Below are 230,686 nucleotides of genomic sequence, written 5' to 3'. Positions count from 1 at the left end.
CACCGGACCATTGGCGATGTCGAAAATCCGGTTTTCGCCTTCGATGTAGAAATGATGGTGGTCGGAGGTGTTGGTGTCGAAATAGGTCTTGGCGCCCTCGACGGCGAGGATGCGCAGCAGACCCGCCTGGGTGAACTGGTGGAGCGCGTTGTAGACCGTGGCCAGCGACACCGGCACGCCGGCGGCCAGCGCCTCCTCGTGCAGTTCCTCGGCCGAGAGATGGCGATCGCCCTTGGCGAAAAGCAGGTCGGCCAGCGCAATGCGCTGCCGCGTCGGCCTCAGGCCGGCTTCACGTACCCGCTTGTCCACAGCGACATTTTCCTTCCGGCAGCCCCGGTCCATCTGGTCTTCCAAGCCAACAGTCCCGCTTCAAGACACGCCCAGAATGGCAAAAAAATGAATGTCTGCCGAAACCGGACCCCTGTTGACATATATTCTGTCGTCCGAATGCGATCAATAGCGCGCATTGACCCGAGCAGACTGGCGGGTTAAGCGCAAACGCCGGTTTCCGGCCTGAAACAGATTGTGTTAGGACACCAACGACAAGGGCGCGCTACCGCCCGGACGATATGGGGACGAGATTGATGGCGGGTAAATCCAGCTACGACTACGAAGAATTGCTGGCCTGCGCCCGCGGCGAGCTGTTCGGAGAGGGCAATGCCCAGCTGCCCTACCCGCCGATGCTGATGTTCGATCGTATCACCGAGATCAGCGAGACCGGCGGTGCCTTCGACAAGGGCTTCATCCGTGCGGAGTTCGACATCAAACCGGACCTGTGGTTCTTCGCCTGCCATTTCATCGGCAATCCGATCATGCCAGGATGCCTCGGCCTGGACGCCTTGTGGCAGTTGACCGGCTTCTATCTTGGCTGGCTCGGCGAACCCGGCAAGGGAATGGCGCTGTCGACCGGTGAGGTCAAGTTCAAGGGCATGGTCACGCCATCGGTCAAGAAGGTCGAGTATGGCGTGGATTTCAAGCGTGTCATGCGCGGCCGGTTGGTGCTGGGCATCGCCGATGGCTGGATGAAGGCGGATGGCGAGCCCATATATGCGGCGACGGACCTGAAGGTCGGTCTGTCCAAGCAGTCGGCGGTCGCTTGACCGCACCCTTGGCCGACCCACTGGCCAGCATCCCTGGAAGGAGTTGCGAATGAGACGTGTCGTAGTCACAGGCCTCGGCATCGTGTCGTCGATCGGCAACAATGCCAACGAGGTGCAGACCTCGCTGCATGACGCCAGATCCGGCATCAGCTTTTCCGATTCCTTTGCCGAGCACGGCTTCCGCTGCCAGGTCTGGGGCGCACCGACACTCGACCCCTCGGCCATGATCGATCGCCGCGCGATGCGCTTCCTGAGCCAAGGTGCTGCCTGGAACCACGTCGCCATGGACCAGGCGATCGCCGATGCGGGCCTCGGCGAAAGCGACATCACCAATGAGCGCACCGGCATCGTCATGGGCTCGGGCGGCCCCTCCACCCGCACCATCGTCGAGGCGGCCGAAACCACGCTGAAGAACGGCAGCCCCAAGCGCATCGGCCCCTTCGCGGTGCCGAAGGCGATGTCGTCGACCGCGTCGGCAACGCTGGCCACCTGGTTCAAGATCCACGGCGTCAACTATTCGATCTCGTCGGCCTGCTCGACCTCGGCGCATTGCATCGGCAATGGCTACGAGCTGATCCAATGGGGCAAGCAGGACATGGTCTTTGCCGGCGGCCACGAGGATCTCGACTGGACGATGTCGGACCTGTTCGACGCCATGGGCGCCATGTCGTCCAAGTTCAATGACAGGGCCTCGGCCGCGTCCCGCGCCTATGACGTCAATCGCGACGGCTTCGTCATCGCCGGCGGCGCCGGCGTGCTGGTGCTTGAGGAGCTTGAGCATGCCAAGGCGCGCGGCGCCAAGATCTACGCCGAGATCGTCGGCTACGGCGCGACCTCGGACGGCTACGACATGGTGGCCCCCTCCGGCGAAGGCGCGGTCCGCTGCATGCGCCAGGCGCTGGCGACGGTCTCCACGCCCGTCGACTACATCAACACCCACGGCACCTCGACGCCGGTGGGAGATTCCAAGGAAATGGGCGCCATCCGCGAAGTCTTCGGCGAAAAGATGCCGTTCATCACCTCGACGAAGTCGCTGACCGGCCATTCGCTGGGCGCGGCCGGCGTTCAGGAGTCCATCTATTCGATCCTGATGATGCAAGGCGGCTTCATCGGCGAAAGCGCCCATATCGAAACCCTCGACCCCGAATTCGAGGGCATGCCGATCGTGCGCAAGCGCATCGACAACGCCAAGATCGACACCGTCCTGTCAAATTCCTTCGGTTTCGGTGGCACCAACGCAACGCTCGTTTTCCAGCGCTATTCCGCATAAGGCCAGCGGTTTTCTAAGGGGATTGCCTGCCATGGACGGATTGATGAAGGGCAAGCGCGGGCTTGTCATGGGTGTTGCCAACGATCATTCGATCGCCTGGGGCATCGCCAAGAAATTGTCCGAACATGGGGCGGAGCTCGCCTTCACCTACCAGGGCGAGGCCTTCGGCCGCCGGGTCAAGCCGCTCGCCGACAAGCTCGGCGCCTCACTGGTCGTTCCCTGCGATGTCGAGGACAGCGCTTCGGTCGCCGCCACGTTCGAAACGCTCGGCAAGGAATGGGGCGGACTGGACTTCGTCGTCCACGCCATCGGCTTTTCCGACAAGAATGAGTTGAAGGGGCTCTACGCCGACACCAGCCGGGACAATTTCGTCCGCACCATGGTGATTTCCTGCTACTCCTTCACCGAAGTGGCCCGCAACGCGGCGGCACTGATGACCGAAGGCGGCTCGATGATCACGCTGACCTATGCCGGTTCGGTCCGCGTCATGCCGAACTACAATGTCATGGGCGTCGCCAAGGCCGGCCTCGAGGCCAGCGTGCGCTACCTTGCCAACGACTACGGTCCGCGTGGCATCCGGGTGAACGGCATCTCGGCGGGCCCGGTGCGCACGCTCGCCGGCGCCGGCATTTCGGACGCCCGTCACATGTTCTCCTACCAGCAGCGCAACTCGCCGTTGCGCCGCACGGTGACCATAGACGAGGTCGGCGGCTCCGCGCTTTATTTGCTGTCCGACCTCGCATCGGGCGTCACCGGCGAAATCCACTATGTCGATTCCGGCTATCACATCGTCTCGATGCCGACGCTCGACGAGTTGAAGCAGACGGATGGCTAACTGGCCGTTAAGAATCAAGGCGCCAAGCTATGGGCAACCGTTTTGGAAAAATGGCTCTTTTCCAGTAAAGAAAATAATCTTCTCCAGTAAAATTGGATACATTCGCGGAAACTCATTTTAAGTAGATTTCCGCTATAGAGTCCCGCAATCTGGGGACCTTTGAATGACTGCCGTCAGCAACCCGAAGCGAACACCGGTGTTCCGACTGCTCACGATAGCGAGTTCGGGCATTGGCAGTTTTGTCCTCGGCATCTGGGGCTTGAAGCACGGCCTCGGCGACGGGTTTGCCGGCATATCGATGGACATGATGGTCGCGATCATGGCTGCGCTCTGCGCGCTGGCGGCGTCGGTGGCGGCCATGTCGTTCTTCGCCGGCGTCGATGAATCGGCCGATTTCGTCTTCAACGAAACCCATTTCGACAAGCTGACCGGACTGCTGGCGCGCCCGGCGATGGTCGGCAAGATCGCCGAGGCGGCATGCGCGACAAGCCGGACCGGAGAACCGGTGTTCCTGATCGACATCGACATCGACCGGTTCAAGCAGATCAACGACGCGATCGGCTATACGCAGGGCGACGAGTTGATCCGCGCCTTCACCAAGCGGCTGCAGGCCTGCGTGCCCGCACGCGCCCTGGTCGGGCGTATCGGCGCCGGCGAGTTCGCGGTGCTGCTTGCGGATCATCAGATCCAAGGAACGATGGAAAGCATGGTCGAAAGGCTCATCGACGAAATGATGGAGCCCTATGAGCTGAGCACCCATCAGCAGTCGGTGAGCCTGTCGGTGGGTATCGTGGCCATGCCCAAGGATGGCGTCGATCCGGTCCTTATCCTGCGCCGCTCCAACCTGGCGCTGCAGAATGCGCGCGCCGGCGGGGTCGGCAACTGGTCGGTGTTCGACAGCGAGATGGGGCGTGTCGCCGATCATCGTCAATGGGTCGAATCCGAACTGCACACCGCTTTCGAGCGCGGAGACTTCGACCTCCACTATCAGCCGCAGCTCGACCTGCCGACCGGCCGCATCATCGGCTACGAGGCGCTGATCCGCTGGAACCATCCCGAACGTGGCATGATCCCGCCCATGGAGTTCATCCAAATCGCCGAGGAAACCGGGATGATCAACCCGATCGGCGAATGGGTTCTGCGCAAGGCCTGCAGCGACGCCCGCCATCTGCCGGACGACTGTTTCGTCGCCGTGAACATCTCGCCGGTTCAGTTCATGACCAAGGACTTCGTCGGCATCGTGCGTGACACCATGCGGGCCACCGGCATCAAGCCGTCGCGGCTTGAGCTGGAAGTCACCGAGACGGCGATGATGCAGGACCGCGACCGCGCGGCCGCCATCCTGAAAGAGCTTGCCGAAATGGGCATCTCGGTTGCCGTCGACGATTTCGGCACCGGCTATTCCAACCTCAGCTACCTCATCGACTTCTCATTCGGCAAGCTAAAGATCGACCGTTCCTTCGTCAGCCGCATCGATACCGATTCCAGCTCCGGCGCTGTCGTCTCGACCATCGTCGGGCTTTCGCGCGCGCTCGGCGTCAGCATCATCGCCGAAGGCGTCGAGACCGAGAGCCAGGCGACGCTGTTGCGGGCCGCCGGCTGCGAGGTGGTGCAGGGTTACCTGTTCGGCCGTCCGGCGCCACTCAAGTTCAGGCTTGGCGACGAGCACGCCACCGACGAGGTCCGGCGCGTCGCCAACCTGCATTAAGCAAGTCAGCGCCGGGCGGAAAACACCTTGAACATGCCATCGCGGGCAAGCTCCGCGTGACTGGCAAAGGCAGCCGACAGCACGGGCTCGTAGGGAAGCTGGCGGTTGGCGACCATGAACAGCCTGCCACCGGGCTTCAACGCCTTAGCCGCCGCGCGGATCATGCCGGCACCGATCTCCGGCTCGGCCGCACGGCTGCGGTGGAAGGGCGGGTTCATGGCGATGACGTCATACCGGCGCTCGACAGGCTCGGCGAGCAGATCGGTCCAGAAGAAGCCCTGCGCCACTGTGTTGGCGAGGTTGCCCTTGGCCGCCTCCAGCGCATCGAAATCGGCCTCATAGAGATCGAGGCCCGACAGGCCTGACGAGAGGGCAGCCATCTCAGCCGCGACATACCCCCAGCCGGCGCAGAAATCGGCCGCATTGCCGCGCAGGTCACCGGGCAAATTGTCGACCAGCAGTTTCGAACCCGCATCGACGCGATCGAAAGAGAACATACCGGGTGCGGTGTGGAACCGCTCCTCGATCAGCAAAGCGGGATTGGCGGCGCGAAGCGTGGCTGCGGCCTGCATATCCATCGGGCGGCGCAGCCAGAAGGCGATGCCGTGATATTTCGGCATATGGCCGTGGAGCGGCACGAGCTCGTCGACGCGCTTGCGCAGGCTGGCAATGCCGTCGTCCTTGCCGCCGGCGACGACGACAAGTCCGCCTGGCGCCACGCGCTCGAGGGCCTCGGCGACGCGCAGTTCGTTCTGGCCGCGGTGACGGCCCGCGAGCACCAGCGCGGCATTAAACCCGTCCCCCTCGGTTTGCGGCGTGACGGCAAAGCCGGCCGCCTGCAATGCACGGAAATATGGCCGGAAGCCCTGCACGAGATGCAGCGTGGCCTCGAAACCCGACGGCACGCGCAGGCCGGGCTCGGCGCTGAGGAAGAGGATGCGTTCGCCCTTTCGCGGCAAGGAGAGAGCCTCGGCCTCGAACGGATGGAAAAGCGTCTTCAGCGCTTCAGCGGCCATAGAAGTGCTCCCAGAGTCTTGCGCAATTCCCAAGGGAAAGCGCCTCATACTTTCCTGAAACTGCTCCAAACGAAAACGGGCGCGACATAAGGCGCGCCCGCTTCGATTTTTCTGTCAGAGCGCTCAGGCGGCGTCTTCTTCGCCTTCGGCCTTCTTGTCGCGCACGATTTCCTTGCCTGTGGCCTGGTCGACGACCTTCATGGACAGGCGGACCTTGCCGCGTTCGTCGAAGCCCATCAGCTTGACCCAGACCTTGTCGCCTTCCTTGACGACGTCCGAGGTCTTGGCGACCCGCTCATTGGCGAGCTGCGAGATGTGGACGAGGCCGTCACGCGGACCGAAGAAGTTGACGAAGGCGCCGAAGTCGGCGGTCTTGACGACCGTGCCTTCGTAGATCTCGCCGACTTCCGGCTCGGCGACGATGGTGTGGATCCACTTCTTCGCCGCCTCGATCTCCTTGGCGTTCGAGGAAGCGATCTTCACCGTGCCGTCGTCCTCGATGTTGATCTTAGCGCCGGTCTTCTCGACGATCTCGCGGATGACCTTGCCGCCCGAACCGATGACATCGCGGATCTTGTCGGTCGGGATATGCATGACCTCGATGCGCGGCGCGAACTCGCCGAGTTCGGGGCGGGCGCCGGTCAGGGCATGCGCCATTTCGCCGAGGATATGCTGGCGGCCGTCCTTGGCCTGATCCAGCGCGATCTTCATGATCTCCTCGGTGATGCCCTCGATCTTGATGTCCATCTGCAGCGAGGTGATGCCGTTGGCGGTGCCGGCGACCTTGAAGTCCATGTCGCCGAGGTGATCCTCGTCGCCCAGGATGTCGGAGAGCACGGCGAAGCGCTCACCTTCCTTGATCAGGCCCATGGCGATACCGGCAACGGGCTTGGCCAGCGGCACGCCGGCATCCATCAGCGCCAGCGAGGTGCCGCAGACGGTGGCCATCGAGGACGAGCCGTTGGACTCGGTGATCTCCGAGACGACGCGCAGCGTGTAGGGGAACTGGTCAGCGCTCGGCAGCATCGGACGGATGGCGCGCCAGGCGAGCTTGCCGTGGCCAATTTCGCGGCGGCCCGGCGAACCCATGCGGCCGGTCTCACCCACGGAATAGGGAGGGAAGTTGTAGTGAAGGAGGAACTTCTCCTTGTACATGCCGGTCAGCGAATCGACATACTGCTCGTCTTCGCCGGTGCCGAGCGTGGCAACGACCAGCGCCTGGGTCTCGCCGCGCGTGAACAGGGCCGAACCATGGGTGCGCGGCAGGACGCCGACTTCCGAAACGATCTTGCGGACCGTCTTCAAGTCGCGGCCGTCGATGCGCGAGCCGGTGTCGAGGATGTTCCAGCGCACGACCTTGGCCTGGAGTTCCTTGAACACCGAGCCGATCTGCTCGGAGGTGTACTTGGCCTCTTCGCCTTCGGCCGGAGCAAAGGCTGCCTTGACCTTCGCCTTGACGGCGTCGACGGCGGCATAGCGCTGCTGCTTGTCGGTGATCTTGTAGGCATTGCTGAGCTCGTCGCCGACGATCTTCAGCATCTCGCCTTCAAGCGCGGAATAGTCCGGCGCGGTGAAGTCGCGCGGCTCCTTGGCGGCGACTTCGGCCAGCTTGATGATGGCGTCGATGACCGGCTGGAAGCCCTTGTGGCCGAACATGACAGCGCCGAGCATCAGCTCTTCGCCAAGTTCCTTGGCTTCCGACTCAACCATCAGCACGGCGTCGGCGGTGCCGGCGACGACGAGGTCGAGCTTGGATTCCTGCATTTCGTCGATGTGCGGGTTCAGGACGTATTCGCCGTTGATGTAGCCGACGCGCGCGCCGCCGACCGGGCCCATGAAGGGAACGCCCGACAGGGTCAGGGCGGCCGAGGTGGCGACGATCGACAGGATGTCCGGATCATTTTCGAGATCGTGCTGGACGACGGTGACGACGATCTGCGTGTCGTTCTTGTAGCCGTCGGCGAAGAGCGGACGGATCGGGCGGTCGATGAGGCGCGAAACCAGCGTTTCCTTTTCGCTCGGACGGCCTTCCCGCTTGAAATAGCCGCCCGGGATCTTGCCGGCGGCATAGGTCTTTTCCTGGTAGTTGACGGTCAGCGGAAAGAAATCGAGGCCGGGCTTGGGCTCCTTCATCGAAACGACGGTGGCCAGAACCTTGGTCTCGCCGTAGGTGGCGAGCACGGCGCCGTCAGCCTGACGGGCGATCTTGCCGGTTTCGAGGATGAGCGGGCGACCGCCCCATTCGATTTCCACTTTGTGCTGATTGAACATGTCTTGTCCTTTGTATGAGGAAGGGCCGCGCCGTTTCAGCGTGCGCGGGTGCCCTTTCCCCTGGCTTCCTTTCTCGGGCAGCCACGGGCAAGACAACGGGAGGCTCGGGTCTGTCGGCACGGTGGCCATACGAGCGTCCTGCAATCCTGCCCCATGACCGTCCATGGGTGGCTCCGAGTGGCCCTCTGCGCGCTCGAAGCCGGATATGGCCAATCGATCGACCGGCCCGCGCACGACCCCGGTTTACGGAACACGTCATGCGCAATTCAGCTTTTCGGAGCGTCCGTCCGGCATCCGGATGGGGTGCGCGGCGCTCCAGTCCTGCATTCGAGATCGGATTGGCCCCGGTGCTCGAATGCGCGACCGGCGGACTCCTTGAGGGAGCCCGCCGGTCAATTCGTCAACGGCGCAGACCGAGCTTCTCGATCAGTGTCTGATAGCGCGCGTCGTCCTTGCGCTTGAGGTAATCAAGCAGGCTGCGGCGCTGGGACACGAGAGCGAGCAGACCACGGCGGGAATGGTTATCCTTCTTGTGGTCCTTGAAATGGTCGGTCAGGTTCTTGATGCGCTCGGAAAGGATGGCCACCTGGACTTCCGGAGACCCGGTATCGCCCTTGGCGGTCGCGAATTCACCCATCAATTCCTTTTTGCGCTCGGCAGTAATCGACATCGTGTTTTTCCTTATCTGTTTGAGGAAACGGGTCGCCCTCAGCCGGGATGTCGTCCAGCAGGGGCCGGTGCAGGCAAAGCGTCGTGGCGCTATGCTGCGGCGCATATAGTGCAATTCCCGGCAAAACACCAGCCCAATTCACCAAGCCGGCTTTTCAGCTCAAAATGGCAAGTTTTGTCGGCTTTAAAGCCATTTCTTCCATTTGAAGAAGGCAATCAGGCCGACCGCGACAAGCAGCATGAAGATGAGTGCCGCCGGATAACCATAGTAAGACCGCAGCTCCGGCATGTTCCATGGCGAGGTATCGGGACTGAAATTCATGCCCCAGACGCCGACCAGGAAGGTGAGCGGCATGAAGATGACCGAGACGATGGTGAGATAGCTGATGACGTCGTTGGTGCGCGCCTGGCTCAGCGACAGGTGCATCTCGATCAGCCCGGTCAGCATGTCGCGCTGGGTCTCGACCAGTTCGATCAGCCTGAGTGAGTGGTCGAGCGTGTCATTGAGGAAGACCTTGGTCTCGGCTCTGACATAGGGCACGTCGTTGCGGATCAGCGTCGCCAGCGCATCGCGCATCGGCCACAGCACGCCCTTCAGCACATTGGCGTCGCGCCGCAATTCGTGCAGCTGCCGCATCTGATGCTTGTGCGTGGAATGCAGCATCTCATCCTCGATGCCGTCAACCACGTCGCCGGCCGCCTCGATTGGCGGGAAATAGCTGTCCACGATGGCGTCGATCAGCGCGTAGGCCAGATAGTCGGCGCCGCGTGTGCGCAAGCGGTTGGGCGCCGAACTCTCGATGCGCTTGCGCACCGGGTCGAACGGATCGCCCTCACGCTCTTGGAAAGTGACGACGAAGTTCTCGCCGACAAAGAGGGCGATCTGTTCGTAGCGATGCGCGGTGACATCGTCGATCATGCGCACGACGACGAAGGCATGGTCCTCGAAGAAGTCGACCTTGGGCCGCTGGCCGGTGTTGACGACATCCTCCAGCGCCAGCGGATGCAGGCTGAAGATGCGGCCGATCTCCTCGATCAGCGGGATGTTGGCGAGGCCGGTGCAGTCGAGCCAGATCACCGGCCATTTGTGGCAATTGGCCTCGACATCGTCGATGCTGGCATTGTCGATGGTCTTGAACTTCTGCGGCGAGATCAGGGTCAGCCGCAATTCGGAGCGTCGCGCCGCCGGATCGGCGATCAGCGTGCCCGGCGAAGCGCCGACGGGCGGCCGCCGCGTCTTCACCGGCGCCCGCTTCTTCACCGCATCGGCCTTTGCCATCTGCCCCTCGATCGTAGAATCGACGTGAAGTTAGACGAGAGCCGTCACCCGGCAAAGACCCGCTTGGGCTTGAACATGCCTTGTTCGATCGCGCCGATGGCCACCAGCTTGCCGCGAGCCGTCGCACAGGCTTCCTCGGCCTCGACAGGCGCATCGCGGCCGCGAATGATGACCGGATTGCCGAGGCGGATCTTGGTTGCCGCATCGTCGCTGATGGCGATCTGCGGCAGGCAGTCGAGAGCCGCCGACGTGTCGACCAGAAGCGCGTCGATCGCGCTGAAGTCTACCGGCACGTCAATCGCATCGGCGTCGTCGGCAGGCTCCGGCTTGTCCTCGCCTTGCGCACCGAAACGGGCCGCTTCCAGTTCGGCGATGGTGACGAAATCCTCGGATGTGAACGGCTCGACCTCGACTCGGCGCAAATCGCTGATATGGCCGAAGCAGCCAAGGTCGCGGCCCATGTCACGGGCCAGCGAGCGCACATAGGTGCCCTTGCCGCATTCGACCTCGAAAACGGTGTGGTCCGCGTGGTGTTCGATGACGTCGAGGCGGCCGATCTCGATCTCGCGCGCGGGGATGTCGACAGTCTCGCCTTCGCGGGCGAGGTCGTAGGCGCGTTCGCCTGCGATCTTGATGGCCGAGAATTGCGGCGGCGTCTGCATGATGACGCCGGTGTATTTCGGCAGCAGCGCCTTGACCTCTACTTCCGCCGGACGGAGGTCTGAACTCTTCGTCACCGGCCCTTCAAGATCATCGGTCGAGCGCTCCTGCCCCCAGGCGACGGTGAAGCGGTAAATCTTGGCGCCGTCCTGCACGTAGGGAACGGTCTTGGTGGCCTCACCGAGCGCGATCGGCAGCATGCCGGAAGCCAGCGGATCGAGCGTGCCGGCATGGCCGGCCTTTTCCGCCTGGAACAGCCATTTGATCTTCGACACGGCCTCGGTCGAGCCCATGCCTACCGGCTTGTCCAGCACCACCCAGCCGGAGACCGGCCGGCCCTTCTTCTTGCCGCGGCGCCCCATTATTCGCTGTCCCTGTCGTCTTTGGCCCTGTCGTCTTTGGCCTTGTCGTCTTTGGTCTTGTCGTCGTCCGCATCGAGATCGCGTGCCACTTCAGGCGACTTCAGCAGATCATTGATCCTGGCGAAATTGTCGAAGGAAGTGTCGAGCTTGAAGCGGAACTCCGGCATGAACTTCATCTGCCGCAGAGCGCCGGAGACACGGCCACGGACGAATTTCGCATGCTTGTTCAACGCCTCGACAACAGCGTCGGTGTCCTTGGCGCCAAGCGGCGAAACGAAGGCGGTGGCAACCCTCAGGTCGGGCGACATGCGCACTTCCGAGACCGACACAACGGTATTTTCGATCAACGGATCGATGATCTCGCCGCGCTGCAACGTTTCGGAGAGCGCGTGGCGCACCTGTTCGGCAACGCGCAGCATACGCTGGGACGGGCTGGATGTGGTTGGACGGGGCATTTTTTCTCAATCCTGAAAGCGTGAGGCACGGGATGGGACCGTGCCGCATGTCTCACATGTCAACGCATCAGCCCGAAATCGAATTCGGTTTCGAAAAGCACGATGCGCAATTTCACAATAAACTCCGGGCGGCGGTCTTTCGACCACCGCCCGGCATGGACAAGTCACGCGAACTCAGAGCGTCCGGGTCACCATCTCGACGCGGAAGCACTCGATGACGTCGCCGACGCGCATGTCCTCGTAGTTCTGGAAGGCCATGCCGCACTCCTGGCCGCCGGGGACTTCCGAAACCTCGTCCTTGAAGCGCTTGAGCGTCTTCAGCGTGCCTTCGTGGATGACAACGTTGTCGCGGATCAGGCGCACGCCCGCGCCACGCTCGACCTTGCCTTCGGTGACACGGCAGCCGGCGATCTTGCCGACCTTGGTGATGTCGAAGATCTCGAGGATCTCGGCATTGCCGATGAAGGTCTCGCGACGCTCCGGCGACAGCAGGCCCGACAAAGCCGCCTTCACATCATCCACGAGGTTGTAGATGATCGAGTAGTAGCGGATTTCGATGCCCGCGGCGGCTGCCGCGGCACGTGCCTGTACGTTGGCACGGACGTTGAAGCCGATGATTGCCGCACCAGACGTTTCCGCCAGCGAGACGTCGCTTTCGGTGATGGCGCCGGCTCCGGCATGGACGATGCGCGCACGCACCTCGTCGGTGCCGAGCTTGTCCAACGCGGCGTTGATCGCCTCGATCGAGCCCTGCACGTCGCCCTTGATGACCAACGGGAATTCCTTCAACCCGCTCGTCTGCAACTGCGACATCATCTGTTCGAGCGAGCCGCGCTGGCCGGCATGCTTGGCCACCGCCTTCTCACGCGCCAGGCGCTGGCGATACTCGGTGATCTCGCGGGCGCGGGCCTCATTGTTGACCACGGCGAAGCGGTCGCCGGCCAACGGAGTACCCTGAAGGCCGAGCACCTCGACCGGCATCGCCGGCGGCGCCTCCTTGATCTGCTCGCCGCGATCGTTGACCAAAGCGCGTACGCGGCCCCATTCGTTGCCGGCGACGAGGATGTCGCCCGGCATCAAGGTGCCGGTCTGCACCAGCACGGTGGCGACGGGGCCACGGCCCTTGTCGAGCTGCGCTTCGATGACGACACCCTCGGCGGTACGGTCCGGATTGGCCTTCAGGTCGAGGATTTCGGCTTGCAGCAGGATCGCCTCGAGCAGCTTGTCGAGATTGGTGCCCTTGGTCGCCGACACTTCGACGTCAAGCACTTCACCGCCCATCGATTCGACGAAGACCTCATGGCGCAGCAGTTCGGAGCGCACCTTCTGCGGATCGGCGTCATGCTTGTCGATCTTGTTGATGGCCACGATGATCGGAACGCCGGCCGCCTTGGCGTGACTGATCGATTCGATCGTCTGCGGCATGACGCTGTCGTCGGCCGCCACCACCAGGATAGCGATGTCGGTGGCCTGGGCGCCGCGAGCACGCATCGCCGTGAAGGCGGCGTGGCCGGGCGTATCGATGAAGGTGATCTTCTGACCGTTCTTCTCGACCTGATAGGCCCCGATATGCTGGGTGATGCCGCCGGCCTCGCCGGAGACGACATTGGCGTTGCGGATGGCATCGAGCAGCGAGGTCTTGCCGTGGTCGACGTGGCCCATGATGGTCACGACCGGCGGACGCGGCACCAGATCCTCGGCGTTGTCGGCGATGTTGAACAGGCCTTCCTCGATGTCGGATTCGGCAACGCGGCGGACCGTGTGGCCGAATTCGGTGGCGACCAACTCGGCCGTGTCGGCGTCGATGACGTCGCCCGGCTTCAGGATCTGGCCCTGCTTCATGAAGAACTTGACCACATCGACCGCACGTTCGGACATGCGCTGCGCCAGTTCCTGGATGGTGATGGTCTCGGGCAGGATCACTTCGCGCATGACTTTCTCGCGCGGCTCATTGTGCATCGCGCGCTTGAACTTCTCCTGGCGGCGACGCATCGACGACAGCGAACGGGCCCGCGCATCCTCATCGGAAAGCGCGGAATTCAGAGTCAGCTTGCCACGGCGACGGTCTTCCTCGCCCTTGGTCGGCTTGGCCGGACGCGCCACTTCGGGCGTGACCAGGCGACGCACCGGGGCGCCGACGCCAGCCCGCTTCGGCTTGACCTCTTCCTCTTCGTCGGCCGTTGCCAGCTCCGCGGCCAGCGGCGCGCGGCGGCGGGCCTCTTCCTCGGCGCGGCGGCGCGATTCGGCCTCGGCCTGCAGCCGTGCCTCTTCCTCGGCCTGGCGGCGCGCGGATTCCTCGCGCTCGCGCTTGCGGCGCTCTTCGTCCTCGGCCCGGCGCTTGGCTTCCTCGGCGGCGCGCTGACGGTCTTCGACCTCGCGGACCTTGGACCCTTCCAGCGCTCTGCGGCGGGCTTCCATTTCGCTGCGCGACAGTTCGTTCAGCACCATGCCGCTGCGCTCGACCGGAGCCGGCGAGGGAGGCGGAGGCGCAGCCTTCGGCGCCTCCTGCACGACAGGGGCCGCGGCGACGGGCGGCTTCGGCGTGAAGACGGGCACAGGGGCAGCGGCAACCGGCTCCGGCTTGTCGCCGGGCAGGGAGAATTTGCGCTTCTTGGTCTCGACCACGACCGACTTGGTACGGCCATGCGAGAAGTTCTGGCGCACGGTGCCCTGTTCCATGCCGGGGCGCTTCAGCGTCAAGGTCTTCTTAGGTGTAACACTCAACGTCTTGTCGTCGCCCGATTTCGTATCGCTCATTCCATATCCTCTGCGGCCTCATCTTCGTCAGCAACGGCCGCAAGCATTGCCAGATCGTCCGGGGTACCGCCCCGATACCGGTCGAGCGCAACCATGCGCTTCTGGACCGCCTTACCCGCGTCTCCCGCGAGGACGGCAGCATGTATCACATTTGTACCCCCCAATGCCAAGCTCAACTCGGCCTCGGAGAAAAGTTTGTAGGCAAGTATGGAAGGGCCGCCAATATGGACGGTCGCCCGCCGCGCCTGGCTGATCTTGCGTACGCCATCGTCCGATGCTTCGGTCGCGTGGAGCACGAAAAGCGCCAGCCCGCCGCGCACGGCACTCTCAACCTTGGTGGCGCCAAGAGAAATCGCGCCTGCCTTGCGGGCGAGACCCAGCATGCCCAGAGCGGATCTGGAAAGCAGCCCATCGACCATGCCGCCAAGATCCGGCGGCACAAACACCTGTGCCTTGAAGGCGCGGGCAAAAAGGTTCTTGGCCGCCGCCTTCTCGATATGTAGGCGGTCGGCGCTCACCCAGCAACCGCGGCCGGGCAGATTTCTCTTGAGATCGGGAACGACGGCCGAATCCGGGCCGACGACGAACCGGATCAGTTCATCCGGTTCGGCCTGCCTGCGGGTAACGATGCAGGTGCGATCGTTCATCTCGTCCAAGGGCGGGTTGTGTGCGATGCGGTTTCACCTCACGCACCAACGGCTTCGTCAGCCGATGCTTCTTCGGCCACAAGCTCGTCTTCGGAAATCCAGCCGGCCTTGAGACGGGCATTGAGCACCATCTGTTCGGCATCGGCGCGCGAAACACCGTGATTGGCCAACACGCCCGGATAGACCTTGGTCTCGCCGTCCTTGCGTTCCTTCCAACCGGTCAGGTCGTCGGCGGCATAGCCGGCGAAATCCTCGATCGTCTTCACGCCATCCTCGCCGAGCGTCACCATCATGGCGGTGGTGATGCCGGGAATTTCGCGCAGTTCGTCCTTGACGCCCAGCGCCTTGCGCTTCTCGTCATGCTCGGCCTCGATCTTTTCGAGGTACTCGCGGGCACGGGTCTGGATTTCGGAAGCGGTGTCGTCGTCGAAGCCGTCGATCGAGGCGATTTCGCCGGCGTCGACATAGGCGACTTCCTCGACGCTGGTGAAGCCTTCGGAGGCCAGCACCTGGCCGACCATCTCGTCGACATCGAGGGCTTCCATGAACAGCGCCGAGCGCTCGACGAATTCCTTCTGGCGGCGCTCGGATTCCTCGGCTTCCGTCAGGATGTCGATATCCCAGCCGGTGAGCTGCGAGGCGAGACGCACGTTCTGGCCGCGACGGCCGATGGCCAGCGACAGCTGATCGTCGGGAACCACCACCTCGATGCGCTCGGCGTCCTCGTCGAGCACGACCTTGGCGACTTCCGCCGGCTGCAGCGCATTGACGATGAAGGAGGCGGCCGAGGGCGACCACGGAATGATGTCGATCTTCTCGCCCTGCAATTCGCCGACGACGGCCTGGACGCGGCTGCCGCGCATACCGACGCAGGCGCCGACCGGATCGATCGAACTGTCACGCGAGATGACGGCGATCTTGGCGCGCGAGCCCGGGTCGCGGGCGACCGACTTGATCTCGATGATGCCGTCATAGATTTCCGGCACTTCCATGGTGAACAGCTTGGCCATGAACTGCGGATGCGTACGCGACAGGAAGATCTGCGGGCCGCGCTGCTCGCGGCGCACGTCGTAGACATAGGCGCGGACGCGGTCGCCATATTTGTAGTTTTCGCGCGGAATCAGCTCATCGCGGCGGATGATCGCCTCGCCACGGCCGAGATCGACGATGACATTGCCATATTCGACACGCTTGACGGTGCCGTTGACGATCTCGCCGATGCGGTCCTTGTATTCGTCATACTGGCGGTCGCGCTCGGCCTCGCGCACTTTCTGGACGATGACCTGCTTGGCCGACTGCGCGGCGATGCGGCCGAAATCCATTGGCGGCAGCTGTTCGGCGATGAAGTCGCCTAGCTGCGCGTCGGGATTGCGCTCGCGAGCCGAGGAAATGGCGATCTGGGTGGCGTAGTCGTCGACCTTTTCGACCACTTCCATCAGCCGCTGCAGCTTCATCTCGCCGGTGTTCGGGTTGATGTCGGCGCGGATGTTGGTCTCCTGGCCGTAACGCGAACGCGCCGCCTTCTGGATCGCATCGGCCATGGCGGCGATGACGATCGACTTGTCGATCGACTTTTCACGCGCGACCGCATCGGCAATCTGCAGCAGTTCAAGTCTGTTGGCGCTTACTACCATGTTTTTTCTCCCGAGCCTGTTTGCCGGACCTTTGGGGCCGGCAGCTCAATCAACTTTCCTGTTCGTGTTCTTCCGTGGCGTCCGTCTCAGCACCCTCGGGCACGTCGTCATCCGGTTCGCCGCGGCGTTTCTTGGCTTCCTTGCGCGCCCTGTTGTCCTTCGACAACGCATCGCGAATGAGGTCGTCGGTCAGGATCAGCCGGGCTTCGGCAATGGCGTCGTAAGGCACGCGCACTGTCGGTTCCTCGCCATAGGCCGCCTTGTCGCGCTCGATCAGCACGTCGTTCTCACCGGCCTCGGCGATCTTGCCCTTGAATCGCTTGCGATCCGCGACGATGACCGATGTTTCCATCTTTACCAGATGACCGGTCCAGGTCACGAAATCCGATTTGCGCACCAACGGCCGGTCGATGCCGGGCGAAGAGACTTCGAGATGATAGGCCTTTTCGATCGGATCATCGACATCGAGCGCCGGTGACACCGCGCGGCTGACCTCTTCGCAATCCTCGACGGTCATGGTGCCGTCCTCGCGTTCGGCCATGATCTGCAGCGTCAGCCCGTTCTGGCCGGACAGATGCACCCGCACGAGGCGAAAGCCGATGCCGCGCAGCACCGGCTGGACGATCAGCGCAATGCGCGCATCAATGCCGCTTTCGCGGATGATGCGGTCGTCACCTTCGCTTGCCGTTGCAGTCATCAAGTACCTGTCGTTTCGAACCTATCGGCAGGTAATAAAAAAGAGCGGGACCGGGTGGACCCACTCTTCGTCATACCGACCAAGAATTTGACGCTGATATAAACGAACATGGCCGGTGTTTCAAGCCCGCCGTGCCGAACCGGCAAAAGGGTCGACAGCGTCAGCATTGCTCCAGGCGCATGGCCACCATGCGCCAATCCCCCTGTGACATCCGGAGGGGCGCTCTTATTTATTAGCCACGACACGAACAGAAGCGGCGCGCGGTGGCGCGCGAAAGGACAAGATCATGAGCAATCGCAGACTATTTTCCGCCCTGGGCGACCTCTTCACCGCATTTGGCGGCGCGGTTGCCGCGTCGCGCGCCGTGGAAGCCGGCCGCAAGCCGCGCGCCGACGACTTGCGCAAGCTCGGCATGGATCCGGCCATCTTCAACAGAATCGGCCGTTTCTGAAAATCTGGCGAGGGGGCGCGCCTATTTCCTGACAAAGGTCAGATAGGCAGGCCGCCGGCCTTCGCGAACGGCCTTCGCCTCGTAACGCGTGCCAGGCCAGCCCTCATAGGGACGATGCCAGTCGGCGGCTTCGGCCGCCTGCCATGCGAAGGCGCCATGCGCCCGGCAATGCAGCAAGGTCCAGTTTACATAGGTATCGATATCGGACGCGAAGCGGAATTTTGAGCCCGGTTTCAAGACGCGCGCGAAACGCTCGAGATTGACCGGACTGACGAAACGCCGCTTCCAGTGCTTCTTCTTCGGCCATGGATCGGGATAGAGAAGATCGATGCCGTCGAGCGAGGCCGGCGGCAGCCAGTCGAGCAGCCGGGTGGCGTCATCGTCATGGACCCGCAAATTGGCCAGCGGCCTTGCCCGCACCGCCATCATCATCTTGGCCATGCCGTTGACGAAGGGCTCGATGCCGATGAAGCCCGTTGTCGGCGCCTCGATGGCGCGGTGCAGAAGATGCTCGCCGCCGCCAAAGCCGATCTCGAGCCGGACGGCCGAAACTTCAGTTTCAAACAGAGTGCGCAGATCCGACGGCGCATCAGCCGTCAGATCGAGCCGATAGGCATCAAGCCCGTTTTCCAGGGCCGCCGCCTGCTGCGGACGGACGGGCTTGCCGCGCCGACGACCGAAAAAGGCTTCGGTCGTACGGCTTGGCCTGTCTTGCGGGCTCATCTGGCGGTGCTGGGTCTGTCGCAGCTTCAGGCCGCGACAGCATCCTTGAGCGCCTTGGCGAGATCGGTCTTTTCCCAGGAAAAAGATCCGTCGCGGCCGGCCTTGCGGCCGAAATGGCCGTAGGACGACGTCTTGGCATAGATCGGCTTGTTAAGGTCGAGGTGACGGCGGATGCCCGACGGCGACAGGTCCATCACGGTGCGCAGCGCGTCCTCGAGCTTTGCCTCGTCGACCTTGCCGGTGCCGTGCAGGTCGACATAGACCGACAGAGGCTGGGCGACGCCGATGGCGTAGGAAAGCTGGATGGTGCAACGGTCGGCAAGCTTCGCCGCCACGACATTCTTGGCCAGATAGCGCGCCGCATAGGCTGCCGACCGGTCGACCTTGGTGGTGTCCTTGCCCGAGAAGGCGCCGCCGCCATGTGGTGCCGCGCCGCCATAAGTGTCGACGATGATCTTGCGGCCGGTGAGGCCAGCGTCACCGTCCGGGCCGCCGATGACGAACTTGCCGGTCGGGTTGATATACCACATGCAATCGTCGGCGATCTTGAGATCACCAAGCGCCTCGCGGATGTAGGGTTCGACAACCTTGCGGACCTTCTTGGAGTCCCATGTCGCGTCGAGATGCTGGGTCGACAGCACGATCTGGGTTGCCTCGGCGGCCTTGCCGTCGACGTAGCGGACGGTGACCTGACTCTTGGCGTCCGGGCCGAGCTTGCCGGCCTCGCCGTTGTTTTGGTGGCGGGCGGCGGCCAGCAGTTCGAGGATCTTGTGGCTGTAGTAGATCGGCGCCGGCATCAGGTCCGGCGTCTCGCGGCAGGCATAGCCGAACATGATGCCCTGATCGCCCGCACCTTCCTCGCCCTGGCGGTCGGCGGCGTTGTCGACGCCCTGGCCGATGTCTGGCGACTGGCCATGCAGGAGAACCTCGATCTTGGCCGTCTTCCAGTGGAAGCCGGCCTGCTCGTAGCCGATCTCGCGGATCGCCTTGCGGGCGACTGATTTGAATTTTGCCGGATTCACCACCGGGTGGCCCGCGGCGTCCTTGAGGATGTTGCCAGCCTTGTCCTTTTTCAGCAGCGTCTCGGGGACGCGCACTTCGCCGGCGATGACGACGCGGTTGGTGGTGGCGAGCGTCTCGCAGGCGACACGGACCTTCCATGGGTCCATGCCGGTCTTCTTGGCCTCACGGTAGACCAGATCGACAATCTCGTCGGAGATCCGGTCGCAGACTTTGTCGGGATGGCCCTCGGCAACGGATTCCGAGGTAAAGAAGTAGTTCTGCCGCGTCACGGGTGTCCCCTCTTGAAAAACGATCGGCAGGCTGCCGATTTTGGCGCGCCACGTGTTAGCGGGGCAAAGCGCCGCTCGTCAAGCGTCGCCGCCATTCTGGCACGACTGTCGATGTCGATATCTTGTGCCACCGGCGGCGAATGCCGCCGGTTCGAGGCGTATCGAGGGTCAGTCGAGATCGTCGGCGGCGAGCGACTTCACCAGGTCGATGATCCTGCGGCGCACCTTGACGTCGGCGATCTTGACGAAGGCCCGGTTGAGCTGAAGGCCTTCGGGACTGCCGCAGAATTCGACGGCGAAAGCCATCGACGCATCCTCGGAAAAGCCGCGGCCGGCCACCGCTTCCTGGCCCGGCGCATCCTCGAAGAAGAAGGCGACGGGCACGCCGAGTATCGAGGCTATCGCCTGTAGCCGGCTGGCGCCGACGCGGTTGGTGCCCTTTTCATATTTCTGGATCTGTTGAAATGTGATGCCGAGATTCTCGCCCAGCTTTTCCTGGCTCATTCCGAGCATGTTGCGGCGAAGCCGGATGCGGCTTCCAACGTGAATGTCTATGGGATTGGGTTTCTTCTTGTTTTCTTCTGTCATTTTTTCCTCGCCGAATTTTTTCGGCTTTGTGATTTTTTCCCGCCCAAAAAAAGCCGGGGGCGACTGCCCCAACAGACCGATCCACCGACTTCGAGAAATTTTCAGGCGATACAGTATGAGTTTCTAATGTGTCGACTGTCAATTCACCCGTAGCCTTTGCCTTACGCTCAATAGCGCTCCTCCGAGCGCAAACAGCAACATGATCAGGATTCCGTTAATGCGCCGCTGGCCCGAGGAAATGACCGTCTGTCCGGCAATCGGCACCTTCACATCGATGGCTCCGCGCGCGTCGATGGCCAGTGCATCGACGATGCGTCCGTGTGGGTCGACGACGGCCGAGATGCCGTTGTTGGCAGCACGCAGCAAGGGCAATCCGTTCTCCACCGCGCGAATCTGGGCCTGCCTGAAATGCTGATACGGTCCCGGTGTGTCCCCGAACCAGGCATCATTGGTAACGTTCACAATAAGCTGCGCTGACGTAGCGTCAACTGCCACCAGATCGGGAAAGATCACCTCGTAACAGATAAAAGGCAGGGGCACGGATGCCGCCCGGCAGTGTGATGGCGTGGCGCTCGTTGCCGGCGGTGAACGTCACCGGTCCGGCGACAAGCTGCGCGATGCCGAAACGGTTGAGCAGGTCGGCAAAAGGCAGGTACTCGCCGAACGGCACCAGATGGACCTTGTCGACGGCATCGACGATCTCGCCTCTGTCGTTGATCGCCACCACGGAATTGTAATAGCGGCTGTCGGTGCTGGCCGCCGAGCCGCCTTCCTCGCGAACGACGCCGGCGATCAGCATCTGGCCATCGGCCAGCATGTCGCCCAGCGCCGTCAACGCGTCGGGGCGCTCGGTGAAGAGGAACGGAACCGAGGTTTCCGGCCAAAGAATGAGTTGCGGCTTGCCGTGACCAGGGTCCTGCGCCTTGGCGGACAGGCCGAGCAAGGTGGCGAAGATGCGGTCGCGCACCGAGGCGTCCCATTTTTCACTGAGGTCGACGGAAGGCTGAACGATGCGGACATCGAGACTGCGCTCCGCCGGTTTTTCAGGAGCGGTAAGCCTGATGTAGCCGAAACCGACATGGGCTGACGCAAGCAGGATGAACAGTGCCGCACCCAGGCGCAGATGCCGGCGCGCCGCCAGCAGCGCCGGTAATGAAAAGAGGAACACGGCAAGCACGTTCATGCCGATCATGCCGGTCACCGACACGCTCTGCATGAGGAGAGGCACCGGCATTGCCGCGTAGCCTATGGCATTCCAGGGAAAACCGGTGAACAGGAAGCCGCGCAGCCACTCCGTCAGCCCGAAGCCGAAGGCAAGGGCGGCGATGCGGCCGATATCGCTGCTCCACAGAAGCCGGGCGACCATCGTCGCGAAGCCGTAGAAAAAGGCGAGTGCGAAGGGAATGCCGACCACGGCGAAGGGAAGCGCCCAGGCAAACTCATCGGCCTCGACCAGCAGCGCCGAGCCGATCCACCAGAGACCGGCGAGGAAATAGCCGAAGCCGAACCACCAGCCGACGGCGAAGGCCGGCCGCAAGCGTCTGAAAAGGCTGCCTGAAGCTTCGCCGGTCGCGCCGTCGAGCAGCCAGACCAGCACCGGAAACGAGATGAAGCAGGCGGCGAAGAAATCGTAGGGCGCCTGGCCGAGCACAGCCAGCGCCCCGGCAAGAAAGGCCACGAGCGCACGCCGCCAACCCCAAAGCAGAATTATCCGGCCGGCCAGGCGCTCCATGCATACTTCCGAGTCGCGCGAATCAGGACGCAAGATTTATCAGGCCGCGGCCCGCGCTCCAAACGCGGCTGATCAGCCGCAATGACCCAGCCACAGCTCTACCGGTGCCAGCCGTCGATGCTGAGACCGCTCAGCCGCTCGGCCTCTTCGCGGAAAACGCAACGGATGGGCTGGGTGAAGGTCCAGACATGGCCCTCGGGATCGCGAGCCCGATACTGGCGTTCGCCGTAGAATTGGTCCATCGGCTCCTGGATTATGTCGGCGCCGGCTGCCCGCGCCTGCTCGCAATGCGCATCCAGGCCATCCTTCAGCCTGACATAGACCGACTGCGTGTTCTTGCCCGAGACCGAAGCCGGGCTCGCGACATAATCGCTCCATTCGGAATCGACGATGATAGTGCAGTCGCCGAACCGCATCTCGGCGTGGACGAGGTTTCCATCGGCATCGCTCACCACCATTCTGCGCTCGAAGCCGAAAGCCGCTTCGAGCCACGCCAGCGCGGCACGCGGATCCCTGTAGAAGACACCGGAACCCAGACTTGAATGCTTGAACGGGTCGTCAACCGTCATCGGCAGCGGAAACTCAGGCCTGTTCGGTGCGGGCCGTGGCGCGGCGACGGCGCTCGCCCTTCTGGCTTTGCACGATGCGCACGCGCTTGACGCGGCGCGGATCGGCATCGAGGACATGGAACTCGAAGCCCGGAATGGCCTGCACCACCTCGCCGCGCGCCGGCACGCGGCCAAGCGTGTTGAAGATCATGCCGCCGATCGTGTCGACGTACTCGCCATGTTCGCCGGCGGCAAAATCCTCGCCGATCATCTTGGCGACCTCGTCGATCTCGGCCTTGCCGTCGACGATGAAGACGCCGTCGCCGGCCTGGGTTATCATCGGCTCGTCGTCGTCATGCTCGTCCTCGATGTCGCCGACGACCATTTCGACAATGTCCTCGAGCGAGACAAGGCCATCCGTGCCGCCATACTCGTCGATGACCAGCGCCATCTGCGTGCGCGTCGTCTGCATGCGGCCCATCAGGTCGGAAGCAAGCATCGAGGGCGGCACGAACAGGACCTGGCGGATCAGATTGAGCTCGCCGATGGTGCGCGCGAGGTCGACCTGGGCGAGATCGAGCTGCGTGGCGACGGGCGTCTTCCTGGTCGTGCGCCCCTTCTTGACGCGCGCGAGCTTGGTGATGTGGGCCAGCACGTCGCGGATATGGACCATGCCACGTGGATCGTCGAGCGTCTCGGAATAGACCGGCATGCGGGAATGGCCGGATTGTTCGAAGGTGCCCAGAAGATCGCCGAGCGTCGTGGTGATCTCGACCGCCTCGATATCGGCGCGCGGCACCATGACATCCTCGACGCGCACTTCGCGCAGCCGCAGGATGTTGTTGAGCATGGCGCGCTCGCCAGGCGAGAAGGATTCGGCATCGCTCGCCGTCTCGGCCAGAGCGTCAGCGATTTCCTCGCGCAGGCTGGTGCCGTTGCGCTGCCGAAACAGGCCCAAAACACGATCGAACAGGGAGGGTCCGGCAGGCGAAGGCTCGCTGGCTGCGCCGCCGGTGTTGGCAACACCAGTGGTAACGGTACTCGGACTTGATCCCTCTTCCGACGTATCGGAAGCCTTGGGCGCACTGCCGGCGTCGGGGCGGGCGGCAGTCTCTGGTTTGTCGTTCATCGTCGTCCGGTCAATTGTCAGATGTAGTTACGCGTAGGGATCGGGAATGGCAAGCCTTGCGAGCGCTGCGCGTTCGATGGCCTCCATCTCCTCGGCCTCGGCGTCGGTCTCGTGATCATGGCCCAGCAAATGCAGCAAGCCGTGGATCACAAGATGGGTGATATGGTTCTGCACTGGCTTGTCTTCCAGTGCCGCCTCGCGAGAAACCGTCTCGGCGGCGAGCACGATATCGCCCAGCATCGGCGGCAGTGGGCCGCCTTGCACAAACGGAAAAGCCGGGAAAGACAAGACGTTGGTGGGTTTGTCCTTACCCCGCCATTCGGCATTGAGCATGCGTATATGGGCGTCGTCGGAAAAAACGACGCTGAGTTCGGAACGGCCCGTCACACCGGTCTCGGTGAAAGCAGCACCAACCGCCCGATCGACTAGCCGTGTCAGGCTTGCCTCATCGGGCCAATCACCCGCTTCGACCGATATATCGATGTCGACGGGAGGCTCCCCGTCGCCGGATGAATTGTCCTCAGGCATGAAGCCGCATCGTCAAAAATCAATTCTCGGCGCCGAGGCCGCGCGCCAGCTTGGCGTCGCGGTCATAGGCCCTGACGATTTCCGCCACCAGCGGATGGCGAACGACGTCGACATCGTTGAAACGCACAGTGACCGCGCCGGCCACGCCATCGAGGACACGCAAGGCTTCGACCAGGCCCGATTTGGTGCTCGGGGGAAGGTCGATCTGCGTCGGATCGCCGGTGACGATCATGCGGGAATTCTCGCCGAGACGGGTCAGGAACATCTTCATCTGCATCGGCGTGGTGTTCTGCGCCTCGTCGAGGATGACCGCGGCATGCGCCAGCGTACGGCCGCGCATGAAGGCGAGCGGCGCGATTTCAATGACTTCGGCGGCAATAGCGCGCTCGACCTTGTCGGCCGGCATCATGTCGTAGAGCGCATCGTAGAGCGGCCGCAGATAGGGATCGACCTTTTCCTTCATGTCGCCGGGCAGGAAGCCCAGCCGTTCGCCGGCTTCGACGGCCGGCCGCGACAGGATGATGCGCTCGACCATGCCGCGCTCGAGCAGCATCGCCGCGTGCGCCACCGCCAGATAGGTCTTGCCGGTGCCCGCCGGACCGATGCCGAACACGAGTTCCGACCGTTCCAGCGCCCGCATATAGGCGTCCTGGTTCAGCGAACGGGCATAGATGGTCTTCTTGCGGGTGGCGATCTGGGCCGCGGAGACCTTGCCCTTGCGCTCCAGCGTCGGCAGCGTCAGCTGATCGTCGGCGGCGACCGCCATGCGCACGGCGCCGTCAACGTCGGACTGGCCGATATCGACGCCCTTCTGCAGAATGCCGTAGAGATTGTCCAAGGCACGGCGCGCCTGTTCGGCGGCCGAAGCCGACCCCTTGATGGTCAGCTGGTTGCCGCGCGAGCGGATGTCGACGCCGAGCTTCTGCTCGAGCCGGGCGAGGTTCTCGTCGAACTGACCGTAAAGGGCGCTGGCAAGCTTGTTGTTGTCGAAAGTCAGAACGATGTGCGCCATGTCAGAAGCCCCAGATGCCGGTACCGGGGGCAGGTTCTTCAGCTCTGCTGCGCTCAACCGTCTCTCCTCATCTGCCGAGACCATCAGGCCAATTCGGCGAACAGGCTATTGTAGCCCGTCTTCGTGATTCGCACCTGGATAATGTCACCGATTTCGCCGGCCTTTTCATCAACAATAACCGGCTGCAGCCAAGGTGAGCGGCCGACCTTCTGGCCGGCCTGCCGGCCGGGCTTCTCGATCAGCGTGTCGATGGTGCTGCCGACCAGGCTCGAACCGAAGTCCTGCTGCTGCTTCAACAGCAATGCCTGCAGCCGCTGCAGTCTCTCGTCCTTGACCGTTTCCGGGACATGATCGGCCATTTCGGCGCCCGGCGTGCCGGGACGCGGCGAATATTTGAACGAAAAGGCCGAGGCGTATTTCACCTGGCGCACCAGTTCCATCGTCGCCTCGAAATCGGCCTCCGTCTCGCCGGGGAAGCCGACGATGAAATCGCCGGACAAAGCGATATCGGGCCGGGCAGCGCGGATGCGGTCGAGCAGCGCCAGATAATCCCTGGCCGTATGCCTGCGGTTCATCGCCTTGAGGATGCGGTCGGAGCCCGATTGCACCGGCAGATGCAGATAGGGCATCAGCGACGGCAGGTCGCGGTGGGCTGATATCAGTTCGTCATCCATGTCGCGCGGGTGGCTGGTGGTGTAGCGCAGCCGCGCCAGGCCGGGAATTTCGGCCAGTCGGAACAGCAGGCGGCCAAGGCCCCATTCCTCGCCGTTCTCGCCCTGGCCGTGCCAGGCATTGACGTTCTGGCCAAGCAGCGTCACCTCGCGCACGCCGGCCTCGGCCAGGCGCTCGGCCTCGGCGACGATCTGCGCCACCGGCCGCGACACTTCCGAGCCCCTTGTATAAGGCACGACGCAGAAGGTGCAGAACTTGTCGCAGCCTTCCTGCACGGTGAGGAAGGCGGTTACTCCGCGCTTGATGACCTCGGCGCGCTTCGGTTGCGGCAGATGGTCGAACTTGTCTTCGATGGCGTAGTCGGTCTCGACGATCTTCTCGCCGCCGCGCACCCGCGCCAGCACGTCGGGCAGACGGTGATAGGTCTGCGGTCCGATGACCAGGTCGACGGCCGGCGAGCGCCGGATGATCTCGGCACCCTCGGCCTGCGCCACGCAGCCGGCGACGCCGATTAGCAGTTCGCGGCCGGCAAGGGCGCGCTCCGCCTTCATGTCACGGATGCGGCCGAGCTCGGAATAGACCTTTTCGGCCGCCTTCTCCCTGATATGGCAGGTGTTGAGCAGCACCAGATCGGCCTCGTCGATGGCATCGGTCGCGGTGTAGCCGTCGGCGGCCAGCGCATCGCCCATGCGCTGTGAATCATAGACGTTCATCTGGCAGCCATAGGTCTTGATGAAGACCTTTTTCGCTGCCGTGGCGCGCTTTGCCGACTGTCCGGCCACCGTGCCAATGTCGTCGCTTTCAATCGTGTTCAAGTCCATCCGGCGGCTTCTAACGCCTTTCCGTGACAAAAAACAGACGATTCTCGGTGTGCATGCGCAGGCGCAGGGTCCGGGCTAGCGGCTCGGGCGCGGATCGGCGAGTGCCGCCTGCATCATCTCGCGCACCTGGCTTTCCATCAGCCTGGCCGTTTCCTTGCGATTCGAGCCTTTGGCAAAGGCGACCGGCTGGCCGAAATGCACTTCGACGTCGAGCGCGCCCTCCGCCATCAGCACCTTGAGATGCGGCATCAGGTCCTCGTCGCCGATCCAGGCCGAGATCGGCCGGTGGCGACGGCCGAGCGGCACGCCGTGCAGGCGCGTATAGGCGATCGCCACGGGCTGGATGAACACCTGCTCGGCCGCGCCCTCCGAAAGCGCCATCGAGGCGGCGCCGAAGAGCGTGCTCTTGAACGGCAGGACGGCATTGCCGTCACCGGTCGATCCCTCCGCGAACAGCACCATGGCATCGCCCTTGGCCATGCGATTGGCGATCTCGCTTGCCTGGTCGCCGGAAGAACGCTTGCGTTCGCGCTCGATGAAGACAGTGCGCTGCAGTTTCGACAGCATGCCGATCAGCGGCCAACCTTCCATATCGGCCCTGGCGATGAACTTCACATCGGCAAAGGACCCAAGCACCATGATGTCGGTCCAGGAGATGTGGTTGGAGGCAACCAGCAAGGGGCGCTTGTCGGATAGCGTTCCCTTGACATGGACGCGCATGCCGAGCGCCCTGAGGATCAGCCTGTGCCAGATCTTGAGAATGACGGTTTCCGGCCACCAGCCGGTCTTCATCGACAGGATCTGCAAAGGCACCAGGACCAGCGAACCGGCGACGACAAGGCCCAGGGCCAGGAAAATCCTGATTTTTCCGATCATACTGTCCTGGCCCTGCCATTACAGCGCCGCGCGTCCTCTTGGACGCGCAAAGGACGCTGTAACACCCTAATTGTGGCGCATGATCCTTTCCGAAAATCGGAACCGATTGTCGGGGTCATGCGGCGTCTCGCTAGCGAAGATCGCGGCGCATGACAAGCGCGCCGGTCGGTCCGCGATCGGGCGACTTGTAGTAGTCCGGGCGCTTGCCGACTTCGCGGAAGCCCAAGCGACGGTAGAGGGCGATCGCGGCGACATTGGTCTCGTCGACCTCGAGGAACAGCGCTTCGGCGCGCTGGGCGTGCAGTTCGCGCAGCACCGCATCCATCAGCTGCCAGCCCAGTCCCTGGCGGCGGTGCGAGCGCGCCACCGCGACCGTCAGGATCTCGCCCTCGCCAGCGGCCAGACGGGCCAGCACGAAGCCGACAGGCGGCTTGCCGCCCTGTCCGGTCTCGCGTGCGGCGTAACCGAACACGGTGTCCTGTTCGAGCAGGGCGGCGAACTCGCCATCGGTCCAGGGACGGACAAAATCCTCACGATGCAGCACCGAGACCGCGGGGCTGTCGGTGATCCTGAGCGGCTCGAGCGCATAGTCCCGGCGGCGTGGTTGGAGAAAAGGTATGCGCATTAATTTTGTTGCCTCGAAAGAATAAATCCGGCTTGCGGCTTTGCATCCGCGCCGCGCAGGTAAAGTGGTTTCGGCCTTTCGCCCTCGCCCTTGGCGGCGGCCAGACGGGCGTAGGTGAGAATATCAGCGGTCGCCGTCTGTGGCCCGATATCGAAACCACGGCCGTCCAAGCCCGCGACCTGTGCCGCTGCAGTACCTGCCAGCACAGCAGAGTTGTCCATCGCCAAGGCAGTGGCTTCAGGCAGCGTGGTCACCGCTGGACCGTAAGTCAAAACTAACGCTTTGTCATACAACGCTGCGTGGATCTCCTCGCGGCCGGCATCGAGCGCCGCCAGCACCACGCGGCCGGGAAACGCAGTTGCGGCTTCGGCGGCGAGCGCTTCGAGCGTCGTCACGCCGATCGCCGGAATCTTTAATGCTAGTGCCAGGCCACGCGCGGTCGACACGCCGACGCGCAGACCGGTGAAGGAGCCGGGGCCGACGGAAACGGCAATGGCGCCAAGGCCGGGATAGTCGGTTGCGGCGGCGTTCAGCGCCTCGGCGATGACGGCCATCAGGTGCTCGGCATGGCCCTTGCCGAGATCGAGCACCGCGCGGCCAAGCTCCCGCCCGGCCGCCGCGTCGTAGACGCAGGCGGCGCAGAGGCTGGCGGCACAGTCGATGGCAAGCACTTTCATGAAACGACCGGTTCCGAGAAACACTTCCCTGTGCCCGCCAGGGCGCGCCACCGCAAGCATAATTTGTTAAGCGGCTTCGGTTCCGCCGGCGCTGTCAGACCGGTTCGATGCGCAGCATGTGGTTGTCCCAGACATAGCCCGGCTCTGACCGTGTCGCGCCGCTGCCCTCGATAATCTCGCCGGCGCCCGTGGTGGCCATGAAGCCCGATCCGTCCGGCGCCAGGCCGCAGACCTCGACCAGCGCGCTGGACGATACGATCCGGCCGCTGGCCGCATCGATCACGACAAGCGAATTGCCTTCCGGCGACGAGACGGCAATGGTGCCGGCAGCCGAATTTGCGGCAACCGAGCCGATATAGTTGCGGAAGCCGGACAGCACGTCCCGCGGCATGTCGAGAAGCCGCAACTCCTTGCCGCGCACGGCGCGGCCGACCAGCAGCGGACGATCCGTACCCGGCCCCCGGTACTGGCAGCCAAACCAGACGGTGCCAGATGGGTCGGTGTCCATGTGGCGGATCGACAGCTGGTGCAGGGAAGCCGGCAATTCATGCTTTTCGATCAGGTCACCGGTGAGGCGGTCGATGAGCACATAGGACGGCTTCATGGTGGCGATGTTGAGCTCGGCACGGCCATAATCGGGATGGGTCTCGATGCCGCCATTGGCGACCGCGATCGTCCGGCCGTCGCCGATGAGCAGGAGTTCGTGCGGGCCTACGCCATAGGTCGGGAATTCGCCGATGCGAGTGAATTTCGCCCGCGCATCGTAGACGCCGACGACGCCGGCCGCATTGTCGAAATCGTTCTCGGTGGCATAGAGCAGCGCGCCGTCGGGCGAGAACACGCCATGGCCGAAGAAATGCCGGCCGGCGATGCTGGCGATGGTCTGCGGCGCGTCACGGCCCGAATGATCGAAAACGACGGCGAAGGTGCCGGGCTGGCGGGCGAAGACCACCGAACGCTTCGATACGGGATCAAAGGTGACGTCATGGCCGCGATCGGGCAGGTCGATCGCATGCAGCACCTTGCCGGCCTCGGACAGCACGGCGGCACCAAAACTGCCGTCGCGCTTGACGAAAGCGGTGGCGAAAACGGCGTCGGCGGCAAGCGTCTTCGCCCAGGCCGACGGCGCCATCGCGGCAATGAAGCCGACACCCCCGGCCTTGAGGAAATCCCGTCGATCGATAAGCGGCGTACGCATGCTCAGTCCCCATCCAGCGAGGAAAACCCGGCCGTCAGGCCGAATTCTGCGGTCAGCCGGGTCCCGATCAGGGTCGACAGGCTGGAGGTGATCAGCGCGAAATGCTCGAGTTTTTCGCGCAGCGCCGGATCGGCGAGCGTCTTGTCGATCGGACCCTGAATGGATTTTGCGGTGGCGACGCCGTTGACCAGCTGGATATGGACGGACTCCGCCAGCCAGCGTGCATCGGGCGGCAGAGCATCGCCAAGTTTCGAGGCCTGGAACAGCGCGTCGACGCCGGCGAGATTCCCGGCCAGCGCATTGGCGGTGTTTTGCGACCGCCAGTAGATCGCCTGTTTCGGTTTGTCGGCATCCGGCTTGCCGCCAAGGAACCCCTTCAGGCGGACATCCCTCATCATTTCCAGCTCGTTGATGAAAACACCGACCAGTTCGGTGACCGCTTCGTTGCCGTCGCGGTAGAGCGCGTTCTGCGGTCCCGGATTGGCCCAAAGCGCCGCAAAGCCGTCCGGCTTGTTCCAGGCCGCGCTGACGTCACCGGCCATGGTTTCGATATTGCCGGCAACCGCCGCGCCATAGGCGCAGCGATAGGGATCGTCCTTGCCCGCCAGCGCGTCGGCACCGTCGCCGAAAAGCACGAATTCCAGCGCGCCCAGCCCCTGCATGGCGACGCTCTTGCCGGCCAGTTGTTTCGGATCGGTGGCGGTCGGATCCTTGTCCGCCAGCGCCGCCTGCACCTGTTTGAGGCCAATGCTCTTGCGATCCGGCCAGTAGAGCGTGCGCTCCAGCCGGTTGTTCTCCTTGATCGGTCCGAAACCGATGATTTCGGCCGACGACCAGGCATAGACCGTGGCGGAAAATTCGGCCCGCACCGCATCGAGTTCCCCCTGCGAGGGCGCTTCGCAGAGCCTGTGCATCGCTTGCGTCAACGCTTCGGCATGCTGGTGCAAGCCGGCATAGGCCGGACGGACAAAGCCGTCGATCGCCCGCTGGATGATGTCGGAGGCTTTCACCGCCGCCGAGGCGGGGAAAACACCGAGCAGAGCCAGCGGAAGGACGAGAACCAGTGCAGAGCGCTTCAACATCACAGTGACTCCAGGAATTTGACCAGCACATCGCGCTCGGCCGCGTTGGCGGTGGCAAAGCGGTCGCGCGCCTTCTGCGCCTCGCCACCATGCCACAGGATCGCCTCGGTCAGGCTGCGCGCGCGGCCATCATGCAGAAAGAAGGAATTGCCGTTGACGGTTTCGGTGAGGCCGATGCCCCACAGCGGCGGGGTGCGCCATTCGCTGCCCGTCGCATCGCCCACCGCCTGGCCGTCGGCCAGGTCAGGCCCCATGTCGTGCAGCAGGAAGTCGGAATAAGGCCAGATCAACTGGAAGGCCTGCGCCTTTTTGGGCGCGTCGCGGCGGGTGACGAATTTCGGCGTGTGGCAGGAAACGCAGCCGATCTCGTAAAAGAGCTTCTTGCCGGCGAGCACATCAGGCGCAGCGAGGTCGCGGCGTGCCGGCACGGCCAGGTTCTGCGAATAGAAGGTGACGAGATCCATCACCGGCGGCGGCGCCTCGACCGGACCGAGGCGGGCCTGCACGCCATTCGGCATGGCCAGGCATTTTGCCTCAGCGGCGGTGCAATCGCCCCAGTGCTTTGGTTCTTCCGGCGTCGAGATGCCGATGTCGCCGGCGAAGGCGTCCGCCGCCTGCTGGCGGATCGTCGCGGTCTGTGCTTTCCAGCCGAAACGGCCAAGCGTCAGGTTGCCACTCAGCCCGTCACGCACAATGTTCGGCTTGCCGGAGATGCCGTCATTATCGCGGTCTTCCGGATCGGCGTGAGCAAGAATATCGGCCGGTGCGATCTGCTCGATCAGGCCAAGGCCGATCATCGGCGGCGTCAGACGCGGCGACAGCGTGGTGCGCGGATCAAGCGGCCCATAGGCGAGATCGGTGACGGAATAGCTGGGCTTGCGCAGGGAAACCGCCGTGCCGTCCGCCAGCGTCACCTGCCGTTCCTGATAATCGACGCGCATCCGGCCTTCGCCGCGCAAGCCGGGCACAGCCAGCTCCTGCAATTGCGTTCCATAGACCGGGTCGGGGAAATTGGTCAGCTCGCGGTCGGCAAGGGCTGCCTTTTCCTCGGCGTTGCTGGCATCGCGCGCCAGCCGCAGGAACATCGAGGTGGTGCCGGTATCGCCTTGCGGCGGGCGACCGCGGCCGTCCTTCAGATGGCAGTTCTGGCAGGCGCGTTCGTTGAGCAGCGGACCCAGCCCGTCCGACGCCTGCGTCGAAGATGGCGACGACACCCAGTTCTTGCGGAAGAGGGCGTTGCCGAGCTTGAAAGCGCCCTCTTCCTCGAAGGTGATGTTGGCTGAGGATTGGGAGAAGGAATCGCGGCTGACGTCCTTCCGTGATGTGCCGGCGCCACCTTGCATCAGTTCGAACGGCTCGGGCTTGGAGAAATCCGTGGTCGGCCTGGTGACGGCGGCGACGCGCGCCTGATCCTTGGCATTGAGGTCGCTGCGCGTGGTGGCGAGCCCGGCCGGCTGAAGCTCGCCGGCAAGCGCGGACGATGTCAGCGCCAACACGAGAATGGCGCAGCGTCGACGAGCCAGTCCGGCTGGTCTGTTCAGGCGGAACGGCGAGCCGTCGGCCCGCCGCAAGCGGCGCGGTAATTCTAGCAGGCGCCGCATTCCCGCATGCCTTTACTCCGCCTCGTTGGCCGAGTCGGCGTTGAGCTGGCCATATTTCTCCTCGCCGATCGAGGCGAGCAGGTCGAGCTGCGTCTCGAGGAAATCGATGTGACCTTCCTCGTCAGCCAGCAGATCCTCAAACAGTTTCATCGTCACGTAGTCGCCCACCTCATGGCAGATTTCGCGCGAACGCTTGTAGGCCGTGCGCGCGTCATATTCGCCGGCAAGGTCGGATTCGAGCACTTCCTTGACGTTCTGCCCGATGCGCAGCGGCGCCACGGACTGCAGGTTCGGATGGCCTTCAAGGAAGATGATCCGGGCGATGAGCCTGTCGGCGTGGTGCATCTCCTCAATCGATTCCGCCCGCTCCTTCTTGGCCAGCTTCGTGTACCCCCAATCCTCCAGCAGACGGAAATGCACCCAATATTGATTGACAGCTCCAAGCTCCAGGAAAAGAGCCTCGTTAAGCCGCTCGATGATCAGACTTTCGCCTTTCATGGGTTCTGCTCCCGTATTGGACGCGCAGGCCTCTGACGCGATCCAGGTGTGAAACGACATCGACGCCGCTCGCCTCGGAGCGGGCGTGGTAACTTTCGGTAACCCGAATGATCGTTTCGACCACATTTGGGAAACAGCCGCAACAGCGGCCACGCTTTTGCATCGCGTGATAGACCTTGGCCGGCACGATGAGTTGCCAGGGGTCCAGGTCCAGCAGCCCGATGATCGTCTGTTCGATCTCCTTCTCGGTGATGATGTTGCAATGGCAGATCAGCATTTACAGTGCTCGGATGGCTGACGGCGCCTCCCGCGCCGTGTGGCTTGTTCAGGTCCCGGAGCCCATTCCGAAGCCGATTATCAGCTTCCGGCCAGGCTCCAGGTTTCGGCGCTTACTTGAACACCTTGTCGGGTGCGTCGAGGCTGTCGGATCCTTCGAAGGCGATGGCGTTGAGGTTCAGCGAGCCGACCGCACGTTCGATCGATTTGGTCTGGTCGATCAGCGCGTCGATCGCCGCCTGCACGGTGGCGTTGCCCGCCGCGTTACCCTCGGCGATCTGTTGGTCATAGGCCTCGCCGGCCTCGGCCCGCGCCTTGATCGCCTCCATCTTGGCGACGGTGACGTCGAGCTTGTCGGACAGTTCCTTGTCGATCGCCGGATCGGCCGCCTTGACCATGTCATGCACCGAAGGTCCGGAAACGACAGTGCCGTCGAGGCGCGTGTAGCTGGCCAGGTAGGCGGCGCGGATACCGATCGCATCATAGAGGTGCGAATTGTGGGTGTTGTCGGAGAAGCAGTCTTGCTCCTCCTCCGGATCATGCAGCATCAAGCCGAGTTTCATGCGTTCACCGGCCAGTTCGCCGTAGGACAGAGAGCCCATGCCGGTGAAGATGACCGAGATCGCCGTGTTCGGCTCGCCATCGACCAGGTTCTTGCGTGCGGCCCCGTCTGCCTTCCAGTCGTTAACCATCTTCTGCAGGTCCGAAACCAGAAGGGTGGTGACGGACTTCAGATATTCGGCACGGCGGTCACAATTGCCGCCGGTGCAGTTCTTGAGGTCGTAGTCGGTGTAAGGGCGCTCGCCGGCGCCCGGGCCGGTGCCGTGCAGGTCCTGGCCCCAGAGCAGGAATTCGATGGCGTGATAGCCGGTGGCGACATTGGCCTCGACGCCGCCGGCTTGCTGCAACGTGCCGGAGAGGAATTCCGGCGAAAGCTTCGAGGCATCGACCTTCTTGCCGTTGATCTCGATTTCCTTGTTGGCGATCACATTGGCGGTATAGAGCGAATTCGTGTCCGATTCCGTGCCGTAGCTCTTGGCGACATAGTCGATCAGGCCTTCGTCCAGCGGCCAGGAATTCACCTCACCTTCCCAATCGTCGACGATCTTGTTGCCGAAGCGGTAGACCTCGGTCTGCTGGTAGGGCACGCGCGATGCCTTCCAGGCGTCGCGGGCGGCATTGAGCGTTTCCACCGAGGGGTTGGCCAGCAGCACATCGACGGCCTTGTCGAGAGCCTGCGCCGTGGTCAGTGAATCCTCATATTTGGCAAGCGCGATATCGGAATAAGTCTTGATGACCGCTTTCGCGTCGGTTTCCGCCTTGGCAGGCAGCACGAACACCGCCGCCGTCAGCAGCGCCGTGGCACCAATCGCCGCCAGCCTGCCGCCATACCGTGCTGTCATTATCACTCTCCAGTTTCTCGGAAATTCCGTAAGCGGCGCGCGCGGCGACCGGCGCGGGGCCACGTCGTTGCCAAAAGCGCCAAGACTTGCCGCGCCATTGCGCGGTTCGGGGAAAAAAGACACCAAAATGCCTCCAATCGAACGGGTTCAAGGCCCAGACATCAAAGGGATGCGCCAATACGCAGGCTCCCATAAAGCTTCGGCGCCGATCGAAGTCAACGAAAATCTACGGGAAAAGCCAATTGAAACAATAGTTTAGAATTATTCTAAACTACAGAAGTCAACTTTACACCTCGGCTGCGCCGGCTTCGCTGTCAAACTGTACGATTGACAGCCGCCGTTCCGGGTGCGACCCGCAAACGCTCTCTTGCGGCGGCGCCAGACAATTGCCACCTGCCGAGAGATCCTAGGATCGAAACAGGATTTGGGACGCGATGAAGAACGGCGTGGTCATTGTCGGTGCGGGTCATGCGGGCGTGCAAGCGGCCGCCAGTTTGCGCGAGGACGGCTATGACGGGCCGGTGATCCTCATCAGTGACGAGAACGAACTGCCCTACCATAAGCCACCGCTGTCGAAGACCTTCATCAAGGATGCCGACGCCAAACCGCAACCGCTTCGGGGTGAGGCCTTCTATACCGGCAACGCCATCGACTACCGGCCGGGCGTGCGGATCGAACGCATCGATGCCGGCGGCCGCAACCTGGAGATATCAGGCGGCGGCGTGCTTGCCTTCGACCATCTGATCCTGGCGACCGGGTCGCGCCCGCGCCTCCTGCCGCTGCCTGGCTCGGATCTGTCCGGCGTCCTGTCGCTGCGTTCGCTGGCCGATGCCCGGCGGATCCGCGACTTGAGCGCACGGAGCGAAGATGTCGTCATCCTCGGTGGCGGCTTCATCGGGCTGGAAATCGCCGCGACGCTGCGTGCGACCGGCCGCACGGTGACGGTGGTGGAAGCGGTCGACCGGCTGCTCGGCCGCGCCGTGGCGCCGGTGGTGGCAAGCCATGTCCGCCAAAGGCTGGAAGCGGCCGGCGTGCGCATCCTCACCGGCACCTCGATTTCAAGGCTCGAAGGCGAAAACGGTCATGTCGTCGCCGCGATGACCTCGTCGGGTGAAAAATTGCCGGCGCGCATGGTTATCGTCGGCATCGGCGCCGTGGCCAATGTCGAACTGGCGCAGGACGCCGGCATTGCCATCGCCAACGGCATCCGTGTCGATCACCAGATGCGCAGTTCGGTGCCGGAAATCCTGGCCATCGGCGACGTTGCCTCCTACCGGCACTGGTTCACCGGCGGCGATGTGCGGCTGGAATCGGTGCAGAACGCCACCGACCAGGCCCGCCTCGCGGCGCGCACGATCACCGGTCACGCGGATGCCTATTCGGCGGTGCCATGGTTCTGGTCCGATATTGGCGACATGAAGCTGCAGATGGTCGGGCTGACCGCCGGCGGCGACAGCCATGTCGTGCTGGGCGACCTGCCCGACAACAAGTTCTCGATCTACCACTATGCCGGCGACCGGTTGCTCGGCATCGAATCCGTCAACCGCCCCGGCGACCACATGCTTGGCCGCAAGATGCTGGGCGCCGGCTTCTCGCCGACGCCGGAGACGGTGGCAATGGGTCCCGAGGGGTTGAAGGCGGCTCTGGCTGCCTTTCAGCAGGATGAGCCGGCAAGAGCTGCGGGATAGCCGCCTTGCCCTCCCCCTTGTGGGGAGGGTCGCTGCGAAGCAGCGGGGTGGGCGCCAAGCCCCCCACACCTACCTCAGTCCGACCTCCCCACGAGGGGGAGGTAAAGCGGTTCAGGCGGCGCAGACTTCGCGGATCGAGCTTTCCAGAATGTCGAGCGCCTCGTTCATGACCTCGTCCTGGATGGTGATTGGCGCAAGGAAGCGGATGACGTTGCCGTAGACGCCGCAGGTCAGCAGGATCAGGCCCTTGTCGAGCGCTTTCAGCCGGATGGCGTTGGCGATCTCGGCCGACGGCAGGCCCTTCTTGACGTCGTTGAACTCGACCGCGTTCATGAAGCCGAGGCCCCTGATATCGACGATCTCGGGCACGTCGTCGCGGATCGACTGCAGGCGCTGCTTCAGCCGCGCGCCCAGGGTGTTGGCGCGGTCGCAAAGCTTTTCGTCCTCGATCACGTCGAGAACCGCGTGTGCCGCGGCAACCCCGATCGGGCTGCCGCCATAGGTGCCGCCGAGGCCGCCGGGGCCGGGCGCATCCATGATTTCGGCGCGGCCGGTGACGGCCGACAGCGGGAAGCCGCCGGCCAGGCTCTTGGCCATGGTGGTGATGTCGGCCGCGACTTCATGGTGATCCATCGCGAACATCTTGCCGGTGCGGGCAAAGCCGGTCTGCACCTCGTCGGCGATCAAAAGCATGCCGTGCTGGTCGCAGAGCTTGCGCAGCGCGGTCAAGAATTCGCGCGGCGCCTCGTAGAAGCCGCCCTCGCCCTGAACCGGCTCGACAATGATGGCGGCGACGCGGGCCGGATCGACATCGGCCTTGAACAACCGGTCGAGTGCGGCCAGCGAATCGGCAACCGACACACCATGCAGCGGCACCGGGAACGGCGCGTGATAGACGTCGCCCGGCATGGCGCCGAAGCCGACCTTGTAGGGCACGACCTTGCCGGTCAGCGCCATGCCCATGAAGGTGCGGCCATGGAAGCCGCCGGCGAAGGCGATGACGGCCGGGCGTCCGGTGGCATTGCGGGCGATCTTGATGGCGTTCTCGACCGCCTCGGCGCCGGTGGTGACGAAGATCGTCTTCTTCTCGAACTTGCCGGGCAGCATGGCATTCAGCCGTTCGGCCAGCCTGACGTAGCTCTCATAGGGCACGACCTGGTGGCAGGTGTGGGTGAAACGGTCGAGCTGCGCCTTGACCGCTTCGATCACCCTGGGGTGGCGGTGGCCGGTGTTGACGACGGCGATGCCCGAGGAAAAGTCGATGTAGCGACGGCCTTCGACATCCCAGATTTCCGAATTTTCGGCCCGGTCGGCATAGATTTGCGTGGTCATGCCGACGCCGCGCGAGATCGACTGGTTTTTGCGTTCGGAAATGGCTGAATTCTTCATGATATCCCTCATCGGGCCGGCGCCCGTCCTCGTTGATCAGATGTCTTCTGACCTTATTTCATGTTTTCCTCAAGTCGGCACCACCGGCGGGCGATTGGGCCTGCGACGAGAAGATCCGGGCCTTAACCAGTCGGGCGATACGCGTACGAGGCCGGTTTCCTTTTTCCGGGGATCGATTATCCTCCTGACATCCGCGAGGATCAGCAACCTGCGGCTGGGGGAGCCCATGAGCAGGAACGCGACATCGTCCGTCTCGCCGCCATCCGTCAGAACCTCCAGTCTTTTGTCATTTCCAATCGCCTCGGCAATGTGCGTCTGCGCAGCCGCATTGCTTCTGGCCGGCTGCCAGAAGCAGGAAGCGGCGGACAAGAAACTGCCGATCATGGTGCGCACCGAAACAGTGGCGATGGCCGACTATGCGCCGAGAACCTCGCTGACCGGGGTCATCGCGGCGCGCACGCTGAACAATCTGTCGTTCCGCGTCGGCGGCCGCATTGCCGAGCGGCTTGTTGATGTCGGCCAGCATGTCGACCAGGGCGCGGTGCTTGCCCGCATCGATCCGCAGGAGCAGCAATCCGATCTGCGCTCCGCACAGGCCGATCTTGACGCAGCACAAGCGCAGCTGACCCAGTCCGCCGCCGCCTTCGAGCGGCAGAAGACGCTGCTTGCCCAGGGCTTCACCACAAGGCGCGACTATGATGCCGCCGACCAGGCGCTGAAGGTGGCGCAAGGCAGCGTCGATGCCGCGCTGAGCGCATTCGCCAACGCCCAGCAGAACCTGTCCTTCACCGAGCTCAAGGCGGGTGCCGCCGGTGTGATCACCGCCCGCCAGGTCGAAACCGGCCAGGTGGTGCAGGCGGCACAAACCGTCTTCACGGTCGCCGAGGACGGTGACCGCGATGCGGTATTCAACGTGCAGGAGACGCTGGTCGCCAAGACGCCGGCCTCGCCGGCGGTGACGATCACATTGTTGTCCGACCCGCAGGTCCGGGCGACAGGCAAGGTGCGCGAGATCTCGCCGGCGGTCGACCAGGCTTCCGGTTCGATCCGGGTCAAGGTCGGCATTGCCGACACGCCCGCCGGCATGCCGCTCGGGGCGGCCGTCATCGGGTCGGTCAGCGCCAAGCCGGCGAAGGCGATCCTGCTGCCCTGGCAGGCGCTGACATCCAGCGCGGGCAAACCGGCGGTCTGGATCGTCGACCCCTCGACCAAGGCGGTGGCGCCGACGCCGGTCGAGGTGCTGGCTTTCGATTCGGGCACGGTCGTCATCGCCAGCGGACTGAACGAGGGCCAAAGCGTCGTGACCGCGGGCGGGCAGTTGCTCAGTCCCGGCCAGACGGTCGAGATATCGGGGGCGGGCCAATGAACCGGTCCATCATGCTTGGCCTGTTCGCGCTTGGCGCGCTCGCCGCCTGCTCGAAATCGGAGGAAAAGCCACCGGAGGTCATCCGGCCGGTGCTGTCGATGGTGGTCGAGCCGCGCACGACGCAGACCTTCGGCTTTGCCGGCTCGGTCGAGCCGCAGATCAGCGCCGACCTTGCCTTCCGCCTGCTTGGCCGGGTCGTCTCGCGCGACGTCAAGGTCGGCGACATCGTCAGCAAGGGCACGACGATCGCCGCGCTCGATCCGACCGCGCTGGAGCTGGCGGTGCAAGCAGCCAAGGCCGAGCTCTCCAATGCCGAGGCACAGTTCGCCAATGCTGCCGCCAGCGAGGAGCGCCAGCGCCAGCTGCTTGCCGCGGCCAACGCCTCGCAGGCCGTCTTCGATGCCGCGCAGCAGGCACGCAAGGCCGCGGAGGCCAATGTCGAGCGGGCCAAGGCTTCGCTGGCCAAATCGCAGGAGCAGCTCGGCTACGCCAGGTTGTTCTCGGATTTCGACGGCGTCGTCACCGCCGTCGGCGCCGAGGTCGGACAGACCGTCTCGGCCGGCCAGACGGTCGTCACCGTGGCGCGCTCGGATCTGCGCGAAGCCGTGGTCGATATCCCCGATCAGTTGACCGGCGATCTCACCACCGGCACGCCGTTCCAGGTGATCCTGCAATCGCTGCCGACGATCGAGACCCAGGCCAAGCTGCGCGAGATCGCGCCGCAGGCCGAAGGCTCGACCCGCACCCGGCGCGTCAAGCTGACACTCACCGATCCGCCACAGGCCTTTCGGCTCGGCTCGACGGTGACGGCGACCCGCGTGACCAAGGTGGCGCCGACGATCGAACTGCCCATCTCGGCGCTGCTGGAAAAGAACGGCGCCGACAAGGTGTGGATCGTCGACCCGCAGACATCGAGCGTGAGCACGCGCGACATCAAGGTCGCGTCGAAGAATGGCGGCGCCTTCACAGTGGCTGAAGGGCTCAACGCCGGCATGCGCGTCGTCACCGCGGGCGTCCACAGCCTGAGCGAAGGCCAGAAGGTCAAAGTGCTGGAGGGCGGCGTCTGATGAAGGGCTTCAATCTCTCCGACTGGGCGCTCAGCCACCGCTCCATGGTCTGGTATTTCATGCTGGTCTTCGTCGTGGCCGGCATCTTCTCCTACCTCAATCTCGGTCGTGAGGAAGACCCCAACTTCACCATCAAGACGATGATCATCCAGGCCAACTGGCCGGGCGCATCGGTCAAGGAGACCGTGCAGCAGGTAACCGATCGCATCGAGAAGAAGCTCGAGGAACTCGACAGCCTCGACTATACCAAGTCCGTCACCACCGCCGGCCAGACCGTCATCTTCGTCAACCTGAAGGACACCACCAAGGCGCGCGATGTCGTGCCGAACTGGCTTCAGGTGCGCAACATGGTCAACGACATCAAGGCGCAGTTTCCGCAAGGCGTGCAGGGACCGTTCTTCAACGACCGCTTCGGCGATGTCTACGGCAACATCTACGCCTTCACTTCCGACGGGCTGACGCCGCGCCAATTGCGCGACTATGTCGAGGATGTCCGCACCAAGATCCTGACCGTGCCCAATGCCGGCAAGGTCGATCTCGTCGGCGCGCAGGACGAAGCGATCTATCTCGAATTCTCGACCCGCCAGATCGCCGCCCTCGGCCTCAACCAGCAGGCGATCGTGGCAAGCCTGCAGGCGCAGAACGCGATCACGCCGTCCGGCGTCATCCAGTCCGGACCGGAGCGCATCAGCGTACGCGTCGGCGGCCAGTTCGCCTCCGAGGACAGCCTTCGCGCCATCAACCTACGCGTCAACGACCGCTTCTTCCGGCTGAGCGACGTGGCGACGATCACGCGCGGCTATGCCGATCCGCCAACGGCGCTTTTCCGCTTCAACGGCCAGGACGCGATCGGGCTCGCCATCGGCATGAAGCCCAACGCCAATCTGCTGCAGTTCGGCGAGGCGCTGCACGAGGAGATGAACAAGGTGCTGGCCGACCTGCCGGTCGGTGTCGGCGTGCACCTCGTCGCCGACCAGCCGGTCATCGTCGAGGAGGCCGTCTCGGGCTTCACCCGCGCCCTGTTCGAGGCGGTGGCCATCGTGCTTGCAGTGTCGTTCATCAGCCTCGGCATGCGCGCCGGCTTCGTCGTGGCGCTGTCGATCCCGCTGGTGCTGGCCATCACCTTCACGGTCATGGCCTATCTCGGCATTTCGCTGCAGCGCATTTCACTCGGCGCGCTGATCATCGCGCTCGGCCTTTTGGTCGACGACGCCATGATCGCCGTCGAGATGATGGTGGCGCGGCTGGAGGTCGGCGACAATCTGCGCAAGGCAGCGACCTATGTCTACACATCGACCGCCTTCCCGATGCTGACCGGCACGCTGGTGACGGTCGCCGGCTTCATCCCGATCGGGCTCAATTCGAGTGCAGCCGGCGAATACACTTTCACGCTGTTCGTCGTCATCGCCGTGTCGCTGCTGGTGTCGTGGATCGTGGCGGTGCTGTTCGCGCCGCTGCTCGGCGTCACTATCCTGCCGGCGACGATGAAGACGAAACACCACGACCAGCCGGGACGCTTCACCTCGCTGTTCCGGCGCGTGCTTGTCGGCTCGGTGCGCCACCACTGGCTGACCATCATCGCCACAGTGCTGTTGTTTGCCGCCTCGATCGCCGGCTTCGGTCTCGTCCAGCAGCAGTTCTTCCCGCCCTCCGACCGGCCCGAGCTGATCGTAGACTGGAACCTGCCGCAGAATTCCTCTGTCGCCGAGACGCGCGACCAGATGGAGCGCTTCGAGCAGCGGGCGCTGGTCGGCAATCCCGACATCGACCATTTCTCGTCCTATATCGGCCAGGGCGCGGTGCGCTTCGTGCTGGCCTACGACGTGCAGCCGGCCAACCCCTATTTCGGGCCAGACCGTGATCGTCACCAAGAGCATCGAGGCCCGCAACCGGGTCAAGCCGGCGCTGGAAAAGCTGCTGCGCGAGGAATTTGTCGGCACCGACGCCTTCGTCAAGCTGCTCGAGCTCGGCCCGCCTGTCGGCCGTCCGGTGCAATACCGCGTCGGCGGTCCCGACATCCAGGCGGTGCGCGAGCTGGCGCAACAATTCGCCGGTGTGATCTCGGCCCATTCGAAACTGGCGGCCCCCACCTTCGACTGGAACGAGCCGCAACGCGTGCTGAGGGTCGACGTGCTGCAGGACAAGGCGCGCCAGCTCGGCATCACCTCTTCCGATATCGCCAGCGCGCTCAACAGCACGGTCGGCGGCGCCACCATCACGCAGGTGCGCGACGCCACCTATCTCATCAATGTCGTGGCGCGCTCACGCGATGCCGAACGCGGCTCGATCGGGACGCTGCAGAACATGCAGTTGCCGACCAGCACCGGCGAGGCGATCCCGCTCGCGGCGGTGGCCAATTTCCGCTACGAGCTCGAGCAGCCAACGGTTTGGCGGCGCGACCGCATTCCGACGATCACCGTGCGCGCCGGACTGGTCGGCGACGTGCTGCCTGCCACCGTGGTCAACGAGCTGAAGCCATCGGTCGATGCCTTCATCGCCAAGCTGCCGCCGGGCTATTCGGTCGAGACCGCCGGCTCGGTCGAGGAAAGCGCCAAGAGCCAGGGGCCGATCGCGGCCGTGGTGCCGCTGATGCTTTTCGTCATGGCCACGATCCTGATGATCCAGTTGCAGAGCTTCCAGCGCCTGTTCCTGGTGGTGGCGGTGGCGCCGCTCGGGCTGATCGGCGTGGTCGCGGCCCTGGTGCCGAGCGGCGCGCCGCTCGGCTTCGTCGCCATCCTGGGCGTGCTGGCGCTGATTGGCATCCTGATCCGCAACTCGGTCATCCTGATCGTGCAGATCGAGGACCTCGTCGCCGAAGGAAAGGACCGCTGGGCGGCCGTCATCGAGGCGACGGAACACCGGATGCGGCCGATCGCGCTGACCGCGGCCGCCGCCAGCCTGGCGCTGATCCCAATCGCGCGCGAAGTGTTCTGGGGACCGATGGCCTACGCGATGATGGGCGGCATCATCGCGGGTACGGCGATCACGCTGCTGTTCCTGCCGGCGCTTTATGTGACGTGGTTCCGGATCAAGGAGCCGAAGCAATCGAGCCAAGCTGGACACAGCGGAGCCTTGCCTGAGGGCGGAGCCGCCTGACGCTCGCGTGGCGCCAAGGAAGTCGATTTAAAAAGCTTGGCTACGCCCTCACAAACCCCTCGCTGGCCCTGAGCAGATTGCGCGTATAATCCTCTGTCACGCGGTGCGCGACAAGTTGGGCCGCCGTGAGATTCTCGACCGCCTCGCCGCTTTGCATCACCATCAGCCGCTCGCACATATGGGTGATGATGGCGAGGTCGTGGCTGACCATCAGGAAGGTCAGCTTGCGCCGTCGGCGGACCTCTTCCAAAAGGTTGAGCACTTCGGCCTGCACCGAGGCATCGAGCGCCGAGGTCGGCTCGTCGAGCAGCAGGATCGAGGGTTCGAGGATGAGCGCACGTGCGATCGCCACGCGCTGGCGCTGGCCGCCCGACAACTGATGCGCGTAGCGGAAGCGAAAGCCGTTGCCGAGGCCGACCTCGTCGAGCGCGCGTTCGATGCGCTTCTCGCCATCGGCAAAGCCGTGGATGGCAAGCGGTTCCTGCAGCAGGCGGTCGACGGTCTGGCGCGGGTGCAGCGAGCCATAGGGATCCTGGAAGACCATCTGCACTTCGCGATAAAAGGCCTTGTCGCGGCGCGTGCCGAGCGTCTTGCCGTTGACGGTGATGCTGCCCGAGGCGACCGGCGCAAGGCCGGCGATCGCCCTGAGCAGCGTCGATTTGCCGGAACCGCTCTCGCCGACCAGGCCGAAGGATTCGCCTGACCTGACTTCGAGGCTGACGCCTTTCAGCGCGCGAAACCGGTCGAAGATCACTTCCAGCCCGTCGACGGTGATCGCAGCTGTCATGCCGCCCACTCCGGCTTGCGGTCGAGCACCGGCAGCGGGTGGCGCTCGAAGCCGATCCTGGGCATGCAGTTGAGCAGGCCGCGCGTGTAGGGATGCTGGGCCTGCCCGAGTTCGGAGGCCTTTAGCTGCTCGACCACCCTGCCAGCATACATGACGATGACGCGGTCGCAGAAGGACGAGACCAGGCGCAGATCATGCGAAATGAAGATCAGCCCCATGCCGCGATCGCTGACCAATTTATCGAGGATGCCGAGCACGTCGAGTTGCACGGTGACGTCGAGCGCCGAGGTCGGCTCGTCGGCAATCATCATTTCCGGCCCGGCGATCAGCATCATGGCGATCATGGCGCGCTGGCCCATGCCGCCTGAGACCTCATGCGGATGCAGGTCGAAGACGCGTTTGGGATCGCGGATCTGGACCGCTTCCAGCATGGCCAGCGCGCGCTCGCGCGCTTCGGCCTTGCTGACTTTTTCGTGGGTGCGCAGCGTCTCGACGATCTGGCGGCCGATGCTCATCACCGGGTCGAGCGAGTATTTCGGATCCTGGAGGATCATGGCGATGCGGTTGCCCCGCAATGCCCGGCGCTGGCGGGGCGAGATGCCGAGCAGGTCAATGCCGTCGAAGGCCAGTTTCCTGGCCGATATCCTGGCCTGCGGCGGCGTCAGGCCCATGATGGCGCGGCCGGTCTGCGATTTTCCCGAGCCGCTTTCGCCGACAATGCCGAGCCGCTCGCGGCCGAGCGTGAAGGACACACCGCGCACGGCCTGGACCAGGCCGGTTCGGGTCGGAAAATCGACCCGAAGGTCGTCGACTTCAAGCAGCGTGCCGCTCATTGGTCACCGCTCCGGGGATCGAGGGCATCGCGCAGGCCGTCGCCGAGCAGGTTGAAGCCGAGGCTGACGATGAGAATGGCGAAGCCCGGCGCGCCGGCCACCCACCATTGATCGAGGATGAAGCGGCGGCCCGACGCGATCATCGTGCCCCACTCAGGCAGCGGCGGCTGCGCGCCGAGGCCGAGGAAGCCGAGGCCGGCGGCGGTGAGGATGATGCCGGCCATGTCGAGCGTCACCCGGACGATCAGCGAGGAGATGCAGAGCGGCATGATGTGGCGCAGCACGATGCGGAAGGGCGACGCGCCCATCAGCTGCACAGCCTTGATGTAATCGGAATTGCGCACCGTCAGCGTTTCCGCGCGAGCAATTCGAGCGTAAGGCGGCCATGAGGTGATGGCTATCGCCAGCACCGCGTTTTCGATGCCGGGGCCGAGGGCAGCGACAAAGGCCAGCGCCAGAACCAGCTTGGGGAAGGCGAGGAAGATGTCGGTGATGCGCATCAGGATGGCATCGGTCCAGCCGCCGGCGTAACCGGCGACGGTGCCCACCAGCAGGCCGATGGGGGCGGCGATGATGGCGACCAGGATGACGACATAGAGCGTCCAGCGCGAACCGTAGAGGATGCGCGAAAGGATATCGCGGCCGAGGTCGTCCGTGCCGAACCAGTGCTCGGCGCTGGGCGCCAGCAGCCGGGAATTCTTGAGATCACCGAAGGTCGGCGAATAGGGCGCCAGCACGCCGGCAAGGGCTGCGATGACCAGCAAGGCGATGATGATCAGCAGGCCGACAAAAGCCAGCCGGTTGGCCGAGAAACGCCGCCACGCGACATAGGCGCGTCCGAGCCTAGCCTGCATGCGCGAGGCCGGCCGCTCGCTGAGCAGCCAGTCGCGACGGCTCTGGATGGTGTCTGCGCTCATCCTGTCTTCGTCCTCGGGTCCAGCACGCGGTAGAGAAGATCCGACAGAAGGTTGATGGCGATGAACACCGAACCGATGACGATGGTGCCGCCAAGGACGGCATTCATATCGGCGTTCTGCAGCGAGTTGGTAATGTAGAGGCCGATGCCCGGCCAGGAGAAGACAGTCTCGGTCAGCACCGAGCCTTCGAGCAACCCAGCATAGGAGAGCGCGATCACCGTCACCATCGGCACCGCGGCATTGCGTAGCGCGTGGCCCCAGATGATGCGGGTTTCCGACAGGCCCTTGGCGCGGGCGGCGACGATGTATTCCTGCGCAAGTTCGTTGAGCATGAACGAGCGCGTCATGCGGCTGATATAGGCGAGCGAGAAATAGCCGAGCAGCGAGGCCGGCAAGATGATGTGGCGGAAGGCATCCCAGAAGACATCCCACTGACCCTGCATCGCCGAATCGAGAAGGTAGAAACCGGTGATCGGCGTGAAGGTGTATTCGTAGACGACATCGAGCCGAGCCGGAAAAGCCACCCATTGCAATTTGGCGTAGAACAGGACGAGGCCAAGCAGGCCGAGCCAGAAGATCGGCACGGAATAGCCGATCAGGCCAATGACGCGCACGATCTGGTCGATGATGCTGCCGCGCCTGACCGCAGCCAGCACGCCGAGCGGCACGCCGAACAGCGCACCGATCAGTGTCCCCAGCGTCGCCAGTTCCGTCGTTGCTGGAAGGGCGCGGCGAATGTCAGTCATGACCGGGTTGGTGGTCAGCACCGATGTGCCGAAATCACCGTTCAGGGCATTTTTCACATAGATGTAGAACTGTTCGATCAGCGGCAGGTCGAGGCCCATCTCGCGGCGCGTGCGCTCCACGACATTGAGAGGCGCTCGATCGCCGAGCACCGCCAGCACCGGATCGATCGGGATGACACGGCCGATGAAGAAGGTCACCGCGAGAAGACCAAGATAGGTCGTGACCGCGATGACCAGGAAACGGCCGATCGCCGAGGCAATGGCGACCGCGCGGGCGCTGCCGCGCCCGCTCTCGTTTTCAATCGCGCTCATGCGGCGCGTCCGTCGGCTTTATTCTTTCGAGACCGGGCCGACGAAGTTGCTGTCGAAGCTCGGACCAAGCGCGAAGCCCTTGAGGTTCTTGCGCAGCCCGGCCACTTCCAATTGCTGATGGATGATGACGAAGGGGCTGGTGTCGAGGATCTTCTGCTGCAAATCCTTGTACATATCAGCCCGCTTGCCTGCATCCTTCTCCAGCAGTGCCGCTTCGGTTTCCTTGGTCAGGTCCGGAATGTCCCAGGAATTGCGCCAGGCGAGCGTGTGCGACTTGCCGGCATCCGAATTGTCGGGGTTGGAGGCGAAGGTCTGGGCGTTGGAGTTCGGATCGAAATAATCCTGGCCCCAATTGCCGATATAGATGTCATGGTTGCGGGCGCGGTACTTGGTCAGCGTCTGCTTGCCGTCACCTGGAATGATCTCCAGCTTGATGCCGGCCTGGCCGAGCGTCTGCTGGATCGATTCGGCCATTCCGGTCGTCGGCTGGCCGGTGCGTACGTCCATGGTGACGCTGAAGCCGTCGGCCAGGCCGGCCTTGGCCAGCAATTCCTTGGCTTTGGCAACGTCGAGCTTGAAGGGATTGGTGTCGATGGCCCCGAGATCGCCCTTGGGCAGGAATGACTGGTGGATTTCGCCGATACCCTTGAGGATGGTCGAGCTCAGCGCATCGTAGTCGACCAGGTATTTGAAGGCCTGGCGAACCTCGGGCTTGGCGAGGTTCGGGTTCTTCTGGTTCAGGCTGATGTAATAGACCGTGCCCTTCGGCGCGCTGGTGGTGGTGAGATCGGCGTTCTTGGCGATGGCGTCGAGGTCGTTCGGCTCGAGGTTGCGGGCAACGTCGATGTCGCCGGCTTCGAGCGCCAGGCGCTGGGCCGAGCTTTCCTTCATGTTGCGGTAGATGACGCGGGCGAGCTTGGCCTTTTCACCGTGATAATTGTCGTTGCGCTCCATGACGACGGCTTCGTTGGCGCGCCATTCGCGCAGCTTGTAGGCGCCGGAGCCGGCATAGCCGGTCTTCAGCCAGGCATTGCCGAAGTCATTGTCCCATTTGTAGTCGGCGCTCGGCGTCACCGCGGCGACATGCTCCTTGACCAGCTTGGCGTCGACAACGGAAGCGACCGTGGCCGACAGGCAGTTCAGCACGAAGCTCGGCGCATAGGCCTTGTCGACGGTGAACTGGAAGGTGGTGTCGTCGATTGCCTTGGCCTTTTCGGTGACGTTGTCGCCGCTGATGCCGAACTGGTCGATGATGAAGGCCGGGCTCTTGTCCAGCTTGACGGCGCGCTCGAACGAATAGGCGACGTCGGCCGCGGTGATCGGATTGCCCGAGGCGAATTTGAGGCCCGGCTTGAGCTTGAACGTATAGGTCAGGCCATCGTCGGAGACGGTCCAGCTCTCTGCGAGATCCGGCTTGACCTTGGAGGTGTCGCTAAGGTCGAGACGGACCAGCAGGTCATAGGTGTTGCCGGTGACTTCGGCGGTCGACAGTTCGAACGCTTCGCCCGGATCCATGGAGATGATGTCGTCGATGGCGAAGCCCTCGACCAGCGTGTCGGCGGGTGTGACGGCGAAGGCGGGTGCTGCGCCAATGAGCAGCGCGGACACCGCCGCGCCCGCTAGCAAGGCACGCGAGCGAAGAGCAAACTTTTCCATCATCATGGTGATTGTTCCCTGTTTTGTTGGTTGTTGACCTGAGTTCCCGGCTCAGGATTGTAGAATTCTTGTCGGGGCCAAAGGACGGCCTCTAACCCCTTACCGTCGTGGTTTTTGTCCAATTGGTCAACAGCATATCCGGCCACTTTGTGACGGGCAACGAGCATTTGCAGAACGGCCTATTGAAGCCGAACGGCGGATGGCGCGTCGACGCATACGCCGACCGATCGAGGCAGCCGAACGAGAAAGATCTGCCAATTTTTGAGTTATTTCAGCGCGGTGACTAGGCCCGCATCGGGAAAGCAGGTCGCGGCCTGGCCATTCTTGGCCTGCCACTTGCCGATCGAACGGCGGGTCTTGAAGCCCGGCAGGCCGTCGGCGCTGCCGACATCATAGCCCTTGGCCTCCAGCGCCCGCTGCAGGGCGGCGATGTCGGAGCGATGGAGATCGCCGACCGGACCCCAGCTGCCGGAAAAATTCTGGTCGCCATGCGCAATGCGGTCGGCGCCGTGGCCGATGAACAGCGCATAGAGGTCGCTGGTGTTGTATTCCTTCAGCACATAGAAATTGGGAGTGGCGATGAAAGCCGGCCCGCTGCGGCCGGCCGGCATCAGCAGGAAGCCCTGCGCCTTCAGCTCGCTCGCCGGAAACGGCTTGCCGCCGACGCGCTTGATGCCCATACCAGCCCACTCAGAGATCTTCTTGCCCTGATCGGGACCTTCCAGCGAGCAGGAGACGCTCTCCGGTACGGTCACCTCGAAACCCCAGCCGCGTCCTCTCACCCAGCCATAATGGACGAGATAATTGGCGATCGAGGCGAGCACGTCGGGCGTCGAATTCCAGATGTCGACACGTCCATCGCCGTCGAAATCCACGGCATGCTTGAGAAAGGAGGTCGGCATGAATTGCGGCTGGCCGAGCGCACCGGCCCAGGACGATTTCATCGCGCCGACCGGGGCGAGGCCACGTTGGACGATTTCCAGCGCGGCCAAAAGCTCGGTGCGGAAGAAATCCTGCTTCGTCGACATGAATGCCTTGGTGCCGAGAACCTCGAAGGCGTCGTAAGGCATCTTTGCCGCGCCGAAGCCGGTCTCACGGCCCCAGATCGCCAGGAGGATCTCGCCGGGCACGCCATAGCGCTTTTCAATCGCGGCAAGCGTCCTGGCGTTGGCGGCTTCGCGCGCGCGGCCGCCTGACGTCACCGCACGAACCGTCTTCTCGGCGAAATAGGCGCCGGGCGAGCCGAACTCGGCCTGATGCTGCTTCTGCGGCGTCTTCGGCTTCTCGCCGGGCATGACAAGGTCGGGCAGCTTCAGATTGGGCTTTATGCCATCGAAGGCGGCATCGAATGTCTGCTTGGAAATGCCTTTGGCCTTGGCCTCGGGCCAGAGGTCGTTCTGCAGCCAGGCGCGGAATTGGTCGTCGATCTTGGCGGCCGAGGCGGGGGCAGAAAAGACGAGGAAGGCAAGCGCAGCCAGGAAAAATGCCAGACAGAGCTGGCGAAGTCCGCGTTCGGTATCGGTGCTTGGCACCAGCCTCGAAGGGCGCGCAACAATCATGATCCGCACCCTTCCCGCTAATTGCGTCAAAACGCCGTCCGTGAGCGCAGCGCGGCGGCGAGCGTGCCCTCGTCGAGATAGTCGAGTTCACCGCCGACCGGTACGCCATGCGCCAGCCTCGTCACCTTGATGTCGAAGCCGGACAGTTGGTCGGTGAGGTAGTGCGCGGTGGTCTGGCCCTCGACCGTTGCGTTTACGGCGAGGATGATCTCCTTGACCTCGCCGCCGGCGACGCGGTCGATCAACGAGCGGATGTTGAGCTGGTCGGGGCCGATGCCGTCGAGCGGCGACAGCGTGCCGCCGAGCACATGGTAGCGCACGTTCATGGCGGCTGCCCGCTCCAACGCCCAGAGATCCGAGACGTCCTCGACGACGATGAGGGTGGCGGCGTCGCGGCGCGGATCAGTGCAGATCATGCAAGGGTCCGATGTGTCGACATTGCCGCAAGTTGAACAGATGCGCACCTTGTCGGCCGCCTCGCCCATGGCGGCGGCGAGCGGCGACAGCAGCTGTTCCTTCTTCTTGATCAGATGCAGGGCAGCGCGCCTGGCCGAACGGGGCCCGAGCCCCGGCACCTTGGCCAGGAGCTGGATCAGGCGTTCGATCTCGGGACCGGCGATTCGCTTGGACATTGCTCTGATCTAGAGCAATTTCAGGAAAAGTGCGAAGCGGTTTTCCCGGGAAAAGCGCAAAGCGCTTTCCCATGGGAATTGCGTCAAAACGAAAAGTTGGAGCGGCTCACTGTTTCAGCGAAACAGTGAGCCGCTCCAATATTTTTCAGAGCGCTTTGGAACATCCCGCGTTCGCGCATGGTCGCCATGCTGCCACGCGAAGCCGTGGCGGTGCGTATCAGTTGACCTCGAGCGGTCGAGACTGGCTGGCGATCATCGCACCGATGGCGTCGGTGTTCTCAGGAGTCGACTGGAATCCCATCGCCGCCTCTTGCGGCGCACCCTGAACCGAGGAAATGACGCGGGTGTTCAAGGTTCCGCCGAAACGGGCGGCATCCGGTTCTTCCATCGGCTCCTGCATCGCGACCATTGTCGGCTTCACGGCCACGCGCGCCGACTTCGCCGCGGGCGCCGCAGCCGCGGTCACAAAGGTCTCTTGAGCCGGGGCGGTCTTGGTCTTGAGCTGACGAGCCGGTTCTGCGGCGGCGGTCATGATGACCTGCTGCGCCGGAGCGGTCCGGGACGTTTTGGCGGGGCGCGCCGGCTCGGCCGAGGCAACCATCGTCACCGGCGCGGCCGGTTTCACGATCTCGGACCCGGCCGAGGCAACCGCCACCATTGGTTCATCCGGCAGCGGCTGCCAGTTGCGGCCGCGCTTCTCGTAGAAGGCATTGCCGCCGGCAACCATGGTGTAGTGCATGTTCTTGTAGGGGAAGCGCAGACCCGCCGTGTGGAAATACATCGTGTTCTTCAGCTTGGCCTTGCGCTCGCCCTTGAGCACTGCATCGGCCGCTTCCTCGACATCGGGCATGGCGCGCGAATTCATCGGCCTGGTCATGACGCCCGGCGCGAATTGCCCCGGCTCGCCGACCACCTGGCAGATGGTGCTGCCGTGGTTGCCGGAGCGCAGCCGGTTCATGACCACGGTGCCGACAGCGATCATGCCATCGCGGCTCGAGCGGTTGGATTCGAAGAACATCGCCCTTTCCAGGCACTCCCTGTCCTTCGGCGAGTGGCTGGAGGCGCGCGACGTCAGGAAGCTCGGCGTGATGGCATCAGTCAGGCCTGCAACAGACATGCCGTGCGAAGTGGTCTGGCTGCAGGCAGCCAAAAACAGGGGAGACGTGATGACGCCGAGCAACAGCGGCGTCTTCCATCGCGTAACGATCAACAGGTTACCCTCTCACTTCGATGCCCGCCCCCAGGCTGCGGCAAGAATGAGACATTTTCGGGCAAAATGATGGCCAAAACGTTATTAACAACGTACTGTTGCCGAAAAGGCACAATTTTGAGCCTTTCCAGATAGATCGAGCCGTCATTTCACGAAAGCGATGACCGCTCTCTCTTGGTTTCGCCGCAATTGCCGAGGGCAAACTGCGTCCCGTTTGTCCGGGGAATCGCTACCGCCCGGCCGCAATCGCAGCCGGCTGACCAGGCTCGAGCTCCTCGAATTTCTCTGAAAACAGGCCGCGCCTGAGAAACAGCGCCCGGGCGTCCCTGGCCGCCGGCGCGATCTTTCCCGGCCAGTCGCTGTCGATGAATTCGGCTTTGGTGAAATCGGGATTTGTTTCGGAGGCCGCCTCCAGGAATTCGGCGATCTCCAGCACGACAGCGCGCTCGTCCTTCGAAAGCGCCGACGTGCCGGCCTCGATCGACGGCCGGTGCACGAAATCCTCGAACAGGTAGAAGTAGCCCTTGATGCCGACAATATCGACGCCGGCATCGCAATCGGCCAGAATTTCCAGAATCTCGTAGATCCTGTTGCGGATACGTTGCTCGATCAGTCTTTCGGACGGCTCTTCGGTCATGGGCGCATCGCCGCTGAGTTAAACTTTCATGCATGCCGTTGCCCCAAAACCGCTGCACGGTCTTGGGCGAGACGCATCAGAACGGAAGTTTCATTCCCGGCGGGATCGGCAGGCCAGCAGTCAGCGCCTTGGTCTTTTCCTGCATGATCTGCTCGACCTTGGCCTTGGCGTCGTTGTGGGCGGCCAGAATCAGATCCTCGAGGATCTCGACCTCGTCCTCCTTGAACAGGGACGGGTCGATCTTCAGCGACTTCATCTCGAACTTACCACTCAAGGTGACGCTGACCAGGCCACCGCCGGCCTGGCCGACGGATTCGACCGTAGCGATCTCATCCTGCATGGCCTGGAACTTGGCCTGCATTTCCTTCGCCTTACCCATCAGGCCGAGAAGATCTTTCATGGTCCGATCCTTGTCTTGGTTTATCAGGTCTCGTCATCATCCGCCGGCGGCTCGACCGGCACTTCGGCTTCGGTCGCGTCTGCCTCCGGCGCATCGGGAATGCGCACGTCGATGATCTTGGCGCCGGGAAAGCGCGCCAGGATTGCGGCGACAGTCGGATCGCTCTTGGCATCGAGGAAGGCATTTTCGCGCTTGGTCGATTCCATTTCGGCTAGTGTCTGGCCGCCCTCTTCCTTCGACAGCGACACCAGCCAGTTGCGGCCGGTCCAGGCGCGCAGTTTCGTCGTCAGGTCGTTGAGCAGCAGCTTGGGCGCATCGTCGGTCAGGCTGACGTCGATGCGGCCAGGCTCGAAGCGGACGGGACGGATGCAACGCTTGACCAGCACCTTGAAGGCTATGTCCCGCTGCGCGTCGGCAAGCGCAACGATGTCGGCCAGCGACCTGACCGGCACCTGCTGTGGCTCGGAAACCGGCGCGGGCGGTGCGACGAAGGCGGCCGGCGCCGGCGAGGCCTCGACCAGCCGCATGGTCTGCGCGCCACCGGAACCGGATGGCATGCGCGCCTGCGCCACCGCGCTGGCCGCGCCGCCATTGCCAGGACCGGCAGGGGCGCCATTCGGGCGCGGTGCGCCATTCTGAGCTGTTGCTGCCCCGTCCAGTGATCGCAACGCCTCGTCCAGAGTCGGCAGGTCGGCGGCGTGCGCCAGCCGGATCAGCACCATTTCGGCGGCACTGACCGGCCGGTTGGAGGACTGCACCTCGGGAATGCCCTTGAGCAACATCTGCCAGGTCCGCGACAGCACGCGGACCGACAGCGCCCTGGCGAAATCGGCGCCGCGCTGGCGCTCGTCCTGCGACAGCGATGCATCGTCCATGGCGGTCGGCACGAAACGCAACCGGGTGACGAGATGGTTGAATTCGGCAAGATCGGTCAGCACGGCAGCCGGATCGGCGCCGGTGTCGTATTGCGTGCGGAATTCGGCGAGTGCCGCCGCCACGTCGCCCTTCATCACATGTTCGAACAAGTCGACGATGCGGGCGCGGTCGGCCAGGCCCAGCATGGCCCGCACCGCTTCGGCGCTGACGGCGCCGGCGCCGTGCGCGATCGCCTGGTCGAGGATGGAGAGCGAATCGCGAGCCGAGCCTTCGGCCGCGCGCGCGATCATCGCCAGCGCGTCGTCGTCGACCGAAATGCCTTCCTTGTCGGCGATCGAGGAGAGATGCGCGACCAGCGCGCCGGCGTCGATGCGCCTGAGGTCAAAGCGCTGGCAGCGCGACAGGACGGTGATCGGAACCTTGCGGATTTCGGTGGTGGCGAAAATGAATTTGACGTGCGGCGGCGGCTCTTCCAGCGTTTTCAGCAGGCCGTTGAAGGCCTGCGTCGACAGCATGTGCACTTCGTCGATGATGTAGACCTTGTAGCGGGCCGCGACCGGCGCATAGCGCACGCGCTCGATGATGTCCCTGATGTCGTCGATGCCGGTGTGCGAGGCGGCGTCCATCTCGATGACGTCGACATGGCGGCCTTCCATGATCGCCTGGCAATGCTCGCCGAGCACGGCGAGGTCGACGGAAGGCTGGTCGACGGTCGCGGTCTTGTAGTTCAGCGCCCGTGCCAGGATACGCGCCGTGGTGGTCTTGCCGACACCGCGCACGCCGGTCAGCATCCAGGCCTGGGCTATGCGGCCCGTGGCAAAGGCGTTGGTGAGGGTGCGAACCATCGGCTCTTGGCCGACCAGCTCGGAAAAATTCGAAGGACGGTATTTGCGCGCCAGCACGCGGTAGGCGGCGGCCTTTCCATTCTCCGGGCTTTTTGGCCCCGAATTTCCGGCTTCGCTCATTCGCCCGTTAAGCTCCAAAAGGCCGCGCCCCAAGGCGCCGTTCCTGCGCATAGTCTCGCCCGCGCTGCAATGCGTCGTCAATGTCGCGAGGAGGGCCGATGAGGTGGGAGGCTGGAACAATGACCCGTTCCGGGCTCGTTAGGGCTGCTTCCTTCCGGACCTGACCCGGTTGGCGAGTGGATCGTCCACCACCAACCTCCCGCTGTCCATATCGGCAATTGCGCGACGAAATGCAAGTGCGCAGGCAAATCGGCGCGATCACACAAGAGATTTGCTTGCAGCCCCGATGCAGCCGCTCTAGCGTTCATGGTTTGAAGAAACCAAGAAAAGCAAGGGAAACGCCGATGTTGCCGGGCCTGAAGGCCGGATTCACGCTGGATGCCCGGCTGGAGGCGGACAGCGAGCAGTTGATGTGGCTTGGGCTGTGCGAATTGCGGGTGATGAACGATCGCCGCTGGCCATGGCTGGTCTTGGTGCCGCAGCGGCCGGGCGCGGAAGAAATCCACGACATGACGCCGCTCGACCAGGCGATGCTGACCTTCGAGACCAATATGGTGGCGCAGGCGCTGAAGAAAGTCAGCGGCTGCACCAAGATCAACACCGGCGCGCTCGGCAATATAGTGCGCCAACTGCATATCCATATCGTCGCTCGGTCAGAAGGCGATCCCGGCTGGCCCGGCCCGGTGTGGGGGTATGGCCTGCGCGAGCCCTATCAGCGTTCCGACCTGCGCCGGTTTGCCGAAACCATAAGGGCGGCGCTATAAGCCTTCCCCAGTGTTTATTCCAAGACACGTTCATTCCCAGACATGTCCATCCCAAAGCATCAGAGACCGCATGAGCTTCCGCCTGTTTGACGCGCCTTTGCGCGAGCCGAGCCAGTTCGTCGGCTTTGCCGGCAATACGATCGACCGGCAATCCGAGAATCGAGCCGACGATTCGGTCGACAAGGCGCTGGCGGATCCAACGACGCGGCTTTTGCTGATGAATGGCGGCCGGCTCCACCTGAAGCTTGGTAATAGCGGCAGTCTCGATCCCTGGTTCGACGCCGCAGGGAGCGAACCCTTCAAGCCGTCCTTCGCCGGGGCTGTGCTGCTCGGCTTTTCCGAACAGGGGCCGGTGCTGGCGATGCCTGTCGCAATCGAGGCCGAACAGCTGCCCGAGACCGTCAAGGCGATCGACTATCGGTCGGTCTACATGCAAGGGCTGATCGACGAAGCGGCGGCGGGGGCGATGGCGCAAGGGGCGGCCCTGCTCGCCTGGCATGCCAGCCATCGTTTCTGCAGCAAATGTGGCACGCAATCGCAAATGCGGGCCGGCGGCTACAAACGCCATTGCCCGAATTGCGGCACCGAGCATTTTCCGCGCACCGACCCGGTGGCGATCATGCTGACGGCGACGCGGGAAAAATGCCTGCTCGGGCGCGGCCGGCATTTCGCGCCGGGCATGTATTCGGCGCTTGCCGGCTTCATCGAACCGGGCGAGACGATCGAGGCTGCGGTGCGCCGCGAAACGCTGGAGGAAGCCGGCATCCGGCTCGGCCGCGTCGTCTACCATGCCAGCCAGCCCTGGCCGTTTCCCTATTCGCTGATGATCGGCTGCTTCGGCGAGCCGCTCAACGAGGACATCCAGGCCGACCTCAACGAGTTGGAAGACTGCCGCTGGTTCGGCCGCGACGAGGTGCGTCTGATGCTGGCCCGGGAGCATGCCGACAATCTGGTCACGCCGCCGAAAGGGGCGATCGCGCATCACCTCATCCGCGCCTGGGTCGACAGCGAATACTGAACGTCATTGCAGGAGAGACAAATGATCCGTCACACCGTCGTCTTCACGTTGAAGCACCCACCGCACTCGCTCGAGGAAAAGCGGTTCCTCGTCGACGCCAAGAAAATCCTGACGGCGATCCGGGGCGTCACGCATTTCGAGCAATTGCGGCAGATCAGCCCCAAGAACGACTATCGATTCGGCTTCTCGATGGAGTTCGCCGACCAGGCAGCCTACACCAGATACAACGACCATCCCGACCATGTCGCCTTCGTGCGCGACCGCTGGGTGCCTGAGGTCGAGAAATTTCTCGAGATCGACTATGTGCCGCTGGGCGCTGTGATTTAGATGATCTTGTAAAGTGGGAACCGGTTTTCTCGGACAAACGGTTTCCGTTTGTCCAGCGATCACGCTCAAGGCAATCAGTCAGCCACTTTCCACTGTTCACGCGACTTGCTGGCCCGGGTAGACGCCCAGGATCCGCACTTCGCGGGAGAAGAAGCGAAGCTCGTCCAGCGCCAGCTTGACCAGCGGATCGTCGGGATGGCCCTCGATGTCGGCGTAGAACAGCGTCGCGGTGAAGGCGCCGAGCTGGTAGCTCTCCAGCTTGGTCATGTTGATGCCGTTGGTGGCGAAACCGCCCATGGCCTTATAGAGGGCCGCCGGCACGTTGCGGACGCGGAAGATGAAAGTCGTCATCATCTTGGTGTCGGCTGACGGCCGCTCGGCCCATTGCTTGCTCTTGGTCAGGACGACAAAACGGGTGACGTTGGAGTCCGTGTCCTCGACATTTTTCTCGATGATATCGAGCCCGTAGAGCGTCGCGGCCAGCGCCGGCGACAGCGCGGCCATGGTGCGGTCCTTGACCTCGGAGATCATCTTGGCGGCACCGGCCGTATCGCCGGCGACGACCGCCTTCCAGCCGTTCTTGCGGATGTATTTGCGGCACTGGCCAAGCGCGTGGATGTGGCTGTGCACGGTCTTGATCTCGTCGCGTTTGACGCCGGGCAGCACCATCAGCTGGAAATGGATCGGCAGGAAATATTCGCCGACGATGTGCATCCGCGATTCCGGCAGCAGATGGTGGATGTCGGCGACGCGTCCGGCGATGGTGTTCTCGATCGGGATCATGGCGAGGTCGGCCTTGCCGGTCTCGACCGCGTTGAACGCATCCTCGAAGGTCGGGCACGGCAACGGCTCCATCGAGGGATAGACGTTGCGGCAGGCGGTGTCGGAATTGGCGCCCGGCTCGCCCTGGAAGGATATTCTGTTGGTCTTTTCAGGCATGGGCCAGGTCTCGATTCACGGGTGTCGAAGGGATTTCTCAGTTTGAAAGGATGGTTCGGGCGCGCTCAAGGTCTTGCGGCGTGTCGACGCCGAGCGGCAGCGACCGGACGATCTCGGCATCGATGCGCATGCCGGCTTCCAGCGCCCGCAACTGCTCCAGCCGCTCGCGGCGCTCCAGCGGCGACGGTTTCAGCGCGACGAAGCGTTCTAGCGCGGCACGCCGATAGGCGTAGAGGCCGACATGGTGATAGAGCGGCCCCTCGCCCCAAGGTGCTGTGGCGCGGGTGAAATAGAGCGCCCTCAGCCGTGTGCCGGAGAGCGGCGAACCGACGATCTTGACGACGTTCGGGTTGGTCTTTTCCTCGTCGCGGACAATCTCGACGCCAAGCGTGGCAATATCCACCGCCGCGTTCTCGAACGGCCTGAGCGAGGCGGCGATGATGCCGGGATCGATGGTCGGCAGGTCGCCCTGCACATTGACGATCGTTTCGACCTTGCGTCCGGGATCGAGCGCGGCCAGCGCCTCGTGGATGCGGTCGGAGCCGGATTCATGGTCGATGCGCGTCATCACCGCCTCGAAACCATGCGCGCGCACCGCTTCGGCGACGCTTTGCGTGTCGGTCGCCACCACCACCCGGCCGAGGCCGGCTTCGGCCGCGCGGCGGGCGACATGGACGATCATGGGCGCGCCGGATATGTCGGCCAGCGGCTTGCCCGGCAGGCGGGTGGAGGCCATGCGGGCCGGTATCAGGATCAAGGTGGACATCGCTGTGGCAAGGCGTTCGAAAAGAGGACGGGAAAAGTGGCAAAAGGTCTCACTGGCAGCGCCCTTATAGGTGTTGCAACGCCGGAGCAAAAGACCTAGTTTCCGCCCGATTTGACCGGCTCTGGAGGGCAGGTCTCGATACCGACGGACGGAGTGGACGGTTCGGTCCGCCGGAAAAGGGAGCAAGGGGCGTATGGATTCCAACGAAGTCAACAAACTGCTCGCCGGATTGCTCGGAACCGTTTTCGTCGTTTTCTCGGTCGGCCTGGTATCTGACGCGCTGTTTGCCTCGCCGGCTCCTGAAAAGCCCGGTTTCGCCATCGAGGCAGCCGAGCCCGCCGAAGGCGGCGCAGCAGCGCCGGCCGCCGCAGCCAAGCCGATCGCTGATCTGCTGCAGACTGCCAATGTCGAGGCGGGTGCTGCCGTCTTCAAGAAATGCCAAGCTTGCCATTCCGGTGAAAAGGGCGGACCCAACAAGGTCGGCCCCGATCTGTGGGACCTCGTCGACCGTCCTGTCGCCGAACATGAAGGCTTCGCCTATTCGGCCGGCATGAAGGAATTTTCCAAGGGCGGCACCGAGAAGTGGACCTACGACAACATCAACCACTTCATCACCTCGCCGAAGAAATTCGTGAAGGGCACGGCCATGGGCTTCGCCGGCCTGCCCAAGGACGAGGACCGCGCCAACGTCATCGCCTATCTGCGCACGCTGTCGGACAATCCCAAGCCGCTGCCGGCACCGGGTGCCGCCGCCGACGCCAGCGCGCCCGCCAAGCCGGCCGATGGCGCCGCTCCGGCGAAGCCGGCTGATGGCGCTGCACCGGCCAAACCTGCCGCTCCCGCGGCTCCGGCAGCACCGGCCAAATAACCGAATTGTCATCAAAGCGTTCATAGAAAAGCCGGGTTCTGCCCGGCTTTTTGTTAGGAAAAACGCATATGCGGCGACAAAGCCGCGCATGGCGGTTTTCACGAGCGCCAAATCATCTAGATTGCCCTTTCTGGATGGTCCGGAGAAACGCATCGCGAAGAGGATAGTGCATGACGGTTGGCCGAACGCTTCTCAGGTCGTTGCTGGCAGCGGCCCTTCTGGCGGCGGGACTGCAGGCGACCCTGGCCGACGAGTGGCGGACCACCTCATCGCTGATCGGCGATTCCAAGTACGGCGACAATTTTCAGCACTACGACTACGTGAACCCGAACGCGCCCAAGGGCGGCACGTTGAATTCGGTGCTGCTCGGCACTTATGACAGCTTCAACCCCTACATTGTTCAGGGATCGCCGGCGGCGGGGCTCGTCGGCTTCGGCGGCGGCCTGCTCTACGACACGCTGATGGAGCAAGCGACCGACGAGGGCAGCACCAGCCACCCGCTGATCGCCGACGCTTACAAATATCCGGCTGACTATTCCTCGGCGACCTACCGGCTCGACCCGCGCGCGAAATGGCATGACGGCCAGCCGATCACCGTCGACGACGTGATCTGGTCGTTCCAGGTGTTGAAAGCGAACAGCCCACAATACAGCCGCTATTTCGAGAACGTCACCGACGCGGTGGCGATCTCCGACCGCGAGGTCGAGTTCCATTTCAACCAGAAGGGTAACCGAGAACTGCCGAAGATCATCGGCGACCTCGCCGTGCTGCCGAAGCACTGGTGGGAAGGCACCGACGCCAATGGCAAGAAGCGCGACGTCACCAAGCCAACGCTGGAAATTCCGCTCGGATCGGCGGCCTACAAGATCGCCAGCTTCAAGCCGGGCTCGGAAATCGTCTGGCAGCGCGTGCCGGACTATTGGGCCGCCAAGCTGCCGGTGAAGATCGGCCGCGAGAATTTCGACACGCGCCGATATACCTACATCCTCGACGACAATGCCGCCTGGCTGGCTTTCACCAAGGGCGGATTGGAAGACATCAATCGCGAATACAGCTCCCGCAAATGGGCGACCGCCTATAATTTCCCAGCCATCCAGGCCGGTGACGTCATCAAGAAGGACTTCCAAACCCAGTCGCCGCAGCCGATGCAGGGCTTTGTCCTCAACCAGCGAAGGCCGCTGTTCCAGGACCGGCTTATCCGCGAGGCACTGACCATCCCGTTCGATTTCGAGAGCATGAATCGCACACTGTTCTTCGGCTTCAACACCCGCATGTCGAGCTATTTCCAGGGTACCGAATTGGCGTCGAGCGGGCTGCCACAAGGCAAGGAATTGGAGATCCTCGAGAAATATCGCGACAAGCTGCCACCCGAACTCTTCACGCAGCAATTCAAGCTGCCGGTCTACGATTCGCCGCAGGCAGAACGGAAGTACCTGAAACAGGCGGTCGATCTCTTCGCCAAGGCAGGCTGGGTGATCAAGGGCGGCAAGATGGTCAACGCCAAGACAGGCGCTCCGTTCAAGTTCGAGATCCTCGGCTGGAACGACACCGACCAGGTGATCGCCAGTCCCTATATCGCCAACCTGCGCAAGATCGGCGTAGACGCTTCCCTGCGCATCATCGATCAGACGCAGTACATCAACCGGGTCAACCATTTCGATTTCGACGTCGTCACGGGTCTGTTCGGCCAATCGGATTCACCAGGAAATGAACAGCGGGACTTCTGGAGCTCGAAGGCCGCCGACACGCCAGGCTCGCGCAATCTGATGGGAATCAAGGATCCGACCGTCGACGCCCTGGTCGACCGCATCATCTTCGCCACGGACCGCGAGGATCTTGTCGCCGCCACACATGCGCTCGACAGGGTGCTGCTGTGGAACTTCTACGTCGTGCCGCAATATTATCGATCGGCGGTCTGGCTGGCCTATTGGAACAAGTTCAAATTCCCCGACAAGCAGCCTGCCTATGTCGGTGCCGATATCGACTCCTGGTGGATCGACCTCGACAAGGAGAAGGCGCTGGCCGCCAAATACAAGGGCGGCAATTGATGACGATGCTGCCGCGCCGCGATTTCCTGGCATTGAGCGGGGCCGCCGCTGCCGCGGCCCTGTTGCCGGGCAGAGCCTTCGCCGATATCGCGACCGGCGTGAAATTGCATGGGCTCTCCGCCTTCGGCGACCTCAAATACAGACCGGATTTTGCGCATTTCGACTATGTCAATCCGGACGCGCCGGCTGGGGGGATCTTCAATTTCTCGCCGCCGAACTGGGGCTACAACCAGGATACTCAGACCTTCAACACGCTGAACTCCTTCACCGACAAGGGCGATGCGCCGCCGCGCATGGAGATGTGTTTCGACGGGCTGATGGTGCGCGCGCTCGACGAGCCCGACGCCGTGTACGGCCAGATCGCCGACGGCGTAACGCTGTCGGACGACCGGAACTCCTTCACCTTCTCGCTTCGTCCCGAAGCGCGCTTCCATGACGGGTCACCGCTGACGGCACAGGATGCCGCCTTCACCTTCTCGCTCTACAAGGACAAGGGCCACCCAGACCTGTCGCTGTCGCTGACACACATGGTCGAGGCAGTTGCCGTCGACGACCACACATTGCGGCTTACCTTCTCCGGCAAGCAATCGGCTCGCACCGTGCTCAACGTCGTGGAATTCCCCATCCTGTCGAAGGCTTTCTACACGGCCAATCCGTTCGACTCCTCGCAGTTGAACCCGCCGCTCGGCTCCGGCGCTTACAAGGTCGGCCGCTTCTCGGCCGGCGCCTGGATCGAATACGATCGGGTCGCGGATTATTGGGGCCGCCAACTCCCGGTCAATCGGGGACAAAACAATTTCGATCGTATCCGCATCGAATTCTACCAGAACCGCACCGCCGCCTTCGAGGCATTCAAGAAGGGCGAGATCACCTACCGCGAGGAATTCACCTCACGCGTCTGGGCGACCGCCTACGACTTTCCGGCACTGACCGCAGGCAAGGTGGTCAAGCACGAATTCCCGGCCGAGAAGCGACCGACGATGCAGGGAACGGCGGTCAATCAGCGGCGCGAACAGTTTCGCGATGCGCGGGTGCGCCAGGCAATTGCGCTTTGCTTCGATTTCGAGTGGACACGACGGAACTTCTTCTATGGCTCTTACGAGCGCTCGCAGTCCTGCTTCGAGAAATCGGATTTTCGCGCCGAGGGGGTACCATCCCTGCAAGAGCTGGCGCTGCTGGAGCCGCTGCGCGGCCAGCTCCAGGCAGAAGCGTTCGGCACGGCGGTAAGCCAGCCCGCATCGGACGGCACCGGCCGTGATCGCAAGCTGCTTGGCCAGGCGGCAAAACTTCTGGCCGCGGCGGGTTGGAAACGGTCCGGCGATTTCGTCGTCAACGACAAGGGCGGCCGGCTTTCGGCCGAGTTCATGGTCGACGACGATACCTTCGTTCAGGTCTATTCGCCCTGGGTCGCCAATATGAAGGCGATCGGTATCGACGCCACGATCCGGCTGGTGGACTCGGCCCAATACCAGGCCAGACAGGCCACATTCGATTTCGATCTGCTGTCTGCCGCCTTCTCCTTCAGCGCGACACCGACGCGCGACGATCTCGAAGGTTTCTTCCATTCCAGATCTGCAAATCTCTCCGGCTCGCGCAACCTGCCGGGTGTCGCAAACTCGGCTATCGACACGCTGATCGACGCGGTGGGGGCCGCAAAGGACCGCGAAAGCCTGACCGTGGCAATGCGGGCGCTCGACCGGGTCTTGCGCGCGCGGTGCGATTGGATTCCTAGTTGGTTCCTGGCGAATCACCGAAGCGCCTATTGGGACATGTTCGGCTTTCCCGAGCAAAAACCCGATTTCGGCTTTCCGGTCGAGGCGCTGTGGTGGTTCGATAAGGGCAAGGCGGCAAAAATTGGCAAAGGCTGAGATCTCAGTCCAAAAAGGGCAGGAAGCCTGATGGGCGCCTATATACTGCGCCGCATCCTTTTGATGATCCCGACCCTGTTCGGCATCATGGCGATCTCCTTCGCCGTCATCCAGTTCGCGCCGGGCGGCCCGGTCGAGCAAGTCATCGCCAAGCTGACCAATCAGGGCGGCAGCGACCGCCTCGGCGGTGGCGGCGGCGATGCCGGCGGCTCCAATTTCGACGTGGCCGGCGACGTCAGCTCGAAATATCGCGGCGCGCAGGGGCTCGATCCGGAATTTATCAAGAAGCTGGAGAAGCAGTTCGGTTTCGACAAGCCGCCGCTCGAGCGCTTCGGCATGATGCTGTGGAACTATATCCGCTTCGATTTCGGCAACAGCTACTTCCGCGATATCTCGGTGCTCGACCTGATCCTCGAGAAGATGCCGGTGTCGATTTCGATCGGGCTTTGGATCACGCTCTTGTCCTATCTGATCTCCATTCCGCTCGGCATCCGCAAGGCGGTGAAGGACGGTAGCCCGTTCGATGTCTGGACCAGCGGCGTCGTCATCGTCGGCTATGCCATTCCCGGCTTCCTGTTCGGCATCATGTTGATGGTGCTGTTCGCCGGCGGCTCGTTCTGGGACTGGTTCCCGTTGCGCGGCATCGTCTCGGACAATTGGGACCAGTTGTCCTGGCCGGCCAAGATCGCCGACTATGCCTGGCACATGACCCTGCCGCTGACGGCGCTGGTGCTCTCGGCCTTCGCAACGACGACGCTTTTGACCAAGAACTCGTTCCTGGAGGAAATCCGCAAGCAATATGTGGTGACGGCGCGGGCCAAGGGCCTGTCGGAGCGGCAGGTGCTCTATGGCCATGTCTTCCGCAATGCCATGCTGATCGTCATTGCCGGCTTTCCCGGCGCCTTCATCTCGGCCTTCTTCACCGGTTCGCTGCTGATCGAGAACATCTTCTCGCTCGATGGCCTCGGCCTGCTCGGCTTCCGATCGGTGGTCGAGCGCGACTATCCCGTGGTGTTCGCAAACCTCTACATCTTCTCGCTTCTCGGGCTGTTCGTCGGATTGCTGTCCGACCTGATGTACACCTGGGTCGATCCGCGCATCGATTTCGAGCGGAGAGACGTCTGATGTCGGAGGCGAGCGTCACCGCCGGCGTGGTGCCGGAGCGGATGCCACGGCCGTTCCTGTCGCCGATCAACAAGCGCCGCCTGCAGAATTTCAAGGCGAACAGGCGCGGCTACTGGTCGTTGTGGATTTTCCTTGTCCTGTTCGTGCTGTCGCTGTTTGCCGAATTCATCGCCAACGACAAGCCGATCATCGCTTCCTACAAGGGCGAGATCCTGTTTCCGGTGCTGGTCGCCTACCCGGAGGAAAAGTTCGGCGGCTTCTATGCCGTCACCGACTATCGCGATCCGGTGATCCAGGACGAGATCAACGCCAATGGCTGGATGATCTGGCCGCCGATCCGCTATTCCTACCAGACCGTCAACAATGCCATTCCGGAAGCCGCACCGGCCAAGCCGTCCTGGCAGTATGACGCCGCCAAGCGCTGCAACCAGTATCCGCAAGGGGCTGCCGACCCCGCCTGCATCGTCGGCAACTGGAACTGGCTCGGCACCGACGACCAGGCACGCGACGTCTTGGCGCGCGTCATCTACGGCTTCCGTATCTCGGTGCTGTTCGGGCTGATCCTGACCGCCGGCTCTGCCCTGATCGGCGTCGGCGCCGGCGCCCTGCAGGGCTATTTCGGCGGCTGGACGGACCTGCTGTTCCAGCGCTTCATCGAAATCTGGTCGGCAATTCCGGTGCTCTATCTCTTGCTCATCGTCGCCGCCATCCTGCCGCCGGGCTTCTTCATCCTGCTCGGGCTGATGCTGTTGTTCTCCTGGGTGGCGCTGGTCGGCGTCGTGCGGGCCGAGTTCCTGCGCGCCCGCAACTTCGAGTACGTCAACGCCGCCCGCGCGCTCGGCGTGCCCAACCGCACCATCATGTTCCGGCATCTGTTGCCCAACGCCATGGTGGCGACATTGACCTTCATGCCCTTCCTGCTCTCGGGCTCGATCTCGACACTGACCTCGCTCGACTATCTCGGCTTCGGCCTGCCGCCGGGGTCCGCCTCGCTCGGTGAGTTGCTGAAGCAGGCGCAGCGCAACCTCAATGCGCCGTGGCTCGGCATTTCCGGCTTCGTCGTCATCTCGCTGATGCTGTCGCTGCTGGTCTTTGTCGGCGAGGCGACGCGTGACGCCTTCGATCCGCGCAAGACGTTCAAATGAGCGAAGCGCCTCTGCTCAGCGTACAGGACCTCAGCGTCGCCTTCAGCCAGGGCGGCGGCCAGTCTGTCGCCGTCGACCATATCTCCTTCGACATCGCCAAGGGCGAGACGATCGCGCTGGTGGGCGAGTCCGGCTCCGGCAAGTCGGTCTCTGCGCTGTCGGTGCTGAAACTGCTGCCCTACCCCAGCGCCAGCCATCCCTCGGGGAAAATCCTGTTCGAGGGCGCCGACCTTTTGGCGATGAGCGAGAAGCAATTGCGGCAAGTGCGCGGCAACAAGATCACCATGATCTTCCAGGAGCCGATGACCTCGCTCAATCCGCTGCACACGATCGAGCATCAGATCGTCGAGATCCTGAAACTGCATCAGGGCATGGCCGACCGCCCAGCCAAGGCGCGCACGCTGGAACTGCTCAACGAGGTCGGCATCCGCGATCCGCAGAAGCGGCTCGACGCCTATCCGCATCAGCTGTCCGGCGGCCAGCGCCAGCGCGTCATGATCGCCATGGCACTGGCCAACGAACCGGAACTGCTGATCGCCGACGAGCCGACAACGGCGCTCGACGTCACGGTGCAGGCGCAGATCCTCGAACTGCTCGCGGGCCTCAAAAGCCGCAAAGGCATGTCGATGCTGTTCATCACCCACGATCTCGGCATCGTGCGCAAGATCGCCGACCGGGTCTGCGTGATGACCAAGGGCAAGATCGTCGAGACCGGACCGACCAAGGAGATCTTCGCCAACCCGCAGCACCCCTATACGCGCCACCTGCTAGCAGCCGAGCCGAAGGGCAAGCCACCGGCCGCCAACGCCGACGCCAAGCCGGTGATGGCCGGCAAGGACATAAAAGTCTGGTTTCCGATCAAGCAGGGCTTCTTCCGCCGCACGGTCGACCATGTGAAGGCTGTCGACGGCATCGATGTCACCGTGCGCGCCGGCCAGACGCTGGGCGTGGTCGGCGAGTCCGGCTCCGGCAAGACGACGCTCGGCCTGGCCCTGGCACGCATGATCTCGTCGACGGGAACCATCCGGTTCAACGGCCGCGACATCAACCAGCTCACCTTCAACGCCATGCGGCCGCTCAGGCGCGAATTGCAGATCGTGTTCCAGGATCCGTTCGGCTCGCTCAGCCCGCGCATGTCGATCGCCGAGATCATCGAGGAGGGCCTGAAGATCCACGAGCCGAAACTGTCGCCCGATGAACGCGACGACAAGGTTGCGGACGTGCTGAAGGAGGTCGGGCTCGATCCGGCGACCCGCAACCGCTATCCGCACGAGTTTTCCGGCGGCCAGCGCCAGCGTGTCGCGATCGCGCGCGCCATGGTGCTCAACCCGCGCTTCGTCATGCTGGACGAGCCCACATCGGCGCTCGACATGAGCGTGCAGGCGCAGGTCGTCGACCTCCTGCGCAATCTGCAGGCCAAGCACGACCTCGCCTATCTCTTCATCAGCCACGATCTCAAAGTCATCCGGGCGCTTGCCAACGACGTGATCGTCATGCGCAATGGCCAGATCGTCGAAGCCGGCCCTTCCCAGCAGATTTTTGAAAATCCGCAAACCGACTATACTCGGGCACTGATCTCGGCCGCCTTCAAGATAGAGACGGCGCCGGTCGGCATCGTCAGCGAGTAATTTGCGTAAAGAGGACTAGACGAATCGCGATGGAAAAAGGCCGCATTCTGCTTGCCGTCACCGGCTTTCACCCGCAGCGCTGGCGCGAGCTTCTGTCGGCCGAGCGCGAGGTGGTGCTGGAGCCGGACGGCGCCAAGGATCCGTCGATCACCTATGCGGTGGTGTGGAAGCAGAAGCCCAATTTGTTGTCTTCGCTGCCCAATCTGCGCGCCATCTTCTCCATCGGCGCCGGCGTCGACCACATCTTCGCCGATCCCGGCCTGCCCGACGTGCCGATCGTCAAGGTCGTCGCCGACAACCTCACGCAATACATGACCGAATATGTCGTCTGGCGGGTGCTCGATCATCATCGCCAGGGCCTGCTCTACCGGCAGCAGCAGCAAAAGAAGATCTGGCACGAGCCGCCGCAGCGGCCGGCCGGCGACATATCCGTCGGCATTATGGGGCTCGGCAATCTCGGCCGCGCCGCGGCCTCGGTGCTGCTGTCGCTCGGCTTCGCGGTCAATGGCTGGTCGCGCACCGAGCGGCCGATGCAAGGGGTGGCGACCTATTCCGGCGAGGCCGGGTTGATCCCCTTCCTCAACGCGACCGATATCCTTGTCGTGCTTTTGCCGCTGACGCCGGACACGCAAGGCATCATCAATTACGGCGTGCTGAAGGAATTGCGCAAACGCAACGGCCTCGGCGGTTCGGTGCTGATCAATGCCGGACGCGGCCGCCTGCAGAAGGATGCCGACATCGTGCGGGCGCTGGATGACGGCACGCTGAAGGAGGCGAGCCTCGACGTGTTCGAGGTCGAACCGCTGCCGAAGACCAGCCCGTTGTGGAACCATCCGAAAGTGTTCGTGACGCCGCACGCCGCGGCGACCTCCGATCCGATGCACCTGGCGCCGACCATGCTGCGCCAGATGGACGCCTTCGAGCGTGGCGAAAAGCTCGAGAATCTGGTGGATCGCAAGGCGGGATATTAGCCAGGGTCTTACATCGCCAGATCCCAGTCCCTGAAGCACTGCTTGATTGCTCTCACGGAGGACAGCTGCAGCTTCGGCAGGTCGAGCTCCTCGAACATCGCCTGGTATCTCCGGCGGTTTTTCGGCGTGGTCACGGCAATATGGTGGATCATGTCCCATTTGACGCTGTCGCGTCCGCCTTCCAGGGCACCGCGCCGGTTCTTCTCAAACCAGCTTCGCCTGAAATAACGCAGCAGGCTTGCCGGCGTGGAGATATCCAGCAGGATCACTCCCGTCGCCCGCCGGAAACGTTGCGGCATGCAGATCGAGTAATTTCCGTCCATCACCCAACGCTCGCTGGCGATCGCGCCGTCATGCAAGGCAATGAATTCGGCCTTTGGACGCGGCTCCCAGTCGGTGTTGGGCAGATGATGAAGCAGATCGAGGTGAACGGGCTCCAGGCCACGCTTGCGGGCAATCGCATCGGCCAGGGTCGACTTGCCGCTGTTGGACGGCCCCAGAATGCAGATGCGGTCGCCAAGGTCCGAGAGTTTCATCGATCGTCCCCTACGCGGACGCGAGCATGCTGCCGGCGATCACTCTCGTCGGACAGCTGCTGCTATTTTCAGCTCGGCAGGGCGAGCTTCTTCTTCTGATTGTCCGGCTTGCCGCAGTCGCGGCGCTCGATCGACCGGTTCATGGCATCGATCTCGCCTGACGCCTTGTCGCTGTCGCGCTTGGCCTTGGAGCGCATGTCGGGCGTGAACGGACCGAAACCCATCGCGGGATTGGAGAAGGTCGGCTTCGCGGTCACAGGCAGGTTGTATTGCTGCGCCAGGCCATTGCGTTGCGCCAGCAATTGATCGCACGGCACGGTGTCGTACTGCAGGGAGGATTCTACGTCGGCGTCCTGCCGCTCGGACATCGAATTGCCGACGCAGCCGGCCGTTGCCAGGCAAGATGCCAAGATCATCATGTTCCAGCGCATCCGATATGCTCCTCCTGATATCCCGCCCTGACGCGACCAGATCGCAAATATCAGTCGCGCACGCAAATCGGACTTTTTCGCAGCAGCGGGATGGTGTTCATGCACGCTTCAAACGGCGTGAGGCTTCCACGCCACAACGCCCAGCCCTTTGACGGGCTCGCGTCGATCCTGCCGGATGGTGGTTGGCTCCAGCGCCAGGATCGCAAGCCCGTTGGCCTCCATTGTCCGCCTGACATAGGGCTGCGAATGGGCGTAGCGCCGCGAGGGCTGCAGCGCGAAATCGCCGTCGTCCGCCAGTGTCTCGACGGAGAAGGCAAACAGGCCGCCTTCGGCGAGCACGCCGGCAACGGTGCCCACCAGACCATCGAGCGCGCCGATGTAGATCAGGACATCGGCCGATGTCACCAGATCGGGCCTTTCGCCTGAATGGGAAAATCCCTGCAGATCCGCTTTTGTCAGCGTGTGGTAGATGCCTTTCGCCCGCGCCTTCTTCAGCATCCTGGCCGATATATCGACCCCTTCCAGCCGGTCGACGATCGGCCTCAGCCTCTCGCCCATCAGTCCCGTTCCGCAACCAAGGTCGAGCGCCACGCGGAAGCGACCCGGCCTTGCCTTGCGAATCATCTGCTCGAGAAATTCGGGCAAGCGGTAGTCGAGCTTGCCGACCAGCATCTCCTCGAATGTCTCGGCATAGTGGTCGAACAGCGCCTCGACAAAAGCACTGGGCGGCGCGGCGGCGAGCGGAGCCTTGCCGATCAGCTGCAGTTTGAGGGCCGCGCCCTGGCGGTCGGCCGGGTCCAGTTTCAGCGACATCGTCCAGCCCTGCGCCGCCAGGTCGAGCCTGCCCGATGTCTCCTGCATCTCGCCGAGGCGGAACCAGCCCATTGCCCATTGCGGCGCCAGCTCCAATGCGCCGAGCAGCAGCTCGGCCGCCGCCGTGCGATCGCCGGAGGCAAATAGCATCTCGGCATAGTCGGCACGGCGATCGGCGTTCAAATCGCCGGAGGATGTCTGAAGCGGTTTCATGATGATGGTTCCGCCGGTGGAGGCCGGCCGCCACCTCTTTAGAGCAAAGGATGCGGAAGCTGAACCGAATTGAGCGCCCTTTGCCCAGGAGAGTCAGCAGTCTCCGACATCAGGCTTCCCGCAGCGGAATTATATCCTATCTTGGGGACCATGCGCGCCAGCGACCTGCTTCATCCCCGGCCCGAAGGCCTTTACTGCCCCCCGGGCGATTTTTTTATCGACCCGGTGCGGCCGGTGGACCGGGCGCTGATCACGCACGGCCATTCCGACCACGCACGCTCCGGCCACCGCTCGGTGCTGGCGACGCAGCAGACGCTCGACATTATGGCCCTGCGCTACGGTGAGGACTTTGCCGGAACGACCCAAGCCGCACCGCTCGGCGAGACGATCGCTCTGAACGATGTCAGCGTCAGCTTCCATCCGGCCGGCCATGTGCTGGGTTCGGCGCAGATATCGGTCGAGCATCAGGGCACGCGCATCGTCGCCTCCGGCGATTACAAACGGCAAAAGGATGCGACCTGCGCGCCGTTCGAACCGATCCGCTGCGACGTCTTCATCACCGAGGCGACCTTCGGCCTGCCGGTGTTTCGCCATCCACCCGACACCGAAGAGATCGCCCGCCTGCTGAAATCGGCGGCGCAGTTTCCCGAACGCTCGCATCTGGTCGGCGCCTATGCGTTGGGCAAGGCGCAGCGCGTGATGCGGCTGTTGCGCGACGCCGGCTATGACAGGCCGCTTTACATCCATGGCGCGCTGGCCAGGCTCAGCGAATACTATCAGAGCCAGGGCATCGACCTGGGTGTCCTCGAGCCGGCAACGGTCGAGGGCGGCAAGGATGACTTTGCCGGCGCCATCGTCGTCGGCCCGCCATCGGCCTTCGCCGATCGTTGGGCGCGGCGCTTTCCCGATCCGATCTCGTGCTTTGCGTCGGGCTGGATGCGCATCCGCCAGCGCGCCAAGCAAGGCGGCGTCGAACTGCCGCTGATCATCTCGGACCATGCCGATTGGGACGAACTCACCGCCACCATCAAGGAGACCGGCGCCGAGGAGATCTGGGTGACGCATGGCCGCGAGGAAGCGCTGGTTCGCTGGTGCGAGCTCGAAGGCATCGCCGCCCGGCCGCTGCATCTGGTGGGCTATGAGGACGAAGGCGATTGAAGCCATGAACCGCTTCGCAGAACTTCTCGACCGCCTTGTGCTGACGCCGTCGCGCAACGGCAAGCTGACGCTGCTGGTCGACTATTTCCGAACCGTCGAGGATCCGGATCGCGGGCTGGCGCTGGCGGCCATCACCGGTGACCTCACAATAGCCGCGGTCAAGCCGGCCATGCTGCGCATGCTGGTCACAGAACGGATGGATCCCGTGCTGTTCGGCTACTCCTACGACTATGTCGGCGATCTCGCCGAAACGGTGTCGCTGGTCTGGCCGCGGACGCCGGGCAAGATCCCCAACCGCGAGCCGACGCTCGGCGAGGTCGTGGCCAAACTGCAGGCGGCAAGCCGCTCGGACGGACCGAAAGTGCTGGCCAGCCTGCTCGACAGCGCCGGCATTTCGGCGCGCTTCGCCATCATCAAGCTGGTCACCGGCGGCCTGCGCATCGGCGTCTCGGCGCGGCTCGCCAAACAGGCGCTGGCGGATTTCGGCAAGGTCGACGTCGCCGAAATCGAGGAGCTCTGGCACGGTCTGTCGCCGCCCTATACGGCGCTGTTCGCCTGGCTGGAAGGCAAGGCCGAAAAACCCCGCAACACGGCGATGGCGCTGTTTCCGCCCGGTGATGCTGTCGAACCCGGTCGGCGACGGCGATCTCGAAAAGCTCGACCCGGCGGATTACGGCGCCGAATGGAAATGGGACGGCATCCGCGTCCAGGCGGTGGCGGAAGGCGGCATCCGCCGGCTCTATTCGCGCACCGGCGACGATGTCTCCGGCGCCTTTCCCGACCTCGCAGACGCCATGCACTTTTCCGCGACGCTGGACGGCGAATTGCTGGTCGGCGATCCGCGTGAGGCGACGGGGACCTTCTCGGATTTGCAGCAGCGGCTGAACCGCAAGACTGTGACGCCGAAGATGCAGCAGCAATATCCGGCCTTCATGCGCTGCTACGACCTGCTCCAGCTCGGCGACGAAGACCTTCGCGAATTGCCGTTCCGGGAACGGCGTGGCCGCCTCGAAACCTTCGTGAAAACGCTCGACCCCGGCCGTTTCGACCTGTCGCCCTTGGTCGCCTTCACGGACTGGCAGGCGCTGGAGAACCTGCGCCGCGCGCCGCGCCGCACCCGATCATCGAAGGCGTGATGCTGAAGCGCTGGGATTCGCCCTATGTCGCCGGCCGGCCGAAAGGCCCGTGGTTCAAGTGGAAGCGCGATCCGCACACGGTGGACGCGGTGCTGATGTATGCCCAGCGCGGCCATGGCAAGCGCTCGAGTTTCTACTCCGACTACACGTTCGGCGTCTGGTCCGGAGCCGAGGGCGAGGAGGAACTGGTGCCGGTCGGCAAAGCCTATTTCGGCTTCACCGACGAAGAACTGAAGCAGATCGACAAATATGTTCGGGACAACACGGTCGAGCGCTTCGGACCGGTGCGTTCGGTGCGGGCGGACCGTGACAACGGCCTGGTGCTGGAAGTCGCCTTCGAGGGGCTCAACCGCTCCACCCGGCACAAATCCGGCGTCGCCATGCGCTTTCCCCGCATTTCACGGCTGCGCTGGGACAAGCCGGCCAACGAGGCCGACCGCATCGAGACGCTGCAGGCGCTGCTCGACCGCTGAGCCCTACGGCTCGATCGAGACGCGGATCTCGTAGATGTCGACCGCCTTGCCCTGCTTGTCGAAATCGGAATTGACGGCGATGGTTCCGGCCGAGCCTGGATGCTTGTTGGGGAACTGCACGTCGAACAGATATTCGTTGCGCTGCTGGCCGACCGCGTAGCGCTTGCGGCCGCAATCGCCGAGCTCGCCGAAATTGCAGTCGACGGAGATCTGCGTGTCCTTGCCGTCCTCGGCACGCGCGATGATGTCGAATACGGCGTGCTTGCCGGCGAGCTTCTCCAGCACGCCCTGCCCGACATCGAAGGCGATCGCCGAACCTGAGGGGCCGGACTGGATGCGCAGGAACGGACCGGTGTCGTCCTTCATCACCGAGGCCTTGGCGTCCGACGGGGCGGCGACATGCGTCGGATCGGTCGGCGAGAACACATTGATCCAGTTGCGCGACTGGTCCGCGGCGCCAGGCTTGGCCGGCGCGTTGGCGCCGTCGGCCGGGGTGAAATCGTCGTCCTCGACGGTTGGTGGCGCCTCGGGCGGCGCCGTATCGAGCTGCGCCGCCGTCTTGAACACGCCGGTCTGCATGGCAAAGAACACGCCGATGCCGATCGCCGCAAGCAGGGTCACGCTGAAGAAGATGGCGGTCAGCGGCAGGCGGCGTCCGCGAATGCGCCGTTCATCGCGATCGGGCGCCACTTCCGTCGCGGTACCCGAAGCGCTAGGAGCGGACATGTCGATGGCAGGCACGCCGGGAAGCGTCGCGTCCGGCATGATGTCGGGAACGACCGGCAGCACGCGCGAAAGCGGCGCATCGGATGCCGGCTGCGCGGGACTGTCGACGGTGACGGCGGGCGATGGCGCCTTGTCTCCGATCTCGATGGCGGGCGCCGCGACGGCCGCGGGCTCGGCCGCCGGGGCGTCGACCTCCAGGCCCACATCCGGCACCGCCGGCAGGAACTCGGATTCGATTTCGGTGATCGTCGCCTGGATCGCCTTGCGGCGCTTGATGGCAACCTCCACGGTCACGCCGGGATTGGCCTGGAGCGCACGGTCAAGCGCGGCAAAGGCCGACCGATAGACCTTCTCGCGGAACGCGCGGTCCTCGGCATTGCCCTTCTCCAAGGCGTTCCGGATCGCTTTTTCGATCGCGTCCAAGCGGGATCCCTCTGCAAATTGCCCCAATCTTCCCTGATGGTTAGCCGTAGGCGACCAATCAATCAACGGGCGGGCGGCCGCATTCTGCCTCGACGGGCCGTCCAAAGTCCATCTTGGCGATATTCCGGCAAACAAAATCGGAACATGTCGGCGATTCTCATGCGCGGCGAGGTGCGAACCCCTGGTTTCGACCGGGCGGGCGCTCTTGCATGATTTGCCACGTGGCATCTTGAATTCGCGGCCGGTTGAGTCTATCACCCAGCCCATCTTGGAGGCTTTGGCCTCCCGGGCCGCTTTAGCTCAGTTGGTAGAGCACATCATTCGTAATGATGGGGTCAGGTGTTCGAGTCACCTAAGCGGCACCATATTTTCCAAGGGTTTGTGAGCCAAACCGCTCTCGGGCAAAGCCTCGAAAATCAAATCAGGACACATTCCGGGACACAAACACCATGGCAAGATGCACAGCACCAAGAGAAGGCCATCGCACGGCAAGTGGCGCTGCTGCCTGCCCTGCATGCCGTGGCGGCCGCTCCAGGGGCTACAGCAGCTATGGGTACTCGTCGCCGTCCCCATCCTACTCTTCGTCGGGAAGCAGCGGGATCAGCCGGAGCAGTGGCGGCGGGTTCAGCAGCAGTGCAAGGCCGAGATGGTCGCGAGCCGGTTCGTCCGTGGCGTACACGGCTGCCGAGGTGCAGGCACTCACGCCGATCCGCGAGACCGTCGAAAAGCGGCCGCCCCTACCTGACCGTCGGGACATCTTCCTGTGCCATGCGTGGGACGACCGACTCGGGTCCGCCAAGGAGCTGCACGATCTGCTCGAGGTGCTCGGTGTCTCGGTGTGGTTCAGCGAGAAGGACGTCGCCCTCGGCACTTCGTTGCTCCGCGAAATCGACAAGGGACTGGCGAAGTCGCGAGTCGGTATCGTGCTGGTGACCCCTGCGCTGCTGCTCCGCGTTCAAGGAGAGGGAAGCATCTCCGACAAAGAGCTATCGGCACTCTTGCACCGTGACCAGCTCGTTCCCATCGTCCATAACACGACCTACGAAGCTCTGCGCGATGTCAGTCCCATGCTCGCCTCGAAAAGCGGCCTCAGTACTAAAGAAAATTCGATGGCAGAGGTCGCCGCCAAGCTCGCCGAGTTGGTCGCCCCCTAAGAAGTCACAGCAGATAGGGCTGTTCCGGCGGCTGGCGCTCGGCGCCGGGCAGTTTCGGATGCTGGTGGCCACAACCGTGGAGGCCGTACTCGGGAACCTGGAGACCGACCTGGTCGAAAAGCCAAGCGCTGACATAGCCGCGGTGGCAGAAAACGCCATCCCCAGGCCGCTCCCAGCAGAGCAGCGCAGCAGGCCGGCCGGCCGCCAGATCATGGATCGTGCGAACGATTTCATGCGGATCGAGCCTGGCGAGCTGCTCGAGGTAGCGCCGGCGATATTCGTCGACGTCGACGCTCTTGAACCATTCGCCTGGCGCGAGGGCGCGTAGCGCAGGGACATCACGAAGGCGATGAGGCGCCCAGCGCGCGATCGAGATCAGCGCGAAGTGCGTGGGCAGCTTGGCGAAAAAGCTCGAGGTGACGATTTGCATGTGTCCGCCTCATCCTTTTACAGATTTGACACTCGCGGGCGCGCGCCGTGCACAATTTTCATACTCGCGTGCGCGCCGGCGATCAGCGGTTTAAACGCTGGCAGATGGGATCGGCTGGTACCTGCGCCTGCCACAGCGCCAACACGACCTGGTCTGCTTTCTGCTTGCCGGCGTGCGCCTCAACGAACAGAGCGCCGGCGCACATCTGGGCGATGGCGACCCTCATCGCCTCGTCGGCGCTGGTGCGATTCTCCAGGTGGGCGAGTTCTGCCATTGCATCCAAGATGGCGAGCTGATCAAGGCTGTTTTTTATATTCATGATTGCTGTTCTCCGCTGCTCGAATTTCTGTTGTATTCAACATGAGGATTATAACTCTAAAACTATACATATGTAACTGGTCTAACATGTTTATTTTGTCACCTTTATTTTTACACGATACTTGAATGCAACCTGTGTGGAGACAGAGCGAATAGAATCGGTTAAAGACCCTGCGACGCAGGGCTAGAGAAGGGGCAATAATTCCGATGACAATAGTTGCAAATGACGTAGCAACGATCTTGGGCATGGTCGCTCGAGGCGACAAAAAGCACCACATTGCGGCATGGTACGGGGAGAATCCCGCGCGCATCGCCGAGGTCGAAGACGGGGTGCTGGGTCTTCCGCCCATGGCACCAGCAAATACACTGCCGCCTAAGGGATCACCTGGTCTGAAAGGACGTAAGCTGAGACCCAACTTGAACAGTTGGACGTGAACGGATAGCGAACACTGTCCGTTAAGCCATTGAATTCATTTGCCTTGAATTTCGGGCGCGAAAATGTGTGGTAACAACATTTGTGCTGTTTGCTCTGTTTTGTCTGGATTTGACGGCATTTATTTACTAACAACGCTGGCATGTTTGTCGTTGAGAGAGTCGCGCGCGGCCATCGCTATCTCTACCTCGTGGAAAGTGTCCGCGACGGCAAAACCGTTCGCCAGCGCACGATAAAGGCACTGGGCCGCAAGGATGCGCTGGTTGCCAGCGGCGAACTTGACAGATTGGCGGCCTCGATTGCGCGCCATGGCGAACGCAGCCTCATCCTGTCCGACATTGACGCGGGGCGGATTGCCTCTCGCCGCATTGGCGGTCCGCTGTTGTTCGGGCGGCTGTGGCAGCGGCTCGGGATTGGCGATGTGCTGGAAGAGGTGCTGGAAGGGCGCCAGTTCGGCTTTGCGGTGGAACGGGCGGTGTTCATTGGCACGTTGCATCGGCTGTTCGTGTCGGGCTCGGACCGCGACTGCGCGAACTGGATGGCCGATTATGGTATCGAGGGCGCCGAGGGTCTGGCGCTCCATCACTTTTACCGGGCCATGGCGTGGCTGGGCGAGGAACGCGGCGAAAAGGCGCAAGGCGCGCTGGTGGCGCGCTGCGTGAAAGACGTGATCGAGGAAAAGCTCTTCGCGCGCCGGCAGGACCTGTTCACCGACCTCAGCCTTGTGTTCATGGACACAACCTCGTTATCCTTCTACGGCGCGGGCGGCGAGACGCTGGGCAAGCGCGGGCATTCCAAGGACTTCCGCCCCGATCTGGCGCAAATGATCCTGGCGCTGGTCGTTGATGGCGAGGGCCGGCCGATCTGCACCGAGATGGTGCCTGGCAACACCGCTGACGTGACCGTCCTGTTGCCGGTGGTCGATCGGCTGCGAACGCGCTTCGGCGTCACACGCGCCTGCGTTGTCGCCGATCGCGGCATGATCAGCGCCGATACCATCGCCGCGCTCGAAAAGCTGGGCATGGAATACATTCTGGGGGCCCGCGAACGCTCGAGCAGCGTGATCCACAACGTCGTGCTCAATGACACGGCGCCGATGGTTCCGCTCGTTCTCGAGCGCCAGCGCGGTGAAACTCAGTTGTGGGTCAAAGAGGTCAAGTTCGGTAAAGACCGCTACATCGTCAGCCGCAATGACGCCGAGGCCGAGAAGGACAAGGCCGACCGCCAGGCGATCATCGCCGGCCTCGAGGCACAGCTCAAGAAGGGCGACAAGGCACTGGTCGGCAACTCGGCCTACCGGCGTTACCTCAAGGCCGGCGGCAAGAACTTCAAGATCGATGTCGGCAAGCTTGCCGAGGAAGCCCGCTACGACGGTATCACCGTGGTGCGGACCAACGCGAAGGTGACCCCGCTCCAGGCCGTGCTGCGGTATCGCGATTTGCTCGAGGTCGAGAGCCTGTTCCGCGCCGCCAAGGCAACCTTCAATACCCGGCCGATCTTCCACCAATCCGATGCCGCCATCCGCGGGCATGTGTTCTGCTCGTTCCTGGCGCTCGTGCTCAGCAAGGAACTGCGCCGCCTCTGCCGGGCCAAAGGCCTGACGCCCGAATGGCAGCCGCTCCTACGCGATCTCGATCGCCTCCAGGAAGCCACCATCGAAAAGGATGGTCGCATCGTCACAACCAGAACTCACGTCACCGGCCAAGTGGGCAACGTCTTCAAGGCAGCTGGCATCGCTCTGCCACACAACCTCGACGAACAACTCGCCTGAGATCCCCCCAAAATGTAGTGGTAACACGCGCCGGCGCGCGCCTAACATGCTGACTTAATGACATATTCTCACAGGCGGTGTTTAAGTCGGGTGAGAGCTTTCGTCGAGAAGGCGATCACGGCTCTGGACGCCGGTGACCCGGCCGGCGCCAAGCAAGTCCTTCTAGACGGGTTGAAGAAATTTGACAGTCACGAGGCGACGTAGTCGGCATCCCGCTCGAGTGACTTTCGGCAGGGCGGAACCCACATGAGCCGGGGGGGCGAGATCGCCTGTTTTTCCCATACGAACCATGCATATCCGGTAGCGGTTGACGCCTTTCGATCTAGCCGGCCTTTGACCATGGGCACGCGCTCGACGAACTGGGCGAACTTGGTGGGTGGCGATGGCAGGAAGATGTCCTCGTATCGGCCGGCGCTCTCAAGAAACACCGTCCTTGCTAGGATCGCAACGCCGACACGGGCAACTGTCAGCGCTCGATTGACGAACTCCTCTGCCAATCTGAAGGGCGGGTTGGTGATGACCCAATCGTGCGATCGTGCCTCGAACGGATAGCGCAGAAAGTCGCGCACAGGACCGTACCCGTAGTGGTGCGCATCCGATGATTGAACATTCCCGAAGTATTCCATCAAGGGTCGGGACATATAACCGCGGCCGCAAGCTGGCTCCAGACACGACAACTCCCTGAGCCCGGCGCTGCCGACTACATGCTCGATCAGGGCGCGTGTGGCCCAGGGAGGGGTTGGGAAATCGTCGGGGCTGTCGGCCGTTTCATGCCGTTGCGCCATGACGGCATGTGAGGTGTTCTGCATCCGATTTTACCTTTGCCAGGCCTGCAATCTAGACTGCTTCGCTTAACAAAAGAATCCTCCATCTCGGCGACTGATCGACGAGTGTCCCACAATGCGTCCCATGTTGGCAGCAACGCGCCGTGATCGAGCGCCACCCTTTGGGATTGAAGCTGCTGGAGAGGTGCGGCCACAGAATGTCGACATATGTGCTCCTTACCCGGCTAGGCCGCGCGACCGGTCCTGTCGCTGAACGAAACACCTGTGACAAGTTGGTCAGGGCTTCGCCAGCATGCGCTTCACGGCCGCGGCGGCCTAATACCAGACAGGTCCACGACACACCGCAGCACTCGCTTGCGCAGGCGCTGCGATGCTGCTTTGCTGCCGGCCTTGTGACGAGGGGATGATGTCTATTCTTCGCAAGCACCTTGGCGAAATTTCTCAAGAAGATCTCGAAGAGTTGTGTGCAAGCGCCGCGCGCGAAACCAGCGAACTCGAGTTCAAAGGCGCCCTGCCGTTCCAGCAGATGAAGGGACAGCCCGAGACTGCCGACCGCTGGATCACGAAGGGTGATCGCGTAGGTGAATATGCACGTGACAGGCTCCTGGCCGAACTAGCGGCCTTTGCCAACGCTGAAGGCGGCACGTTGGTGCTTGGCATAGAGGAGACGGATGACGAGCCACGCCGAGCGCGGGGCTTGTCTCCACTTCCTCGCTGCGAGCATCTGGCAAAAAGGTTGGCGGATGCATGTGAAGATGTGATCGAGCCTCGGCTCCCGATTATCGAAGCTCGAGCTTTGCCGTTGGCGGATGGCAGCGGAGCCGGCTTTGTGATCTTTCGTGTCGGCAGATCAGCCTCCGGTCCACATCGATTGGTTTCAGATGGTCAGTTCTACGTCAGGCGGGGAGAGCGAAGTGTAAGAATGACAGTGCGCGAGATCAGGGACGCCGTTTTGGAATTAGCCCGACGTGGCGATGTCGTCGATGATATCTTTCGTGGACGTTACGAGATGGATCGGAGCGCCGTTTCCAGGGCTTGGGATGGCCGACGATCCGATAACACTCACGTCAATCTCATGCGCGTCACTGCAATGCCGGTTTCGCGATGGTCGATTTCAAACCTAACCGAGCAGCGCAGTTTGTGGTGGATAGGCGGCGAGCACGACTGCACGGTCGATGGTGGAAGACTGCGGGTAGGATACCCAGCCCGTGAATTCGACAATCCGCCTCGGCTCGGCCTTCGGAAACTCCATTACCAGGAAGGCAGCTTCGAACGATCGATCACGGCTGATGGACTAATTGAAGCCAGGGTGATCAACTTGAGAGAGCCTGGTGATGGTCGAGTCCTCGACGCTTTTGCGCCGCTCTACCTGACATGGGTGGTGTCTTTGGTTGCCGGTGTCCTCGCACAGGCAGAGCATCTTCGACGTTCCCTCGGGGATGACGGAGCTGAATTCGGAATGCAGCTTGCAATCGATGCGAACACTCCCCTTGCGCCGGCTTGGGACCAGTCAGGATTTGGCTTCGTGCGACAGGCAGAATTTCGCGGCGTCGTGTTCCCAATTCTCTCTGTGGGTCCAGCTTCGGGGTTCACAGATCTAGTCAACGTGGTGATCCGCGACATCTTCAACAACTGTGGCTCCAGCTTTAGTGGCAAGGTCGAGATTGACTGGGCACGACTAATTCGGTGATTGGAACCATCGGGACCCAAAGCCCGAGCGATGGAAGAGCTTGCAAGGCGGCATCGGCCCTGAGCGCCAGTTCGCATGTTGAGCGCAACGAGATCGCGGAAGCGGGCAAACAGAGTGCCTGCTCGTCGCTACTTGGATTTGGAGGCCGCCGTTGCGCCAGCAGTCTACCTTCAAAAACCCAAGTATTGAACGCTCAATACGGGGCATTTAGCGGATAGTCCGATTCCAAGGGGAAGAACTGGAAAGTGGACAGAATTCTACTGGATTAAGGGTAACGGAGCGGAGCGCTCGCTCCCCGCTCCTGCATTGGCGTCTCAAAGAACCCGCGTGTCGAGATGCTGTACATCGACAAATAATTGCAGTGGCGCACATCGGACAAACCGGCCAGAATGCGATCATGCAAGTGTACGCTGCGAAGGTTGCAACCGGCTCGGCGTGCTCTGACAACACCGACAGGGAGGATGCTGGAAGGCGGATGGTAAACATTACCGAACATTTCGGCGACCGCGTCACGACCCTTTCGATCGACCTCGACATCACGGTCGAATCGAAGTTGCACGTCTGCCTCGCACAGCTTCCGAAACCGTCACAAGACGCGGTTACTGGCGATGCCAGCCGGCCTGTTGCGGTCGCCGCAGCGACACAGTTGCTGACCGGAGGCGGTGGCCATCCCAGTCCTGCTCTGAGCGAGATGGCTCCGGGCAAGGAGACTGTGCTCGTGGTATTTCCCGAGTTCGCCTTTGGCTCGGTCGATTGGGAAGCGCTCGATAAGGCGATTCGCGCCTCCGCGCGCCCGTTGATCATACTGGCCGGGTTCGGCGCGACCGCCGGAGGTTGGTTGATCGACTGGGCAGGGGTTGCGACAGAAGACGGTCAGACTCGTCGCCGACTGGCTTGGGATCAGGCCGGAGACGATATTGGCGACATACGTCGAGTCAATGGCGGCTGGTGCTGGGTGCATGTCCCCGGCGAGACCCATTGCATCGCCTATCTGAAGACAGTCGCCGAGCAGAATGTTGAGGCGGTGATACTGCCTGACCTGCAGTTCGGCCGCTGGATCACGCATTTGCACTTCAAGGACGTCGATCTGTTCCCCCTGATCTGTGCCGACATGCTGCAATTGCCGGGCGACCATCCCGACAGCGCGCAGGCCCGCATCGCCGAGGCGCTGCACGATGTGCCGGGAGATCGGCCGGCGATGGTGATCGGATCGCTGCTCCAACATGGCTATAACATAAACTGGGTGCGCGCGATCGACTCGCTGCTGGTGCATGTCCTCGCCGGACGGCGTGGATTAGTTGCGCTGGCAAATGTTGCCGACGCGAAGGTGTCCGCCGTCGAAGCCGAGGATCAGTGGCGCAGCCTGACTGGGGTCTTTGGCAAATGGGACGAACTCACCAAGGGACAGGTCAATCTGCCCTGCGGACGGCGGGTGATGACGGCGGGCGTAGTCGGTGCGGTGGTGCGCCATTCGGACCCTGTGGTGACCTGCGGCGCGGTTGATTGGGGACCTTACGGACCGGTCGACGGTAAATTCGTCTGGCATACGGAGATGCTTTGTCCGGTCAACCCCGGCGGATTGGTCGCCCCGGTCGCGCTACCGCCGCCTCCGCACGCATGCGAGATTAGCCGCTTCCTGCGCCGGCACCCCGGTGATCCAAATTGGTCGCCGCGGCTACGCAATGGCAGTGCCACGATTGCCGCGCATCTTGCGGCGGGGATTCCGCCCCGGGCGAATCAGATCCTCAACACGCTTCTCCACGGCCCAGGCGACGGTGTGGTTGATCCCGATGCGCTACATGAAATCGGCCAGCAGCAAGCAGCGGAGCATGGTCTACACGCGCTGGCGACGCTAACCACAATCGAAGGGAATGTTTGGCAAGCCGCCACCGGTCAGCAAGGACAGTTACGCCAGAACGGCTCGGGCCGTCACCTTTTAGTCTGGCGTGATGCGCGTAAGACCAAGATGCAAATGCGGGCGATTCTGAGCAACTGGCAGCAGCAGGCAGGTGAGCACCCCGATCTTATCGTGATTGCGCAGTCTCATTTCGGTGACATTGACGAAGGCGCGGTCGCCGAAGCGCGGCGTGACGACTTCAGTGCCGCACCAGCGACTGCAGCTGGCGCAGGAGGCGGGCTTATGGCCGAGCAATCGGACTACACTGCGCCACGTGGCCGCCGCCGCTTGTCGGTAGTTAGCCTTGCAGCGGTCGCTTCAGTCTATGCCGATTATCAGCCGGGTGTCGATGACACGCCGTTGGTCGAGGCATTGCAAGTCCGTCTTAATGCAGCATTTGGGACGGTGGCATGAACGATCTGGACATTGACGCGTGTATCCAAGCGCTCGAGCCGCTGTGCGCGAAGGTGGCAATGGCTCGCCAAGCGCAATTGCCGGACCTTGCAGCAGTCGCGGAGCCGCCCGCCGGCGCAGCCTTGTGGTCGTGTGGCTATGCTCGGCTGCTGCTTTGGCCTGTCGCGGCGATTCAGAGCGACGTGATCGCCCGAGCTGCCGATGAGGGCGAAGGTTGGCTCGATGCCCTGCTCGCCCAGACCGAGACGTCGTCCGCTGCCCCGCTTGATGGCTACCTGGTGCTCGCCTTGCCGGCCGCGCCCGCACCCGAGAATGATGAGGAAATCCGTAAGGTGGAACTCTCGGCGCGTATTTGTCGCAAGCATTTGGTCTGGCCATCATCCGCCGAAGCGCTTGCTGAGGGCGCTGGGCCCTGGGCGCGCATAGCCGACATTACCGCCCTTGGCCTGCCCGACGCCGCCACCGCTGCCGGCGACACGCTCTATTGGCCGGAGATTGGCGATGCGGCGGCTGCCCTTTGGCTGGAGTTGCAAGAAAAAGGGGCGCCCTCAGTGGCACAAGCTGACGCTGAAGCGCCAATCCCGACTGGGGAGCTCTCATGACCGGCGTGCGCATCAGCAAAATGCGTGTCGAAGCTTTTCGCGGCATCGGCGCGTCCACCGTATTCGATTTCACATCCCCATTGACACTGGTCTTCGCGGCAAACGGCACTGGCAAGACGACGATGTGCGAAGCGGCCGAATGGCTGTTGACCGGCCAGGTCGAGCGGCTTCGCGAAAAGGCGCACTTCAACCAGGCAGTGCTGCTTCCAAAATTTTCCCATGCTACGCAGGCTCCGGTGGTGGACGCGCAAATTCATCTCAATGGGACCGCGCAACGCCTGCAGCGAATTGTCGCCGGAAATGAGTCCCAGGCTCGCACAGCGGGTGCGGATGGAGTGCTCGGAACGATTATCGGCCTCAACGACATGCTCAGCCGTCTCGCTCCCGCCGCCGCGGCCGCGGAATCGCACCACCTGCGTGCGATTCCGCTTCGCCAAGGATGGCTTCGGGGCACGCGGTTTCTTTCCGCAGAGGCGCTGGCGACTCTGGTCGATTCGGACGACGGCACAGTAGAGCGGCGCAAGGACGTGTTCGCGGACCTGCTTGGCATTCGGCACCTGCTCGAGGCCGAGAAGCTGGCCGAACGATACGTCACGGAGATCGGTAGCCGCGAGCGCCTCCTCGCGCAAACAGTCGCCGGACGCGAGGAGGAAATCGTGCGGCTGACGGTCGAACTCGAAAGCGCGCCGCCGTCCGCAATTTCTTCCGCGGCTGTCGAAGTTGCCGCCGCCGAACATCGTCTCGGGCTAAGTGTTGGACCTGCTGATGGATCTCAAGCGTCGCTTGGTGCGCGAATAGAGGCACTCGATGTCGAGCGTCACCGTCGCCAGCATATTCTGGTAACGCGCCGCGACGCCATTGAGGCCTCTGCCGTCCGCTGGCCCGAACGCGCGCAACTGGCCACCGCTATCACCGCCCTCGATACTGCAAATCCTACGCTTGTCGCCAAAGTTGCCGAGATTGTCCTAGACGGGCAAAAGGCCGGTGCCGCCGTCGCTGCCGCCGGCACCCGGTGCGATACACTCAAGGAACAGATGCGAGCACTCGAGGCCGCGCGGACCTTGCTAACTCCCCTGGTTCGCCCCTTCTATAGCGCGCTCTCCAACATGGCGAGCGCAGCCAATTTGACCGGAGATGAAACGCTCGACGAGCTGTTTCAAATTTTGCCGCAGGCAAAGCAGAGCGCGGATTCGATTGGTGCGCTTCGAGGTGAGGTCCGTGCCGCGCTCACTGTGGCGCGCGCCGCAACGGATGCGAACCGTCGGATCGCGCTCTTGCGTGAACAGTTGACCGAGGCCTCCGCCAAGGTAATGCCCGAGGAGGCATTGGCCAATCTGCGGTCCGAGGCTGATCGGCTCGAAGCCGAAGCACAGCGTGCCAAGCAACTGCACGACGCAACAGCCAGGCCCCTTGCCAGGCTGCAGACCGCCGGCCGCGAGCTGATCAGCCATCAGCACGCCATTGGCACAAGTGAGTGCCCATTGTGCAGTCATGACTGGAAGTCCGCCGACGCGCTTCGCGACGCGATGGCCGCAACGCTAGCGTTGGTGCCTGAGGTGGAGAGGCTAGCGCAGCAGGCTGCTGCGACGAGCAGCGAAGCGGCGCGTTTGGCGCGCACAAGACTTGAAGAGGCCCACCGTCAATCCGCACAGTATGAACGTCTCCGCGCGGAGCTTGGCGACCTCGAGCGCGCGGCCGATGTAAACGCGGACCGCCTGGCTCGGCTCGGCATTGTTGACACTGACCCTACCACTGCGCTCGAAGCACTCGATAATGCGCTTGTGGCCGCGGCATCATTGTCGCGCTTGCTCGACGAGCGCGACCGAATATCAACCGCGCTTCCTGGTTCCGCTGTTCCTCTGCTGGGCGATGGAACAACGCTGCGGACACTGGAGGCCCATATCGAGAACCCAATCCGCGCGCGTGAAGCGGCGGTGCGAGATGAACTGGCCAGTGCCGAGACCATACTGGCCGAGCACACCGCGCGGCGCGACGGGCTCCGTAAGGATCACGCAGTCGCCAGCGAAGCCGTCCGCGCTAACCGCGACGAACAAGCCCGGCTACTCAACGAGCTCGAAAAGCTTCGGCAGGTTTGGCGAACAGCCGCTCCAGGCATGGAGTGGAGCGAGGAAAATCTTGCCGCGTGCCGCAACTGGGTCCGGGGCGAACAAGCGCTGCTCGAGGACATTGCGTCGCGGACTGTTGGGGCGCAAGCAGCCTGGAACATGGAGGCACGGCGCGCGCGGCTCGAGACGTTACGGCGCGAAGTCGCCCCACTGCGCACCCGCCTCGCATATTTGGCAAAGCGCGTCTCCGCAGCGCGGCAGGCAAGTGCGCGTTTCCGCGACAGCTATGTCCAAGTGAGCGGCCGACAGATTGAGGACCTTGGCAGGGTAGTGAATCCGCTATTCGCCCGCATGCATGCCAATCGCGTCTTTGATCGAATCAAGCTCGGCCAGGTTGAAAATCCGCTGCGGTGGCTGGCTGACGCGGGCAGCCAGGAAATGGATCCTGGCAAGGATTTCAGTCAAGGGCAGCGGCAGGATCTGGCGCTCGCTTTGTTTCTAGCGCGTGCGCGCAGTCTCGGCGGCACCTTTTTCCTCGACGAGCCGGTCACCCATCTCGACGACCTCAATCGGGTCGGCCTGCTCGATATCTTCCGGGCAACCGTCCTGGAGAGTAGCCGGTCGCTCAACCTCGTGATCACCACCGCTAGTAAGCCGCTAGCTCGTCATCTCATCGAGAAATTTGACCGTGTCGGCCCCATCGAGACGCCCGGCGGGCGCGTTGCGCCACTAAGGGTTGTCGAGCTTGATGGTAATGGCCGAACGGGGGTCACCTTGCAGACCGTGTATCCTTCCAGCGGCTAAGCCGAACTAACGCCACGTTGGTGCCGCCTCCAAAAGGTGTGCCATTCGTGCCGCTGCTTTAAAAATATTGATGCGAAGATTAGCGGCTTCAACGCTCCCGGGACTGTGTTGTGCGAGTACCACGCCGAACACTCCGAACACTCACGGGCGCGCGCGAGGGCCAGCATTCAGAAACCCCGACACACGTGCGCGCCACGCACTCGATGCGAAGATCTACGATGTGGCGCTGTGTCCCGATTCATGGCCCGATTGCTTTATTCAAGCGAGTATGCTGCGGATTCCGACGTGAAGCCGGCCGCCATTCCGATCAAACACCGGCCACCATTCCGGTATGAAGCCGGCCACCATTCCAACCAAAGACCGGCCGGTTTTCGGCACTGAAGATTACCTCCTGGGTCAGCAACTTTGGCATCAATTACCTCGCGATGAACGAGGACATTTTGATGCCGGCAAAGAGAAGGCTGACCATGAGACAGTTGAGACAAATGCTTCGGCTTGCCGGAAGCGGGACCAGCTCCCGCGAGATTGCGGTCGTGCTGGGAATAGCACGCAGTACGGTGCAGGATAATCTGCGGCGCGCAGCGGCAATCGGGTTGAGCTGGCCCCTGCCAGGCGAGCTGACCGATGACGCGCTTGAGAACAAACTCTTCGCTCGCAATGGCGTCAAGCAGGGCACGCGGCGGCGCACAGAGCCGAACTGGGCCCATCTTGCCGTCGAGCTCAAGAAGCCGGGCGTCACGCTCCTCATCTTGTGGGAGGAGTATCGAGGAAGTCATCCCGACGGATATGGCTACAGCCGGTTCTGCGAGCTCTTTCGCAGCTTCGAACAGCGGCTTTCGCCGACGATGCGCCAGGAACACGCCGCCGGCGACAAGGTCTTCGTCGACTATTCCGGCAAGAAGATCCCGATCGTTGATCGAGACACCGGCGAGATCCGTGAGGCGGAGATCTTCGTGGCAGTGCTGGGTGCGTCCAGCTTGACCTATGCCGAAGCGACCTGGACCCAGACACTGCCGGATTGGATTGGTTCACACGTCAGGATGTTTCGTTTCTTTGATGGCGTTCCCCGCCTGATCGTCCCCGACAATCTGAAGTCGGGCGTCAGCCGCGCCAGCTTCTACGATCCCGAGATCAATCGCAGCTACGGCATGATGGCATCCCATTATGGCGTCGGCGTTCTTCCGGCACGGCCGCGACGGCCGAAGGACAAATCGAAAGTCGAGAACGGCGTGCGTTTCGCCCAGTCATGCATTCTGGGGCGGCTGCGCAACCAGACCTTCTTCTCGCTGGCCGAGGCCAATGCCGCAATTCGCCAGGCACTCAATCGCATCAATGATCACGTCATGCGTCGGCTGGGCGTCAGTCGCCGGCAACTGTTTGAGAGCGTCGAGCGTGCTGCGCTGGCAAGCCTTCCGAGCGAAGACTACGAATTCGCCGAGTGGCGTTTGGCCCGCGTCTCGACGGATTACCACGTCGAGTTCAAGACCTTCTTCTATTCCGTACCGCACAACCTCATTCGTCAGCAAGTCGATCTGAGGGCAACGGCACGCACCATCGAGATCTTCCACCGCGGCAAGCGCATTGCCGTCCATCAGCGCCGCTATGGCGGCCCTCGTCATGGGACGGATCCGGATCATATGCCCAGCTCCCACCGGCGATATGCCGAGTGGACGCCGGATCGTTTCCGTCGCTGGGCCGCATCCGTCGGGCCCGAGACGGAAGGCTTGGTTGTCGCAATCCTCGCCAGCCGCCCACATCCTGAACAAGGCTTTCGAACATGCCTGGGTGTCCTTCGCCTGTTTCGCGATGTCACACGCGATCGCGCCGAAGCCGTCTCAGCCCGCGCTGTCGAGATCGGTGGGCTGAACTGCAAGAGCATCGCCTCGCTCATCGCCAATCACAAGGCCGCAAGGCATTCCACCGAACCGACCGCCATCGTCGATCACGCCAATCTGCGTGGCCCTGATTACTTCCATTGAGGAGACATACCAATGCTCATCCATCCGACCATCAACATGCTGCGCGAACTCGGCCTTCATGGCATGGCCACTGCCTTCCAGGAACTCGACGCACAATCCGAAGCACGCGGCCTCGAGCATGGCGAATGGCTTGCCATGCTGCTCGAGCGCGAGGCTACCATGCGCCGCCAGAAGCGTTTCGAAGCCCGCGCCAGAGCTGCAAAACTTCGCCATGACGCACAGATCGAGAATGCCGACTTTCGTGCCGCACGCGGTCTTGATCGCAATCTGTTCATGGCGCTCGCCGGCTGCGACTGGATCAGAAAGCATCACAGTCTTCTCATCACCGGGCCGGCCGGCGTCGGCAAGAGCTGGCTGGCCTGTGCGCTTGGCCACAAAGCTTGCCGAGAGGATTTCTCCGTCGCCTATCACCGCGTTCCCCGGCTGTTTGCAACGCTTGCCCTCGCGAGAGGCGACGGACGTTATGGCCGGATCCTCAAGCAACTCGCCAAAACCGACCTTCTCATTCTCGATGACTGGGGACCGGAAAAACTCAATGATGACCAGCGGCGTGATGTGCTTGAGATCATTGAAGACCGCTACGAACGCCGATCGACAATCGTCACCAGTCAGCTGCCCCTGGATCGCTGGTACGAGATCATTGCAAACCCAACCCTGGCCGATGCCATCCTGGACCGCCTCGTTCACAACGCCTATCGCATCGATCTCACCGGTGAAAGCATGCGAAAACAGCGCTCGCCGAGAGCGTCCGAAACAGCGCACGCTTGACCTGAAACGAAACCCAATCCAAACATCAACGAGACCCAGGATCAGTCCGAAAAATGGCCGGCTTCAAATCGGAACACCGGCCGGAATGAAATCGGAATGACTGGCCGGCTTCAAATCGGAATCGATGGCCGGCTTCGTCGGAATACGCAAGTATGCCGTCCGGAATCCATGGCGTGCGAGGACTTGTTAGGTCATGAGCACAGTTTTGTAGAAAATGTGCCGGCCCTTAAACCGTTCCTTGGTGGGAACGGTTTCGCACGGTCGGCGCAGGTGACCTTGGTGATGAACCTGAACGCGAACTCGCCTCGGCGGCAGAGCTTAGGAACGCGCCCTCGGTTTTAGGATGAGTCTGATCTCGACTGCTGCGATGAGGGAGAGCCGGGTCTCCGAATGCTATCTGTTCGCCTCGCCAGCAGGCCTAGGACGCACAAGAAGGCCTTCGCAGGTAAAGGAGAGGCCAGGGATGCAGAGAACGCTTCCACGGACCTCTATTTGCATTTCGACCTCCGAGGTCTCTCGCGACCAAGCAGTGACCGAACCAGACAACGCTGCCCTGATGGGGCCGGCGCGGTCATGCGCTTTCTCGCTTCGAGGATAGGCCGGAGGTCGATGATCGTGGCTTTCGAGCGCTCTGCCCATTGGAAGAGATCCTGCTGCTTCATCCTGTTGCCCTCATCTCGTCGTCGCCGTCGTCAGGAGGAAATTCTGATGCGACGATCATCCAGGTTTGGCGGATGAGCCTGCGCGCCTCCTTGCCTCCATGATCCCGCTGGATGCGTTCCACCCATGCCGGCCAGCTGGGCGACCCGATTCCGATACGAAAACCCTCCACCTCTACCCCCTGGGGGGCTAGGGGGAAGGATTCATCTGTAGATTCATCTGTAGATTCCGCGGTCAATTTGACCGGTAGCGGATCACTATCTGATCGGTAGTCCTCTTCTGATTGACCGGTAGTCTCGCCACCACCGATCATCTTGAACGGTAGTATCCTGATTAGGTCCGATTTTCGCTTTCCTCGCCCGTCATACCTGTGTCTGCGCTCGATGAGGCCAAGGATTTCGAGCTGAGCCAAATGGCGTCTCACCGTGATCTCCGAACATGAAACGCGCTCAGCGATAGATTGCTGGCCACGGAAGGTTTCCCCGTTCTCGTCGCAGAACTCCACCACAGCTTTGAGCACGGCTCGCTGCGTGAGGTTCTGCACGGTGGCGGCGTTCGCCCACTCGAAGAACCTCCGTTTGGACGTGACCAATTGCGGTTTCCTAGAACCCATCATAGTGCGCGAGCCCGGCGCAAGTCGCCCTCTCGAACCGCCTCTTTCTCCTCCTCGGCCCACAGACCAAACCGTTCCCGCAGCAGCGGGATGATCGGCCGTCCTATCTGTTCGCTGTCCTTGATCGAAAGCCATTCACCGGCGAAGACGACGGCCTGAGTTTTCTCGTAGTCGCGGCCTGTATTCATGCCGCGGCCTGGTCGAGCAGTGACGCATCGTAGCGATCCAGCGCTGCGACGTCCCAATAGCGCACGCCGAGTATCTTCACAGGCTTCGGAAAGCCGGAATTTCTCACCCATCGCCAGAGCGTCTGCTCACTAATGTCGCCGTAGCGCTGCTTCACCGCTGCGGCTCTGATCCATGTTTTTGCCATTTGAACACTCGAGCTCCACGTTGGGCGCCCGAGGGTCAAACAGACTCACACGATGGGCGCAGATGAACGAAAAAATGTTCTCTGAACCATCGGGTCGCCGAAGCCCTTGCGGGATCTCACTCGGCTCACGTCTGCAGGACAGTAGTGCTAATTGGTGAAAATGGTTGGAATGGCGGCCGGTGTCAATGTGCCGTGCGTCTGGTGTCCACATCGGACTTGCGCAAGTTGCACACTCACGCGCGCTCGCCCGTGCGCGCAGCTAGAGCGACGACATTATCGCGGCTCGAGGCCCCGATGATCTCCTCCAGCCGATTCGCCCACGCCTCGAGCGCTTGACGCTTTTCCCGGGCATAGTCGTGCCGGTTGTAGATCGCGGCGACGCCGCTGATCACCCCGCTCTTGTGGTTCAGCACCGCCTCGACGACGTGCACGGCAATGCCCAGGCCGGCCATGCCCGAGGCAGCGGTTCGCCGGAGGTCGTGCAATGTCCAGGGCTCGATCGAGAGCTCCGGGTTGGCCGTCTCCTTGCGAGCTGCCGCGAGCATCTTCTCGTCGATCTTCTTCTTGGCGCGGCTGTAGCCGCTGATCGGCGTCTCAGCGTTGGTGGAGAGCACGAAAGGGCTCTCCTCTTCGACCTTCGAATGCTCTGAAGGTTTGACACTCGCGGGCGCGGGCGCGACGACGCGCGGCAGGCCTGCGAGGATTTTCGTCACTTGCGGCGCCAGCGGGAGCACCTGCCGTCGACCGTTCTTCGTCCGCTCGGGCGGGATCGACCAGGTCGCATCGGGGATGCTGAACTCGCGCCATTCAGCGGCCGCCACCTCATCGCGCCGCTGCGCCGTCAGCAGCAGCAGCCGCGCGAGGTCACCAAACGGCCAGCCGACCGCAGCGGTGGCGGACCACAGCCAGCGAATTTCATCCTCCGACAGCACGCGATCGCGCGCCCGGGGCGCCGCCGGCACTTCAATGTCCCTGAAAGGGTTCTCGCTGACGATCCCTTTCGCGGCAAACCAGGAGAAGGCTTTCGATAGGAGCGCACGAACTCTAACCGCGGACTGCGGCCGGCCGGCCTGCCGCAGCTTCCCCTCGCTGTCGAGCTGGTCCTCGGCAATGCCGTCGATGAGCTTGACGATGTCGTGTCTGGTGATCGAGCGAATGCGCCTTTTTCCCCACTTCGGTGAAATCTCCCGTTTGATGAACGCCTGCGTCTCCGCGACGGTGCTCGGCTTGTTTTCCTTCGTGGCGTAGCGCTTGACGAAATCGGCAAAGGCCTCCGCGACCGTGAGGTCCGCAGCAGCCGTGTCCCGACCGTCGCGAGGATCCTGGCCTTGCCTCACGAGCCGGAGCGTCCCCTCGGCTGCCTTACGCGCGTCGTGCAGGCCGAGTTTCGGCTTTGCCGGCCCGTAGTCGCCGATCGCGAGCTTCACGTTCTCACCAGTAGCCGGCGACCTGTAGCGGACGATCCATTTGAACGCCCTCGGCCCAACGATCAGGTAGAGCCCAGATTGGCCGCCGTCGGGCACCTCTCGCTTGCTGGCCGGCCGTTTTGCCGACAGGGCGTCGATCTTCTTCTGCGTCAGTGCATCGGCCATGTGTCTCACTTCCAAACAGGACACGTTTCGAGCCACAAAAGTACGTGGCAGTCGTTGCGTGGCGATGGAATGATCATTGAGCCTAGATTGGCCTACGTCAATGGATTTTCAGGGTTTTTCCGATGGCATGTGGAGAGCTGATGAGCGTTGATGAAAATGCGCAGCCCATATTTCGTAATGATGGGGTCAGGTGTTCGAGTCACCTAAGCGGCACCAGTTCCTTGTCCCCCCTGTGCCGAAATCGGTACTCTACCGCTGCCTGTGCGGTGGATCGCGCAATGGCTCCCATATCCGCCATTGTCGCGACTCAGCTTTGGTGGGAAACTCACGGGCCTCAGCATGGGAGGTCCAAAATGGCCAACACTTTCAAGACCGGAGACGTCGTCAAGCTGAAGTCGGGAGGGCCGAAGATGACGGTCAGCGACGGTGCCGCTTCCGGCATGTATCTGTGCCACTGGTTCAACCGCGAGGGCGATGTTTGGATCCCGCAACATGCGGGTTTCAAACCGGACCAACTGGTGGCCGCTGACCCGTCGGCGTAGCCCGTTCGCCACGGGCGGTGGCTAACCCGGCGTGAATTTCGATGACGCCGGATGCGGTGTCGCGTCGTTCTCGATACCAATACCCGAGTCGGCATCCCCGACAATCGAAGGTATCGGCACAGGCGACCGACGGATTTCCGTCATCGCGGCGTTTAACGGTTGAAGCGTGACCACGGCATGGGCCGTGGCCGACGCGCCAACCGGAGACGCCGAAGCATGATACGCCGTTCGATCCTTGCCGCTGCCTTGAGCCTGCTGACCGTTGCAGCCCTCGCCCAGACGGCGACGCAGCCCCCTGCTTCTCCTGGCGCCACGCCGCCAGCCGCAGCCCCAGCCGCGCCAAGGGCCAAGTCCGACATCACGCTGGCCAAGTTCCAGAAGCGGCGGGAGAAGGCGATCATGGCCGCCGACACGGATGGCGACGGCAAGATCAGCCTGCTGGAGTGGGAGGCCTTCCAGGCCAAGCGCAGCATCAAGGGCGATGCCGCCAAATCCTTCGCGCGCATCGATTCGAACCATGACGGCTTCATCGACCGCGCCGAACTCGATGCGTTCTTTGCCAAGCGCTTTGCCAAGCTGGACAAGAATGGCGACGGCGTTCTGACGGCCGACGAGATGCCAGGCCACAAATCCGCTCCCAAGCCGGAGCAATGACCAAGAGGCCATGACGCGTGATGGATATCGGGAGTGCGCCAGCCGATGAGCGCCGATCCGGACGAGGAGTTGGTTCGCCGGGTCGGCGCCGGCGACCCGGCGGCCGTGCAGACGCTCGTCGCGCGCAAATTGCCGCGCATCCTTTCGCTCGCCGTGCGCATTCTGGGCGATGCGGCGGAGGCCGAGGATGTCGCACAGGAGACCTTCGTGCGCATCTGGCGCCACGCCTCGAGCTGGCGGCGCGGAAATGCACGCTTCGACAGCTGGATCCACCGGGTGACGCTCAACCTCTGCTACGACCGGCTGCGCCGGCGCCGCGAACTGGTGACCGACGATTTGCCGGACATGGCCGACCCTGCCCCGCTTCCCGACGCCCGCGAAGAGCCGCATCGGGTCGAGCAGGCCTTGCAGGCCATCGCGCCACGCCAGCGCGAGGCGATCATCCTGGTCTACTATCAGGAGATGTCCAACATAGAGGCAGCCGCGACCCTGGAGATCAGCGTCGATGCGCTGGAGAGCCTGCTCTCGCGCGGCCGGCGGGCCTTGCAGATGATCCTGGCCAGGGATGGCGTCCATGACTGAGAAGAGCGCGACCATGAATGGCAGACATTTACCGCGCTTGATGGGCGTCCGGCGGGGGCCGGTCGGCATCGTTTCCAACCCGCATGGGCATGCGGCAACAAGTGGCAAGGGGAAGACAGATGGCTGAAGACATCGAGGACGGCCCGGCAATGGACGCCAGGCGTTTCGCGGCGCTCTCCGAAGCCTATGGCGGCGATCTGCGGCGCTGGCCACAAGCGGAGCGCGGCGCCGCCGCCGCCTTTGCTTCAAGCGAGACAGGCCAGGCGATTTCGCGACGGGCCCACACGCTTGACACCCTGCTCGACAGTTATCACGTCCCGCACCCCGGCAAGGCGCTGCACGACACGATCCTACGGACCGCCGACCGGTACATCGTCCGGCGCCGGCGCCAGCGCTTCTGGCGGCTGGGGCTGGCGCTTGCCGGAATAGGGCTGGCCGGCGCCATTGCCGGACTGGCCCTGGTGACCGTCGTCACGCCCGAAGTTCAGCCCGACCATTATGTGCTCGACGCCAATGCGACGGCGTTCGGCGATGCCGGGCCCGACACGATCGAGGAAGACCTATGAGCACCGGCCGAAACCTCCTCATCGCATCGGTGGTGCTGAATGTCTTCCTGGCGGGCGCGCTTGCCGGCGGGGCCGTCTGGATAAAACGCGGCAAGCCGGCCCAGGGCTATTCGCTGGAGGCGGCAGGCGGCCGGCTTCCCGATCAGCAGCGCACGCTGTTTCGCAAGGCGCTGCGCGAAGTCCGCCAAGAGTCTCGCGAAATCATTCGCGACGGCCAGCAGGCCAGGCGCGAGGCGGCGGATCTGCTGCGGCAGCCCGTCCTCGACACGGCGGCCCTGGCGGCCGCCCTGGAGCGGGCCCGCAATGCCGACGTCACCGTGCGCACGCGGCTGGAGCAGCGCATCATCGCGTTCGCGGCGGCAGGTTCCGCCGAGGATCGCAGCCTGCTGGCTGAAGGACTCTCAAGGCGCGCCGGGCCGCAGCCGTCGACACCGCCAAAAAAATCGCCGTGACGACCGACGGAAAATGCCGATGGCGCCCGTTTAACGAAATGAAGGGCAGGACCTGCCGGGCCATCTGGCGCCGACAGGTTTTCAACCTCGGACAACTTCGGAGTATGGTCATGAACTATCTGACAAAATACGCGGCCACCGCCGCTCTCGCGGTGACCGGAACGGTGGCTACTGTCGCTGCATCCTCGGCGATGCCGCTGGCGCCGCTTGCCGCCCCGGCGCTGGTCGAGCACGTCGCCTGGGGTTGCGGACCTGGCTGGCATCCCAATCCCTGGGGGCGCTGCGTCCCCAATCGCGTGGTCGTCTACCCCGGTTACTATTGGCATCGCCCGGCCTTCTATGGGTGGCATCCGCACCGTCACTGGCACCGCTGGCATCGCTGGTAGGGGGCTCGGGGGCCGACGACTTCGCCGGCCCCACGACCTCAATTGAACAGGCACGAAACGGCTCGAACGGGCCTCCGGCGCCGTGCGCGGGGAGCCCCAGCAATGGAGAGCTGACTTGGCTATCCCCGCCGCCAATTCCCCGCCAGATCCAGTGCTCGTCGCTTTCAACCGCTTCGGGCTTGGGGCAAGGCCCGGCGACCGCGACAGGGTGGCCCACGACCCGCGCGGCTATCTGAAGGCGGAACTGCGGCAGCCCGACATCGCCCTGATCTCGCTCGACGATCCGACCTATGCGAGCCTGCCGGGCAGCACACCGGCCATCCAGGCCAGCATGGCGGCAAACTTCCAACGCAAGCTTGACCGCGAGCAAAAGGCCGCAACCATGGCGCAGCCCGCAATGGCGAGCGCGACGACCATGCCTGCCCAAGCCACCTCAGCCCAAATTGCGCCTGCTCATCCCCTGCCACCGCCCACGGCCCCGGCCAAGCCCGCGCCGCCACTCGAGGCCACGCTGTTTCGCGCCGAAGCCCAGGCGCGCCTCGACAAGGCTTTTCGCGCCGAGGCAGGCTTTGTCGAACGCCTGGTGTATTTCTGGTCGAACCATTTCTGCGTCTCCGTGGCGAAGGACAACATCGTGCGGGCGAGCGCCGGCGCCTTCGAGCGGGAAGCCATCCGCCCCTTCGTGCTCGGCCGTTTCGCCGACATGCTGATGGCGGTGGAGCGGCATCCGGCGATGCTGTTCTATCTCGACAACCAGCAGTCGATCGGCCCTGAGTCCCGCGCCGGCAAGAACCGCCGGCGCGGCCTCAACGAGAACCTCGCCCGCGAGATCATGGAACTGCACACGCTGGGCGTCGGCAGCGGCTATACCCAGGCCGATGTCACCAGCTTCGCGCGCATCCTGACCGGCTGGACGATGGCGGGGCGCGAAGGTCGGCTTGGCGAACCGGGCAGTTCCGTCTTCAACGCCAATGCGCATGAGCCGGGCGATGCGGTGCTGCTGGGCAAGACCTATCCGGCCGGCGGCATGGGCCAGGCCGAGGCGGCACTCAACGACATCGCCAGCCATCCGGCGACGGCGCAGCACATCGCCACGGAACTTGCCCGTCATTTCATAGCCGACGACCCGCCGCCGGCGGCAGTCGCGCGCCTGGCCAAGGTTTTTGCCAAGAGCGACGGCAATCTCAGGGCTCTGGCGGCGACCCTCATCGACATGCCGGAGGCATGGTCGACGCCGCTTGCCAAGATGCGCTCGCCCTTCGACTACATCGCCGCCATCCGCCGGGCGGCCGGTCCGGGTCCGGCGAACGATCCCGGCCAGTCGCTCAACTGGCTCAATGCGCTGGGCGAGCCGCTCTGGCAGCCGCCAGGGCCGAACGGCTTTTCCGACCAGGCGGACAGCTGGGCCTCGGCCGAAGGCATGAAGATCCGCCTCGACATCGCCTGGCAGGCGGCCCGCCAGGTCAAGGACGTCGGCAATCCCAACGATATGCTCGACGCCGTCATCGGTCCTTCCGCCTCGCCGGAAACACGGCAAGCGGTCGCCCGCGCCGAGTCCAAGCAGCAGGGCCTGGCGCTGCTGCTGCTGATGGCGCCCGAATTCCAGAGACGATAGCGCGAGCGACAGGTCCGGCGCCGACATGGAGACCAAGTCATGAGCCTGCTGTGTGAAACCCCTCACCCTTCCCGCCGCGCCGTGCTGATGACCGGCGGCGCGCTGTTTGCCTGGGCCTATCTGCCGCGCTTCGCCCGCGCCGCCGACAATCGCGATCCGCGGCTGATCGTCATCGTGCTGCGCGGCGCGCTCGACGGCCTGTCGGCGGTCGGTCCGATCGGCGACCCCGACTATGCCGGCCTGCATGGCGACATCGCTTTGTCGCTCGCCGGCCCGCACGCGGCGCTGCCGCTCGATGGCTTCTTCGCGGTCAATCCGGCGATGCCGGTCTTCGCGCGGCTGTTCAAAGACAAGCAGGCCGCGGTGGTGCACGCGGCCGCGACCGGCTATCGCGAGCGCTCGCATTTCGACGGCCAGGACGTGCTGGAAAGCGGTTTCGCCGGGCCGGGCCACGTCGCCACCGGATGGCTCAACCGGGCGCTGGAGAGCCTGCCGGCGGGCGATCGCGTGGCGACGCTCGGCGGCTTGGCCGTCGGACCGTCGACGCCGCTGGTGATCCGAGGTGCCGCCCCCGTGCTCGGCTGGGCGCCGCAATCGCTGCCGCCGCCGGCCGGCGACCTCGCGGAGCGGGTTCTCGATCTCTACCAGCATCGCGACCCGGTGCTGGCGGTGGCCCTGCAAAAGGGCCTCGATGCCGACCGCATGGCGCTCGACGACCAGATCGGCGGCAATACGACAAAGCCGAAGAGTGGGGCGATGAAGCCGAAGGGCGGCCTCGGCAGCGCCGCCGGCATGCGGCAGGCAGCGCAAGGTGCGGCCAAGCTGATCGCGGCCGATGACGGGCCGCGTGTTGCCGCGCTTGCCTTCGACGGCTGGGACACGCATGTCAACGAAGGCGGCGCCACGGGCCGGCTCGCCACCTTGCTCGGCGGCCTCGACGGCGCCTTCGAGGAATTCGAGAAGGGTCTCGGCGAGCGCTGGAAGGACACGGCGATCGTCGCCATCACGGAATTCGGGCGCACGGCGCAGATCAATGGCTCGGTCGGCACCGATCACGGCACCGGCACGGTGGTGTTGCTCGCCGGCGGCGCGATCAAGGGCGGTCGTGTCATCGCCGACTGGCCGGGCTTGAAGCCGGCCCAACTCTACGAGCAACGCGACCTGGCGCCGACCAGCGATGTCAGGGCGGTGCTGAAGGGCCTGCTTGCCGACCAGTTCGGCCTGTCCGCCGCCGTGCTCGCCGACAAGGTGTTTCCGGAGTCGGCGGCGGTGAAGCCGATGCGGGATCTCGTCGCCTGAAGAAGGCCGGTGGCGTCACGGGGCGCCATCTTTTGGGGGAGCGCCCACGCCACTTCGCAGCCGCCGCCGTGTCGATCCGCTCCGTGATCACCAGCGATGGTGCCAGCGGTGGTGCCAATGATGTATCGGCCGGATTATCACGCGACGATGATTGGGCACGCAATTTCCCCATCGGTTCAGGTGCCAGCCAGGGCCGCATCTCCAGCCGACGCTTTCTATCGGCAGCGGAGCGGCATTGGGCTTGGCCATGGGCAGTGCCTGCGAGCCGACACTCGACAGCATCAATGCGCCTGCGGCGGCGGCAATCGGCAGAATGTATCTGGTGAGCATGGATCGTGTCCTCCATGGGTGACATTCCCGAGGACAACATACCACTCACCCGGCCGAATGCCGGGTGAGTGGTCCGATCACATATCCGTTAGCGGGCAGACTGCTTGCCAAGCGACGCCGCGACTTTCAGCGCGGCGTCGTCGAGCATGTCGCCTCGATCAGGCGGCCTCGACCTTGGCGGCCGGCGCATCCTGCCCCCGCACCAGTTTGGTCACGCCGGCGAAGTCGAGCTTGCCGGAGCCGAGCACCGGTACTTTCGGGACGACGCGCACTTCGGCGGGCACCATCAGGTCCATGGCGCCATTGGCCTTGGCGAAGGCCAGGAATTCGGCGCGTGTGGCGCCGGAAGCCTCGGTGATGAGAATGAGCTTCTCGCCCTTGCGCGCATCCGGCACGGAAGCGACGGCCGACAACGAGCCTTTCCACACTTCACCCGCCAGCGCCTCGACGGCGGCAAGCGAAATCATCTCGCCGCCGATCTTGGCGAAACGCTTGGCGCGGCCGCGAATGGTGATGAAGCCGCCCTCGTCGACCGAGACGACATCGCCGGTGTCATGCCAGCCGTCCACCAGCGGTTCCAGCACACCCGGCTTCTCGGCGCGCAGATAGCCCGACATGACATTTGGGCCGCGCACGTAGAGACGCCCGCCTTCATCGACGCCGGGTACCGGATCCAGGCGGTATTCCATGCCGGGCATGATTTTACCGACGCTGCCGGACTTGTTGTACATCGGCGTGTTGATGGCGATCACCGGCGCCGCTTCGGTCACGCCATAGCCCTCGAGGATACGCACCCCGAACTTCTCCATGTAGGTCATGCGCGTGGCTGCCTTGACCGGTTCGGCGCCGGCAAAGCAATAGCGTATCGAACGGAAGTCGTAGGGATGCGCGGTGCGGGCATAGCCGCTGAGGAACGTATCGGTGCCGAAGATGATCGTCGCGTTGGATGCGTAGATCAGTTCCGGCACGATGCGGTAGTGCAGCGGCGACGGGTAGAAATAGACCGGCACGCCCGAGATCAGCGGCAGCACCGTGCCAGCCGTCATGCCGAAGGAATGGAAGATCGGCAAAACGTTGAACACCTTGTCGCCCGAGTGGAAGTCGATGCGCGAGGCCGCCTGCGCGGCATTGGCCAAGATGTTGCGATGGGTGAGCACGACGCCCTTCGGCGTGCCTTCCGAGCCGGAGGTGAACAGGATCACCGCCGGGTCGTCAGGCTTGCGCGGCGCGCGCGGCGTCGACTTGCGCAACAGGCCAAGCAGCTTGTCCTTGAGACCGATGGTTGCACGCAGATCGTCGAGCCAGACGATGTCGACCGACCGGCCGATCTCCTCGACCACCGCGCCAAGCTTGGCCTGTTCGACAAACGCGCGGGACGTGAGCACGGTCTTCACTTCAGCGGCCTTGCAGGCGGAAAGGATGTTGGCGGCACCTGCAGTGAAGTTGATCATCGCCGGCACCTTGCCGGACGACATCACGCCAAGCAGCGTGGCACATGAGCCGTTGGCGTTGGGCAGCATGATACCGAGCGTCTGCTGATCGGCATAAAGGTTCTGGAATTTCTCGCCCAGCACGGCGGCCGCCGTCAGCAGCTTGCCATAGCTCACCGAGCCGGTGACCGGATCCTGCACGGCGAGCCGTTTCATGCCGCGTTCATTCGCCGTCAGGATGATCTTCTCCAGCACCGTCCTGTCGATGTCCTGGGTGCGGAAGACGAGATCCGACATGACCTGATAGAGGGCCGAACCCGCCGCGGCGCGGCGCTTGCGGCCCTTCAGTTCCGGCGGCACTTGCAGCTTGACCGGCTCCAGAATGGTCACCTTGACCTTCGGGAACAGGCGGCGGCGCACATGCTGCGACGTCAGCCGGGAAAACGGGCTTTTCTCCAGCCCGTCGATGCGGATCGGCACGACCATCGAGCCGGTCTTGTCGGCCACCATGGCGGCGCCGTCATAGACCTTCATCAGCCCGCCGGTGACGGTGATGCGGCCTTCGGGGAAGATGACCAGCGGATCGCCGGCCTGCACGATCTTGATCAGCGTGCGGGTCGACATCGGCTTGGCCGGATTGAGCGGCAAAGCACGGGCGAGCTTCATGAACGGCTTCATCCACCAGGCCTGCGCGATGGCGTAGTCGATGGCGAAGACCGGCTCCTCGTCGGTCAGCGTCAGCGCCAGCGGGCCGTCGAGGAAGCTGACATGGTTGAGCGCCAGGATCGGTGCCTTGCCGGCTGCCTTGAGGTTCTCCATGCCCTCGACTTCCAGGCGCAGGAAGGCGCGGAACAGGATGGACACGAAATCGCGGAAGGCGTTGGTCGGCAGGAATTTCAGCATCAGCCAGGCGGCGACGGCATTGGCCGCGGCCAGGCCGAACAGGATGCCGCCGGTGGAGACTTTCGTCTGGATCGCGGCGACAAGGATGCCGCCGACCGTCATGAAGCCGGCATTGACGATGCTGACCGCGGCGACGACGCGGGCGCGACGCGCCTCGGGCGACCAGGCCTGCACGGCGGCGAAGGTCGGCACCACGAGGAAAGCGCTGGCGATGGCCATGCCGGCGAGGTCGATCGCGACACGGATCGTGTTTTGGCCGGCGAAGAACAGGGCGAGGCTTTCCGCCTTCGGCGAAGGCTGCATGCTCCAGATGGTCCAGGCCAAATGCAGGCCGAACAGCGCCAGCAGCGCCGTGCCGACCGGTGCGGGCAGAAGCACGATGCGCCCCTGCGACATCCATGCGGCAATCGCCGAGCCGATGGCGATCGAGACGGCGAACACGGCGAGATAGACGGTGACGGCGATCTCGTCGCCGCCGAGCGAATCCTTGATCAAGGTCGGCAGGATCGAAAGCACGATGGCGCCGATCAGCCAGAACCACGACGTCATCAGGCCGGCGCGCCAGATCCGCGTGTCGGTCCGCAACTCGCTGACCTGGCGCCAGGTCGAGCGGAAGATGTTCCTGTCGATGACGAGGTCAGGTGCCGCCGAACCCGTTGGCGGGATGTAGCGGCTGACGAACCAGCAACCGACGGCCAAGGCCATCATGATCGGCCCGAAGACCGTGACGCCTATGCCGTCGGCCGAGACGACGCCGCCGGCGATGGTGCCGCCGAGGATGGCGGCGAAGGTCGCCGACTCGATCCAGGCGTTGGCCTTGGGCAGTTCCTTGCGCTCGAGGTGATCGGGCAGGATGCCGTATTTGATCGGCCCGAACAGCGCCGAGATGATGCCGAACATCAGCAGCGCCGTCATCAGCACCGGGATCGACGACAGCGCTATGCCGGCGACAGACACACCCGCGGCGGCAATCTCGGCAAATTTCAGCCGCCGGGCGATGAGGGCCTTGTCGAAGCGGTCGGCGATCTCACCGCCAAGCGCGGACAAGAGCAGAAAGGGGGCCATGAAGACGGCCCCGGCGAGCGTGACCAGCGAAGCCGCCTGACCGGCGGCCAGCGTAAAGAGGATCAGGAACACCAGCGTGTTCTTGAGGAAATTGTCGTTGAAGGCGGACAGGAACTGCGTCCAGAACAGAGGCGCAAAGCGCCGGGACAACATCAGATGCGTGTTCATGGCGGTTTCCATTTGGCGGAACCCTGCGGCTATTCGCCGGAGGCCCTGCGGGTTGCAGGCGCTGTTTCAAGCTCAGTGATAGTCATGAGCTGGTTAAACTTCCTTACAGTGCCCGATGTCCATATCGTGGCTTCCGGTCTGCCAGAAATGAACATCGTTCATTAGCGCACTCTATCACGTCTTGAACATTGTTCAAGCGAAAAATGAACGACGTTCATCGTATCTGGAAACGGAGCCCGGGACCGGTGACGTCTCTGGTATGTCGAAGTTAGGGCGCCAAGGTTGCCGGACCTGGCCCGAGCGTCGCCACTGTCTTCAGCGCGCCGTCGAGCATGTCGCCCTTTTCGTCCTTCAAGGCCGCCTCGCGCAGGCGGCGGATCCAGTCGGCGGCATCGTCGCGGCCCTTGAGCATGGCAAGCGCGGAGAGCACGCGATCGAATTTCGACTGCGCCCGGACATGGGTGTCACTGTAGCCCTTGATCAGCCGGCGGCAGTTGAGGATTTCGACGGCCAGCGCATAGTCCTCCGGCACATGGGCGAGCGCCAGCGCGTACCAGCGATCGAGATGGGTCATCTCGATCTTGTGGCGCAGCAGGCTGCGGCGCCAGCGGCGCAGGCCGCCGATGAACCAGAGCGCGGCGAAGCCGGCGAAGCTGTCCGTGCGGATGCGGCGGCCATGGTTGATGCGGCGGTCGAGGAAGGCGGCGAGCTTCGGCCGGGTCTCGATATAGCTGCCCAGCCCCGCCGGCATCGTGCCGCAGAACTCCTCGATGCGGGGATGGAAATATTCGGTGACCTGCAGGATCGAACCGTCCTTGACGCCGACTTCCTTGCGCACGCGCCGGTCGCGCGTCGAACGTGTTTTCAGATCGGCGACGCGGATCATGTCGTCATAGCAAAGGGCGTTGGCGATATGCTTGGCGGCGGCGATGGACAGCGCATAGGAATGGTCGGCGCCATCCAGCGCGAGAGCCCGGTCGAGCCGGTCAAGATACTCGCCGCCATAGGCGATGTCCTGATAGTCGACGACCTTCCTCAGGCCCCGCAAAGCCATGTCGCGCACAGGTTCCGGCAATGCGCCGACACGGGCCGACAGTTGCTGCCAGCCCTTCATCAAGCTTTCCGGACCACTGACGGTCCCGGTCGCTTCGAGGACAGGCGCAACGGCTTTGGGCCCTTCCGGTTTCGGCGCAGGTGCCCCCGTGCCGCGCGCGCGATCAAACGCAGCGCCAAAGGCGGCAAGGCTGGCCTTGACGCCCCGGCCACCGGCACCGATCGCCTGCTCATAGCTTTCGCGCTTGAACGGCAGCGCATCGGAACCGGCCAGCGCGCCGAGCAGGCTAGCCGAGATCATCGAACCATTGTCGGCGGCGATCTTTTCCATGTCGAAGGCGATGAAGCGTTTCGACGCGGCTTCCGCCGTCGCGTGCACCTTGGAGGACGAGGCCCGGCCGTCGCCCGGCTCGATCTTTTCCGACACAGCCGCGATGCGGTGCGACGAAGCGATCAGCGTCGTGCGTTCCGGCGTGACGAAGCCACGGATGATGGCGCGGCCGGCCTCCATCAGCTCGGCGGCGATCAATATGTCGACATCGCCTTGCGAAGGCGACAGCGCGAAGACCGGCAGCCGGCCGGTGTCGCGGGCCATTTCGACATAGTAGATGGTGGCGCCGGTGCGTTGCGCCACGCCGGCGACCGAGGTCGATTGCGCGACATAGCCATTGCGCTCGGCGACATCGGTGATCCAGTCGGCCAGCACGCCGCCGCCCTGGCCGCCGACCGCCAGCACGGCGAGCTTGATGACGCGCTCGTCGTCCTGGGCGCCGGCCTTGGCGCGGAATGGCGGGACAGCGTCAAGCATCGGCGAAGGTCAGGCGCCGGCTTTCGCGGCGGCGCTGCAGCAGGCTGATCACCGCGCGACGCGCGCTTTCCAGGAAGCGGTCCCAGCGGCTCGGATTGTGCACGACATCGGCGCGGTAGAAGGACGGGCAGAGCACAGCGGCATCGGCGACCTCACCGCAATTGCCGCAGCCGACGCAGTTCTGGTCGATCGATGCCACCGGATCGTCGCGCAGCGGATCGTCAAGCGATTTCACCGACAGCGACGGGCAGCCCGACAACCGCATGCAGGCGTGGTCGCCGGTGCAGATGTCCTCGTCGACACCGAATTTCGGTTTGACGACACGCGCCCCCCCCTTGATCGCCTTGTCGACCAGCGGCTTTTCGCGGCGCTGCCTGTTGAGCATGCATTCGGACGAGGCGACGATGACCTTCGGCCCCTTCTCCTCCGTCGTCAGCGCCTCGCGCAACGTGTCCTGCATTTTGCCGACATCGTAGGTGCGGTCGACATGGCGCAGCCATTTGACGCCCATGCCTTTCACCGCTTCGGTGATCGGATGTTTTGTCGACTTGGTCTTGTTGCCCGCGCGCGACGACAGGATGTCCTGCCCGCCGGTGGCGGCCGAATAGAAATTGTCGACGATGACGATGACACCGTCATTCTTGTTGAACACGGCATTGCCGATCGAGGAGGTCAGGCCGTTGTGCCAGAAGCCGCCATCGCCGACGAAGGAGATCGAGCGGCGCTTGGCGTCGGGCGAATTGAACGCCGAGGCAGAGGCCGGCCCCAGCCCATAGCCCATGGTTGTCGCGCCGAGCTCGAAGGGCGGCATGATCGAGAACAGGTGGCAGCCAATGTCGGACGCGATGTGGTGCTTGCCGAGTTCCTGCTCGACCAGCTTTGTCGCGGCGAAGATCGGCCGCTCCGGACAGCCGATGCAGAAGCCCGGCGGCCTGCCCGGCACGACATTGATCAGGTCCGCGGTGTCGACGCCGTCGCCGACCTTGTTGGGCGCGCGCACTTCACCCGGAAGCAGATGCGGCGCCTCGGCGCGCAGGAAGGCACCGATGCCGTCGAGCATGACCTGGCCGGTATATTCTCCGGCCATCGGCAGATATTCCTTGCCGACCAGCCTGGAGCCACGCCCGGCCTTGTGCAGCATCGCCGCGAAGGCCTGCTCGATGTAATTGGGCTGGCCCTCCTCGACGACCAGCACCGCTTGCTTGCCCTCGCAGAAGGACAGGAACTCGTCGTCGATCAAGGGATAGACGGCGTTGAGCACGTAGAGCGGCACGTCCGTCTCGCCATAGGTGTCGGCAAGGCCGAGACGCTGCAAGGCGCGGATGACGGAATTGTACATGCCGCCCTGCATGACGATACCGACCGAGCCGTGATCCGAACCGAAGAATTCGTTGATCTTGTTCTTGGCGATGAAATCGACGGCGGCCGGCCAGCGCTTCGCCACCTTCTCCTTCTCATGCAGGAAGGAGGCCGGCGGCAGCACGATGCGGCCGGTGTCGCGGCGCGGCGCTTCCAGCGCATCGGCGACCGTCATGGGCGGGCGCTTGTTGTCCTTGGCAATGAAATGGCCGTGGACGTGGCAGCAGCGGATGCGCACCTGCAGCATGACCGGCGTGTTGGAGATTTCGGACAGTTCGAAGCCGTCCTCCACCGCCTTGACGATCGACGGCAGATTCGGGCGCGGGTCGAGCAGCCAGACCTGGCTCTTCATGGCGAAGGCATGGCTACGCTCCTGCATGATCGAGGAGCCTTCGCCGTAATCCTCGCCGACGATGATCAGCGCGCCGCCGGTGACGCCGCCGGAGGCAAGATTGGCGAGCGCGTCGGAAGCGACATTGGTACCGACGGTCGATTTGAAGGTCGCGGCACCACGGATCGGGTAATGCACCGAGGCGGCCAGCATGGCGGTGGCGGTGGCTTCCGAGGCGCTCGCCTCGAAATGCACGCCCAGTTCGCCCAGAATGTCCTGCGCGTCGGCCAGCACATCCATCAGATGGCTGATCGGCGCGCCCTGATAGCCGCCGACATAGCCGACGCCGCATTGCAGCAACGCCTTGGTGATGGCGAGGATGCCCTCGCCGGCAAATTCCTCGCCGGCGCCAAGCCTGAGTTTTTCAACTTCCTTGGCAAAAGACCGTTCGGCCATCTCCGCCTCCTTCCCTTGCCGCAGCGAGCCGGCGGCGCGTACGTCTAGATGTCGTGCTTGCGAATGTTCTTGAGCATCTTCAAAAGCGTTGCGATGAGTGCCGCATATTCAGCATCGTCGATATCGTCGAACATCGCCTCGAACGCGTCATGCATGGCCGGCCAAGCGCGCGCGAACTCGGCGCGGCCCTCGTCGGTAAGGAAGACATGGCGGATGCGGCTGTCGGTGATGCCCTGCTCGCGCCGCACGAAGCCTTGCCCCTCCAGCGTGTCCAGCGTGCGGCTCAAGGTTGACTGCTCGATCACCGTATAGACAGAGAGGTCGTTGACGGTGACGCCATCGGTGACCGACAGCACGGCCAGCGTGCGCACCTGCGGAATGGTCAGGCCCTGCTTGCGGAAATCGTCGCGCAAGGTGGCGTTGTAGCGGCCCATGATGCGGTTCATCAGATAGGGCGCGAATTGCTGCAGGCCGATCTGGCCGAGCGTCGAAATGCGCTGGCGCTTTTCTGCTACCTTCTGCTCCATCACAGCCTCCCCGCCAGGAGAAAGCCGGAACCGCCGCCGAGACCCGCGCCCGGGTGGGTCGAGGCGCCGATATGATAAAGCCCCTCTATGCCGGTCTGGTGGTTGCGGCTGGTCTTGAACGGCCGCCACAGGAAGGACTGGTCTATGCTCGAGGAACCGCCATAGGGATCGCCGCCGACCAGATTGATGTTCATCGCTTCGAGGTCGGCAGGCGAATAGGCACGGCGGGCAATGACATTGTCCTTGAAGCCATCGATATGGCTGGCGAGGATCGCTTCAGCGCGGTCGGCATAGGCCTCGCGCAGCGCGTCGGTCCATTGCCCGTCAGCCGGGGCCTGCAGCTTACCGGCGGCATCGCCTTTGATGTGGCGAGGCGCCTCTGGCAGTTGCAGCCACAGGATTGCCTTGCCCTCCGGACAGCGCGACGGGTCGAGCGCATGCGGCTGGCCGACGCAGATGGTCGGCACTTCCGGCAGCAAGCCGCGCACCGCCTCGTTGCAGGCTTTCGACACGCCATCCAGGCCCGGCGTCAGATGCAGCAGCGCCACCTTGTCCAGTCCTTCGCCGCGCCATGCCGGCGGCTTGTCCAGGGCGTAGTGGATCTGGAAGTTGCCTTTGCCATAGCGGTATTTCCGCGTTGCCTCGACGTCGGCTTTGGGAGCCTCATTGCCGAGCAGCCGGCCATAAAGCTGCGTCGGCGTCACCGAGCAGATGACGCTCTTCTTCGCATGGACCGTTTCGCCCGAGGCCAGCCGCACACCGGTGGCGCGACCACCAGCCAGGATGATGGAGGCGACGTCGGCTTCGGTGGAGATGACACCGCCGCGCTCGATGATCAATGCCTCGAAGGCCGACAGCAGGTTCTTTGCCCCGCCCTTGACGATCGGGGCGCCCGCGGCTTCGAGCGCGAAAGCGATCACCTTGGCGATCTGGCCGGAGAAGGCATCTTCCGGTCCCAGCCCGGCATGCAGCACCCAGGGCGCCCACAGCGCCTTTACGGTCTCGGACTGGTAGGTGCTTTCCAGCCAGCCGCGCGCCGGCGCCAGCGCCTCGCCGAGAAAGCCGGCAAGGCCGCGCGGGCCGCGCCGCCAGGCATCGCCGGCCAAAAGCTTGGCCGTCGGATAGGACCACAGGCTGCCGCCGAGCAGGCCGAACAGCAGGCCGGCATTGCGTTCGATGCCGCCGACATCGTCGGCGTGCCGGTCGCCATCACCCGCCGCGATCGCATTGAGGGCGGCGACATTGGCGGCGCGGTCGGTGCTGAGCACGGCATGGCTGCCGTCCGGCCGCAGCACGCCGGTCGGCCTGCCGGTGTGGCAGAACTCCAACCCATGCCGGGCGAGGTCGCCGCCCAATGCCGCAAAGGCCGGCGAGGTGATGAACAGCACGAAGGTCGTCGCCATCACATCGTGGATGAAGCCGGGCGCGGTGATCTCCTCGGTGCGCATGCAGCCGCCGATGCGGTCGTTGCGTTCGAGGACGAGCACCTTGGCACCCTTGCCGCCAAGCATCGCCGCGCAGACCAGCGCGTTGATGCCGCTGCCGACGACGATGTGATCGGGCGCTTTCATTGACAGTTGCTCTCGACCGTCGGGCGCATGATCTTCTCCCGAAGACCCACCTCGCTCTATTTTCCCGACACCAGCGCCAGCGCGCGGATCGGGCTGCCGGTGCCGTGCTCGATCTTGAGCGGTGCGGCGATCAGGATGGCGCCTTTCGGCGGCAGTTGGTCGAGGTTGCACAGGCTGGCGAGGCCGTAGCGGTTGGCCTTGTGCATCAGCGTGTGTGCAGGGAATGGCGGCTCCATGCCGCCCGCCTTGCCGGCATCGGTGCCGATCGTCTCCGAGCCCCAGCCCTTGATGTCCTTGGCTATCAGATACTGGATGGCCTCGGCCGTCGGGCCGGGCGTGTGCGGGCCGGTCTCGTTGGCGTTGAGGAACTCGGCTTCCGAGCCGTTGCGCTTGTACCAATCGGTGCGCATCACCACCCACTCACCGGCGTTGATGGCGCCGTGCTTGGCTTCCCACGCCTTGATGTGGTCGACGGTGAGCAGGAAATCGTGATCGGCTGCGGCTTCCTTGGAGCAGTCGATGACATTGACCGGGCCGACGAAGTTCTGCGCCGGAATGGTGTCGGTGGCGCCGTCAGGATAGTCCTTGCCGGTGATCCAGTGCTGCGGCGCATCGAAATGCGTGCCCGAATGTTCGCCGAGCTTCAGCCAGTTCCACGCCCACCACGGACCGTTCTTGTCATAGCGGGAGATCGAATGGATCTCGACCTTCGGCGTGTCGACGGCGAGTTCCGGCGGCAGCTTGATCAGCGGCGTGTCAGGCCCGAGCTGCGCCGAGAGGTCTACCACCTTGATGGCGCCTGACAGCAACTGGCCGGCGACTTCGCCGAGGAGTTTTTGGGTGTCCATGGTCTTCTGTTCCCTCTTTTCGATGATGATCAAGGCTCGTCTCGGCCCTTAATATCCTACTAGACGAAAACATATGCATCTGCAATTATCTTTAAGCATAAAGGAAATGGGAACGGGGCGTGAGCGAGTTCGACGCCATCTTTGTCGGGGCGGGCCACAACAGTCTGGCATGCGCCGCGCATCTGGCGCTCAAAGGCTGGAAAATCGGGATTTTCGAGCGCAGCGCAACAATCGGCGGCGCCGTCCAGACCCGCGAATTCACCCTTCCCGGCTTCCGCCATGATTTCGGCGCGATGAATCTGAGCCTGTTTGCCGGCTCCGCCCTTCACCGGAAATATGCAAATGAATTGAAAGCGCAGGGCCTGGAATTCGCCCCGGTCGCCGACTGTTTCGCCAGCGCCTTTCCGGATGGGCGCTGGTTCGGCGTCAGCAACGACCTGGAAAAGACAGCCACGCGCATGGCTGCTTTCTCCGCCGCCGATGCCGCGACATGGCGCAGACTGGTTGCCGCCTTCCCAGCGGAGGCCGAGCATCTGTTCCGCTTGCTGGGCTCGCCGATGAGCGCCCGCGCGCTGGCCGGCTCGGCGTGGAACCTGTGGCGCAAGAAGGGCATGTCCGGCGCGCTCGACACCGGCCGACTGCTGCTGTCCTCGCCACGAGCCTGGCTGGAGGAGACGTTCGAGTCGCCGCATGTACGGGCAACCCTCGCCACCTGGGGCATGCATCTCGACTTCGCCCCCGATATCGCCGGCGGCGCGGTGTTCCCCTATCTGGAATCGATGGCCAACCAGAGCTTCGGCATGGTGCTGGGCAAGGGCGGCGCCGACACCATCATCCGGGCGCTGGCCGGCATGGTGACGTCGGCCGGCGGCAAGATCGTCACCGGCGCCGAAGTGGCGGAGATCACGGTTTCCAACGGCAGGGCGACCGGGGTGCGGCTGGCTTCAGGAGAAACGCATACCGCGACCAAAGCGGTTATCGCAGGCGTCGCGCCCAAAGCGCTGACCGGCAAGCTGCTGCCCGGCGGTTCCGGCAATGCCGGGTTCGACACGGCGATGAAGAAATTTCGGTACGCGCCGGGTACGATGATGATCCACCTGGCGCTGGACGAGCTGCCGGACTGGCGTGCCGGCGCCGAGTTGCGGCGGTTCGCCTATGTGCATCTGTCGCCCTCGCTCGACGCAATGTCGCGCACCTATCAGCAGGCAATGGCCGGCATGCTGCCGGACGAACCGGTGCTGGTCGTCGGCCAGCCGACCGCGATCGATCCGTCACGCGCGCCACAAGGCAAGCATGTGTTGTGGGTACAGGTGCGCATGCTGCCTCCCGAGATAACAGGCGACGCGGGAGGGCAGATCGCGCCCGCGCATTGGGATCAGGTCAAGGACGCCTACGCCGAGCGCGTGTTCGACATCATCGAGACCTATGCGCCCGGCCTGCGGAGCAAAATCCTTGGCCGTTCGGTCTTTTCGCCCATCGATCTCGAGCGCGAGAACCCGAACCTTGTCGGTGGCGACCAGGTCTGCGGCAGCCATCATCTGGCGCAGAACTTTTTGTTTCGCCCGGCGCGCGGCTATGCCGGCTGGAACACGCCGGTCGGCAATCTGCATCTGACGGGAGCCGCGACATGGCCGGGCGCCGGCACCGGTGCGGCCTCGGGCTTCATGCTCGCGCAACAGCTTGGCGGGAGGTAGGCTCCGACGATTTTATCGAGGCGACGAGGGGCAAGGCGCTGCTGCCCACGAAGCCTGAACCCATGAACGGATAGTGCCGCGCAAAGACAATAACCAAGAAGGGGAACGACCATGAAAATCAACAGACGCGAATTGCTGGGATACAGTGCCGCGGCACTCGGCGTGGCCGCGGTTGGCCTGCCGAAAATAGCCAAGGCGGCGGCCGGCGAACTGACCATCGCATACAATGTCAACCTGCCGTCTTGGGATCCGACAACCGGACCTTCGGCTGTCAATCCGACGATCCAGGGCCTCTACCAGTCGGTGTTCGACCAGATCATCCCGCAAAAGCCCGACCTGTCCTTCGCGCCCGGCCTGCTCACCGAGTGGGGCTGGAACGACGACCGCACCAAGGTGATGATGACAGTGCGCGAAGGCGTGAAATGGCATGACGGCTCGCCCTTCACGCCCGAGGACGTCGTCTGGTCGCTGCAGCGCGCGGGCGACGAAAAGACCGGCAACCCGATCCAGTTCGTCTGGAAGAACGTCAACAATTTCAAGATCGACGGCAACAAGATCACCGGCGACGTGGTGCAGTTCGACCCGGTCTATTTCAAATGGATGTCGTTCCTGACCGGCTACATCCTGCCGAAGGCCTATTACGAGAAGGTCGGCGCCGAAGGTTTCGAGAAGGCGCCGATCGGCACCGGCCCGTACATGGTGGAAAAATTCGAGCGCAACGCCTTCCTGCGGCTGAAGGCCAATCCGAACTATTGGGGCGGTAAGCCGGCTTTCGAGAATGTGACGATCAAGTTCGTCACCGATGCGGCGAGCCGCGTCGCCGAGATCGAATCCGGCTCCTCGCAGGTGACGCTCGAAATCCCTTACGAAGAATACGACCGGCTGATCGCCAAGGACGGACTCGCCGGCTCGATCAAGAATGTCTCCGACATCGGCATGATCTTCTTCAACAACAAGGACGCCATGCTCGACAAGAATGTCCGCCAGGCGGCCGTCATGGCGGTGGACAAGGAGCTTCTGGTCAAGCGGCTGCTGCGCGGCTACGGCCAGCCGATCGACACGCTGGAGACGCCGGAATACGCCGCCTACGATCCGTCGATCAAGGTCGAGCACAATCCGGAAAAGGCCAAGGAATTGCTCGCCGCCTCCGGCTATTCGACCAAGAAGCCGGCGAAGTTCACTATACAGACCACCAAGGGCTTCAAGCCCAAGGACTACGAAATGGTGCAGGCGATCGTCGGCATGTGGCGCAAGGTGGGCATCGAGGCCGAGATCGAGGTCTACGAGATCGCCAAGCACTATGAACTGCGCGCCGCGCACAAGCTGGCGCCGGCGGCCTTCTACAACTGGGGCAATTCCATCGGCGATCCGACCACCTCGACCGGTTTCGCCATGTTCGGACCCTCGCCGCACTCGTCCTGGAAGACCGACGACCTCGACGCCAAGATCGGCCCGCTCTGGGGCGAGAAGGACGAGGCCAAGCGCATCGCCGGCTGGAAAGCGGTCGACAAGTACATTGCCGAAGAGGCCTATGTGCTGCCGCTCATCCAGTACGCGCAGCCGATCGTGCACTCGAAGAAGGTCAATGTCGTGCAGCACATTTCCGGTGCGCTGCTGCCGGCCCTGATGACCCCGGCCTGATATCGGCCTGGAATTGCCGCGCGCCGTCCATAGCGACGGCGCGCATTTTTCTATCAGGCATACGAGCCATCGGGCTCCTGCAAAGATTTACATGCTCCTGCAACGATTCCTGATTCGTCTTCTGACGATGCTGATCACGCTGTTCGGCGTGGCCGTCGTCGTCTTCGTCGTGATCCGCGTCGCGCCCGGCGATCCGATCGCCATGATGCTGCCGCCCGGCGCGACGGATGACGACATCGCCCGGCTGCGGGCACTCTACGGGCTCGACAAGACCATCGTGCAGCAATTCTTCATCTGGCTGTCCGGCGTTATCCGCGGCGATTTCGGCACCTCGATTTCGCTGCGGCAGGATGTGCTCGGCCTCGTCTTCAACCGGCTGCCGGCCACGCTGGAGCTGGCCGTCGTCGCGCTGATCATGGCAGTGGCGCTCGGCGGTACGACGGCCGTTCTCGGCGCGCGCGAACGCGGCACGGCGGTGGAAGCCGGTATCGACATCGCCAGCGGGGCGGCACTCTCCATTCCCGATTTCCTCTGGGGCCTGGTGCTGATCCTGTTGTTCGGCGTGCTGGTGCCGATCTTCGACATTTCCGGCCGGGTGTCGCCGCAGCTCGACCTGCCCTTCGTCACCCAGTTCTATTTCTTCGAAAGCCTGCTGCGGCTGCGCTTCGACCTGACCTGGGACCTTTTGAAACACATGCTGATGCCGGCGGTGGCGCTGGCGCTGCCGCTGGCGGCGATCATCTCGCAACTGCTGAAACAGTCGCTGAAGGAAGTGCTCGACCTCGACTATGTCGTGCTTGCGCGGGTGAAGGGGTTTTCGGAGACGCAGGTCATCCTGCGCGAGGCCCTGAAGAACGCGGCTTTGCCGACGCTGACCCTTGTCGGCGTACAGTTCACCTTCCTCATCGGCGGCACCGTCATCGTCGAGCGGCTGTTTTCCTACGAAGGCCTCGGCAACATGGCGATCGATGCCGTCATCAACCGCGACCTGCCGCTGATCCAGGGCATCGTGCTGGTCTTCGCGCTGCTGTTCGTGCTGATCAATCTCGTGGTCGACATGATGTATGCGCTGCTCAATCCGAGGCTGCGTCATGGATAGGGCCTCAAGACGCGGACTGAGCCCCAGGCTGTGGCTCGCCGGCGGCTGGCTGCTGCTGGCGCTGCTGGCGGCGATCTTCGCGCCGCTGGTCGCGCCGCAAGACCCGCTGGCGCAGGATCTGATGCTGGAGCGGCTGCCGCCCTTCTGGCTCGATGGCGCCGAGCCCGGCTATTGGCTGGGCACCGACAGCCTCGGCCGCGATCTGTTGTCCAGGTTGATCTTCGGCGGCCGTATCGCCTTCATCGTCGCTTTTGCCGCGGCCATCGCCGCCTGCCTCGTCGGCTCGACGCTCGGGCTGATCGCAGGCTATTTCGGCGGCTGGGCGGACCGCATCATCTCGCGCATCGTCGATATCTGGATGGCGTTTCCGCCGGTGCTGTTCGCCATCCTGCTGGTGGCGGTGCTGGGCACGGGCCTCAGCTCCGTCATCCTGGCGATTGCGATCATCGACTGGACGCGCTTCTGCCGGGTGATCCGCGCCGAGGCGATGGGCCAGTCGCGCATGGATTATGTCGAGAATGCCCGCATCGCCGGCTATGGCCGCATCGGCATCATGCTGCGCGAAGTGCTGCCCAATGTGGTGCCGTCGATCGTGGCGCTGCTGTCCTTGGAGATGGGCATCGCCGTCATCGTCGAGGCGATCCTGTCCTTCGTCAATCTGTCGATCTCGACCGACGATCCGACCTGGGGCGGCATCATTGCGGAAGGCCGTCTATCGATCCACCAGGCCTGGTGGGTGCTGGTGTTTCCTTTGATCACGCTGATCCTCACCGTGCTGTCGTTCAGCCAGTTCGGCGAAGCGCTGAAGGCGCGTTTCGACCCGGTGCTGCGATGAGCGCCTGTCTCGACATCGCCAATCTCAGCGCCGTGCTGCCGAACGGCCAGCGCGTGCTGCGCTCTGTGTCGCTCGCCGTGCAGCCCGGCGAGGTCCGCGCGCTGGTCGGCGAGAGCGGCGCCGGCAAAACGATGATCGGCAAGGCGGTGCTCGGCGTGTTGCCTTCGAGCGTGCGAATCGTCGAGGGCGACATGCTGCTCGAGGGCGAAGACCTCGGCAAGCTTCAGCCCAAGGCAAGACGCACACTGGTCGGCGCCCGCACGGCGCTGATCCCGCAGGATCCGCTAACCGCGCTCAACCCGTCGCGCCGCATCGGCCCGCAGATGACCGACCGGCTGGTGCGCATCCTCGGCTGGAGCGGCGAGAAGGCCGACACGCGCATCCGGCAGTTGCTGGACGAGGTGCAGATCCGCGACCCCGAGCGCGTGCTGAAAAACTACCCGCATGAGCTCTCCGGCGGCATGCGCCAACGCGTGCTGATCGCGGCCGCCTTCGCCGCCGAACCCCGGCTGATCGTCGCCGATGAACCGACCACGGCGCTCGACGTCACCGTGCAGAAGCAGATCCTGCGCCTGATCGCCGCCTTGCAGCGCGAGCACGGCACCGCGATCCTGTTCGTCACCCATGATCTCGGCGTCGTCGCCAAGATCAGCCAGAAGGTCTCGGTGCTTTATGCAGGCAAGGTGGTTGAAGAGGCCGACACGGCAGCGCTCTTCGCCGCCCCGCAGCACCCCTATACGCGGGCGCTGATGGCTTCGACGCCGCGCTACACCGACCCTTTCGCCTCGCTGAGACCCGTGGACGAAGCGGTGCTGGCCGGGCTTGCCGCGGAGATCGCGGCAGCAGACCTGGCGTGGAGGCGGCCGCATGGTTGAGCCGCTGTTTTCCGTGCGCGGGCTGAAGGTCGCCTTGCCCGACATGACGCGCAAGCCGCTGATCGGCCGTGCGCCTTTGGCCGAAATCCTGAAAGGGCTCGACTTCGACCTGCCGAGGGGCTCGGTGACCGGCATCGTCGGCGAGTCCGGGTCCGGCAAGTCGACGCTTGGCCGCGCTTTGGTTCGTCTCCTGGAGCCGAGCGCCGGCAGCGTCAGCTTCGAGGGCCGCGACATCACCCATCTGCCGGAGGCAGAGCTGCGGCCGTTACGCCGCGACCTGCAGATGATCTTCCAGGATCCGATGTCGTCGCTCAACCCGCGCCGCACCATCGCCAGCATCATCGCCGCGCCGCTCAAGCAGAACGGGCTTGGCGACAGGCTCAAGGAACGCGTCGCCGAGGCGCTGCAGCGGGTCGGCCTGCCGCAGAGCTTTGCCAGCCGCTACCGCCACGAGCTGTCGGGCGGCCAGCGCCAGCGGGTCGGCATTGCCCGTGCGCTGGCGCTGTCGCCGAAATTCGTGCTGGCCGACGAGATCGTCTCCGGTCTCGACGTCTCGACGCAGGCGCAGATCTTGACCCTGCTGGAGAAGCTGGCAGCGGAGATGGGCCTGACCGTCGCCTTCATCAGCCACGACCTGTCGGTCATCCGGCGGCTGTGCCGGCAAGTCATCGTCATGCGCGAAGGCGTGATTGTCGAGGCCAGCGCCACCGACGCATTGTTCGACAACCCCAGCCAAGTCTACACGCGCGACCTCATCGCGGCCATTCCGCTGCCCGAGATAGACGCCGGCTGGCTGGACATTCCGGCCGCCGCCAAAGCCCCGACATGAATGCATTCGCATGCCGAAAAGCGGGTTTCGGACATGCGACCGCAAAGACCCAGGTCCCGCCAATGGAGAGGACTGACATGAAGACGATACTTCGAAATGCAACGCTTGCCGCCGCTGTCCTTGGCGGCGCCGGCATGGCCTCGGCGGATTCGATCCCCGGCATGCGCGGCCACGATCACACCGGCATCACCGTCCCCGACATGAAGCAGGCGGTCGACTTCTTCACCGAGGTGGTCGGCTGCAAGAAGGCGATGTCGTTCGGCCCGTTCGCCGACGACAAGGGCACCTTCATGCAGGACCTTCTGGGCGTCGATCCCAAGGCCGTCATCGAGCAGGTCACCATGGTGCGTTGCGGCTATGGCTCGAACATCGAGCTGTTCAAATATACCGCGCCCGACCAGAAGGATCTGACGCCGAAGAACAGCGACATTGGCGGCTTCCACATCGCCCTCTATGTCGACGACGTCGCCGCCGCCAAGGCCTATCTCGACGGCAAGGGCGTCAAGACGCGCATGGGACCTCTGCCGGTCAAGGAAGGCCCCGCCGCCGGCCAGACCATTCTCTATTTCCAGGCGCCCTGGGGATTGCAGCTGGAAGCGATCAGCTACCCCGACGGCATGGCCTATGAGAAAGGTGCCGAGACGGTGCTGTGGAGCCCGAAGAACCCGGAAAAGTGATCCTTCGGCGCGCGCTTGCGGGACGACACGCAAGCGCGCCGCCCGGTATCAGGATAATGATTTCGACATAAAACTTTAAGCTTGAAATATTTTGCCGCTGGCGCGATACTCACAAGGCAGCAAGCGAAGAGGAGATCGCACAGATGAAGGTTGCGGTTCTCGGCGGCGGTCCAGCCGGCCTCTACTTTGCCATATCGATGAAGCTCAGGGATGCCGCGCACGATGTGACGGTGTTCGAGCGCAACCGCGCCGACGACACGTTCGGCTGGGGCGTGGTGCTGTCGGCCGAAACGCTTGAGAACCTCGCCAAAAACGATCCGGTCAGCGCCGTCTGGATCAAGAAGCATTTTGCCTATTGGGACGACATTGCCGTCATCCATGACGGCGTGCGCACGGTCTCGTCAGGCCATGGTTTTTGCGGCATCGGCCGCAAGCGGCTGCTGATCCTCTTGCAGCGCCGCGCCCGCGAGCTCGGCGTCAAGCTGATGTTCGAGACCGATATCGCCGATCCCAAGCCTTACATGGAGACTCATGACCTGGTCGTCGCCGCCGACGGGCTGAATTCCAGGGCGCGCAACACTTTCGTCGACATCTTCAAGCCCGACATCGACACCCGCAAATGCAAATTCGTCTGGCTCGGCACCAACCAGAAATTCGACGACGCCTTCACCTTCATCTTCGAGAAGACCGAGCATGGCTGGGTGTGGGCGCACGCCTACCAGTTCGACAGCGAGACGGCGACCTTCATCGTCGAATGCAGCGAACAGACCTGGGCTGCCTTCGGCTTCGGCGCGATGACGCAGCAGGAATCGATCGCGGTGTGCGAGCGCATCTTCGCCAAGCATCTCGGCGGCCATGCGCTGATGACCAATGCCAACCACATCAGGGGCTCGGCCTGGATCAATTTCCCGCGCGTGCTGTGCGAACGCTGGTCGTACAAGAACCTGGCGCTGATGGGCGACGCGGCGGCCTCGGCGCATTTCTCGATCGGCTCCGGCACCAAACTCGCCTTGGAAAGCGCGGTGGCGCTGGCCGAGTATGTGGAAACCGAGCCGGACCTCGATGCCGCCTTCCGCAAATATGAGGATGCGCGCCGCACCGAAGTGCTGAAGCTGCAATCGGCGGCGCGTAATTCGCTCGAATGGTTCGAGGAGGTCGAACGCTATCTCGGCCTCGATCCGGTGCAGTTCAACTATTCGCTGCTGACCCGCTCGCAGCGCATAAGCCACGAGAATTTGCGGCTGCGCGATGCCGAATGGCTGGGCGGCGCGGAAGAATGGTTCCAGCGCCAGGCGGGTGCCGGCGGCAACAGGCTGCGCCGCGCGCCGATGTTTGCGCCGTTCAAGCTGCGCGACATGAAGCTGCAGAACCGCGTCGTCGTCTCGCCGATGGCGCAGTACAAGGCCGTCGACGGCTGCCCGACCGACTGGCATTTCACCCACTATGCCGAGCGTGCCAAGGGCGGCGCCGGGCTCGTCTATATCGAGATGACCTGTGTCAGCCCGGAAGCCCGCATCACGCCCGGCTGTCCCGGCTTCTACGCGCCCGAACACGAAGTGGCGTGGAAGCGGCTGGTCGATTTCGTCCATTCCGAGACCGAGGCCAAGATTTGCGCCCAGATCGGCCATTCCGGCGCCAAGGGTTCGACCCGACTCGGCTGGGAAGGCACCGACGTGCCGTTGGCGTCGGGCAACTGGCCTGTCATGGCGGCATCGGCTGTCGCATGGTCGCCTGAGAACCAGGTGCCGAAGGCGATGGACAGCGCCGACATGTACCTGGTGCGCGACCAATTCGTGGCTTCGGCCGAGATGGCTGACCGTTGCGGCTTCGACATGCTGGAGATCCATGCCGCGCACGGTTATCTCCTGTCGTCCTTCATCACGCCTGTCACCAACCGGCGCACGGATGAATATGGCGGCTCACTGGAAAACCGCATGCGCTATCCCCTCGAAATCTTCCACGCGGTGCGCGCCGCCTGGCCGACGGAGAAGCCGATCTCGATGCGCATTTCGGCCAATGACTGGGTCGGCATCGAAGGCGTGACGCCGGCCGACGCGGTCGAGATCGCGCGGCTGCTGCACGAAGCCGGCGTCGACATATGCGACGTCTCGGCCGGGCAGACATCGGCACTGGCCAAGCCGGTCTACGGCCGCATGTTCCAGACGCCGTTTTCCGACCGAATCCGCAACGAGGTCGGCATGGCGACGATGGCGGTCGGCAACATCTACGAGCCGGACCATGTCAATTCGATTCTGATGGCCGGCCGCGCCGATCTGGTCGCGCTGGCAAGGCCGCATCTGGCAGATCCCTACTGGACGCTGCATGCGGCGGTGACGCTCGGCGACCGCGGCGTCAAATGGCCGGATCCCTACCTGCCCGGCCGCGACCAGATCTACCGGCTGGCCGAGCGCGATGCGGCCGCGGGGCTGAAAGTATGACGGCGGCACCAGCGATCTCCGCCAAGCATGCGCTGGTCACTGGTGGTGGCTCCGGTGTCGGCCGGGCCATAGCGCTGGCGCTGGCGGAAGCGGGCATCAATGTGACCATCTGTGGCCGCCGCGAAGCGGAGCTTGCCAAGGCGGCCGGCGAAAGCGGCCGTATCTTCGGTATTGCCGCCGATGTCACCAATGAGGCGTCGATGGCCTCGCTCTACCACGCGGCGGAAGCCGCGCGCGGGCCGTTCGACATCGTCATTGCCAATGCCGGCATGGCCGGCAGCACACCAGCGAACAAGACCACGCTGGCCGATTGGCAGAAGACGCTCGACGTCAATTTGACTGGCGCCTTCCTGACGGTGAAACCTGCGCTGGCCGGGATGGCTGCGCGCAAGACAGGACGGATCATCTTCATTGCCTCAACGGCAGGGTTGAAGGGCTACGCTTACGTGGCACCTTACGTGGCGGCCAAGCATGGCGTCGTTGGGCTGATGCGGGCACTGGCGGCGGAAACCGCGAAATCCGGCGTCACCGTCAATGCGGTTTGCCCGGGTTTCGTCGAGACCGCCATGCTGGAAGAGTCCATCCAGCGCATCATCGAAAAGACCGGCCGCTCTGCCGGCGAGGCGCGGGCGAGCCTTGTCTCGACCAATCCGCAAGGCCGCTTCATCCAGCCGCAGGAAGTCGCCGCCGCCGTGCTGTGGCTGTGTGGCGATGCGGCGTCATCGATCACCGGACAGGCAATTTCCATCTCAGGAGGCGAAACATGGTAGCCGGCCCCCTGCCCGCACCGTCGGGACCCGGCAAGGACCGTCTGCGTCTGTGGATCAGGCTGCTGCGCGCCTCGCGCACGATCGAGGCCGAGTTGCGCGAGCGCCTGAAGAAGGAATTCGACACGACGCTGCCGCGCTTCGACGTGATGGCGGCGCTGTACCGCGTGCCGGAAGGCATGCTGATGAGCGACCTGTCGCGCTTCCTGCTGGTCTCCAACGGCAATGTCACCGGCATTGTCGACCGGCTGGTTTCGGAAGGGCTGGTCGCTCGCGCCCGCCGCAATGGCGACCGCCGCACCTCCATGGTGCGGCTGACCGAGGAAGGCACCAAATCCTTTGCCACGATCGCTGCCGCCCATGAGGGCTGGATCGGCGAATTGCTGGGCAAGGTCAGCGAGGAGGACGCCCGCCGGCTGACCGGCATGCTGACCTCGTTCCGCAGCAACTGGGAGGGACGCGAATGACCGGGATGGCCGGGCTGAAGCCGAAGCATTTCCTCTGGGAGGTCGAGGGCAGGATCGCCAAGGTCCGGCTCGACCGGCCGGAGCGCAAGAACCCGCTGACCTTCGACAGCTATGCCGAGTTGCGCGATGCGTTCCGCGACCTCGTTTATGCCGACGACGTCGACGCCGTGGTGTTCCTCTCCAATGGCGGCAATTTCTGCTCCGGCGGCGATGTCCACGACATTATCGGCCCACTGGTCAAGATGGACATGAAGCAGCTTCTCGCCTTCACCCGCATGACCGGTGATTTCGTCAAGGCGATGCTGAATTGCGGCAAGCCGATCATCGCCGCCGTCGACGGCGTGGCGGTCGGCGCCGGCGCCATCATCGCCATGAGCTCCGACATCCGCATCGCCACGCCGGAGGCCAAGACCGCGTTCCTGTTCACTCGCGTCGGCCTTGCCGGCTGCGACATGGGCGCCTGCGCGATCCTGCCGCGCATCATCGGCCAGGGCCGTGCCGCGGAACTGCTCTATACGGGCCGCACCATGACGGCCGCCGAGGGTGAGCATTGGGGGTTTTATAACAGGCTGGTCGATGCGGCCTCCCTCGAGGCGGATGCACTCGACATGGCAGCGCGCATCGTCTCAGGCCCGACCTTCGCCCACGGCATCACCAAGACGCAGCTCAACCAGGAATGGTCGATGGGTCTCGACCAGGCGATCGAGGCCGAAGCGCAGGCACAAGCGATCTGCATGCAGACGCGCGATTTCGAGCGCGCCTACAAGGCGTTCGTGGCCAAGGAAAAGCCAGTGTTCCAGGGGAATTGAGGATGATCGGTTTTCGCCCAGGCACCCCCCTCTGGCCTGCCGGCCATCTCCCCCGCAAGGGGGGAGATCAGCTGTACGTTCTGTTTTCGCCAATCTCCAACGTCGCCAGGTCGAAGCCGTCGGCAAAGCTGCCAATCTCCCCCCTTGCGGGGGAGATGTCCGGCAGGACAGAGAGGGGTGCCTCGCAACGACACGCGGAAGGTTACCTCCATGCCTGACCGATCCTTTCTCAACTGGCCGTTCTTCGAGAACCGCCATCGCGAACTTGCCGAAAGCCTGGAAGCATGGTGCGCGAAAAACCTTCCCGTCGATCATCACGACGTCGATGCCGCCTGTCGAGCGTTGGTGGCGAAGCTTGGCCGTGACGGCTGGCTGAAGCCGACAGCTGTCGACACCGACAATTCCGGCCCGCTCGACGTGCGGACACTATGCATCACGCGCGAGACGCTCGCGCGCCATGACGGGCTCGCCGATTTCGCCTTTGCCATGCAAGGGCTGGGCACCGGCGCGCTCAGCCTGTTCGGCACGGCGGACCAACAGCAATGGCTGGCGAAGACGCGGGCCGGCAAGGCAATCTCGGCCTTCGCCCTGTCGGAGCCGCGCTCGGGATCGGATGTCGCCAACACCGAGATGACGGCGACCCGCGACGGCGACAGCTATGTTCTGTCAGGCGAAAAGACCTGGATCTCCAATGGCGGCATTGCCGATCTCTACATCGTCTTTGCCCGCACCGGCGAGGCGCCGGGTGCCAAGGGGCTTTCGGCCTTTATCGTACCGGGTGACGCCAAGGGCCTTGGCATCGCTGAGCGCCTCGAAGTGATCGCGCCACATCCGCTGGCGCGGCTGTCCTTCGACAAAGTCCGCCTGCCGGCCTCGGCGCTGATCGGCAAGTCCGGCGATGGCTTCCGCATCGCCATGTCGGTGCTCGACGTGTTCCGCTCGACCGTCGGCGCTGCGGCGCTCGGCTTTGCCCGCCGGGCGCTGGACGAAAGCATCAGCAGAGTGGCCGAACGCAACCTGTTCGGCGCCCCGATGGCCGAATTGCAGATGGTGCAAGGCCACATCGCCGACATGGCGCTCGACGTCGACGCGGCGGCACTTCTCGTCTATCGCGCCGCCTGGACCAAGGACATGGGCGCCGCGCGGGTAACTCGCGAGGCGGCGATGGCAAAACTGTTCGCCACCGACAAGGCGCAAGAGGTAATCGACAGAGCGGTACAGTTGCATGGCGGCGATGGCGTGCGCAAAGGCCACATCGTCGAAAACCTGTATCGCGAGATCCGCGCGCTTCGCATCTATGAGGGTGCCTCCGACGTGCAGAAAGTGGTCATCGCGCGGCAAGTGATGGGCGCGGCCTGACGGCATGAAATTGACGGGCATTCGATTTTGAGACTTGGTTTTCAGGAATACCGGGAGGCTTCAAATGCATGAGATTCTGCAGCCGGAAGGCTGGGCCAAACCGGTCGGCTACGCCAACGGCGTCGCGGCGCGTGGACGGCTCATCTTCGTCGGCGGACAGGTCGGCTGGAACGGGCAGTGCCAGTTCGAAACCGACGACTTCGTCGGCCAGGTGCGGCAGACGCTGCAAAACATCGTCGCTGTGCTGGCCGAGGCCGGCGCTGAACCACAGCACATCACCTCGATGACCTGGTATTTCACCGACAAGGCCGAGTATCTCGCCAATCTCAGGGGGCTCGGCGAAGCCTATCGCGAGGTCATCGGCCGGCATTTCCCGGCGATGGCCGCCATGCAGGTGATGGCGCTGGTCGAGGATCGCGCCAAGGTGGAGATCCAGGCCACCGCTGTGATACCGGACGAACTCGTTCGTCTGGACTAAGTTACCCGCAGGCCTGCCTTCCTCAAAATCGGCAACACGTGGTCGCAGAAATAGGGCAGTTCCTGCGTGTAATTGACGAATGACAGCGCGATGCCCTGGTAACCCTGCCCGGCAATGGCGGCCATGTCGGCGGCGATCGTTTCGGGCGTGCCAATCAGCGGATAGGTGCCGGCGCCGCCGGCGAAACGCTGCCGGTAGCGGTCATAGGCATGCGGGTCGTGCGATTGCGAGAATTCCTTCTTGCCGGCCATGTGGGCATCGACCGCGTCGTGGTCGGCCATATCAACGGCATAGCGCGTGTAATAGGCCTGCGCCTCTTCCATCGTCGGGCGGCAGACGACATGCGCCACCGTGTAGACGCCGACATCGCGGCCCACCTTGTCGGCGCGTTCGCGAATGTCGGCGACATGCTTGCCGGCATCGCTCGTCTCGGAAAAGGTCGTGAACAGGTAGTCGCACCGGGCGGCGGCGAAATCGCGGCCCGGCCCGCCGAACGCGGCGTTCATCGTCACCGGTCGCGGAACTTGCAGGCTGGCCGGCCGGCTCACCGCTTCCTTCAGGTGATAGTAAGTGCCTTCATAGTCGAGCGGCTCGGACGACGCATAGAGCTTTTCGAGGATTTCGATCCATTCGGCCGCCTGGTCGTAGCCCTTCTCGACCAGTGGCGTACCGAACATGCCGAATTCCTTCGGGTTCCAGCCGCAGACGATGTTGAGGCCGGCGCGGCCCTGGCTGATATGGTCGACCGTCGCCAGAGCTTTGGCGGCATAGAGCGGATGCACGAGCGGCACATGCACGGTCATGAACAGGCCGATCTGTTCGGTGGCCATGCTGAGGGCCGCCGCCCAGGTGAAGGTCTCGAACGACCACTCGCGCACCTTGTTGCGGCCGCCGAAACCACGCCACCGGGCGATCGGCAGCATGAACTCCAAGCCGGCACGGTCGGCGATCTGCGCCGCCGTCAGATTGTCCTGCCAGTTCGCCGTCCAGCGTTCCGGAACATCTGATATGGCAAGGCCGCCATCGGCATTGGTCGAAAAGACGCCAAGCTTCAGTTTGTTCGGGCCGTGCAACGGATGCGTTTTCATCATGTCTCGAACTCGCGGCGGGAGATCACACGCTACGGTGGCGGCAAAATATTTCAAGCCTGAAATAGCTTCGCCTCGCCGCCGTTTGCGGATATGAGTTTGGGCCAGACGACAAAGGGGATCGGCATGAGCGAATTCCGCCAGAAATGCATCGGCAAGGCAAACCTCGTCGGTTCGTTTGCCGCCATTCCCCATCCGGTCGCTGTCGAGGTGATGGCACTGTCCGGTCTCGACTTCCTTTGCATCGACTGGGAGCATGCGCAGATCTCGCGCGACATGATCGAGACCATGGTCCGCGCGGCCGACGTGCATCGCGTGCCGGTGATGGTGCGCGTTCCCGGCCATGCACCGGAAGCCATCCAGGCGGCGCTGGACAGCGGCGCGCAAGGCGTTCTGGTGCCGCGCGTCTCGACCGCTGCCCAGGCCGAAGCAGCCGTGAAGGCCTCGCGCTATCCGCCGCTGGGCGAGCGTGGCGTCGGGCCTGGCCGGGCCGCCGGCTATGGCTATCGCATTCCCGAATATCTTGCCGGCGCCAACGACAGGACCGTCGTCGCGGTCCAGGTCGAGACCGCGGAGGGGTTGGCCAACATCGATGCGATCGCGGCCGTCGACGGCGTCGACGTGATCTTCGTCGGCCCCGGCGACCTTTCGGTGTCGATCGACGCAATCGGACCGCAAGGCGCCGACAAGCTCAATGTAGCGATCCGGACGATCATTGCTGCCACGATCGCCCATGGAAAGACATCAGGCATATTTTGCGCCAGCCCACAGACCATCGGCCGGTGGGCAGGCATCGGCGCGAGTTTCTTCGTGCTGGCCAGCGACACGATGTTTCTGGGCGCCGGCGCCGCGGCCAACGCTGCCGCGGCGCGCGACGAATTGGCATAGACACGCGCGGCCAGACAAAAGGCGTATCGCTGGAGCAACACGCAAGCCAAGCTTTTTAAGCTTAAAACTTTCGCCTTGAAATGCGCCCCACTTTGGATAAGCATTCAAGATCGATGACGGCGGCCGTGCCACAGGGGTTACCGGCCAATCCATCGTGGTGCTTTGGGGGGTTCAGTCCTTGTCGTTCATGCTGCCCCAGTCATCATCCAGCGCACGCTGTGCTTCCGACGGCGGGCGCCGCCAGATCCGTGATCCGCAAACAGAGACCATCGCCAACCGCGCGCGCAGGTCGCTGCCATGAATTGACGCCCCGCTGGGAGGCGGGACGGCAAGAAACCGTGCGGGGCGAGCCCCGCCCGATCAACAACCAGAGGGGATACCCCAGAGGGAACACCATGAACCTGACACGTCGCAATCTCATCCTGCTCGCCGCTGCCATCGGCATTGCCGCCGGCCCCGCCACGGCTTATGCCGCCGATGTGCTCAATGTCGGCGCCTACCCGACCAATCCGCCCTTCGAGTACAAGAACGAGAGCGGCACTTTCGAGGGTTTTGAAGTCGACATCGTCAACGAAGCGGCCAAGCGCATCGGCATGACCACCGATATCGCCGATCTCGGCTTCCAGGCGCTGTTCGCGGCCACCACGTCGAAGCGCATCGACGTCGCCATCTCGTCGATCACCATCACGGCCGAGCGGCTGAAGTCGCAGTCTTTCACCCAGCCCTATTATGATTCCGACATGGGCATTGCCACCAAGACCGACAGCGCTGTTAACACCGAAGCCGACCTCAAGGGCAAGATCGTCGGCGTGCTGTCCGGCTCGACCGGCGAGACCTGGGTCAAGGCGCATCAGGAAGCCGACGGCTTCAGCGATGTGAAGGGCTATGACACACAGCAGAACCTTTTGCTCGACCTCAGCGCCGGCCGCGTCGACGCTGCCGTCAGCGACATTCCGGGCATGGAATACTCCTTCACCAAGATGAAGGATCTGAAGGTCAAGCAGCGCATCAAGACCGGCGAACAGTACGGCCTGATGATGACCAAGGACCATCCGCTGCTCGGCAAGCTCAACGACGCGCTGACCGCGATGAAGAAGGACGGCACGCTGGCCGCGATCCACAAGAAATGGTTCGGCAGCGACGCGCCGGCCGATTCCTCGACCGTCAAGGAAATGCCGCTGCCGAAGGCCTGAGCGGAGATGCACTGAAATCGTGCCGGCTTTCCAGGCCGGCACGATTCATTTCCCGCTCCGGCGCCGCTGCCGCGCGGACCGTCTCGCCATGGCGAGGTCGATTGGTCTTAACTTTGAGCACCCCTGGCTTTGGGGTTCGGGAACGCTCCCATGTCGCTGATCGACACCTTCTTCAATCCCGATGTCATCATGTCCAGCCTGCCGGCGCTGCTGCGCGGCTTCCTGAACACGCTGCTGCTTGGCATTTTGAGCATCGGCATAGGCATCCCCATCGGCCTGGTGATCAGCCTGCTGCGGCTCTATGCGCCGAAGCCGGTGCGCTGGCTGGCGGTCGGCTACACCGACATTTTTCGCGCGCTGCCGGTGCTGGTGGTGCTGATCCTGATCTATTACGCGCTGCCCTTCCTCGGCATCCGCCTGTCGTCCTGGGCGTCCGCCGTGACGGCCTTCGCCTTCATCATGTCGGCCTATTCGGCCGAAGTGTTCCGCTCCGGTATCGAAAGCATTCCGAAAGGCCAGTTTGAGGCGTCGCAGGCGCTTGGCCTGCCGTTCCTCTTGACCTTGCGCAAGGTCGTGCTGCCGCAGGCGATCCGCGTGGTCATCCCGCCGATGACCAGCAATTGCGTCTCGATGTTCAAGGACACCTCGCTCGCCTCGACCGTGGCGTTGCCGGAACTCCTGAAGGAAGCGACCAACGCCCAGTCGCTCTACGCCAACCCCTCGCCGCTGATCGGCGCCGCACTGGTCTATCTCATTTTCCTTTGGCCGATGGTGCGCCTCGTCAGCCTGCTTGAAGACCGCTTCAAGACCGAGAAGGCGCGCTGACCTCGCCAACCGATCTCCACCCGCCAAATTCTTCGCAGGAGCGTAACCCGTGAACAAGCACCAGACCGACAATGCGAACGCCTCAGCGTTCCCCGTCGACACTATCCGCGCCATGTTTCCCGCCCTGCAGCGGGCCGGCGATTTCATCTTCATGGACAATGCCGCCGGCGCGCAGATCCCGCAAAGCGTGCTCGACGCGGTGACCAACCATCTGGTTTCGCACAATGTGCAGCGTGGCGGCCGCTATGGCCGCAGCGTCACCGTCGATCAGTCCGTCGCCGACGCCCGGACAAGCGTGGCGCTGCTGATCAATGCCTATAGCCCGGCGGAAATCTGCTTCGGCATGAACGCCACCTCGTTCATCCGGCTCGTCAGCCTCGGCATCGGCCAGATGCTCGCCAAAGACATGGATGGGGGGCGAGACGAGATCATCATCACCGACATGGACCATGACGCCAACATCGCCACCTGGCTGGCGCTGGAATCCGTCGGCGCCAAGTTCAAATGGTGGCGCATGCGCGAGGACGGCAATCTGCATGTCGATGATCTGCGCCCACTGGTTTCCGAGCGCACCCGCCTCGTCGCCTGCACGGTGACGGCGCATTCGATCGGCTCGATCGTCGATGTCGCCTCGGTGGCCGAGATCGCGCATGCAGCCGGCGCGGAAGTGTTCCTCGACTGCGTGCATTACGGTCCGCACGGGCTGATCGACGTGCAGGCCTGGGATTGCGACTATCTCGTCTGCTCCGGCTACAAGAATTTCTCGCCGCATATGGGTTTTCTCTGGGGCCGCTTCGAAACGCTCAAGCGGCTGCCGACCTTCCGCGAGGATTTCATCCCCGACGAACCGCCCTACAAGGTCGAGGCGGGCACCTTCATCTACGAGAATGTCTCGGGCATGGATGCCGCCGTGCAGTATCTGGAACTGATCGGCCGCAATCTGGCTCCATCCAACAACCGCTCGCGGCGCGAAAACATCGTCGCCGGCATGGGCGCCATCCGCGACTATGAGCTGCTTCTGACGCGCGAGATGCTTGCCGTGCTGAAAGGTTGCGGCGCGACCATCTACGGTGTTGCTGACGAAGCCCGCATCAACGAGCGCGTGCCGACCTTCTGCTTCAACATCGACAGACTGTCACCGCAGCGGATCGTCGAGGAAATGGCCGAGATGCAGATCGGCATCCGCGACGGCCACATGTATGCGCCGCGGCTGATGAAGCGCCTCAATTTGTCGATGGACAGCGGCGCCATCCGCGCCTCGCTGGTGCACTACAACACGGTCGAGGAAGTGCACAAATTCGGCGAGGCGTTGCGTGCGATTATCGCCAGGCTGTCCTGATCGATGAAGGTGGCCTGATGGCTGCGGCCAGCAGTCTCAGGCCGCCGCCTTCTTCTTCGCCAATCTTGCCTTGATCGAGGCGACGTCGGCGCGCGGCGTCGCGGCAAACAGCGTCTTGGTGTAGCTGTGCTTGGGGTCGGAAAAGACCTCTTCGCGCGAGCCATATTCGACCGCTTCGCCGAAATACATCACCATCACGTCGTCGGCGATGTAGCGCACCACGGAGAGATCGTGGCTGATGAAGACATAGGTCAGCTGGAACTCATCCTGCAGGTCGGCGAGCAGGTTGAGCACCTGCGCCTGCACAGACAGATCAAGCGCGGAGACCGGCTCGTCCAGCACCAGCAGGCTGGGGTTGAGCATCAGCGCACGGGCGATGGCGATACGCTGGCGCTGGCCGCCCGAAAACATGTGCGGGTAGCGGTTGTAGTGCTCGGGTCCGAGGCCGACCTTCTTCAGCATCTTCATGGCGAGGTCGCGCCGTTCCTCGGCCGGCTTGTCGGTGTTGATGAGCAGCGGTTCTCCCAGCACGTCGCCGATCTTCTGGCGCGGGTTGAGCGAGCCGTACGGGTTCTGGAAGACGATCTGCACCTTGCGGCGCATCTCCTTGGTCAATCCGCCCCTGGCGATGTCGACCTTGTTGCCGTCGATGAACAGTTCGCCCGAAGTCGCGGGATCGATCAGCGTGATGATGCGGGCAAGCGTCGACTTGCCGCAGCCGCTTTCACCGACGATGGCCAGCGTCTTGCCCTTGTCGACACTGAAGGAAACGCCCTTGACCGCATGCACGGTGCGCTGCGCGCGAAACAGCCCGCCGCCGACATGGTAGTCGCGCACGATATTCTTGCCTTCGACGACCTTGATGCTCATGCGGCGGCTCCCGAGGGCGCCGGCTCGAACAGCATGTCGGAGACGGTCGGCAGCCGGTCGCCCACGGCATTCTCCGGCAGCGCCGACAAAAGCGCGCGGGTGTAATTGCTCATCGGCGATTCAAACAGCGACAGCACGTCGGCCTCTTCCATCTTGCGGCCCTTGTACTGGACGATGACGCGATCGGCGGTCTCGGCCACCACGCCCATATTGTGGGTGATCATGATCAGGCCCATGCCGTATTTGGCCTGCAGCGAGACCAGGAGATCGAGGATCTGCTTCTGGATGGTGACGTCGAGCGCGGTGGTCGGCTCGTCAGCGATCAAAAGCTTTGGATTGCAGGCAATGGCAATGGCGATCATGACGCGCTGGCATTGGCCGCCCGGACATTTGGTGCGGGAACGAGTTCAGCCGTTCCGCCGGCTCGGCAATGCCGACCTGCGTGAGGAGTTCGATGGCGCGCTCCCGGCGCTGCGCACCGTCCATGCCCATATGGAAACGCAGCACCTCCTCGATCTGGAAGCCGACGGTGAAGCAGGGATTGAGGCTGGCCATCGGCTCCTGGAAGATCATAGACATGTCCTTGCCGACGATCTTGCGCCGCTCGGCAGGGCTCAGCTTCAGCAGATCGCGGCCATTGAAGCTCATGCGGTCGGCGGTGACCTTGGCGGTCCATGGCAAAAGGCCCATCACCGCCAGCATCGAGACCGACTTGCCGGAACCGGATTCGCCGACGATCGCCAGCACTTCGCTCTCGTCGACATGCAAGGAAACGCCATCGACCGCCCGGAACATACCTGATGCGGTCTGGAATTCGACGACGAGGTTCTGGATGTCCAGCAGCGCCATCACGACCTCCTCAATTTCGGATCGAGCGCATCGCGCAGACCGTCGCCGATCAGATTGATGGCAAGCACGGTGATCAGGATCGCCAGGCCTGGGAAGGTCACCACCCACCAGGCGCGCAGGATGAATTCACGCGCCGAGGCGAGCATCGTGCCCCATTCGGGCGTCGGCGGCTGGGCACCGAGGCCGAGGAAGCCGAGGGCGGCCGCTTCGAGGATGGCGTTGGAGAAAGACAAGGTGCCCTGGACGATCAGCGGTCCCAGGCAATTGGGCAGGATAGTGCGAAGCATCAGCCTGAGGTGCCCGGCGCCGGCGACCTTCGCCGCCACGACATATTCGCGGCTCTTCTCCGCCATCACCGCGGCGCGCACAAGGCGCGCGAAATGCGGCTGCAGCACGAGCGCGATGGCCAGCATCGCATTGAACAGGCCGGGACCGAGGATGGTGACCATCACCAGCGCCAGCAACAGCGACGGGAAGGCCAGGATGAGGTCCATGACGCGCATGATCGCCACGTCGACCCAGCCGCGGAAATAGCCGGCCAGCAGGCCGAGCGTGATGCCGCCGATGAGCGCCAGCGAGACCACGACCGCGCCGATCAGCAGCGAGAAGCGCGCGCCATAGAGCAGGCGCGAAAGGATGTCGCGCCCGACCGGATCGGTGCCGAGCAGATATTGCGAGCTGCCGCCTGCCTGCCATGCAGGCGGCCGCAAGAATGCGGTCTTGTCCTGGATGTCTGGCGCGTAGGGGGCCAGCAGCGGCGCAAAGAGCGCCGCCAGCACCAAAAGGACGAAGACGAACAGGCCTATAACGGCGCCCCGGTTCACCGAGAAATAATACCAAAAGGTCCTGAGACCGGTGAGGCGATCCGGGTTGCCGGCGGCCATCGGCGCGATTTCGGTCGACTGGCTCATCACGCCGCCCTTATGCGTGGGTTGATAACGGCATAGAGCACGTCAACGATCAGATTCACGGCCATGACGATAAGCGCAATCAACAGCAGGCCAGACTGCACGACAACATAATCGCGCTTGGATATGGATTCGACCATCCACCTGCCGATGCCTGGCCACGAGAAGATCGTTTCGGTAAGGATGGCGCCGGCGAGCAGCGTGCTAACCTGCAGGCCGATTGTGGTGACCACCGGGATGAGTGCGTTGCGCAGAGCATGCACACCGATGACTCGGGCCGACGAGAGGCCTTTGGCTCGGGCAGTCCGTACATAATCCTCGCCCAGCACTTCAAGCATGGCGGAGCGCGTCTGGCGCGCTATCACCGCCAGCGGAATGGTACCGAGCACAATTGTCGGCAGCACCAGATGGCGCAATACCGAGCGGAATGCATCCCATTTGCCGTAGAGCAAGGTGTCGATGGTCATGAAACCGGTGATCGGCTTGAAGAAGTACTGCAGGTCGATGCGGCCATTGACCGGCGTCCAGCCGAGGTAACCGGAGAAGAAGATGATCAGCAGCAGGCCCCACCAGAAGATCGGCATGGAATAGCCGACGAGCGCGGTGCCCATCAGCGACTGATCGAACCAGGAGCCGCGCTTGACCGCCGCGAAGATGCCGGCCGGAATGCCCAGTACCATGGCGAAGATCATGGCAAAGAACGACAGTTCCAGCGTCGCAGGGAAGAGCGTCTTGAACTCTTCGAGCACCGGGCGCTTGGACGAAATCGAGACGCCGAAATCGCCGGTCACGACCTCACCGACATAGCGTGTGTATTGCTGCCAGATCGGCAGATTGTAGCCGAACTGCTCCTTCAGCTCTTCATAACGCGCCGGCGCCACACCGTGTTCACCGGCCATGGCAAGAATAGGATCGCCGGGCAGCAGCCTGACGAACGCAAAGGCGCAGATCGTGATGCCGACAAGCGTCGGGATCAAAAGTGCAATTCGGTGGAGGATATATTTTAGCATGATGTAGGGGGCGGCGCTTCATTGCGCCGCCCCGCTCTATAGTCTTATTCGGCCTTGTCAACGCCGTCGAAGCGGTGAATGCCGAGCGGATCCATCTTGAAACCGCTGACATTGTTGCGCACGACCGCGTAGACTTGGCTGTGGACCAGCAGGAAGGCGGGCGCTTCCTTGGCGAAGATCACCTGCGCCTGTTCGTAGAGCTTGGTGCGCTCGGCCTGGTCGCTGGTCTTCTTGGCTTTCTGGATCAGATCCTCGAAGTCCTTGTCGCACCAGCTGGAGTAGTTCGAGACGCCGATGGCGGAGCAGGCGAACAGGGTGGCGAAGAAGTTGTCCGGATCGCCATTGTCGCCGGTCCAGCCGATCTGGAACGCACCGGGACGGTCCTTCTTCTTGCCTTCCGAGCGATACTTGGTCCACTCGTAGTTGACGATCTCCGCCTTGACACCGACCTTGGCCCAGTCGGCCTGGATCAGTTCGGCGGCGCGCTGGAAGTTCGGGTTGTACGGGCGAACGCGGTCGGATGCCCAGAGCTGGATTTCCTTCAGGCCGGCGTCGGCCAGCACCTTCTTGGCCGCTTCCGGATTGTAGGCGTCGGTCTTCACATCCTTGTTCCACGACCACATGGTCGGCGGGATCAGGTTTTCGGCAGGCGTGGCGCCTGCATCCTGGAACAGCGACTTGATCAGCGATTCCCGATCGATCGCCTGGTTGAGCGCATGGCGCACCTCAGGCTTGTCGAGCGGCGGGATGGTGGTGTTGTAGCTCATATAGCCGATGTTCAGGCCGGCCTGATCCATCAGGGTCACGTCCTTGTTGGCCTTGATGGTGGCGATGTCGGCCGGGTTCGGATAGGGCGCGATGTCGCATTCCCCGGCGAGCACCTTCTGGGTGCGGGCGGTGGCGTCAGGCGTGATGGCGAAGACGAGATCGTCGATCTTTTCCTTGCCCTTGAAATAATCCGGGTGAGCCGCGTAGCGGATGACCGAATCCAGCTGGTAGTCGACGAACTGGAACGGACCAGTGCCGATCGGCTTGGTCGAGAAATCGGCCATCTTGCCGGACTTCTCCAGCTGGTCGGCATATTCCTTCGACACGATCGAGGCGAAGTCCATGCCAAGGTTGGCCAGCATCGGCGCGTTGGGCTCGGTCAGCGTCAACTTGACGGTAAGGTCATCGACCTTTTCCCACTTGGCGACGTATTTCGGCATGTCCATGCCGGTGTAGTAGTCCCAGGTCAGGTTCGGCAGATACTTGTCGCCGTTCCAGGGGTTCGCCTTGTTGAACTGGCGATCAAAGGAGAAAACGACGTCGTCGGCGTTGAGGTCACGCGTCGGCTTGAAATAGTCGGTGGTCTGGAACTTGACGCCCGGATGCAGGTGGAAAGTGTAGACCAAGCCGTCGTCGGAAATCTCCCACTTGTCGGCAAGGCCGGGCTCGACTTCGGTGCCGCCATGCTTGAATTCGACCAGACGCGAATAGACGGTACGCGACGAGGCATCGAAGTCGTTGCCGCCGGTCGTGGTACCCGGATCAAAATTGGCAGGCGACGCTTCCGAGCAATAGACGAGCGTCTTTGCATTGGCCATGCCGCTCAGTACGCTTGCGGCCAGCAAAGCGGCCGCAAAAGCGAGTTTCTTTTTCATTGAGCACTCCCTGATGTTCTTCCAAGCCCCTCTATCAGGCTCGCGAAGCGCGCATATAAGCACCGTTTTTCCGGCTTTGGAACACCCCGTTTGCTTACCCCTCGGGAAGCAGGAAAAAAATCTGCCATTTTGCTAAATGGCAGAAAAAATTAGCAGTTTTTTCCACTCACGAGATTATTAACGACCGCATTTTTTTATTGATCTGGCATATGGCGACATGGCCGCCGCGTCCGCCCTCATCCGATCATCGATGCGGAAAGATGCCGGTTCCAAGTGTCGCCGGCGGGAAAGATTTTCGACGGCAAATCTTTCGGCGCCCTGCCGCAAGGGCAAGACTTGCACCGCCGCCGATAGAGGCAATACATAGATGGATATGCTGGCGGCACGGAGGACGCCTCTGTCAATTCGGAGGCGGGCGCGGCATGGGCGACCGAAACGGGCGAACAGGAATTGTCGAGGAGGAACGGGTGGCAAAAGCATCAAAGGCGCCGGTGAAAGCGTCGGCAAAGGCAGTCTCGAAACCAGCCGCCGCCGACGATCAAGGTAAAGCCGGTGCCAAGGCCTCGACCGCCAGCACAGGCGCAAGACCTGCCAAGGCGGCACTGGCAGCCACCGCCAAGGCCGTTGCGAAGCCGGCGGCAAAAGCCGCCCCGGCAAAGACCTCAGCGACGAAGACTTCTCCGGCGAAGACCCCTGCAAAGGCTTCTCCCACAAAGACCGGGGCAGCGAAGGCCGCATCGCCAGCAAAGGCAGCGCCGACATCGAAACCGGCGGCAGCTGACACCAAGCGGTTGCCGAAGGCGCTTACGGAACTTGCCGCAGGCCTGCCCGAAAAGCCTTGGCTCAAGAGCTATCCGAAAAATGTTCCGGCCGAGATCGGTGCGTTGCCCTACAGTTCGATCGGCGATTTCCTGGTCGCCGCCTGCAAGCAGTTTTCCGCCCAGCCGGCCTTCACCTGCATGGACAAATCCATCAGCTATGCCGATGTCGAGCAGTTGTCGGCGGCCTTCGGTGCCTATCTGCAATCGAAGGGGCTGCAAAAGGGTGCGCGCGTCGCCATCATGATGCCTAACGTTCTGCAATATCCGGTGGCGATGATGGGCATCCTGCGCGCCGGCTATGTCGTGGTAAACATCAATCCGCTTTACACGCCGCGCGAGCTGGAGCACCAGCTCAAGGATTCCGGCGCGCAAGCCATCGTCATCCTGGAAAACTTCGCCAACACCTTGCAGGCGGTAGTCTCCAGGACCGCGGTCAAGCATGTCGTGGTGGCGGCCATGGGCGACATGCTTGGCGGCCTCAAGGGCACGATCGTCAACTTCGTCGTGCGCCGCGTGAAGAAAATGGTGCCGGCATGGTCGCTGCCCGGGCATGTCAAGTTCAACGCGGCGATGAAGGCCGGCGCCGGCCTTGGCTTCAAGCCGGCCAAGGTTGCGGCCGACGATGTCGCCTTCCTGCAATATACGGGCGGCACCACGGGCGTGTCGAAAGGCGCCACGCTGCTGCACAGCAATGTGCTCTCCAATGTCGTGCAGAACGCGCAGTGGATGGAAGACGCCTATACGATCAAGCCGAAGCCCGCACACCCGAACTTCATCTGCGCGCTGCCGCTCTATCATATCTTCGCGCTGACGGTGAACGCGCTGATGGGCATGCAGCAAGGCGCTCGCAACGTGCTCATTCCCAATCCGCGCGATATTCCAGGCTTCGTCAAGGAACTGGCAAAATATCCGGTCCACATCTTTCCCGGCCTCAACACGCTGTTCAACGCGCTGCTCAACAATGAGGACTTCCGCAAACTCGACTTCAAGCCGCTGGTGCTGACGCTTGGCGGCGGCATGGCGGTGCAGAAGGGCGTCGCCGAGCGCTGGAAGGCGTTGACCGGTTGCCCTGTCACTGAGGGCTACGGCCTCTCGGAAACGTCACCGGTGGCGACGGCCAACAAGTTCAGTTCCGGTGACTTCACCGGCACGATCGGCCTGCCGCTGCCCTCGACGGAAATCGCCATCCGCGACGATGACGGCAACAATTTGCCGCTCGGCGAGGTCGGCGAAATCTGCATCAGGGGACCGCAGGTGATGGCGGGGTACTGGAACCGGCCTGACGAGACCGCCAAGGTGATGACCAAGGACGGCTACTTCAAGTCCGGCGACATGGGCTTCATGGACGAGCGCGGCTACACCAAGATCGTCGACCGCAAGAAGGACATGATCCTGGTCTCGGGCTTCAACGTCTATCCGAACGAACTCGAGGAGGTCGTGGCCATGCATCCAGGCGTGCTCGAAGTCGCGGCGATCGGCGTGCCGGACGAGCATTCGGGCGAAGTGCCGAAGCTGTTCATCGTCAAGAAGGATCCGGCCCTGACCGTGGAAGCCATCACCGCTTTTTGCCGCGAGAACCTGACCGGCTACAAGCGGCCCAAATATATCGAGTTCAGGACCGAATTGCCGAAGACGCCGGTCGGCAAGATCCTGCGGCGGGCATTGCGCGCCTGATGCACATCGCCCAAAAGTGACCTCGGTTTTGGGAGAACGACATGCACCAAAACAAAGAGCTGAAGCGCAGCGCGCTTTAGCGAGGGGCCACCCCTTCGGCGACGAGGGACCAAGCAAGGACTTGCCAAACCGCCCGCGCCTCGACCCGGCGGAATTCATCAAGGCGAACATGCGCCTTGTTCCTGTACCGGCGCTTCCCGAAATCCGGTTCTACACCGCCCATCCGGGCAGCGGATTGAGACGCCTCGTCGATCCTGAAGACGATATTGATGCGGACGACGATGCGCCAGAACCGCAGCCGCCCTACTGGGCCTATGCGTGGGCCGGCGGCGCGGTGCTGGCGCGCCACATCCTCGACAATCCGATGACCGTGGCGGGCCGTCGCGTGCTGGACCTGGGGGCGGGTTCGGGCATTGTCGGCATTGCCGCCGCCAAGGCCGGCGCAAGCGAGGTGATCGCCGCCGAGATCGACCGCAACGGCGTTGCCGCTATCGGCCTCAACGCGGCGGCCAACGGCGTCGAGATCACGATCGTCCACCAGGATATCACCACGGGGCCGCCGCCGGCCGTCGACCTCGTGCTTGCAGGCGACGTGTTCTACGGCCACGAGGTTGCTCTACGGGTTACCCCGTTCCTCGATCGCTGTTTGGCAGCCGGCATCGAGGTGCTGGTCGGCGATCCGCGTCGCCATGACCTGCCGCTGGCCCGGCTGCGACTGCTCGCCGAATATCAGGTGCCGGATTTCGGTGACGCGAAAGATGCCACGCTGAAGCCGAGCGGCGTCTTTCGTTTCGAGGCCGAGACCGCGCTGGCGGGAGCAATCAAACCGTCTCCTTGACCCGCGTCGACAGGAAATCCGGCAGGTCGGCGACGGAATCGAGAACGACGTCGGCAATGCCGGCCAGCGATTCGCGCGTGCCGGTGCCGGAGAGCACGCCCACCGCCAGGCCGCAGCCGCCGGCGCGCGCCATTTCGAGATCGTGGCGGTTGTCGCCCACCATGGCGATCTCCGCTGGCTTCAGGCCGGTGAGGTCGCAAAAGGCCTGGATGGTGTCGGGCGCAGGTTTGGGATTGGCCACCGCGTCATAGCCATAGGCGGCGTCGAACAGCTGGGCGACGCCCAGCGTGACCAAGGTCTTTTCCGCGCCGCTGGTGGAATCGTTGGTGGCGACGCCAAGCCGGTAGGATCTTTTGTGGAGCACCGCCAAGGTATCGACGATGCCCGGCAGCGCCACCGCCATCGCCGAGCCCTGCACCGAGGTGATCTCGTTGAAGCGGGCTACGGCCAGCATCTGGTCTTCGTCGGACAGACGCGGGAACCACAGCTCGACGACATCCATGTTGGTGCCCGAGGCAAAGATCGAATCGGGCTTGAAGCGCCGGCTGGCGAAATCGAAGCCGGCGGCCGCAAGCAGCCTGTCGGCCTTCCAGCGGTCGCCATCAGCGGCATCCATGGCCATGAAATCGGCGACGCCGAGCCAGGTCGCGTTGAAGTCGACAAGTGTCCCGTCCTTGTCGAACAATATACCCTTGATGTCTGCCAAATCAGTCACTCCGAACCGCGCAATTGGTGGATGCGTTCCACAAGGCCCCTGGTCGAGGCGTCCCGGTTTGCGGCGCTTTCCTTGCCTTCCACGACAGGCAGCAGGCCGGTCGCCAGCTCCTTGCCGAGCTCGACGCCCCACTGGTCGAAGGAATTGATGTTGAACAGCGTGCCCTCGACGAAGACGCGGTGCTCATAGAGCGCGATCAGCCGCCCGAAAGTGCGCGGGTCGAGCTTGCGATAGAGGATGGTCACCGAAGGCCGGTTGCCGGAGAAGACACGATGCGGCGCAATCTTGTCGACGTCGGCCGGCTTCATGCCCTTGGCCAGCATCTGCGCGCGCGCCTCGTCCAGCGTGCGGCCCTTCATCAGCGCTTCGGACTGCGCCAGGCAATTGGCGAGCAGCAAATCATGCTGGTGCTTGAGCTCCGGCTCATGGCCGACAGCCGCGGCGAGGAACTCGACCGGGATGAAGTCGGTGCCCTGGTGCAAGAGCTGGAAGAAGGCGTGCTGGCCATTGGTGCCCGGCTCGCCCCAGACCAGCGGCCCGGTCGGTGTCGCCACGGGCGTGCCGTCAAGGGTGACGCCCTTGCCGTTCGATTCCATGTCGAGCTGCTGCAGATAGGCCGGCAGCCGGGACAGGCGCTGGTCATAGGGGATGACCGCGCGGGCCGGATAGCCGCAGATCACGCGATGCCACCAGCCGACCAGCCCGAGAAGCGCCGGCAGGTTCCCGGCGAGCGGGGTGGTGCGGAAATGCTCGTCCATCTCGTGCGCGCCGTCGAGGAAGGCGCGAAAATTTCGCGGGCCGACGGCGATCATGACGGGCAGGCCGATCGCGCCCCAGACCGAATAACGGCCGCCGACCCAGTCCCAGAAACCGAAGACGCGGTTCTGCTCGATGCCGAACTTGGCCACCAGGTCGAGTGCCGTCGAAACAGCGGCGAAATGCTTGCCGACCGCCTGCTTGCCGAGTGCCTTCTGCACCCAGTCGCGCGCCGTCTGCGCGTTGGTCATCGTCTCGACCGTGGTGAAGGTCTTGGAGGCGATGATGAACAGCGTGGTTTCGGCCGACAGGCCCTTCAGCGTGTCGTGGATGTGGGCGCCGTCTATGTTGGAGACATAATGCGCGCGTGGCCCGTCATGATATGGCGCCAGCGCCAGCGTCGCCATAGCCGGGCCGAGGTCGGAGCCGCCAATGCCGATGTTGACGATGTCGGTGATCTTCTTGCCGGTGGCGCCAAGAGCCTTGCCTGAACGGATGGCATCAGCGAAGGCGCCCATCGCGTCGAGCACGGAAATGACGTCGGCCTTGACGTCCTGGCCGTCGACCGTGACGCCCTTGCCGCTGAGATTGCGCAGCGCCGTGTGCAGCACGGCGCGGTCCTCGGTGATGTTGATCTTCTTGCCGGCGAACATGGCGGCGCGGCGACCCTCGAGATCGGCGGCGCCGGCGAGCTTCTCCAGCAAGTCCATGGTGACGGCATCGACGGCGCATTTCGACCAGTCGAGCAAAAGGTCACCATCGGTGGCGGAGAATGTCTGGAAACGCTGTGGATCGGCGGCGAAGGCCTGGCGCATGCTCGCAGGTGCCGCGGTGCGATGATCGCGCAAGGCGGCGAGCTGTTTCTGGAAGGCTGACTTATCCAATGGCGGGGAGCTCCTGGCGTTTTTCGACATACTTTATCAGACCGGATGTTTCCGGCGCGTGTCGTCGCGACAAACCTATTGAGCCGAATTCCGTGCGGTCAATACGCGGCGATGCCGCATCGCATCACGATGCGATGACACTATGTGTCACTTCGGGCGGCCGCAGAGCCCAATTTTGGCTGAAGGATCACTGGCATAAATCCCAAAGATCAGAAAAATTGATTGGCGCAACCCCTTGTGCCACTCATACACTCGACTGGTCCAGCCAAATGAAAATGGCTGGCCATCCGAGGAAGATTTCCCATGCCACAGCGCAACGACACGGCCATATGGTCCGGCCTGTTCCGGATTTCGGCCGAATCCGGCCAAACCCTGCAGGCGCAGATCCGCCAGGCCATCGTGGCCGCCATTCTCGACCGGCAGATCGCCGCTTCGATGCCGCTTCCCTCCTGCCGGATCCTGGCCGAGAAGCTGGGCGTCGCACGCGGGACGGTGGTGCTGGCCTTCCAGCAGCTCGTCGACCAGGGGTTCCTGGTGGCGCGCGAGCGGCGCGGCCATTTCGTCAACCCCGACGTGCTGGCAACACCGGCCAAGCCGCACCAGAAGGCGCCCGACCAGGCCAATGAGATCGACTGGAAGGCACGCCGGCAGATCGCCGCCAGCGACATGCCGCCGCCGGCCAAGCACGAGAACTGGATCAAGTCGTCCTACCCCTTCGTCTACGGCCAGTTCGACCCGGCGCTGTTCCCGACCGCCGAATGGCGCGAGTGCAACCGCATGGCGCTGGCCGTGCTCGAAATCCGCAACTGGGCGTCCGACATGGTCGATCGCGACGATCCGCTGCTGATCGAGCAGATCCAGGCGCGGCTCTTGCCCCGGCGCGGCATCTTCGCCAATCCCGACGAGATCATCGTCACGCTTGGCGCCCAGAACGCGCTCTACATGCTGGCTTCGCTGCTGATGACCAAGGGCTCGAAGGTGGCGATGGAGGACCCGGGCTACCCCGACGCACGCTCGATCTTCCGGCTTGCGGGCGCCGACATCCAGCCGGTGCCGGTCGACCAGTCCGGCATCGTAACCTCTTCTATCCCCAATGATTCCGGCTTCGTCTTCGTCACGCCCAGCCATCATTGCCCGACCATGGTGCCGTTGTCGGCCGAGCGGCGGCAGGACCTTCTGGCGCGTGCCAACCGGCACAACCAGATCATCATCGAGGACGGCTATGACAGCCAGCTTCTCGACGAGGCGCCGCAGCAGGCGCTGAAGAGCCTCGATCGTTCCGGCCGCGTCGTCTATGTCGGCTCGATGTCGAAGACGCTGGCCCCGGGCCTGCGGCTTGGCTACATCGTGGCCTCTGCTGGACTAATCTCGGAACTGAGGGCGCTGCGCCGCTTCATGCTGCGCCATCCGCCGGCCAACAACCAGCGTGCCGTGGCGCTCTTCCTGTCGCTCGGCCATCACGAGGCCTTGGTGCGGCGCCTGTCGAGCGCCTTCGACGAGCGGCGCAAGCGTCTGGTCCATGCGATTTCAGCTTTCCTGCCGGAATGGCGCTCGACCGACTCGGCCGGCGGCACGTCGCTCTGGCTCGAAGGCCCGCGCGGCACCGATTCCCGCGGTTTGGCCGAGGCCGCGGCCTCGCGCAGCGTCATCATCGAGCCGGGAGACCGCTTCTTCGACCGCACCGAAAAGCCTTCGCGTTTCATGCGTTTGGGCATTTCCTCGATCGCGCTGCAGCATATCGAGCCAGGCATCCGGGAACTGGCCACCGCCGCCGGGCGCAGGCCCGCCGCCGCCTGATCCACTTATCCGATCCTTTTGACCGGGGCCGCCCGATCGCGGCCCCGTTTCCTTTAGCGCTGGCATATGCAACCAGACCGGCTGGCTCATGGTCTGGGCCAATGCCGGCGGCATAGTCGTGGCACAAAGGGGAAGAAGCAGCCGATGGTGGACCAACCGCCGCCCTGTTTCCGAGAAAAGGTGGAGTGCCTCCATGTCTGTGGTTCTTGAAAAGCAGGAAGCGGCGGCGGATCAGCGCTCGCGCCGCTCCGGTGGACGCGAAGCGCGCCGTGCCATGCGGGCAGCGCCGCTCGCCGACGACATCAGGCCGGTGCGTGCCGGCCTCGAGGGCGGCAGCTACGGACCGCTGCGCGGCAACGACCAGGAGCGCATCCACGAGGCGGTGCTGACGCTGCTGGAGACGGTCGGCTTCGCCAATGCCATCCCCTCTTGCATCGAGGCGCTGACCAAGGCCGGCGCCACCTATGGCGACGATGGCCGCATCCGTTTCCCGCGCGCCCTGGTGCTCGATACGATCAAAAAAGCGGCACGCAATTTCACCTTGCACGGCCAGGACCCGAAACACGATATGGTGATCCAGGGCAAGCGCGTGCACTACGGCACGGCTGGCGCCGCCGTGCATCTGGTCGATGTCGAGAAGCGCGAATACCGAGAATCGCTGCTGCAGGACATCTATGACGCCGCCCGCATCGTCGACGGGCTCGACAACATCCATTTCTTCCAGCGGCCGATGGTGCCGCGCGACATTCCCGATCCGCTCGAAATGGACTTCAACACGCTCTATGCCTGCGTGATGGGTACGTCCAAGCATGTCGGCACCTCGTTCACGGTGCGCGAGAATGTGCAGCCGGCGCTGGAAATGCTCTATGCCATTGCCGGCGGGGAGGAGAATTTCCGCGCCCGGCCGTTCGTGTCGAACTCCAACTGCTTCGTCGTGCCGCCGATGAAATTCGCCGAGGATGCCTGCGGCGTGCTCGAGGCCTGCGTCGAAGGCGGCATCCCGATCCTGCTTTTGTCGGCCGGCCAGGCCGGCGCGACCGCGCCGGCGGCGATTGCCGGCGCCGTGGTGCAGGCAGTGGCCGAAGTGCTGGCCGGTCTGGTCTATGTCAACGCCATCAAGCCGGGGCATCCGGCAATCTTCGGCACATGGCCGTTCGTGTCGGACCTACGGACCGGCGCCATGTCGGGCGGCTCGGCCGAACAGGCGGTGCTGACCGCGGCCTGCGCGCAGATGGCGCAGTTCTACGATCTGCCGGGTGGCTCGGCCGCCGGCATGACGGATTCGAAATTGCCGGACATCCAGTCCGGCTACGAAAAAGGCATCACCGACGTGATGGCCGGCTTGGCCGGGCTCAACCTCGTCTATGAATCGGCCGGCATGCATGCCTCGCTGCTCGGCTTCTGCCTGGAAAGCCTGATCATCGACAATGACATGCTCGGCCATTGCCTGCGCTGCGTGCGCGGCATCGAGGTGACAGACGAAGCGCTGTCGATCGACACCATCGCCGAAGTCTGCCTGAATGGGCCTGGCCACTATCTCGGCAACGAGCAGACGCTGCGGCTGATGCAGACGGAGTATTTCTACCCGGCCGTCGGCGACCGGTTTTCGCCGAAGGAATGGAACGAGAAGGGCCGTCCCGACATACTGCAGCGCGCGATCATCGAGAAGAAGCGCATCCTTGCCGAACGCTTCCCGCGCCATGTGCCAAAACTGCTCGACGAAAGACTGCGCGCCCGCTTCGGCGACATGATCAAGCTGCCGCGCGCCAATATGGGCGGGTAGCCGGTTTGCGGACCGGCACCATCGCCTGAAAATCAACATGCCCTAGTCGGCGCCCAGACCGTAGCGCTCGACGACCTCGGCATTGATCAGCTTGGCGTGCAGAGCCATCAGCACGATCTGCGCGTCGAAACTGTCGCCGGCTTCCACCGCGGCCTCGATCCGGCGTTCGACGTCCTGCCGCTGCTGCAAACCTTGCGAGCTTTCGAAGGTTTCCGGACCGGCGATGCAATAGCTGAACAGCAGCGCCACGTCCGGATAGGCCTGTGGCGGCGGCTCGTCCGGCCAGCGATCCTTCATCAGATTGACGATTGTGAGCTTCACGCCCTCCGGCACGAGGGCGGGGTGCAGGTCGGCGCCGCGCAAGGCGGAATCGAGCTGCCTCAGATCACCCGAGCGGCCGAACATGCCGAGAAAGCCGAGGGAAGAGCGTCGTTGCGCCATGATGTTCCAATCCGTTTCCAACCACTTAAGTGGTCGGGAAGCGGAATACAAAGCGGGCTGGCATCTAGCCACTTACCGCCAGCAGCAAGACACCGGCAAGGGCCGATCCAGCGAGCGTCGGCAGCATGCCGATCTTCAGCTTCAGGATGGCGATCATCGCGGCCAAGGACAGCAGCGCCGCGCGCCAGTCGATCGACGCAAGCACCGGCACATTCATGCCGAGGCTCATTGCGTGCACCTCACGGAAGACGACGTGCAAGGCAAACCACAAAGCGAGATTCATGATGACGCCGACAACAGCGGCGGTGATCGCGCCGAGCGCCGCCGACAAGGCCCTGTTGCCGCGCAAGGCCTCGATATAGGGCGCGCCAAGGAATATCCAGAAGAAGCACGGCGTGAAGGTCACCCACAGGGTCAGCAGCGCTCCGAGCGATCCGCCAAGCAATGGGTTCAGTGACCCGGAGTGACGGAACGCGGCGATGAAGCCGACAAACTGCAGCACCAGGATGAGCGGGCCGGGCGTGGTCTCGGCAAGTCCGAGACCATCAACCATTTCACCGGGAGCCAGCCAGCCGAATGACTGGACGGCGGCCTGCGCGACATAGGCCAGCACCGCATAGGCGCCGCCGAAGGTGACGACCGCCATCAGGCTGAAGAACCGGCCTATCTCGGTCCACACACTGGCAGAGCCGGTGAACCACCAGATCAGGAGGACCGGTCCGAGCCAAATCGGCAGCCAGATCGCGACAGTGCGCGGCGCATGCCATCTGGTCGGTTTGACATGGGACAGTTCGCCGCGCTCGAACATCAGGTCGACGGCGCCCTTGATATCAGGACCATCATCCTTGCCGTGCGCCGAACCGGAGAAGAGACCCGGAGCGAGGCGGTCTCCCAGCCATCCTGTCAGGCCGGCGAGCAGGATGATCAGCGGGAACGGCACATTCAACGCGTAGATTGCGATGAAGGCCGCGACCGCGATCGACACCATGGCCGGGTTTTTCAGGGCGCGCCGTCCGATGCGGATCACCGCCTCGATGACGATGGCAAGCACCGCCGCCTTCACCCCCAGGAAAAGCGCCTCGACGAGCGGAATGTCGCCATAGAGCACGTAGAGGCTGCTCAGGATCAGCATGACGAGCGCGCCGGGCACGACGAACAGGATGCCGGCGACAAGACCGCCGATCGTCCTGTGCAGCAGCCAGCCGATATAGATGGCAAGTTGCTGGGCTTCCGGGCCAGGCAAAAGCATGCAGTAGTTCAGCGCATGCAGGAAACGCTGTTCACCGATCCAGCGCCGTTCCTCGACCAGTTCCCTGTGCATCAGGGCGATCTGCCCGGCCGGCCCGCCGAAGCTGAGCAGTCCAATCTTCGCCCAGACCTTGACGGCTTCGGCAAAGGTCGGCACAGCCGGCGCCTCGACGTTCCCCGACCCATGTGCAGGCACAACGGCGCTCATGACGGTTTACCCGCGCTGGGCCAATTGTGCGTTTCCTCGGTGGCATCGCGGCACCAGCGGAAGAACGCATCGTAGAGCAGCATGCCTGCTTCCAGTTGTTCCAGATCGTCGCGAAACATCCGCGACAGGCCAAGCGAAGCAGCCAGAAAGCCGGCGGCCTGGGGCACCAGATCGAGCCTTGCGGTGTCGGCCGCGCGCACGATCGCGGCGAGGCGGTCGAGTGCGGTGGATCCCAGCCCGAATTCCTCGATCATCGTATCGAAGGTGCAGCGTTCACCGCGATGGCTCCAGAACACATTGTCGATGTCGAAAGGCACGGCCTGAAAGCGGTCGGCGACAGCCGGCACTTCGGCTGCCTCGACAAACAGGAAGACCGCATGAGGATCGACGAAACGCCGGATCAGCCAGGGGCAAGCGATGCGGTCGACCTTCGGGCGTGCCCGTGTCACCCATACGGTATGGCCCTTTTCGTCGCGCGGTGGCAATTTGTCGGTGCTGACCAAAAGCCCTTCTGCCTCGCGCCAGGCTTCGAAACCCCCTTCAAGGGATTCGGCGGGAATCCCCTCATGACGCAGCCATGCGGCGACACCTTGCGAGAGCTTCAGGCCTTTCTGGCAGACGACCGCCACAGGCTGGCCGGCGAAATCGGGCGCCCAGGTCGGAACGGTTTTGAAATCGCGCCGGATCGAGGCCGGCAGCAGGCGCGGATCGGCGTCGAAATCCTCATCGATGCGAACATCGACGATTACCGGGGCTCCCGGCAGGCCGACCAGACGAGACAGTTGCGATACGGTGATAGCGGTTGTTGACGGCATGGCGTCCACCTCCTGATAGAGAAGCCTGGACGCGAACGTTGGGCTGACGCCTCACGGGGTCGTCGCGATGCACCCCTTGGCCACAATGGTGGATTTGTTGCGAGCGCTTGTCAAGGATCGTGACCGGCCTCGACCGGGCCAAACCACACAGAACTGAAAACGGCGGCGGCGGCCCGATTGACCAGGCCGCCGCCGATTCAGCGTCAGTGATTGTCCCCGGAGCAATCCGTGATTGTCCCCGAAGCAATCAGTGATTGTCCCGGGGCACGCCCCTGGTGTGCGCGACATCCTGGTATTTCACCGCCGGCTTCAACACCATGCCCTGGTCGAACTGGTCGACCATGCCGCGCTGGATTTCCTGCCACGGCGTCTGGTGCTGCGGATAGTGGTAGCCGCCATTGCCCTGCAGCGCCGCGCGCCGCTTGGCGATCTCTTCGTCGCTGACCAGGATGTTGGCGGTGCCCTTGTTCAGGTCGATGCGGACGCGATCACCTGTCTTGAGCAGCGCCAGTCCGCCGCCAATGGCAGCTTCCGGCGAGGCGTTGAGAATCGACGGCGAGCCCGACGTGCCCGACTGGCGGCCGTCGCCGATGCAGGCCAGCGCATGGATGCCCTTCTTGATGAGGTATGCCGGCGGCTGCATGTTGACGACCTCGGCGCCACCGGGATAGCCGACCGGGCCGGCGCCGCGCATGAACAGGATCGTGTGTTCGTCGATGCCTTGCGCCGGATCGTCGATGCGGGCGTGGTAATCCTCCGGCCCGTCAAAGACCATGGCGTTGCCTTCGAAAGCTTCCGGGTCCTTCGGATTGGAGAGGTAGCGCTCGCGGAATTCCGGCGAGATGCCGCTGGTTTTCATGATCGCCGAATCGAACAGGTTGCCGCTGAGGTTGATGAAGCCGGCATTGACCTTCAGCGGCTTGTCGACGCTGCGGATGACATCGGCGTTTTCGACCACCGCCGCCTTGCAATTGTCGCCGATCGACTTGCCATTGGCCGTCAGGGCATCGGGATGCGGCAACAGCCCGCCCTTCATCAGCTCGGCCACTACGGCCGGCACGCCGCCGGCGTGATGATAATCCTCACCGAGATACTCGCCCGTCGGCTGCAGATTGACGAGGAGCGGCACCTTGAGGCCGATCTCCTGCCAGTCATCATTGTCGAGCTGCACGCCGAGATGGCGGGCAATGGCGTTGAGATGGATCGGCGCGTTGGTCGAGCCGCCGATCGCCGAATTGACGACGATGGCATTCTCGAAGGCCTTGCGCGTCATGATGTCCGACGGTTTCAAATCCTCATGCACCATGTCGACGATGCGCTTGCCCGTCTCGTAGGCGATCTGCCCGCGCTCGCGGTAAGGGGCCGGGATGGCGGCCGAGCCCGGCAGCTGCATGCCGAGCGCTTCTGCCAGCGAATTCATCGTGGTGGCGGTGCCCATCGTGTTGCAGTAGCCGGTGGAGGGCGCCGAGGAGGCGACGATATCCATGAACTCGTCATAGTCGATCTCGCCGGCCGACAGGCGCTGGCGCGATTCCCAGACGATGGTGCCGGAGCCGGTGCGCTTGCCCTTGTGCCAGCCGTTGAGCATCGGGCCGACCGACAGGGCGATGGCCGGGATGTTGACGGTGGCCGCCGCCATGAGCAGCGCCGGCGTCGTCTTGTCGCAACCGATGGTCAGCACGACGCCGTCGAGCGGGTAGCCGTAGAGCACCTCGACGAGGCCTAGATAGGCAAGGTTGCGGTCAAGGGCCGCGGTCGGGCGCTTGCCGGTCTCCTGGATCGGATGGCATGGGAATTCGAAGGGAATGCCGCCCATCGAGACGATGCCTTCGCGCACGCGCTTGGCGAGCTCGATATGGTGTCGGTTGCAGGGCGACAGATCCGAGCCGGTCTGGGCGATGCCGATCAGCGGCTTGCCCGACATCAGTTCGGCGCGCGTCAGCCCGTAATTCAGGTATCGCTCAAGATAGAGCGCCGTCATGCCGGGGTTGTCAGGGTTGTCGAACCACTCCTGCGAGCGGAATTTTTTCTTCTTGGTGGGGGCGCCGGCCATCACGGTCTCCGTATTTGTATGACAAATCGATATGACAACGCGTCAATGCAAGCAAGGGGCACACGCGTTCCCAACCCGCACTTTGGTGCGATAGACACGACAGCACCTCTGCGCTAGGGCTTCAAACCATTGTTTCCGGGAGGTTCTTGATGGCTTTGGTGATCGAAGGCGAGGAACGCATTGCCGCACCCCTGCAAAAAGTCTGGGAAGCGCTGAACGATCCCGAGGTTTTGAAGGCGACCATTCCCGGTTGCCAGAGCCTCGACATGAAGTCGCCGACCGAGATGGCCGCGACGGTGGTGCTGAAGATCGGGCCTATCAAGGCCACCTTCAACGGCGAAGTGACGCTGAAAAATCTCAAGCCGCCGCATTCCTACACCATCCAGGGCGAAGGCAAGGGCGGCATTGCCGGCTTCGCCAAGGGCGGCGCCGACGTGACGCTGACCGAGGATGGGCCGGATGCCACGGTGCTCAAATACGCGGCCAAGGCCGATGTCGGCGGCAAGATTGCCCAGCTCGGCAGCCGGCTGATCGAGTCGACGTCGAAAAAACTGGCCGGGCAGTTCTTTTCGAGTTTCGGCGAGAAGGTCGGCGGCTGACCGTTTCGCTGCGAGGTCACTCGAAGACGATGCTCGGCACTGCCGCTTCGGCCGCGACTCGTTCCTCATTGACCCTGTCCCAGACCTTGGCGGCGATGTCGCGATAGGCTTTGGCCTCCGCGCTATCGGGCTTCGAGACAACCACCGGCTGCCCGGCATCCGAGCTTTCGCGGATGCCCATTTCCAGCGGCACTTCGCCGAGGAAGGTGACGCCGAGGCGTTCGGCCTCGCGGCGCGCGCCGCCATGGCCGAAAATGTCGTAGCGCTTGCCGGTATCGGGCGCGATGAAATAGCTCATATTCTCGACGATGCCGAGGAGCGGTACGTCGACCTTCTTGAACATGTTCAGTCCCTTGCGGGCATCGATCAGCGCCAGGTCCTGCGGCGTCGAGACGATGACGGCACCGGCCAGCGGCACCTGCTGCGCCATGGTCAGCTGCGCATCGCCGGTTCCGGGCGGCATATCGACGACAAGCACGTCGAGCCGGCCCCATTCGACCTCGCGCAGCATCTGCGTCAGCGCCGACATCACCATCGGGCCCCGCCAGATCATCGGCGTCTCCTCATCGACGAGGAAGCCCATCGACATCACCTTGAGGCCGTAATTCTCCATCGGCTTCAGGATCTTGCCGTCAACCGTCTGTGGCCGGCCATGGATGTTGAGCAGCTTCGGCATGGATGGGCCGTAAATGTCGGCGTCGAGCACGCCGACCCGCAAGCCGTTGGCGGCAAGGCCAAGCGCCAGATTGACGGCGGTGGTCGACTTGCCGACGCCGCCCTTGCCGGAAGCAACGGCGATGATCGCCTCGATGCCGGGCACGCCGCGCTTGCCCGAGCTGTGTGAGGCCGGCGCCTGCGGCGCGGGACGCTGGGGGGTCGCCGGCGGTGCCGGCCTGGGTGCGGGGCGCGCGGACACCGGCGCCTCCATGCCGCCGCCCTTTTTTTCCGCCGTCAGCGCCACCACGGCACCGGCGACGCCGGGAATTGCTTTCACCACGCGCTCCGCGGCGGCGCGCAGCGGTTCCATTTCCTGCGCCCTGGCGGCGGGAACGGTGATCGAGAAGAAGACTTTCGAATCGGCGATGAAAATCTCGGAAACCATACCGAGATCGACGATGTTGCCGGTGAAGTCCGGTCCGTTGACCGTCTTCAGGCGCTCGGTGACGATTTCCTTGGTGACGGACATGATCTTTCCTCGGCGTTTGGCAATGCAGATAGTGCAGTTTCCGGCGAGAACCAAGCCGTGACGCAAAGGCTTGCCCGGCGTGCCACGGAAAACGACCGATGCTGTCGGATTCTTGCCGGATGACGCTTCCGGCCGATGGCCAAACGGGCCGCGTGCCCTATTTCGTTTGCCTGAACGAGGACACGACAATGCGGGAAGGAGACGGTCATGCTCGAGAAAAGCAACGCAACGGCCAATCTCGCCGTCAAGGACCTGGCAAAGGCAAAGGCCTTCTATGAAGGCACGCTAGGCCTCAAGCAGATCGACGACATGGGCGGCGAGCTTGTCGTCTACAAAAGCGGCGGCACGCTCATCAATGTCTATCATTCCCAATTCGCAGGTACCAACAAGGCGACGGCGGTGACGTGGACGGTAGGCGATCAGATCGAGACTGTCGTCAAATCATTGAAATCGAAAGGCGTTGTCTTCGAGCATTACGAAATGCCCGGCCTGACGATCAAGGGCGACATCCATGTCGGCCAAGGCATGAAAGTCGCCTGGTTCAAGGACCCGGACGGCAACATCCTGAACCTCGTCGACAAATAGGCTTCGGCGCTCCGCGTCAGCCTGCCAGGCTTGTGACGAAATAAGTGAGAGCCGAAATCGCCGCCGTCGCCGGCAAGGTGACGATCCAGGCGATGACGATGTTGCCGGCGATGCCCCAGCGCACCGCCGAGACGCGGCGGGCGGCGCCGACGCCGATGATGGCGCCGGTAATCGTATGCGTGGTCGATACGGGAACGCCGAGCCAGGTGGCGGCGAACAGCGTGATGGCGCCGCCGGTTTCGGCGCAGAAGCCCTGCATCGGATTGAGCCGGGTGATCTTCGAACCCATTGTGTGGACGATCCGCCAGCCGCCGAGCAGCGTGCCAAGCGCCAGCGCCGACTGGCAGGTCAGGACGACCCAGAGCGGCACGTAGAATTTCTCGCCGAGCATGCCTTGCGAATAGAGCAGCACGGCGATGATGCCCATGGTCTTCTGCGCATCGTTGCCGCCATGGCCGAGCGAATAGAGCGAGGCGGAAAAGAACTGCAGGACGCGAAAGGTGTTGTCGACGGCGAACGGCGTCTGGCGCACGAACAGCCAGGAAACCACCAGGATCAGGACGAGCGCCAGCGCAAAACCGGTCGCCGGCGAGAGCACGATCGCGGCGACCGTCTTGCCAAGTCCCGACCAGACGATGGCACCGATGCCGCCCTTCGCAACACCGGCACCGACCAGCCCGCCGATCAGCGCGTGCGAACTGCTCGAGGGGATGCCGGCGATCCAGGTTACGATGTTCCAGACGATGGCGCCGACGAGGGCCGAGAAGATTACCGCCGGCGTGACGATGCTGACGTCGACGATGCCCTTTCCCACGGTCTCGGCGACATGAAGGCCGAAGAACATGAAGGCGATGAAGTTGAAGAAGGCCGCCCAGAGCACTGCATATTGCGGCCTGAGCACACGTGTCGAGACGATGGTGGCGATGGAATTGGCGGCGTCGTGCAAACCATTGAGAAAATCGAAGAACAGCGCGACGGCGACGAGGCCGGCCAGCAGGGGAAAGGCGATCGCGGCATCCATCGTCTAGACGTTCTCGATGACGATGCCGCTGATCTCGTTGGCAACGTCCTCGAAACGGTCGACCACCTTTTCCAGCTGGCCATAGATCTCGCTGCCGATCAGATAGGCCATCGCATCACCGCGGCCATGGCGCCTGAACAGATCCTTCAAACCCTGCTCATGCAAGTCGTCGGCCCGGCCTTCGGCGCGCATCACCTCCTCGGCAAGGGCGTTGAGGCGTGCGCTGTTGGCACCGACCTTGGCGAGCAGCGGGATTGCTTCCGCGACCAGCCGGGCGGCGTCGACGATGACGGCGCCCATTTCCTGCATCAGCGGATCGAACTCCCTCTTCTCGAACAGCCTCACCGTCTTGACGGTCTTGTGCATCATGTCGATGGCGTCATCCATCGACTGGATCAGATCCTTGATGTCGCCGCGATCGAAAGGCGTGATGAAAGAGCGCCGCACGGCAAGCAGGACCTCCGCCGTGATATGATCGGCCTCGTCCTCGAGATCGACGATCGTCTGGCACCAGCGATCGATGTCCTTGCCCTGAAGCAGTTGCTGCAGCGCTTCCGCGCCGCCGACCACCGTGCGGGAATGCCGCTCGAACAGCTCGAAGAAACGATCTTCGCGCGGCAGCAGCTTGCGGAACCAGCCCAGCATGTCAGTCTCCCATCGCGCCCGGTTCACGACCGTTTCATTGACATAGCGCCGCATGACGCCGCGGGAAACAGTAAGCCGGCTGAAAGATGTGGATGCGGAACGATTACGCATGGCGCTTGCGGCAAAGGCGAATTTCCCCGAGCCTGCGCATGACGACCGGAAGGATGGCATGATCGACAAACTCGAATTCTTTATCTCATTGGCCAAGGAAGAGCATTTCGGCCGGGCGGCGGAAGCCTGTGGGGTCACCCAACCGACCTTGTCGGCTGGGATCAAGCAGCTGGAGGGACAACTCGGCGTCATGCTGGTCAATCGCGGGTCGCGGTTCCAGGGCCTGACGCCGGAAGGCAAGCAGGTGCTGGTCTGGGCGCGCCGCATCGTCGGCGATTCAAGGGCCATGCGAGAGGAGATGCGCGCGGCGCGCCACGGCCTTTCCGGACGCATCCGCATTGCCGCCATCCCGACCGCGCTCGCCATGGTGGCGCGGCTGACGACGCCGTTTCGCGAAAAGCACCCCGGCGTCACCTTCTCGGTGCTGTCGCGCACCTCGATCGAAGTCTTGTCGCTGCTCGGCAATTTCGACATCGATGCCGGTATCACCTATCTCGACAACGAGCCGCTCGGGCGGGTGACCAGCGTGCCGCTCTATGACGAGCGTTATCAACTGATCACGGCGGTCGGAAACCCCTATTCCGACCGCGACAAAGTGACATGGGCCGAGATCAGCCGGCTGCCGCTGTGCCTGCTGACGCCGGACATGCAGAACCGCCGCATCATCGACCAGCATCTGGCCGAGGCCGGAGTGCAAGTGCGGCCGACGCTCGAATCCAATTCGATGATCGTGCTGTTCTCGCACATCCACACCGGCAAATGGTCGTCGATCATGCCGCTCAACCTCGCGGAAACATTCGGCTTTTCAGAGCCGATCCGGGCCATTCCGATCGTCGAGCCCGACGCCAGCCACACGGTCGGCCTGGTGGCCGCGCCGCGTGAGCCGCACACGCCGCTGGTGCAGGCGCTGCTGGACGAGGCAATGGCGCTGGCAGACGATTTCCGCGCCCATCGCTAGGGTAGAGAATGGCGGCTGAGCGGGCTTGATAGAAAATTTCTATCAAGCGACGGATCAGCTTTATTGATTTCGCTGGTTTCCTCTGTTTTTGTAACGACTTAGCGCTGGAGCGCTACCGACCAGGGAGGGCGCTGCATGACGATGCAGCCTGCAAGTACCGAGATCGCATCGCGCACGGCGGCGATTATCCAAGAACTGAAAGGCCTCGAAGGCCCGCTGCTGCCGATCCTGCACGAGATCCAGGAAGAATTCGGTCATGTGCCGCAGGCGGCACTGCCGGTCATCGCCGATGGGCTGAACCTCTCCAGGGCCGAGGTGCACGGCGTCGTCACCTTCTACCATGATTTCCGTGCCCGGCCGGCCGGGCGGCATGTTCTCAAGCTGTGCCAGGCGGAAGCCTGCCAGTCGATGGGCTCGGATGCCGTCGCCGCCAAGATCAAACAGTTGCTGGGCATCGGTTTCCACGAGACCACCCGCGACGGATCGGTTACACTCGAGCCGGTCTATTGCCTCGGGCTTTGCGCCTGTTCGCCGTCGGCGATGCTCGACGGCGAGGTGATCGGGCGGCTCGATGACGAGAAGATCGACGAGATCCTTGCCGAGGTGCGCTCATGATCCCCCGCATCTACATTCCCGGCGATTCCGGCGCGTTGGCGCTCGGCGCTGAAAAGGTCGCCAAGGCTGTTCGCGCGGAACTCGCAGAGCGCGGCATCGAGGCCAAGATCGTGCGCAACGGATCGCGCGGCGCTTATTTCCTCGAACCGATGGTCGAAGTGGCGACCGCCAACGGCCGCGTCGCCTACGGGCCGGTCAAGCCTTCCGACGTCAAGAGCCTGTTCGACAGCGGCTTCCTCACCGGTGGCCACCACAAGCGCTGGCTCGGCGCGCCCGACAAGATCCCGTTCCTGGCCAAGCAGACCCGGCTGACCTTCGCCCGCTGCGGCATCAACGATCCGCTGTCGCTCGACGCCTACAAGTCGCTTGGCGGGCTCAAGGGCTTGCAGAACGCCGTCGCCATGACGGCGGCCGACATCGTCAAGCAGGTTACGGACTCGGGCCTGCGCGGCCGCGGCGGCGCCGGCTTCCCGACCGGCATCAAGTGGAAGACGGTGCTGGATACGACATCGGAGCGCAAATACATCGTCTGCAACGCCGATGAGGGCGACAGCGCGACTTTCGCCGACCGCATGATCATGGAGGGCGACCCCTTCGTGCTGATCGAGGGCATGACGATCGCCGGCATCGCCACAGGAGCGACCAAGGGCTTCGTCTATATCCGCTCGGAATATCCGCATGCGGTGGCGACAATGAACAAAGCCGTCGAAATCGCCCGCAAGGCCGGTGTCCTCGGCGTCAATGTGCTGGGTTCGCCCAACGCCTTCGACATGGAAATCCGCGTCGGCGCCGGCGCCTATGTCTGCGGCGAGGAAACCTCGCTGTTGAACAGCCTCGAAGGCAAGCGCGGCGTGGTGCGCGCCAAGCCGCCGCTGCCGGCCATCCAGGGCCTGTTCGGCAAGCCGACGGTGATCAACAACGTCATCAGCCTCGCCTCGGTGCCGATCATCATGGACAAGGGCGCCGCCTTCTACAAGGATTTCGGCATGGGCCGCTCGCGCGGCACCATCCCGATCCAGATCGCCGGCAATGTCAGGAATGGCGGCCTGTTCGAAACCGCCTTCGGCCTGACGCTCGGCGAGATCGTCGATGACATCGGTGGCGGCACGGCCACCGGCCGTCCGGTGAAGGCAGTACAGGTCGGCGGCCCGCTTGGCGCTTATTTCCCGCGCGCCCTGTTCGACACGCCGTTCGACTACGAGGAATTCGCCAAGCGCGACGGGCTGATCGGCCATGCCGGTATCACCGTGTTCGACGACACGGCCGATATGCTGAAGCAGGCGCGCTTCGCCATGGAGTTCTGCGCCATCGAAAGCTGCGGCAAGTGCACGCCCTGCCGCATCGGCTCGACGCGCGGCATCGAGACCATCGACAGGCTTGCCGCCGGGATCGAGCCGGAAAAGAACCTCGCGCTGGTCACCGACCTCTGCAACACGATGAAGTTCGGTTCGCTGTGCGCGCTGGGCGGCTTCACGCCCTACCCGGTGATGAGCTCGATCACGCATTTCCCCGAAGATTTCAAGCCCGCGCCGGCGCGCGTGGCTGCTGAGTAGGAGCTGGCAGATGAACATCAAGGCCGACTTCCCATCGCTCGTTGAAGAGATCGACTACGGAACCCCGGAATCGCGGGCGCAAAAGCAGGTCACGCTGAGCGTCGACGGCCGCAGCATCACGGTGCCGGAAGGCACCTCGATCATGCGCGCGGCGATGGAAGGCGGGGTCGAGATCCCAAAACTCTGCGCCACCGACATGCTGGACTCGTTCGGCTCGTGCCGCGTCTGCCTGATCGAGATCGAAGGGCGCGGCGGCACGCCGGCCTCCTGCACGACGCCGGTCGGTGAAGGCATGGTGGTGCGCACGCAGTCCGACCGGCTCGACGCGATCCGCCGCGGCGTCATGGAGCTTTACGTCTCCGACCATCCGACCGGCTGGAACGAGAAGGCCGGCACCGGCGCCAGCGAATTCGACACGGTGGCGAAGTCGGTCGGCCTGACCGAAAACCGCTACGGCGTCGAGGGCCGCAACCACGTCAAGCAGGAAGAAGACGGCGTGGCGCCCGGCCATGGCTCGCTGGCGGTCGACTACATCGCCCGCGACGAATCCAATCCTTATTTCACCTATGATCCGGCGCAGTGCATCGTCTGCTCGCGCTGCGTGCGGGCGTGCGAGGAGGTGCAGGGCACCTTCGCGCTGACCATCGAGGGCCGCGGTTTCGAATCGCGCATGGTCGCCGGCATGCATGAGGATTTCATCGCTTCCGAATGCGTGTCCTGCGGCGCCTGCGTGCAGGCCTGCCCGACCGACGCGCTGCGCGAGAAGACGGTGCTCGAGAAGGGCATGCCGGAACGCTCGGCCGTCACCACCTGCGCCTATTGCGGCGTCGGCTGCTCGTTCAAGGCCGAGGTGAAGGACGACGAAGTCATCCGCATGATGCCTTACAAGGACGGCAAGGCGAACCACGGCCATTCCTGCGTCAAAGGCCGTTTCGCCTATGGCTACGCCACGCACAAGGACCGCATCCTGTCGCCGATGATCCGCGAGAAGATCTCCGATCCGTGGCGCGAAGTGAGCTGGGAAGAGGCGATCGCCCACACGGCCAAGGAATTCCGCCGGATCCAGTATCAGTACGGCCGCACCTCGATCGGCGGCATCACCTCCTCGCGCTGCACGAATGAGGAGACCTATCTCGTCCAGAAGCTGGTGCGGCAGGGTTTCCGCAACAATAATGTCGACACCTGCGCCCGCGTCTGCCATTCGCCGACCGGCTACGGGCTCGGCCAGACCTACGGCACCTCGGCCGGCACGCAGGATTTCGATTCCGTCGAATTCACCGACGTCGCCGTCGTCATCGGCGCCAATCCGGTTTCCGCCCATCCGGTGTTCGCCTCGCGTCTGAAGAAGCGGCTGCGCCAGGGCGCGAAGCTGATCGTGCTCGATCCGCGCCGCACCGAGATGGTCAAGTCGGCGCATGTCGAGGCCGACTATCACCTGCCGCTGAAGCCCGGCACCAACGTGGCGGTGCTGACGTCACTGGCGCATGTCATCGTCACCGAAGGGCTTTTCGACGAAGCCTTCATCCGCGAACGCTGCGACTGGACGGAGTTCCAGGACTGGGCCTCTTTCGTCGCCTTGCCGGAGAACAGCCCCGAGATCGTCGGCAAGCTTTCCGGCGTCGACCCGGAACTGATCCGGGGGGCCGCGCGGCTCTACGCCAAGGGCGGCAATGGCGCGATCTATTACGGCCTCGGCGTCACCGAGCACAGCCAGGGCTCGACCACGGTGATGGCCATCGCCAACCTCGCAATGGCTACCGGCAATATCGGCCGGCCGGGCGTCGGCGTGAACCCGCTGCGCGGCCAGAACAATGTGCAGGGCTCGTGCGACATGGGCTCCTTCCCGCACGAACTGCCCGGCTATCGCCACATCTCTGGCGAAGCCGTGCGCGACATCTATGAGAGCCTGTGGGGCGTGAAGCTGGACGACGAACCCGGCCTGCGCATTCCCAACATGCTGGACGCCGCCGTCGACGGCTCCTTCAAGGGCATCTACATCCAGGGCGAGGACATCCTGCAGTCCGATCCCGACACCAAGCATGTCGCGGGCGGTCTCGCGGCCATGGAATGCGTCGTCGTGCACGATCTCTTCCTCAACGAGACCGCGAATTACGCGCATGTCTTCCTGCCGGGTTCGACCTTCCTGGAAAAGGACGGCACCTTCACCAATGCCGAGCGCCGCATCAACATGGTGCGCAAGGTGCTGGAACCGAAGGCGCGCTATGCCGATTGGCAAGCGACGCAGGAGCTAGCCCGCGCGATCGGGCTCGACTGGAACTACACGCATCCCTCGCAGATCATGGACGAGATCGCCCAGACGACGCCGAGCTTCGCCAATGTCTCCTTCGAGTTGCTCGACCGCGTCGGATCGGTGCAATGGCCCTGCAACGAGAAGGCCCCGCTCGGAACGCCGATCATGCACATTGACGGCTTCGTGCGCGGCAAGGGCAAGTTCATCCGCACCGAATATGTCGCGACGGACGAGAGGACCGGGCCGCGCTTCCCGCTGCTTTTGACCACCGGCCGCATCCTCAGCCAGTACAATGTCGGCGCGCAGACGCGGCGCACCGACAACGTCATGTGGCACGCGGAAGACCGGCTGGAGATCCATCCGCACGATGCCGAAAACCGCGGCCTGCGCGATGGCGACTGGGTGCGGCTGACCAGCCCGCTCGGGCGAGACGACGCTGCGGGCGCTGATCACCGACCGGGTGTCTCCCGGCGTGGTCTACACCACCTTCCACCATCCCGACACGCAAGCCAACGTCATCACCACCGACTTCTCGGACTGGGCGACCAACTGTCCGGAATACAAGGTGACGGCAGTGCAGGTCGGCGCCTCCAATGGCCCGTCGGACTGGCAGCGCGAGTACGATGAGCAGGCCAGGAACAGCCGCCGCATCGCCTCGCTGCAGGCGGCCGAGTAGTCTGGCGGCCTCGCGGTCGGAGGAAACAGGGGTGACCCAAAAGGAAGCCTACGAAAAGCTTATGCGCCTGTGTGAAAAGCAAGGCGCCGACCTGAATCAGTTTTTGTTCGATATTCAGGAGCATGCGGCCAAGGAAGACTTCGACAAGCTTCGCCGCATTGTCGGAAACATAATGGGCCTTGGACACTACAAGGCGTTCGAGATGATCGCGCACGACGTTCCAGAGTTGACGCCAAAGTGGATGAAGCAGGACTAATGCGCTCCCGCCAGCCGATCAGCCAGACTTCCCGCCTCGCGCACCGCGCCAGCGGTACGGCTGTTGCCAACCGCATGGTGCCGGAGGAGACGCCGGTGGCGTTTTCCTTTGCCGGAACCACGCATGCGGTGATGATGGCGAGCCCCGCCGACTTCGAGGATTTCGCGCTCGGCTTCTCGCTGACGGAAGGCATCATTGCCGACCCGCAAGAAATCGAGGCGATCGAGGTCGAGGATCATGGCGCCGGCATCGATATCCAGATCCGGCTCAGGGATAAGGCCAATACACGCTTCGAGGCGCGGCGGCGCAGGCTTGCCGGGCCGGTTGGCTGCGGGCTGTGCGGCATTGAATCCATCGAGGAAGCCATGCGCTCCGTCGACGCTGTTGGTGCGTCAAAACTTACGCTTGATACCGACGACATCGTCCGCTCCGTCAAGCTGTTGTCGAAGGTGCAGCCGCTGCATCAGGAAACCGGAGCCGTGCATGCCGCCGGCTTCTATATTCCCGGCAAGGGCGTCGTCATGGCGCGCGAGGATGTCGGCCGCCACAATGCGCTGGACAAGCTGGCCGGGGCGTTGGCCAAAGCCGGCATAGACGGTGCGTCGGGCGCTGTCGTGGTGACGTCGCGCGTGTCGGTCGAGATGGTGCAGAAGACGGCGGCGATCGGCTCCGCCTTCATCATCGCTGTCTCGGCGCCGACCGCGCTTGCCATCCGCACGGCCGATGAGGCCGGCATGACGCTGGTCGCCCTGGTGCGCGGCGAGGATTTCGATGTTTTCACCCACCCCGACCGGGTGGTTTTGGGAGTTGCCCAGCATGTCGCATGACGAAGACCACATCACGAGCACCAGCGAAAAGCTGGTGCGCATGGCCAACCAGATCGCGGCCTTCTTCCATTCCAAGTCACGCGAGGAAGGGGTTGCCGGCGTCGCCGAGCACATCAACAAATTCTGGGAACCGAGGATGCGGCGACAGTTCTTCGAACTGCTGGATAGCGGCGAAGGGTTCGATGAACTCGTCGTGGCTGCATCGGCCAGGATCAAGCGGCCGATCACGCCAGCCGAGGCCGATCTGAAGCTCGGACTCACCCCCTCCCCGGCAGACGTCGCCGCGTCACAAAAGTAGCCGCAGCGGGCGGTCCCGGTATACATTCACTTTCGCTAAAGTTTGAGCTGCCGCTATCGAAGCGGCTCTGCTATGGTTGACGATCAGAAATCGTCAGGCCGGGCGGAAGAAACTCGTGAGGCCGATCGAGACCCGATATGCCCTCAGCGGCGAGGCGCGGATCGCCTATCAGGTGGTCGGCCAGGGTTCGCTTGATCTCGTCTTCGTCCCGGGCTTCATTTCCAATCTCGACCTGCATTGGGAAGACGAGGGCTATACAAGGCTCTTGAGGCGGCTTTCGGCGTTCTCGCGGCTGATCCTGTTCGACAAGCGCGGCACCGGCCTTTCCGACCGTGTCGATGCGCACAACCTGCCCAGTCTTGAAACGCGCATGGACGATGTGCGCGCGGTGATGGACGCCGCCGGCAGCGGTCGTGCTGCCCTGCTTGGCGCTTCAGAAGGCGCGCCGATGGCAATGCTGTTCGCCGCCACCTATCCCGAGCGGACGCGCGCGCTGGCGCTCTATGGCGGCTATGCGCATTTCCACAAATGGGTGATGCCGCCCGAACGCCTCAACGCCTTCATCGCCACCGCCGAGACGGCCTGGGGCACCGGTGCCACCTTGCCGAATTTCGCGCCGGGCCGGGTCGACGACGCGCATTTTACCCAGTGGTGGGCGCGTTTCGAGCGGCTGTCGGCGAGCCCGACGGCAGCGGCGGCACTGGCGCGAATGAATGCGGAAATCGATGTACGTGGTGTGCTGGCGGCGATCAGCGCGCCGACGCTGCTGATCCATCGCCGCAACGATGCGCGGGTCGATCCCGACGCCAGCCGTTTCCTGGCCAAGAAAATCCTGAATGCGCGGCTGGTCGAGATTCCCGGGCGCGACCATCCGATTTGGACCGGCGATGTCGACCGGGTCGCCGACCTGATCGAGGAATTCCTGACCGGCGAGCGCGCCGTCGCCGAAGCCGACCGCGTGCTGGCGGCACTTCTGGTGACGCGCATCTACGATACGACGCGGATGGGCGACCGCGTGTGGAGCGAACGCAGCGAGCGCTTCCAGGAAACCTGGCGGTTGCTGGTCGGGCGCCATGGCGGCCGAGCGCTGGGTACGCAAGGCGAGATGATGATTTCGCGCTTCGATGGACCGGCGCGCGCCATACGCTGTGCAGCGGCGCTGCGCGAGGCAGCGCAAGGGATCGGCGTGGCCAGCGCGCAGGGCGCGCATGTCGGGGAGATCGAACTGCGCGGGCCGCCGGTGGGGCTGACGGCCCGCGTGACGATGCAGATCGCCGCGCGCGCCAGCCGGGGCGATATCCTGGCGTCGCGGCTGGTCGCTGATCTGGCAACCGGCTCAGGCCTGCATTTCGAAGACGCCAGCCGGGTCACGCTGGACGATCTGGACGAGCCCATGGCGCTGGTGCGGGCAATGTCGGAACAGCATCTGGAGCCTGACTGCCGCGCCAGGACCAAAACGACCGAACCGTCCGTGCTGACGGCGAGGGAAAGCGAGGTGGTGAGCCTGATTGCCGACGGCAAGAGCAATGCCGCGATCGCAGCCGAGCTCAGGCTGAGCGAACACACGGTCAAGCGCCACGTCGCCAACATATTGCTCAAGCTCGACCTGCCGTCGCGAGCGGCGGCGGCGGTATTCTCGGTCCGGCACACTGGCCCGGACGGGCCATGAGAGCCATGGCGCTTTCGGGCGAAGCGGCCAGGCGGATGTAAGCGCTATCAATTCCCCCATGCAGGCCAGGCGGATATCGCCGGAAGGGCACTGCGAACGGAGGATGAAATGCTCAAGTCAAAACTGAATGTCAGATCACTTGTGATCGCGGCAGGGATTGGCGCGCTGCTCACGATCTCTCCCGCGAAGGCCGAGGATGCGTCGGCGACAGCCGCCTACAAGGACATCCAGGCGACGCTCGGCTCCGTGCCGGACATGTTCAAGACACTGCCTGACGTCGCCATCGCCGGCGCCTGGGCCGAGATCAAGGGAGTCCAGCTCAACCCGAAAACCGCTCTGGACGGCAAGACCAAGGAACTGATGGGCCTCGCGGTGGCCTCGCAGATACCTTGCCAGTACTGCATCTATTTCCATACCGAGGCCGCCAAGCTCAACGGCGCGAGCGACGAGGAGATCAAGGAGACGATCGCGATGGCGGCGATCGTGCGCCACTGGTCGACAATGCTCAATGGCAGCCAGGTCGATCTCGCCACGTTCAAGAAGCAGACCGACGATGTCTTCGCCGCCGTCAAGGCGAAGTCGCAGTGAAAATCCCTGCCTGGCGGCGAGCGTCGGGCAGTCCCTACTGAATATCAACCGCCCGATCGTGAAGACGGGCACATGGAGGATAAGATGCTGACCAAGACTCAAGTCGTGGATGGCGCGGCGATCAAGAAGGCGATCGAGAGCCGCGATGGTAAGATGCTGTCGAGCTTCTATGCCGACGACGCGTTGGTGCGGGTGATCGACCGCAACAACCCGCCAAGCAAGCCGCGCGAAGTCCGCGGGCGCGCGGCGATCGCCACCTTCTGGGACGACATCTGCAGCCGGGCGATGACCCACAAGGTCGACACCACGATCGCCGACGGCGACAGCCTCGCCTTCACCCAGGCCTGCGCCTATCCGGACGGCACGAAAGTGTTCGCCGCCGCGATGCTGGAGCTGAAGAACGGGCGGATCGCGCGGCAGACCGTCGTGCAAGCCTGGGACGAATAGGCAAACAGCCGCCAACTCAACCTTGGGAGGAACCAACATGTTCAGCGCCAGATGGCAGATCGACGCGAAGTTCGGGCATAAACAGACCGTGCTCGACCTGTTGAAGAAATGGGAACGCGAGATCGGCTCGCAGGTCGGCCTCGCCGAGCTGAAGTTCCAGATCATGACCGGATCGATCGGCGCACGCGAAGCGACGGTCGAGTCGCATCATCAGGTGGAAAGCCTAGCCCAGCTGGAGGCGATGTTCGCCAAGATCAGCAAGATCGACGCACACGCCAAATGGGGCAAGGAGATGGAGCCCTACGTCGTGTCAGGCACCAGCCTGTGGAACATCTATCGTATCGTCGAGTAGCGTTCTTCTCCCCGTTCACAGCAGGGGGATTCCCCTGCCGTGAACGGGGAGAAGGAATGCGTTATGCGTGCGCCACCATCACATGCCGCACGGCGGTATAGTCTTCCAGCGCGTAGAGCGACATATCCTTGCCGTAGCCGGACTGCTTCAGACCGCCATGTGGCATCTCGTTGGTCAGCATGAAGTGGGTGTTGATCCACGTGCAGCCATATTGCAGACGGGCCGCCGTCGCCATGGCGCGCGAGACGTCCTTGGTCCACACCGATGACGCCAGGCCGTAGTCGCTGTCATTGGCCCAGTTAACCGCTTCGTCGACTTCCGTGAAACGGGTGATCGAGACGACCGGGCCGAACACCTCGCGGCGTACGATTTCGTCCTCCTGCAGCGCGCCGGCGACGACGGTCGGCTGATAGTAGAAGCCGGTGCCCTCGCCCGGCTTGCCGCCGGTGGTGATCTCGATGTGCTTCAATTCCGAGGCGCGTTCGACGAAGCTCGACACGCGGTCGCGCTGGCGGCGCGAGATCAGCGGGCCAATCTCGTTTTCGGTGTCGTCCGGCTGGTTGTACTTGATGGTCGAAACCGCCGAGGACAGATCGGCGACGAGCTTGTCGTAGATCTTCTTGCCGGCATAGATGCGGCAGGCGGCGGTGCAGTCCTGGCCGGCATTGTAGTAACCGAAGGCGCGCAGGCCGTTGACGACGGAACCTAGGTCGGCGTCGTCGAAGACGATGACGGGCGCCTTGCCGCCGAGTTCGAGATGCGTGCGCTTGACCGATTTGGCGGCCGCCTGCAGCACCTTCTTGCCGGTGGCGACGTCGCCGGTGATCGAGATCATGTTGACCTTGGGATGGTTGATCAGCGCGTTGCCGACGCTATCGCCGCGGCCGAGCACGACATTGACCACGCCTGCGGGGAGGATTTCGGCCAGGATCCTGGCCAGCTTCAGCGCCGTCAGCGGCGTCTGCTCCGACGGCTTGAAGACGACGGTGTTGCCGCCGCCGATCGCCGGCGCCAGCTTCCAGGCCATCATCATCAGCGGGTAGTTCCAGGGCGCGATCGAGGCGACGATGCCGATCGGATCGCGCCGCACCATCGAGGTGTGGCCGGGAAGATATTCGCCGGCGACGACGCCCGGCATCGAACGGACCGCGCCGGCGAAGAAGCGGTAGCAGTCGACGATGGCCGGAATCTCGTCATTGAGCACGGAATTGATCGGCTTGCCGCAGTTCAGCGCCTCGAGAGCGGCGAAGTCCTTGGCCTCGGCCTCGATGCGGTCGGCGATCTTGAGGAGATAACCAGAGCGCTGCGCCGGCGTCGTGCGCGACCACAAGACGAACGCCTGTTCGGCGGCCGCCACCGCCGCCTCGATCTGCGCCTGGCTGGCCTCGGGCAGGTTGAGAATGGTCGCCCCGGTCTTCGGATTGAGGATCGGCTCCTCAGTCTCGGCGCCGTTCTCGAATTTCGAGCCGATCAGCATCTGGGTGTCCATGGACGTCTCTCCCTTACGAACTGACGTTATTTGCCCGAACCGGCGATCTGGTCGCCGTCGCGGGTGAGGTAATAGGCAAACAGGATGGGCAGCAGCGTCACCAGCACGACGACCATGGCCACGACATTGGTGACCGGGCGCTGGCGCGGGCGGATCAGCTCCTCCAGCATCCAGATCGGCACGGTCTGCTGCTGGCCGGCGGTGAAGGTGGTGACGATGACCTCGTCGAAGGACAGCGCGAAGGCGAGCATGCCGCCGGCAAGCAGCGCGGTGGCGATGTTGGGCAGCACGACATGGCGGAAGGTCTGAAAACCGTCGGCGCCGAGATCCATAGACGCCTCGATCATCGAACCGGATGTGCGGCGGAAACGGGCGACCGCATTGTTGTAGACGACGACCACGCAGAAAGTGGCGTGGCCGAGCACGATGGTCCAGAACGAGAAAGGAATGTCGGCGAGCGAAAAGGCCGAGCGGAGCGCGATACCGGTGATGATGCCGGGCAGCGCGATCGGCAGGATGACCAGCAGCGAGATGGTCTCGCGGCCGAAGAATTTCGTCCGTGACACAGCGGCGGCGCACAGCGTGCCGAGCACCAGTGCGATCGCCGTCGAGATGGTGGCGACGCGCACCGACAGCGACAGCGCTTCCCAGACGTCAGGCCGGTTCCATGTGACGGCGAACCACTGCGTGGTCAGCCCTGGCGGCGGCCAGACGAAGCTCTTCTCCTCGGTGGTGAAGGCGTAGACGAAGATCAGCAGGATCGGCAAATGCAGGAAGAGCAGGCCGCAAGCGGCGGCGATCTTCAAGCCGAGCGGAGCCGATTGACCACGGTCAGAGCGCATCGAAAGCCCCCATGCGCTTGGCGCCCCAGAGGTAGAAACCCATGATGACGATGGGCACCACGGTGAAGGCGGCGGCGAGCGGGATGTTGCCGGCGGTGCCTTGCTGCGAATAGACGGCCTGGCCGATGAACAGGCGCGACGTGCCGATGATCTGTGGGATGATGTAATCGCCCAATGTCAGCGAGAAGGTGAAGATCGAGCCGGCGACAATGCCGGGCAGCGCCAACGGGAACAGCACGTTGCGGAAGGTCTGGCCGGGCGAAGCGCCGAGATCGGAGGAGGCTTCGACCAGATTGCCGGGCACGCGCTCGAGGGCCGCCTGTACCGGGAGGATCATGAAGGGCAGCCAGACATAGACGAAGACGATGAAGGTGCCGGTGAACGACACCGACAGCGAGTTGCCGCCGACGACCGGCAACGCCAGCCAGGCCTCGAGCAGCCACAGCACATGCAACTTGGCGAAGAGCCAGGTGAGGATACCTTCCTTGGCCAGGATCAGCTTCCAGGCATAGATCTTGACCAGATAGCTCGACCACAGCGGCAGCATGACGCCGAGATAGAACAGCGCCTTCCAGCGGCCACGGGCATAGCGCGCGGCATAGTAGGCGATCGGAAAGGCGACGATGGCCGAGGCCACGGTGACGAGAGCCGCCATCGTCACCGTGCGCAGGATGATGTCGAGATTGGCGGCCTGCAACAGGTCGCCATAGGTCTTCAGCGTGAACTGGCGGTTGATGAGGCCGGAGAACTCGTCGATGGAGAAAAAGCTCTGTGCCAGCAGCGCGAAGAGCGAGCCGATATAGACGATGCCGAGCCACAGCACCGGCGGCAAAAGCATGAGCAGCAGAAGCAGTTGCGGCCGGCGCCAGAACAGGTCCGACAGCGCGCCGCGCATGCCGCCGCTGCCTGGCAGGATGGCAGGAGCCGTGGCGCGCGGCATGGTGGCGTCGACGCTCATGCCGGCTCATCCATCAGATGCAGGTGCTCGCGGTTGAAGGTGAGCACCACCGCTTCGCCCTCGGCAGGCAGCGCCGTGCCGGCTGGCACCACGGCGTGCAGCTTCAACCCATCGGCATCGAGCGCCAGCCTGGTGGTGGCGCCGAGATAGTTGGTCGAGATCAGGCGGGCGGCGACGCCTTCGCCGCTTGCAGCGCGGCTGACGCGAATGGATTCGGGGCGGAGGCTGCCCCAGCGGTGCTGGCCGGAATAACGCTGGACGAAATCCGGCGGCAGCACGTTGGAGGAGCCTACGAAATCGGCGACGAAGCGGGTTCTCGGCCGCTGATAAATATCCTCCGGCGTGCCGATCTGCATGATCCTGCCGTCGTTGAAGACGGCGACGCGGTCGGCCATCGACAGCGCCTCACCCTGGTCATGGGTGACGAAGACGAAGGTGATGCCGAGCGCCTTCTGCAGCGATTTCAGTTCCTCCTGCATGTTCTCGCGCAGCTTGAGGTCAAGCGCGCCGAGCGGCTCGTCGAGCAACAGCACCTTGGGCTGGTTGACCAGAGCGCGGGCGAGCGCGACGCGCTGGCGCTGGCCGCCGGAAAGCTGGCCGGGGCGGCGGGCGCCGTAGCCTGGCAGCCGCACCAGCGACAGGGCCTCCTCGGCCGCCTTGTGCCGCTCGGCCTTGCCCACGCCCTTGACCATCAGCCCATAGGCGACGTTATCAAGCACATTGAGATGCGGGAACAGCGCGTAGTCCTGGAAGACGGTGTTGACGTTGCGGCGATAGGGCGGCACGCCCTCGGCGCGCTCGCCGAAGATCGAGATCGAGCCCGAAGTCGGCTGCTCGAAGCCGGCGATGAGGCGAAGGCATGTCGTCTTGCCGGACCCGGAAGGCCCGAGCATGGCGAAGAACTCGCCCGGCGCGATGTCGAGATCGACCGCGTCGACGGCGCGAACGCTGCCGAAATGGCGCGAGACTTTCTGGAAGGAGACGGCTGATGTCATGGGCTGTCCTGATCTGTCAGGCTCATCAAATTCAGGCGGCGGTGCTGCCCCTCATCCGCCTACCGGCACCTTCTCCCCGTATAGTGACGGGGAGAAGGGACTTGGCGGAAACGCTGGCGCGACACCCCTCTCCCGTTCTTCACGGGGAGAGGGAAAGGGTGAGGGGCAGCGCTATGCTCTCAGCGACGCGGAATCACCGTCCGCCGATGACGCCGATATAGTCCGACACCCAGCGGTAGTAAGGCACGCACTTGTCGTTCTGGGTGACGCATTTCGAGACCGGCGTCTTCCAGAACTTGATCTTGTCGAAATTGTCGTAGCCGTTGGTCTTGCAGCCTTCGTCGGTCAGGAGTTCGTTGCCCTTGCAGGCGGCGGGAACGACAGGGAGCGATCCGAACCAGGCCGAGACATCGCCCTGCACCTTCGGCGACAGCGAATGTTCGAGCCACATATAGGCGCAGTTTGGATGCGCCGCGTCGGCTTCCATCATGGTGGTGTCGGCCCAGCCGGTGACGCCTTCTTCCGGCACGGTCGAGGCAACCGGCTTCTTGGCGGCGACCAGCGTGTTGACCTGATACGGCCATGACCCGGAGGCGACGACGCCTTCATTCTGGAAATCGTCGACCTGGATGGCGGCGTCATGCCAGTAGCGGCCGACCAGCGTGCGCTGGACGCGCAGCAGTTCGAGCGCTGCCTTGTACTGGTCCTCGTTGAGTTCGTAGGGATCCTTGATGCCGAGTTCCGGCTTATGGAACATCAGATAGTTGGCGGCATCGGCGATGTGGATCGGCCCGTCATAGGCCTGGACGCGGCCCTTGTTAGACTTGCCGTCCGGCAGCTTCATCTCCTCGAAGACGACGTTCCAGCTCTTCGGCGCTTCCTTGAACACCTCGGTGTTGTACATCAGGATGTTCGGCCCCCACTGGTAAGGAACGCCGTAATGCACCTTGTCGACGGTGAACCAGGGGGCGTCCTTCAGCCGGTCGTCAACCGTCTTCCAGCTCGGGATGAGATCGGTGTTGATCGGCTGTACGCGCTTGCCGGCGACGAGGCGCAACGAGGCATCGCCCGAAGCCGTGACGAGGTCGAAGCCACCCTCGTTCATCAGCGAGACCATCTCGTCGGAGGTGTTGGCGGTCTTGACGTTGACCTTGCAGCCGCTCTCCTTTTCGAAGGCGGTGACCCAGTCATAGCCCTTGTCGGTCTCGCCGCGCTCGATATAGCCCGGCCAGGCAACGATGTTGACCTGGCCCTCGCCCTTGCCGAGTTCCTTGACCTGGGCGATGGCCTGACCGGAGAAGGTCAGCGCGACCGTCAGCGCCGTGCACGACTTCAGGAATGAATTCATCATCGATCTCCCATTTTGGCGCATGGCCCCGAAACCGCTCCGGTTTTCGCCAGATCACGCGCGGACTGAAAAACATATCAGTTCGTCCTGTGGACTTGATGCCGCTCTGCTGGCGGCTTTGGTCCCTGAAACCGAACGTGCTTGGAAAATTCCGGTTTCGCAAATTCATTTATCAGAACGACGATATCGGTTTTTCCGATAGACAGCCACCGCCTCAAGCATGCGCGGTCACCAGCCAGCAAGCGGCGTTAAAGCGAGCCTCACCGTCCTTAACGAAAGGCGCGAACGCAGCCGGTAACACCGTGGTGATTTTTTCGGCCGTTGCCCGGTCAACCTCGCGCAGCGCGGCGCCGAGCGGCCCTAGCCGGGTGGCATACGCCATCAGATCGCGTTGGGCGATCCGACACGGGACGTCCGCCTGTTCGACTTCGATCGAAGCCCAGCCGCTCGCTTCCAGGATCCGCTTCACCTTGGCGCCGTCGGCAAAGGCAAACTGACCCGGCGCATCGGGGTCTGGCGCCGGTGCAGGCGGCAGGAAAGGCGCAGCCGCTCGCACGGCGGTCGTCATGAAATCATTCTCGAGCGGACTGCGCCAGGCAACAAAGGCGAGTTTGCCACGGCGCCTCACGGCCTTTCTTATGTTGGTGAACGCGGCCATGGGATCATCGAAGAACATGACACCGAAGCGGGAGATTACAGCGTCGAAATGCCCGGATTCGAACGCATATGTCTGGGCATCGCCCACTTCAAAACTTGCGTTTGCTACCCCTCCCAGCTTCGTGCGCTCCGTCGCCAGGGCGACAAGCGGCTGCGAGATGTCTAGCCCCACACAATTTCCGTCGTTGCCCACGCGGCGCGCCATCGCCAGAGTCGTGGCGCCGGCACCGCAGCCGATGTCCAGGACATTGCTCCCTTCCCTGGGATAGCCGGCATCGACCACCAGCCGCTCGAACGGCGCCAGTATCTCGTCGAGGATCGGCTGCATCTCGACCCAGGCCTTTCCGCTGACATCGTTCCAGAGCGCGGCTTGGCGTGTGTTTGGCGGCGCGGATTGCGGCATAACGGACCTCGCTTTCATGTTGCTCTAACCGATCGTCGCGAGCACTCTACGAGTTCAAGCCGACTTGAGGTCAAGCATGAAAGACGTGGACATTGCCGAGGTGTCGCGCCTCACCGGCGTGCCCGCCTCCACACTTCGCTACTACGAGGAGAAGGGCCTCGTCGCCTCGATCGGCCGTCGCGGCCAACGCCGCCTGTTCGACCCTGCCGTCCTGGACCGGCTCGCCTTGATCGCGCTCGGACGCGCCGGTGGATTCACACTGGACGAGATTTCCTCGATGCTGACGCCCGACGGCCTGCCGAAAATGGATCGAGGGCGCCTCGATGCCAAGGCGAACGAACTGGACCAAATCATCCAGCGCCTGAGGGCGATCCGAGAGGCTTTGCGTCACGCCGCTAAATGTCCGGCCGCCCGGCCGATGGAGTGCCCGACTTTCCGCCGCGCCGTCAGGCTTGCGGGCGCCGGCCGCTTCGAGGTTGCTCCGCTCGCGCCGTTCAGGGCGGAGGCGGTTTCCGTCACAAGGCGCAAGCGCGAGACTGGCGACGTTCGCCTGGAGTAGGCCATGCTAGCGGTTCCACCGCAAAGCCGAACTGGCGCCCTTCCGACTTTCCGCCGCGCCGTCAGGCTTGCGGGCGCCGCCAGAGGCTTTGCGTCACGCCGCTAAATGTCCGGCCGCCCGGCCGATGGAGTGCCCGACTTTCCGCCGCGCCGTCAGGCTTGCGGGCGCCGGCCGCTTCGAGGTTGCTCCGCTCGCGCCGTTCAGGGCGGAGGCGGTTTCCGTCACAAGGCGCAAGCGCGAGACTGGCGACGTTCGCCTGGAGTAGGCCATGCTAGCGGCGGACCGTGCGCTGCGACTGGGCAAGTCCGATGAAATCGCGCGCCGCCTGCGGCAGGCTGGAGCCCCGCCGCCAGACCATGCCGACCTGCACCACCGGCAAGGAGCCGGAAATATCGCGTGATTCGATGCGGTCGCCTTCGAGCGACCATGGCCGGTAGACAAGGTCGGGCAGCAGCGCCACGCCGGCACCGGTGGCGACCAGGCTGCGCACCGCTTCCACCGAACGAGTGCGGAAGGCGACATGCGGCTTGGCGCCGATCGCCGCCAGCAGCTTTCCCGTGTTTTCCTCGATCTCGTCGACGGTGAGCATGATCAGCGTCTCGCCGGCTATGTCGCCAATGCCGATGATGTCGGCGCCGGCGAGCGGGTGGCCGAGCGGCAGCCACAGCCGATAGGCCGAGACTTCGAGGATTTCCGACTGCAGCGCCGTGCGGTCGCGCAAGTTGGACGTCACCATCACGGCGATATCCAGCTTCCCGCCGATCAAGAGATGTTCGAGGTAGTCGCCATTGTCCTCGATGGCCGAGACCTCGACGCCCGGATAGGCGCGGCGGTAGCGGGCAAGCAGATCCGACAGCACATAGCCGGCGACCAGCGAGGTGACGCCAAGCTGCAGCCGCCCTCCCGCCACCGCCTGTTCGCCGGAAAAAGAGCGGCGGGCGTCGGACACGTCAGCAAGGATCTTGGTCGCGTGGCGCAGGAACTGGTGGCCCTTATGGGTGATGTTGAGGCCGCGCGGATGGCGCTCGAACAATTCGACGCCGAGATCGCTTTCGAGCTCCTTGATCGCTTCGGTGACCGACGATTGCGAGATGGAGAGGTTTTGTGCGGCGCCCGACACCGTGCCTTGTTCGGCGACGGCGATGAAGAACTGCAGCTGGCGGATGGTGAAGGCCATGGCCGGACTAAACACCAGCGGCCGGGCGAAGGAAAGCCGATGGCGGAACTTATCCCATGACCGGAGACTGGTGCTCAGCCGAGCGCCAGCCTGATGCGCCGCCGCCATGCGGGGCCATAGCGCAATGCAAGCATGCAGACCGTCTCCAGCGCCACGACAATGACGATGATGCGCAAGCCCACCGTGAAGGAATCCTGGCCGCTGCCGCGCAAGAGGTAGCCGGTCAGGAGGAAGCCAGCATTCCAGATTGTGGCGCCCAGCAGCGTCGCCATCGCGAAGGGCAGCGCCGGCAGACAAAGCGCGCCCGCCGCGATCGGCAGATAGTTGCGCACCGTCGGGATGAACTGCGCCAGCAGGGACACCCGGACATGATTGCGGCGATAGGCCTGGCCGAGCTTGCGGTAGGTTGCCGGGCGCAGGAAGACATATCTGCCGACCCGTTCGATCAGCCGGTCGGCACGGTCGAATCCGATCCGGCGGCCAACCCCATACCAGACAAGGCAGCCGGCGAAGGAGGCAACCGTCGTCACCGCCAGCAGGATCGCCAGCATCGAACTGTCCGGCGCCGCCGTCATGCCGAGGAACAGCAGCAGCACATGCGAGGGCGGGATCGGGAGGATCTTCTCGGTGAAGGCGAGGCAGAAGACGCCGAACAGGCCGAAGCCGAGAATGGCCGACAACGGACCCGTCATGCGAAGCGCCAGTCATAGGTCCCGAGCGTCTTGATCCTGGCGACGCGGTAGACCGTCGCCGGCGGGAAATTGCGAAAGGTATGGCCGACCCGCGTGACTTCGAGATCTAGCCGGTCGAGCAGCGACTGATCGAACGGGCAGCGCCGGCCGAGCGTGAGCTGGTAGAGCGCCCCGCCCGGGCGAAGGTTTGCGAAAACACCTTCGAGAATGGCAAGCGTCTTGTGCGGCGAAATCAGGCGGAAGGGCAGGCCGCTGATGGCGGCACCTGCCACCGGCCTAGGAAATAGCGACAGATGGCGCAGGCCGACGGCATCCATCTCGAAAATCCGGGCGGCGGGAAAGCGACGCATGAGAAGTGCCGCAAAATCCGGATCGGACTCGATCAGCGTCAGATCCTCTTCCCGCACCCCGCGTGACAGCAGCGCCCGTGTGAACGGGCCGGTTCCCGGGCCAAGTTCCAACACGGGGCCGGTCTCGGGACCGATATCGCTTGTCATCAAGGCCGCCAGGCTGGAACTGGACGGTGTGACGGAGCCGATCCTGAACGGCGCCACGGTCCACGCCATGAGAAAAGACAGGGCATCATGTGCAGGCATAAGCAACCTCAATCCCGGACAAAAGTACGCCAACCAATTTGGCGCGGCGGCTTGATTTCGTTTCGGCGTCGGACCCGAACCTGTTGCATCGTCGAGCCCGACGCCTTGACGCCGGCATGGGCGGTTCCTGCCGACCGGCGCTGTTTGCCGTGGCTGGATTGCATAGACATTGCGCAATAGCTTGGACGCAAAGAAAGAACTTGCCGGCCGCCGGCCATTCGGCTTTGCCATGTCCACGCAATGTTGGCGCGGTAGCGCCCGATGCGGTGTGCACGTTGCCGGGGAGTGTGGATGCGTATCTTGCTGGTCGAAGACGAGCCCGAAATGGTCTCGGCACTGCGTGCCGCGCTGAAGCGCCACGACATGGTGGTCGATCACGCCGGCACGTTGCTTGAGGCGGAAGGCTTCGTTGCCGTCGACAGCTACGACGCCATCCTGCTCGACCGCCAGTTGCCGGACGGTGACGGGCTGTCGCTGGTGCCGAGATTGCGCTCGGCGGCGAACACCACGCCCGTGCTGGTGCTGACGGCCAAGGGCGACACGTCCGACAAGGTCGATGGGCTGGACATGGGCGCGGACGACTATCTGGCAAAGCCGTTCGCCTTCGAGGAATTGCTGGCCCGCTTGCGCGCATTGCTCAGGCGGCCGGCGCCGCTGCAGTCGCAGTTCATCCGCGCCGGCCATCTGGTGCTCGATGTCGGACATCGCGAGGCTGCGATCCGCCGCGAGCCGCTCAGCCTGCCGCGCCGCGAACTGCTGGTCTTGGAGGCGCTGATGCGGCGCACCGGGCGCATGGTGCAGCGCGAGGCGCTGATGGAAGCGGTGTTCGGCCTCGACGACGAGATCCAGTCCAATGCACTCGACACCCATGTCTCACGCCTGCGCCGCAAGCTCGCCGACGCCGATGCCGGGGTGACGATCAACGGCATTCGCGGCGTCGGCTATCTCCTGCGCGAAACGACGTGACCCTCAAGCGATGAGTATCAAGCGGCCGCGTTCGCTCAAATGGAGCCTGGTGCTGCGCATCGCCTTGCTGCAATGCGCGATGCTGACGCTGATCATCGTCGGTATTCTCGGCGCGTTGCTCGCCACCGGCCTCATTCCGCACGACTATGAGGACGGCACGATGGACGTGCTGGCGGATGCCGTGGCGCGCGATGCGGGCGGCAAGCTTGTGCTGCGCGAGACTTCGGACCTGACGAAACTGCGATCCGATGTTCCCGACCTTTGGTTCATCATCCGCGACAAGCAGGGGCAGCGGTTGCAGGAAGGCAGGGTGCCGGCCATTTTCCAGCCTTTCGCCGGGCTGCTGGACACGATCAGCGACGCGCGTATCGACCATTCCATCGGCGAGAGCGCGCCACCGGATGCAAAGATCCGCTGGACCGAAACGGCCGCGGGCAACCTCCAGATATTCACCGGCACCAAGGGCGGGCTTTCGCTGCTGCGCCTGCTCGGACAGGCGCCGCAATTCTTCCTGCAAGGCATATTGCCGCTCGCCGGCCTCATGGCGCTGGCCACGCTGTTCGCGACGCCGTGGGTGGTGCGCGGCGCGCTATCGGGCCTTGGCCATGCCGCCGCCGAGGCCGAACGCATCGACATCGACCAGCGCGGCGTACAGCTGCCGCTGGAGGATGTGCCAAAGGAAGTCACGCCGCTGGTCAAGGCGGTGAACGCCGCCCTTGCACGCCTGGACAAGGGCTACGAGCGCCACAAGCGCTTCCTGACCGACGCCGCCCATGAACTCCGAACGCCGGTCGCCATCCTCAACACGCGCCTGGCCTCGCTGCCGGCGACACCGGAGCGAGCCCGGCTGCTGCAGGACGCAGCGCGGCTTTCGACGCTGACCGACCAGTTGCTCGACCTGCAACGCCTCGACCGGCAGACATCACCGTTCGATAAAGTCGATCTCGTGGCGATCGCGCGCGGCGTCATCGTCGACCTCGCGCCGATGGCGTTTTCGGCCGGATACGAGATGTCGTTCGAGCCGGAACCGGAAGCGGTTTTCGCCACCGGCGACCGCACCGCGATCGAGCGCGCCGTGACCAACATCGTCCAGAACGCCATCGAGCACGGCGGGCGCGCCGGCAAGATCACCGTCAGTGTCACAGCTCCGGCCGTCATCGAGGTGCGGGACGAAGGCGACGGCGTACCGCCAGCCGAGCGCGAACGCATTTTCGAGCCCTTCTACCGGCTGCGCCCGCCAGGATCACGGCGCCGGGCTCGGGCTCAACCTGGTGCAGGAAATCATGCAGTTGCATGGCGGGCGCATCGAGATTCTCGACGGCAAGCCGAGCGGCGCCCGCTTCCGGATGAGTTTTCGCGCCTTGCCGGCATAGCACTGCCCTAAACGACAAAATTGCGTTGGCGTGTTTGACATCTTTGAAATCGTAACTAAATAAGTTACATGAAACGCAACAGCCGACTGTCCTCCACCTTGCACATTCTCGTCCACATGGCCGAGAAGCCAGAGCACGCGCTTACCTCCGAGCAGCTTGCCACCTTCATCCACACCAATCCGGTGGTGGTGCGTCGCACCATCGCCGGCTTGCGAGACGCCGGCATCGTCACCTCGTCGCGCGGGCATGGTGGCGGCTGGCTGCTCGGGCGCGCGCCCGAAAACATCTCGCTGGCCGAGATCAGCACCGCGCTTGGCGAGACGCTGCTGCCGTTCAGCACCGCGCCAGAAAGCCCGGGCTGCCTTGTCGAACAAGCGGTGATCGCCGTGCTCGACGATTTTCGCGTTGCGGCCGAAAAGCTGCTGGCGGAGAAGCTAAGCCGCATCACGCTGGCCGACCTGACCGCCGATTTCCGCCGCCGTTATGACCTCATCGGAGTCTCCAGCCATGCAGTATGATCTCGCCGTCATCGGCGGCAGCTTTGCCGGCCTGTCCGCCGCCACCCAGGCGGCGCGGGCGCGGCGCAACGTGCTGGTGATCGACGCCGGCCAGCCGCGCAACCGTTTCGCCGCGCATTCGCATGGCTTTCTCGGCCAGGACGGGCGCACGCCAGGCGCCATCCTCGACGATGCAAGGCGGCAATTGCTGGCCTATCCCACAGCCAGACTTGTCGATGCCCGTGCGGACAGAGCCGTCGCCAACAGCAGCAGCGATTTCGAGATCACCACCGATGACGGCGAGACATTCGGCGCGGCGCGGCTGGTGCTGGCCACCGGCGTGCGCGACATCCTGCCGGAGGTTCACGGGCTTGCCGAGCAATGGGGCAAGACCGTGTTGCACTGCCCCTATTGCCACGGCTACGAGGTCTCCGGCGGGCAGCTTGGCGTGCTCGCGACCGGCCCGATGTCCATGCATCAGGCGCAGCTGATCGCCGATTGGGGCGACGTCACGCTGTTCGGAAACGGCCAGATCGAGCCTGACGCCGAGCAGATGCTCGCTTTGGATGGCAAGAAAGTCAGGTTCGAACCCGCGACCGTCAGCGAACTCAGGGAAGACAGCTCCGGCGGTTTGATCGTCCACCTCGACGGCGGCCGGACGGCCGGCGTCAGGGCGATGTTCACCGCGCCGCGCAACACGATGACGAGCCCGCTGGCCGAGCAACTCGGCTGCGGCCTCAAGGACGGCCTGCTCGGCCCGATGATATCTGTCGATGACCGGCAGCAGACGACAATTCCCGGCGTCTATGCCGCCGGAGACGCAGCACGCGCGATGCACAACATCGCCTTCGCTGTATCGGGCGGGACTTTTGCCGGCGTATGCGCCCACCAGTCGCTGGTGTTCGGCTAAAATCCGGCTTCGCCGCCGGCGATGCTGAGCCGCGCGCCGGCCTGCGCCAGCGCCGCGGCTATGTCGTGCGGCGGCGAACGGTCGGTGGCGAGTTCGGAAAAGCCGTCGAAGCCACAGACCTGGACCAGGCCCTGGCGGCCGAACTTGGTGTGGTCGGTGATGACGAGCGAACGCTGGCCACGCGACAGCACCATGCGGGCGAATTCGGCCTCTTCCAGATCGTAGTCCATGACCCCCGTCACCGCATCGACGGCGCCGGTGGAGATGATGGCATGGCTGACCGAGAAGCGGCTGACGAACTCGATGGCCGAAGTGCCGAACGCGGCACCTGAATCGCTGCGCAATTCGCCGCCGGCCATGTAGACCTTGTTGCCGTTGATGGTGGCCAGCGTGCGGGCGATATCGGAAGAGTTGGTGACGACCGTCAGGCGCCGGTGGCCGAGCAGTTCCCGGGCCAGGAATGAGGTCGTGGTGCCGGTGTCCAGCATGACCGATTCCCCGTCGCGGATGGTGGCGGCGACCATGCGGGCAATGATGCGCTTGGCATCGGCATTCTCGCGCATGCGCCGTTCGAACGGCGCCTCGCCGACCATGGATGGCAGGCCGATGGCGCCATGCATCTTCAGAACCGACCCGTCGCTGGTGAGTGGCTTGACGTCGCGACGCACGGTTTCCAATGAAACACCCAGCCGATCGGCCAGGCTGGCGATGGTGACGGTTCCTTCTTCCTGCAGCAGACGCAGGATCTCGCCATGGCGTTTTGAATGGATCATTGGGTTTCCCAAGCTTCGCCTTTTGACCGGTTTTAAGGTAATTCAAGCACTTTTAAAGATATCGCCCCTTGGTTTCGGGCAAAACACCCAAAAAAAGTCACATCTTTTTATTGACAACCGGGCAACCCTGGCGTGAAATCCAGGGCATCAGCAGAGGTTCGGAGCTGCAACGGGAGGGCGATGGCAGAGCCGCAACTCACTGGCCAGGCGGTCTTGAACGCGTCTGGCGCAAGGAATTTTCAGATCCGCGGGGGCGGATGCCGGGATCAGAATCCTGGCCAAGGGGCTCGTCGGTGCGGTGCGGGATACCGATCCTGGCGTCCCGCACCGACGAGATTATTTGCGTTTCTCCCCGCTCTCGTCGCGCTGTCCATGGCGCCTTGTCGAAGCCCAGCAAACCAGGCCAGCAAACCAGGGATAATCCCGTGATTGCCGAAGATCGCATCCGCGCCCTGCCGTGCTGGACCGGCGCCATCGAGATCGCTCCCCTGCCCGGCGGCCTGAGCAATGCCAATTATGTGGTCAGTGACGCTGCCGGCAAACATGTCGTGCGCTTCGGCCAGGACTATCCCTTCCACCATGTCTTCCGCGAGCGCGAGGTGATGACCGCGCGGGCTGCCCATGCCGCCGGCTTCGCACCTGCCGTGCACTATTCCGAACCCGGTATCCTGGTGACGCAGTTTCTCGGCGCCAGGACCTTCCTCGCCGAAGACGTGCGCGCCAATCTCGGCCGTGTGGCGGCTATACTGCGATCCTTCCATCGCGAGATGCCGAACCATGTCTCCGGCGCCGGCTTCATGTTCTGGGTGTTCCACGTCATCCGCGACTATGCGCGCACGCTCGAGGAAGGCAACAGCCGCAAGCGCAGCGACTTGCCGCGCCTGCTGACGCTGGCCGACGAGTTGGAGCGGGCGCAGAAGCTGCTGCCGATCGTCTTCGGCCATAACGATCTTTTGCCGGCCAACATTCTCGACGACGGCAACAGGCTGTGGCTGATCGATTTCGAATATGCCGGCTTCAACACGGCAATGTTCGACCTTGCCGGCGTCGCCTCGAATGCCGGCATGAGCGACGAGGAATCCTTCGCCTTCCTGACCGCCTATTTCATGAAGGAACCGGACGCGGCGATCCGCCGCTCGCACGCTGCCATGCAATGCGCCTCGCTGCTGCGCGAGGCGATGTGGAGCATGGTGTCGGAACTCTATCTGGACGCGCCCGGCATCGACTACGTCGCCTACACCGAGGAAAATCTGGTGCGACTCGACGCGGCGCTGGAAAACTACCGGACAAAATACGGGATCCTGAAATCATGACCTTGCCCAGCCAGGCCGCCATCGTCGTCATCGGCGGCGGCATTATCGGCTGCTCGACGGCCTATCATCTGGCGCGCGACCACAAGGCCGATGTCGTGTTGCTCGAACAGGGTAAGCTGACCTCGGGCTCGACCTGGCACGCCGCCGGCCTGGTCGGGCAATTGCGCTCGTCCGCCTCGATCACCCGGGTGCTCAAATACTCGGTCGACCTCTATAAGGGGCTGGAGGCCGAAACCGGCCTTGCCACCGGCTGGAAAATGACCGGCTGCCTGCGGCTCGCCACCAATGCCGACCGCTGGACCGAGTACAAAAGGCTGGCGACGACGGCGAAGAGTTTCGGCATGGACATGCATCTTTTGTACCCGGCCGAGGTCAAGGCGATGTGGCCGCTGATGGAAACCGGCGATCTGGTCGGTGCTTCCTGGCTGCCGACCGACGGCCAGGCCAGCCCCTCCGACATCACCCAATCGCTGGCCAAGGGCGCGCGCATGCATGGCGCGAAGCTGTTCGAGAATGTCCGCGTCATTGGCTTCGAGATGAAGGGCGGCCGCATCACGGCGGTGAAGACCGATCAAGGCGACATCGCCTGCGACAAGGTGGTGAACTGCGGGGGACAATGGGCGCGGCAGGTTGGCGCCATGGCCGGCATCAACGTGCCGCTGCAGCCGGTGAAGCACCAATACATCATCACCGAGAAGATCGATGGACTGGCGACGGACGCGCCGACGCTGCGCGACCCCGACCGGCGTACCTATTTCAAGGAGGAGGTCGGCGGACTGGTGATGGGTGGCTATGAGCCGAACCCGCAGGCATGGGCGACCGATCTCCCAGGGGGCGACGTGCCCAATGACTGGGAGTTCCGGCTGTTCGACGGACGACTACGACCATTTCGAGCAGCATATGACACAGGCGATCGCGCGTGTGCCGGCGCTGGAAACCGTCGGCGTCAAGCAGATGATCAACGGGCCGGAAAGCTTCACGCCGGACGGCAATTTCATCCTCGGCACGGCGCCCGAATGCGCCAACATGTTCGTCGGCGCCGGCTTCAACGCCTTCGGCATCGCCTCTGGCGGCGGCGCCGGCTGGGTGCTGGCACAATGGGTGGTCGACGGCGAGGCGCCGCTCGACCTGTGGGTGGTCGACATCAGGCGCTTTTCCAACCTGCATCGCGACCGCCAATGGGTGCGCGAGCGCACGCTGGAGGCTTATGGCAAGCATTACACGATCGGCTTCCCGCATGAGGAATATGCCAGCGGCCGGCCGCGCATCGTCTCGCCGCTTTACGGCAGGCTGAAGCAGCAGCGCGCCGTGTTCGGCTCGAAGCTCGGCTGGGAGCGGCCGAACTGGTTCGCGCCGCAAGGCGTCGAGCCGCGGGACCTCTATTCCATGGGCCGGCAGAACTGGTTTTCGGCGGTCGGCGACGAGCACAGGCATGTGCGCGAGAAGGTCGGCGTCTTCGACCAGTCGTCCTTCGCCAAATACGAATTGAGCGGACCCGACGCGGCCAAGGCGCTCGACTGGATCTGTGCCAACGACGTCAGCAAGCCGGTCGGAAGGCTGACCTACACGCAGCTTCTCAACACGCGCGGCGGCATCGAGGCCGACCTGACCGTGGCGCGGCTGGCCGAGGAGAAATTCTACATCGTCACAGGCACCGGCTTCCGCACGCATGATGCCTCGTGGATCAGCGACCATATCGGTGAGGGTCACGATGCGGAGTTGACCGATGTCACCGAGGATTTCGGCACGCTGTCGCTGATGGGTCCGCGGGCGCGCGACGTGCTCGCCGCGGTGACCGATGCCGATGTGTCGAATGCTTCGTTCCCGTTCGGCCATGTGCGCGAGATCGCCATCGCCGGCCACACGATTCGGGCGCTGCGTGTCACCTATGTCGGCGAACTCGGCTGGGAACTGCATGTGCCGATCGCCGCGACAGGCGAAGTCTTCGACGTGCTGATGGCGGCCGGCAAGACGCACGGCATCCGCCCGGTCGGCTACCGGGCGCTGGAATCGCTGCGGCTGGAAAAGGGCTACCGCGCCTGGGGATCCGACATCACACCCAACGACACGCCGCAGGAAGCCGGGCTCGGCTGGGCGGTCAAACTCAGGAAGAACACCGATTTCGTCGGACGACGCGCACTGGAGAAGGTTGTCGGCGCGCCGTTGAAGAAGCGCTTTGCCGGCTTCACGGTCGACAATCCGGAGATCGTGCTGCTCGGCCGGGAGACCATCCTGCGCAATGGCGAGCCGGTCGGCTATCTGACCAGCGGCGGCTATGGCTACACGCTGGGCAAGAACATCGGCTACGGCTATGTGCGCAACGGCGACGGGGTGAGCGACGATTTCCTCGCCGCGGGCGACTACGAGCTGGTTGTCGCAATGGAGCGGACGCCCGCCAGAATCCATCTCGAGCCGATGTTCGACCCGACAGCGGGGAGGGTAAAAGCCTAGTTCACCCGCAAGGCGAGGCCGCGGCTGGGCACGGTGTCGGCTTCGCCCGGCATCGAGACGTAAGGGCGCGTTTCCTCGGCACGGGTGACGACGCCTTGTGCTTCGAGTTCGGCGATGCGTGCGGCAAAACCCTGATCCCACAGCGTGTTCTTGACCGTCAGCACGATGATCCCGCCGGGGCGGCAGATACGGATCAGCTCATCCAGCCCTTCGACGCCGACATGGCCTGAAGTGAAGACACCGGCCGAGACGATCCCGGCATAAGCATCGTCGGCAAAGGGAAGCGTGCCGCCGAGCGCGAGGCAATGCAGCGCGGAATAGACACCCTTGCGGGCGGCCTGATCCAGCATGCCTTGCGAGATGTCCAGCGCCTCGACTTCAGGATAGCCTGATATATCGAGCCATTCGCCGATGAGCCCGGTGCCCGCGCCTGCATCGAGCAACGGCGTCGCGCCGCGCGGCAGATGGCGGGTCAGCAGAGCCAGACAGATCGTCGGATGACGATAACCGGCGGCCGACATGTCGGCGTCATAGGTCTGCGACCAGCGGTCATAGAGTGCGGCCACCTCCTCCGGGCGTTTGGCTGCGTAGGCCGCGCTGAGCGCGTCCAAATGTTTACCGTCCGTCATCGCTGCTGTGTCGCCTGATCGAGTTGCCTTTGATCGGATGATAGCCAAACGACGAAAATTGTGGAACCGTTGCAGAGAGAAATAACGGCGTGGGGGCGCGGGCATGGTGACAGACGAAGCGCGGGCAAAGCTGGCCGCCATTCCCATGCTTGCCGACTATACCGGGCCGCTGGAGCGACTTGGCGGCCTCACCAATCTCGTCTTCAGGGCCGGCGATCTCTGCCTGCGCATTCCAGGCAAAGGTACTGAGGAATACATCAACCGCGCCAACGAAGCGGTGGCCGCGCGCGAGGCGGCTAAAGCCGGCGTCAGCCCGCAAGTGCTGCATGCCGACGCCGATACCGGCGTGATGGTGACGCGCTTCATCGCGGGCGCGCAGACCATGTCGCCGGAGAAATTCAGGGAGAGGGCGGGCAGCCCCGCCCGGGCCGGCGAAGCCTTCCGCAAGCTGCACGCGTCCGGTGCGGTGTTCCCCTTCCGCTTCGAACTGTTTTCGATGATCGACGACTATCTCAAGGTGCTGTCGACCAAGGACGTCACCCTGCCAGCCGGCTATCACGACGTGGTGCGCGAGGCCGGCAGCGTGCGCTCGGCGCTTGCCGCCCATCCGCTCCCCCTCGTCGCTTGCCACTGCGATCCGCTGTGCGAGAACTTCCTCGATACGGGCGAGCGGATGTGGATCGTCGACTGGGAATATTCGGGGATGAACGACCCGCTCTGGGATCTCGGCGACCTCAGCGTGGAAGGCAAGTTCGATGCGGACCAGGACGAAGAGCTGATGCGCGCCTATTTCGGCGGCGAGGCGCGGCCGGCGGAGCGCGGCCGCGTCGTCATCTACAAGGCCATGTGCGATCTGCTCTGGACGCTGTGGGGGCTGATCCAGCTTGCCAACGAAAATCCCGTTGACGATTTCCGGGCCTATGCCGACGGCCGCTTCGCCCGCTGCAAGGCGTTGATGGAGACGCCGGAGTTTTCACGGCACCTGGCGGCTGTGCGTACGGGTTAAAGCAATTCCATGCGGGAGGAGCTCCAGCCTACCTGAAAACCCTCTCTATTTCAGTCAAAGTCACCGTGTCGTCAGACCTTTTGCAATACCAAATGATCAGCGCGATGGGACCGATGGGGAACAATCCAGCAAGGAGTTGATGCCAACCGCTTCTGTTGATGTCATGCAGCCGGCGAGCGGTCATGGCAAGCGTCGGCAGAAGGATGGCAAGATTCCAGATCGATGAGATGATTTCATTCTTCACGATGGCATCGACTATGACAAGAACGATACCGACAATGAAAATGAAGAGGTAGGAATACCAGAACTCCGAGCGGCTGGCCCTGCCGGAAAAATTCACATAATTTCGAAAGAAGCTTGAAACTGCTTCACCGAAATTCATCGAAGGCGGCATTTCTCCGAATCGGTTCGCACCGGCTGGCGCTGCTCTTAGAACAAACACCAGCGGCAAGCCGATCAGGATCAAAACGATCAGCCAATGCCATATGGAAAAACTTCCCATCATCACCCCCTCTGTCGCAGTTTTCTTGAGATGTTGATTCAGCCTCTCCCAGGCAAGAATCAATCCCGTATAGCGCCCGAAAGGCAACGTACACGGCAAAGTATCGATGTAAATATCGGATTTTCTGACCGGAAACTCCAACAATTCCGGATGATAGCCTTCGGCCGCTAGATGCGGAGCTTTGAAAAGGCTGCGTGTGACGTGCCGTATGCTTTGCTTGGCTGCAATCGCGGACGGAAAGCCTTCTCACACTTTCCTGGAACCGCTTTAATTCACGCCCTTCGGCACGTTTTCGGGCGGCACCGTGGTGTCGACCACCTTCTGGCGGTGGAAAATGAACAGGCCGGCCAGAACGATGATGCCGGAGCCGATCAGGATGCGCGGACCGGGGACGTCGCCGAAGAACACCAGCCCGAACACCACGGCCCACAGGAGCAGCGTGTAGTGCAGCGGCGCCAGCGTCGAGGCCGGGGCCAGCTTGAGCGCCCGCGTGATCATCAGATGGGCACTGCAGGAAACGATGCCAAGCAGCAGCATGGCGCCGAAATCGAGCGCCGACGGCGTTTGCCAGGCGCCGATGGTCAGCACGCCGCCGACCAGCAGCGTGCCGATCGTCTGCCATGTCACCAGATTGGTGTCGCTGGTGCCGCGCAGGCGCCGGTTGAGGATGATGGCGAAGGCAAAGGCGATGCTGCCGGCGAGCGCGAAGCTCGACGACAGCGAGAACGCCGCAGAGGACGGCTTCAGCATGATCACCACGCCGCAGAAGCCGAGCAGGATCGCCACCCAGCGGCGCCAGCCGACCTTTTCGCCGAGCAACAGGTGCGAGAGCGCCGCGACATAGATCGGTCCCGCCATGTAGAAACTCATGACGTCGGCAAGCGGCAGATAGACGACCGCGGCATAGAAAAGTGCGGTGTCGAGCGTGGTCATGACGACACGCAAGATCTGCAGTTCAGGGCGTTCCATGCGAAACAGCTTGGCCGCACCCTGATGCGCAATCATCGGCCCGAGAACGAAGAAGGCGCCTATGGAGCGGATCAGCACCACCTGGCCGACGGAAAAGCTGGCGACCAGCCACTTGCCCATCGCATCGTTCAGCGCAAACAGGAAGTCGCCGGCCAGCATCAGCAGAATGCCGGCCAGAAGCACGTTCCTGATCGTGGAATTCTGCGCAACGGGTTGCGTCATGCCGATCCCGATTCCTCCCTCGCCTAAGTCGCGTCGTAGACGGAAGCGGCGGCTTTGACGAGAAGAATCCGGGAAATCGCGAGACCAGGACCGGGAATCGGCTGGGCCTACGTGGCTTTGTGCCTGCGGTTGACCAGCGCCGGCCGGCCCGGGATGGAAAGCCTTGTATCCTGCCGCGTCCGTTCCGCCACCACCTTGCCCCTGGCGATGACGCAGATGCGCTCGGCGCGCAGGCGCAGGGCCTCGATCGGATTGCCGGCGTCGAGGATGACAAGGCTGGCGCGCTTGCCGACGGCGAGGCCGAGGTGGTCGAGACCCATGATGGCGGCGTTGACGTTGGTGACCATGTCGAAGCAGCGCGCCATGTCGGCCGGGCTCGACATCTGCGCGACGTGCAGGCCCATGAAGGCGACGTCGAGCATGTCGGCGGTGCCCAGCGAATACCAGGGATCGAGCACGCAATCCTGACCCCAGCCGACACGGATGCCGATCGCCTGCATCTCCTTGACCCGGGTCAGGCCGCGGCGCTTCGGGAATGTATCGTGGCGGCCCTGCAGCATGATGTTGATCAGCGGATTGGGGATAGCCGAAACGCCGGCCTCGGCGATCAGCGGCAGCAGCTTCGAGACATAGTAATTGTCCATCGAATGCATCGAGGTGAGGTGCGAGCCGGCCACCTTGCCCTGCAGGCCAAGGCGCTGCGTTTCATAGGCCAGTTGCTCGATGTGGCGCGACAGCGGGTCGTCGGTCTCGTCGCAATGCAGGTCGACCATCAGGCCACGTTTGGCCGCGATCTCGCACAGTTCTGTCACCGAGCGCGTGCCGTCGGCCATGGTACGCTCGAAATGCGGAATGCCGCCGACGATATCGACGCCCATGTCCAGCGCACGGATTGTGTTTTCACGCGCCTTCGGCGAGCGGTAGAAACCGTCCTGCGGAAAGGCCACGAGCTGGAGGTCGATATAGGGCGCGATCGTTTTCTTGACGTCGAGCAGGGCCTCGACCGCCAGCAGCCTGTCGTCGCAGACGTCGACATGGGTGCGGATGGCCAGCAGGCCCATCGACACCGCCCAGTCGCAATAGGCGAGCGCCCGGTCGCGCACCGCCTCATGCGTCAAAAGCGGCTTCAGCTCACCCCATAGCGCAATGCCTTCCAGCAGCGTGCCCGAGGCGTTGATGCGCGGAATACCATAGGACAGCGTGGCATCCATGTGGAAATGCGGATCGACAAAGGGGGGCGAGACCAGATTCCCGCTGGCATCGACCTCGGTCCGGGCGGAACCCTGCAATTCGGGCTCGATCGCCGCGATCGTCTCGTCGCTAATGCCGATATCGGCAATCCTGCCATCCGGCAGCGTGCCACCACGAACGATAAGGTCGAAATCCATCTGTCGTCATCTCGCCTGAAGAATCACTTTGCCATGGTGTCCCAAAAGACCGCATGACGCAGCGGTTTCTTTCCAGAAGCCTCCAATGGTTCCATCCGGGGACAACTCCCTCTATAAGCCGCCTTCGTCATTCCGCCACCAAGGATCGGCCTTTGTTTCGTTTCTTCCGCTCGACGGAAAACCAGCGCCTCGTCGCAAGGCTGGTCAGGGAATCGTTCCGGGAGCATATGTTCGGATATGGCGCGGCCATTCTTTCGATGCTGGTGGTGGCCGGCATGACCGCCGCCAGCGCCTGGATCCTGCGCGAAATCACCAATGAATTCGTGATCGACAAACGGGTCGACCGCGTCAACATGATTGCCGCGGCGGTCGCCGGGATCTTCATCCTCAAGGGCCTCGCCAATTTCGTCCAGGCCTATTTCATGAGCCGCGTCGGCAATGCCATCATCGCCGACCGGCAGCGCAAGATCTACGACCGCATCCTGGCGCAAGGCATCGAATTCTACCATTCGACCTCGTCATCCGATCTGATCACCCGCATGACCAACAATGCCCAGGCGGCACGCAACGTGCTCGACCTGATCGTGACCTCCTATGTGCGCGATCTGGTGACCCTGCTTGCCTTGATTGGTGTCATGGTCTGGCAGCAGCCGGTGCTGTCGCTGATCTGCTTCGTCGCCGGGCCTGTGGCCATCTATGGCGTCAACCGCATCCTGAAGCGTGTGCGCAAGTTCGCCGCCATGGAGTTCCGCTCGGTTGGCCAGATCATTCAGGTGATGCAGGAAACCGCTATCGGCGTGCGCGTAGTCAAATCCTTCAACCTCGAAAGCTTGATGCGCAAGCGCATGTACAAGGCGGTGGCAGACGTCGAGGATCGGGCCAACAACATTGCCGCGCTGGAAGCGGTGACCAGCCCGGTGATGGAGACGCTGGCCGGGCTGGCGATCGCCGGCGCCGTCATGGTCAGCGGCTTGCTGGTTCTGCAGGGCGGCCAGATGCCTGGCAACATCATGGCGTTCATCGCGGCGCTGCTGCTCGCCTATGAACCGGCAAAGCGCCTGGCGCGCGTGCGCATCTCACTGGAAAGCGGCATTGTCGGCGTGCGCATGATGTTCCAGCTCGCCGACGAGCCGCTGACACTGGCCGAGAAGCCCGATGCAAAGCCGCTTCGGACTGGACCGGGCGAGATCCGGTTCGATGCCGTCAGCTTCGCCTATCAGAACGGTCCGCCGGTGCTCGACCGGTTCGACCTGACCCTTGAAGCGGGCAAGATGACGGCGCTGGTCGGGCCTTCCGGCGGCGGCAAGTCGACGATCCTGAACCTGATCATGCGCATGTATGACCCGAACAGCGGCAAGGTCTTGCTCGACGGCCAGGACATTTCCCATGCCACGCTCGCTTCACTGCGGGAAAAGATCGCCTATGTCAGCCAGGACACGTTCCTGTTTGCCGGCACCATCATGCACAACATCCGGCTTGGGCGGCAGGACGCGACTGATGATGAGGTGATCGCCGCGGCCAAGGCCGCCAACGCGCATGACTTCATCATGGCGCAGGCGAAGGGCTACGAGACCGATGTCGGCGAGAATGGCGGCCTCTTGTCGGGCGGTCAGCGCCAACGCATCTCGATCGCGCGCGCCATGCTGCGCAATGCCAAAATACTGCTGCTGGACGAGGCGACCAGCGCGCTCGACGCCGAATCCGAAGCGCTGTTCCGCGACGCGCTGCAGCAGCTGACCCAAGGCCGCACGACGATCGTCATCGCCCACCGCCTGTCGACCGTGCACCAGGCCGACACGATCGTCGTGCTGGAGGGCGGCAAGGTGGTGGAGAGCGGGCCGCATCGTGCTCTGCTCACGCAGGGCGGGCTTTACCAGAAGCTTTATGAATATCAGCTGATGCCATAGTGCCGCCTCTTCCTTCCCCCCTTGTGGGGGAAGGTGGATCGGCGCGCAGCGCCGAGACGGATGAGGGGTGTTCCAGCGGAGTGAGGCGTTAGCGTTCCCTGGAACACCCCTCATCCGTCGCCTTCGGCGACACCTTCTCCCACAAGGGGAGAAGGAAGAACCGCGCTACTCCGGCACGTGCCGCACCGCGCCCTTGTCGGCGCTGGTGGCGAAGGCGGCGTAGGCGCGCAATGCGGTCGTCACCTTGCGCTTGCGCTTTTCCTCGGGCTTCCAGGCCAGGACGCCCTTGGCTTCCATCGCCGCCCGGCGGCTGTCGAGTTCGGCGTCGCTGACGGCGAGGCGGATGGTGCGGTTGGGGATGTCGATCTCGATCGTGTCACCCTCCTGCACCAGTCCGATCGTGCCGCCTTCGGCGGCTTCCGGCGACGCATGGCCGATCGACAGGCCCGACGTGCCGCCGGAGAAACGGCCGTCAGTGACCAGTGCGCAGGCCTTGCCGAGGCCCTTCGACTTCAGATAGCTGGTCGGGTAGAGCATCTCCTGCATGCCGGGGCCGCCACGCGGGCCCTCATAGCGGATGACGACGACGTCGCCTGCCTTGATCTCGTTGGAAAGGATTGCCTTGACCGAAGCGTCCTGGCTTTCGAACACCCGCGCCGGGCCGGTGAATTTCAGGATCGACTCATCGACGCCGGCCGTCTTCACGATGCAGCCGTCGAGCGCCAGATTGCCTTTCAGCACCGCAAGGCCGCCATCCCTAGAGAACGGCGTTTCCGCCGAACGGATGACACCCTTTTCACGATCGAGATCGAGATCGTCCCAGCGGCGGTCCTGGCTGAAAGCGACCTGTGTCGGCACGCCGCCGGGCGCGGCAAGGAAGAAGTCGCGGACATTCTGGCTGGAGGTGCGGGAAATATCCCAATGGTCGAGCGCCTCGCCGAGGCTTGATGTGTGCACGGTCGGCAGGTCGCGGTTGATCAGCCCGGCATTGTCGAGCTGGCCGAGGATGGCCATGATGCCGCCGGCGCGATGAACGTCTTCCATGTGGACGTCGGACTTGGCCGGCGCGACCTTGCAGAGCACCGGAACCCGCCGCGACAGCCGGTCGATGTCCTCCATCGTGAAATCGACCTCGCCCTCATGGGCGGCGGCCAAAATGTGCAGCACGGTGTTGGTCGAGCCGCCCATGGCGATGTCGAGCGTCATGGCGTTTTCGAAGGCGCCCTTCGACGCGATGGTGCGCGGCAGTGCCGTCTCGTCTTCCTGCTCGTAATAGCGCTGGGCGAGATCGACGACGAGATGGCCAGCCTCGACGAACAGCCGCTTGCGGTCGGCATGCGTGGCCAATGTCGAGCCGTTGCCCGGCAGCGACAGTCCGAGCGCCTCGGTCAGGCAGTTCATGGAATTGGCGGTGAACATGCCCGAGCAGGAGCCGCAAGTCGGACAGGCCGAGCGCTCGATGACCTTGACGTCCTCGTCGGAGATCTTGTCGTCGGCGGCCGCGACCATGGCGTCGACCAGGTCGAGCGCCTGCGTCTTGCCGCCCAGCACCACCTTGCCGGCTTCCATCGGCCCGCCGGAGACGAAGACGGTCGGAATGTTGAGGCGCAGCGACGCCATCAGCATGCCGGGGGTGATCTTGTCGCAATTGGAGATGCAGACCATGGCGTCGGCGCAGTGCGCATTGACCATGTATTCGACGGAATCGGCGATCAGCTCGCGCGACGGCAGCGAATAGAGCATGCCGTCATGGCCCATGGCGATGCCGTCATCGACCGCGATGGTGTTGAATTCCTTGGCAACGCCGCCGGCCTTCTCGATCTCGCGTGCCACCAGTTGGCCGAGGTCCTTCAAATGCACATGGCCCGGCACGAATTGGGTGAAGGAATTGACCACGGCGATAATCGGCTTGCCGAAATCGGAATCCTTCATGCCGGTGGCGCGCCAAAGGCCGCGTGCGCCGGCCATGTTGCGGCCATGGGTGGTGGTGCGGGAGCGATAGGCAGGCATGTTTTTTCCTTGGTGGCTGGCCTCGGCCCGGGAATGGCGCGGCGGAGCTGAATTCGGATCGCTGGCTTTATAGACGCGCAAGTATGGTCTGGCCACATTTTTGCAATGCGCCACGAAATCCGGATGGGCGGTTGACGAGCGGAGCTCGCGTGTATATAGCCAATCAGGTATATACCCTTTTGGCTATGGACATCCGATGGACCAGCTGGACGCCACTTTTGCCGCACTCGCCGATCCGACGCGCCGCGCCATTCTTGCCCGGCTCATCCAGGGCGAAGCATCCGTGATGGAACTCGCCGAGCCCTTCGCGATGAGCCAGCCCTCGATTTCCAAGCATCTAAAGGTGCTGGAAAACGCCGGGCTGATTTCACGCGGCCGCGACGCGCAGCGCCGGCCGTGCCGGTTGGAGGCAAAACCGTTGGCAGAGGCCAATGACTGGCTGGAGCGCTATCGCAAGATCTGGGAAGGCAACTTCCAGCGCCTCGACGCGTTGCTCGGCGCTATGAAGGCCGAGAAAGCCCCCGACAGTACCGACCAATAGCCGAAAAAGGTCGCGGCCTGTGTCGGATCACCGGCCTGTCGCACGTCCTTTGGCAAATAGGAGGCGGACCATCATGAGCACCACAACCTTGCCCGGTTCGACCGTCGCCACGCTGACGGTGACGACGCCCAGCGACCGCGAGGTCCAGATCACCCGCATCTTCGACGCGTCACGGCCGATGGTCTTCGACTGTTGGACGATACCGGAGCTGCTGAAGGGCTGGCTGCACGGCCCCGATGGCTGGAGGCTGGCGATCTGTGAAATCGACCTCAGGGTTGGCGGCGCCACGCGCTACGTCTGGCAGCACCGCGATGGCCGCAGCATGGGCATGAGCGGCGCCTATCGCGAAATCGTGCGGCCAGCCAGGATCGTCGCCACCGAACTGTTCGACGAGGACTGGACGGGTGGCGAAACCATAGGGACCGTGGTCTTCACCGAACAGGCCGGAAAAACGCTGCTGACGCAGACGGTGCTTTACGCCTCGCAAGCGGCCCGCGACGGCGCGCTCGGCACCGGCATGACTCGCGGCATGGGCGAGAGCTATGCCCAGCTCGACGCCTACCTTGCTTCCCTGCAGGACGCTGCCAAGGGCGCCGCCTGACGCTTCCTTCACCCCAAGCACCCCGAAGAGAAAACGAGGAGAAACGCATGCAGAAGATCACCACCTTCCTGTGGTTCGACGGACAGGCCGAGGAGGCGATGAACCATTACATGTCCATCTTCAAGAATTCGAAGGAGCTGAGCGTGACGCGTTGGCCCAAGGGCCACGCTGATGAGGGCAAGGTGCTGGTGGCCTCGTTCGAACTCGACGGTGTCCCGTTCCTGGCGCTCAATGGCGGACCACAATACAAGTTCACCGAGGCGATCTCACTGTCGATCGACTGCAAGACGCAGGAAGAAGTTGATCATTTCTGGACCAGGCTCACGGAGGGTGGCGGCGAACCAGGACCCTGTGGCTGGCTGAAGGACAAATTCGGCGTTTCCTGGCAGGTCGTGCCGGAGCAGCTGCCGCGCCTGCTCGGGGATGCGGACCGCGCCAAGGCCGGCCGGGCGATGAATGCGATGATGCAGATGGGCAAGATCGACATCGCCAAGCTCGAAGAGGCGGCGAAGGGGTGAGAAGCGCGCGATCTTTCCTTCTCCCCCTGAGGGAGAAGGTGGATCGGCGCGCAGCGCCGAGACGGATGAGGGGTGTTCCAGCGGAGTGAGACGTTGGCGTTCCCTGGAACACCCTCATCCGTTCGCCTTCGGCGACACCTTCTCCCACAAGGGGAGAAGGAAGAAACACAGCTCACGCCGCCTTGTCGCGGACCTGGTAGTCCTTGATGGTGGCGAAGCGGATCGCTTTCCAGCGCTCGGCTTCGTAGTTCAGCGAGAAAGCGTGCTGGGCCAGGAACACCGGGTCGTTATCGAGGTCCCTGGCGATGTCGCCGCGATGCGCCTCGATAAAGCGAAGCGTCTCGGCCTTGTCGTCGGCCGAGATCCAGCGGCAGACGGAAAAGCGCGACATTTCGAACTCGACCGGCAGCGTGTATTCGAAGTTCAGCCGCTCCTTCAACACGTCGAGCTGCAGGGCGCCGACGACGCCGACGATGGCCGGTGAGCCATCCTCGGGCGAGAACAACTGCACGACGCCTTCCTCGGCCATCTGGTGCAGCGCTTCCTTGAGTTTCTTCGCCTTCATGGCGTCGCCGAGGCGCACGCGGCGCAGGATTTCCGGGGCGAAGTTCGGCACGCCCCTGAAAAGAATTTCCTCGCCCTCGGTCAGCGTGTCGCCGATGCGCAGCGTGCCGTGGTTGGGAATGCCGACGACGTCGCCGGCAAAGGCTTCATCCGCCGTGACGCGGGTGCGGGCGAAGAAGAATTGCGGCGCCGACAGGCTCATCGGCTTGCCGGTGCGCACCAGCTTGGCCTTCATGCCGCGCTCGAGCTTGCCCGAGCAGACGCGCACGAAAGCGATACGGTCGCGGTGGTTGGGGTCCATGTTGGCCTGGATCTTGAAGACGAAGGAGGTCATCTTGTCCTCGGTCGCCTCGACCTTGCGGGTGTCGGCCTGCTGCGCGCGCGGCGGCGGGCCGAAGGCGCCGAGCGCCTCGATCAGGTCGCGCACGCCGTAATTGCGCAGCGCCGAGCCAAAATAGACCGGCGTCAGATGGCCCTCGCGGAAGGCATCGATGTCGAGGGGGCGGCACGCTTCCCGCGCGAGTTCCAGTTCCTCGATGAAGGCCTCGCGCTCGTTTTCCGGCAGCAGCCCGGCGACGCGGTTGGAATCGGGGCCGTTGACCGGCGTACGTTCCTTCTCGTCGTCGCCCTTGCGCACTGCGTTCAACGCCAGGTGATAGGTTCCGGAAAACGTCCTGCCGCGGCCGATCGGCCAGGTGATAGGTGCGGTGTCCAGCGCCAGCTTCTGCTCGATCTCGTCCAGAATCTCGAACGGGTCGCGGCTTTCGCGGTCCATCTTGTTGACGAAGGTGATGATCGGAATGTCGCGCAGCCGGCAGACTTCGAACAGTTTCAGCGTGCGCGGCTCGATGCCCTTGGCGGCGTCGATGACCATGACGGCCGAGTCGACCGCCGACAGCGTGCGGTAGGTATCGTCGGCGAAATCCTCGTGGCCAGGCGTGTCGAGCAGGTTGAAGACATTGTCTTCATACTCGAAGGTCATCACCGAGGTGACGACCGAAATGCCGCGCTCGCGCTCGATCTTCATCCAGTCGGACCGGGTCTGGATCTTGTCCTTCTTGGCCTTGACCTCGCCGGCAAGCTGAATGGCACCGCCGAACAGCAGCAGCTTTTCGGTGAGCGTCGTCTTGCCGGCGTCGGGGTGCGCGATGATCGCGAAGGTGCGGCGGCGCGCCACTTCCTCTGGTATTGTTTCGGGCATTCTCTGGGATTTCCGTGTGACAGGCCGGGCTTCTAGCAGCGTAGTGCCGGGCTGTCGACCGGTCCGGCGGCGCGGACGCCCCCGGATGCCATGGCTTGCCTCAGGCCAGCTCGCCCATCCGGTTCGCCAAAACGACCTCCGGAAGCCAGCTGGCGATGGCGCCGCCTATCGCGTCGGCATGATCCTCCTGCAGATAGTGCGCACCAGGCCCGAGATTGATGAAACCGCAGTTCTTCAAACCGGCCGCGAATTCGCGCGCGGCCTGCGGCCCGATCAGCGCGCCCGGATCGCCCGCGAACAGCAGTTTCGGATAGGTGGACAGCCGCAGCGCGCGATGGTCGTGCTGGCTGATGGCGGCAACGTCGGCGGGCCGGCCTTCGATGGGCATTTCCCGGGGCAGGCGCAGCACCGGCTTGCGCGATTGCAGCGTCGGGAACGGTGCCCGGTAAGCGTCCATCTCGTCGTCACTCATCGTGCGCAGCACCGAGGCCGGCAGCACTTTCTCGACGAAGACATTGTCTTCCAGGACCAGCTTTTCGCCGACGCCGGGCGTGCGGAGCGCCTTGAACATTTCGCGGGCTTGCGGGCGCTGGTGAAAATCCTCCCAGCGCTCGAAGGGCCGGATGAATTCCATGAAGGCGAGGCCGAGGATGCGCTGCGGCCGCCTTGCCGCTAGATGGAAGGCAAGGGCCGTGCCCCAATCCTGCGCGACCAGCACAACATCCCTGATGTCGAGCGCGTCGAGGAAAGCATCGAGATAGCGGACATGGTCGAAGAAGCGATAGTCGATATCGGGCTTGCCGGACTGGCCATAGCCGATCAGGTCAGGCGCGATGCAGCGGCCGAACGGGGCGACATGCGGGATGATGTTGCGCCAGATATGGGACGAGGTCGGGTTGCCATGCAGGAACAGCACGATCGGGCCGGACGCTCCCGCCTCGACATAGGACATGGTCGAATCGAGTACGGGAATCTGCAAGCGTCTCGGCGCGGTGGCGAACGGCTGAGGCGGGTTGGCTTTCGAACTCATGGGGTCGGCTCCTTTGCAAACACCGTGCTGAAGATGACTTTCTTGAACCGCTCGAGCGGTTCGGGGCTGCGCTCAACCTTCATGCGCAGCATGGCGCCCTGCCAGGACGACAGCAGGAAGTCGGCGAGGTCCTCGGCCTCGAAGGTCTTGGCGATGTCGCCGGCCGCCTGGCCTTCGGCGATGCAGACGGCGAATGGCTGGCGCCAGCGCTCGAAGATGGCGACGAGCTGCAAACGCAACGGCTCGCTGTGCACGGCTGTCTCAAGGCTGAGATTGCCGATCATGCAGCCGCGCGCCCAGTCATGCGCCTCGAGCTTCGAGGTGATGACGTCGAGGTAGCGGCGCAGCCTGCCTATGGGCGGCGTGCCGTCCTGCGCCAGCGCAGCCTCGGCCAGCCCGCTGACATAGGTGAAGTAGCGGTCCAGCACTTCGCCGACGAACGCCTCCTTGGAGGCGAAATGGTTGGTGAAGGATCCCGGCCTGGCGTCGGCGGCGGCAACGATGTCGCGCACGCCAGCGGCGGCATAACCTGAATTCCAGATGGTCCGGAAACCGGCGTCGAGAAGTTTTTCGCGGAGTGATTGTCTAGCCATGTTCAAATAATACGTACGTACGTATTGCTGTCAAGCGCATATTTTTACCGTGTCCGATGTTGGCAAGCGACGAATGGGGTGGCACTGCAAGAGCGTCCTCGGCGGACAACAGGTAAAGGAGTGAACATGGCTGCGGTGAAACAAGTGATCGTCATAGGCGCCGGCATTATCGGCGCCTCGATCGCCTGGCATCTGACCAGGGCAGGAGCGCAGGTCACGGTCATTTCCGAAAGCGGCGCGGGTGGTGTCGCGACGCCCAATTCCTTTGCCTGGATCAACGCCAGCTGGGGTAACCCCGAAATCTATTTCCGGCTGCGCACCCGCGCCATGGCCGAGTGGAGGCGACTGGCGAACGAGTTGCCTGGGCTGCCGCTCGCCTGGTGCGGCGGGCTATGCTGGGACCTGCCGGCCGACCGGCTCGAAGCCTACGCGGCCGAACATTCTTCATGGGGCTACGGCATCGAACGCGTTGGCCGCGAGCGGGCGGCGCAAATCGAACCCAACCTCGTCGAGCCTCCTGAATTCGCTGTTTATGTCGCGGAGGAAGGCGTGGCCGAGCCGGTTGCGACGGCCAGGGCCTTGCTGGCGGATGCCGAACGGCATGGCGCGGGGGTCATTGCCAGCACGGTCTCGGCGCTGGCCCAGGCCAACGGCAGGACGACCGGCGTGGACACGTCGCATGGGCTGATTGCCGCCGACGAGGTGGTGATCGCCGCTGGCGTCGGCTCTCCCGACATCGCCGCGCGACGGCCGGCATCAAGCTGCCGATCGAAACGCCGCCCGGCCTGATCGTCCATTCGCGGCCCCACAAGAAGCTGCTCAACGGCCTGGTGCACGCCGAGAGGCTGCATGTGCGCCAGACGGCCGAGGGCCGCATCATCGCCGGCTCGGATTTCGCCGGCGGCGATCCCGGCCAGAACCCCGAAGCGACGGCGCGCGACCTGTTCGCGGTGACGAAGGCGGCGTTGCGCGGCGCCGAGGGGCTGGAACTCGATTTCCACACCATCGGCTACCGCCCCCATCCGATCGACGGCTTTCCGATCATCGGCCGCGCCGAGGGCATGGACGGGCTCTATGTCGCGGTGATGCATTCGGGCATCACGCTGGCGCCGGCCGTCGGCCTGTTTGCGGCCCGGGAAATCCTCGACGGCGAGCGCGACCCGCTGCTGGCGCCCTATGGGCTGTCGCGCTTTGCTCAATAGGCCGGCGGGCGGCGAAAGCCCCTGGTAAGCGGCTCAATGGCCGCCGCGACACCAAGAAGCCGCGCCTCCGACCAGCGTTTGCCGACCAGTTGCAGGCCGATCGGCAGGCCGTCGCGGTCTTCTCCGCATGGCATCGAAAGTGCCGGATGGCCGCTGTAGTTGAAGACGGCGCCATAGGCCGGCAGCATCCAGTAGTCCTGATCCTTGCCGTCGACCTTGATCGGCGTGCCCGGCTCGCAATGTGGAAAGGCCGTGGTCATCGCCACCGGGCAGAGCAGCGCGTCCCAGTCGTCGAAAAACCGATCCCAGGCGAGAATGGATGTGTCGCGGCGGGCGAGCGCTTTGAACCAGCGCGAGATCGGTGTCGGTCGCTCCGGCGGCTCCGGCTGTGCGGCCTCCATCATCATCCCGATCAGCTCGCCGCCCTGTGCGAGATCGTCGTGCACGTCGAGCCTGGGCAGTTTCGCTTCCGCGACGAGGGCGCCGGCCGATTGCAACTGACTTGCGAGGTTTTCGACCGCGACGCCGATAGCGCCGGCCACCGGCAAGCCGGGGAAGGACGGCGCGAAGGCAATGCGCAATGTCTTCAGGTCGAGCTTCGGCGTGGTCTCGACCGGCACCGGCGCCAGATCGGCGTCACGCCCATCCGGCCCGGCGATGATTTGATAGATCAGCGACAGGTCATCCACGCCGCGCGCCAGCGGGCCGAGGCAGGACATCAGCCGCACGCTGCGCGCGGCATTGCCAGGATTTGGGAAGGCGCCGGCCAGCGAGACGCGGTGTTCGGTCGGCTTCATGCCGTAGACGCCGCAGAAGGCGGCCGGCAGCCGGATTGAATCCTGCATGTCGGTGCCGACATCGAACGATGTCATGCCGGCCGCCACCGCCGCCGCGGCGCCGCCGCTGGAGCCGCCCGCCGTACGCTCAAGGTTCCATGGATTGCTGGTGCGCCCGAACAGCGGATTGTCCGACTGCCAGTCCGACAGCATGGTGGCGACATTGGTCTTGGCCATCAGCACACCGCCGGCCGCCTTCAGTCTCGCAACGACCGGGCTGTCGTGGCTCGCGACATAGTCGGCGAAGGGCGGGAAGCCGACCGTGGTTTTCATGCCGACGGTTTCGTGCATGTCCTTCAGCGTGAAGGGAACGCCATGCAGCGGCCCGGGCGTGGCGCCGCGCGCGAGTGCCGCGTCGGCCTTCTTTGCGCGTTCGCACGCGCCCTCCCTGTCGAGCGAGATGACTGCGTTGACGCCTTCATTGTGCCGGTCGATCTGCGCCAGATGGGCATCGAGTGCTTCGACGGCGGAGATTTTGCGCCGAGCGATGGCGGCGGCGAGTTCGACGGTTGTGGAGAAGACGGGATTCATGATCAAGGCTCCGGCTTGGCCGCTTGGTTGGAAAATGGCGGACAGCGGCACGACTTCAAGCGGAGTTGAGCATTCGGAGCTTGGCTGCGTTTGATCGGAATTGCGCCGGCCGTCTGTTGAGGTCGGTACTCTACGGCGCCCCCCCCTCTGTCCTGCCGGACATCTACCCCACAAGTGGGAGATTAGCAGCTTCGGCGCTTCGCTCAGTCTTGCAACGTTGGAGATTGGCGAAAGCCGTCGCGACATCCGATCTCCCCCCGTGGGGAAGATGTCCGGGAGGACAGAGGGGGGCGCTGGCCCCCGGCGTAGCTGCAAGTGCGACTAGACGGCCACAGCCAGCCTGGCCGATGCGGGCGCGAAAGGACGGATGGCCATGCCATCCCCAGTCATGGTGACGAAGCTCGACGGCGGGATCGCCTGCCAGTCTCCACCCTCGCGATCGAAAGGTTCGGAGACGATGCAGCGGCCGCCGCCTTTGCGCAAGGAGGAGGTGTAGAGCGTCGGTGCATGGGCGTCGGTGGCATAGCGCACCGCGTGCAGCGCCTGCCCGTCCGAGAAGGCGGCGGTGAGTTTCAGTGCCGGTTCGAGGCCGGCGCGGCGCGAGGCGTCGAGCACACGGGCAGTGGCGCGCGAGACCGCGCCTTGCGGGTCGCCAGCCAATCCCTCGTCGATCATCAGCAGGAAGAACAGTTCGGAATCGGTGGTGCCTTCGCGCTGGTCGAAGACGGCGTCGGACAGCGAATTCTCCAGCGCGCGGCGGATCTTTTCAAAGCCGCCGATCTGGCCGTTGTGCATGAACGACCAGGGACCGGAGATGAAGGGATGGCAGTTCATGCGGCTGGTGGCGCCGCCGGTCGAGGCCCGCACATGGGCGAGGAACAGGCCGGATTTGATCTGCCGGCACAGGCTCTTCAGATTGGGATCGGACCAGGCCGGCAGGATGTCGCGGTAGAGGCCGGGCTGCGGCCGGTCGCCATACCAGGCGAGGCCGAAACCGTCGCCATTGGTCGGCGACTTGGCTTCCTGGGCGCAATGGCTCTGGGCGATCAGCGAGTGGCAGGGCGCCGTGAGAATGTCTTCAAGAAAGACCGCTTCACCGAGATAGGCCGCCCACCGGCACATCGCTTCTGTCGTCCTCTAGGCGCGATCCATGAGACCCGCCGGCTCCTTGGTCGCGTGTGTGCCTCTGTTGTGCGTCCGTTCGTAGAGCTCGCGGACGATTCGGCTGGCGGTAGTCTCGAAGAGAAATGGCAAGAAAGCGTGAACGAGCGCGGCGCCCGCCGCCAGCAGCAGGCGCGAGGAGAACCAGGCGGCAAAGGCCATATGGCCGAAATAGGTTTCGCCGACCTTGGCGGGGTGAGAAGTGAACATGCTTGCGACCGACATTGAGATCCCCTTCAGCACTTGCGTTCCGATATAAGTATCCTGACACGCTTCGTCGGTTCATCGGTCCCAAAATGTCCTTGTGTTTTGTCATCCCGTGGGACAAACATCCCAATATGGCGCTGGATATCGATGAAATAGACCGAAAACTGCTTGCCGAATTGCAACGCGACGGCACGCTGTCGGTCGACCAGCTGTCGGAACGGGTGGCCTTGTCGCGCAATGCCTGTTGGCGGCGCGTCAAGCGGCTGGAGGAGGATGGCGTCATCACCGGCCGCGTGGCGCTGGTCGATGCCGACAAGCTCGGGCTTGGCCTTTCGGTGTTCATCCTGGTCCGTACGTCCAACCATGATCCCGACTGGTTGCAGAAGTTTCGGGCGGCGGTGACCAGCCTTCCCGAGATCACCGGCGTCTACCGCATGTCCGGCGACCTCGACTATGTCCTGCGTGCCCGTGTTGCCGACGTGAAGGCTTATGACCGGCTCTACCAGCGGCTGATCGCCAAGGTGGCGCTGTCCGATGTGTCCGCCTCCTTCGTCATGGAGGAGATCAAAGAGACGACAATTGTTCCAATGGAAGTGCGCTAAAGCGTGCTCAGGTCATAGTGATGCCTGAAAGAAAGCCGTTGATAGCGGCGCGGGCGAATTGACCGAATCGGCAATCGCGCCGATAGGATCGATTTTATGCGCGCAGCCCTCCAAAACTCCTCCGTCATCGGTCCGACCGTCGGCTTCGTCAGATTGCCGCATGCTGAAGGACTTCCCCTCCCCGCCTACGAAAGCACCGGCGCCGCCGGCATGGATCTTCGCGCGGCGGTACCCGACGACCGGCCGCTGCTGATCCTGCCGGGAAAACGGGCTTTGGTGCCGACCGGGCTGATCCTGGAGATTCCCGAAGGCATGGAAGGCCAGGTGCGGCCGCGCTCCGGCCTTGCCTTCAAGCATGGCCTCACCGTGCTCAACTCCCCCGGCACGGTCGACAGCGACTATCGCGGCGAGGTGAAGGTGCTTTTGATCAATCTCGGCGACGAGGATTTTGCCGTGACGCGCGGCATGCGCATCGCCCAGATCGTTTTCGCCGCGGTGACGCAGGTGGCCGTCGAAGAGCGTTCGCTGGCTGGCGGCACGGCGCGTGGTGCGGGCGGGTTCGGATCGACCGGCACCGCCTGATGCAAATACCAAAGCTGGTTATCTTCGACTGCGACGGCATCCTCGTCGATACGGAGAATCTCGCCAATCGACGCCTCGCCGAATGGTTGGCGGCTGCCGGCTATCCGACAAGCTTCGAATATTGCCGCAAGAATTTCTCCGGCCGCAGCATGGCTTCGGTGCAGAAAGAGATCGAGGCGGCGACCGAGGTCCGGCTTGGCGCCGATTTCGTCGAGCGCTGGAATGCCGGCCTGCCGGACCTGTTTTCCCATGGCGTCGAGGCGATCCCCTATGTCCGGGAATTCATTGAGACGGTCCGCGCGGCCGGCATCCCCTATTGCGTGGCCACCTCGGCCAGGATTTCGAAGATGCACATCACGCTCGGCCAGACCGGGCTGTTGCCATTGTTCGAACATGCGATGTTTTCCTCGACCATGGTTGGGCGCGGCAAGCCGTTCCCCGACCTGTTCCTGCATGCGGCCAAGACCATGGGCTTCGCGCCCGTCGACTGCATCGTCATCGAGGACAGCGTCGCCGGGACGCAGGCCGGTATCGCCGCCGGCATGCGGGTGTTTTCCTATCATGGCGACCCCTATTCCGACCGAGATGGCCTGATCGAGGCCGGCGGCATCCTGTTCGACGACATGCGCGAGCTGGCCGGGATGGTGCCGATCCACTGATCTGGTTCCGGCACGGCTGCACGATGCTGGAACCCGTGCTAGAGCGTTTCACCGTTTCATGGAAACGGCGAACCGCTCTAACTCTTTGTTTTGACGCAATTCCAGGCGGAAAACCGCTCACACTTTTCCTGGAACTGCTCTAGCGTGAGTGGCCTGATCTTGGGGGGCGCTCATGCCAACGAACCTTTTCCGCTTCATCCTCGCCGTGATGCTGCTGCCGCTCTTGTGGACCGCGGCCGGCGCGCAAACCGTCAGCTTCCCGGATCTCGGCAGCGCCCTGCCCGGCCGCAGCGATGTCACCTATCTCGACCTGGCCAAATTGGTCATCCCGAGCCTCGCCTCGGACGGGAATGGTTTCTACAAGGGCGGATTGCCGATCGAGATGCGCCATATCGAGGGACCGGATAGCGGCGGCTCGCCGCCAGAGACATCCAGCTTCCCGAATGCCGCCGTGCTTGCCATCAGGGCCGGCGGCCAGGACCGACTGGCGATGCTGTTCGACCTTGGCGACTCTCCCGACAGTGCAGAGGGCTATGCTGTGCTGGCGCTCTACGACGTCACGGCCAAGCCGAAACTGCTCGATGCGGCCAACGTCGCGGTCGACCGCAGCACCTATTTTCGCGAGCCGAACAAGCTCTCGATCGGCGCCGGCGACGACATGCTGATCACCATGAGCACGCATTTCAATTCGAGCCAGGGCTATGTGATCACGCCGCTGATCATGGTCCGCGACGACAAATTCGAGCTGGTCGACATGATCTACACGTTCGACGAAAGGCTCTGCGCCTACAGCCGCAAGCAGGATGTGACCTTCCAGACCATCGCCGACGGCCAGCCTTATGCCGCCGTCAAGGTGACGGTCACCGACAGCATCGTGCCAAGCGATGAAAGCTGCGATGACGCGCCGCCCGAAGCGTCGTCGCACGACATTTCCGTCACCTATCATTGGGACAAGAAGACATCGCGCTACGTCAAGGATTCCGACGCGTTCGAGAAATTGGCAGCAGAGAACGAGAAACGCTTCTGAACCAAGCGCATTTATTTGCCCGGCCGAAGACGGCGCGATAGCATCCGCCCCCAAACACTTGTGATGGGGAGCATTCATGGACAAGGGCAAGATCTTTCGTGACCTGCATGCCTCGACTTTCGTCATGCCCAATCCCTGGGATCCGGGCACGACCAAGCTGCTCGGATCCTTCGGTTTCAGGGCGCTGGCGACGACAAGCGCCGGCTTTGCCTTTTCGCGCGGCCTGCCGGACGGCGCGGTGACCTTCGAGCAGATGATCCATCACTGCCGCGAGGTGACGGCGGCCACCGACCTGCCGGTCTCCGCCGATCTTGAGAAAGGCAAGGGCGACAGCGCCGAGCGGGCCGCCGAAACCATATTCGCGGCGGAAGCCGCCGGCCTTGCCGGCTGCTCGATCGAGGACCACACCGGCGATCCCGACAGGCCGATCTATGATTTCTCCCACGCGGTCGAGCGCGTCGCGGCGGCGGCGGAGGCGGCGCGGGCCTTAAGACGCGATTTCGTCTTCACGGCGCGGGCAGAGAATTTTCTGTGGGGCAAGTCCGATCTCGACGACACCATCAAGCGGCTGCAGGCCTTCGAGAAGGCCGGCGCCGACGTGCTCTATGCGCCTGGGATCGGCGACGTCGAGATGGTGCGAACGTTGTGTTCGGCGCTCAGCAAGCCGGTCAACGTCATGGCGAAACCGGGCTTCACCATCGCCGATCTCTCAAAGGCCGGAGTGAAGCGCATTTCGCTCGGGCCGTGGCTGACCAATTTCGCCTATGGCATGCTGGAGACGGCGACGCGCGAAATCCAGCAGGACGGCACGTTCGGCTTCACTCGCGCCGCCATGCCGTTCGGCAAATTGCAGGCGCTGTTCGGCAAATCCCCGGATTAAGCGGCGGCCGTCATAAGGCGACCGTGGTCAGCGACGGCTTTCCCGCGCCGAAACCGCCTTGTGCAGATGCACCATCATGGCGGCGGCGAAGAGTGGCGTCAGCAAATTGAGCAGCGGCACGGCAAGGAAGGTCGCTATGACCAGCCCGGCGAGAAACACCGTGCCGGCATACTGCCGGCGCAAGGCCCTGGCTTCATCCTCAGGGCGAAAGCGCATCGCGGCGAATTCGAAGAATTCGCGGCCGAGCAGATAGCCGTTGACGATGAAGAAGGCGGCGATGTTGATGCCCGGCACCAGCAGGAGCATGAGCGCCACGATGTTGCCGAGGATGACGACGCCGAAGAACTTTATCGCCAGCACCAGCGACCGCAGCGCCGGCATGGCGCGCCCGACCGGGTCGCGGGGATAATCGGTGCGCTCGACCACTTCGGCGACATCGTCGAGGAACAAGCCGGCGATCACCGCCGTGACCGGCGCGACGAGCAGTGCCATGCCGAAGGCAAGGGCGATGGCCGCGATGATGCCGCCAAGCCAGCCGGCCCAGGACGGTATGCCCGGCAACAAGGTCTGGAGCCATGGTAAAGCCAGCCACTCGACAAGGCTGGTCAGGCCGAACCACAAGGCGACCAGCGCCAGCACGGTCAGGCCGAGCGTCTTGATGAACACGGCACGAAACGGCGGCGAGAGCAGCTCGAAGACCGCGATGCGGGCAGCGTCGAAAATCACCGTGTTTCACCCCCCGGGTCGCAGGACACCGCCGGAAGGCGGGACGCTTCCGAGATAGGCAGCGCGGGCCGCGAGCACAAGTAAATCGGGGCGTCTAACGGGCGAAGGCCGGTTTACGGACCGCAATGGTCATGGCCGCGACGCCGGCCACGACAAAAGCCATGCCGAGCCACGCCGTCGGCCCCAGGCTTTCGCCGAGGAAGACGGCGCCGATGCCGACGCCGATCGGCACGCGCAGATAGGCCTGCGACGTGGTGCCGACGGAACCCAGCGTGTGGATGAGGCGGAAATAGATGACGAAGGCAAGTGCGGTCGAAAACACCGACAGGCCGAGCAAGGCCAGGATCGACGCCGTCGATGGCGCGAGCGCCCAGGGCTGGTCGACCACCAGGCTGAGCGGCACCAGCATGACCGCGCCGCACAGCATCGAGCCTGCCGCCGGCAGCATCGGATCGAGACCCTTGAAGCCGCGGCCGAAAATGGCGGCGCCGGCATAGCAGATCGTCGCCACGACGATGGCGACCTGCGCCCACAGCTCGTGGCCGAGACCACCCAGCGCCTCCGTGCCGACAATAAGGCAGATGCCGGCTATGCCGGCACCGACACCGATCAGCTTGCGCACCGTGACCGGCTCGTGGCGGGTGATGAGCGCCGTCAGCAGGAAGGTGAAGATCGGCGAGGTCGCGTTGAGGATGGTGGCGAGGCCGGCATCGACCGAGCGCTCGGCCGCGGCGATCAGCGTGAACGGTATGACGCTGTTGAGGCAGGCCTGGAAGGCGAAGCGGCGCCAGATGGCCAGGTCGTGCGGCATCGCAAGTCCGCGCCAACGGATGACGGCGAACAGGATGCCGCCGGCGATCAAGGTGCGGGCGGCGATGAAAGTCACCGGAGGGATGGTTTCGACGCCGATCTTGATGAAAGTGTAGGAAGCACCCCACAGCACAGCCAGCACACCGAGCAATGCCAGGTCGGTTGTCGTGTCGTTCTTTGCGGACATGGGCCTGCCGTATTCCGATGTGATCGATCGGGCTGACTTGTAGGCAACGCCGCGAAGAAATGCTTCGTCCACGGTCGAATTGTCGTAGCGCCTGGCGTGTCGCGCTCCAGGGCTCGTTGCAATTCAGGTCAGGCCGGCATCACCTGAATAGCAACATGCCCTAGGCAAAGCCGCCGCGAATCGCTAAACCCGCGCCCGGCCAGCGTGACAAGAAGCCGGCTCGGGTTTGTGGCGGAGACATTGATGCCGGATTATGACGTGCTTTGCATCGGCAATGCCATTGTCGACATCATCGCCCAGTGCGAGGAGGCATTCCTCGAAACCAACGGCATCATCAAGGGCGCGATGAACCTCATCGACACCCACCGCGCCGAACTGCTCTACAGCCGCATGGGTCCGGCGATCGAAGCCTCCGGCGGCAGCGCCGGCAACACGGCGGCTGGCGTTGCCTCTTTCGGCGGCCGCGCCGCCTTCTTCGGCAAGGTCTCCAACGATGGGCTGGGCGAAATCTACGCCCACGACATCCGCGCGCAGGGCGTCGCCTTCGACACCAAGCCGCTCACGGGCGAGCCGCCGACGGCGCGCTCGATGATCTTCGTCACACCCGACGGCGAACGCTCGATGAACACCTATCTCGGCGCCTGCGTCGAGCTTGGGCCGGAGGATGTCGAGGCCGACAAGGCATCGGGCGCCAAGGTCACCTATTTCGAAGGCTATCTGTGGGACCCGCCGCGCGCCAAGGAGGCGATCCGGCAGACGGCCAGGCTGGCGCATGCGGCAGGCCGCGAAGTCTCCATGACGCTGTCGGATTCGTTCTGCGTCGACCGCTACCGCGACGAATTCCTCGAGCTGATGCGCTCGGGCACGGTCGACATCGTCTTTGCCAACAGCCACGAGATCAAGTCGCTCTACCAGACATCGTCCTTCGACGAGGCGCTGGCCAAGATCCGCAAGGACTGCAGAATAGCCGCCGTCACCCGCTCGGAAAAAGGCTCGGTCATCGTGCGCGGCGACGAGACCGTGGTGATCCAGGCGACGGCGATCCGGGAACTGGTCGACACGACGGGCGCCGGCGATCTCTACGCCGCCGGCTTCCTGCATGGCTATACGCAAGGCCGCGACCTCAAGACCTGCGGCGACCTTGGCTCACTGGCCGCCGGCCTGGTGATCCAGCAGATCGGCCCAAGGCCAAGGCAGAACCTGCGCCGCGAGGCGGAACAGGCTGGGTTGCTGTAGAGCTCCTTTCCCTTCTCCCCCTGTGGGAGAAGGAAAAGCGGACCGCTTCTCACCGTCGCGCAGTTGTCACATATCGCTCCTACACGAAATCGAGAGCGTCCCGTGACTGACATTTCGGGGCGCCCGCAGTCAGATGGGATGTTGAAAAGATGCAAGACAGCAAGCTGTCGGGCGGCGCGATCCGTTGCCGCCATGATTTCCGTTTTCCGCAGTAGATATTCAGCAATCGGCCGCGGCTGAGGGAGGAGCGCACGCGGCCGGAAGACATGTGCATGAGCAGATTTCAGACAACCGGTCTTGGACAGGACGACTTCGCGGAGATGGTCGCGGAGGACGTCGAACGTGCGCTTGCCCATTATGACGAAGCGATAAACCAGTCCACCGTGGTCTCGGTCGGCAAGATCGCCGGCAGCATAGCATCCGCCGTCACCTTGCTGTCGCCAAAGCACCAGCGCGCCATCGACGCCATCCATGCCGACCTTCCCGGCCTTGCCTCGAAATTCGTGCGCGCGCTGGCGGCCGAAGCCGCGCGCCGCAGCGAAGCCGGCGTCACCGATATGCCGAGGGCGTTGCCGGCCGATGAAACGCTTGCCCCGCCGCCACGGTCCGACGACCTTGAATCGATGCTGATCGAGGACTGGGCCGGCCGCGTCGCCGGCTCGACCTATCTGGAGGAAAACCTGCGCATCGCCCGCTCGACCCTGCACCGCTGGCAGAGGCGCGGCGACGTCATCGCCTTGCGCAAGGGCGGCCGCAAGCACGTTTTCCCGCTGGCGCAGTTCGTCGACGGCAGGCCGGTCGCCGGCATAAGCAACGTGCAGTCGCTGATAGGCAATCCGAGACTTGCCTGGCTGTGGCTGACGCGCCCAGCGGCACGGCTCGACGGCCGCGTTCCGATCGACCTGCTGCGGCAGGACCAGATCGAGGAGGTCGTCGAAGCGGCACGGGCGTTCGCGCCGGGCTGAAGCCGGCGATAGCTACGCCGTCTTGCGAAGACGAGGCCTGGGCGATGGCTGTTGTGGCGCCATTTCGCTCGCGGTGACGAGCCGGTTTCGGCCGCTCTTTTTGCCGATGTACATCAGCCGGTCGGCGAGCGCGATCAGCGCTTCGGAGTCGCCGGCTTCCGCCGGATACATCGCCACGCCAACGGTGCAACCGACCTGGATGGCGCCATTGGGCGCGGGGACCTTGATTCGCAACCTTTCCAGGATGCGTTCGGCGACGCGCACGGCCTTCTGCCGTGCCAGCTCGGTGTCGGCCGAGAACAGGAAGGCGAACTCGTCGCCGCCGAGCCGGGCGACGAAATCTGCGCTGCGCAGGATCGAGCGAAGCTGGCTCGACACACGCTGCAGCAGCGCATCGCCGGCCTCGTGGCCGAGCGTGTCATTGACTTCCTTGAACCGGTCGAGGTCGATGAACAGCAGCCCGGCCGCCTCGCCGGTGGCGCCGCAGCGGGCGACCACCGATTTGAGCTCGTTGTGGAACGCACGCCGGTTGGGCAGGTCGGTCAAGGCATCGTGGTTGGCCGAATGGTCGCTCTGCTGCTTCGCCACCTCGATCTCGCGCTTTTGCGCGGAGAGTTCCTCGTTGGCGGTCTTCAGATCCAGGACCAGCTGGGCGTTGAGGTCCTCGACGACCTTGCGGTCGCTGATGTCGACGACGAAGCCCTCCAGGAATTCGAGTTCGCCGGCTTTGTCCCAGACACCGCCGCCGATCTCGCGGACCCAGAGCGGTTCGCCGGCCCTGGGCACGATACGATAGTCGACGTTCCAGTTGCAGCGCGCCTCGAGCGCGGCGTCGACGGCGGCATAGACCGATGGCAGGTCATCCGGATGGATGGCCGAGACATAGTCGCGCACCGCATTGTGGATGAAATCGCTCGGCCGATAACCGCTGACGGTGAAGATGCCGTCGCTGATATAGAGCATGGTGTAGGACGCGTCGTTGCGGCAGCGGTAGAGATAACCGTCCATGCGGCCGGTAATGCTGAGCAAGGCGTCCAGCCGCTCGTCGTGGTAGACCCCCGGGCCGGCCGTGGGTACGGAAACTCCGTCATGCTTCATGGCCGCACCCCCATTTAGCGGTCTGAGCGCGCCGTGGATGCCGTTACGGCATGCGGCAAGAGTTTCCGTATATCAGGTGAATCTTATCAATCTGTTATGGGGAGCCGACGGCGTTTCGAGCGCCGCCGGGTTCGAAGAGCCGGATCGTTGGCTTCCGCCTTCGACGGACCGGCCCTCAAGTCCCCGCCGTGTACGCCGCGATCGCCGCCATGTTGACGATGTCCGAGTCCTTGGCGTTCAGCGAGACGATCTGCACCGGCTTGTTCAGGCCGACCAGCAACGGGCCGATGACCGTCGAGCCGCCGAGTTCCTGCAGCATCTTGGTCGAGATCGAGGCCGAGTGGAAGGCCGGCATGATCAGCACATTGGCCGGGCCGGTGAGGCGGATGAATGGGTATTGCGCCATGGCGCGGGCATTCAGCGCGACGTCGGCGGCCATTTCGCCGTCATATTCGAAATCGACGCGGCGCTTGTCGAGGATGCGCACGGCTTCCTGGACGCGTTCGGAGCGCTCGCCCTGGGGGTGGCCGAAGGTGGAATAGGCGAGCATGGCGAGCCTCGGCTCGTAGCCCATGCGGCGGGCAAAGCCAGCCGCTTCCTCGGCGATATCGGCGATCTGCTCGGCATTCGGCATGTCGTGCACGGCGGTGTCGGCGACCAGCACGGTCTTGCCCCGCGCAAGCACGATCGAGACGCCGATGACGCGGTGGCCGGGCTTGGCGTCGATGACGCGGCGGATGTCGTCGAGCGCGGTGGAATAGTTACGGGTCACGCCGGTGACGATGCCGTCGGCGTCGCCCAGCGCCACCATGCAGGCGGCGAAGTGGTTGCGATCGTTGTTGATCAGGCGCTGGCAGTCGCGGAACAGGAAGCCTTTGCGCTGCATGCGCTCGTAGAGATAGTCGGTGTAGATGCCGTTGCGGCGCGACAGCCTTGCATTGATGATCTCGATGCCTTGCTTGTTGAGGTCGATGCCGGCGTGCTTGGCGTTTTCCTTGATGACGTCGTCGCGGCCGAGCAGGATGGCGGTGCCGAGGCGCTGGTTCACATAGGAGACGGCGGCGCGCATCACCTGCTCCTCCTCGCCCTCGGCGAAGACGATGCGCTTGGGCTGGCGGCGGACGCGGTCGTAGATGCGCTGCAGGGTCGAGGCGATCGGGTCGCGGCGAGCCGACAGTTCCTGCGCATAGCGGTCGAGGTCGAGGATCGGCTTGCGGGCGACGCCCGACTCCATAGCTGCCTTGGCAACCGCCAGCGGAATGGCGGAGATCAGCCGCGGGTCGAACGGTACCGGGATGATGTAGTTGGGCCCGAATTTCGGCCGGTTGCCCTGATAGGCGGCGGCGACGTCGTCGGGCACGTCCTGGCGCGCCAGTTCGGCCAGCGCGCGGGCCGCGGCGATCTTCATGTCGTCATTGATGGTGGTCGCCCGTACATCCAGCGCGCCGCGGAAGATGTAGGGGAAGCCGAGCACGTTGTTGACCTGGTTCGGATAGTCCGAACGGCCCGTCGCCATGATGGCGTCGGTGCGGATCTCGGCCACTTCCTCCGGCGTGATTTCCGGATCGGGATTGGCCATGGCGAAGATGATCGGGTTCTTGGCCATCGATTGCACCATGGCGGTGGTCAGCGCGCCCTTGGCCGAGAGGCCGAGGAAGACGTCTGCGCCGTCGAGCGCCTCGGCAAGGCTGCGTGCCTCGGTTTTCACCGCATGCGCCGACTTCCACTGGTTCATGCCTTCGGTGCGGCCCTGGAAGACCACGCCCTTGGTGTCGCACAGGATGATGTTTTCGGGTGCGAAGCCCATCGCCTTCATCAGCTCGATGCAGGCGATGCCGGCGGCACCCGCGCCGTTGCAGACCAGCCTGGTGGTCTTCATGTCGCGGCCGGTGATCTCCAGCGCGTTGATCAGGCCGGCGGCCGAGATGATGGCGGTGCCGTGCTGGTCGTCGTGGAAGACCGGGATGTCCATCAGCTCGCGCAGGCGCTGCTCGATGATGAAGCACTCCGGCGCCTTGATATCCTCGAGGTTGATGCCGCCGAAGGACGGCCCGAGGAAGCGCACGCAGTTGATAAACTCGTCGGCATCCTCGGTGTCGACCTCGAGGTCGATGGAATCGACATCGGCGAAGCGCTTGAACAGCACCGCCTTGCCCTCCATCACCGGCTTGGAGGCCAGCGCACCGAGATTGCCGAGGCCAAGGATGGCGGTGCCGTTGGAGATGACGGCCACCATGTTGCCGCGCGTCGTATAGTCGAAGGCGCGGCTGGGATCCTCGGCGATGGCGCGCACCGGCACGGCGACGCCTGGCGAATAGGCGAGGCTCAGATCGCGCTGCGTCGTCATCGGCTTGGTGGCGACGATCTCCAGCTTGCCAGGCCGGCCCATCGCATGGAATTCGAGCGCTTCCTGCGCGCTGACGGACGGACCGTTGTTCTCGGTTTTCCTGGCCATGATGCTTTTGATTTCCTCGCCGGTGCAGCACCTCCTTGAAGCGGGTGCTTTGTTTCGGTCCGAATTAAGACCACGCGCCGCCGCGTGTAAACCGCCAGCGCGCGGGAATCGCAGGCCGAAGGACAATTGCGTGCAAACGATCGCCTCGGTCTTCCCCTGCTTTTCGAAGCTCCGGCATTAAACCCGGCCAACACATCTGCTAGCGTGCCGCGCCATGAACATGCACCTAGCGAATGAGCCCGACGCCCCCGAGGTGATGACGCCGCCGCCCGGCACGGCCGCCGTCACGCCGATGATGGAGCAGTTCATCGAGATCAAGGCGGCGAACCCGGATTCGCTCTTGTTCTACCGCATGGGCGATTTCTACGAGCTGTTCTTCGACGACGCCGAAAAGGCGAGCCGGGCGCTGGGCATCGTCCTGACCAAGCGCGGCAAGCACCAGGGCCACGATATCCCGATGTGCGGCGTGCCGGTGCATGCGGCCGACGACTATCTGCAGAAGCTGATCGGCCAGGGATTCCGCGTCGCCGTCTGCGAGCAGATCGAGGATCCGGCTGAGGCCAAGAAACGCGGTTCCAAATCGGTGGTGCGCCGCGACGTGGTGCGGCTGGTGACGCCGGGCACCATCACCGAGGACAAATTGCTGGCGCCGTCGGAATCGAGCTTCCTGATGGCGCTGGGCCGGGTGAAGGGCGGCAGCGACCATTCCTTCGCAATTGCCTGGATCGACATCTCGACCGGCGCCTTCCGCGTTGCCGAGACCACCGCCGACCGGCTGCTGGCCGACATTTTCCGTGTCGATCCGCGCGAGCTGATCGTCGCCGAGCCGGTGTTCCATGATCCCGAACTGAGGCCGGTGTTCGACGTGCTCGGCCGCGTCGCAAATCCACAGCCGCCGTCGCTGTTCGATTCTGCCTCGGCCACCGGGCGCATCGCCCGCTTCTTCGACGTGGCGACGCCGGACAGTTTCGGCACGTTCTCGCGCGCCGAACTGTCGGCGATCTCGGGCGCCATCGCCTATGTCGAGAAGACGCAGAAGGCCGAGCGGCCGCCTTTGTCGCGGCCGGAGCGCGAGGAGCAGGGCTCGACCCTGTTCATCGATCCGGCGACGCGCGGCAATCTCGAACTCTTACGCACGCTGTCCGGCAGCCGCGAGGGCTCGCTGTTCAAGGCGATCGACCGCACGGTGACCGGCGGCGGCGCAAGGCTGCTCGCCGACCGGCTGATGGCGCCGCTGACCGACCCGGTGGCGATCGGCGCGCGCCTGGATTCGGTGTCGTTCTTCCGCTCCGAAACCCGGCTTTGCCAGGCGGTGCGGACGAGCCTGAAAAGCGTCGCCGACATGCCGCGCGCTCTGTCCCGGCTGGCGCTCAACCGCGGCGGCCCGCGCGACCTTGGCGCCCTGCGCGCCGGTTTCGAGGCGGCCGGCGCTATCGTCGAAATCTTCGCCGCAACCGCCCTGCCCCAGGAACTGGCGGTTGCAATGGCCGCCATTCAGGCGCTGCCGCAGGCGCTTGCCCAGCATCTGACCCAGGCGCTCGGCGAGGAACTGCCGCTGCTCAAGCGCGACGGCGGCTTCCTGCGCGGCGGCTACCACCCGGAACTCGACGAGATGCAGGCGTTGCGCGACGAATCGCGAAAAGTGATCGCCGGGCTGGAGCGCTCGCTGATCGAGGAGACCGGCATCCGTTCCCTGAAGATCCGGCACAACAATGTGCTGGGTTACTACATCGAGGTGACCGCCAACCATCATGCGATCATGACCGGCAGCGATGGCGCCAAGGCGCGCTTCATCCACCGCCAGACCATGGCCAATGCCATGCGCTTCACCACGACGGAGCTTGCCGAACTCGAGACCAAGATCGCCAACGCGGCAGACCGGGCGCTCAGCATCGAACTGGCGGCGTTCGATACGCTGACGGCGCAAGCCGTCGGCGAGGCGGAAAAGATCCGTGCCGGCGCCGATGCGCTGGCAGCGATCGATGTCTCGGCGGCACTGGCGCTGCTTTCGGAAAGCGAAGCCTGGTGCCGGCCGGTCGTGGATTCGAGCCTTGCCTTCGAAATCTCCGGCGGCCGGCATCCGGTTGTCGAGCAGGCCTTGCGCCGTTCCGGCGACGGGCCGTTCGTCGCCAATGATTGCGACCTGTCGCCGGAGGGGAACGCCAAGAACGGCGCGATCTGGCTGCTGACCGGCCCGAACATGGGCGGTAAATCGACGTTCCTGCGGCAGAACGCGCTGATCGCCATCCTGGCCCAGACCGGCTCCTTCGTGCCGGCAACATCGGCCCATATCGGCGTCGTCGACCGGCTGTTCTCGCGCGTCGGCGCCTCGGACGATCTGGCGCGCGGCCGTTCGACCTTCATGGTCGAGATGGTCGAGACGGCGGCGATCCTCAACCAGGCCGGCGAACGGGCGCTGGTGATCCTCGACGAGATCGGCCGCGGCACCGCCACCTTCGACGGCCTGTCGATCGCCTGGGCGGCGGTGGAGTACCTGCATGAGAAGAACCGCTGCCGGGCGATCTTCGCCACCCATTTCCACGAAATGACCTCGCTCGCCGGCAAGCTGGCGCGGCTCCACAACGTCACCATGCGGGTCAAGGAATGGGAAGGCGACGTCGTCTTCCTGCACGAGGTCGGCAAGGGTGCCGCCGACCGCTCCTATGGCGTGCAGGTGGCGCGGCTCGCCGGCCTGCCGGAAGCGGTGGTCGACCGGGCCAAGCAGGTGCTGCACCAGCTGGAGGAAGGCGAGGTTTCCGGCAAGACCAACCGGCTGGTCGACGACCTGCCGCTGTTTTCCGTGGCCATGAAGCGGGAGGCGCCGAAGCCGGTGAAGAGCGACGCGCTCGGCGCCGCGCTGGGCGAGATCAACCCCGACGAGATGACGCCGAGGGAAGCGCTGGAAGCGCTTTACCGGCTGAAGGGACTGGCGGGGAAGTAGTCAGATCATCTCCAGGCCACGCTTGCGGGTCGGTGGCGGGAACGCACGGTCGAGGTCGGTGATGTCCTGCGGCGTAAGCTTTATGTCGAGCGCCGCAAAATTCTGGCGGACGTGCTCCTGGCTACTGGCTTTCGGAATGGCGATGACGCCTTCCTGCTGCATCACCCAGGCCAGGGCGATTTGTGCCGCGGTCGCATTGTGGCGGGCGGCGACGGCGTCAAGCCCAGTATTGCGTGCCAGCGCGCCCTGCTCGACCGGCGAATAGGCCATCAAAGGGATGCCGCGCTTGCGGCTCCAGGGCGCCAGATCGAATTCGGGGCCACGTCGGACCAGATTGTAAAGCACCTGGTTGGTCTGGACGTTGCCACCGTCGGGCAAACCGGCCAGGTCCTCCATGTCCTCGGTGTCGAAATTGCTGACGCCCCAATGGCGGATCTTGCCGGCCCTCCTCAAGGCCTCGAAGGCTTCGACCGTCTCCGCCAAAGGCACGCTGCCCGGCCAATGCAGGAGATAGAGATCGATGCGGTCGGTGCGCAGGCGCTTCAGGCTGTTCTCGCAGGCGCGCTGCACGCCGGCGCGCGACGCGTTCGATGGCAAAACTTTCGAGACCACGAAGACCTCGGCGCGGCGCCCGGCAATGGCTTGCGCCACCACTTCCTCGGCGCCGCCGCTGGCATACATTTCGGCGGTGTCGATCAGCGTGAGGCCAAGATCGAGGCCGAGTTTGAGAGCGTTGACCTCATCGGCACGGCGACGCGAATCCTCACCCATCTTCCACGTGCCCTGGCCGAGCACTTGAATGGCTTCGCCAGAAGGCAGCGTGGTGGTTCTGATGGTGGATGGCATGGCAGGCTCCGTTTGAGGCCGAATCGCATCACAGGGCGGGCGAGAGAATCCAGAGGCGTTCTCGCCCAAATCTCCCCGTCGCGAAAGGCTCACTTCACTGGATGCGCGGCGAGCCAATCCTGCATCTGCTTGATCTCGGCTTCCTGCGCGGCGATGACGCCTTCGGCGAGCTTGCGGATTTCCGGGTCCTTACCGTTGGCAAGCTCGACCTTGGCCATGTCGATGGCGCCCTGGTGGTGCGGGATCATGCCCCTGATAAAATCGACATCGGCATTGCCGGTGTATTTGACCATCATGTCCTTGTGCATCTTGTCCATCGCCTTTTTGTAGCCAACGGTGGCAGGGCTTTGCGCACCCATCGACATGCCAGCCATGTCGTGTTTCATCTCTTCGCTCTGCGCCGGAACGCTTTCGAGGAAGACGGCGAGCAGCATTCCCGCCGCCATCAGCAAAAGCACGAGTTTCTTGGCCAAGGTCATTCATGGTCTCCTGTTGGTTGAGTTTCGTATTTGGGGGTTTGGATCAGAGTTTCAACGTTCGCAGCCGCAATGCGTTGGCGATGACCGAGACGGAAGACAGGCTCATCGCCGCTGCCGCCAGCATCGGCGACAAAAGCATGCCGGTGAGCGGATAGAGCACGCCTGCGGCGACGGGCACGCCAAGGACATTGTAGAGGAAGGCGAAGAACAGGTTCTGGCGGATGTTGCCGATCGTCGCCTGGGCCAGCGTGCGGGCGCGCACGATGCCGTTGAGGTCGCCCTTGACCAAAGTGATGCCGGCGCTTTCGACCGCGACATCGGCGCCGGTGCCCATGGCGATGCCGACATCGGCGCTGGCCAAGGCCGGCGCATCGTTGACGCCGTCGCCGGCCATGGCGACGCCGGCGCCCCTGCCGCGCAGTTCCTCGACCAGGGCTGCCTTCTGTTCCGGCAACAGGCCGGCGCGAACCTCGTCGATGCCGAGGCTTTTGGCGATTGCGTTGGCCGTGCGCTCATTGTCGCCGGTCGCCATGATGATCCTGAGTCCGCTGTCATGCAGCGCCTTGATCGCCTCGGCGGTCGTCGCCTTGATGGGATCGGCGACGGCGACGATGCCGGCCAGTCTGCCGCCGACAGCGACGAACATCGCCGTCTTGCCATCGCCCTGCAGCGCTTCTGCGCCGGCCGAAACGGCGGAAACGTCAACGCCGAGATCGCCCATCATCGCGGCATTGCCGAGCGCGACGGCCTTACCCGACACCGTGCCGGAAACACCCTTGCCGGTAACCGCCTCGAAATCGCCGGCGTCGGTGACGGTCGCACCGCGCGCCGCGGCGCCCTCGACGATGGCCTCGGCCAGCGGATGTTCCGAGCCCTTCTCCAGGCTCGCGGCGAGCCCCAGCAATTCGTCTTCGGAAAAGCCGGTTGCCACGACGACATCCGTCAGTTTCGGTCTGCCCTCGGTCAGCGTGCCGGTCTTGTCGACGATCAGCGTGTCGACGGAGGCGAAGCGTTCGAGCGCGGCGGCTTCCTTGATCAGCACGCCAGCATGCGCCCCGCGTCCGGTGGCGGTCATGATCGACATCGGCGTGGCGAGGCCAAGCGCACAGGGACAGGCGATGATCAGCACCGAGACCGCCGAGACGATGGCGAAGATCAGGCTGGGCTCGGGGCCGAAGACGGCCCAGGCGATGAAGGCCACAACGGCGACAAGGACGACGGCCGGGACAAAGTAGAAGGAAACGCGGTCTGCCAGCCCCTGGATCGGCGCGCGCGAGCGCTGTGCCTTGGCGACGAGTTCGACGATGCGCGCCAGCGTGGTCTCTGCGCCGATCCGTTCGGCACGCATGATCAGCGAACCTTGTTTGTTGAGCGTGCCGCCGGTGAGAGCGTCGCCCTCGGCCTTTTCGACCGGCAGCGGCTCGCCCGTGATCATCGATTCGTCGATGGAGGAGCGGCCTTCGAGCACCGTGCCGTCGACCGGCACGGCATCACCGGGCCGGATACGCAGGCGATCGCCAGCCTTGACGCTGTTCAGCGGCACATCGGCCTCGGAACCGTCTTCGGCCATACGGCGCGCGGTCTTCGGCGCCAGATCGAGCAAGGCGCGGATTGCCGACCCGGTCTTTTCGCGGGCACGCAATTCCAGCACCTGGCCGAGGAAAACCAGCGCGACAATAACGGCGGCGGCCTCGAAATAGACCGGCACCGCGCCGCCATGGCCGCGGAACTGATGCGGGAAGATGTCCGGAAACAGGGTGGCGACGACGCTGTAGATGTAGGCCGCGCCGACGCCTAGCGAAATCAGCGTCCACATGTTGGGGCTGCGGTTGAGGACAGACTCCCAGCCACGGTGGAAGAAGGGAAAAGCGGCCCAGAGCACCACCGGGCTTGCCAGGAGCAATTCTATCCAGACCTTTGTGCGATCATCGACCCAGCTTTCGAACGACACTCCAATCATTGGCGCCATCGCGACGATCAGAAGCGGGATCGACAGGACTGCGCTGACCCAGAACCGCCTGGTGAAATCGACCAGTTCGGGATTTGGCCCTTCATCGCCCGATGGCACGCCCATCGGCTCAAGCGCCATGCCACAGATCGGGCAGGAGCCGGGCTTGTCGCGGACGATTTCGGGATGCATCGGGCAGGTGTACTGCGTGCCCTTGGGCGCGGGCGGCGGTGCCGGCCTGTCGCCGAGATAAGTCTGCGGTGCCGCCTCGAATTTCGCCTTGCAGCCGGCGGAACAGAAATAGAAGCCCTGGCCTTCATGGCGCACGAAGTGCCTGGCTGTGGCACGGTCGACGCTCATGCCACAGACGGGGTCGGTGGCCGTGAGGTATTGTTCCGGCTCGGCCTGGAATTTCGAACGGCAGCGCTCGCTGCAGAAATGGTAGAGGCGACCGCCATGCTCCGATGTCGGCTTGCCGACGGCTGGATCCACGGTCATGCCGCAGACCGGATCGCGCAGAACGGCTGCAGTATCGGCGCCTTTCGGCGCGCAACAGCTGCCGTGCGCGCCTTGTGCGTGGTGATCGCCGCGATGGTCATGGTCTGGGTGCGTCATTCCAAAATGCCTCTATGCCTCTGCCTGATCGCGGAGGTAGTGCTTCCAGTAACTGGAAGGTCAAGGGCTGTTCCGATTTTTTCGTTTCTGGCCCGGCATTGGCCGCTCACCCTGTACCAGGTGGCTACATCGTGTCGAAGCAAATGGCACGCGACGTCCTCTGTTGGCTCTGCCATTGCGGCATGATATCCACCCGAGAAAGATCAACAAACCATAGCATCACCTGTGCTTGAAGGCTCCCGCGGTGCTTGGCGGTTCCCGCCGGTTCGCTGGAAGCAAGGGTTTTGAAAAAATAGCTCGTGAAAATGAAGCGTCTGGTCATCAACCTCGATCGATCTCCCGAGCGGCTTGCCCACATGTCGAGGGAATTCGCCCGCATCGGCGTTGGGTTCGAACGGGTCGCGGGGGTCGATGGCAAGGAACATCCCGACCTGATTCTGCAGCCGCAGCACGCAATACACGCCACCCGGCCGCTCTCCGGCAGCGAAATCGCCTGCCTGCACAGTCACCGAGCCTGCTGGACGATCATTGCCCAGGATGAGGCCCCATACGGCGCCGTGTTCGAGGACGACATGGTCTTCTCCAGTAGGGCCGGGGCGTTGCTGGGCGATACGAGTTGGGTGCCGGCGGACGCCGATGTCGTGAAGCTCGAGACATTCTTCTCCACAACCGTGATCCAGAGGAGAAGGACCTCTGCCGGACATGGTTTTTCCATGGCCCGGCTCCGCAAGGGCCATCCGGGGGCCGGTGGTTATCTGCTCTCGCGGCGGACGGCGCGCGACTTTCTGGAGGCAACGGCGCAGGTCAGCATTGCTACCGATGATCTCATCTTCAACCCCGTCATGTCGGCCGGCAAGACCATCTACCAACTTGTTCCGGCGCTCTGCGCACAGGATCAATTCGTCGACGGAAGGCTGCCAAGCCTGCTTGACCAGGAACGCGATGCCGCGCGGACCGCTAGCGGGCTTATGACAAGGCAGAGGAAGCCGATGGCCGTGAGAATCAGCAGAGAGGCCAGGCGAACCGCACGGTGGATCGCCGATTTCTGCAGATTCCGGCAACGGATCGTCGTTCCCATCGATCCGATCGAGGCAACGGACTAGCCCGCTTGCCGGGCCACCAGAAGGCCCCATACCCAGCGCCGCGAAAACACGCTATAGACGCCGCCCAAATGGCAAGGCCGACTGATACCTATGGCGAAAATCTCCCTGAAGCTCGATGAACTGATCGACGGCGAAGCCTTGCGCCGCGAGATGACCGCGCTGACGACGGCCACGGCGGGTGACGGTTCGGGAGCCGCCGCCCGCGCCGGTGTGCTGCAGCTTCTCAAGGCCCGGCTCGCCGAAGGCCGGAGGATTGCCGAGGCCATGCTGAAGGAGGATGGCGGCGGCAATGCCTGCGCCGAGCGATTGTCGCATCTGATGGATGAGCTGATCCGGGCGCTTTACGATTTCGCGGCGACGCATGTGTACCGCGTGAAGAACCGTTCGTCGGCCGAACGCATGGCCGTCGTGGCGGTCGGCGGCTATGGCCGCGGCACGCTGGCGCCGGGATCCGACATCGATCTTCTGTTCCTCTTGCCCTACAAGCAGACACCATGGGGCGAGCAGACCGTCGAATACATGCTCTACATGCTGTGGGATCTCGGCCTAAAGGTCGGCCACGCCACCCGCAACATCGACGAGTGCCTGCGGCTGTCGCGCACCGACATCACCATCCGCACCTCGATCCTGGAAGCGCGCTTCCTGTGGGGCGAACGCAAGCTCTATGACGAGTTGATGCTGCGCTTCGACCACGAGGTGGTGCGCACGACCGGCCCGGAATATGTCCAGGCCAAGCTCGCCGAGCGCGACGAGCGCCATGCCAAGGCCGGCGAAAGCCGCTACCTGGTCGAACCCAACGTCAAGGACGGCAAGGGCGGCCTGCGCGACCTGCAGACGCTGTTCTGGATCGGCAAATACTTCTACCGGGTGCGCACCGGCGAGGAACTGGTCGAAAAGGGCGTCTTCACCGAGGCCGAGTACCGCGAGTTCCAGAAGGCCGAGGACTTCCTGTGGGCGGTGCGCTGCCACATGCATTTCCTCACCGGCAAGGCCGAAGAGCGGCTGCATTTCGACATCCAGCGCGAGATCGCCGAGCGGCTCGGCTACACCACCCATCCCGGCCTGTCGGCGGTCGAGCGCTTCATGAAACACTATTTCCTTGTCGCCAAGGATGTCGGCGACCTGACCCGCATCTTTTGCGCGGCGCTCGAGGAGGAACAGGCCAAGCACGTTCCCGGCTTCAATCGCATCTTCCTCACCTTCCAGCGCCGCAAGCGCAAGCTTGCCGGCACGTCCGATTTCATTGTCGACAACCACCGCATCAACATCGCCGACGACCAGGTGTTCGAGCGCGATCCGGTCAATCTGCTCAGGCTGTTCTGGTTCGCAGACAAGCACGGGCTGGAATTCCACCCCGATGCGCTGAAGCTGCTCACCCGCTCGCTCGGCCTGGTCAACAAATCGCTGCGGCGCGACGAAGAGGCCAACCGGCTGTTCCTCGACATATTGACCTCCGACCGCAATGCCGAACTCAATCTGCGGCGCATGAACGAGGCGGGGCTGCTGGGCAGGCTGATCCCCGATTTCGGCAAGATCGTCGCCATGATGCAGTTCTCGATGTACCACCACTACACGGTCGACGAGCACCTGATCCGCTGCATCGGCGTGTTGGCCGAGATCGAGCGCGGCGATGGCGAAAAGGTGCATCCGCTGTCGCATTCGCTGATGCCCGGCTTGAAGAAGAGCCGCGAGGCGCTTTATGTCGCCGTCTTGCTGCACGACATCGCCAAGGGCAGGCCGGAGGACCATTCCGAGGCCGGCGCCCGCATCGCACGGCGCATCTGCCCGCATATGGGGATGTCGGCGGCGGACACGGAAACCGTCGCCTGGCTGGTCGAGAACCATCTCGTCATGTCGATGACGGCGCAGACCCGCGACCTCAACGACCGTAAGACCATCGAGGATTTCGCCTCGATCGTGCAGTCGGTCGAGCGGCTGAAGCTCTTGTTGATCCTCACTGTCTGCGACATCAGGGGCGTCGGGCCGGGTGTGTGGAACGGCTGGAAGGGCCAGTTGCTGCGCACGCTCTACTACGAGACCGAACTGCTCCTGACCGGCGGTTTCTCGGAAGTGTCGCGCGCCCAGCGCACGGCGGCGGCGCGCGAACGCCTGGCCGAGGCACTCGCGGACTGGTCCGACAAGGACCGCAAGCGCTATGTCGGGCTGCACTACGAGAATTATCTGCTCACGGTCGACCTGCCGGATCAGCTGCGCCACGCCGAATTCGTCCGCGAGGCCGACGCGGCCGGCAAGAAGCTCGCCACCATGGTCAAGACCCACCAGTTCGAGGCGGTGACCGAAATCACCGTGCTGGCGCAGGACCACCCCCGCCTTCTGTCGGTCATTGCCGGGGCATGCGTCGGCGCCGGCGGCAATATCGTCGACGCGCAGATCTTCACCACCGCCGACGGCCGCGCGCTCGACACCATCCTGATTTCGAGGGAATTCGACCGTGACGAGGACGAACGCCGTCGTGCCGAGCGTGTCGGCCGGCTGATCGAGGACGTGCTGTCGGGCAAGAGCTGGCTGCCGGAGATGATCGAGAAGCGCACCAAGCCAAAGCGCGGCGCCAAGGTGTTCAAGATCCCGCCACGCGCCGAAATCCGCAACGCGCTGTCGAACCGGTTTTCGGTCATCGAGGTCGAGGGGCTCGACCGCCCGGGCCTGCTGTCTGAGATCACCGGCACGCTGTCCGACCTGTCGCTCGACATCGCCTCGGCGCACATCACCACTTTCGGCGAAAAGGTCATCGACACCTTCTATGTGACAGACCTCACCGGCCAGAAGATCGACAACCCGACCCGCATCGCCACCATCCGCAACCGGCTGATGGCAGCGCTCGAAGGAATCGCGCCCGAACGCGGCGGCAAGGCCAAGGCGGCGGCCGAGTGACAGCCTCCATCACTTTGTCCCAATTCCGCAGGCAGTTCCCAAAACCATGAGCCTCGTCAAGAAATTCGCAACGGTCGCTTCCGGCACGCTGATGAGCCGCGCGCTTGGTTTCGGCCGCGAGATGCTGATGGCGGCAGCGCTCGGCACCGGACCGGTGGCCGACGCCTTCAACGCCGCCTTCCAGTTCCCCAACACCTTTCGCCGGCTGTTTGCCGAAGGCGCGTTCAACGCCGCCTTCGTGCCGCTGTTTGCCAAGGAGATCGAAACGCACGGCACCGACGGCGCCAAGCGTTTTTCCGAGGAAGTGTTCGGCGTGCTGTTCTCGGCGCTGCTGGCGCTGACCATCGCCATGGAACTGGCGATGCCGCTGATCGTGCGCTATCTGGTGGCGCCGGGCTTTGCCGACACGCCGGGCAAATTCGAGACGACCGTCCTGCTGGCGACGATCATGTTCCCCTATCTCATCTGCATGTCGCTCGCGGCCATGATGGCCGGCATGCTGAATTCGCTGCGCCGCTATTTCGCGGCGGCGATCGCGCCCGCTTTCCTCAACATCATCCTGATCAGCGTGCTTGGCTATGCCTGGTATCACGGGCTGGATGCGCATGCTGTGGGCTTCAGCCTGTCCTGGGGCGTGCTGGCGGCGGGGCTCGTGCAGCTCGCCATCGTCTGGGTGGCGGTGCGCAATGCCGGCATCTCGATCGGCTTCCGCCGGCCGAAGATGACGCCGAACGTCAAGCGCCTGCTGATCCTGGCCCTGCCGGCGGCGATCACCGGCGGCATCACCCAGATCAACCAGTTGATCGGCACGGCGATCGCGTCGGCGCAGGACAGTGCGGTGTCCTCGCTCGCCTATGCCGACCGCGTCTATCAGCTGCCGCTCGGTGTCGTCGGCGTGGCGGTGGCGATCGTGCTGTTGCCCGAACTGTCGCGGGCGCTGAAATCGGGCAATCTCATCGAGGCCGCCAATCTGCAGAACCGCTCCGTCGAGTTCACTCTGTTCATGACCTTGCCGGCGGCGGCGGCGCTCTGGGTGATGTCGGAGCCGATCGTGCGGCTGGTCTATGAGCGCGGCGCGTTTGCCGCAAACCATTCGACCCCGACCGTGGCGGCGATCCTGGCGATCTTCGGCCTTGGGCTGCCGGCCTTCGTGCTGATCAAGGCCTTCACCCCGGGCTATTTCGCCCGCGAGGACACGCGCACGCCGATGATCTTCGCCGCCATCTCGGTGGCGGTGAACGTCGCCACCGCGCTGACGCTGTTTCCCAGGATGGGCGCACCCGGCATTGCGGTGGCCTCGGCGGTGGCCGGCTGGGTCAACGCGCTGATGCTGCTTGCGGTCTTGATCCGGCGCGGCCATTGGGGCCGCGACGTGCCGCTCCTGAAGCGCATTCCCCGGCTGGTGCTGTCGGCGGCGGTGATGGCGGTGGCGCTGTATTTCGCCGAGCACTGGCTGGCCGTCAGGCTCGGTCCCGGCTCGCCGCTGGTCGTCAAGGCGACGACGCTGCTGGCACTGGTGGCCGGCGGGGCGTTGCTCTACTTCGTCACCGCCTTTGCCACCGGCGGCGCCGATTTCGGCATGATCCGAAGAAACATCGGGCGTAAGGGATCGCCGCCTGTCGGCTGACGATCCCGGCCTCTTGATACTACCGGATGCCGTTCGACCGCCTTAATCCCTGTTGATATGCGAGAATCCCTGTGGATATGCGAGCGCTGAGGCGCCATCGCCTCCTCGTGTATTGCCTTTGGCGCCGACTGACAGCAGGACAAGCCTAGATTGCATTTGCCGCTAACGTTGGAGGGCTCGATGGACAGGCTGTCACTCGAAGATTTTGTTGATGACCAGCCTTGGGGAGACGACGTTCCGCTTCTGGAAGACATTTCCAGTGAAAATCCGATAGCGGGCGTGCGAATGCAGCGGCTGGTTACAAGGGGCGACAAGCGTGGCGAGCTTACGGTCCTCATGTCGGCACTGGTGGAGCCCATAAGCCCCCCGCCACATGTCTATCTGGTATCGGCCGAGGCGGGATCGATCAGGGCGTGGGTCTATCACAAGCGACAGTTCGACCGGCTCGCCTATACAAATGGCGACCTGAGGGTCGTGCTCTACGATCTGCGCGAGGATAGTCCGACCTACGAAAAACTGAAGGTCCTCGACGTCGGCGCGGCAAACAAGATCCTGCTGACGATTCCGCCCTATGTCGTTCACGGGATTCAGAATCGGGGCAGGAGCACCGCGACATTCATCAACATGCCGACAACCGTCTACGATCCTAAGCATCCGGACAAATCACGAATCCCCTTCGATCATCCGGGCATCCCCTACAAATTCGGATAACATGACCACGTTTTCCGTCATCATGGCCACCTACAATCGCGGCAGGCATATTCTTCCGTCGATCCAATCGGTGCTGAGCCAGACCTGTCGGGACTTCGAGCTGTTGGTGGTAGGCGATTGCTGCACTGACGATACCGCGGATGTGGTTCGGGCGCTCGCGTCTCCGCAAATCCGCTGGTTGAACCTGCCCGAGCACGGCGGCAGCCAAGCCTTCCCCAACAATGCGGGCATAGAGATGTCGTGCGGGCGATATATTGCCTATCTCGGTCATGACGATATCTGGGCTCCGGACCATCTCCAGGCACTGGCAGATCTTTTCGGGCACAGCCCGCAGCCGGACTTTGTCGTGAGCGGCGCGATATTTCATGGCCCCAGGGCAAGCAATTTCCGGTGGGTGACCGGCATCTTCGACGAATCGGACACCGCTCTCAGGCACTTCTTCCCGCCTTCCAGTTTCGGTCACCGACGCGACGTCGCCGATCGAATTGGGAAATGGCGCCATCCCAAAGAGATCACAGCGCCCGTTGACGCGGATTTCCTTTTGCGGGCGGCAGGGTCCGGGATGAATTTTGTCTCGACACAGCGGATCACCGTCCACAAATTCGCGGCCGGCCACCGCTACCTGAGTTATACGAGCCACACTTCGGACGAGCAGGAGCGAATGGTCCGGCGAATGGCCCGGCCGGGATATAACGGCTTTCTGGCGTCCGAGCTGGCCAAGGCGAAGGCCGCCGGCGCCTACATGGTGGTCGTGCATCCGGATTACGGGCGCTATGAAAATGGTCAGGTTTCGAGTCAGAATGCGATGGCCAAGGGCGTCGTCCGCCCGGATCTGCGCAAGCTCAGACAGCGTGAGGTCATCAAGCAGGACAACTCGCCCAAAGCGCTCGATTGGTTTCCACTCCAAGCGGGCGGCGACTGGGTATTGTGGGTCGGCTGCAATCCGCGCCCAAAGCTGCTTGTGCCGTTCAAGTATGCCGGCAAGGCGCGGATTCGCCTGGACATCCGGCACCCTCTACGCGAGGCGCTGACCAAGCTCAAATTGTCCGTAAACGGCCAGCTGGCTGTGGCAAGCCTTTGCAACGTGCGCCAAGAAGGCAACCTCTGGAACGCACAAGCGACGTTTGAAACGGCGCTGCGAAGGGACGATCATACGATCCTGGAGCTTCATCTCACCAGATTGCAAAGACCCGCGGCACGCAACGGCATCGGCGTTGGCGACATAGAGGTGACCCCGTTGGGGTGGCGAAGCAATGTTGCAAAAGGCGCGCGGCTGCTGGCAAAGTTCCGTCCAACCCGCTGATAGCTCTTGCCGGTTTTTCACCCTTCGTCCATAAGCGCGCCGTCGCAAGACTTTCGCCGCGTGCGGTTTCCAGCCGCATGATCGGCTCCAAAAAGTCTGCAACTTTTTGGAATCACGCTTTTACGGCCCTCCACAAGCCATGAGGAAACCTATGTCCGCCTTCAAGCCACTCGTCTTCTCCGGCGTCCAGCCGACCGGCAATCTGCATCTCGGCAACTATCTCGGCGCCATCAAAAAATTCGTCGCCCTGCAAGAAACGTCCGATTGCATCTACTGCGTCGTCGACCTGCATTCGCTGACCGCGCAGCTCGTTTATGACGACCTCGCAGACCAGACGCGCTCGATCACCGCCGCCTTCCTTGCCTCGGGCATCGACCCGAAGAAGCACATCGTCTTCAACCAGTCGCGGGTGATGCAGCATGCCGAGCTCGCCTGGATCTTCAATTGCGTCGCGCGCATCGGCTGGATGAACAAGATGACGCAGTTCAAGGACAAGGCCGGCAAGGACCGCGAAAATGCCTCGCTGGGCCTGCTCGCCTATCCCTCGCTGATGGCTGCCGACATCCTGCTCTACCGCGCCACGCATGTGCCGGTGGGCGAGGACCAGAAGCAGCATCTCGAGCTGACCCGCGACATCGCCCAGAAATTCAACAATGATTTTTCCGACCGCATCGCCAGGCTTGGCGTCGGCGTCGAGATGCAGGTCGGCGAGGAGACGGTGAACGGCTTCTTCCCGATCACCGAGCCGGTGATCGGCGGCCCGGCGGCGCGCATCATGAGCCTGCGCGACGGTTCGAAGAAGATGTCGAAGTCGGATCCGTCGGACCTGTCGCGCATCAACCTGACCGACGATGCCGACACCATCTCGAAAAAGATCCGCAAGGCCAAGACCGATCCAGAGGCTTTGCCGAGCGAAGTCGACGGGCTGGAAAGCCGGCCGGAAGCGGAAAACCTTGTCGGCATCTATGCCGGGCTGGCCGAGATGTCGAAGGCCGACGTGCTGAAGGAATTCGGCGGCCAGCAGTTTTCCGTGTTCAAGCCGGCACTCGCCGACCTTGCGGTGGAGAAGCTGGCGCCGATCGCCGGCGAGATGCGCCGCATCGAAGGCGACCGCGCCTATGTCGACGCGGTGCTCAGGGACGGCGGCGAACGCGCCGGCGTGCTCGCCGAAACGACGATGAAGACGGTGCGCGACATCATCGGGCTGCTTCAGAGCTGATCCGCATCGTCAGTGCAGCGCACCATTCCGGCACAAGACATCCTGGCCTAAGGTCGGCGGCTTGCCGCCGGTCGGCGGCGGTGGCAGATTGCGGCCGAAAACGCACTCGCGTCACTGATTTTGAAATCAGCCAGAGTTGGATATCAAGGGCAATGCGAATTTCAAAATCAGGGACACGAGCAAACGATTGATTTCTAGTGTCGTTTTTGATTTCGAAGTTCGCTCGGAGCGCGATATCGAAAGCAGGCGAACTTCGAAATCACGACACTAGGTAGATAGACATGGTCTCCAAACGCCTCAGCCGCGAAGCCGGTCATCGCAGGAAATTCCTGACGATCATCGACGATACGCCCGAGTGCGAGCGCGCCGTCGCCTACGCCTCGAAGCGGGCGCAGAGCACCAGCGGCACGCTGGTGCTGCTCTATGTCATCGTACCGGACGATTTCCAGCATTGGCTGGGCGTCGAGAAGATCATGCGCGAGGAGGCGAACGCCACGGCGCGCGCGGCTCTCGATGGCTATGCCAACAAGGTACGCCAGAAGCTCGGCATCGAGCCGGAGATGGTGGTGCGTGAAGGCAAGCCGACGGAAGAGATCCACAAACTGATCGAGGAAGACCAGGACATCGCCATCCTGGTGCTGGCGGCCGGCGCCGGCAAGGAAGGCCCCGGGCCGCTGGTCGGTGCCGTGGCCGGCAAGGGCGCCGCCTTCCCCATTCCGGTCACGGTGGTGCCGCAGAATCTTTCGGACGAGGAGATCGACAGCCTCGCTTGAAGCCCGCCCGGGATTCTGTCCCCCGGCCAGCAAAAACATTCCGCCAGCCAGCCGTTCGGGCGATGCGTTTCGCTTGAATGTCCAGCCGATAAGGCCTATTTAGAACTATTCCAAACTATCTGCCCGTAACGGGCACGGAGACGGCCATGTTCATCCAGACCGAATCGACGCCCAATCCGGCGACGTTGAAATTCCTGCCCGGCAAGGAAGTGCTGATGGAAGGTACCGCCGATTTCCGCGATGCCGACAGTGCGGCAACGGCCTCGCCGCTGGCCGGCCGGCTGTTCGAAATCCCCGGTGTCACCGGTGTCTTCTTCGGCTACGATTTCATCACGGTGACCAAGGACGGCCCCGACTGGCAGCACCTGAAGCCGGCGATCCTTGGCGCCATCATGGAGCATTTCATGTCCGGCGCGCCTGTCATGGCGAAAAGCGGCCCGGCCGCAGAGACCAGCCAGACCGGCGAGTTCTACGACAAGGCGGACGAGGAACTCGTCATCACCATCAAGGAACTGCTCGACACCAGGGTGCGCCCGGCGGTGGCCCAGGATGGCGGCGACATCACCTTCCGCGGCTTCGAGAACGGCACGGTGTTCCTGCATATGAAGGGCGCCTGCGCCGGCTGCCCGTCATCGACGGCGACGCTGAAGCACGGCATCCAGAACCTGCTTCGGCATTTCGTGCCGGAAGTGCAGCAGGTCGAACAGGTCGCCTGACCACCTCCGTAGCCAGCACGATTTCGGTCGTAAAAAACAAAAAACCGGGCCGAATTGCCCGGTTTTCTGTTTGGGACGTCCGTTGTTGCCTAGACGGTCCGCGTACGAACTTGCCTTCTCGTTGGCCATGATCCCGCGAGGGATCCTGGTCCTTACATCACGATGACCTTGGCGCCGACCGAGGCGCGGTCATAGAGATCGATGATGTCCTGGTTCATCAGCCTGATGCAGCCGGACGACATCGCCTTGCCGATCGAATTCCATTCCGGGCTGCCGTGCAGGCGGTAGCCCATGTCGCCGCCCTTGTTGAAGAGATACATGGCGCGCGCGCCAAGTGGGTTCTTCAGGCCCGGCTCCATGCCATTGGCGAACTTCGCCAGTTCCGGCTGGCGCCTGATCATTTCGCGGGGCGGCGTCCAGGTCGGCCATTCGCGCTTCAGCGCGATATGGGCGGTGCCGTGCCATTCGAAGCCTTCGCGACCAACGCCGATGCCGTAGCGGATCGCGAGGCCGTCACCCTCGACGAAGTAGAGATACTTGTTCTGCGTATCGACGATGATGGTGCCTGGCTTTTCCTTGGTGTCGTAGTTCACTTCCTGCCGGTGATACTGCCTCGGCACCTTTTCGATCGGGATGCGCGGCAGTTGGTAGCCAGCATCGGTCACTGCGCCGTAGTCGTTGGAGAATATCTGCCCGCCGATGGTGCTGCAGCCGGCGATGGCCGTGGACAGCGCCAATGCGGCAATTATTGCAAGCGACTTCATGCGCATGAGATGATCCGGTGCCCTGCCCAAATGTCAGCGGCACGAGTCGGCCGCTTTCTTGCGATCATTCATGCTGGCATTTGCTTTGCTTGCCAAGCGCACGATGCCTATATGCTGGGACTTACGTGCTGGTATGCGTATCAGTATGGCATTTCGGCAACAGCCTTCACCGGATTGTGAAGGAAATTCAATGGGCCTGACTCGCAGGCCCGGCAAAATCGAGGACCACGCCATGAATGTCGGCGATGCCGCCCATCGTTCAGGCCTGCCGGCCAAGACCATTCGCTACTATGAGGAGATCGGTCTGATCGCGCCGGCGCGCGCCGCCAACGGCTACCGCGACTATTCCGGTGACGACATCCATCGGCTGACCTTCCTGCGCCGCGCGCGCAACCTCGGTTTTTCCATCGACGATTGCCGCCAGCTGATGGCGCTGTACCAGGATCGCGGCCGCGCCAGCGCCGACGTGCGCGAGATCGCCGCCGCTCATGTCACGGCCATCGAGGAGAAGGTGCGCGAGCTGCAGTCGATGCGCTCGACCCTGCAGAAACTGATCCACGCCTGCCATGGCGACGAGCGGCCGGATTGCCCGATCCTGGATGACATGGCAGGGGCTGCGGCGCCTGGCGACAAGGCCGTCTCAGCGAGACCATAGCAGACCCTAGCAAGGGATTTTGGGCAGACCACCCAGCGAGATGGCTTTCCGGTCATGCGCCGCATTGGGCGCCATTGTTCGCCCTCTACCGGCCAAGACGGCGTGCCATTAAGTTAGGCAATGCTTATAGACTCCTCGCCAGAGCGGCGGCATTCTCCTCTCGGGAGGGGGAGTGGACAAGTCTCGCTACGACAATCGTTCCGACCGCTGGCGAAGGCGTGCCAGGGGTCGCCGGCATTGGCGTCCCCCATCTGGTGGACATTGATTGCCGCGGCGATCGCCATCCTGGCCAGCCTGATCGCCGTCAAGGCCGGGCCGCCTCTCGTGGGCTGCAACATCAAGGGAAATATCAGCTACAATACGGGCGAGCGCATCTATCACGTTCCCGGACAGCAATATTACAACGAGACCCGGATCAGCCTGTGGAAGGGCGAACGCTGGTTCTGTTCGGAACAAGAAGCTCGAAAGGCTGGCTGGCGAAAATCAAGATTATGAGAACGTCCGGCCAGGTCCGGTGGAACCAGGGACTTCAGTCTTATTTGCGCGATCGCTAATATACATATAGGTTAATCAGCGCGGGGACAATCACACCCAAAGCCCAAACCCGCAATGGCCGGCGCAGCCCCCTTTAGACCCAAAGCCAAACTGCGCCGGCCATTCCGCCAGGCATATTCCTTACGTCAGTCCTTATATGTCGGCTAACTAAAGTAACGGAACGTCCAATGGACATTTGAGGAACTTAAAAGGTCCCCTCAGACCTTTGTACACCGGCACGCAAGACTTTAGTCTTGCCGCCCTCTAGTGAAGAGCGCAAGTTGATCGCCACGACATAGGGCTCCACAGAGATGAATACCAGACTGCCCCCAGCCGGATATTGCGCGATCACGGAAGGCCCCTAGGGCTGGGGTTCGCCAACCCAATCGGCCGGCAGAGAGCGATTGCGTAATCGACCATTGTTCCACGAGCGATCGTGCCTTGCATGCGCCGCTTGCAACGCACCCGGTAGGAACGACCCGGCACGCTCGCAGTCGGGGGGACATGGGGTCGTGCCGGGTCGTTGCGGGTCAGGCTTTTGGGATCGTCTCCGCACTGCCTAAGCTATATGCATATTAGCCACAGCTCAATTAAGACTGAAGTCCCGCCCACGGACTGCCCAGCTGCAGAGAGCAGAACCTGTTCCGTGCTGGTTCACGGGATGAATGTTTGACAGGGCCGATACACCCAAAAGAAGTCAGGATCGGTTCTTGAAGGCTTGATTTGAAGGGCATACCGTCAACCCAATGGGCTTGGTGACACAATGTTGAACGACGAAAAAGACAAGCAGTTTTGGGCTTTGGACCTGGACGCTCTGCGCAAGGCTTTCGACACGTACGTTCAAGAGCACAAAACCACGGCAGCGGAGTGGGGGGAACACGCCAAGCGGTTCCTCGAAAAACAACGCGTTCGTCAGCGCGAATCGAACTGATTCCCGGCGCAGGAGCCGCACCGGTCTTACAGTGGTAGCCATTCCCCTACGGCTGGGTAGCGCTAGATCGAATTTAACTCGTGCCCTTAGGCACGAAGAAACACGTCCATCTGAATCTGTAGTAGGCCTCGAACTTCGTATGGGGAATGATCGTTCGATAGAACGTCATTAAACGCTCACAGAGATGGTAGTGGTCATCAATGGAGACTTGGGCACGTTCCCTGGGGATAAACCACTCCGGCTCTTGTGGCTCATTGAGATAGGCAGGGCGGGGCAAGCGGACGTAATAGCCGTCTTTGGTCTCTCTCACGGCGCGAGAGTCTATCGGATGGCAATCTTTGTTGCCGCAGCAATCATAGCGCAGAACCGGATCTTTTTTGCCGGTATACCAATCGTGGGCATCTGCGTCGCCGGCCAAGAGAAGCCATGCCAGCGCGATCCATCCCCGTGGCTGTTTCATGATACCCCTCGCTTTCGAGGGCCAGCATATATTAGCTAGGCCTAATTGTCAGCGGGGATACGCCGGCCCGTCGAGGACCCGGCCAGGTTTGTCAAATATATAATCGCCATCACAAGGGCGATTATATATTTGACAGACCCAAATGGATATGCGATAACGAATCCAAGGAGTTATCG

At 63.6% G+C, this 230,686-nt stretch carries 201 protein-coding genes, 1 tRNA gene, 1 other RNA gene and 8 pseudogenes (1 of these 211 cut by a window edge); 104 read left to right on the top strand and 107 right to left on the bottom strand.

Going from position 1 to position 230,686, the window contains the following annotated elements; all coding sequences use genetic code 11:
• On the bottom strand, positions 1–342 hold the 5' portion of the coding sequence (irrA, locus tag ACVILI_RS08650; RefSeq protein WP_010913333.1) for an iron response transcriptional regulator IrrA. Its footprint begins 90 nt before the window's first position; 342 of the gene's 432 nt are visible here — the first part of the coding sequence; its start codon is at positions 340–342; its stop codon lies beyond the left edge, outside the window.
• Between the two features lie 242 nt (positions 343–584).
• Here irrA and fabA point away from each other — a divergent pair, with 242 nt between their 5' ends.
• From fabA to ACVILI_RS08630, 4 genes are all read left to right on the top strand, one after another.
• Positions 585–1,100: a 3-hydroxyacyl-[acyl-carrier-protein] dehydratase FabA gene (gene fabA / locus ACVILI_RS08645; RefSeq protein WP_010913332.1), complete on the top strand. Its 516-nt coding sequence runs from the start codon at positions 585–587 to the stop codon at positions 1,098–1,100.
• Positions 1,101–1,149: 49 nt separating this feature from the next.
• Positions 1,150–2,370 (top strand): beta-ketoacyl-ACP synthase I, encoded by a 1,221-nt coding sequence (gene fabB / locus ACVILI_RS08640; protein ID WP_010913331.1) that lies wholly within the window; start codon positions 1,150–1,152, stop codon positions 2,368–2,370.
• Positions 2,371–2,401: 31 nt separating this feature from the next.
• A complete protein-coding gene (fabI, locus tag ACVILI_RS08635) occupies positions 2,402–3,205 on the top strand; it encodes an enoyl-ACP reductase FabI (protein WP_019863081.1) in 804 nt (267 codons plus the stop codon).
• 163 nt (positions 3,206–3,368) lie between these two features.
• Positions 3,369–4,913, top strand: coding sequence for a putative bifunctional diguanylate cyclase/phosphodiesterase (locus ACVILI_RS08630; protein ID WP_038652050.1), 1,545 nt, complete (start codon positions 3,369–3,371; stop codon positions 4,911–4,913).
• A 5-nt stretch (positions 4,914–4,918) separates the two neighbouring features.
• On the opposite strand, the gene ACVILI_RS08625 is transcribed toward ACVILI_RS08630, so the two are convergent.
• From ACVILI_RS08625 to rimP, 10 genes are all read right to left on the bottom strand, one after another.
• A complete protein-coding gene (locus ACVILI_RS08625; protein WP_038652048.1) occupies positions 4,919–5,929 on the bottom strand; it encodes a class I SAM-dependent methyltransferase in 1,011 nt (336 codons plus the stop codon).
• Positions 5,930–6,052: 123 nt separating this feature from the next.
• Complete coding sequence (pnp, locus tag ACVILI_RS08620) at positions 6,053–8,200, bottom strand: polyribonucleotide nucleotidyltransferase (protein WP_038652046.1); 2,148 nt, start codon at positions 8,198–8,200, stop codon at positions 6,053–6,055.
• Between the two features lie 400 nt (positions 8,201–8,600).
• Positions 8,601–8,975, bottom strand: a complete 375-nt coding sequence (gene rpsO, locus ACVILI_RS08615) for a 30S ribosomal protein S15 (protein WP_269465810.1) — start codon at positions 8,973–8,975, stop codon at positions 8,601–8,603.
• A gap of 78 nt (positions 8,976–9,053) precedes the next feature.
• The gene (gene corA / locus ACVILI_RS08610) at positions 9,054–10,148 is read right to left on the bottom strand and encodes a magnesium/cobalt transporter CorA (RefSeq protein ID WP_038652043.1); all 1,095 of its coding nucleotides are present in this window, start codon (positions 10,146–10,148) and stop codon (positions 9,054–9,056) included.
• A gap of 44 nt (positions 10,149–10,192) precedes the next feature.
• A complete protein-coding gene (truB, locus tag ACVILI_RS08605) occupies positions 10,193–11,170 on the bottom strand; it encodes a tRNA pseudouridine(55) synthase TruB (RefSeq protein WP_038652041.1) in 978 nt (325 codons plus the stop codon).
• Positions 11,170–11,625 (bottom strand): 30S ribosome-binding factor RbfA, encoded by a 456-nt coding sequence (rbfA, locus tag ACVILI_RS08600; protein WP_019863075.1) that lies wholly within the window; start codon positions 11,623–11,625, stop codon positions 11,170–11,172. The genes truB and rbfA overlap by 1 nt, the downstream gene beginning before the upstream one ends.
• A gap of 174 nt (positions 11,626–11,799) precedes the next feature.
• Positions 11,800–14,382 (bottom strand): translation initiation factor IF-2, encoded by a 2,583-nt coding sequence (infB, locus tag ACVILI_RS08595; protein ID WP_457102392.1) that lies wholly within the window; start codon positions 14,380–14,382, stop codon positions 11,800–11,802.
• Entirely contained in the window at positions 14,379–15,029 is a 651-nt protein-coding gene (locus tag ACVILI_RS08590; protein WP_038653803.1) for an RNA-binding protein, read from the bottom strand. Before ACVILI_RS08590 ends, infB begins: the two co-directional genes overlap by 4 nt.
• Before the next feature lie 38 nt (positions 15,030–15,067).
• On the bottom strand, positions 15,068–16,663 hold the full coding sequence (gene nusA / locus ACVILI_RS08585) for a transcription termination factor NusA (RefSeq protein ID WP_019863071.1): 1,596 nt from the start codon (positions 16,661–16,663) through the stop codon (positions 15,068–15,070).
• A 49-nt stretch (positions 16,664–16,712) separates the two neighbouring features.
• The gene (rimP, locus tag ACVILI_RS08580) at positions 16,713–17,360 is read right to left on the bottom strand and encodes a ribosome maturation factor RimP (RefSeq protein WP_457102391.1); all 648 of its coding nucleotides are present in this window, start codon (positions 17,358–17,360) and stop codon (positions 16,713–16,715) included.
• A 286-nt stretch (positions 17,361–17,646) separates the two neighbouring features.
• Here rimP and ACVILI_RS08575 point away from each other — a divergent pair, with 286 nt between their 5' ends.
• The gene (locus ACVILI_RS08575) at positions 17,647–17,811 is read left to right on the top strand and encodes a hypothetical protein (protein WP_019863068.1); all 165 of its coding nucleotides are present in this window, start codon (positions 17,647–17,649) and stop codon (positions 17,809–17,811) included.
• A 21-nt stretch (positions 17,812–17,832) separates the two neighbouring features.
• Here the strand turns inward: ACVILI_RS08575 and trmB are convergent, their stop codons facing one another.
• The 18 genes and pseudogenes from trmB to ACVILI_RS08485 all read right to left on the bottom strand — a co-directional run bounded on the left by trmB (position 17,833) and on the right by ACVILI_RS08485 (position 35,092).
• Positions 17,833–18,534, bottom strand: a complete 702-nt coding sequence (gene trmB / locus ACVILI_RS08570) for a tRNA (guanine(46)-N(7))-methyltransferase TrmB (RefSeq protein ID WP_038652034.1) — start codon at positions 18,532–18,534, stop codon at positions 17,833–17,835.
• Between the two features lie 26 nt (positions 18,535–18,560).
• On the bottom strand, positions 18,561–19,826 hold the full coding sequence (metK, locus tag ACVILI_RS08565) for a methionine adenosyltransferase (RefSeq protein ID WP_010913316.1): 1,266 nt from the start codon (positions 19,824–19,826) through the stop codon (positions 18,561–18,563).
• 168 nt (positions 19,827–19,994) lie between these two features.
• Positions 19,995–20,414, bottom strand: coding sequence for a helix-turn-helix domain-containing protein (locus tag ACVILI_RS08560; protein WP_027047724.1), 420 nt, complete (start codon positions 20,412–20,414; stop codon positions 19,995–19,997).
• 138 nt (positions 20,415–20,552) lie between these two features.
• A pseudogene (gene lnt, locus ACVILI_RS08555) lies at positions 20,553–22,146 on the bottom strand (apolipoprotein N-acyltransferase).
• A gap of 98 nt (positions 22,147–22,244) precedes the next feature.
• Complete coding sequence (locus tag ACVILI_RS08550; protein ID WP_038652030.1) at positions 22,245–22,715, bottom strand: VOC family protein; 471 nt, start codon at positions 22,713–22,715, stop codon at positions 22,245–22,247.
• A 13-nt stretch (positions 22,716–22,728) separates the two neighbouring features.
• Entirely contained in the window at positions 22,729–23,823 is a 1,095-nt protein-coding gene (locus tag ACVILI_RS08545) for a hemolysin family protein (protein WP_019863065.1), read from the bottom strand.
• 27 nt (positions 23,824–23,850) lie between these two features.
• Entirely contained in the window at positions 23,851–24,351 is a 501-nt protein-coding gene (gene ybeY, locus ACVILI_RS08540; protein ID WP_038652028.1) for an rRNA maturation RNase YbeY, read from the bottom strand.
• A 19-nt stretch (positions 24,352–24,370) separates the two neighbouring features.
• Positions 24,371–25,363 carry a PhoH family protein gene (locus ACVILI_RS08535; RefSeq protein ID WP_019863063.1) on the bottom strand — a complete coding sequence of 331 codons (993 nt, stop codon included), beginning with the start codon at positions 25,361–25,363 and terminating at the stop codon, positions 24,371–24,373.
• A gap of 83 nt (positions 25,364–25,446) precedes the next feature.
• Entirely contained in the window at positions 25,447–26,856 is a 1,410-nt protein-coding gene (gene miaB / locus ACVILI_RS08530) for a tRNA (N6-isopentenyl adenosine(37)-C2)-methylthiotransferase MiaB (protein ID WP_038652024.1), read from the bottom strand.
• A 75-nt stretch (positions 26,857–26,931) separates the two neighbouring features.
• Positions 26,932–27,732 (bottom strand): lyso-ornithine lipid O-acyltransferase, encoded by an 801-nt coding sequence (olsA, locus tag ACVILI_RS08525; protein WP_038652022.1) that lies wholly within the window; start codon positions 27,730–27,732, stop codon positions 26,932–26,934.
• Positions 27,733–27,862: 130 nt separating this feature from the next.
• Positions 27,863–28,357, bottom strand: a complete 495-nt coding sequence (gene rimI / locus ACVILI_RS08520) for a ribosomal protein S18-alanine N-acetyltransferase (RefSeq protein ID WP_019863060.1) — start codon at positions 28,355–28,357, stop codon at positions 27,863–27,865.
• Positions 28,357–29,034, bottom strand: coding sequence for a tRNA (adenosine(37)-N6)-threonylcarbamoyltransferase complex dimerization subunit type 1 TsaB (gene tsaB, locus ACVILI_RS08515; RefSeq protein ID WP_038652020.1), 678 nt, complete (start codon positions 29,032–29,034; stop codon positions 28,357–28,359). The genes rimI and tsaB overlap by 1 nt, the downstream gene beginning before the upstream one ends.
• A 94-nt stretch (positions 29,035–29,128) precedes the next feature.
• Positions 29,129–30,232 (bottom strand): DUF1513 domain-containing protein, encoded by a 1,104-nt coding sequence (locus ACVILI_RS08510; protein ID WP_038652018.1) that lies wholly within the window; start codon positions 30,230–30,232, stop codon positions 29,129–29,131.
• A 2-nt stretch (positions 30,233–30,234) separates the two neighbouring features.
• Positions 30,235–31,314, bottom strand: a complete 1,080-nt coding sequence (locus ACVILI_RS08505) for an imelysin family protein (protein ID WP_240564597.1) — start codon at positions 31,312–31,314, stop codon at positions 30,235–30,237.
• The gene (locus tag ACVILI_RS08500) at positions 31,314–32,915 is read right to left on the bottom strand and encodes a di-heme oxidoreductase family protein (protein WP_038652014.1); all 1,602 of its coding nucleotides are present in this window, start codon (positions 32,913–32,915) and stop codon (positions 31,314–31,316) included. The genes ACVILI_RS08505 and ACVILI_RS08500 overlap by 1 nt, the downstream gene beginning before the upstream one ends.
• A gap of 12 nt (positions 32,916–32,927) precedes the next feature.
• Positions 32,928–33,413 carry a bacterioferritin gene (bfr, locus tag ACVILI_RS08495; RefSeq protein WP_019863056.1) on the bottom strand — a complete coding sequence of 162 codons (486 nt, stop codon included), beginning with the start codon at positions 33,411–33,413 and terminating at the stop codon, positions 32,928–32,930.
• Complete coding sequence (locus ACVILI_RS08490) at positions 33,379–33,690, bottom strand: (2Fe-2S)-binding protein (RefSeq protein ID WP_038652007.1); 312 nt, start codon at positions 33,688–33,690, stop codon at positions 33,379–33,381. Before ACVILI_RS08490 ends, bfr begins: the two co-directional genes overlap by 35 nt.
• A 112-nt stretch (positions 33,691–33,802) precedes the next feature.
• Positions 33,803–35,092 (bottom strand): imelysin family protein, encoded by a 1,290-nt coding sequence (locus ACVILI_RS08485; RefSeq protein ID WP_038652005.1) that lies wholly within the window; start codon positions 35,090–35,092, stop codon positions 33,803–33,805.
• A 434-nt stretch (positions 35,093–35,526) separates the two neighbouring features.
• On the opposite strand from ACVILI_RS08485, the gene ACVILI_RS08480 reads away from it, so the two are divergent.
• Positions 35,527–36,780, top strand: coding sequence for an NAD(P)/FAD-dependent oxidoreductase (locus ACVILI_RS08480; RefSeq protein ID WP_240564596.1), 1,254 nt, complete (start codon positions 35,527–35,529; stop codon positions 36,778–36,780).
• Positions 36,781–36,891: 111 nt separating this feature from the next.
• Here ACVILI_RS08480 and ACVILI_RS08475 read toward each other — a convergent pair whose 3' ends face one another.
• The gene (locus ACVILI_RS08475; RefSeq protein WP_027047720.1) at positions 36,892–38,169 is read right to left on the bottom strand and encodes a 4-aminobutyrate--2-oxoglutarate transaminase; all 1,278 of its coding nucleotides are present in this window, start codon (positions 38,167–38,169) and stop codon (positions 36,892–36,894) included.
• Positions 38,170–38,395: 226 nt separating this feature from the next.
• On the opposite strand from ACVILI_RS08475, the gene ACVILI_RS08470 reads away from it, so the two are divergent.
• The 3 genes and pseudogenes from ACVILI_RS08470 (at position 38,396) to ACVILI_RS08460 (ending at position 43,698) form a co-directional block, all read left to right on the top strand.
• Entirely contained in the window at positions 38,396–39,535 is a 1,140-nt protein-coding gene (locus tag ACVILI_RS08470) for an efflux RND transporter periplasmic adaptor subunit (protein ID WP_038652001.1), read from the top strand.
• A complete protein-coding gene (locus ACVILI_RS08465; RefSeq protein ID WP_019863050.1) occupies positions 39,532–40,602 on the top strand; it encodes an efflux RND transporter periplasmic adaptor subunit in 1,071 nt (356 codons plus the stop codon). The genes ACVILI_RS08470 and ACVILI_RS08465 overlap by 4 nt, the downstream gene beginning before the upstream one ends.
• Positions 40,602–43,698, top strand: a pseudogene (locus ACVILI_RS08460) (efflux RND transporter permease subunit). Before ACVILI_RS08465 ends, ACVILI_RS08460 begins: the two are co-directional and overlap by 1 nt.
• Positions 43,699–43,738: 40 nt before the next feature.
• On the opposite strand, the gene ACVILI_RS08455 reads toward ACVILI_RS08460, so the two are convergent.
• From ACVILI_RS08455 to ffs, 12 genes are all read right to left on the bottom strand, one after another.
• Positions 43,739–44,485 carry an ABC transporter ATP-binding protein gene (locus ACVILI_RS08455; protein WP_027047718.1) on the bottom strand — a complete coding sequence of 249 codons (747 nt, stop codon included), beginning with the start codon at positions 44,483–44,485 and terminating at the stop codon, positions 43,739–43,741.
• Complete coding sequence (locus tag ACVILI_RS08450; RefSeq protein ID WP_019863047.1) at positions 44,482–45,318, bottom strand: ABC transporter ATP-binding protein; 837 nt, start codon at positions 45,316–45,318, stop codon at positions 44,482–44,484. Before ACVILI_RS08450 ends, ACVILI_RS08455 begins: the two co-directional genes overlap by 4 nt.
• On the bottom strand, positions 45,315–46,235 hold the full coding sequence (nikC, locus tag ACVILI_RS08445) for a nickel transporter permease (protein ID WP_019863045.1): 921 nt from the start codon (positions 46,233–46,235) through the stop codon (positions 45,315–45,317). Before nikC ends, ACVILI_RS08450 begins: the two co-directional genes overlap by 4 nt.
• Positions 46,232–47,293 carry an ABC transporter permease gene (locus ACVILI_RS08440; protein ID WP_019863044.1) on the bottom strand — a complete coding sequence of 354 codons (1,062 nt, stop codon included), beginning with the start codon at positions 47,291–47,293 and terminating at the stop codon, positions 46,232–46,234. Before ACVILI_RS08440 ends, nikC begins: the two co-directional genes overlap by 4 nt.
• An 18-nt stretch (positions 47,294–47,311) precedes the next feature.
• Positions 47,312–48,955 (bottom strand): ABC transporter substrate-binding protein, encoded by a 1,644-nt coding sequence (locus tag ACVILI_RS08435; RefSeq protein WP_027047717.1) that lies wholly within the window; start codon positions 48,953–48,955, stop codon positions 47,312–47,314.
• A gap of 260 nt (positions 48,956–49,215) precedes the next feature.
• The gene (locus tag ACVILI_RS08430) at positions 49,216–50,508 is read right to left on the bottom strand and encodes a lytic murein transglycosylase (RefSeq protein WP_038651994.1); all 1,293 of its coding nucleotides are present in this window, start codon (positions 50,506–50,508) and stop codon (positions 49,216–49,218) included.
• A 26-nt stretch (positions 50,509–50,534) separates the two neighbouring features.
• Entirely contained in the window at positions 50,535–51,140 is a 606-nt protein-coding gene (recR, locus tag ACVILI_RS08425) for a recombination mediator RecR (RefSeq protein WP_019863042.1), read from the bottom strand.
• A 217-nt stretch (positions 51,141–51,357) separates the two neighbouring features.
• Positions 51,358–52,350: a cell wall hydrolase gene (locus ACVILI_RS08420; RefSeq protein ID WP_019863041.1), complete on the bottom strand. Its 993-nt coding sequence runs from the start codon at positions 52,348–52,350 to the stop codon at positions 51,358–51,360.
• Positions 52,351–52,579: 229 nt separating this feature from the next.
• The gene (locus ACVILI_RS08415) at positions 52,580–52,987 is read right to left on the bottom strand and encodes a hypothetical protein (protein WP_027047715.1); all 408 of its coding nucleotides are present in this window, start codon (positions 52,985–52,987) and stop codon (positions 52,580–52,582) included.
• A gap of 76 nt (positions 52,988–53,063) precedes the next feature.
• Entirely contained in the window at positions 53,064–53,387 is a 324-nt protein-coding gene (locus tag ACVILI_RS08410; RefSeq protein ID WP_019863040.1) for a YbaB/EbfC family nucleoid-associated protein, read from the bottom strand.
• Between the two features lie 23 nt (positions 53,388–53,410).
• Complete coding sequence (locus ACVILI_RS08405) at positions 53,411–55,228, bottom strand: DNA polymerase III subunit gamma/tau (protein WP_038651993.1); 1,818 nt, start codon at positions 55,226–55,228, stop codon at positions 53,411–53,413.
• A gap of 103 nt (positions 55,229–55,331) precedes the next feature.
• Positions 55,332–55,428, bottom strand: an RNA gene (gene ffs / locus ACVILI_RS08400) — signal recognition particle sRNA small type.
• Between the two features lie 144 nt (positions 55,429–55,572).
• Here ffs and ACVILI_RS08395 point away from each other — a divergent pair.
• The 3 genes from ACVILI_RS08395 (at position 55,573) to ACVILI_RS08385 (ending at position 57,337) form a co-directional block, all read left to right on the top strand.
• Entirely contained in the window at positions 55,573–55,992 is a 420-nt protein-coding gene (locus ACVILI_RS08395; protein WP_019863038.1) for an HIT domain-containing protein, read from the top strand.
• Positions 55,993–56,062: 70 nt separating this feature from the next.
• On the top strand, positions 56,063–57,010 hold the full coding sequence (nudC, locus tag ACVILI_RS08390) for an NAD(+) diphosphatase (RefSeq protein WP_019863037.1): 948 nt from the start codon (positions 56,063–56,065) through the stop codon (positions 57,008–57,010).
• A 21-nt stretch (positions 57,011–57,031) separates the two neighbouring features.
• A complete protein-coding gene (locus ACVILI_RS08385; protein WP_019863036.1) occupies positions 57,032–57,337 on the top strand; it encodes a Dabb family protein in 306 nt (101 codons plus the stop codon).
• 96 nt (positions 57,338–57,433) lie between these two features.
• Here ACVILI_RS08385 and ACVILI_RS08380 read toward each other — a convergent pair whose 3' ends face one another.
• Together ACVILI_RS08380 and ACVILI_RS08375 are read right to left on the bottom strand one after the other, a co-directional pair.
• Complete coding sequence (locus ACVILI_RS08380; RefSeq protein ID WP_457102390.1) at positions 57,434–58,276, bottom strand: prephenate dehydratase; 843 nt, start codon at positions 58,274–58,276, stop codon at positions 57,434–57,436.
• 37 nt (positions 58,277–58,313) lie between these two features.
• On the bottom strand, positions 58,314–59,042 hold the full coding sequence (locus tag ACVILI_RS08375; protein ID WP_038651988.1) for a 3-deoxy-manno-octulosonate cytidylyltransferase: 729 nt from the start codon (positions 59,040–59,042) through the stop codon (positions 58,314–58,316).
• A 193-nt stretch (positions 59,043–59,235) separates the two neighbouring features.
• On the opposite strand from ACVILI_RS08375, the gene ACVILI_RS08370 reads away from it, so the two are divergent.
• The 7 genes from ACVILI_RS08370 (at position 59,236) to ACVILI_RS08340 (ending at position 68,695) form a co-directional block, all read left to right on the top strand.
• The gene (locus tag ACVILI_RS08370; RefSeq protein ID WP_019863032.1) at positions 59,236–59,910 is read left to right on the top strand and encodes a c-type cytochrome; all 675 of its coding nucleotides are present in this window, start codon (positions 59,236–59,238) and stop codon (positions 59,908–59,910) included.
• 170 nt (positions 59,911–60,080) lie between these two features.
• Entirely contained in the window at positions 60,081–61,958 is a 1,878-nt protein-coding gene (locus tag ACVILI_RS08365; RefSeq protein ID WP_038651986.1) for an extracellular solute-binding protein, read from the top strand.
• Entirely contained in the window at positions 61,958–63,826 is a 1,869-nt protein-coding gene (locus ACVILI_RS08360) for an extracellular solute-binding protein (protein WP_038651984.1), read from the top strand. The genes ACVILI_RS08365 and ACVILI_RS08360 overlap by 1 nt, the downstream gene beginning before the upstream one ends.
• 30 nt (positions 63,827–63,856) lie before the next feature.
• Positions 63,857–64,951, top strand: a complete 1,095-nt coding sequence (locus ACVILI_RS08355) for a microcin C ABC transporter permease YejB (RefSeq protein WP_240564595.1) — start codon at positions 63,857–63,859, stop codon at positions 64,949–64,951.
• Positions 64,951–66,096 carry an ABC transporter permease gene (locus tag ACVILI_RS08350; RefSeq protein WP_038651982.1) on the top strand — a complete coding sequence of 382 codons (1,146 nt, stop codon included), beginning with the start codon at positions 64,951–64,953 and terminating at the stop codon, positions 66,094–66,096. Before ACVILI_RS08355 ends, ACVILI_RS08350 begins: the two co-directional genes overlap by 1 nt.
• The gene (locus ACVILI_RS08345) at positions 66,093–67,724 is read left to right on the top strand and encodes an ABC transporter ATP-binding protein (protein ID WP_019863026.1); all 1,632 of its coding nucleotides are present in this window, start codon (positions 66,093–66,095) and stop codon (positions 67,722–67,724) included. Before ACVILI_RS08350 ends, ACVILI_RS08345 begins: the two co-directional genes overlap by 4 nt.
• Positions 67,725–67,753: 29 nt before the next feature.
• Entirely contained in the window at positions 67,754–68,695 is a 942-nt protein-coding gene (locus ACVILI_RS08340) for a 2-hydroxyacid dehydrogenase (protein WP_019863025.1), read from the top strand.
• 8 nt (positions 68,696–68,703) lie between these two features.
• Here the strand turns inward: ACVILI_RS08340 and ACVILI_RS08335 are convergent, their stop codons facing one another.
• From ACVILI_RS08335 to ACVILI_RS08325, 3 genes are all read right to left on the bottom strand, one after another.
• Positions 68,704–69,231, bottom strand: coding sequence for a P-loop NTPase family protein (locus ACVILI_RS08335; RefSeq protein WP_038651980.1), 528 nt, complete (start codon positions 69,229–69,231; stop codon positions 68,704–68,706).
• A 68-nt stretch (positions 69,232–69,299) separates the two neighbouring features.
• The gene (locus ACVILI_RS08330; protein ID WP_027047714.1) at positions 69,300–69,662 is read right to left on the bottom strand and encodes a hypothetical protein; all 363 of its coding nucleotides are present in this window, start codon (positions 69,660–69,662) and stop codon (positions 69,300–69,302) included.
• A gap of 108 nt (positions 69,663–69,770) precedes the next feature.
• Complete coding sequence (locus tag ACVILI_RS08325) at positions 69,771–70,688, bottom strand: class I SAM-dependent DNA methyltransferase (RefSeq protein WP_038651978.1); 918 nt, start codon at positions 70,686–70,688, stop codon at positions 69,771–69,773.
• Between the two features lie 150 nt (positions 70,689–70,838).
• Here ACVILI_RS08325 and ACVILI_RS08320 point away from each other — a divergent pair, with 150 nt between their 5' ends.
• A complete protein-coding gene (locus ACVILI_RS08320; RefSeq protein ID WP_038651976.1) occupies positions 70,839–71,846 on the top strand; it encodes a ligase-associated DNA damage response exonuclease in 1,008 nt (335 codons plus the stop codon).
• 4 nt (positions 71,847–71,850) lie between these two features.
• A pseudogene (locus ACVILI_RS08315) lies at positions 71,851–73,455 on the top strand (cisplatin damage response ATP-dependent DNA ligase).
• Positions 73,456–73,458: 3 nt separating this feature from the next.
• On the opposite strand, the gene ACVILI_RS08310 reads toward ACVILI_RS08315, so the two are convergent.
• The gene (locus ACVILI_RS08310) at positions 73,459–74,604 is read right to left on the bottom strand and encodes a hypothetical protein (RefSeq protein WP_240564594.1); all 1,146 of its coding nucleotides are present in this window, start codon (positions 74,602–74,604) and stop codon (positions 73,459–73,461) included.
• Positions 74,605–74,893: 289 nt separating this feature from the next.
• On the opposite strand from ACVILI_RS08310, the gene ACVILI_RS08305 reads away from it, so the two are divergent.
• Positions 74,894–74,969, top strand: a tRNA-Thr gene (locus tag ACVILI_RS08305).
• Positions 74,970–75,272: 303 nt separating this feature from the next.
• Complete coding sequence (locus ACVILI_RS08300; protein ID WP_457102389.1) at positions 75,273–75,758, top strand: toll/interleukin-1 receptor domain-containing protein; 486 nt, start codon at positions 75,273–75,275, stop codon at positions 75,756–75,758.
• 4 nt (positions 75,759–75,762) lie between these two features.
• Here ACVILI_RS08300 and ACVILI_RS08295 read toward each other — a convergent pair whose 3' ends face one another.
• Positions 75,763–76,188: a hypothetical protein gene (locus tag ACVILI_RS08295; RefSeq protein ID WP_457102388.1), complete on the bottom strand. Its 426-nt coding sequence runs from the start codon at positions 76,186–76,188 to the stop codon at positions 75,763–75,765.
• A gap of 82 nt (positions 76,189–76,270) precedes the next feature.
• Complete coding sequence (locus tag ACVILI_RS08290) at positions 76,271–76,507, bottom strand: hypothetical protein (RefSeq protein ID WP_457102387.1); 237 nt, start codon at positions 76,505–76,507, stop codon at positions 76,271–76,273.
• Positions 76,508–77,081: 574 nt separating this feature from the next.
• Here ACVILI_RS08290 and ACVILI_RS08285 point away from each other — a divergent pair.
• The gene (locus ACVILI_RS08285; RefSeq protein ID WP_038655116.1) at positions 77,082–78,710 is read left to right on the top strand and encodes an IS1634 family transposase; all 1,629 of its coding nucleotides are present in this window, start codon (positions 77,082–77,084) and stop codon (positions 78,708–78,710) included.
• A 188-nt stretch (positions 78,711–78,898) separates the two neighbouring features.
• Here the strand turns inward: ACVILI_RS08285 and ACVILI_RS08280 are convergent, their stop codons facing one another.
• Complete coding sequence (locus tag ACVILI_RS08280) at positions 78,899–79,519, bottom strand: SAM-dependent methyltransferase (RefSeq protein WP_457102386.1); 621 nt, start codon at positions 79,517–79,519, stop codon at positions 78,899–78,901.
• 382 nt (positions 79,520–79,901) lie between these two features.
• On the opposite strand from ACVILI_RS08280, the gene ACVILI_RS08275 reads away from it, so the two are divergent.
• From ACVILI_RS08275 to istB, 6 genes are all read left to right on the top strand, one after another.
• Entirely contained in the window at positions 79,902–81,185 is a 1,284-nt protein-coding gene (locus ACVILI_RS08275; RefSeq protein ID WP_457102385.1) for an AlbA family DNA-binding domain-containing protein, read from the top strand.
• Positions 81,186–81,546: 361 nt separating this feature from the next.
• Positions 81,547–83,496: an ABC-three component system protein gene (locus ACVILI_RS08270; RefSeq protein ID WP_457102384.1), complete on the top strand. Its 1,950-nt coding sequence runs from the start codon at positions 81,547–81,549 to the stop codon at positions 83,494–83,496.
• On the top strand, positions 83,493–84,098 hold the full coding sequence (locus ACVILI_RS08265; protein ID WP_457102383.1) for a hypothetical protein: 606 nt from the start codon (positions 83,493–83,495) through the stop codon (positions 84,096–84,098). The genes ACVILI_RS08270 and ACVILI_RS08265 overlap by 4 nt, the downstream gene beginning before the upstream one ends.
• Entirely contained in the window at positions 84,095–86,968 is a 2,874-nt protein-coding gene (locus ACVILI_RS08260) for an AAA family ATPase (RefSeq protein ID WP_457102382.1), read from the top strand. The genes ACVILI_RS08265 and ACVILI_RS08260 overlap by 4 nt, the downstream gene beginning before the upstream one ends.
• A 467-nt stretch (positions 86,969–87,435) precedes the next feature.
• Positions 87,436–88,947, top strand: coding sequence for an IS21 family transposase (istA, locus tag ACVILI_RS08255; protein WP_148307437.1), 1,512 nt, complete (start codon positions 87,436–87,438; stop codon positions 88,945–88,947).
• Positions 88,948–88,959: 12 nt separating this feature from the next.
• On the top strand, positions 88,960–89,715 hold the full coding sequence (istB, locus tag ACVILI_RS08250) for an IS21-like element helper ATPase IstB (RefSeq protein ID WP_038646815.1): 756 nt from the start codon (positions 88,960–88,962) through the stop codon (positions 89,713–89,715).
• Between the two features lie 658 nt (positions 89,716–90,373).
• Here istB and ACVILI_RS08245 read toward each other — a convergent pair.
• The 4 genes from ACVILI_RS08245 to ACVILI_RS08230 all read right to left on the bottom strand — a co-directional run bounded on the left by ACVILI_RS08245 (position 90,374) and on the right by ACVILI_RS08230 (position 92,953).
• Positions 90,374–90,967 carry a helix-turn-helix domain-containing protein gene (locus ACVILI_RS08245; protein WP_457102381.1) on the bottom strand — a complete coding sequence of 198 codons (594 nt, stop codon included), beginning with the start codon at positions 90,965–90,967 and terminating at the stop codon, positions 90,374–90,376.
• Between the two features lie 20 nt (positions 90,968–90,987).
• On the bottom strand, positions 90,988–91,176 hold the full coding sequence (locus ACVILI_RS08240; RefSeq protein WP_457102380.1) for a hypothetical protein: 189 nt from the start codon (positions 91,174–91,176) through the stop codon (positions 90,988–90,990).
• Positions 91,173–91,361, bottom strand: coding sequence for a helix-turn-helix transcriptional regulator (locus tag ACVILI_RS08235; RefSeq protein ID WP_457102379.1), 189 nt, complete (start codon positions 91,359–91,361; stop codon positions 91,173–91,175). Before ACVILI_RS08235 ends, ACVILI_RS08240 begins: the two co-directional genes overlap by 4 nt.
• A gap of 233 nt (positions 91,362–91,594) precedes the next feature.
• A complete protein-coding gene (locus ACVILI_RS08230) occupies positions 91,595–92,953 on the bottom strand; it encodes a tyrosine-type recombinase/integrase (protein WP_457102378.1) in 1,359 nt (452 codons plus the stop codon).
• Positions 92,954–93,306: 353 nt separating this feature from the next.
• Here ACVILI_RS08230 and ACVILI_RS08225 point away from each other — a divergent pair, with 353 nt between their 5' ends.
• From ACVILI_RS08225 to ACVILI_RS08190, 8 genes are all read left to right on the top strand, one after another.
• A complete protein-coding gene (locus tag ACVILI_RS08225) occupies positions 93,307–93,495 on the top strand; it encodes a YodC family protein (RefSeq protein ID WP_038651973.1) in 189 nt (62 codons plus the stop codon).
• Between the two features lie 216 nt (positions 93,496–93,711).
• A complete protein-coding gene (locus ACVILI_RS08220; RefSeq protein ID WP_240564593.1) occupies positions 93,712–94,149 on the top strand; it encodes an EF-hand domain-containing protein in 438 nt (145 codons plus the stop codon).
• A gap of 45 nt (positions 94,150–94,194) precedes the next feature.
• Positions 94,195–94,731, top strand: coding sequence for an RNA polymerase sigma factor (locus ACVILI_RS08215; RefSeq protein WP_083246532.1), 537 nt, complete (start codon positions 94,195–94,197; stop codon positions 94,729–94,731).
• A gap of 119 nt (positions 94,732–94,850) precedes the next feature.
• Complete coding sequence (locus ACVILI_RS08210) at positions 94,851–95,297, top strand: hypothetical protein (RefSeq protein WP_038651971.1); 447 nt, start codon at positions 94,851–94,853, stop codon at positions 95,295–95,297.
• A complete protein-coding gene (locus tag ACVILI_RS08205) occupies positions 95,294–95,749 on the top strand; it encodes a periplasmic heavy metal sensor (RefSeq protein ID WP_010913241.1) in 456 nt (151 codons plus the stop codon). The genes ACVILI_RS08210 and ACVILI_RS08205 overlap by 4 nt, the downstream gene beginning before the upstream one ends.
• 110 nt (positions 95,750–95,859) lie before the next feature.
• Positions 95,860–96,135 carry a GCG_CRPN prefix-to-repeats domain-containing protein gene (locus ACVILI_RS08200; protein ID WP_032921488.1) on the top strand — a complete coding sequence of 92 codons (276 nt, stop codon included), beginning with the start codon at positions 95,860–95,862 and terminating at the stop codon, positions 96,133–96,135.
• Positions 96,136–96,250: 115 nt separating this feature from the next.
• On the top strand, positions 96,251–97,750 hold the full coding sequence (locus ACVILI_RS08195) for a DUF1800 domain-containing protein (protein ID WP_051726900.1): 1,500 nt from the start codon (positions 96,251–96,253) through the stop codon (positions 97,748–97,750).
• Between the two features lie 39 nt (positions 97,751–97,789).
• On the top strand, positions 97,790–99,049 hold the full coding sequence (locus ACVILI_RS08190; protein WP_038651969.1) for a DUF1501 domain-containing protein: 1,260 nt from the start codon (positions 97,790–97,792) through the stop codon (positions 99,047–99,049).
• Positions 99,050–99,136: 87 nt separating this feature from the next.
• Here the strand turns inward: ACVILI_RS08190 and ACVILI_RS08185 are convergent, their stop codons facing one another.
• The 7 genes from ACVILI_RS08185 to ACVILI_RS08155 all read right to left on the bottom strand — a co-directional run bounded on the left by ACVILI_RS08185 (position 99,137) and on the right by ACVILI_RS08155 (position 109,898).
• Positions 99,137–99,379, bottom strand: coding sequence for a GCG_CRPN prefix-to-repeats domain-containing protein (locus ACVILI_RS08185; protein ID WP_084791738.1), 243 nt, complete (start codon positions 99,377–99,379; stop codon positions 99,137–99,139).
• A 158-nt stretch (positions 99,380–99,537) separates the two neighbouring features.
• The gene (locus tag ACVILI_RS08180; RefSeq protein ID WP_038653797.1) at positions 99,538–102,945 is read right to left on the bottom strand and encodes an acyl-[ACP]--phospholipid O-acyltransferase; all 3,408 of its coding nucleotides are present in this window, start codon (positions 102,943–102,945) and stop codon (positions 99,538–99,540) included.
• Between the two features lie 268 nt (positions 102,946–103,213).
• Positions 103,214–104,806, bottom strand: a complete 1,593-nt coding sequence (locus ACVILI_RS08175; protein WP_038651968.1) for an indolepyruvate oxidoreductase subunit beta family protein — start codon at positions 104,804–104,806, stop codon at positions 103,214–103,216.
• A complete protein-coding gene (locus ACVILI_RS08170) occupies positions 104,799–106,952 on the bottom strand; it encodes a thiamine pyrophosphate-dependent enzyme (RefSeq protein WP_038651967.1) in 2,154 nt (717 codons plus the stop codon). Before ACVILI_RS08170 ends, ACVILI_RS08175 begins: the two co-directional genes overlap by 8 nt.
• A gap of 44 nt (positions 106,953–106,996) precedes the next feature.
• Positions 106,997–107,479 carry a MarR family winged helix-turn-helix transcriptional regulator gene (locus ACVILI_RS08165; protein WP_019863006.1) on the bottom strand — a complete coding sequence of 161 codons (483 nt, stop codon included), beginning with the start codon at positions 107,477–107,479 and terminating at the stop codon, positions 106,997–106,999.
• Positions 107,479–109,050, bottom strand: a complete 1,572-nt coding sequence (locus ACVILI_RS08160; RefSeq protein ID WP_240564592.1) for a phytoene desaturase family protein — start codon at positions 109,048–109,050, stop codon at positions 107,479–107,481. The genes ACVILI_RS08165 and ACVILI_RS08160 overlap by 1 nt, the downstream gene beginning before the upstream one ends.
• Before the next feature lie 56 nt (positions 109,051–109,106).
• Complete coding sequence (locus ACVILI_RS08155) at positions 109,107–109,898, bottom strand: cyclase family protein (RefSeq protein ID WP_010913233.1); 792 nt, start codon at positions 109,896–109,898, stop codon at positions 109,107–109,109.
• 119 nt (positions 109,899–110,017) lie between these two features.
• On the opposite strand from ACVILI_RS08155, the gene ACVILI_RS08150 reads away from it, so the two are divergent.
• The 13 genes from ACVILI_RS08150 (at position 110,018) to ACVILI_RS08090 (ending at position 123,866) form a co-directional block, all read left to right on the top strand.
• A complete protein-coding gene (locus tag ACVILI_RS08150) occupies positions 110,018–111,592 on the top strand; it encodes a phytoene desaturase family protein (RefSeq protein ID WP_038651964.1) in 1,575 nt (524 codons plus the stop codon).
• A 111-nt stretch (positions 111,593–111,703) separates the two neighbouring features.
• Complete coding sequence (locus ACVILI_RS08145; protein ID WP_019863002.1) at positions 111,704–113,233, top strand: ABC transporter substrate-binding protein; 1,530 nt, start codon at positions 111,704–111,706, stop codon at positions 113,231–113,233.
• Positions 113,234–113,324: 91 nt separating this feature from the next.
• Entirely contained in the window at positions 113,325–114,332 is a 1,008-nt protein-coding gene (locus tag ACVILI_RS08140) for an ABC transporter permease (RefSeq protein ID WP_240564591.1), read from the top strand.
• A complete protein-coding gene (locus ACVILI_RS08135; RefSeq protein ID WP_171903239.1) occupies positions 114,298–115,167 on the top strand; it encodes an ABC transporter permease in 870 nt (289 codons plus the stop codon). Before ACVILI_RS08140 ends, ACVILI_RS08135 begins: the two co-directional genes overlap by 35 nt.
• Positions 115,164–116,042 (top strand): ABC transporter ATP-binding protein, encoded by an 879-nt coding sequence (locus ACVILI_RS08130; protein WP_038651958.1) that lies wholly within the window; start codon positions 115,164–115,166, stop codon positions 116,040–116,042. Before ACVILI_RS08135 ends, ACVILI_RS08130 begins: the two co-directional genes overlap by 4 nt.
• On the top strand, positions 116,035–116,871 hold the full coding sequence (locus ACVILI_RS08125) for an ATP-binding cassette domain-containing protein (RefSeq protein ID WP_038651956.1): 837 nt from the start codon (positions 116,035–116,037) through the stop codon (positions 116,869–116,871). The genes ACVILI_RS08130 and ACVILI_RS08125 overlap by 8 nt, the downstream gene beginning before the upstream one ends.
• A 77-nt stretch (positions 116,872–116,948) precedes the next feature.
• Complete coding sequence (locus tag ACVILI_RS08120; protein WP_027047708.1) at positions 116,949–117,548, top strand: VOC family protein; 600 nt, start codon at positions 116,949–116,951, stop codon at positions 117,546–117,548.
• A 143-nt stretch (positions 117,549–117,691) separates the two neighbouring features.
• Positions 117,692–119,986: a bifunctional salicylyl-CoA 5-hydroxylase/oxidoreductase gene (locus ACVILI_RS08115; protein ID WP_038651954.1), complete on the top strand. Its 2,295-nt coding sequence runs from the start codon at positions 117,692–117,694 to the stop codon at positions 119,984–119,986.
• Entirely contained in the window at positions 119,983–120,756 is a 774-nt protein-coding gene (locus ACVILI_RS08110) for an SDR family NAD(P)-dependent oxidoreductase (protein ID WP_038651952.1), read from the top strand. Before ACVILI_RS08115 ends, ACVILI_RS08110 begins: the two co-directional genes overlap by 4 nt.
• Positions 120,750–121,220, top strand: a complete 471-nt coding sequence (locus ACVILI_RS08105) for a MarR family winged helix-turn-helix transcriptional regulator (RefSeq protein ID WP_010913223.1) — start codon at positions 120,750–120,752, stop codon at positions 121,218–121,220. Before ACVILI_RS08110 ends, ACVILI_RS08105 begins: the two co-directional genes overlap by 7 nt.
• Positions 121,217–122,029, top strand: coding sequence for an enoyl-CoA hydratase family protein (locus tag ACVILI_RS08100; RefSeq protein WP_038651950.1), 813 nt, complete (start codon positions 121,217–121,219; stop codon positions 122,027–122,029). The genes ACVILI_RS08105 and ACVILI_RS08100 overlap by 4 nt, the downstream gene beginning before the upstream one ends.
• Positions 122,030–122,239: 210 nt before the next feature.
• Entirely contained in the window at positions 122,240–123,388 is a 1,149-nt protein-coding gene (locus ACVILI_RS08095; protein ID WP_038651948.1) for an acyl-CoA dehydrogenase family protein, read from the top strand.
• Between the two features lie 64 nt (positions 123,389–123,452).
• Positions 123,453–123,866: a RidA family protein gene (locus ACVILI_RS08090; protein WP_019862992.1), complete on the top strand. Its 414-nt coding sequence runs from the start codon at positions 123,453–123,455 to the stop codon at positions 123,864–123,866.
• Here ACVILI_RS08090 and ACVILI_RS08085 read toward each other — a convergent pair.
• Positions 123,863–124,957 carry an LLM class flavin-dependent oxidoreductase gene (locus ACVILI_RS08085; RefSeq protein ID WP_038651946.1) on the bottom strand — a complete coding sequence of 365 codons (1,095 nt, stop codon included), beginning with the start codon at positions 124,955–124,957 and terminating at the stop codon, positions 123,863–123,865. The genes ACVILI_RS08090 and ACVILI_RS08085 overlap by 4 nt on opposite strands.
• A 123-nt stretch (positions 124,958–125,080) precedes the next feature.
• On the opposite strand from ACVILI_RS08085, the gene ACVILI_RS08080 reads away from it, so the two are divergent.
• From ACVILI_RS08080 to ACVILI_RS08065, 4 genes are all read left to right on the top strand, one after another.
• Positions 125,081–125,842, top strand: a complete 762-nt coding sequence (locus tag ACVILI_RS08080; protein ID WP_080644013.1) for an HpcH/HpaI aldolase family protein — start codon at positions 125,081–125,083, stop codon at positions 125,840–125,842.
• Positions 125,843–126,237: 395 nt separating this feature from the next.
• On the top strand, positions 126,238–127,035 hold the full coding sequence (locus ACVILI_RS08075; protein WP_019862988.1) for an ABC transporter substrate-binding protein: 798 nt from the start codon (positions 126,238–126,240) through the stop codon (positions 127,033–127,035).
• A gap of 150 nt (positions 127,036–127,185) precedes the next feature.
• Positions 127,186–127,860, top strand: a complete 675-nt coding sequence (locus ACVILI_RS08070; protein ID WP_019862987.1) for an amino acid ABC transporter permease — start codon at positions 127,186–127,188, stop codon at positions 127,858–127,860.
• 49 nt (positions 127,861–127,909) lie between these two features.
• Positions 127,910–129,199, top strand: coding sequence for a cysteine desulfurase-like protein (locus ACVILI_RS08065; protein WP_038651944.1), 1,290 nt, complete (start codon positions 127,910–127,912; stop codon positions 129,197–129,199).
• 36 nt (positions 129,200–129,235) lie between these two features.
• Here ACVILI_RS08065 and ACVILI_RS08060 read toward each other — a convergent pair whose 3' ends face one another.
• The 5 genes and pseudogenes from ACVILI_RS08060 to ACVILI_RS08040 form a co-directional block, all read right to left on the bottom strand.
• Complete coding sequence (locus tag ACVILI_RS08060) at positions 129,236–130,069, bottom strand: dipeptide ABC transporter ATP-binding protein (RefSeq protein ID WP_038651943.1); 834 nt, start codon at positions 130,067–130,069, stop codon at positions 129,236–129,238.
• Positions 130,066–130,918: pseudogene (locus tag ACVILI_RS08055) on the bottom strand (ABC transporter ATP-binding protein). The gene ACVILI_RS08060 and the pseudogene ACVILI_RS08055 overlap by 4 nt, the downstream one beginning before the upstream one ends.
• Positions 130,918–131,829, bottom strand: coding sequence for an ABC transporter permease subunit (locus ACVILI_RS08050; RefSeq protein WP_019862982.1), 912 nt, complete (start codon positions 131,827–131,829; stop codon positions 130,918–130,920). Before ACVILI_RS08050 ends, ACVILI_RS08055 begins: the two are co-directional and overlap by 1 nt.
• Positions 131,829–132,836, bottom strand: coding sequence for an ABC transporter permease subunit (locus tag ACVILI_RS08045; protein ID WP_038651941.1), 1,008 nt, complete (start codon positions 132,834–132,836; stop codon positions 131,829–131,831). The genes ACVILI_RS08050 and ACVILI_RS08045 overlap by 1 nt, the downstream gene beginning before the upstream one ends.
• Before the next feature lie 44 nt (positions 132,837–132,880).
• On the bottom strand, positions 132,881–134,479 hold the full coding sequence (locus ACVILI_RS08040; protein WP_038651939.1) for an ABC transporter substrate-binding protein: 1,599 nt from the start codon (positions 134,477–134,479) through the stop codon (positions 132,881–132,883).
• Positions 134,480–134,946: 467 nt separating this feature from the next.
• Here ACVILI_RS08040 and ACVILI_RS08035 point away from each other — a divergent pair, with 467 nt between their 5' ends.
• Positions 134,947–136,974 carry a long-chain fatty acid--CoA ligase gene (locus ACVILI_RS08035; protein ID WP_038653790.1) on the top strand — a complete coding sequence of 676 codons (2,028 nt, stop codon included), beginning with the start codon at positions 134,947–134,949 and terminating at the stop codon, positions 136,972–136,974.
• A 16-nt stretch (positions 136,975–136,990) separates the two neighbouring features.
• Positions 136,991–137,812 carry a class I SAM-dependent methyltransferase gene (locus ACVILI_RS08030; RefSeq protein WP_240564590.1) on the top strand — a complete coding sequence of 274 codons (822 nt, stop codon included), beginning with the start codon at positions 136,991–136,993 and terminating at the stop codon, positions 137,810–137,812.
• On the opposite strand, the gene ACVILI_RS08025 is transcribed toward ACVILI_RS08030, so the two are convergent.
• The gene (locus ACVILI_RS08025; protein ID WP_038651935.1) at positions 137,796–138,518 is read right to left on the bottom strand and encodes an HAD family hydrolase; all 723 of its coding nucleotides are present in this window, start codon (positions 138,516–138,518) and stop codon (positions 137,796–137,798) included. The genes ACVILI_RS08030 and ACVILI_RS08025 overlap by 17 nt on opposite strands.
• Before the next feature lie 5 nt (positions 138,519–138,523).
• Positions 138,524–140,167, bottom strand: a complete 1,644-nt coding sequence (pgi, locus tag ACVILI_RS08020; protein ID WP_038651932.1) for a glucose-6-phosphate isomerase — start codon at positions 140,165–140,167, stop codon at positions 138,524–138,526.
• Positions 140,168–140,470: 303 nt separating this feature from the next.
• On the opposite strand from pgi, the gene pdxR reads away from it, so the two are divergent.
• Both pdxR and ACVILI_RS08010 read left to right on the top strand, forming a co-directional pair.
• Positions 140,471–141,964, top strand: coding sequence for a MocR-like pyridoxine biosynthesis transcription factor PdxR (gene pdxR, locus ACVILI_RS08015; protein WP_010913204.1), 1,494 nt, complete (start codon positions 140,471–140,473; stop codon positions 141,962–141,964).
• Between the two features lie 193 nt (positions 141,965–142,157).
• Positions 142,158–143,747, top strand: a complete 1,590-nt coding sequence (locus ACVILI_RS08010) for a trimethylamine methyltransferase family protein (protein ID WP_038651927.1) — start codon at positions 142,158–142,160, stop codon at positions 143,745–143,747.
• 42 nt (positions 143,748–143,789) lie between these two features.
• Here the strand turns inward: ACVILI_RS08010 and ACVILI_RS08005 are convergent, their stop codons facing one another.
• The 4 genes from ACVILI_RS08005 to ACVILI_RS07990 form a co-directional block, all read right to left on the bottom strand.
• Positions 143,790–144,188 carry a hypothetical protein gene (locus tag ACVILI_RS08005; RefSeq protein WP_027047704.1) on the bottom strand — a complete coding sequence of 133 codons (399 nt, stop codon included), beginning with the start codon at positions 144,186–144,188 and terminating at the stop codon, positions 143,790–143,792.
• A gap of 64 nt (positions 144,189–144,252) precedes the next feature.
• Positions 144,253–145,644: a chromate efflux transporter gene (chrA, locus tag ACVILI_RS08000; RefSeq protein ID WP_019862972.1), complete on the bottom strand. Its 1,392-nt coding sequence runs from the start codon at positions 145,642–145,644 to the stop codon at positions 144,253–144,255.
• Positions 145,641–146,459, bottom strand: coding sequence for a chromate resistance protein ChrB domain-containing protein (locus ACVILI_RS07995; RefSeq protein ID WP_038651924.1), 819 nt, complete (start codon positions 146,457–146,459; stop codon positions 145,641–145,643). The genes chrA and ACVILI_RS07995 overlap by 4 nt, the downstream gene beginning before the upstream one ends.
• A 247-nt stretch (positions 146,460–146,706) precedes the next feature.
• Positions 146,707–148,512 carry an IlvD/Edd family dehydratase gene (locus ACVILI_RS07990; protein ID WP_019862970.1) on the bottom strand — a complete coding sequence of 602 codons (1,806 nt, stop codon included), beginning with the start codon at positions 148,510–148,512 and terminating at the stop codon, positions 146,707–146,709.
• A gap of 149 nt (positions 148,513–148,661) precedes the next feature.
• Here ACVILI_RS07990 and ACVILI_RS07985 point away from each other — a divergent pair, with 149 nt between their 5' ends.
• The gene (locus ACVILI_RS07985) at positions 148,662–149,111 is read left to right on the top strand and encodes an SRPBCC family protein (RefSeq protein WP_019862969.1); all 450 of its coding nucleotides are present in this window, start codon (positions 148,662–148,664) and stop codon (positions 149,109–149,111) included.
• A gap of 16 nt (positions 149,112–149,127) precedes the next feature.
• Here the strand turns inward: ACVILI_RS07985 and ACVILI_RS07980 are convergent, their stop codons facing one another.
• Entirely contained in the window at positions 149,128–150,297 is a 1,170-nt protein-coding gene (locus tag ACVILI_RS07980; protein ID WP_038651921.1) for an Mrp/NBP35 family ATP-binding protein, read from the bottom strand.
• A 207-nt stretch (positions 150,298–150,504) separates the two neighbouring features.
• Here ACVILI_RS07980 and ACVILI_RS07975 point away from each other — a divergent pair, with 207 nt between their 5' ends.
• The gene (locus ACVILI_RS07975; RefSeq protein ID WP_038651918.1) at positions 150,505–150,882 is read left to right on the top strand and encodes a VOC family protein; all 378 of its coding nucleotides are present in this window, start codon (positions 150,505–150,507) and stop codon (positions 150,880–150,882) included.
• A 16-nt stretch (positions 150,883–150,898) separates the two neighbouring features.
• On the opposite strand, the gene ACVILI_RS07970 is transcribed toward ACVILI_RS07975, so the two are convergent.
• Both ACVILI_RS07970 and ACVILI_RS07965 read right to left on the bottom strand, forming a co-directional pair.
• Positions 150,899–151,903 (bottom strand): inorganic phosphate transporter, encoded by a 1,005-nt coding sequence (locus ACVILI_RS07970; RefSeq protein ID WP_038651914.1) that lies wholly within the window; start codon positions 151,901–151,903, stop codon positions 150,899–150,901.
• Positions 151,904–151,906: 3 nt separating this feature from the next.
• On the bottom strand, positions 151,907–152,548 hold the full coding sequence (locus ACVILI_RS07965; protein WP_027047702.1) for a DUF47 domain-containing protein: 642 nt from the start codon (positions 152,546–152,548) through the stop codon (positions 151,907–151,909).
• Positions 152,549–152,717: 169 nt separating this feature from the next.
• Here ACVILI_RS07965 and ACVILI_RS07960 point away from each other — a divergent pair, with 169 nt between their 5' ends.
• The 11 genes and pseudogenes from ACVILI_RS07960 to ACVILI_RS07910 all read left to right on the top strand — a co-directional run bounded on the left by ACVILI_RS07960 (position 152,718) and on the right by ACVILI_RS07910 (position 163,149).
• Positions 152,718–153,617, top strand: coding sequence for a LysR family transcriptional regulator (locus tag ACVILI_RS07960; protein WP_038653788.1), 900 nt, complete (start codon positions 152,718–152,720; stop codon positions 153,615–153,617).
• Between the two features lie 135 nt (positions 153,618–153,752).
• Entirely contained in the window at positions 153,753–154,232 is a 480-nt protein-coding gene (locus ACVILI_RS07955; protein ID WP_019862961.1) for a formate dehydrogenase subunit gamma, read from the top strand.
• Positions 154,229–155,785 carry a formate dehydrogenase beta subunit gene (locus ACVILI_RS07950; protein ID WP_038651911.1) on the top strand — a complete coding sequence of 519 codons (1,557 nt, stop codon included), beginning with the start codon at positions 154,229–154,231 and terminating at the stop codon, positions 155,783–155,785. Before ACVILI_RS07955 ends, ACVILI_RS07950 begins: the two co-directional genes overlap by 4 nt.
• A 10-nt stretch (positions 155,786–155,795) precedes the next feature.
• Positions 155,796–158,712 (top strand): annotated as a pseudogene (gene fdhF, locus ACVILI_RS07945) (formate dehydrogenase subunit alpha).
• A 31-nt stretch (positions 158,713–158,743) separates the two neighbouring features.
• Entirely contained in the window at positions 158,744–158,968 is a 225-nt protein-coding gene (locus ACVILI_RS07940) for a hypothetical protein (protein ID WP_019862958.1), read from the top strand.
• Positions 158,968–159,795, top strand: coding sequence for a formate dehydrogenase accessory sulfurtransferase FdhD (gene fdhD, locus ACVILI_RS07935; protein WP_038651903.1), 828 nt, complete (start codon positions 158,968–158,970; stop codon positions 159,793–159,795). Before ACVILI_RS07940 ends, fdhD begins: the two co-directional genes overlap by 1 nt.
• Positions 159,785–160,093 carry a formate dehydrogenase subunit delta gene (locus ACVILI_RS07930; protein ID WP_019862956.1) on the top strand — a complete coding sequence of 103 codons (309 nt, stop codon included), beginning with the start codon at positions 159,785–159,787 and terminating at the stop codon, positions 160,091–160,093. The genes fdhD and ACVILI_RS07930 overlap by 11 nt, the downstream gene beginning before the upstream one ends.
• Positions 160,094–160,208: 115 nt before the next feature.
• Positions 160,209–161,762, top strand: coding sequence for an alpha/beta fold hydrolase (locus tag ACVILI_RS07925; protein ID WP_038651900.1), 1,554 nt, complete (start codon positions 160,209–160,211; stop codon positions 161,760–161,762).
• Between the two features lie 108 nt (positions 161,763–161,870).
• Entirely contained in the window at positions 161,871–162,350 is a 480-nt protein-coding gene (locus ACVILI_RS07920) for a carboxymuconolactone decarboxylase family protein (RefSeq protein ID WP_019862954.1), read from the top strand.
• 84 nt (positions 162,351–162,434) lie between these two features.
• Complete coding sequence (locus ACVILI_RS07915; protein ID WP_027047699.1) at positions 162,435–162,797, top strand: nuclear transport factor 2 family protein; 363 nt, start codon at positions 162,435–162,437, stop codon at positions 162,795–162,797.
• Positions 162,798–162,834: 37 nt separating this feature from the next.
• Positions 162,835–163,149, top strand: a complete 315-nt coding sequence (locus ACVILI_RS07910; protein ID WP_010913185.1) for a hypothetical protein — start codon at positions 162,835–162,837, stop codon at positions 163,147–163,149.
• A 61-nt stretch (positions 163,150–163,210) separates the two neighbouring features.
• Here the strand turns inward: ACVILI_RS07910 and ACVILI_RS07905 are convergent, their stop codons facing one another.
• The 6 genes from ACVILI_RS07905 to ACVILI_RS07880 all read right to left on the bottom strand — a co-directional run bounded on the left by ACVILI_RS07905 (position 163,211) and on the right by ACVILI_RS07880 (position 169,841).
• Entirely contained in the window at positions 163,211–164,638 is a 1,428-nt protein-coding gene (locus tag ACVILI_RS07905) for a gamma-aminobutyraldehyde dehydrogenase (RefSeq protein ID WP_038651897.1), read from the bottom strand.
• A 26-nt stretch (positions 164,639–164,664) separates the two neighbouring features.
• Positions 164,665–165,480, bottom strand: coding sequence for an ABC transporter permease (locus ACVILI_RS07900; protein WP_019862950.1), 816 nt, complete (start codon positions 165,478–165,480; stop codon positions 164,665–164,667).
• A complete protein-coding gene (locus tag ACVILI_RS07895) occupies positions 165,470–166,420 on the bottom strand; it encodes an ABC transporter permease (protein WP_208645779.1) in 951 nt (316 codons plus the stop codon). Before ACVILI_RS07895 ends, ACVILI_RS07900 begins: the two co-directional genes overlap by 11 nt.
• Positions 166,421–166,434: 14 nt before the next feature.
• Positions 166,435–167,433 (bottom strand): ABC transporter ATP-binding protein, encoded by a 999-nt coding sequence (locus ACVILI_RS07890; protein ID WP_038651894.1) that lies wholly within the window; start codon positions 167,431–167,433, stop codon positions 166,435–166,437.
• 193 nt (positions 167,434–167,626) lie between these two features.
• Positions 167,627–168,781 carry an ABC transporter substrate-binding protein gene (locus tag ACVILI_RS07885; protein ID WP_027047698.1) on the bottom strand — a complete coding sequence of 385 codons (1,155 nt, stop codon included), beginning with the start codon at positions 168,779–168,781 and terminating at the stop codon, positions 167,627–167,629.
• A 214-nt stretch (positions 168,782–168,995) separates the two neighbouring features.
• The gene (locus tag ACVILI_RS07880) at positions 168,996–169,841 is read right to left on the bottom strand and encodes a class I SAM-dependent methyltransferase (RefSeq protein WP_038651891.1); all 846 of its coding nucleotides are present in this window, start codon (positions 169,839–169,841) and stop codon (positions 168,996–168,998) included.
• A gap of 76 nt (positions 169,842–169,917) precedes the next feature.
• Here ACVILI_RS07880 and ACVILI_RS07875 point away from each other — a divergent pair, with 76 nt between their 5' ends.
• On the top strand, positions 169,918–170,400 hold the full coding sequence (locus ACVILI_RS07875; RefSeq protein WP_019862945.1) for a helix-turn-helix domain-containing protein: 483 nt from the start codon (positions 169,918–169,920) through the stop codon (positions 170,398–170,400).
• A 271-nt stretch (positions 170,401–170,671) separates the two neighbouring features.
• Here the strand turns inward: ACVILI_RS07875 and ACVILI_RS07870 are convergent, their stop codons facing one another.
• The 3 genes from ACVILI_RS07870 to ACVILI_RS07860 all read right to left on the bottom strand — a co-directional run bounded on the left by ACVILI_RS07870 (position 170,672) and on the right by ACVILI_RS07860 (position 172,865).
• On the bottom strand, positions 170,672–171,577 hold the full coding sequence (locus tag ACVILI_RS07870; protein ID WP_019862944.1) for a LysR substrate-binding domain-containing protein: 906 nt from the start codon (positions 171,575–171,577) through the stop codon (positions 170,672–170,674).
• 74 nt (positions 171,578–171,651) lie between these two features.
• The gene (locus ACVILI_RS07865) at positions 171,652–172,269 is read right to left on the bottom strand and encodes a DedA family protein (protein WP_038651885.1); all 618 of its coding nucleotides are present in this window, start codon (positions 172,267–172,269) and stop codon (positions 171,652–171,654) included.
• Positions 172,266–172,865, bottom strand: coding sequence for a class I SAM-dependent methyltransferase (locus tag ACVILI_RS07860; RefSeq protein WP_038651882.1), 600 nt, complete (start codon positions 172,863–172,865; stop codon positions 172,266–172,268). Before ACVILI_RS07860 ends, ACVILI_RS07865 begins: the two co-directional genes overlap by 4 nt.
• Before the next feature lie 291 nt (positions 172,866–173,156).
• Between ACVILI_RS07860 and ACVILI_RS07855 the strand changes: the two genes are divergently transcribed.
• From ACVILI_RS07855 to ACVILI_RS07840, 4 genes and pseudogenes are all read left to right on the top strand, one after another.
• Positions 173,157–173,831 (top strand): response regulator transcription factor, encoded by a 675-nt coding sequence (locus tag ACVILI_RS07855; RefSeq protein WP_038651880.1) that lies wholly within the window; start codon positions 173,157–173,159, stop codon positions 173,829–173,831.
• Positions 173,832–173,841: 10 nt separating this feature from the next.
• Positions 173,842–175,204: pseudogene (locus tag ACVILI_RS07850) on the top strand (sensor histidine kinase).
• 68 nt (positions 175,205–175,272) lie between these two features.
• Positions 175,273–175,722, top strand: a complete 450-nt coding sequence (locus ACVILI_RS07845) for an RrF2 family transcriptional regulator (RefSeq protein ID WP_038651875.1) — start codon at positions 175,273–175,275, stop codon at positions 175,720–175,722.
• Positions 175,712–176,611, top strand: coding sequence for an NAD(P)/FAD-dependent oxidoreductase (locus ACVILI_RS07840; protein ID WP_038651872.1), 900 nt, complete (start codon positions 175,712–175,714; stop codon positions 176,609–176,611). The genes ACVILI_RS07845 and ACVILI_RS07840 overlap by 11 nt, the downstream gene beginning before the upstream one ends.
• Here ACVILI_RS07840 and ACVILI_RS07835 read toward each other — a convergent pair.
• Positions 176,608–177,384 (bottom strand): DeoR/GlpR family DNA-binding transcription regulator, encoded by a 777-nt coding sequence (locus ACVILI_RS07835; protein WP_019862936.1) that lies wholly within the window; start codon positions 177,382–177,384, stop codon positions 176,608–176,610. The two genes, ACVILI_RS07840 and ACVILI_RS07835, sit on opposite strands and share 4 nt — an antisense overlap.
• A 425-nt stretch (positions 177,385–177,809) precedes the next feature.
• On the opposite strand from ACVILI_RS07835, the gene ACVILI_RS07830 reads away from it, so the two are divergent.
• Together ACVILI_RS07830 and ACVILI_RS07825 are read left to right on the top strand one after the other, a co-directional pair.
• Positions 177,810–178,697 carry a phosphotransferase family protein gene (locus tag ACVILI_RS07830; protein WP_038651869.1) on the top strand — a complete coding sequence of 296 codons (888 nt, stop codon included), beginning with the start codon at positions 177,810–177,812 and terminating at the stop codon, positions 178,695–178,697.
• A pseudogene (locus ACVILI_RS07825) lies at positions 178,694–181,148 on the top strand (GcvT family protein). The gene ACVILI_RS07830 and the pseudogene ACVILI_RS07825 overlap by 4 nt, the downstream one beginning before the upstream one ends.
• Here the strand turns inward: ACVILI_RS07825 and ACVILI_RS07820 are convergent.
• A complete protein-coding gene (locus tag ACVILI_RS07820) occupies positions 181,145–181,777 on the bottom strand; it encodes a class I SAM-dependent DNA methyltransferase (RefSeq protein WP_038651863.1) in 633 nt (210 codons plus the stop codon). The pseudogene ACVILI_RS07825 and the gene ACVILI_RS07820 overlap by 4 nt on opposite strands.
• Positions 181,778–181,880: 103 nt before the next feature.
• On the opposite strand from ACVILI_RS07820, the gene ACVILI_RS07815 reads away from it, so the two are divergent.
• Entirely contained in the window at positions 181,881–182,783 is a 903-nt protein-coding gene (locus ACVILI_RS07815; RefSeq protein WP_019862932.1) for a phosphotransferase family protein, read from the top strand.
• A 28-nt stretch (positions 182,784–182,811) separates the two neighbouring features.
• Here ACVILI_RS07815 and ACVILI_RS07810 read toward each other — a convergent pair whose 3' ends face one another.
• The 3 genes from ACVILI_RS07810 to ACVILI_RS07800 all read right to left on the bottom strand — a co-directional run bounded on the left by ACVILI_RS07810 (position 182,812) and on the right by ACVILI_RS07800 (position 185,864).
• Complete coding sequence (locus ACVILI_RS07810) at positions 182,812–183,285, bottom strand: DUF805 domain-containing protein (protein ID WP_051726957.1); 474 nt, start codon at positions 183,283–183,285, stop codon at positions 182,812–182,814.
• Between the two features lie 267 nt (positions 183,286–183,552).
• A complete protein-coding gene (locus ACVILI_RS07805) occupies positions 183,553–184,476 on the bottom strand; it encodes a DMT family transporter (RefSeq protein ID WP_019862930.1) in 924 nt (307 codons plus the stop codon).
• 107 nt (positions 184,477–184,583) lie between these two features.
• Positions 184,584–185,864, bottom strand: coding sequence for an amidohydrolase family protein (locus ACVILI_RS07800; RefSeq protein WP_019862929.1), 1,281 nt, complete (start codon positions 185,862–185,864; stop codon positions 184,584–184,586).
• Between the two features lie 152 nt (positions 185,865–186,016).
• Here ACVILI_RS07800 and ACVILI_RS07795 point away from each other — a divergent pair, with 152 nt between their 5' ends.
• A complete protein-coding gene (locus ACVILI_RS07795; RefSeq protein WP_038651860.1) occupies positions 186,017–187,771 on the top strand; it encodes an ABC transporter ATP-binding protein in 1,755 nt (584 codons plus the stop codon).
• 165 nt (positions 187,772–187,936) lie between these two features.
• On the opposite strand, the gene ilvD is transcribed toward ACVILI_RS07795, so the two are convergent.
• Positions 187,937–189,781: a dihydroxy-acid dehydratase gene (gene ilvD, locus ACVILI_RS07790; protein ID WP_038653783.1), complete on the bottom strand. Its 1,845-nt coding sequence runs from the start codon at positions 189,779–189,781 to the stop codon at positions 187,937–187,939.
• 196 nt (positions 189,782–189,977) lie between these two features.
• Here ilvD and ACVILI_RS07785 point away from each other — a divergent pair, with 196 nt between their 5' ends.
• The 3 genes from ACVILI_RS07785 (at position 189,978) to ACVILI_RS07775 (ending at position 191,441) form a co-directional block, all read left to right on the top strand.
• Complete coding sequence (locus ACVILI_RS07785) at positions 189,978–190,322, top strand: ArsR/SmtB family transcription factor (protein WP_019862926.1); 345 nt, start codon at positions 189,978–189,980, stop codon at positions 190,320–190,322.
• A gap of 73 nt (positions 190,323–190,395) precedes the next feature.
• Positions 190,396–190,923, top strand: a complete 528-nt coding sequence (locus ACVILI_RS07780) for an SRPBCC family protein (protein ID WP_051726897.1) — start codon at positions 190,396–190,398, stop codon at positions 190,921–190,923.
• A 47-nt stretch (positions 190,924–190,970) separates the two neighbouring features.
• A complete protein-coding gene (locus ACVILI_RS07775; protein WP_019862924.1) occupies positions 190,971–191,441 on the top strand; it encodes a VOC family protein in 471 nt (156 codons plus the stop codon).
• Positions 191,442–191,613: 172 nt separating this feature from the next.
• Here ACVILI_RS07775 and ACVILI_RS07770 read toward each other — a convergent pair whose 3' ends face one another.
• From ACVILI_RS07770 to ACVILI_RS07760, 3 genes are all read right to left on the bottom strand, one after another.
• Positions 191,614–193,206, bottom strand: a complete 1,593-nt coding sequence (locus tag ACVILI_RS07770; RefSeq protein ID WP_038651854.1) for a peptide chain release factor 3 — start codon at positions 193,204–193,206, stop codon at positions 191,614–191,616.
• 100 nt (positions 193,207–193,306) lie between these two features.
• Complete coding sequence (locus tag ACVILI_RS07765; protein WP_084791736.1) at positions 193,307–194,236, bottom strand: haloalkane dehalogenase; 930 nt, start codon at positions 194,234–194,236, stop codon at positions 193,307–193,309.
• Positions 194,233–194,829, bottom strand: coding sequence for a TetR/AcrR family transcriptional regulator (locus tag ACVILI_RS07760; protein ID WP_038651852.1), 597 nt, complete (start codon positions 194,827–194,829; stop codon positions 194,233–194,235). Before ACVILI_RS07760 ends, ACVILI_RS07765 begins: the two co-directional genes overlap by 4 nt.
• A 126-nt stretch (positions 194,830–194,955) precedes the next feature.
• Here ACVILI_RS07760 and ACVILI_RS07755 point away from each other — a divergent pair.
• Positions 194,956–196,031, top strand: a pseudogene (locus ACVILI_RS07755) (NAD(P)/FAD-dependent oxidoreductase).
• On the opposite strand, the gene ACVILI_RS07750 reads toward ACVILI_RS07755, so the two are convergent.
• The 3 genes from ACVILI_RS07750 to ACVILI_RS07740 form a co-directional block, all read right to left on the bottom strand.
• Complete coding sequence (locus ACVILI_RS07750; protein ID WP_457102377.1) at positions 196,025–197,398, bottom strand: amidase; 1,374 nt, start codon at positions 197,396–197,398, stop codon at positions 196,025–196,027. The pseudogene ACVILI_RS07755 and the gene ACVILI_RS07750 overlap by 7 nt on opposite strands.
• A 321-nt stretch (positions 197,399–197,719) precedes the next feature.
• Positions 197,720–198,520: a class II glutamine amidotransferase gene (locus ACVILI_RS07745; protein ID WP_019862917.1), complete on the bottom strand. Its 801-nt coding sequence runs from the start codon at positions 198,518–198,520 to the stop codon at positions 197,720–197,722.
• A 15-nt stretch (positions 198,521–198,535) separates the two neighbouring features.
• Positions 198,536–198,784 (bottom strand): DUF6356 family protein, encoded by a 249-nt coding sequence (locus ACVILI_RS07740; protein ID WP_038651849.1) that lies wholly within the window; start codon positions 198,782–198,784, stop codon positions 198,536–198,538.
• A gap of 113 nt (positions 198,785–198,897) precedes the next feature.
• Here ACVILI_RS07740 and ACVILI_RS07735 point away from each other — a divergent pair, with 113 nt between their 5' ends.
• The 5 genes from ACVILI_RS07735 to ACVILI_RS07715 all read left to right on the top strand — a co-directional run bounded on the left by ACVILI_RS07735 (position 198,898) and on the right by ACVILI_RS07715 (position 202,516).
• A complete protein-coding gene (locus ACVILI_RS07735) occupies positions 198,898–199,368 on the top strand; it encodes an Lrp/AsnC family transcriptional regulator (RefSeq protein ID WP_038651846.1) in 471 nt (156 codons plus the stop codon).
• Positions 199,369–199,464: 96 nt separating this feature from the next.
• Positions 199,465–199,950 (top strand): dUTP diphosphatase, encoded by a 486-nt coding sequence (gene dut / locus ACVILI_RS07730; RefSeq protein ID WP_019862914.1) that lies wholly within the window; start codon positions 199,465–199,467, stop codon positions 199,948–199,950.
• Positions 199,950–200,609 carry an HAD family hydrolase gene (locus ACVILI_RS07725; RefSeq protein WP_019862913.1) on the top strand — a complete coding sequence of 220 codons (660 nt, stop codon included), beginning with the start codon at positions 199,950–199,952 and terminating at the stop codon, positions 200,607–200,609. Before dut ends, ACVILI_RS07725 begins: the two co-directional genes overlap by 1 nt.
• Positions 200,610–200,781: 172 nt before the next feature.
• Positions 200,782–201,636, top strand: a complete 855-nt coding sequence (locus tag ACVILI_RS07720) for a hypothetical protein (protein ID WP_038651840.1) — start codon at positions 200,782–200,784, stop codon at positions 201,634–201,636.
• A 76-nt stretch (positions 201,637–201,712) separates the two neighbouring features.
• Positions 201,713–202,516: an isocitrate lyase/PEP mutase family protein gene (locus ACVILI_RS07715; RefSeq protein ID WP_019862911.1), complete on the top strand. Its 804-nt coding sequence runs from the start codon at positions 201,713–201,715 to the stop codon at positions 202,514–202,516.
• A 27-nt stretch (positions 202,517–202,543) separates the two neighbouring features.
• Here the strand turns inward: ACVILI_RS07715 and ACVILI_RS07710 are convergent, their stop codons facing one another.
• Together ACVILI_RS07710 and ACVILI_RS07705 are read right to left on the bottom strand one after the other, a co-directional pair.
• Positions 202,544–203,242: a sulfate transporter family protein gene (locus tag ACVILI_RS07710; RefSeq protein WP_038651834.1), complete on the bottom strand. Its 699-nt coding sequence runs from the start codon at positions 203,240–203,242 to the stop codon at positions 202,544–202,546.
• A gap of 94 nt (positions 203,243–203,336) precedes the next feature.
• Positions 203,337–204,239 carry a DMT family transporter gene (locus tag ACVILI_RS07705; RefSeq protein ID WP_038653775.1) on the bottom strand — a complete coding sequence of 301 codons (903 nt, stop codon included), beginning with the start codon at positions 204,237–204,239 and terminating at the stop codon, positions 203,337–203,339.
• A gap of 243 nt (positions 204,240–204,482) precedes the next feature.
• Here ACVILI_RS07705 and ACVILI_RS07700 point away from each other — a divergent pair, with 243 nt between their 5' ends.
• On the top strand, positions 204,483–205,475 hold the full coding sequence (locus ACVILI_RS07700; RefSeq protein ID WP_027047691.1) for an adenosine kinase: 993 nt from the start codon (positions 204,483–204,485) through the stop codon (positions 205,473–205,475).
• A gap of 272 nt (positions 205,476–205,747) precedes the next feature.
• Positions 205,748–206,440, top strand: a complete 693-nt coding sequence (locus ACVILI_RS07695) for an antitoxin Xre/MbcA/ParS-like domain-containing protein (protein ID WP_038651831.1) — start codon at positions 205,748–205,750, stop codon at positions 206,438–206,440.
• Between the two features lie 12 nt (positions 206,441–206,452).
• Here the strand turns inward: ACVILI_RS07695 and ACVILI_RS07690 are convergent, their stop codons facing one another.
• Together ACVILI_RS07690 and ACVILI_RS07685 are read right to left on the bottom strand one after the other, a co-directional pair.
• The gene (locus tag ACVILI_RS07690; RefSeq protein ID WP_019862901.1) at positions 206,453–207,538 is read right to left on the bottom strand and encodes a sensor domain-containing diguanylate cyclase; all 1,086 of its coding nucleotides are present in this window, start codon (positions 207,536–207,538) and stop codon (positions 206,453–206,455) included.
• 175 nt (positions 207,539–207,713) lie between these two features.
• Positions 207,714–209,993: an NADP-dependent malic enzyme gene (locus ACVILI_RS07685; RefSeq protein ID WP_019862900.1), complete on the bottom strand. Its 2,280-nt coding sequence runs from the start codon at positions 209,991–209,993 to the stop codon at positions 207,714–207,716.
• Between the two features lie 214 nt (positions 209,994–210,207).
• Here ACVILI_RS07685 and mutS point away from each other — a divergent pair, with 214 nt between their 5' ends.
• Positions 210,208–212,934: a DNA mismatch repair protein MutS gene (gene mutS, locus ACVILI_RS07680; protein WP_240564588.1), complete on the top strand. Its 2,727-nt coding sequence runs from the start codon at positions 210,208–210,210 to the stop codon at positions 212,932–212,934.
• On the opposite strand, the gene ACVILI_RS07675 is transcribed toward mutS, so the two are convergent.
• The 3 genes from ACVILI_RS07675 to ACVILI_RS07665 all read right to left on the bottom strand — a co-directional run bounded on the left by ACVILI_RS07675 (position 212,935) and on the right by ACVILI_RS07665 (position 216,822).
• Positions 212,935–213,780, bottom strand: coding sequence for an aldo/keto reductase (locus ACVILI_RS07675; protein WP_038651821.1), 846 nt, complete (start codon positions 213,778–213,780; stop codon positions 212,935–212,937).
• 89 nt (positions 213,781–213,869) lie between these two features.
• Positions 213,870–214,259 carry a CopM family metallochaperone gene (copM, locus tag ACVILI_RS07670; protein ID WP_038651818.1) on the bottom strand — a complete coding sequence of 130 codons (390 nt, stop codon included), beginning with the start codon at positions 214,257–214,259 and terminating at the stop codon, positions 213,870–213,872.
• 43 nt (positions 214,260–214,302) lie between these two features.
• A complete protein-coding gene (locus tag ACVILI_RS07665) occupies positions 214,303–216,822 on the bottom strand; it encodes a heavy metal translocating P-type ATPase (RefSeq protein WP_038651814.1) in 2,520 nt (839 codons plus the stop codon).
• Between the two features lie 305 nt (positions 216,823–217,127).
• Here ACVILI_RS07665 and ACVILI_RS07660 point away from each other — a divergent pair, with 305 nt between their 5' ends.
• From ACVILI_RS07660 to ACVILI_RS07625, 8 genes are all read left to right on the top strand, one after another.
• On the top strand, positions 217,128–217,925 hold the full coding sequence (locus ACVILI_RS07660; protein ID WP_038651811.1) for a glycosyltransferase family 25 protein: 798 nt from the start codon (positions 217,128–217,130) through the stop codon (positions 217,923–217,925).
• A 90-nt stretch (positions 217,926–218,015) separates the two neighbouring features.
• Positions 218,016–220,817 carry a [protein-PII] uridylyltransferase gene (locus ACVILI_RS07655; RefSeq protein WP_019862894.1) on the top strand — a complete coding sequence of 934 codons (2,802 nt, stop codon included), beginning with the start codon at positions 218,016–218,018 and terminating at the stop codon, positions 220,815–220,817.
• Between the two features lie 46 nt (positions 220,818–220,863).
• Positions 220,864–222,444: a murein biosynthesis integral membrane protein MurJ gene (gene murJ, locus ACVILI_RS07650; protein ID WP_019862893.1), complete on the top strand. Its 1,581-nt coding sequence runs from the start codon at positions 220,864–220,866 to the stop codon at positions 222,442–222,444.
• A gap of 180 nt (positions 222,445–222,624) precedes the next feature.
• Entirely contained in the window at positions 222,625–223,155 is a 531-nt protein-coding gene (locus tag ACVILI_RS07645) for a dTDP-4-dehydrorhamnose 3,5-epimerase family protein (protein ID WP_019862892.1), read from the top strand.
• Position 223,156: 1 nt separating this feature from the next.
• Complete coding sequence (locus ACVILI_RS07640; protein ID WP_038651808.1) at positions 223,157–224,458, top strand: glycosyltransferase family 2 protein; 1,302 nt, start codon at positions 223,157–223,159, stop codon at positions 224,456–224,458.
• A gap of 151 nt (positions 224,459–224,609) precedes the next feature.
• The gene (trpS, locus tag ACVILI_RS07635) at positions 224,610–225,677 is read left to right on the top strand and encodes a tryptophan--tRNA ligase (RefSeq protein ID WP_019862890.1); all 1,068 of its coding nucleotides are present in this window, start codon (positions 224,610–224,612) and stop codon (positions 225,675–225,677) included.
• A 281-nt stretch (positions 225,678–225,958) separates the two neighbouring features.
• Entirely contained in the window at positions 225,959–226,450 is a 492-nt protein-coding gene (locus ACVILI_RS07630) for a universal stress protein (protein WP_010913128.1), read from the top strand.
• Positions 226,451–226,596: 146 nt separating this feature from the next.
• A complete protein-coding gene (locus ACVILI_RS07625) occupies positions 226,597–227,166 on the top strand; it encodes a NifU family protein (RefSeq protein WP_019862888.1) in 570 nt (189 codons plus the stop codon).
• Positions 227,167–227,318: 152 nt separating this feature from the next.
• On the opposite strand, the gene ACVILI_RS07620 is transcribed toward ACVILI_RS07625, so the two are convergent.
• Positions 227,319–227,936, bottom strand: a complete 618-nt coding sequence (locus tag ACVILI_RS07620; RefSeq protein WP_019862886.1) for a L,D-transpeptidase — start codon at positions 227,934–227,936, stop codon at positions 227,319–227,321.
• Between the two features lie 226 nt (positions 227,937–228,162).
• Between ACVILI_RS07620 and cueR the strand changes: the two genes are divergently transcribed.
• From cueR to ACVILI_RS07605, 3 genes are all read left to right on the top strand, one after another.
• Positions 228,163–228,585, top strand: a complete 423-nt coding sequence (gene cueR / locus ACVILI_RS07615; protein WP_027047690.1) for a Cu(I)-responsive transcriptional regulator — start codon at positions 228,163–228,165, stop codon at positions 228,583–228,585.
• A 276-nt stretch (positions 228,586–228,861) separates the two neighbouring features.
• The gene (locus ACVILI_RS07610; protein WP_236952363.1) at positions 228,862–229,080 is read left to right on the top strand and encodes a sunset domain-containing protein; all 219 of its coding nucleotides are present in this window, start codon (positions 228,862–228,864) and stop codon (positions 229,078–229,080) included.
• Positions 229,081–229,882: 802 nt separating this feature from the next.
• Positions 229,883–230,050 carry a hypothetical protein gene (locus ACVILI_RS07605; protein WP_019862884.1) on the top strand — a complete coding sequence of 56 codons (168 nt, stop codon included), beginning with the start codon at positions 229,883–229,885 and terminating at the stop codon, positions 230,048–230,050.
• A gap of 73 nt (positions 230,051–230,123) precedes the next feature.
• Here ACVILI_RS07605 and ACVILI_RS07600 read toward each other — a convergent pair whose 3' ends face one another.
• The gene (locus ACVILI_RS07600) at positions 230,124–230,510 is read right to left on the bottom strand and encodes a hypothetical protein (protein WP_441937711.1); all 387 of its coding nucleotides are present in this window, start codon (positions 230,508–230,510) and stop codon (positions 230,124–230,126) included.
• Between the last annotated feature and the right edge of the window lie 176 nt (positions 230,511–230,686).

Source organism: Mesorhizobium sp. USDA 4775, from assembly GCF_054062655.1.
This window is presented reverse-complemented; position numbering and strand designations above follow the sequence as displayed.

Coding starts and splice junctions, on each gene's coding strand:
- pdxR (WP_010913204.1), top strand. CDS start 140,471: ATGCCACAGCGCAACGACACGGCCATATGGTCCGGCCTGTTCCGGATT.
- ACVILI_RS07970 (WP_038651914.1), bottom strand. CDS start 151,903: ATGGATGCCGCGATCGCCTTTCCCCTGCTGGCCGGCCTCGTCGCCGTC.
- ACVILI_RS08165 (WP_019863006.1), bottom strand. CDS start 107,479: ATGGAGCAGAAGGTAGCAGAAAAGCGCCAGCGCATTTCGACGCTCGGC.
- ACVILI_RS08480 (WP_240564596.1), top strand. CDS start 35,527: ATGAAGAACGGCGTGGTCATTGTCGGTGCGGGTCATGCGGGCGTGCAA.
- ACVILI_RS07990 (WP_019862970.1), bottom strand. CDS start 148,512: ATGGCCGGCGCCCCCACCAAGAAGAAAAAATTCCGCTCGCAGGAGTGG.
- ACVILI_RS07770 (WP_038651854.1), bottom strand. CDS start 193,206: ATGCCCGAAACAATACCAGAGGAAGTGGCGCGCCGCCGCACCTTCGCG.
- ACVILI_RS08470 (WP_038652001.1), top strand. CDS start 38,396: ATGAGCAGGAACGCGACATCGTCCGTCTCGCCGCCATCCGTCAGAACC.
- ACVILI_RS08160 (WP_240564592.1), bottom strand. CDS start 109,050: ATGAAAGCGCCCGATCACATCGTCGTCGGCAGCGGCATCAACGCGCTG.
- ACVILI_RS08350 (WP_038651982.1), top strand. CDS start 64,951: ATGTCGGAGGCGAGCGTCACCGCCGGCGTGGTGCCGGAGCGGATGCCA.
- ACVILI_RS07715 (WP_019862911.1), top strand. CDS start 201,713: ATGGACAAGGGCAAGATCTTTCGTGACCTGCATGCCTCGACTTTCGTC.
- miaB (WP_038652024.1), bottom strand. CDS start 26,856: ATGGACTTGAACACGATTGAAAGCGACGACATTGGCACGGTGGCCGGA.
- nusA (WP_019863071.1), bottom strand. CDS start 16,663: ATGGTAGTAAGCGCCAACAGACTTGAACTGCTGCAGATTGCCGATGCG.
- ACVILI_RS08440 (WP_019863044.1), bottom strand. CDS start 47,293: ATGAGCGCGATTGAAAACGAGAGCGGGCGCGGCAGCGCCCGCGCGGTC.
- corA (WP_038652043.1), bottom strand. CDS start 10,148: ATGGCAAAGGCCGATGCGGTGAAGAAGCGGGCGCCGGTGAAGACGCGG.
- ACVILI_RS08435 (WP_027047717.1), bottom strand. CDS start 48,955: ATGATGATGGAAAAGTTTGCTCTTCGCTCGCGTGCCTTGCTAGCGGGC.
- fabI (WP_019863081.1), top strand. CDS start 2,402: ATGGACGGATTGATGAAGGGCAAGCGCGGGCTTGTCATGGGTGTTGCC.
- ACVILI_RS08045 (WP_038651941.1), bottom strand. CDS start 132,836: ATGCTAAAATATATCCTCCACCGAATTGCACTTTTGATCCCGACGCTT.
- ACVILI_RS08630 (WP_038652050.1), top strand. CDS start 3,369: ATGACTGCCGTCAGCAACCCGAAGCGAACACCGGTGTTCCGACTGCTC.
- ACVILI_RS07875 (WP_019862945.1), top strand. CDS start 169,918: ATGAAAGACGTGGACATTGCCGAGGTGTCGCGCCTCACCGGCGTGCCC.
- ACVILI_RS07785 (WP_019862926.1), top strand. CDS start 189,978: ATGGACCAGCTGGACGCCACTTTTGCCGCACTCGCCGATCCGACGCGC.
- ACVILI_RS08290 (WP_457102387.1), bottom strand. CDS start 76,507: ATGAATATAAAAAACAGCCTTGATCAGCTCGCCATCTTGGATGCAATG.
- ACVILI_RS07765 (WP_084791736.1), bottom strand. CDS start 194,236: ATGAGTTCGAAAGCCAACCCGCCTCAGCCGTTCGCCACCGCGCCGAGA.
- ACVILI_RS07760 (WP_038651852.1), bottom strand. CDS start 194,829: ATGGCTAGACAATCACTCCGCGAAAAACTTCTCGACGCCGGTTTCCGG.
- ACVILI_RS07915 (WP_027047699.1), top strand. CDS start 162,435: ATGCTGACCAAGACTCAAGTCGTGGATGGCGCGGCGATCAAGAAGGCG.
- ACVILI_RS07775 (WP_019862924.1), top strand. CDS start 190,971: ATGCAGAAGATCACCACCTTCCTGTGGTTCGACGGACAGGCCGAGGAG.
- ACVILI_RS08210 (WP_038651971.1), top strand. CDS start 94,851: ATGGCTGAAGACATCGAGGACGGCCCGGCAATGGACGCCAGGCGTTTC.
- istA (WP_148307437.1), top strand. CDS start 87,436: ATGAGACAGTTGAGACAAATGCTTCGGCTTGCCGGAAGCGGGACCAGC.
- ACVILI_RS07705 (WP_038653775.1), bottom strand. CDS start 204,239: ATGTCCGCAAAGAACGACACGACAACCGACCTGGCATTGCTCGGTGTG.
- ACVILI_RS07780 (WP_051726897.1), top strand. CDS start 190,396: ATGAGCACCACAACCTTGCCCGGTTCGACCGTCGCCACGCTGACGGTG.
- ACVILI_RS07900 (WP_019862950.1), bottom strand. CDS start 165,480: ATGCGCTCTGACCGTGGTCAATCGGCTCCGCTCGGCTTGAAGATCGCC.
- ACVILI_RS08155 (WP_010913233.1), bottom strand. CDS start 109,898: ATGGACACCCAAAAACTCCTCGGCGAAGTCGCCGGCCAGTTGCTGTCA.
- ACVILI_RS08265 (WP_457102383.1), top strand. CDS start 83,493: ATGAACGATCTGGACATTGACGCGTGTATCCAAGCGCTCGAGCCGCTG.
- ACVILI_RS07645 (WP_019862892.1), top strand. CDS start 222,625: ATGGACAGGCTGTCACTCGAAGATTTTGTTGATGACCAGCCTTGGGGA.
- ACVILI_RS08215 (WP_083246532.1), top strand. CDS start 94,195: ATGAGCGCCGATCCGGACGAGGAGTTGGTTCGCCGGGTCGGCGCCGGC.
- ACVILI_RS07805 (WP_019862930.1), bottom strand. CDS start 184,476: ATGACGCAACCCGTTGCGCAGAATTCCACGATCAGGAACGTGCTTCTG.
- ACVILI_RS08135 (WP_171903239.1), top strand. CDS start 114,298: ATGCGCTGCTCAATCCGAGGCTGCGTCATGGATAGGGCCTCAAGACGC.
- ACVILI_RS07750 (WP_457102377.1), bottom strand. CDS start 197,398: ATGAATCCCGTCTTCTCCACAACCGTCGAACTCGCCGCCGCCATCGCT.
- ACVILI_RS08090 (WP_019862992.1), top strand. CDS start 123,453: ATGCATGAGATTCTGCAGCCGGAAGGCTGGGCCAAACCGGTCGGCTAC.
- ACVILI_RS07675 (WP_038651821.1), bottom strand. CDS start 213,780: ATGCCATCCACCATCAGAACCACCACGCTGCCTTCTGGCGAAGCCATT.
- murJ (WP_019862893.1), top strand. CDS start 220,864: ATGAGCCTCGTCAAGAAATTCGCAACGGTCGCTTCCGGCACGCTGATG.
- fdhD (WP_038651903.1), top strand. CDS start 158,968: ATGCGCTCCCGCCAGCCGATCAGCCAGACTTCCCGCCTCGCGCACCGC.
- ACVILI_RS08070 (WP_019862987.1), top strand. CDS start 127,186: ATGTCGCTGATCGACACCTTCTTCAATCCCGATGTCATCATGTCCAGC.
- ACVILI_RS07885 (WP_027047698.1), bottom strand. CDS start 168,781: ATGAATTCATTCCTGAAGTCGTGCACGGCGCTGACGGTCGCGCTGACC.
- ACVILI_RS08475 (WP_027047720.1), bottom strand. CDS start 38,169: ATGAAGAATTCAGCCATTTCCGAACGCAAAAACCAGTCGATCTCGCGC.
- copM (WP_038651818.1), bottom strand. CDS start 214,259: ATGACCTTGGCCAAGAAACTCGTGCTTTTGCTGATGGCGGCGGGAATG.
- ACVILI_RS08060 (WP_038651943.1), bottom strand. CDS start 130,069: ATGAGCATCAAGGTCGTCGAAGGCAAGAATATCGTGCGCGACTACCAT.
- ACVILI_RS07860 (WP_038651882.1), bottom strand. CDS start 172,865: ATGCCTGCACATGATGCCCTGTCTTTTCTCATGGCGTGGACCGTGGCG.
- fabA (WP_010913332.1), top strand. CDS start 585: ATGGCGGGTAAATCCAGCTACGACTACGAAGAATTGCTGGCCTGCGCC.
- rimP (WP_457102391.1), bottom strand. CDS start 17,360: ATGACTGCAACGGCAAGCGAAGGTGACGACCGCATCATCCGCGAAAGC.
- ACVILI_RS07865 (WP_038651885.1), bottom strand. CDS start 172,269: ATGACGGGTCCGTTGTCGGCCATTCTCGGCTTCGGCCTGTTCGGCGTC.
- ACVILI_RS07735 (WP_038651846.1), top strand. CDS start 198,898: ATGGCGCTGGATATCGATGAAATAGACCGAAAACTGCTTGCCGAATTG.
- ACVILI_RS08235 (WP_457102379.1), bottom strand. CDS start 91,361: ATGGCAAAAACATGGATCAGAGCCGCAGCGGTGAAGCAGCGCTACGGC.
- ACVILI_RS08140 (WP_240564591.1), top strand. CDS start 113,325: ATGCTCCTGCAACGATTCCTGATTCGTCTTCTGACGATGCTGATCACG.
- ACVILI_RS08205 (WP_010913241.1), top strand. CDS start 95,294: ATGAGCACCGGCCGAAACCTCCTCATCGCATCGGTGGTGCTGAATGTC.
- nikC (WP_019863045.1), bottom strand. CDS start 46,235: ATGAGCGCAGACACCATCCAGAGCCGTCGCGACTGGCTGCTCAGCGAG.
- ACVILI_RS08225 (WP_038651973.1), top strand. CDS start 93,307: ATGGCCAACACTTTCAAGACCGGAGACGTCGTCAAGCTGAAGTCGGGA.
- ACVILI_RS08200 (WP_032921488.1), top strand. CDS start 95,860: ATGAACTATCTGACAAAATACGCGGCCACCGCCGCTCTCGCGGTGACC.
- ACVILI_RS07700 (WP_027047691.1), top strand. CDS start 204,483: ATGCCGGATTATGACGTGCTTTGCATCGGCAATGCCATTGTCGACATC.
- ACVILI_RS07820 (WP_038651863.1), bottom strand. CDS start 181,777: ATGACGGACGGTAAACATTTGGACGCGCTCAGCGCGGCCTACGCAGCC.
- ACVILI_RS08500 (WP_038652014.1), bottom strand. CDS start 32,915: ATGCGGCGCCTGCTAGAATTACCGCGCCGCTTGCGGCGGGCCGACGGC.
- ACVILI_RS08545 (WP_019863065.1), bottom strand. CDS start 23,823: ATGAACGACAAACCAGAGACTGCCGCCCGCCCCGACGCCGGCAGTGCG.
- infB (WP_457102392.1), bottom strand. CDS start 14,382: ATGAGCGATACGAAATCGGGCGACGACAAGACGTTGAGTGTTACACCT.
- ACVILI_RS07745 (WP_019862917.1), bottom strand. CDS start 198,520: ATGTGCCGGTGGGCGGCCTATCTCGGTGAAGCGGTCTTTCTTGAAGAC.
- ACVILI_RS08185 (WP_084791738.1), bottom strand. CDS start 99,379: ATGCTCACCAGATACATTCTGCCGATTGCCGCCGCCGCAGGCGCATTG.
- ACVILI_RS07605 (WP_019862884.1), top strand. CDS start 229,883: ATGTTGAACGACGAAAAAGACAAGCAGTTTTGGGCTTTGGACCTGGAC.
- ACVILI_RS08375 (WP_038651988.1), bottom strand. CDS start 59,042: ATGTCCACCTTGATCCTGATACCGGCCCGCATGGCCTCCACCCGCCTG.
- ACVILI_RS08275 (WP_457102385.1), top strand. CDS start 79,902: ATGTCTATTCTTCGCAAGCACCTTGGCGAAATTTCTCAAGAAGATCTC.
- ACVILI_RS08385 (WP_019863036.1), top strand. CDS start 57,032: ATGATCCGTCACACCGTCGTCTTCACGTTGAAGCACCCACCGCACTCG.
- ACVILI_RS07655 (WP_019862894.1), top strand. CDS start 218,016: ATGGCGAAAATCTCCCTGAAGCTCGATGAACTGATCGACGGCGAAGCC.
- nudC (WP_019863037.1), top strand. CDS start 56,063: ATGAGCTTCCGCCTGTTTGACGCGCCTTTGCGCGAGCCGAGCCAGTTC.
- ACVILI_RS07920 (WP_019862954.1), top strand. CDS start 161,871: ATGCTCAAGTCAAAACTGAATGTCAGATCACTTGTGATCGCGGCAGGG.
- ACVILI_RS07695 (WP_038651831.1), top strand. CDS start 205,748: ATGAGCAGATTTCAGACAACCGGTCTTGGACAGGACGACTTCGCGGAG.
- ACVILI_RS07725 (WP_019862913.1), top strand. CDS start 199,950: ATGCAAATACCAAAGCTGGTTATCTTCGACTGCGACGGCATCCTCGTC.
- ACVILI_RS08115 (WP_038651954.1), top strand. CDS start 117,692: ATGAAGGTTGCGGTTCTCGGCGGCGGTCCAGCCGGCCTCTACTTTGCC.
- olsA (WP_038652022.1), bottom strand. CDS start 27,732: ATGATCGGAAAAATCAGGATTTTCCTGGCCCTGGGCCTTGTCGTCGCC.
- ACVILI_RS08320 (WP_038651976.1), top strand. CDS start 70,839: ATGCGCGCCAGCGACCTGCTTCATCCCCGGCCCGAAGGCCTTTACTGC.
- ACVILI_RS07810 (WP_051726957.1), bottom strand. CDS start 183,285: ATGGGAAGTTTTTCCATATGGCATTGGCTGATCGTTTTGATCCTGATC.
- ACVILI_RS07965 (WP_027047702.1), bottom strand. CDS start 152,548: ATGCTGGGCTGGTTCCGCAAGCTGCTGCCGCGCGAAGATCGTTTCTTC.
- ACVILI_RS08365 (WP_038651986.1), top strand. CDS start 60,081: ATGACGGTTGGCCGAACGCTTCTCAGGTCGTTGCTGGCAGCGGCCCTT.
- ACVILI_RS07930 (WP_019862956.1), top strand. CDS start 159,785: ATGTCGCATGACGAAGACCACATCACGAGCACCAGCGAAAAGCTGGTG.
- ACVILI_RS08175 (WP_038651968.1), bottom strand. CDS start 104,806: ATGCTTGACGCTGTCCCGCCATTCCGCGCCAAGGCCGGCGCCCAGGAC.
- ilvD (WP_038653783.1), bottom strand. CDS start 189,781: ATGCCTGCCTATCGCTCCCGCACCACCACCCATGGCCGCAACATGGCC.
- ACVILI_RS08510 (WP_038652018.1), bottom strand. CDS start 30,232: ATGCGTACGCCGCTTATCGATCGACGGGATTTCCTCAAGGCCGGGGGT.
- ACVILI_RS08005 (WP_027047704.1), bottom strand. CDS start 144,188: ATGGCGCAACGACGCTCTTCCCTCGGCTTTCTCGGCATGTTCGGCCGC.
- ACVILI_RS07890 (WP_038651894.1), bottom strand. CDS start 167,433: ATGACATCAGCCGTCTCCTTCCAGAAAGTCTCGCGCCATTTCGGCAGC.
- ACVILI_RS08080 (WP_080644013.1), top strand. CDS start 125,081: ATGAGCGAATTCCGCCAGAAATGCATCGGCAAGGCAAACCTCGTCGGT.
- ACVILI_RS08345 (WP_019863026.1), top strand. CDS start 66,093: ATGAGCGAAGCGCCTCTGCTCAGCGTACAGGACCTCAGCGTCGCCTTC.
- ACVILI_RS08100 (WP_038651950.1), top strand. CDS start 121,217: ATGACCGGGATGGCCGGGCTGAAGCCGAAGCATTTCCTCTGGGAGGTC.
- ACVILI_RS07950 (WP_038651911.1), top strand. CDS start 154,229: ATGATCCCCCGCATCTACATTCCCGGCGATTCCGGCGCGTTGGCGCTC.
- ACVILI_RS08405 (WP_038651993.1), bottom strand. CDS start 55,228: ATGAGCGAAGCCGGAAATTCGGGGCCAAAAAGCCCGGAGAATGGAAAG.
- truB (WP_038652041.1), bottom strand. CDS start 11,170: ATGGGGCGCCGCGGCAAGAAGAAGGGCCGGCCGGTCTCCGGCTGGGTG.
- rimI (WP_019863060.1), bottom strand. CDS start 28,357: ATGCGCATACCTTTTCTCCAACCACGCCGCCGGGACTATGCGCTCGAG.
- ACVILI_RS08380 (WP_457102390.1), bottom strand. CDS start 58,276: ATGCCTGAAAAGACCAACAGAATATCCTTCCAGGGCGAGCCGGGCGCC.
- ACVILI_RS08330 (WP_027047714.1), bottom strand. CDS start 69,662: ATGCGCTGGAACATGATGATCTTGGCATCTTGCCTGGCAACGGCCGGC.
- ACVILI_RS08125 (WP_038651956.1), top strand. CDS start 116,035: ATGGTTGAGCCGCTGTTTTCCGTGCGCGGGCTGAAGGTCGCCTTGCCC.
- ACVILI_RS08465 (WP_019863050.1), top strand. CDS start 39,532: ATGAACCGGTCCATCATGCTTGGCCTGTTCGCGCTTGGCGCGCTCGCC.
- dut (WP_019862914.1), top strand. CDS start 199,465: ATGCGCGCAGCCCTCCAAAACTCCTCCGTCATCGGTCCGACCGTCGGC.
- ACVILI_RS08095 (WP_038651948.1), top strand. CDS start 122,240: ATGCCTGACCGATCCTTTCTCAACTGGCCGTTCTTCGAGAACCGCCAT.
- ACVILI_RS08535 (WP_019863063.1), bottom strand. CDS start 25,363: ATGGCGCACATCGTTCTGACTTTCGACAACAACAAGCTTGCCAGCGCC.
- ACVILI_RS08450 (WP_019863047.1), bottom strand. CDS start 45,318: ATGAGCGGCACGCTGCTTGAAGTCGACGACCTTCGGGTCGATTTTCCG.
- ACVILI_RS07955 (WP_019862961.1), top strand. CDS start 153,753: ATGACGATGCAGCCTGCAAGTACCGAGATCGCATCGCGCACGGCGGCG.
- ACVILI_RS07600 (WP_441937711.1), bottom strand. CDS start 230,510: ATGAAACAGCCACGGGGATGGATCGCGCTGGCATGGCTTCTCTTGGCC.
- ACVILI_RS08240 (WP_457102380.1), bottom strand. CDS start 91,176: ATGAATACAGGCCGCGACTACGAGAAAACTCAGGCCGTCGTCTTCGCC.
- ACVILI_RS08355 (WP_240564595.1), top strand. CDS start 63,857: ATGGGCGCCTATATACTGCGCCGCATCCTTTTGATGATCCCGACCCTG.
- ACVILI_RS07720 (WP_038651840.1), top strand. CDS start 200,782: ATGCCAACGAACCTTTTCCGCTTCATCCTCGCCGTGATGCTGCTGCCG.
- ACVILI_RS08455 (WP_027047718.1), bottom strand. CDS start 44,485: ATGACAGCTGCGATCACCGTCGACGGGCTGGAAGTGATCTTCGACCGG.
- tsaB (WP_038652020.1), bottom strand. CDS start 29,034: ATGAAAGTGCTTGCCATCGACTGTGCCGCCAGCCTCTGCGCCGCCTGC.
- ACVILI_RS08575 (WP_019863068.1), top strand. CDS start 17,647: ATGAGCAATCGCAGACTATTTTCCGCCCTGGGCGACCTCTTCACCGCA.
- fabB (WP_010913331.1), top strand. CDS start 1,150: ATGAGACGTGTCGTAGTCACAGGCCTCGGCATCGTGTCGTCGATCGGC.
- ACVILI_RS07800 (WP_019862929.1), bottom strand. CDS start 185,864: ATGGATTTCGACCTTATCGTTCGTGGTGGCACGCTGCCGGATGGCAGG.
- ACVILI_RS08560 (WP_027047724.1), bottom strand. CDS start 20,414: ATGACAGAAGAAAACAAGAAGAAACCCAATCCCATAGACATTCACGTT.
- ACVILI_RS08590 (WP_038653803.1), bottom strand. CDS start 15,029: ATGAACGATCGCACCTGCATCGTTACCCGCAGGCAGGCCGAACCGGAT.
- ACVILI_RS07855 (WP_038651880.1), top strand. CDS start 173,157: ATGCGTATCTTGCTGGTCGAAGACGAGCCCGAAATGGTCTCGGCACTG.
- ACVILI_RS07740 (WP_038651849.1), bottom strand. CDS start 198,784: ATGTCGGTCGCAAGCATGTTCACTTCTCACCCCGCCAAGGTCGGCGAA.
- ACVILI_RS08485 (WP_038652005.1), bottom strand. CDS start 35,092: ATGACAGCACGGTATGGCGGCAGGCTGGCGGCGATTGGTGCCACGGCG.
- ACVILI_RS07630 (WP_010913128.1), top strand. CDS start 225,959: ATGGTCTCCAAACGCCTCAGCCGCGAAGCCGGTCATCGCAGGAAATTC.
- ACVILI_RS08505 (WP_240564597.1), bottom strand. CDS start 31,314: ATGTTGAAGCGCTCTGCACTGGTTCTCGTCCTTCCGCTGGCTCTGCTC.
- ACVILI_RS08110 (WP_038651952.1), top strand. CDS start 119,983: ATGACGGCGGCACCAGCGATCTCCGCCAAGCATGCGCTGGTCACTGGT.
- ACVILI_RS07845 (WP_038651875.1), top strand. CDS start 175,273: ATGAAACGCAACAGCCGACTGTCCTCCACCTTGCACATTCTCGTCCAC.
- ACVILI_RS08120 (WP_027047708.1), top strand. CDS start 116,949: ATGAAGACGATACTTCGAAATGCAACGCTTGCCGCCGCTGTCCTTGGC.
- ACVILI_RS07815 (WP_019862932.1), top strand. CDS start 181,881: ATGGTGACAGACGAAGCGCGGGCAAAGCTGGCCGCCATTCCCATGCTT.
- ACVILI_RS07975 (WP_038651918.1), top strand. CDS start 150,505: ATGCTCGAGAAAAGCAACGCAACGGCCAATCTCGCCGTCAAGGACCTG.
- ACVILI_RS08105 (WP_010913223.1), top strand. CDS start 120,750: ATGGTAGCCGGCCCCCTGCCCGCACCGTCGGGACCCGGCAAGGACCGT.
- ybeY (WP_038652028.1), bottom strand. CDS start 24,351: ATGCCTGAGGACAATTCATCCGGCGACGGGGAGCCTCCCGTCGACATC.
- ACVILI_RS07985 (WP_019862969.1), top strand. CDS start 148,662: ATGGCTTTGGTGATCGAAGGCGAGGAACGCATTGCCGCACCCCTGCAA.
- ACVILI_RS08285 (WP_038655116.1), top strand. CDS start 77,082: ATGTTTGTCGTTGAGAGAGTCGCGCGCGGCCATCGCTATCTCTACCTC.
- ACVILI_RS08230 (WP_457102378.1), bottom strand. CDS start 92,953: ATGGCCGATGCACTGACGCAGAAGAAGATCGACGCCCTGTCGGCAAAA.
- ACVILI_RS08220 (WP_240564593.1), top strand. CDS start 93,712: ATGATACGCCGTTCGATCCTTGCCGCTGCCTTGAGCCTGCTGACCGTT.
- ACVILI_RS07685 (WP_019862900.1), bottom strand. CDS start 209,993: ATGGCCAGGAAAACCGAGAACAACGGTCCGTCCGTCAGCGCGCAGGAA.
- ACVILI_RS07835 (WP_019862936.1), bottom strand. CDS start 177,384: ATGATCCATTCAAAACGCCATGGCGAGATCCTGCGTCTGCTGCAGGAA.
- ACVILI_RS07895 (WP_208645779.1), bottom strand. CDS start 166,420: ATGCCGCGCGCCACGGCTCCTGCCATCCTGCCAGGCAGCGGCGGCATG.
- ACVILI_RS07665 (WP_038651814.1), bottom strand. CDS start 216,822: ATGACGCACCCAGACCATGACCATCGCGGCGATCACCACGCACAAGGC.
- ACVILI_RS08325 (WP_038651978.1), bottom strand. CDS start 70,688: ATGAAACCGCTTCAGACATCCTCCGGCGATTTGAACGCCGATCGCCGT.
- ACVILI_RS08040 (WP_038651939.1), bottom strand. CDS start 134,479: ATGAAAAAGAAACTCGCTTTTGCGGCCGCTTTGCTGGCCGCAAGCGTA.
- ACVILI_RS07910 (WP_010913185.1), top strand. CDS start 162,835: ATGTTCAGCGCCAGATGGCAGATCGACGCGAAGTTCGGGCATAAACAG.
- ACVILI_RS07995 (WP_038651924.1), bottom strand. CDS start 146,459: ATGCCGTCAACAACCGCTATCACCGTATCGCAACTGTCTCGTCTGGTC.
- ACVILI_RS08280 (WP_457102386.1), bottom strand. CDS start 79,519: ATGCAGAACACCTCACATGCCGTCATGGCGCAACGGCATGAAACGGCC.
- mutS (WP_240564588.1), top strand. CDS start 210,208: ATGAACATGCACCTAGCGAATGAGCCCGACGCCCCCGAGGTGATGACG.
- ACVILI_RS07640 (WP_038651808.1), top strand. CDS start 223,157: ATGACCACGTTTTCCGTCATCATGGCCACCTACAATCGCGGCAGGCAT.
- ACVILI_RS08190 (WP_038651969.1), top strand. CDS start 97,790: ATGAGCCTGCTGTGTGAAACCCCTCACCCTTCCCGCCGCGCCGTGCTG.
- ACVILI_RS07660 (WP_038651811.1), top strand. CDS start 217,128: ATGAAGCGTCTGGTCATCAACCTCGATCGATCTCCCGAGCGGCTTGCC.
- ACVILI_RS08430 (WP_038651994.1), bottom strand. CDS start 50,508: ATGATTGTTGCGCGCCCTTCGAGGCTGGTGCCAAGCACCGATACCGAA.
- ACVILI_RS07870 (WP_019862944.1), bottom strand. CDS start 171,577: ATGGCCTTCACCATCCGCCAGCTGCAGTTCTTCATCGCCGTCGCCGAA.
- trpS (WP_019862890.1), top strand. CDS start 224,610: ATGTCCGCCTTCAAGCCACTCGTCTTCTCCGGCGTCCAGCCGACCGGC.
- istB (WP_038646815.1), top strand. CDS start 88,960: ATGCTCATCCATCCGACCATCAACATGCTGCGCGAACTCGGCCTTCAT.
- ACVILI_RS08370 (WP_019863032.1), top strand. CDS start 59,236: ATGGATTCCAACGAAGTCAACAAACTGCTCGCCGGATTGCTCGGAACC.
- bfr (WP_019863056.1), bottom strand. CDS start 33,413: ATGAAAGGCGAAAGTCTGATCATCGAGCGGCTTAACGAGGCTCTTTTC.
- ACVILI_RS08395 (WP_019863038.1), top strand. CDS start 55,573: ATGTTGCCGGGCCTGAAGGCCGGATTCACGCTGGATGCCCGGCTGGAG.
- ACVILI_RS07960 (WP_038653788.1), top strand. CDS start 152,718: ATGATCGACAAACTCGAATTCTTTATCTCATTGGCCAAGGAAGAGCAT.
- ACVILI_RS08410 (WP_019863040.1), bottom strand. CDS start 53,387: ATGAAAGATCTTCTCGGCCTGATGGGTAAGGCGAAGGAAATGCAGGCC.
- ACVILI_RS08075 (WP_019862988.1), top strand. CDS start 126,238: ATGAACCTGACACGTCGCAATCTCATCCTGCTCGCCGCTGCCATCGGC.
- ACVILI_RS07905 (WP_038651897.1), bottom strand. CDS start 164,638: ATGGACACCCAGATGCTGATCGGCTCGAAATTCGAGAACGGCGCCGAG.
- pnp (WP_038652046.1), bottom strand. CDS start 8,200: ATGTTCAATCAGCACAAAGTGGAAATCGAATGGGGCGGTCGCCCGCTC.
- ACVILI_RS07840 (WP_038651872.1), top strand. CDS start 175,712: ATGCAGTATGATCTCGCCGTCATCGGCGGCAGCTTTGCCGGCCTGTCC.
- ACVILI_RS08490 (WP_038652007.1), bottom strand. CDS start 33,690: ATGCTGATCTGCCATTGCAACATCATCACCGAGAAGGAGATCGAACAG.
- chrA (WP_019862972.1), bottom strand. CDS start 145,644: ATGAGCGCCGTTGTGCCTGCACATGGGTCGGGGAACGTCGAGGCGCCG.
- ACVILI_RS08170 (WP_038651967.1), bottom strand. CDS start 106,952: ATGGCCGAACGGTCTTTTGCCAAGGAAGTTGAAAAACTCAGGCTTGGC.
- ACVILI_RS08415 (WP_027047715.1), bottom strand. CDS start 52,987: ATGACCGAAGAGCCGTCCGAAAGACTGATCGAGCAACGTATCCGCAAC.
- ACVILI_RS07625 (WP_019862888.1), top strand. CDS start 226,597: ATGTTCATCCAGACCGAATCGACGCCCAATCCGGCGACGTTGAAATTC.
- ACVILI_RS08340 (WP_019863025.1), top strand. CDS start 67,754: ATGGAAAAAGGCCGCATTCTGCTTGCCGTCACCGGCTTTCACCCGCAG.
- ACVILI_RS08085 (WP_038651946.1), bottom strand. CDS start 124,957: ATGATGAAAACGCATCCGTTGCACGGCCCGAACAAACTGAAGCTTGGC.
- ACVILI_RS07980 (WP_038651921.1), bottom strand. CDS start 150,297: ATGTCCGTCACCAAGGAAATCGTCACCGAGCGCCTGAAGACGGTCAAC.
- ACVILI_RS08295 (WP_457102388.1), bottom strand. CDS start 76,188: ATGCAAATCGTCACCTCGAGCTTTTTCGCCAAGCTGCCCACGCACTTC.
- ACVILI_RS08360 (WP_038651984.1), top strand. CDS start 61,958: ATGACGATGCTGCCGCGCCGCGATTTCCTGGCATTGAGCGGGGCCGCC.
- ACVILI_RS08260 (WP_457102382.1), top strand. CDS start 84,095: ATGACCGGCGTGCGCATCAGCAAAATGCGTGTCGAAGCTTTTCGCGGC.
- ACVILI_RS08625 (WP_038652048.1), bottom strand. CDS start 5,929: ATGGCCGCTGAAGCGCTGAAGACGCTTTTCCATCCGTTCGAGGCCGAG.
- ACVILI_RS07620 (WP_019862886.1), bottom strand. CDS start 227,936: ATGCGCATGAAGTCGCTTGCAATAATTGCCGCATTGGCGCTGTCCACG.
- ACVILI_RS08335 (WP_038651980.1), bottom strand. CDS start 69,231: ATGAAACTCTCGGACCTTGGCGACCGCATCTGCATTCTGGGGCCGTCC.
- ACVILI_RS08010 (WP_038651927.1), top strand. CDS start 142,158: ATGTCTGTGGTTCTTGAAAAGCAGGAAGCGGCGGCGGATCAGCGCTCG.
- ACVILI_RS07880 (WP_038651891.1), bottom strand. CDS start 169,841: ATGCCGCAATCCGCGCCGCCAAACACACGCCAAGCCGCGCTCTGGAAC.
- ACVILI_RS08050 (WP_019862982.1), bottom strand. CDS start 131,829: ATGAGCCAGTCGACCGAAATCGCGCCGATGGCCGCCGGCAACCCGGAT.
- ACVILI_RS07690 (WP_019862901.1), bottom strand. CDS start 207,538: ATGAAGCATGACGGAGTTTCCGTACCCACGGCCGGCCCGGGGGTCTAC.
- ACVILI_RS08180 (WP_038653797.1), bottom strand. CDS start 102,945: ATGAACACGCATCTGATGTTGTCCCGGCGCTTTGCGCCTCTGTTCTGG.
- cueR (WP_027047690.1), top strand. CDS start 228,163: ATGAATGTCGGCGATGCCGCCCATCGTTCAGGCCTGCCGGCCAAGACC.
- recR (WP_019863042.1), bottom strand. CDS start 51,140: ATGTCCAAGCGAATCGCCGGTCCCGAGATCGAACGCCTGATCCAGCTC.
- trmB (WP_038652034.1), bottom strand. CDS start 18,534: ATGAGCCCGCAAGACAGGCCAAGCCGTACGACCGAAGCCTTTTTCGGT.
- ACVILI_RS08550 (WP_038652030.1), bottom strand. CDS start 22,715: ATGACGGTTGACGACCCGTTCAAGCATTCAAGTCTGGGTTCCGGTGTC.
- rpsO (WP_269465810.1), bottom strand. CDS start 8,975: ATGCGCCGCAGCATAGCGCCACGACGCTTTGCCTGCACCGGCCCCTGC.
- rbfA (WP_019863075.1), bottom strand. CDS start 11,625: ATGCCCCGTCCAACCACATCCAGCCCGTCCCAGCGTATGCTGCGCGTT.
- ACVILI_RS08145 (WP_019863002.1), top strand. CDS start 111,704: ATGAAAATCAACAGACGCGAATTGCTGGGATACAGTGCCGCGGCACTC.
- ACVILI_RS08130 (WP_038651958.1), top strand. CDS start 115,164: ATGAGCGCCTGTCTCGACATCGCCAATCTCAGCGCCGTGCTGCCGAAC.